We start from the raw sequence: 223892 nt of genomic DNA on the forward strand, positions 1-223892 counted from the left end.
CAGCGCGACCTCGGGGTCCTCCGGGCCGTTCGGGAACCACGCCTCCAGGCCCGGTCCCCACAGCTCGCGCAGCTTCGCGGTGTCGTCGACGAGCTGGGCCGTGCCCGTGATCGACAGCCACGCGTCCGACGAGCTGAACGACACCCCGACGGCGGCGTCGCGCGCGACGTCCTCGACGGCGGAGGCGTGGCGGCCGATGACGAACCACAGGTCGCCGTCGAACTCGGTCTCCTGCACGGTCAGCGGGTGGGCGCGCAGCTCGCCGCCGTGGGAGCGGGTCGTCAGCATCGCGAAACGGAACTTCCTCAGCAGCTCGGCGAGCTTGCGCAGCTCATCGGCGTCGGCCATGGCGGTGTCCTTTCCGGAGGGGAGTCTCCATCCCACCCCCGACCGCGTGGCCGCCGCCCCGGCTTGACAAGCTCAGAGCTCGGCGCTCTCCTCGTCGGGCACGGGCGTCTGCTGGGACAGCGCCAGACGCCAGTGGCCGCCCTCGCGGGCATACACGCTCGTCATCGCGGCGTCGAACGGCGGCCCGCCGGAGGCGCGGAACGCCCGTGCGCGGTACACGAACGCCGCGGCCTCCTCGCCGAGCGGGATGAACCGCTCGTCGGTGATCTCGTACGCCGACCACGCCGGGGCGTCGTCGAGCGAGGCGATGACACGGTCGCGGTCGTACACGTCGCCGTCGGCGAGGATCATGACGGCGTCGTCGGTCATGATCTCGCCGTAGAAGTCGCCGCCCGAGCCGTCGCACAGGGCCCTCCATCCGGCGTTCTCGAGGCGCAGCAGCTCGGTGAGATCGAAGTCCATGGCTCCAGCATCCGCCGCGCGGCGCGCCCCGGCAATCCGCCACGCCCCGCGAGAACTCACGGCGGCTTCCCAGCTTCGCGGGACCATTCTCGGCGCCGCCGTCGTTCTTCTCAATGACGCCGCAGCGTGCAGCGTCGAAGCCAGCAGAGCGACGCCGCAGCCGGCGGCGTCGACAGGAGGAATCGTGACAAGCGAGTACCGCAAGACACCCGAGGCGCTCAGCCGCCTCACGCCCACCCAGTTCCACGTCACCCAGGAGGAGGGGACGGAGCCGCCCTTCCGCAACCGGTACTGGGACAATCACGAGCCCGGCATCTACGTCGACGTCGTCTCGGGCGAGCCGCTGTTCTCCTCGACCGACAAGTACGACAGCGGATCGGGCTGGCCGAGCTTCACCCGGCCGATCGATCACGACGCCGTCGTGGAGAGGACCGACCGCTCGCTGTGGATGACGCGGACCGAGGTGCGCTCCGCCCACGCCGACAGCCACCTGGGGCACGTCTTCGACGACGGCCCGCGCGAGGCCGGCGGCCTGCGATACTGCATGAACTCGGCAGCGCTCCGCTTCGTGCCGCTCGCCGAGCTCGAGGAGCAGGGCTACGGCGCCTATCGCACACTGTTCACCGACAAGGAGATCGCATCATGACCAGCGGACCCACCGACACCGGAGCCGTCACCCGCCTCCCCGGCACCGAGACCGCCGTCCTCGCGGGCGGCTGCTTCTGGGGCGTCGAGGACCTCATCCGCCGCCAGCCCGGCGTGCTCGACACGCGCGTGGGCTACACGGGCGGCCAGAACGACCACGCGACCTACCGCAACCACCCCGGGCACGCCGAGGCGGTCGAGATCGTCTTCGACCCCGCGAAGACCACCTATCGCGACATCCTGGCGTTCTTCTTCCAGATCCACGACCCGTCGACCCTGAACCGTCAGGGCAACGACATCGGCACGAGCTACCGCTCGGCGATCTTCCCGCAGAGCCCCGAGCAGGAGCGGATCGCCCGCGAGACGATCGCCGACGTTGACGCCTCCGGCCTGTGGCCCGCGCCCGCGGTGACCACGATCGAGCCGGCGGGCCCGTTCTGGGAGGCGGAGCCCGAGCATCAGGACTACCTCGTGCGCGTCCCGCACGGGTACACGTGCCACTTCGTCCGTCCGGGCTGGGTGCTGCCGCGCAGATCCGAGACGACGAGCGCCTAACCCGCTCCCCGCGACCCCCGTGCACCACGCACGGGGGTCGCGCCATAGTGGACGCCATGAGCGAGCAAGCCACCGCCCGCCCGTGGGTGCTGCACGTCGACCTCGACCAGTTCATCGCGGCCGTCGAGATCCTCCGGCGCCCCGACCTCGCGGGGCTCCCCGTCATCGTGGGCGGACGCGGCGACCCCACCGAGCGCGCGGTCGTGTCCACGGCGTCGTACGAAGCCCGCGCCTTCGGCGTCGGGTCGGGCATGCCGTTGCGCATCGCCGCGCGCAAGATCCCGGATGCGGTGCTCCTCCCCGTCGACGCGCCCGCCTACACGGCGGCGTCCGAGGAGGTCATGGCGACGCTGCGCTCGCACCCCGGCGCCGTCGTGCAGGTGCTCGGCTGGGACGAGGCGTTCGTCGGCGTCCGCACCGCCGACCCCGAGGGGACGGCCCGGGTGCTGCAGGCGGAGGTGCTCGCGCGCACCGCGCTGCACTGCAGCGTCGGCATCGGCGACACGCTCGTGCGCGCCAAGAACGCCACCGACTTCGGCAAGCCGCGCGGGGTCTTCCGCCTCACGGCCGAGAACTGGCTCGAGGTGCTCGGCGACCGGCCCACGATCGCGCTGTGGGGCATCGGCACGAAGATCTCGCGACGCCTCGAGACGCTCGGCATCCGCACGGTGCGCGAGCTCGCGACCGCCGACACCGCGGCGCTCGCCGCCGAGTTCGGGCCGAAAATGGGCCCGTGGTACCGCACGCTCGGGCGCGGCGAGGGGTCGGCGACCGTCGACGACACCCCGTGGGTGCCGCGCGGACACGGCCGTGAGACGACCTTCCAGACCGACGTCACCGATCCCGCCGAGCTCGACCGCGTCGCGCGCGCCCTCGCCGACGACGTGCTCGCGGAGATCGCCGCCGACGGGCGGCCGGTCGTCGGCGTCGGCCTGAAGGTGCGCTACGCGCCCTTCCTCACCAAGACCTTCACGCGCCGCATCCCGCAGACCTCCGAGCGCGAGCCGGTGATCGCGGCGATCCTGGCGCTCGTCGGGCGGCTCGAGGAGCGGCCGGTGCGGCTCCTCGGAGTCCGCGCCGAGATGGCGATGCCCGACGACGCCCGCGAGGGGCACACGCCGACGCGCGGCGGCTGGTGACGAGCGCGGCGCACGCCGCGCCGGTCAGTGCCGCGACACCGTCGCGTCGGCGAGCGCGGGCGGGCACGCGGCCCCGGCGACGCGGCCCGCTCGAAGTGCCACGGCTCGTTCGCGTACGTACGGCACAGTCCCCACTCCGGGCCGCGCTCGGCGAGCCACTCCTGCGCCGTCGGCGAGCCGATGTCCACGGCCGCGCCCGTGACGTGCGTGGAGTCCTCGGCGCGCGCGACGTACTGGCGCGCGACGGCCGGCAGCGACGCGTCATCCGCCGTCACGGTCGCGCCCTCGGGGATCATCCCGTCGGCCGCGCTCGGGGAGAAGGGGCGCGCGAGCGCCGCCGCGCTCGCGGTCACGACGGCGAGCACGACCGCCGCCAGGAGCGCGGCCACGCATACGCCCAGCACGACGAACGTGGCGGCGCGGATGCGGGAGGGAGGGGTGACGTACGCGGTGGAGGCGTGCATGGCATGAGTCCACGCCGACGTGCGTTGCGCCGGCGTATCGCGGGACGCATACGCCCCCGATACGCCCGCCCGCCTAGCATGGCGGCATGCGCGTGCTGATCGTCGAGGACGAGCTCTACCTCGCCGAGGCGATCCGCGACGGCTTCCGCCACGAGGCGATCGCAGCCGACGTCGCCGGCGACGGCGACACGGCACTGGAGAGTCTCGCGGTCAACGCCTACGACGTCGTGGTCCTCGACCGCGACATCCCCGGGCCCGGTGGCGACACGATTGCGCGCCACCTCGCCGCGACGGGCGGCCCGCGCGTGCTCATGCTCACGGCGGCCGACCGCCTCGACGACAAGGTCGAGGGATTCGAGAGCGGCGCCGACGACTACGTCACGAAGCCCTTCGCGCTGCGGGAACTCATCCTGCGGGTGCGTGCGCTGCACCGGCGGCCCGCCGCATCCGCCCCGCCCGTCGCCGAGATCGCCGGCGTGCGCGTCGACCGCTTCCGGCGGGAGGTGTGTCGCGACGGGCGCTACGTCGCCCTCACGCGCAAGCAGTTCGCGGTACTGGAGGTGCTCGTCGACGCCGGCGGCGGGGTCGTCAGCGCGGAGGACCTCCTGGAGCGCGCGTGGGATGCGAACGCCGACCCGTTCACGAACGCCGTCCGGATCACGATCTCGACCCTGCGCAAGCGTCTCGGCGAGCCCTGGGTGATCCAGACCGTGCCCGGCGTCGGCTACCGGATGAGTGCGGACGCGGGCGATGCCGGCCGCTGAGCGTGCGCCGGGCCTGTCGGTGCGGGTCAAGCTCACGCTCTCCTACGCGGGGTTCCTCCTCGTGGCGGGGGTCGCGATGGTCGCGGTCGCGGTCTTCACCACGTGGCGCTTCGTGCCCGACGGCAACCTCACGCTGCTGAACGGCATGTGGGTGCCGAACCGCACGAACCTGCTCGAGGTCGTCTACAAGTACTCCGGATGGGCGCTGACGGGGCTGCTCGTGTTCGGTCTCGCGGGCGGCTGGGTGCTCGCGGGCCTCGTGCTGCGCCCGCTTCGGCGCATCACGGATGCGGCGGCCCGCGCGCGCGACGGGGACTGGGACGGGCGCATCGCGCTGGCGGGCCGGAACGACGAGCTGACCGACCTCGCCGACACCTTCGACGCACTGCTGGACCGCGTGCAGAAGACGATCCGCGCCGAGCGGCGCTTCGCGGCGAACGCGTCGCACGAGCTGCGCACGCCGCTCACGATCGTGCGCACGCTCGTCGAGGTCGCGCAGACCGGCGACGGCCACGACATCCCCCGCACGCTCGCACGGATCGGCGAGACCAACGATCGGGCGATCGGCCTGACCGAGGCGCTGCTGGACCTCGCGCGGGCCGAGAGCGGCCGCGGCCTCCGGCGCGAACGCGTCGACCTCGCCGACGCCGGCGCGGCGGCCGTCGCCGACGCGGCCGAGGAGGCCGCGACACGGCGCATCCGCATCGACACCGATCTGCGGCCCTCCGCCGCGACGGCCGATCCCGGACTCATCGCCCGCCTCGTCGAGAACCTCGTCCGAAACGCGGTGCGCCACAACCTGCCGGGCGGGCGCGTGCTCGTTGCCACGACCGCGACGGACGAGCACGCGGCCCTCGCGGTCGTGAACACCGGCGAGTCGATCTCCGCGGACGAGGCGGCGACCCTCGTCGAGCCGTTCGTGCGCGGCGCGGGGCGTGCGCGCCGCGCCGACGGACCGCCGGGGTCGGGTCTCGGCCTCGCGCTGGTCGATGCGATCGTCCGCACGCATGGCGGCGTCCTGCAGGTGTCGCCGCGCGAGGGCGGCGGTCTTCACGTGCGCGCCCTGCTGCCCCGCTGACGCGCACCGACCGCGACGAGCCGGGCGAGCCCGACGAGCACCGCCGCGGCGGTGCCGCCGGCGGTGTTCCACACGATGTCGTCGAGGTCGGGGATGCGGCCGGGGATACCCGCCTGCGCATACTCGACGGCCGTCGACACCAGCGCGCAGGCGATCGGCGCGACGAGCCACGCACGCCGCGGCAGGAGTGCCGCGAGCGCCCCGCCCAGCGGCGCGAACAGCACCGCGTTGAACAGGCGTTCGGTCACCGGATAGCCGACGCCGGCGACCAACGGGAGCCGCACGTCATCGGCCCACAGCACGAAGTCCGCTCGGAGCGGCCCGACCAGCCCCTGGGGAGCGAGGGTCAGGACTGCGACGGCGACGACGGATGCGGCGAACAGGAGCGTCCGCAGGATGCGGCTGGCGGGCGTGGACATGCCCCCAGTCCAGCCGGACGCATGTTGCGTGGACGTATGGCGTCAGCCCTGCGCGAGCTGGGCGACGTGATCCCACTTCTCCCAGTTCGCCAGCCGCGCCTCGTAGTCCGGGCGGACGATGGCGAACGCGGAGGCACCGAAGAACACCCGCAGCGGCGGCTCGGCCGCGTCGACGACCTCGAGCAGCGCCGCGGCCGACGCCGTCGGATCGCCCGCGCCGTTCGCCGACTGCTGCGCACGCTGCTGTGCGCGGCGCTCGCGCGCGGCGTCGTACGCCGCGATCGGCTCGGCGTGACGGGAGCTCGGCCCCGCCCAGTCGGTCGCGAACCCGCCGGGCTCGACGAGCGTGACGTGGATGCCGAACTCGGCCACCTCCGCCGCGAGCGCCTGCGAGAAGCCCTCGAGCGCCCACTTCGAGGCGTGGTACGCGCTCAGGTTCGGGAACGCGCTCACCCCGCCGATCGAGGAGACCTGGATGATGTGGCCGGAGCCCTGCGCGCGCAGGATCGGAAGCGCGGCCTGCGTGACCCAGATCGCCCCGAACACGTTCGTCTCGAGCTGGGCGCGCAGTTCCGCCTCGCTGAGCTCTTCGGCCATGCCGAACTGGCCGTAGCCGGCGTTGTTGACGACGACGTCCAGCCGGCCGAAGTGCTCCGCCGCGCGCTGCACCGCCGCGAAGTCGGCTGCGCGGTCGGTGACGTCGAGCGCGATCGGGAGGAGCGCGTCGCCGAAGCGCTGCGCGAGGTCGTCGAGGCTCGCGACGTCGCGAGCGGTCGCGGCCACGCGGTCGCCGCGTTCGAGGGCGGCGGTCGTCCATTCGCGTCCGAAGCCGCGCGACGTTCCCGTGATGAACCATGTCTTCTGCGTCATGGGGGGAATGACGTCGAGGAGTCGCACGGTATTCCCGAACTCAATTGTGCACAACTGAATTGTGTGCAACCATCTTTCCGTGCCCGGCATCGACGACATGGTGTGCTTCTCGCTGTACTCCGCAAGCCGCGCGACGACGGCCGCGTACCGCCGGGTGCTCGCCCCCTTCGACCTGACCTATCCGCAGTACCTCGTCCTCGTGTCGCTGTGGACGGAGGGCACGCAGAGCGTCCGCGGCCTCGGGGAGCGTCTCGACCTCGATTCCGGCACGCTCTCGCCGCTGCTGCGCCGCATGGAGGCGCGTGGCGTCGTCCGCCGGATCCGCCGCACCGACGACGAGCGGGTCGTCGACGTCGAGCTGACCGAGCGCGGCAGTGCGCTGCGCACCGAGATGGCGGACGTTCCGGAACGGGTGTTCGCGTGCATGGGGCTCGGCATCGACGCCGCCCGCACGCTGCTGACCTCCCTGCACGAGCTCACCCGCACGGTGCAGGAGAGAACCGAGGCGCTCGCCTCATGATCGGAAGGACATCGATGGAAGCCATCTACACCGCAGAAGCACTCGCCACCGGCGGCGGCCGCAACGGTCACGTCGCCACGAAGGACCGCATCATCGACACCGATGTGCGCGTGCCCGTGGAGATGGGCGGCCCGGGCGGCGCGCCGAACCCCGAGGCGTTCTTCGCGGCGGGCTACGCGGCGTGCTTCCACGGCGCGCTGCAGGCGGTCGCCCGCGCGCAGAAGGTCGTGATCTCGGACTCGTCGGTCGGCTCCCGCGTCCACTTCGGCGACAACGGCCAGGGCGGCTACCAGCTCGCCGTCGACCTCGAGGTCGTGCTGCCGGGCATCCCCCACGACCAGGCTCAGGCGCTGGCGGATGCGGCGCACCAGGTGTGCCCGTACTCGAACGCCACCCGCGGCAACATCGAGGTGAACGTCACCGTCTCGGACGACTGACACCCTCTCTCGCACGACGAAGGCCCGCCGGTCATCCGGCGGGCCTTCTGCGTGCCGCGTGCGGTCAGTCGCTGCCGGTCGGCGGGGGCGGTGGGAGCTCATCCAGCTCACCGCCGGCGAGACGCTGCTTGTCCTCCGCGCTCAGGCCGGCAGAGGCCGCGTCGGCCTTCACCTCGTCGCTGACCGCATCGGTCGGGGGCGCTTCGTCGGCGCGGGCGTCGTCGTCGTCGCGCCGGGGGATGTCGCCCCGGTCAGGGTTGTCGCTCATGTCGTTTCCTTCCGTCCGTGCAGCGAGCCTCGCCTCCCCCTCCCCCGCCGCGCACCCCCTGGACATCGCCCCGCTCGCCGCCTACGCGCGTACCCTGGAGGCATGACATCGCGTGCGCCCCTGGCGCGGACGGAGGTTCCCGGCGCTTCCCGCGCCGGCGAGAGGTAGCGGCATCCGCCCGCACCTCCCCATCCGCGCGCCCGGCCGATCGCCGGGGCGCATCCTTCCTCCGGCGCGCACGCGCGCCCCTGTCGAAAGCGACGTCATGCCTTCCTTCACCGACGCGGAGATCCGCGCCTCCTTCGTCAACGCCTCGCGCAGCGAGCGTTCGCACATCGTCATCCCGACCGATCTGCCCGCCCTCGACCCGTCCGAGCGCGAGTTCGTCGGCTGGCGCGACCCCAAGAGCCCGCTCCTCGGCTACGTGCTGGTCCTCCTCGACGGCGCCCTCACGGGCGTCATCCTCAAGCAGACCGAGGCGCGGCCGGGCGTCCGCACGCAGTGCGCGTGGTGCGCCGACGTCGAGCTGCGTGTGGACGTGGTGATGTTCGGCGCCCGCCGAGCCGGCACGGCCGGCCGCCGCGGCGACGCGGTCGGCACCCTCGTGTGCGCGGACTTCGAGTGCAGCGAGAACGTGCGGCGCCGCCGCCCCGAGCCCTACCTCGGCTTCGACCACGCGGCGGCGCTCGAGCGACGCATCACGATGCTGCGCGAGAACGTCGAGGGCTTCGTGCGCGACGTGCGCGACAGCGCCTGAGCGGCGCCCGCCCCTGCCCGGCCGGCGCAGCCGCCGTCAACCCCCGGGGCATCCTCCGCGTCCGCGCGAGAGGGTGCCCCGGAAGGGGGACGGATGCAGCAGGCTCGACGTGCCCGGGTGTCGGTGATCATCCCGGTCAAGGACGACGCGACCGCGCTCGCGGAGTGCCTCCGATCGCTGCGCGGCCAGACGCGCGCGCCCGACGAGGTGCTCGTGGTCGACAACGCGTCATCCGACGACTCCGCGCGCGTCGCCGCCGCCTTCGGATGCCGCGTGGTCCGCTGCGAGCGGCCGGGCATCCCGGCGGCGAGCGCCGCCGGCTACGACGCGGCCGCCGGTCACCTGCTCCTGCGCCTGGACGCCGACTGCCGCGCACCCGCGGACTGGATCGAGCGCTGCGTGCGCGCCTTCGCGGCCGACCCGCGCCTCGGCGCCGCGAGCGGGGCCGCCCGCTTCCCGGGGCGCGGCGGCGCTCTCGCCGCGGCGCTGTATCTCGGCGCGTACGCGTCGGTGTGCGCGCCGGCGCTCGCGCACCGCCCGCTGTTCGGGTCGAACCTGGCCCTGCGCCGCACGGCGTGGCGGAGCGTCCGTCACCGTGTGCACCGCGACGACCCCGAGGTGCACGACGACCTCGACCTGGCCTTCCACCTCGGCGAGCGTCACCGCATCGGGCGGCTCCGTGGTGCGCCGATGACGATGTCGGCGCGCCCGTTCGCCGACGCCGCGGCGTTCGGCCGGCGCATCCGGCGCGGCGGACGGACCGTCGTGATCCACTGGCCGCGCGACTTCCCGCCCGTCCGGGCGACCCGGCTGCTGCTGCGGCGTCTCCGCGGCGAGCTGTCAACCCCGGGTCCGCACGGCCGCGTCCGGTCACCATGGAGACTCGCGACGGAAGGAGCCGACATGGCGAGCGAGCTGTCCAAGGGCGACCGGGTGAGCTGGGACACGTCCCAGGGACGCACGCGGGGCGAGGTCGTGGAGAAGAAGACGAAGGACTTCCAGTTCGAGGGGCAGAAGTTCACCGCATCGAGCGACGAGCCCGCCTACATCGTGAAGTCCGAGAAGACCGGCGCGAAGGCGGCGCACAAGGGCTCGGCCCTGCGCAAGCTCAGCTCCTGAGCCTCATGCGTCACGACGCGCGCGCATCTGCGCGAGCGCAAGCGCCATCCGCGGATTCCCCGCGAGCGCGTCCTCGTTCGCCGCGAGGAAGTCCCAGTAGGCCGTCGTGAACGCGGAGTCGCGGGCCGCCGCATCCGACTCCCACCAGTGCCCCATCTTCTGCAGGTAGGCACCGCCGGAGACATACGGCTTCGTGGCGACGAGCCCGCCATCGGCCCACTGGCTCATGCCCATGACGTTCGGCACCATCACCCATTCGTACGCGTCGACGAACAGGGCCGAGAACCAGCGGGTGACCTCGCGCGGCGCGTAGCCGCGCAGGAGCAGCCAGTTGCCGAGCACCATGAGCCGCTCGATGTGGTGCGCATATCCCCAGCGGTGCACGCGTTCGAGGACGACGCGCACCGGCTCCGGCAGGTCGCGGGGGATGCGGCGGCCGGTGTACCAATAGCTCTCGAGCCGGCGGTGCAGCCCGAGCGCGTTCGCGTCGGCGAGTTCTGGGTGCGCGCGGTACACGCCGCGCATGTACTCGCGCCATCCGATGACCTGCCGGACGAAGCCCTCGCGCGAGGCCAGCGACGCCGACGCATGCTGAGCCACGGCGTCGGCGACGTCGTGTGCCGTGAGCAGGCCGATGTTCAGCGACGACGAGAGCACGGAGTGGAACAGGAACGGCTCGTCGCGCGCCATCGCGTCCTCGTACGGCCCGAAGTCGGCGAGCCGTTCGGCGACGAACGCATCGAGCCACGTGCGCGCCTCGTCGGGTGTCACGGGCAGCCAGAACTCGCTCGCGTCGCCGGGATGCTCGGCGAAGCGCTCGCCGACCTCGGCGATCACGCCCGCCGTGATGCCGTCGTGCTCGGCCGCGGGCAGGGCGGGGACGACGACGCCGCCGCGCGGCAGCGGCTTGCGGTTGTCGGCGTCGAAGTTCCAGCGCCGTCCCGCCGGCCGCCCGCCGTCCATGAGGAGGCCGGTGCGGCGGCGCTGCCAGCGGTAGAAGTCCTCCATGCGCGGCGCGGGATGCTCGGCGAACCAGCCGTCGACCTCCTCCGCCGGCGTGAGGAACAGGCCGTCCGGGTAGACGCGCGTGCGCAGGCCCCACCGCGCGCACAGCGCCGACAGGCGCTCGTCCACGCCCAGGTCGGTCGCGCCCATCCACGCGAGGCCGTCGGGCCGGCGGTCGCGCACGAGGCGTTCGAGACCGGCCGCGAAGCCCACCCCGTCCGACAGCGGGACGACGCGCACCGTGCGCCCCTCCGCCTCCCACCGCGCCGCGCTGTGGCGCATGGCCGCAAGCAGCAGCGTGATCTTGTGCTGGTGGTACGGAAGCCGCCGGAACCGATCCTCGGCCTCGACGACGAACAGCTCGTCGATGTCGGGATCCTCGAGCGCCGGATGCCGCTCGAACTGCTGGGTCGCGAGGATCAGGGCCGCCTTCATCCGGCCAGCGTCGCAAACCGGCGGCGCCGGCCGGGAGGGCTTGCGCGAGGACGGCGCCGCCACCCGTGGAGTTTGATTGACTGGGGGCATGGCTGGCACGGCGATGTTCCCGCTCGGCTCGGTGCTCTTCCCGCACACGCCGCTGGCCCTGCGCGTGTTCGAGGAGCGCTACCTCGTCCTGCTCGGCAGACTCCTCGACGCCGAGAACCCCGAGTTCGGCGTCGTGCTGATCGAACGCGGACGCGAGACCGGCGGCGGGGAGCAGCGGTTCGGCATCGGCACGCTCGCGCGGCTGACGCGCGTCCTGCCGCAGCAGGATCAGATCTCGCTCGTGGCGCAGGGCACCGACCGCGTCGAGGTCGTGTCGTGGCTCGATGACGACCCGTATCCGCGGGCCGATCTCCGCGTGCTCCCCGACCTCGAATGGCACGACGGTCTGACACCCCTGCTCGAGGAGGCGGAGCACATCGTCCGCCGCGTGCTCGGGCGGGCCGGCGACGTGGGCCTCGCCCGCTGGGACCCCGATGTGGAGCTCTCCGACGAGCCGCTCGCGCGGGCGTGGCAGGTCGCGGCGATCGCTCCGCTGAGCGAGATGGACCGGCTGCAGCTGCTGCGCTCGACGACGCTCGGCGGCCTGCTGCGCGCGACGATCGACCTCACCCTCGCCGCCGAGCCGTTCCTCGCCGACCCGGCGCCGGACGGCCTCTTCGTCGTCGAGGAGGATGACGACGAGGAAGACGACGACGCGGAGTGAGCCCGGTCAGACGACCGTGATGTCGACCTGGATCTCGGCGGCGAGCCGCTCGAGCTCGGTGCGCAGCAGGTCGGCATCGAGGGCGGCGGGGCCCACCGCCGACACCGCGGCCTCGAACAGGCGGCCGCCGGCCATCGCCGCGTCGCGCGTCTCGGTCGCCATGCGTTCGATGCTCAAGCCGTGCGCGTGCAGCGCCGCCGAGATCTCCCGCACGATCCCCGGACGGTCGTTGCCGAGGATCTCCACGGTCACGCGGCGGGCCGCCGCATCCGGCGTCGCCGCGCTCGCGGGGACGGCCACCGTCACGATGCCCTCGATCGCGCCGAGCGCGGCGCGCAGGGCATCGGCGCGCTCGCCGGGCACCGACACCTGCACGATGCCCGCGAAGGCACCCCCGAGCTCGGCGAGCTCGCTGTCCTCCCAGTTGCCGCCGGCCGCGTCGACCGCCGCGGCGACGGCGGCGACGATGCCCGCGCGGTCGTCGCCGACGAGGGTGAGCACGAGAGTCGTCATGCGCTCAGCGTAGCCACGCATGCGCTCAGCGGCGATCGGCGCACGCCACGCAGTACTGCGCGGTGGGCCGCACCTCCAGCCGCCCGGCCGGGATGGGCCGTCCGCAGCCCGCGCAGACGCCGTACGTGCCGTCGTCGACGCGGGCCAGCGCGGCGTCGATGTCCGCGATCTCGGCGAGCGTGCTGCGGCGGAGCGCGTCCACGCGCGACCACTCCCCCGAGAGCGTCGACCCCTCCGGATCGTGCTCGTCGTCGGCCGTGCCGTCGGCGCGGTCGGCGCGCAGCGACCCCTCGTCAGCGTCCAGGCGCGCCAGACGGCCCTCGGCCTGCCGCCGCAGGCGCTCCAGCTCGTCGCGCATCCTCCGAGCGTAGGCGCGGCGGCGGACACCGCGGCCGGCCGCGCCTGAGACACTCGACACATGCGCCTGCCCACGACGATCCGCGCACCGCGCCGCGCGCCCCTCCTGCAGGTCGTGAAGTCGGCCGTCGCGACGATCGCGGCGTGGCTCATTGCGGGGTGGCTCGTGCAGGGGCCGCCGCCGGTGTTCGCGGCGATCGCGGCGCTCCTCGTCGTCCAGCCGAGCCTCAACCAGTCGCTCACCCGCGCGGCCGAGCGCAGCGTCGGGGTGATCCTCGGCGTCCTCATCGCCTCGGCGCTCGGCATCGCGTTCGGGTCGAGCGTGTGGGTCGTGCTCGGCGCGGCCGCGGTGGCCATCGTCGCCGCCTGGGCGCTGCGCATGACGCCGACCACGAGCAATCAGGTCGCCATCAGCGCGATCCTCGTGCTCGCGCTCGGCACCGCGACCCCCGGCTACGCGGTCGACCGCATCCTCGAGACGCTCATCGGCGCGGCCATCGGGTTCGTCGTGAACCTCGCGATCGTGCCGCCCGTCGCGATCGGCCCGGCGCGCACGAGGGTCGACGCCCTCGGCGCCGAGCTGGCCGCCGCGATGGAGCGCCTGGCCGACGCGCTGCAGGAGACGCGGACGCGCGCGCAGCTCGAGGAGCTGCTCCTGCAGGCGCGACTGCTGCGACCCATGGTCGCCGGTGCGACCGACGCCCTCGGCGACGCGGACGAGTCGCTCACCTTCAACCCGCTCGGCCGCCGGCATCGCGACGAGCTCGCCCGCGCCCGCGCGACCCTCGACGCGCTGTCGCCGATCGTGACGCAGCTGATCGGCATGACGCGCGCGGTCTACGACCGGTACGACCCGTCGGTGGCCTCGGAGCCCGCCGTGCGGGCCATCGCCAATCAGCTGCGCCGCGCCGCTCACGACACGCGCGTGCGGGCGGCCGACACGGCTCGGGAGGCGGCCGACGAACCGCCCGCCCTGACGCGTCCGCTGCAGGTGACGGCGCCCTCGCCCGCGCACTGGGTGCTCATCGGCTCGCTGCTGGTCGACCTCCGCCGCATCCACGAGAGCCTGGGCGAGCCCGACTGACGCGCGGCTTCGGAGCGATCAACCCGCGAGCGCGTCGGCGATGGGGACGTCTCCGCTGCCGAACCGGATGAAACGGCCGACGGTCCGCGGCTCGACGAGGCTCGCCGCGACCACGGCGGCGACGTCGGCGCGGGACACCCGCCCGTCGCCCTCGGGGTCGAGCGCGATGCGCCCGGTCGGCGGGTCGAGCGTCAGGGTGCCGGGGCCGAGGATCGTCCACTCCAGCGACGTGCGGCGCAGATGGTCGTCGGCCGCGAGCTTCGCGACGGCGTAGGGGTGGAAGGAGCTCCCCGGGTCGACCCCGTGGTCGGGGGTCGATCCGATCCACGACACCATGACGTAGCGCTGCACGCCGGCGGCGGCCGCGGCGTCCATCGTGCGCATGGCGGCGTCGCGGTCGACGGCGTACGTGCGCTCCGGGCTGCCGCCGCCCGCGCCCGCCGACCACACGACCGCGTCGTGGCCGGGGAGGAGGTCGGCGAGATCGTCGCCGCCCTCCAGGTCGCGCACGACCGGTGTCGCGCCGGTCGCGGCGACGTCGTCGACGTGCGCGGGATCGCGGATGACGGCGGTGACCTCGTCGCCGCGCGCCGTCAGCAGCGGGGCAAGGAGGAGGGCGACCTTGCCGTGACCGCCGATGAGGACGACGCGCATCAGTGGCCGCCCGCCGTCTCGATCGACATCTCGAGAATGACGCGGTCGGCACTGTCGGGCGGCGGCTGCTGGCCGGCGTTGCCGTACCGGCGGCCGAGCTGCACGTAGAACGCGCCCGTGGGGTCGGGCACGACGTCGACCAGACGCCCGCGCACCTCGACGTAGCGGTAGGGGTTCTCGGGGTCGAACACCATGAGGCTCATCGACGGGTTCGCCTGCAGGTTCCGGAACTTCTGGCGCTTGGTCGTGTGCGTGAAGCGGATGCGGTCGCCCTCGAGCTCGAACCACATCGGGTTCACCTGCACCGCCCCGTCGGGGCGGACGGTGCCCAGCGCACCGTAGTTCGGGTTCTCCAGCAGGTCGCGGAGGTCGTCGGGGATCGTCGTGACGGTCATGCCTTCACGCTAGGCCGCCGCATCCGCACCGGCGGAGGGCTTGACCCTCACGCCGTCAGGGGTGCCGATTCGGCCGCGATGGCGGCGGCCACGACGCGGCCGGCGCGGTTCGCCCCCACCGTGGAGGCCGACGGGCCGTAGCCGATGAAGAACACCCGCGGATCGTCGAGCGAGCGCGAATCGCCCACGCGGAACCCGCCGTCGGGGGTGCGCAGGCGCAGCGGCGCGAGGTGCTCGAGCGCGGGCCGGAAGCCCGTCGCCCACAGGATCGCGTCGAGCGGGAGGAACGACCCGTCGGGCATGCGCGCGCCGTGCTCCTCCAGCCGGGCGAACATCGGCAGCCGGTGCAGGATGCCGCGCTCCTGCGCGCGGCGCGCCCACGGCGTCCAATGCATGCCGGTGACGGAGATGACGCTTCCCGGCGGAAGCCCGCGTCGCACCTTCTCCTCGACGCCGGCGATCGCCGCGACGCGCGCCGGAACGTCGAAGTCGGCCTCGATCCACTCCGGCTCGCGCCGCGTCATCCAGAAGGTGTCGGCGACGTGCGAGATCTCCTCGAGGAGCTGCACGCCCGACACTCCCGCGCCGACGACCGCGACGCGCTGGCCGGCGAACTCGGCCGCCGAGACGTAGTCGGCCGTGTGCAGCTGCCGGCCGGCGAACCGTTCCTGGCCCGGATAGTGCGGCCAGAACGGCCGGGTCCACGTGCCCGTCGCGTTGACGACGAAGCGCGTCCGCCACGCGCCGCGGTCGGTCTCGACGACGAGGCGGCCGTGGCGGTCGTCGTCCTCCGCGCGCACCGCACGCACCGCGACCGGCCGCTGCACGTCCAGGCCGAACTCCGCCTCGTAGGCGGCGAAGTACGGCGGCAGCACGTCCCGGGCGGCTGCGGCGCGGTCGGCAAGCGGTACGGGGAAGCCGGGCAGCTCGTGGATGCCGTTGACCGTGGCCATCCGCAGCGACTCCCACCGGTGCTGCCACGCCCCGCCCGGGGCCGCGTTCGCGTCCAGGACGACGAAGGTTCCGCGGCCCGCCGCATCCGGACCGGTCGCCGGCACGAAGCCGCGGCGCCGCAGGTGATAGGCGCCGGAGAGTCCCGCCTGACCGGCGCCGATCACGACGACGTCGACATCGCGGGGCGGCGTGCCGGTCATGCCCGCCTCAACCCGCGATGACCGTGCGCTATTCCGTGTCGCCGTCGACGTACATCCAGCGGCCGCCGCGACGCGCGAACCGGCTGCGCTCGTGCAGCACCCCGCGCGCCTCGCCCCCACGCCAGTGCGCGCGGAACTCGACCTCGGCGGTGTCGCCGTGCTCGACCGCGTCGATCACCTCGAGCCCGGTCCACGGGTCCGCGGGTCCACATCCACCCGCTCGGGCCGCGTGCGCGGATGCCACGTGCGCGCGAGGTGCGCCGCATCCCCCCGCGCGAACGCCGTGTAGCGCGAGCGCATGAGGCGCTCGGCCGACGGCGCCGGCTCCCCCGCGAGCAGCGGGCCGCAGCACCGGGCGAACGCGTCGCCGCTGCCGCACGGGCAGACGGCGGGCGCAGGCGCGGCGGAACCGAACGACATGGCGAGGGGTGCGCGGTGTCAGCGCATCTCGACGACGACGGTGAAGCGCAGCGGCTCGATGCCGCCCTGCGCGTTCGTGAGCTCGACGTCCGTCGTGCCGGCGGCGAGCGCGCGCACACCCGGGTCGAACGTCGCGCCGTCCACACGGCCGGGCACGAACTCCGCGACGGAGGGGTCGGACACCTCGCCCGAGTAGCTGTCGACGGGCAGGTCGCCGGTCGTGATGTTGAGCGACTGGCCGACGATGAGCCGCACCGTCGCACCCTGCAGGTCGTTCGCGGCGCGGCTGACCGGTGCCGCGACGGGTGAGGCGAGCGCCGACTCGTCGACATCGGACGGCGTGGCCGGCGATGCGCACCCCGCGAGCGCCGCCACCAGCAGTCCACCCGCGAGCACCGCGGCCATCCGTCGCCCCATCGCGCCAGTATCCCACCCCCGTCTCGCAGCTGTGGGAAGCCGCGGCGAACCGCGCCGGCTGTGGACAACGGATGCGACGCGGTGGGGGCGCTTCTACCCTGGGGGCGTGTTCCGTCGAGTGCTCCGCCTGGCCGCCGCCGCTGTCGTCGCCGGCGCGCTCGCGACCGGATGCACCGGTTCCCCCGCGCCCACCCCCTCCACGCCGACGCCCTTGAGCGATGATGAGGCTTTCGCCGCCGCCGAGGCGACCTACCGCGCCTACGTCGACGCGCTCAATCAGGTCGACCTGAGCGACCCCGAGACCTTCGAGCCCGTGTACGCGCTCACCACGGGCGACGCGAATGCAAACGAACGTCAGTCCCTTTCCACGATGAGCGCCGACGGATGGTCTGTCGCTGGTGCGACGAAGGTGCTTGCGTTCAAGGGAGAGTCCGTAAACAAGGCGAATCGCGAGGACCTGCGGTTGACGGCTGTCGCCTGCACTGACGTTAGTGAAGTGAGCGTCGTCGATCAGAACGGCGTATCGGTCGTGCCCTCCGATCGGCCTTCGCGTTATGCGCTGCGCCTCACCTTTGAGGGCAGCTTGGACCGTCTCTTGATCTCATCCAGCAATGCCATCCGGGAGCCGTCATGCGTCGGCTCCTAACGGCCGCTCTCGTCGCAGCCTCGCTCGCAGCGGCCGCGCCACCATCGAGCTGCGAAGGCTCGACCATGTGGACGAACTGCGCGGTCGGGAACAGTGGCTCGCAGATAGACATCGTCGGGCAGCAGACGCAGCCGGGCCGCGGGGGATCCGACACCGGCGGAAGCGAAGGCGGAGGCGGAGGCGGAGATGCGGGCCAGGCCGCTCCCCCGCCGCCGACGATCCCGCCCGACGACGGCTGCACCGACATCGGGCTCGATGGGCAGGGCATCGTGGCGGCCTGTCCGGTGGCCGCCGAGGAGGAGCCCGCAGAGGAGGCGCCCGGCATCCCTCCCGTCACCGCCGCCGACGTCGCGAGCTTCGCGCCCGACCGCCCGCCCCTTCAGGCCGAGCCGGCGGGCGTCGGGGTCGTCGGGATGCCCGCCAACTTCACTGCCGGCGTCGGCGCGCACACGCGCACCGGCACGCTCTTCGGTCGTCCCGTGACGGTGCGCTTCACGCCGGTCGCGTACGTCTTCGACTACGGCGACGGCGCCGTCGGCCGCTCGAGCACGGGCGGTGCGTCGTGGCAGGAGCTCGGCCTTCCGCAGTTCAGCGCGACGCCCACGAGTCACGCGTACGCCGCGCGCGGCACGTACACCGCGAGCGTCACGGTCGAGTACGCCGCCGAGGTGGACTTCGGGGTGGGCACGTGGTTCCCCGTGCGCGGTGTCGTGACCGCCGCATCCGGCGGCTACCCGGTCGAGATCTTCGAGGTGCGCACGGCGCTCGTCGACAAGACGTGCGTCGAGAACCCCGCAGGCCCCGGCTGCTAGCGGAGGAGATCCGGCCCCGGGAGGGCGAATCCGCGCGGCGCGCCCTCCCGAGGCTCGATCTCCTCCCGAAGCCGCACGCGTGCGGCGCGCTCCGGCAGTGGGTGGCGCGTGCCAGGATCGACGCATGTCCGGCCGCCTCATGCTCCTCGACTCCGCCTCGCTGTACTTCCGCGCGTTCTACGGGGTGCCCGACACGGTCAAGGGCCCGGACGGCTCGCCCGTCAACGCCGCCCGCGGGTTCCTCGACATCATCGCGAAGCTCGTCACCACCTACCGGCCGAGCGCGCTCGTCGCCTGCTGGGACGACGACTGGCGCCCGCAGTGGCGCGTCGACCTGCTGCCGAGCTACAAAGCCCACCGCGTCGCCGAGGTCGTCGCCGCCGGGCCCGACGTGGAAGTCGTCCCCGACCCGCTCGAGGCGCAGGTGCCCCTCATCCGCGAGACCCTCGACGTGCTCGGCATTCCGATCGTCGGCGCCGCCGAGCACGAGGCCGACGACGTCATCGGCACGCTCGCGACCCGCGCGACGACGCCCATCGACGTGGTCACGGGCGACCGCGACCTCTTCCAGCTCATCGACGACGAGCGGGATGTGCGCGTCGTCTACACCGCGCGAGGCATGAGCAACCTCGAGGTCGTGACGGATGCGACGGTCCTCGCGAAGTACGGCATCCATGGCCGCCAGTACGCCGACTTCGCCACGATGCGCGGCGACGCCTCCGACGGCCTCCCGGGCGTCGCCGGCATCGGCGAGAAGTCCGCGGCGGTCCTGCTCGCCGCGCACGGCGACCTCGCCGGTATCCGCGCCGCCGCCGAGGCGGACGAGGGGATGACCGCGGCGCAGCGCGCGAAGATCCTCGCGGCCGCCGACTACCTCGACGTCGCCCCGCGCGTGGTCGAGGTCGTGCGCGACCTCCCGCTCCCACCGGTCGACGGCACCCTGCGCGGCATCGACGACGAGCGCCGCGCGGCCGCCGAGGCGCTCGCCGAGCGCACCCACCTCGGCTCGTCGATGACGCGGGCGCTCGCTGCCCTGTCTGCCACGTGACCCGGATGCGGCGGGTCAGCGCTCGCGTGTGAGCCACGCGCGCAGCCGCTCCAGCGGCCACGTCGTGACGACCCGCTCCGCCGGCACGCCGGCGCGCTCGGCGCGCTCGGCGCCGTAGTCGAGCAGCGACAGCTGTCCGGGCGCGTGCGCGTCGGAGTCGATCGAGAACAGGCAGCCGGCCTCGAGGGCCACCCCGATCAGCTCGTCGGGCGGGTCCTGGCGCTCGGGCCGGGAGTTGATCTCGACGGCGACGCCGTGCTCTGCGCACGCCGCGAACACCGCGGCGGCGTCGAACTGCGACGGCGGCCGCGTGCCGCGCGAGCCCTCGACGAGGCGCCCGGTCACGTGCCCGAGCACGTCGACGTGCGGGTTCGAGACCGCCGCGACGAGGCGACGGGTCATCGGCGCCGCATCCATCCGCAGCTGCGAGTGCGCGGAGGCGACCACGACGTCGAGCTCGTCGAGGAGGGGAGGCTCCTGGTCGAGGGCGCCGTCCTCGAGGATGTCGACCTCGATGCCGCTCAGCAGCGTGAAGCCGTCGCCGGAGAACGGCGGCAGCGCCTCCAGCTGCGCACGCAGCCGTTCCGGCGACAGCCCGTTCGCCACGCGCAGCCGCGGCGAGTGGTCGGTGAGCGCGAGGTACTCGTGCCCGAGCGAACGGGCGGCGGCGACCATCGCCTCGATCGGCGTGAGCCCGTCGGACCATTCGCTGTGGCTGTGGAGGTCGCCGCGGAGGGCCGCACGCAGGCGCGACGGACCCGGGCCGCCGGTCTTCGCGCGCAGATCCGCGAGGTAGTCGGGCACCTGGCCGGCCAACGTCTGCTGGATCACCGCGAACGTCGAGTCGCCGATGCCCTTGCGTCGACGCAGCGCCGGATCGCGCAGCGCGGCGTCGTCGAGTCCCGCGATGGCGTCCGCGGCCGCGCGGAACGCCTTCGACTTGTAGCGGCTCGACCGCTCGCGCTCGAGGAGGTACGCGATCTCCGTCAGCGCCTGGAGCGGCTCCACGTCAGGCCGCCAGCTCCCGCGTCACCGCGGCCCACTGCGCGAGCTTCTCCTCGGCGCGACCGTCGTCGATCGCGGCCGCGGCGTCCGCCATCGCGGCGGCGAGCCGCTCCACGATCGGGCGCTGCGCCTCCCCCGCGTCGCGGAACAAGCGGTACGCGACGAGCCCCGCGGCGGCGTTCAGCAGCACGATGTCGCGCACCGGGCCCGGCTCGCCCGCCAACACGCGCCGCACCACCCCGGCGTTGTGAGCCGGGTCGCCGCCGAGCAGATCGTCGATGTCGGCGAGCGGGAGGCCCAGGTCGCGCGGGTCGAGGTCGTGCTCGTGCACGTCGCCGCGCGAGATCTCCCACAGGCGGCTGTGACCGGTCGTCGTCAGCTCGTCGAGGCCGTCGTCGCCGCGGAACACGAGTGCCGTCGCGCCGCGGGTGCGGAAGACGCCCGTGATGAGGGGCACGCGGTCCAGGTGCGCGACGCCCACCGCGTTCGCCTCGGCGCGCGCGGGGTTGCACAGCGGCCCCAGGAAGTTGAACACCGTGGGCACCCCGAGCTCGGCGCGCGTCGGGCCCGCGTGGCGGAACCCGGGATGGAACGCGGTCGCGAAGGCGAACGTGATCCCCGTCCGCGTGAGCGTCTCGGCGACGGCCTCGGGTGAGAGCGTCAGGTCGACGCCGAGCGCCGCGAGCACGTCCGACGACCCCGACGACGAGCTCGCAGCCTTGTTGCCGTGCTTCACGACGGGCGTGCCGGATGCGGCGGCCACGATCGCCGCCATGCTCGAGACGTTCACGGTGCCGTAGCGGTCGCCGCCGGTGCCCACGATGTCGAGCACCTCCGCGGGGACCGGCAGCGGCAGCGCCGCCTCGAGGATCGCGTCGCGGAAGCCGACGATCTCGTCGACCGTCTCGCCCTTGGCGCGCAGCGCGACGAGGAACCCGCCCAGCTGGGACGGCGTCACCTCGCCGTTCATCACCTGGCGCATGGCCCACGTCGACTCCGACACGCTGAGGTCCTCGCCCTTCAGAAGAGTCGTGAGGATCTCGGGCCACGCATACCGCTCCGCCATGCCCCCGATCCTACCGAGGGCGCCGCATCCGCCCTCCGACCAGGGGCTCGTCGCGCCACGCCCGTCGTCCCGGCGGAGTGACGGAGTTCTCGAAGGGGTTTCCGAGGCGGCACTTATCTCGACGGCAGGCGTATCGGCCATGCTGGTGCCCGTCGCGCGCGTCAGAATCGTTCATAATGGGGGATGTGACGACGCCAGCGACATACCCCCAGTCCCTTCGGTCCGTGAAGAGACCGGATCCGGTCGCCGTGGGCACGATCGTGTGGCTCGGCAGCGAGGTCATGTTCTTCGCGGGCCTGTTCGCGATCTACTTCACGCTGCGCAGCACCTCGCCCGAACTGTGGGCCGAGGAGACGCAGGTGCTGAACGTGCCGTACGCGCTCGTCAACACGATCATCCTCGTGCTCTCGTCCGTGACGTGCCAGATGGGCGTGTTCGCCGCCGAGCGCTTCCAGCCCTACCGCACCGGCCGCGGGATCCTGCGCTGGGGCATGGTCGAGTGGTTCTACCTCACCTTCGCCCTCGGCGCGATCTTCGTGTCCGGCCAGGTCTGGGAGTACGCGCAGCTCGTGGCGGAGGGCCTGCCCATCACCGCCAACTCGTACGCCTCGGCGTTCTACCTGACGACGGGCTTCCACGCCCTGCACGTCACCGGCGGCCTCGTCGCCTTCCTCCTGGTCATCGGGCGCGCCTACGCCGTGAAGAACTTCGGGCGCAAGGAGATGACGACCTCGATCGTCGTGTCGTACTACTGGCACTTCGTCGACGTCGTCTGGATCGCCCTGTTCCTCGTCATCTACTTCCTGAAATAAGAGCGGAGCTGCATCTCGAAATGGCACGTGAGAAGAAGCGTCGCTCGAACGGTCGCCGCAGCCCGCTGGCGGCCGCGGCCCTGATCGGCATCGGCCTGCTGATGACCGGCGGCATCTACGCCGGCGCATCCGCGGCGATCGCCGCGACCGACGACACGAGCTCGTCGTCGTCGACCCTGACGGTCGAGGACGGCAAGAAGCTGTTCCAGGCCAACTGCGCGACGTGCCACGGTCTCAACCTGCAGGGCTCCGAGGCCGGCCCGTCGCTGTACGGCGTCGGCGAGCTGTCGGTGCAGTTCCAGGTGTCGACCGGACGCATGCCCCTGCAGGCGCAGGCGCCGCAGGCACCGCAGAAGCCCGTGCAGTTCACGCCCGCGCAGGTCGACGCGATCGGCGCGTACGTGCAGTCGGTCGCGCCCGGTCCGAGCTACCCCTCCGACGAGGTGCTCGACGGCGAGGGCGACGTCGCCAACGGCGCGGAGCTGTTCCGCATCAACTGCGCGATGTGCCACAACGTCGCCGGTGCCGGCGGCGCACTCACCGAGGGCAAGTACGCCCCCAACCTGCGCACCACCAGCCCGCTGAACATGTACGCGGCGATGGTGACCGGTCCCCAGAACATGCCGGTGTTCAACGATCTGAACCTCACGCTCGAAGACAAGCGCGACGTCATCTCGTACCTCATGTTCCTGCAGGAGAACGACTCGCCCGGCGGTTACGCGCTCGGTTCGCTCGGCCCCGTGGCCGAGGGCCTTTTCATCTGGATCTTCGGTATCGGCTCGCTCATCGCGCTGACCGTGTGGATCACGGCGAAATCGAACTGATCGCCCGCCGGTAACAGCATTCCGGAACGTACGAGGAGCACCATGGCACACGAGGACGACCCGCTCGAGCACGAGAGGGCTTCCTGGAAGCCCTCCCCCGGGCTCGCGGTCGCGGTGACCGACCCCGTCAGGAGCCCCGACCTGCCGCCGCACCGGCTGCGGATGACGGATCAGGATCCGAAGTCGATGAACCGTGCCGTGCGCACGGTCTACACGCTGTTCTACCTGTCGGTGGCCGCCAGCATCTGGGCGATCGCGGCGTACATGATCTTCCCGATCGAGTCGGGCTCGCTGATCGACATCCGGTACAACAACCTGTTCATCGGCCTGGGCATCGCCCTCGCGCTCCTGGCCATCGGCATCGGCGCCATCCACTGGTCCAAGGCCGTCATGAACGACAAGGAGTACATCGAGCCGCGGCACGCCACGCGTGGCCGCGACACGGTGCGCGCCGCCGCGGTCAACGCCTTCGCCGAGGCCAACGAGGAGTCCGGCTTCGGACGCCGCACGATGATCCGCAACTCGCTGTTCGCGGCGCTCGTGGCATCGATCCTCCCCGGCATCACCCTCTTCCGCGGTCTGGCGCCCGAGGCGTCGGCCGCGAACCCGCAGGCCGGAGATCCGGTCGCGCTGCTCAGCCACACCATGTGGAAGGAGGGCACTCGTCTCGCTCACGACCCCTCCGGGCGACCCATCCGGGCCGCCGATGTCACCCTCGGCTCGGCCTTCCACGTGATCCCGGAGGATCTCGCGGGACTCAGCCACGACGAGGGCTACCTCGAGGAGAAGGCCAAGGCGGTCGTGCTGCTCATGCGCCTGCTCCCCGAGGATCTCAACGAGCCCGAGGACAAGAAGGACTGGTCCTACAACGGCATCGTCGCCTATTCGAAGGTCTGCACGCACGTCGGCTGCCCCGTCGCGCTGTACGAGCAGCAGACCCACCACCTCCTGTGTCCCTGCCACCAGTCGCAGTTCGACGTCGCCAACGGCGCGGCGGTCATCTTCGGCCCGGCGGCGCGTCCCCTGCCGCAGCTTCCGATCACCGTGGACGACGAGGGCTACCTCGTCGCGCGCAGTGACTTCCAGGAGCCCGTCGGCCCGAGCTTCTGGGAGCGTCCTTGAGTACTGCAACTCACCCCACGGACAACGTCACCACCGAGCCGGCGGTGCGGCCGGCGCCGGTGCCCACCGGCCGTGACGGCAAGCCGCTCGGCGGCCGGTTCGTCGGCGCCGCCGCCAACTACATCGACGAGCGCACGAGCCTCTCCGGCATGGTCAAGGAGCTCGGTCGCAAGATCTTCCCCGACCACTGGTCGTTCATGCTCGGCGAGATCGCGCTGTGGAGCTTCGTCGTCGTGCTGCTGTCGGGCACGTTCCTGACGTTCTTCTTCCAGGCGTCGATGGTCGAGACGCACTACGACGGCGCGTACGAGCCGATGCGAGGCGTCGCGATGTCGGCGGCGCTCGAGTCGACCCTGCACATCTCGTTCGACCTGCGTGGCGGCCTGCTCGTGCGTCAGATCCACCACTGGGCGGCTCTGGTGTTCATCGCGGGCATCGGCGTGCACATGCTGCGCGTGTTCTTCACGGGCGCGTTCCGCAAGCCCCGTGAGCTGAACTGGGTGATCGGCTTCGTGCTGTTCATCCTCGCGATGGGCGAGGGCTTCACCGGATACTCCCTCCCCGACGACCTCCTCTCCGGCAACGGCCTGCGCATCATCGACGGCATGATCAAGGGCATCCCGCTCATCGGCACGTGGACGTCGTTCCTGCTGTTCGGCGGCGAGTTCCCCGGCACCGCGATCGTCGGGCGCCTGTACACGCTGCACATCCTGCTGCTTCCAGCGATCCTCGTCGGCCTCCTGGTCGTGCACCTGATGCTCATGGTCATCAACAAGCACACGCAGTTCGCCGGTCCCGGCCGCACCAACAGCAACGTGGTGGGCTATCCGATGATGCCCGTGTACATGTCGAAGATGGGCGGCTTCTTCTTCATCACGTTCGGCGTGATCGTCCTGGTCGCCTCGCTCTTCACGATCAACCCGATCTGGAACTACGGCCCCTACGACCCGTCGCCCGTGTCCGCCGGTACGCAGCCCGACTGGTACATCGGCTTCGCCGACGGCGCCCTGCGCCTGGTGCCGCCGCACCTCGAGTTCGTGCTGTGGGACCGCACATGGTCGTTCAACATCATCCTGCCGCTGGCGATCCTGGGCCTGTTCATCGTCCTCGTCGCGATCTACCCCTTCATCGAGGCGTGGGTCACCGGCGACAAGCGCGAGCACCACATCGCCCAGCGTCCGCGCAACGCCGCCACCCGCACCGCCATCGGCGCCGCCGGTGTCACGTTCTACGCGGTGCTGTGGGCCGCGGCGTCGTCCGACATCATCGCCACGCACTTCTGGCTCACGATGGAAGGCGTCATCCACACACTGCAGGGCGCGCTCATCGTCGGCCCGATCGTGGCCTATTTCGTGACCAAGCGCATCTGCCTCGCCCTGCAGAAGAAAGATCGCGAGATCCTCCTCCACGGCTACGAGTCCGGTCGCATCGTCCGCCTCCCCGGCGGCGAGTACATCGAGGTGCACCAGCCGGTCGATGAGTTCGAGCGCTGGAAGCTCGCCGACGTCGAGACGTACGCGCCGCTCGTGGTGCGCCCGAACGCCCAGGGCCGCATCCCGTGGCACGAGCACGCGCGCGCGGGTCTGTCTCGCTGGTTCTTCGAAGACCGCCTCACCCCGGTCACGCAGGCCGAGCTGGATGCGGCGCACGCCCACCAGCACCACGAGCTCGACCACGTCGAGCACGAGGCCGCCGCCGAGCTGGCCGCGTCGGACCACCGCGCCGAGGAGGAGGGACGCCCCGTCGCCGCGCCCCACGGCGTGCGCGCCGAAGCGGAGCTGCCGTCCCCGCGCGGGCTCGAGGAGCGCAACCGCCCCGACGGCGCCTGATCGCCCGTCATCGCGAAGCCCCGGATCGTCCTCGGACGGTCCGGGGCTTCGCCGTCGGGGCGTCGGCGCGGCACGGCGCGAGTGGCAGGAATCGCACGCGAGACGGCGCCGGGGCGATCGCGCGGCGCCCTGCGCCCCTCGTACGCTCGAGGCATGACCGACCTCCTCGCGTACTACGACGCCCGCCTCGCCGCGGAGACCGACCCCTCCGACGTCTACGCCGCCCAGAAGCTCGGCGACACGTTCGTGCTCGTCGACGTGCGCGGTGACGACGCGTGGGCGCAAGGACGCATCACCGGGGCGATCCACATGCCCCACGGCGACATCGCCCGGCGGGCGCCGCTCGAGCTGGACCCCGCCGTGCCCGTCGTCGTCTACTGCTGGAGCCCGGGATGCAACGGCGGCGTGAAGGGTGCTCGTCAGTTCGCGGCGCTCGGCTACTCGGTGCGGGAGATGATCGGCGGCTACGAGTACTGGGTGCGGGAGGGGCAGCCCACCGAGGACGACGAGGGGCCGCGCGAGCGCGTGTTCGACCCGCTCGTCATGGTCGTCCGCGAGCGCGTGCGCTGCTGAGCGCTCACGCCGTCTCGACGTCCTCCGCGAACAGCTGTGCGGCGGAGCCCGAGAACACCGCCTTGAGCGACGGCGGGACGCCGTCGCGGATGTCGCACACGACGGCGGTGGCATTGTCGCGGGTGCCGGCCTCGAGAGCGGCCGCGACAATCGCGCGTGCCGCTTCGGCGGGGCCGGCGGCGCCCTCCAGCACGCGTCGGACCTCCTCCTCCGGCACGTAGTCGGTCACGCCGTCGCTGCACAGCAGCCAGCGATCGCCGGGGCGGACGTCGTCGAGGGTCTGCACCGAGACGACGTCCTCCTCTCCCCCGGCCAGGGACGCGGTGATGATGTTGCGCCGCGGATGCGTGGCCGCCTGGTCGGCCGGCAGGAGGCCGGAGTCGACGAGCACCTGCACGTACGAGTCGTCGCGCGTCATGCGCGTGAGCACGCCGGCGCGCAGCCGGTAGCCGCGCGAGTCGCCCGAGTGGGCGAGGAGTACGCCGCCGTCCGCGGCGGGGAACAGACCCGTGAAGGTCGTGCTCATGCCCGTCAGCGCCGGGTCGCGCCGCACGTGGGCACGCAGGTCCCAGTTCGCCTCACGGATCCGCACGAGCAGCGCCGCCGCATCCGGGATGCCGGCTGGGTGCACACCAGCGGCCAGGCGGTGCACGAGCGCCGCCGAGGCGAGGTCGCCCGACGGTCCGCCGCCGACGCCGTCGGCGACCGCGGCGCCCCACGGCGCGGTGAACGCCGCATCCTGGTTGGACGCACGGAAGCGGCCGACGTCGGAGACGGCGGCCGCTTCCAGAGCGAGCGGAGCTGACGCGTTCAGCGCGCGAAGTACCCGCGGTAGTACTCGTAGACCCATCCGACGATCGCGACGGCGAACACGCCGAGACCGATCGGCAGCAGCCACGTGCCCACGGCGAGGCCGAGGAAGGCCAGTGCCGCCGAGAAGGCGAGCACGATGGGCCACCACGACCACGGGCTGAACTCGCCGATCTCGGGATCGCCGTCGTCGATGTCGGCGGTCAGCGTGTCTTCGGGCAGCTCACCGCCCTGCGCCTTGTGGACGCGCTGGACGTAGAACGCGATGAGGGCGGACATGAACGCCAGGAACAGCAGGGCGATCGTGCCCACCCACTCCACGCGCGCGACGAGGTCGGGCTGCGGATAGTAGAGGAGCGCCCACACCGTGTAGACCACGGCGACGACGAAGCTGAAGGCCGAGATGAGCCACCACAGGCCGACGTTGGTCCGCATTTACTTCACCGCTCCCTGCGCTGCGTCCACCACGGGCGCATCCGGCGCGTCCTTGGCCGGTCCGACGCCGACCGGCAGCCCCGCCTCGGGGTGGTTGAGGTCGAACGCCGGCCGCTCGCTGCGGATGCGCGGGATGGACGTGAAGTTGTGCCGCGGCGGCGGGCACGACGTCGCCCACTCGAGCGAGGCACCGTAACCCCACGGGTCGTTGACCGTGACCCGCGGCGCCTTGCGCGCGGTGATCCACACGTTCAGCAGGAACGGGATCATCGAGGCGCCGAGGATCATCGCACCCACCGTGGACACCTGGTTCTCCCACGTGAAGTTGTCGCTTGGGGCATAGTCCGCGTACCGACGGACCATGCCCTGGACGCCCAGCCAGTGCTGGATGAGGAACGTCATGTGGAAGCCGATGAACAGCATCCAGAAGTGCACGTAGCCGAGACGCTCGTTGAGCATCCGCCCCGTCCACTTCGGCCACCAGAAGTAGAACCCGGCGAACATCGCGAACACGACCGTGCCGAACACGACGTAGTGGAAGTGCGCGACCACGAAGTACGAGTCGGACAGCTGGAAGTCCAGCGGCGGGGACGCCAGGATGACGCCGGTCAGGCCGCCGAAGACGAACGAGATGAGGAAGCCGAGGGCGAAGACCATCGGCGTCTCGAACGTGACCGAGCCGCGCCACATCGTGCCGATCCAGTTGAAGATCTTCACACCCGTCGGCACGGCGATGAGCATCGTCATGAGCGCGAAGAAGGGCAGCAGGACCGCGCCTGTCACGTACATGTGGTGCGCCCACACCGCGACCGACAGCGCGGCGATCGCGATCGTGGCGTACACGAGCGTCTTGTAGCCGAAGATCGGCTTGCGGCTGAAGACCGGGAAGATCTCCGACACGATGCCGAAGAACGGCAGCGCGATGATGTACACCTCGGGGTGGCCGAAGAACCAGAACAGGTGCTGCCACAGCAGCACGCCGCCGTGCTCGGGGTCGTAGATGTGCGAGCCGAGCACGCGGTCCGAGGCCGCCGCCAGGATCGCCGCGGCGAGCACCGGGAACGCCAGCAGGATCAGGATGCTCGTGATCAGGGTGTTCCACGTGAAGATCGGCATGCGCCACATCGTCATGCCGGGCGCGCGCATCGTGAGGATCGTCGTGATGAAGTTGACGGCGCCGAGGATCGTGCCGAAACCGCTCATGCCGAGCCCCAGCATCCACAGGTTTCCGCCCACGCCCGGCGAGAAGCTCGCGTTCGCGAGCGGCTGATAGGCGAACCACCCGAAGCCCGCCGCGCCGGCCGGGGTCAAGAAGCCCGCCACCGCGATGGTCGATCCGAACAGGAACAGCCAGAACGCGAACGCGTTCAGACGCGGGAACGCCACGTCGGGCGCCCCGATCTGCAGCGGCAGGATCGCATTGGCGAAACCGGCGAACAACGGCGTCGCGAACATCAGCAGCATGATCGTGCCGTGCATCGTGAACAGCTGGTTGTACTGCTCCTTCGTCGGCACGATCTGCATGCCCGGCTGGAAGAGCTCGGCACGGATGATGAGCGCCATGACGCCGCCGAGCATGAAGAACATCACCGACGCGATGAGGTACATGTACCCGATCGTCTTGTGGTCGGTGGACGTGATCCACTTGACGACGATGTTGCCCTTCTGCTCGACGCGCGAGGCGGTGAGCAGAGCCGCCTGACGCGGCGGGATCGTCGTAGGCCGGCTGGCCGCGGTGTCCTTGTCCGGGAGCGTGGGGGTCATCTCACTGCCCTTCCTCAGCGCGGCCGAAGCCGGTTTCCTTCTGGAGCCGGTCGTACGAATCCGTAATGTCACCGGTGTTGCCGGCGGCACGCAGCGAGTCGAGGTACTGCTCGTACTCCTCCTCGCTGACGACCTTGACGTTGAACAGCATCGCGGAGTGGTACTCGCCGCACAGCTCGGCGCACTTGCCGGCGTACGTGCCCTCCCGCGTCGGAGTGAACGACCACTGGTTGTCGCGGCCGATGTACATGTCCTTCTTGTACAGGAAGTCGATGATCCAGAACGAGTGGATCACGTCGCGCGACTGCAGGTCGATGTGCACCTTGCGATCGACGGGCAGGTACAGGGTCGGCAGCTTGTCCTGGTCGACGGAGCCGTCGGCGGCCGGCTCGGCCTGCACGCCCTGGGTCCACACGGCGTCGTCCTTGTCGCCGCCCTCGCCGTTGTACTGGAAGTCCCACGCCCACTGCTTGCCGATGGCGGTGATCGACACGACGTCGGGGTCGCTCACGTCGTACTGGGTCTCGATCGTGGTCTGGTCACGCGCGGTGAACGCGAACAGGCCGACCACGAGGATCAGCGGCACGATCGTGTAGAAGATCTCGATCGGCATGTTGTAGCGCAGCTGCACCGGGAGGCCGGTCTGGCCCTTGCGACGGCGGTAGGCGATGACGGCCCACAGCATGAGCCCCCACGTCACGAGGCCGACGACCAGCAGCACGATCCACGAGTTCACCCACAGCCCGGCGACCAGGTCGGTGCGGTTGGTCGCGGGCTCGGCGTCGCCGTCCTCGAAGCCGGGCAGGAAGCCGTGCAGCTGGGTCGAGCTGCAGCCGGCGAGCACGGTCGCCGCTGCGATCCCGACCGGGAGGAGAGCCCAGCGGAGGCGTCGTTTGGAGGGCACGGTGCACCTTTCCGGGACGTGGATGTTGCTCATCTCAGTCTAGAGCAACCTCTCATGCTTCTCAGGCCAACCGCCCAGGCCCGCAGACGCGAAAACCCGCGGGAACGGGGCGAAAGAGCGCCCCGCTTCCCGCGGGTCGTGGCGTGTCGAACAGGTCAGTGGAACGAGTCGCCGCACGCGCAGCTGCCGGCCGCGTTGGGGTTGTCGATCGTGAAGCCCTGCTCGGAGATCGTGTCCTTGAAGTCGATCGTGGCGCCGTCGAGGTAGGGCACGCTCATGTCGTCGACGATCACCTCGACGCCGTCGAAGTCGACGGCCTTGTCGCCGTCGAGGAAGCGCTCGTCGAAGTAGAGCTGGTAGATGAGTCCGGAGCATCCGCCCGGCTGCACCGCGACGCGCAGGCGCAGGTCGTCGCGACCCTCCTGGCTGAGCAGGCTCTTGACCTTCTCGGCGGCGGCATCGGTCAGGACGACCCCGTGGTCACGGACGGGCTGTTCGGTCGTCAGCGCGGTGTCGGTCATGACATCCCCTCTCGGATCGGGCGCGGTTCCGCTCGATTCTACGCCCGCCCGTCGCCGGGCGGCTCCGCTCACACCGTCCGCGCGTCGAGGCTCTCCAACAGCAGCGCCTCCGCGATCAGCGCGTGCCGGAACGTGTCGAGGTGAAGCGACTCGTTCGGGCTGTGTGCGCGCGCGTTCGGGTCCTCCACGCCGGTGACGAGGATCTGGGCGCCGGGGAACTCGCGCACGAGGTCCGCGATGAAGGGGATCGAGCCGCCGACCCCCACGTCCACGCTGTCGACGCCGTACCCCTCCGCGAAGGCGGCGCGGACGTCGGCGACGGCCCAGCCGCTCGTGTCGACGAGGAACGGATCGCCGAAGTCGTGGTCGGAGAAGGTCAGCTCGGCGCCGAACGGCGCGTGGGCGCGCAGATGAGCCTCCAGCGCGGCGTACGCGTCGCGTGCGGTCTGGCCGGGCGCGACGCGCATGCTGAGGACGACGGAGGTCTCCGGGCGCAGCGTGTTCGACGCGGCGTCGACCGGTGTGACGTCCATGCCGATGACGGTGATCGACGGCTTGTTCCACAGGCGGCTGAGGATCGTGCCGCGGCCGATCGGCGACACGCCCGGGAGCAGCCCCGACTCCTCGCGCAGCTTCGCCTCGTCGTATTCCGGCGTCGGGGCGTCGCGCTCGGCGAGGCCCTCGACGGCGACCGCGCCGTCCTCGTCCCACAGCGTGGACAGCAGCTTCACGGCGGCCATCGTCGCGTCGGGGACGGCGCCGCCGAACATGCCCGAATGCGAGGCGTGGTCGAGCGTGCGGACGCCGACGGTGACTCGCGCCATGCCGCGCAGCGACACCGTCAGGCCGGGCGTGCGCTCGTCCCAGTTGCCCGAGTCGGCCACGACGATCACGTCGGCGCGCAGCACGTCGGCGTTCTCGGCCAGGAAGGTCGCGAAGGAGCGCGAGCCGTACTCCTCCTCCCCCTCCACGAACACCGCGACGCCGAGGTCGACGTCGTCGCCGAGCGCCTCGATCAGGGCACGGAGCGCCCCCACGTGCGCCATGATGCCCGCCTTGTCGTCGGCCGCGCCTCGGCCGTACAGGCGGCCGTCGCGCACGGTCGGCTCGAACGGCGGGCTGTCCCACAGGGCCTCGTCGCCCGGGGGCTGCACGTCGTGGTGCGCGTACAGCAGCACCGTCGGCCGGCCGTTGCGCGCCGCCCGGGTGGCCAGTACGGCGGGCTGTCCGTGCTCGTCCGTCCCCGGGACGGCCGCCGACTTCACCTCGACCCGGTCGAAGAACCCGAGCCCGCGGAACAGCTCCGCGACCGCGTCGGCGCTGCGCGCGACCTGACTCTGGTCGAACGCGGGCCACGCGATCGACGGGATGCGCACGAGGGCGCCGAGGTCGGCCAGGGCGGCGGGCACGGCGGATGCGGCGGCAGCGCGCACGGCATCGCGTCGGGTCTGATCGGAGGTCATGCGGGTAATCTTAAGAGGCCCGCATCCGCTGCTCCCGAGGTTCCACCGTGGCCAAGACTCCCGCTTCCGCTCCCAACGACACCCCCGTCGACGCCGTCTCCGGCGCCGGCAAGGGTCGGGCGACCCCGACGCGGGCCGAGAGGGAGGCGGCGCGCAAGCGGCCGCTCGTGCCCGACACGAAGGAGGCGAAGGCGCGCGCCCGCGCAGAGCTCGCCGCTGCCCGGGAGAAGGCGCGCGCGGGCATGGCCGCCGGCGAGGAGCGCTACCTGCCGGTGCGCGACAAGGGTCCGCAGCGCCGGTTCGCGCGCGATTTCGTCGACGCCGGCTGGCATCTGGGCGAGGGCGTCATGCCGTTCATGGTCATCGTGATCCTCGCGACGCTCGTGCCGATCCCGGCGTTCCAGTCGTGGGCGTTCGTCGCGCTGTGGATCTTCATCCTGTTCGTGATCGGCGACATGATCCTCACCTCGACGCGGGTCAAGCGCGCCGCACGCGACAAGTTCGGCGCCGATCGCGTCGAGAAGGGCCTCGGCTGGTACGCCGCCATGCGCACCGTCCAGATGCGCTTCATGCGCCTGCCCAAGGCGCAGGTCAAGCGCGGCCAGCGCCCCGCCTGAGCACCGCGGTCACGCCCGCGAGAGGCCGCGGTTGATCTGCCGCGCCCACAGGGGGCCGCGGTACAGGAACGCGGTGTAGCCCTGCACGAGCGTCGCGCCCGCGGCGAGCCGTTCGCGCACGTCCGCCGCCGTCTCCACGCCGCCGGCGGAGATCACCACGAACTCGGGCGGGACGACGGCGCGCACGAGGCGCAGCACGGCCATCGCGCGCAGCTTCAGCGGGGCGCCGGACAGTCCGCCCTCCCCCGCTGCGAGCACGATCGGGCCCGGCGTGCGCAGCCCCTCGCGGGAGATCGTCGTGTTCGCGGCGATCAGGCCGGCGAGTCCGAGATCGACGGCGAGGCGCGCGATCGCCTGCACCTCGTCGTCGGCGAGGTCGGGGGCGATCTTCACGAGCAGCGGCGTGGCGCCGGCCGCGTCGCGCACGGCCTCCAGCAGCGGGCGCAGGGTCTCGACGGCCTGCAGGCCGCGCAGGCCTGGCGTGTTCGGCGACGAGACGTTGACGACGAGGTAGTCAGCGAGCGGGGCGAGCAGCTGCGCGCTGCGGACGTAGTCGGCGGTCGCGTCCTCGACGGCGACGACCCGGCTCTTGCCGATGTTGACGCCCACGACCGGACGTGTCCGCCGCCGCCGCAGGCGGCGCAGCCGCTCGGCGGCCGCCTCGGCGCCGCCGTTGTTGAACCCCATGCGGTTGATCACCGCGCGGTCGGGGATGAGGCGGAACAGGCGCGGCCGCGGGTTCCCCGGCTGCGGCACCGCGGTGATCGTGCCGACCTCGACGTGCCCGAACCCGAGCGCGCCGAGTCCCGCCGCCAACCGGACGTCCTTGTCGAAGCCGGCGGCCACGCCGAACGGCGAGTCGAACCGCAGCCCGAGCGCCTCCGTCCGCAGTGCCGGGTCGGGGCGCGTGAGCGCCCGGGCGACCGCCGCGAACGGTGCGACGCCGAGGAGGCGGATGACGGCGGCCGCGAGGTGGTGCGCACGCTCCGGGTCCATCCGCGCGAGAACGGTGCGGAACAGCAGCGGATACATCTCCGCCAGCCTAGGGGACGCGCCGGTCAGTCCGAGACGGCCGCGGGCTGCCCGGCGCGCTGGCCGGCGTGGTCGACGCGGAGCTGCTCGATGGCGGCCTCGAAGTCCTCGAGCGACTCGAACGCCTGGTAGACGCTCGCGAACCGGAGGTACGCGACCTCGTCGAGTTCGCGCAGGGGCCCCAGGATCGCGAGTCCGATCTCGTTCGCATCCACCTGCGACGCCCCGGTCTGGCGCACGGCCTCCTCGACACGCTGCGCGAGCACGGCCAGATCGCCCTCGGTCACCGGTCGACCCTGACACGCCTTGCGCACGCCCGACATGACCTTTTCGCGGCTGAACGGCTCGACGACGCCCGAGCGCTTGATCACGTTCAGGCTCGCCGTCTCCACCGTCGAGAAGCGTCCTCCGCACTCCGGGCACTGCCGACGGCGGCGGATGCTGAGACCGTCGTCGCTGGTGCGGGAGTCGATGACGCGGGAGTCGGGGTGGCGGCAGAAGGGGCAGTGCATGACACCGACAGACTACGCCGGGAAACGGGCGGTGACGGCCTCGCCGTGTGCCGGGAGAGCCTCGGCCTCGGCGAGCGCGACGATGCCCTCGCGCACCGCGGCGAGCGCGTCGCGGTCGTACTCCACGACCTGCTGGGGCCGCAGGAACGTCGCGGCCGACAGCCCCGGCGCGTAGCGCGCCTGGCCGCCCGTGGGGAGCACGTGGTTGCTCCCGGCGAGGTAGTCGCCGAGGCTCACCGGCGTGTAGCGGCCGACGAAGACCGCGCCGGCGTGCACGAACAGCTCGGGGCGCGGGTCGGCCAGCTGGAGCTCGAGGTGCTCGGGCGCGTAGGCGTTGCTGAAGGCCGCCGCCTGCTCGACGTCGTCGACGAGGACGATCGCGGACTGCGGGCCGCGCAGGGCCTCCTGCACGCGGGCGGAGTGCCGGGTCGAGGTGGCCCGCCGCTCCACCGCCGCCGTGACGGCCTCGGCGAGCGCCGTCGAGTCGGTCACGAGGACCGCGGACGCCTGCTCGTCGTGCTCGGCCTGGCTGACGAGGTCGGCGGCGACGATGTCGGGGTCGGCGGTGTCGTCGGCGACGACCAGGATCTCGGTCGCACCCGCCTCCGAGTCCGTGCCCACCCGGCCGGCCACCGCGCGCTTGGCGGCGGCCACGAAGTTGTTGCCCGGCCCGGTGACGACGTCGACCGGATCCAGGCCGAGACTCGCGACGCCCGAGGCGAATGCGCCGATCGCGCCCGCGCCGCCCATCGCGTACACCTCGGAGACGCCCAGCAGCTGCGCGGCGGCGAGGATCACGGGGTGCACGCGCCCGCCGTGCTCGCGCTGCGGCGGCGACGCGAGGGCGACGCTTTCGACGCCGGCGACCTGGGCCGGAACGACGTTCATGACGACGCTCGAGGGATACACCGCCTTGCCGCCGGGCACGTACACGCCCACGCGGCGGACCGGCTGCCAGCGCTGCGTGACGCGGGCGCCCGGGCCGAGCTCGGTCAGGCGCGGCGCGGGCACCTGCGCGGCGGATGCGGCGCGCACGCGGCGGATGGCCTCATCGAGCGCCGTCCGCACCACCGGGTCCAGCCGCGCGAGGGCCTCGTCGAGGTGCGCGGCCGGCACCCGGATCGCGTGATCGCGGACGCCGTCGAAGCGCTCGGCCTGCTCGCGGAGCGCCTCCTCGCCGCGCGCCGCGACGTCGGCCACGATCGCCGCGGCGGTCGCGAGAGCCTCGGAGCGCGCGGCGCTCGCGCGAGGGACGGCGTCCAGGAGCTCGGCCGCCGACAGGTTGCGGCCGCGCAGATCGATCGTGCGGAGCATCCCTCCAGGCTACCGGCGGCTCAGCCGCGGGTGACGCCGGAGACGTCGTGCAGGTAGCCGATGCGGCCGTCGTCGTGGCGGATGACGAAGACGTCGCCGCGGTCCTCGATGACGAGCGCCCACGCGGTCGGGCCGATGCGGAACAGCGGCGTGCCGTACTCGTCGAGCACGTCGCGCTCCACGGGCGCGAGCGCCCAGAACGCCTGCGGCGCCGGGTGCGCCTGCGTCGACTCGTCGGCGGGCGTCCATTCGCGCGTCGCGGCGTCGGCCTGCGGCTCGTGCGCGCCGGTGTCGTTCAGCGGCGCGAACACGTCGGTCGCCGACAGGTCGCGCTCGGTCGGGCGGTCGTCGTCGGCGACGACGGAGGCGGCCGGGGCGGCGGCGGGCTCGGAGGCTGCCGGGGTCGGCGCCGGGGCCGGGGCCGGGCGCTCGCGGCGCGGGCGCGGCACGACCGCGCGCACGGGGCGCGCGTTGCGGTGCGCGGGGATCTCGGGGCGGTCCTGGAAGTCCTGCTCGAGGCCCGGGATGATCGGGGCGAACACCGTCAGCACGACGCCCGCGAGCATCAGGACCGCCTCGACCCACAGCACCCACGTGCGCGTCCACGTGTCGTACTGGATGGCGATGGCCACGGTCTCCCACAGCCACGTGACCCACACGGTCGCCGCGACCGCGAACGCAACGGAGGCGAACTGATCGATGCCGAGCGACCCGACGCGGCGGATGCCCTGCGGCGACAGGCGGCGCAGCGCGAGCAGGAAGACGGCCACGGTGGGAACGCCGATCGCGAGGATCCACGACAACCCCCCGCTCCACACGCTCGCGCCGGAGAACACCGCGCGGGGCTCGCTCGGCACGAGCGGGAAGAACGACAGCACGAAGGCGACGAGCCACACGCCGCCGATGATGACCTCGCGCAGGCTGAAGGGACCGATGCCGTACTGCACCGGCGCGTCGGTGGACGCGGCCGTCGCGACGGGGGTCTCCGTGCTCGCCGCGGCGTCAGCGCTGCCGCGGTCGTTGGCAGGCACACGCGCAACGGTCGTGTCGTCGAATTCGGGGTCGGTCACGGTCGATCCTCTCCACGGGGGCGGTCGGGCCCCACGATCCTACTCAGCGCTTTTATCCACGCCCGATTCCCGCGTCGGCGGTTGACACCGCCGCATCCGCGCGCCTCGGGTCAGCCCAGGCAGTTGGGGCCCAGCAGGCCCTTGAGCTCGCCGTACAGGTCGGCGGTCACCCGCACGGGATGCGGCACGTCGAACACCTTCGCGGTGCCGGCCTTGTGCAGCTTGAGCGTCACCTCGGTATCGCCGCGATGGCGGTGCAGGGTCTGCAGGAGCTCCCCCACGAGATCCTCGCTGGCCCGCTGCTCGGGCATCAGGAGCACGAGCGGACCCGACGCGTCCGTCGATCCCAGGTCCGGCGAGAACGCCGACTGCGCGTGCAGGTTGAGACCGTCGTCGCGGCGCGACACCCGGCCGCGCACGACGAGGATCGAGTCGGCCACGAGCATCGAGGAGAACTCGGTGTAGGTCTTGCCCATGAACATGACGGTGACCTCGCCGTCGAAGTCCTCGACGGTGATCATGCCGTACGGGTTGCCGCTCTGCTTGGCGACGCGGTGCTGCACGCTCGTGACGAGGCCCGCGATCGTCACCTGGTCGCCGTCCTGCACGTCCTCGGACGCCAGCAGGTCGTGGATGGAGGTCGACGCGTGCTTGGCGAGCGGCACCTCCAGGCCCGCGAGCGGATGGTCCGACACGTACAGGCCGAGCATCTCGCGCTCGAACGCCAGCTTGTCCTTCTTCGTCCACTCGGGGCGCTCGGGGACCTTCGCGACCTGCTGCGGCTCGTCCCACAACGAGTCGAAGTCGAAGCCCACCTCGCCGTTGGCCTCGCGCCGCTTGTCGAGGACGGCTCCCTCGGTCGCGTCCTCGTGGATCTCGATGAGCGCCCGGCGCGTGGCACCGAGCGAATCGAACGCGCCGGCCTTGATGAGCGATTCGACGGTGCGCTTGTTCGCGACGTGGACGGGCACCTTCGCGAGGAAGTCGTGGAAGCTCGTGAACGTCGCCTCCTGGCGCGAGGCCACGATGCCGTCGACGACGTTCGCGCCGACGTTGCGCACCGCACCGAGACCGAAGCGGATGTCCTCGCCGACGGCCGCGAAGTAGCGGATCGACTCGTTGACGTCGGGCGGGAGAACCTTGATGCCCATGCGGCGGCACTCGTTGAGGTACACCGCCATCTTGTCCTTCGAGTCACCCACGCTCGTGAGCAGCGCGGCCATGTACTCGGCGGGATAGTGCGCCTTGAGATAGGCCGTCCAGTACGACACCAGGCCGTAGGCGGCCGAGTGCGCTTTGTTGAAGGCGTAGTCGGAGAAGGGCAGCAGGATGTCCCACAGCGCCTTGATGGCGCCCTCGCCGTAGCCGCGCTCCTTCATGCCGTTCGAGAAGCCCTCGTACTGCTTGTCGAGCTCGGACTTCTTCTTCTTGCCCATCGCGCGGCGGAGGATGTCGGCCTGTCCGAGCGAGAAGCCCGCGACCTTTTGCGCGATCGCCATCACCTGCTCCTGATAGATGATCAGGCCGTAGCTGATGTCGAGGATGTCCTTGAGCGGCTCCTCGAGCTCGGGGTGGATGGGCGTCACCTCCTGCTGGCCGTTCTTGCGCAGGGCGTAGTTGATGTGCGAGTTCGCACCCATCGGGCCCGGGCGGTACAGCGCGATGACGGCCGAGACGTCCTCGAAGTTGTCGGGCCGCATGAGGCGCAGGAGCGAGCGCATCGGGCCGCCGTCGAGCTGGAACACGCCGAGCGTGTCGCCGCGGGTGAGCAGCTCGTACGAGGCGCGGTCGTCGAGCGCCAGGTGCTCGAGGTCGAGCTCCTCGCCGCGGTTCATCCGGATGTTCTCGAGGGCATCGGAGATGATCGTGAGGTTGCGCAGCCCCAGGAAGTCCATCTTGATCAGGCCGAGGCTCTCGCACGACGGGTAGTCGAACTGCGTGACGATCTGCCCGTCCTGCTCGCGGCGCATGATCGGGATGATGTCGATGAGCGGCTCGCTCGACATGATCACCCCGGCCGCGTGCACGCCCCACTGCCGCTTGAGTCCCTCGAGTCCGAGCGCACGGTCGAACACCGTCTTGGCCTCGGGGTCGGTCTCGATGAGCGATCGGAACTCGCTGGCCTCCTTGAAGCGCGGGTGCTCCTTGTCGAACATGCCGCTGAGCGGCATGTCCTTGCCCATCACCGCGGGCGGCATGGCCTTGGTGAGCTTCTCCCCCATGCTGAACGGGAAGCCGAGCACGCGCCCGGCGTCCTTGAGCGCCTGCTTGGACTTGATCGTGCCGTACGTGACGATCTGCGCGACGCGCTCCGAGCCGTACTTCTCGGTGACGTACTCGATCACCTCGCCGCGACGGCGGTCGTCGAAGTCGACGTCGAAGTCGGGCATCGAGACGCGGTCGGGGTTGAGGAAGCGCTCGAAGATGAGGCCGTGCTCGAGCGGGTCGAGGTCGGTGATGCGCATGGCGTACGCAACCATCGACCCGGCACCCGAGCCGCGGCCCGGCCCGACGCGGATGCCGTGGTCCTTGGCCCAGTTGATGAAGTCGGCGACGACGAGGAAGTACCCCGGGAAGCCCATCTGCAGGATGATCCCGGTCTCGTACTCCGCCTGCGTGCGCACGCGGTCGGGGATGCCGTCGGGGTAGCGGTAGTGCAGACCCTTCTCGACCTCCTTCACGAGCCAGCTGTCCTCGGTCTCACCCTCGGGCACCGGGAAGCGGGGCATGTAGTTGGCCGACGTGTTGAACTCGACCTCGCACCGCTCGGCGATCAGCAGCGTGTTGTCGCATGCCTCGGGGTGATCGCGGAAGAGCTGGCGCATCTCCTGCGCCGTCTTGATGTAGTACCCGTCGCCGTCGAACTTGAAGCGGTTGGGGTCGTCGAGGGTGGAGCCGGACTGCACGCACAGGAGGGCCGCGTGGGCGTCGGCCTCGTGCTGGTGCGTGTAGTGCGAGTCGTTGGTGGCGACCAGCGGGATGTCGAGGTCTTTCGCGAGGCGGATGAGGTCGGTCATGACGCGGCGCTCGATCGAGAGGCCGTGGTCCATGATCTCGGCGAAGTAGTTCTCCTTGCCGAAGATGTCCTGGAACTCCGCCGCCGCCGCGCGCGCGGCCTCGTACTGGCCGAGCCGGAGGCGGGTCTGGACCTCGCCCGACGGGCAGCCGGTCGTCGCGATGAGCCCCTTGCCGTACGTCTGCAGCAGCTCCCGGTCCATACGGGGCTTGAAGTAGTAGCCCTCGATGCTCGAGAGCGAGCTGAGCCGGAAGAGGTTGTGCATGCCCTCCGTGCTCGCGCTCCACATCGTCATGTGGGTGTAGGCGCCGGAGCCGGAGACGTCGTCGCCCTTCTGCTCGGGCGTGCCCCACGCCACGCGCGACTTGTCGCTGCGGTGCGTGCCGGGTGTGACGTAGGCCTCGAGCCCGACGATGGGTTTCACGCCGGCGGCCTTCGCGGCGTTGTAGAACTCGAACGCCGCGAACGTGTTGCCGTGGTCGGTGACGGCGATCGCCGGCATGCCGTACTCGGCCGCCGCCTGCGTCATCCCCGCGATCTTGGCGGCGCCGTCGAGCATCGAGTATTCGCTGTGCACGTGCAGATGGACGAAGGAATCGGATGCCACGCGTCCAGGGTAGACGGGCCATCCGACACCCTCGGCGTGTCGGATAGCGTGGCGGCATGCCGACTCCCGACTTCGTCCTCGAGCTGCGCCGATACGTGGGCACGCGCCCCCTCCCGCTCGTGGGCGTCACCGCCGTCATCGAGCGCGACGGCGCGGTGCTGCTCGGCCGGCGCAGCGACAACGGCGCGCTCACCCCCATCACGGGCATCGTCGATCCGGGGGAGGAGCCGGCGCATGCGGCGTGCCGCGAGGCGCTCGAGGAGGCGGGCGTGGTCGTCCGCGCGACGCGGCTCGCGTGGGTGCATCAGATCCCCCGCATCACGTATGCGAACGGCGACCAGAGCGACTACCTCGACCTCACCTTCCGCTGCGCGTTCGTCTCGGGCGATCCGGTGCCGGTGGACGGCGAGATGTCCGAGGTGGGGTGGTGCCCGCTCGCCGACGCGCTCGAAGCGGTCGACGCGGACATGGCCGCGCGGATCCGCCGCGCCCTCGAAGACGGCCCCGCCGCGTTCGAGCACAGCGCCTGACGTCGGGGCTAGAGGGCGAGGCGCATGAGGACGCGGGGGAAGCCCGCCAGGCGCGACGCGGGGGGCGCGGCCTCGCGAAAGCCCGCCTTCTCGAACAGCGACTTCGTTCCCACGTACGCCATCGTGAGATCGACCTTCTCGCCGCGGTTGTCGACCGGGTAGCCCTCGATCGCCGGCGCGCCGCTCGTGCGCGCGAACTCGACCGCACCCGCCAGCAGCGCGTGCGAGATGCCCTCGCCGCGGTGCCCCGGCCGCACCCGGATGCACCACACCGCCCACACGTCGAGGTCGTCGACGTGCGGGATGCGGCGGTTCGTCGCGAACGAGGTGTCGGCACGCGGGTGCACCGCCGCCCACCCGACGACCTCGTCGCCGTCGTACGCCAGCACGCCGGGCGGATCCTCGGCGATCAGCTCGCGCATCCGCTCGCCGCGCGCCTCCCGCGCGAGCGCCTGGTTCTCCTTGTTCGGCAGCCGGTAGCTGAGGCACCAGCACACGTTGGCGTCGGGCCGCTTGGGGCCGACCATCGTGCACACATCCGCGAAGCTCGTCGCAGGTCTCACCTCGATGGCCATGCGATCACTGTGCCGAGCGGGTCCGACATCGGCAAGCGCCACCGCAGGCCCGTCGGCGAGCCCCGGTCACTCGGCGCGGAGGATCTCCAGCGCCCGCGCGAGGTCGGCGGGATACGCCGAGGTGAAGGACACCCACTCCCCCGTCGCCGGGTGCGCGAAGCCGAGCTCGCGCGCGTGGAGCCATTGGCGCGTGAGCCCGAGCCGCGCGGACAGCGTCGGGTCGGCCCCGTAGAGGGGGTCTCCCACGCACGGATGCCGGTGCGCCGCCATGTGGACGCGGATCTGGTGCGTGCGCCCCGTCTCGAGGTGCACCTCCAGCAGCGCGGCGCCGCGGAAGGCCTCGAGCGTCTCGTAGTGCGTGACGGAGTCCTTGCCCGCGGGGGTGACCGCGAACTTCCACGAGTGCGTCGCGTGACGGCCGATCGGGGCATCGATCGTGCCCGCGAGCGGATCGGGGTGGCCCTGGACGATGGCGTGGTAGATCTTCTCCACCTCGCGCTCCTTGAACGCGCGCTTGAGCGCGGTGTACGCCGTCTCGGTCTTGGCCACGACCATGAGCCCGCTCGTACCCACGTCGAGGCGGTGCACGACGCCCTGCCGCTCGGCCGCGCCCGTCGTGGCGATGCGGAAGCCGGCCGCCGCGAGGGCGCCGAGCACCGTCGGCCCCTCCCACCCGAGCGACGGGTGCGCGGCGACGCCGGCGGGCTTGTCGACCACGACGATGTCGTCGTCGTCGTAGGCGATGCCGAGGTCGGGGACGGCGACGGGGACGACCTCGGGCTCGCGCTTGGGCGTCCACGTGACCGTCAGCCACGCGCCGCCGCGCAGGCGATCGGACCGGGTCACGACGCGCCCGTCCTGCTCGACGCCGCCCGCGTCGGCCACGTCGGCCGCGAACGTGCGCGAGAAGCCGAGGAGCTTCGCGAGCGCCGCGTCCACCCGCACCCCGTCGAGACCGTCGGGGACGGGAAGGCTCCGCGACTCGCTCACGCGCGCGGGCCGGGCTCGGGCGTCTCGCCGTCGCGCGCCGGCGCGCCCGCGACGCCGGGTGCGTCGTCCTCGTCCTCATCGTCGTCGTGGACGGTGCGCGGCTCCCGCGTGCCGTCCAGCCGCAGCCCGATCAGGACGAGCAGCGCGACGCCGATCATCATCGTCACGATGAAGATGTCGGCGACGTTGTAGATCGCGGGCATCATCCACGGCGTCGAGATGAAGTCGACGACGTGCCCGACCGCGAAGCCCGGGGCCCGCAGCAGCCGGTCGGTCAGGTTGCCCAGGACGCCGCCGAGGAGGAGGCCCAGGACGACCGCCCACGCGCGCGACGCGACCCGCGTCGCCGCAAGCCACACGATCGCGACCGCGACCGCGGCGAGGGCGATCGTGAAGATCCACGTCACGCCCTGGCCGAGCGAGAACGCCGCTCCCGAGTTGCGGATCAGGAAGAACTGCAGCACCGGTCCGAGGATCGGCACGCTCTCCTCGGGGGGAAGGTTCTGAATGGCGAGGAACTTGGTGAACTGGTCGGCGGCCAGCACCAGCACCGCGAGGATCGCGATGAGGGTGCCGGCCGCCGCCTTCCGCAGGGGTGCCCGGCTGCGCACCGAGCCGGCCTAGAGGCCGATCGCCGACACCGGGGTCGAACCGGACGGCGTGGCGGTGGTGTCGAGGTCGCGGAGCTTGCCCTCGATGTAGCTGCGCAGCTGCGCGCGGTAGTCGCGCTCGAACGTGTTGAGCTCGGAGATGCGGGCCTCGAGCGCGGCGCGCTCCTTCTCCAGGCGCGCGATCTCGTCGCGGCCCTTCGCCTCGGCCTCGGCGACGATCGCGGCGGCGCGGGTCTGGGCCTCGGAGATGAGCTGGTCGCGCTGCGCCTTGCCCTCGGCGACGTGCTCGTCGTGCAGGCGCTGCGCGAGCTCGATGATGCCGGCGGATGCGGCGGCGGGGTCGCCGGCCGCGGCGGGCGCGGGTGCGGGCGCCGGCGTCTCGACGGGCGCGGGCACCTCGCTGACGACGGTCTCGGCGGGCGCCTCGGCGGCGGGGGTCTCACCGGACTCGTATGCCGCGAGCTTGGCCTTCAGCTCCTCGTTCTCGGCGATGGTCTTACGCCACTCGACGACGATCTCGTCGAGGAAGTCGTCCACCTCGTCCGGGTCGAAGCCCTCCTTGAACCGGACGTGCTGGAACTGCTTGGTGACGACGTCATCGGGAGTCAATGGCATGGTGGTTCCTCTTTCGAGAGCTGTCGCGGACCGATGTCTTCGGCATCCGGGGCGTGTTGCGTGAGCAAGCATAGTCGGCGGCTCCGGAGGCTGTCGAAACCCTCGGAGCCGCCGAAGGGGTCAGGCGGAGGCGATCGCGCGCGTGACCCCGAGCAGGATGAAGCACAGCAGCATCGTCAGCGCGAAGGCGAAGTCGATGGCCACGGGACCCACGCGCAACGGCGGGATGAACCGGCGGAACAGGCGGATGGGCGGGTCGGTGACCGTGTAGACGAGCTCGGCCGCGACCAGCCCCGCGCCGCGCGGACGCCAGGACCGGTTGAACATCGGGATGTACTCGAGCACGAGCCGCACGAGCAGCACGAGCATGTACAGGAAGAGCAGCGTGTTGAGGACCGTGGCGACGACGCGGAGCACGTCCACGATCGGTTACGGCTGCGCGAACGCGACGGACTCGGGGTCCGCCTGCGCCACGGCACCGTCGCCGGAGACCGCGATGTTCTCGGGCGAGAGGAGGAAGACCTTGCTCGTCACGCGCTCGATGCGCCCGAACAGGCCCATCGACAGACCGCTCGCGAAGTCGATGAGGCGGCGCGCGTCGGCGTCGCTCATCTGCGAGAGGTTGATGATCACGGGCACGCCGTCGCGGAAGTTCTCGGCGATGACCTGCGCGTCGCGGTACTGCTTGGGGTGCACCGTGAGGATCTCGCTGATCGGACCCGCCGTCGGCTGGCGGACGACCGCGGGCCGGTGGATCGGCGTCACGGGGGCGGCCTTCTCGACGACCTGCGCCTGCTTGCGGCCGGCGGGCTGGGGGGCGACCTCCTCGAAGGTCTCCTCTTCGTCCGCGAGACCCAGGTAGACCATGGTCTTCTTGAGCGGGTTCGACATCGCTTTCTCCGTTCGCTCGTCTGTTCCGAGGCTAAGGGTGGACGGGCCTCGGGCCCGTGATTGCGGAGCCGATCCGCAGGTGTGTCGCGCCCATCGCGACGGCTTCGGGGAAGTCGCCGGTCATGCCGGCGGAGATCCACGTGGCCGTCGGAGCGACGGAGCGCACGTCGTCGGCGCACGCGCGCAGCCGCTCGAACGCCGCGGCGGGGTCCTCGTCCAGCGGCGCGACCGCCATGACGCCGCGCAGACGCAGCGACGGGTGCGTCACGACATGCTCGGCGAGGGCCGTGACCGCGGCCGGGGCGACGCCGCCGCGGCCGGGATCGTCGGTGAGGTTGATCTGCACGAGCACGTCGAGCGCCGCGGCATCCGGGGCGGCGGCCGCCGCGAAGGCGTCCGCGAGCTTCTCCCGGTCGACCGAGTGGACGACGGATGCGGCGGCACGGATCGCGCGCGCCTTGTTGGTCTGCGCCTGGCCGATGAAGTGCCAGCGCAGGTCGGCGAGGTCGGCGAGCTCCGCCGCCTTGGCGGTGAGCTCCTGCTGCCGGTTCTCCCCCACGTCGCGGACGCCGAGGTCGTACAGGTCGTGCACGAGGGTCGCGGGGTGGAACTTGGTGACCACGATGCGCGTGATGCCCCCCGGATCGCGGCCGGCCGCGCGCGCGGCGTCGGCGATGCGCGCGTCGACGGCCGCGAGGCGGTCGGCCAGGGCGTGATCCACGGTGCTCCTCGGACGGGACGGCGGACCCGGGGCATGCCGGGCCCGCCGTCGCGGGGTGTCGTCGCCGGGTGGCGTTACTTCAGGAAGTCGGGGATGTCGAGGTCGTCATCGCCGAAGGCCGAGTCGTACGCGGGCTCGGGCAGACGGGCCGCGACCGGCGCCGGCTCCTTCTTCGGCTCGGCGTCGGCGTCGGCGGACGCGGGCGCGTCCTCCCACGAGCGCTCCGCCGGGACCGACGGCACCGGGGGCAGCCCGGGGAGGGTCGCGGGCCGCTGCGCGGCACCCACGGCGTCCAGGCGCAGGGCAGGCTCGCCGCCGTCGAAGCCGGCCGCGATGACCGTCACGCGTACCTCGTCGCCGAGGGTGTCGTCGATCACCGTTCCGAAGATGATGTTGGCCTCGGGGTGCGCGGCCTCCTTCACCAGCTGGGCAGCGTCGTTGATCTCGAAGATGCCGAGGTTCGATCCGCCCTGGATCGACAGCAGCACGCCGTGGGCGCCCTCGATCGAGGCCTCGAGCAGGGGCGACTCGACCGCGAGCTCGGCCGCCTTGATGGCGCGGTCGGCGCCGCGGGCGGAGCCGATGCCCATGAGGGCGGAACCGGCGCCCTGCATGACCGACTTCACATCGGCGAAGTCGAGGTTGATGAGACCGGGCGTCGTGATGAGGTCGGTGATGCCCTGGACACCGGCGAGGAGCACCTGGTCGGCGGTCGCGAAGGCCTCGATCATCGAGATGCCGCGGTCGCTGATCTCCAGCAGCCGGTCGTTCGGCACCACGATGAGGGTGTCGACCTCTTCCTTGAGCTTGGCCACACCGCCCTCGGCCTGGCTCTGCCGCCGGCGGCCCTCGAACGAGAACGGCTTCGTGACGACGCCGATCGTCAGCGCTCCGATCGACTTCGCGATCCGCGCCACGACGGGCGCACCGCCCGTGCCGGTGCCACCGCCCTCGCCCGCGGTGACGAAGACCATGTCGGCTCCCGCGAGCGCCTCCTCGATCTCCTCCGCGTGGTCCTCCGCCGCGCGTCGCCCGACCTCGGGGTCGGCGCCGGCGCCGAGACCGCGCGTGAGCTCGCGGCCCACGTCGAGCTTGACGTCGGCGTCACTCATGAGCAGCGCCTGCGCGTCGGTGTTGATGGCGATGAACTCCACGCCGCGCAAGCCCAGTTCGATCATGCGGTTGACGGCGTTCACGCCACCACCGCCGACACCGACGACCTTGATCACGGCGAGGTAGTTCTGGTTCTGGCTCATGCCGGCCTCCGTTATCGAACCGAAACTTTAAACCTCAGCTAGAGGGTTAAAGAATTGCCCGGTATGCAATTCCTGATCCGAAGGTAGGTGGCCGATCCTCGCGCCTCCGGAGGCGCGTGGGCGTGTCGCGGGATCGGTGCGCGGATGTGTCGGCGGCGCGTCAGCGCACGACGATCGCGCTCGGCGACGACACGTCGTAGAGGCTCGTCTGGCCGGGGGGCCGCGTCTGCATGAGACGGTCCAAGATGAACGCCTTGTACGCGGAGCGGTCGTCGCTTCCCCACACGACCGTCGTCCCGGTGCCCCCCAGGGTCAGCGTGACGTCGTCGGCGGTCGTGGCCGCCACGGCCGTCACCTGCGCACGGATCGCGTCCGGCAGCGCGCGCATGACCGTGCCCGCGGCCCGGAACGCGTCGGAGGACGTGCCGCCGGTGATCTGCAGCTCGGGCTGGCCGGCGGGCGGATCGGGGGTGGTCGAGAGGGCCACGCCGGCCGCGTCGACAACGGTGTAGCCGGCGGCCGAGCGGATGACACCGACCGGCGTGCGCTCGACGATCCGCACGACGAGGTCGTGGGGCGGGCGCGCCTCCAGCGTGTAGGACTCCACGAGCGGGAACTGCACGAGCGCGGCCTTGACGGCGCTCGAGTCCACGAGCGGCAGCGGCGTGCCGACCTGCCCCTGCAGCGCGTCGGCGACGGCCCCGGCGTCGAGCGTCGCGGTGCCGACGACCTCGATGCGCTCGACGGCGAACAGCGGGCTGTAGGCGGCGCCGACGGTGCCGACGACGAGGAGGACGAGGGCGCCGAGCGCGCCGAGCCACGCCATGCGCTGGCGGCGCTGGCGCACCGTGAAGCGCCGCACCTCCGCGCGCAGGGCACGGCGGCGCGCCCGCGACGCCCGCCACACATCGCGCAGGCCGAGCTCGGAGTCGCCGACGTCGTCGCGCGCGGGCGCCGCATCCGTCGTCGGCGGCTCGAGGAGCGCCGCGCGCGTGGCCGGCGCGAAGGGCAGCACGTCGGCGTCCGACGCCGCCGGTGCGGACTCCGCGCGCGCGGGCTGGGTCGGCAGCGGCTCCGGCCGGCGCATCCGGCTCAGTCCTCTCCGTGGCGCTCGAGCGCGTCGAGCACCTGCGGGATGATGAGGTTCACGTTGCCGCAGCCGAGCGTGATCACGTAGTCGCCCTCGCGCGCGACGCGCGCGGTGTAGTCGGCGGCGGCCTGCCAGTCGGCGACGAAGTGCACGGCGTCGGGGTCGCGGAACGCGCCGCTGACGAGCTCGCCGGTGACGCCGGGCACGGGGTCTTCGCGCGCGCCGTAGACGTCGAGCACGACCGTGTGGTCGGCGAGCGTCTCGAGCACGTCGGCGAACTCGCGGTACATCGCCTGCGTGCGCGAGTACGTGTGGGGCTGATGCAGCGCGATGATGCGCCCGTCGCCGACCACCGTGCGGGCGGCGGAGAGCGCCGCGGCCACCTCGGTCGGGTGGTGCGCGTAGTCGTCGTAGACGCTCACGCCGTGCCGCACGCCGTGCAGCTCGAAGCGGCGCGCCGTGCCGCCGAAGGACTCCAGCGCCCGGGCGGCCGACGCGAGGTCGTGCCCGAGCGTGAGCAGGACAGCGGCCGCGCCCGCGGCGTTGACGGCGTTGTGGGCGCCGGGCACCTGCAGTCGCACCTCGACGGATGCGCCGTCCGCGTGCAGACGGAACGCCACCGGTCCGTCGGTGCGGATCTCGGAGACGCGCACGTCGGCGGCGGCGTCCTCGCCGAACGTGACGACACGCGGATGCCGGAGCCGCGCGCGCACGCGGCGGGCGCCGGCGTCGTCGGCGGAGATCACGACGGCCTCGCTCGCCCCGTCGGCGAAGCGCGCGAAGGCCGCGTCGAAGGCCTCGTCGGAGCCGTAGTGGTCGAGGTGGTCGGGGTCGATGTTCGTGATGAGCGCGATCGCGGTGTCGTACAGCAGGAACGTGCCGTCGGACTCGTCGGCCTCGATCACGAACAGGTCGTCGGCGCCCGTCGCGCTGGAGACCCCGTACTCGGCGATGACACCGCCGTTGACGAACGTCGGATCGTCGCCGAGCCGGCGCAGCGCCGTGACGATCATGCCGGTCGAGGTCGTCTTGCCGTGCGCTCCGGCCACCGAGACGAGGCGGCGTCCGCCGATCAGCCAGTGCAGCGCCTGCGAGCGGTGGATGACGGCCAGCCCGCGCTCCTTGGCGGTGACGTACTCGGGGTTCTCCGGCCAGATCGCGCCGGTGTGGATGACGGTGTCGGCGTCGCCGAGATGCGCGGCGTCATGCCCGACGTACACCGTTGCACCGCGCTCGGCGAGCGCGCGCAGACCCGGGCTGTCGGCACGATCGGACCCCGACACGCGGATGCCGCGGTCGAGGAACATGCGCGCGAGGCCCGACATGCCCGAGCCGCCGATGCCGATGAAGTGGGCGGCCTCGATGCTCTCGGGGATGGGCAGGCTCAGGTCGGGTCGAATCATGACCCGACAATCCTAGGTCGCCGCATCCGGCCCCCGGCCCCGGCGCGCGGGGCGGCGCGGCGACCGCCGCGGTCACCTCACGCGCGGCGGGAGAGGGCGCCGTCGATGAGGGCGATGACGTCCTCCGTGCCGCGGCGCGATCCGACGCCCGCCGCGGCCGTGCGCATCGCCGCGAGCGCGTCGGCGTCGCACAGCAGCGGCACCACCTCGCGCCGCACCGCGTCGGGCGTGAAGCGGGCGTCGTCGATGAGTCGTGCGGCGCCGGCGGCGACGGCGGATGCGGCGTTCAGCCGCTGCTCGCCGTTGCCGACCGCGTACGGGACGTACACCGCCGGGATGCCCAGCGCGCTGATCTCGCTCACGGTCGCCGCGCCCGCGCGCGACACGATCGCGTCGGCGAGGGCGAACGCGAGGTCCATGCGGTCGACGTAGCGGACCACGGCGTAGCCCTCGGCGCCGGGATCGGCCAGGTCGGAGCGCTCGCCCGTGACGTGCAGCAGCTGCCAGCCGGCGTCGAGCACGTCGCGCCACGCGCGGCCGAAGGCCTCGTTGAGCCGCTGCGCACCGAGCGATCCGCCGAAGACCAGCAGCGTCGGGCGATCGGATCGCAGCCCGAAGTGGCGCGCCGCCTCGTCGCGGCGCGCGGCGCGGTCGAGGTCGACGATCTCCCGCCGCAGGGGCATCCCGACCACGCGCGCGCCGCGCAGGGGCGTGCCGGCGAACGCGACCCCGACGGCGGCGGTGCGCCGCGCGCCGAGCACGTTGGCCAGGCCCGGCTTCGCGTTGGCCTCGTGCACGACGACGGGCACGCCCTCGCGTCGTGCGGCGATGTAGGCGGGCGCGGAGGCGTAGCCACCGAAGCCGACGACGACGCCGACGGAGCGGTCGCGGATGTGCTGGCGCACCTGGGCGATCGCGCGGCGGAAGCGCGTGGGGAAGCCGGCCGCCGAGCGGTCGAGCCGCCGCGGGAAGGGCACCTTGTCGACGATGAGCAGCTCGTAGCCGCGCTGCGGGACGAGCCGGGACTCCAGCCCCTCGCGCGTGCCGAGCACGAGCACGGTATCCTCCGGCGCGCGATCGCGCAGCCCGTCGGCGACGGCCAGGAGGGGGTTCACGTGGCCGGCCGTGCCGCCGCCGGCGAGGAGGTAGGTCGTCACCCTCCGACCCTAACGGCGCGCGTCAGCGGGCGCGGACGGGGAGTGTGCGGGCGAAGGACAGCAGCACGCCGCACGCGAGCAGCACCGAGAGGAGGCTCGTGCCGCCCTGCGACATGAACGGGAGCGGGACGCCGAGCACGGGGAACACGCGCAGCACGACGCCGATGTTGATGAGCGCCTGCCCGACGATCCAGATCGTGATCGCGCCCGCCACGATGCGCACGAACGGGTCGTGCGTCTTGCGCACGACGTGGAAGGCGCCGACGGCGAACAGCGCGAACAGCACGAGCACGACCGCGCAGCCGATGAGGCCGAGTTCCTCGCCGACGATCGCGAAGATGTAGTCGTTCGCCGCCGCGGGGAGCCAGTCGTACTTCTCCTTCGAGTTGCCCAGGCCCAGCCCGAACACGCCGCCGGATGCGAGGCCCCAGATGCCGTGCAGCGACTGGTAGCACGTGTCGTAGTAGCACGAGACGGTGTCGGCGTCGAAGAGGTTCATGATGCGGGCCATGCGGTTCGGACTCGTCACGGCCATGGCCGCGACCAGGCCGATCGCCGCGAGCGCCGGGAGGATGAACATCCGCAGGCGCACGCCGGAGAAGAACAGCGCCGCCAGCACCACCAGCACGAGCACCATCGCCGTACCGAGGTCGCGCCCGCCGAGGACCGTCGCGATGACGAGACCGGCCACCGGCACGACCGGGATGAACACGTGCGACCACGACCGCAGCAGGGTGCGCTTGCGCCACAGCACCGCGCCCATCCACAGCGCCAGCGCGAGCTTGAGGAATTCAGACGGCTGGAACTGGAAGCCGGCGATCTGCACCCAGTTCTGGTTGCCGTACGACTCGACGCCGAGGCCCGGGACGAAGACCAGGAGCTGGAAGGCGGTGGCGCCGATGAGGACGGGCCACGCCATCCGACGGTAGAAGGCCACGGGGAGCCGGCTCGCGACGAACATGAGCGGGATGCCGAGCACCGCGAACACGCCCTGCTTGATCACCTGCTCGAACGGGTTCTGAGCGCCGTCGAGTGCCGAGGTCGCCGACAGCACCATGACGAGGCCGAAGCCGGTCAGCAGCAGAGCCGTCGACGCGATGAGGAGGAACTCGCTCGGCACCGGCGCGAAGACCCGCCCGAGGGACACGCGGGCGGCGAGACCCCGCCGCGACGCGTCGGAGGGCTCAGGCGCCTGCGTCGGGGGCGGCGTCGTGGTCGTCACGCTCTCCCCCGTCTGCCGACCCTGCGGCGATCCGTTCCCTCACGGCCTCGGCGAAGCGCCGGCCGCGGTCGGCGTAGGACGCGAACTGATCGAAGGATGCCGCCGCCGGTGCCAGCAGCACCACGTCTCCGTCGCGGACGACCTCCATCGCCAGGTCGACGACCTGTGCCATGACGTTCTCAGTCTCGGCGGCGTCGACCTCGAACACCGGCACCGCCGGCGCGTGTCGCGCGAACGCGGAGACGACCTCGTCGCGCTCCGAGCCGAGGACGATCGCAGCCTTCACGGAGCCGCCGCGCGCCGCCACGAGCGGCCCGATGTCGACGCCCTTGAGCAGCCCGCCGACGACCCACACGGCGCCGGGGTAGGCCGCGAGCGACGACGACGCCGCGTGCGGGTTCGTCGCCTTGGAGTCGTCGACCCACGTGACGCCCTCGTGCACCGCGACGACCTGGATGCGGTGCGGATCGAGCTCGAAGCGCTCGAGCGCGTCGCGGATGTCGGCGGGGTCGACCTCGAGCGAGCGCGCGAGGGCCGCGGCGGCGAGGATGTTCGCGACGATGTGCGGTGCCGCGAGCCCCGATTCCGCGAGGGCAGCGACGGTCGTCAGCTCGAGGGCCGACGTGCGCCGCTCTTCGAGGAACGCGCGGTCGACGAGGATGCCGTCGACGACACCGAGGTCGCTGGGTCCGGGCACGCCCAGGTCGAACCCGATCGCGCGGGCGCCCTCGACGACCTCGGCCTCTTCGACCATCGCCCGCGTCGCCGCATCCGCCTTGTTGTAGACGCACGCGACACGCGTGTGGGCGTACACGACCGCCTTGGCGTCGCGGTAGGCCTCGAAGGACCCGTGCCACTCCAGGTGGTCGTCGGCGAGGTTCAGGCACACGGCCGCGTGCGGGGAGACCGGGTCGGCGGAGCGGGTCTGCAGGCCGAGGTACCACAGCTGGTGGCTCGAGACCTCGACGACGAGCACGTCGAACCCGGCCGGGTCTCGCACGGCGTCCAGCACCGGCACGCCGATGTTGCCGAACGGCGCGGCGCGGCGTCCGCCGGCGGCGAGCATCGTCGCGGTCAAGCGCGTCGTCGTGGTCTTGCCGTTCGTCCCGGTGATGAGCACCCAGTCGGCGGGGCTGCCGTCCTCGCGCACGACCTTGTCGCGCACGCGCCATGCGAGCTCGATGTCGCCCCACAGCGCGATGCCGCTCTCGCGCGTCCACACGATGAGCGGATGCTGCGGCGCGAAGCCGGGCGAGGCGATGACGACGTCGGGGGCGAAGTCGCGCAGCTCGTCGGGAACGACGTCGAGGTCGCCCGTCCACAGCCGCACGCCGATCACCGGGAGCAGCCGCGCGTACTGCTCGTCGGCGCGCTCGCTCACCACGAGCACGTCGGCGCCGAGCTCGGCGAGCGTGTCGGCGACGGAGAACCCCGTGACCGACAGGCCGAGCACGGCGACCTTGAGCCCGCGCCAGTCGGCGTACCAGCTCGTGAGCGCGTCGAGGCGGTCGGCGCTCATGTGCGGGAGAGCCATTCGACGTAGAAGAAGCCGACGCCCGAGACGGCGAGCATGCCCGCGATGATCCACATGCGCACGACGATCGTCACTTCCGACCACCCGCGCATCTCGAGGTGGTGGTGCAGCGGACTCATGAGGAACAGGCGCTTGCCGCGCGTCATCTTGAAGTACGTGCGCTGCAGGATGACCGAGCCCGGGGCGATCACGTACACGCCGGCGATGAGGATCAGCAGCAGCTCGGTGCGGGTGAGGATCGCCATCGCGGCGATGACGCCGCCGATCGCCATCGAGCCCACGTCGCCCATGAAGATGTTGGCCTTGGGCGCGTTCCACCACAGGAACCCGACGAGCGCGCCGACGAAGGCGGCCGAGACGATCGCGAGGTCGAACGGGTCGCGTGTGCCGTAGCACGCCGGCTGCACCGCCTGCGCGACGCTCGTGCACAGCTGCTTCACCTGCCAGAACGAGATGAGGCTGTACGCGCCGATCACGAAGATGCCCGAGCCCGCGGCCAGTCCGTCCAGCCCGTCGGTGAGGTTGACGGCGTTCGACGTCGCCACGCCGATGAGGGAGATCCACGCGAGGTACAGCAGCCACCCGAGGATCGGTCCGAGCAGGAAGAAGCTCAGGAGCGGGATGTCGCGGAGGACCGAGATGGAATCGGATGCAGGGGTCTGGCCCGCGCGGTTGGCGAAGTTCAGCCCCACGATGCCGAAGGGCACCGTGACGATGATCTGCCCGACGATCTTCCGCCAGCCGGTGAGCCCCAGGCTGCGCTGGCTGCGCACCTTCATGAAGTCGTCGATGAAGCCGACGACGCCGAAGCCGACCATCATCCACAGCACGAGGAGGCCGGAGATCGTGGGCGGGTTGTTGCCTGCGAACGACCCGACGAGGTAGCCGACGATGGTGCCCACGATGAAGATCGTGCCGCCCATGGTGGGCGTGCCGCGCTTGGCGCCGTGCGAGGGGTTGCGGATGTCCTCGGGGGTGCGGATCACCTGCCCCCAGCCCCACCGGCGGAACAGCCGCAGGAAGACGGGGGTGAGGAACAGCGTGAAGGCCAGCGAGATCGCCGCTGCGGTCAGGAGGGATCTCACGAGAAGAATTCTCCCAGACGGTCGCCGAGGAACCGCAGCCCCGCGGAGTTGGACGACTTGACGAGCACGCGGTCGCCCTCGCGCAGCTCCCGCACGAGGTAGTCGTACGCGGCGTCGGCGTCGGGGAAGAACACCGCTTCGCCGTCCCACGAGCCCTGCGCGATCGCCTCGAGGTACATGCGGCGCGCCTCGGCGCCGATGACGACGATCCGCTGGATGTTCAGGCGCACCGCCAGGAGCCCGATGCGGTCGTGCTCGTCGTCGGCGTACTCGCCGAGCTCGCTCATCGCGCCCAGGACGGCGACGGTCCGCTCCCCCGGGCCCACGATCTGCGCGAGCGTGCGCAGCGCCGCCGCCATCGAGTCGGGGCTGGCGTTGTAGGCGTCGTTGAGGATGCGCACCCGATCGGAGCCGAGCGGCTGCATCCGCCAGCGCTCGGCGATCTCGACCGTCTCCAGCCGCGCGACGGCGTCGGCGGGGTCGACGCCGAGCGCCGTGGCCGCCGCGAGGGCGGCGAGGGCGTTCATGACGTGGTGCTCGCCGATCACCTGCAGCCGGAGGGTGAGTGCGCGCCCGTCGACGACGATCTCGGCGCGGGTGCCGTGCACCGACACCTCGACGTCGGTCGCGCGCACGTCGGCGTCGCCGCGACCGAACCAGCGGACGGCGACGTCGCGCTCGGCGGCGAGGGGCGCCATCGCCGCGACCCGCGGGTCGTCGGCGTTGAGGACGGCGAGGCCCCCCGGCCGCACCGCCTGGACGAGCTCGGACTTCGCGCGGAACGTGCCCTCGATGCCGCCGAATCCGCCGGCATGGGCCATCCCCACCATCAGCACGACGCCGATGTCGGGGGTGACGAGCCCCGCGAGCCGGGCGATGGCACCGGGCGCGCTCGCACCGAACTCGCTCACGAGGAAGCGGGTCGTCTCCGTGACCCGCAGCATCGTCAGGGGCGCACCCACGTCGTTGTTGAACGACGCGCGCGGCGCGACGGTCTCGCCCTCGCCCTCGAGGATGCGCGCGAGGAGGTTCTTCGTCGTGGTCTTGCCGTTGGAGCCGGTGATCCCCACGACCTGCAGCGCGCCGCCCGCGCGGACCCGCGCGACGGCATCCCGTGCGAGGTCGGCCAGCGACTGGACGGCGTCGCCGACGACGATCTGCGTGACAGCGGATGAGACGGGCCGCTCGACGATCGCGAGCACGGCACCGCGTTGCACCGCGGCGTCGACGAACTCGTGACCGTCGGTCACCTCGCCGGGCTTGGCGACGAAGACGCCCCCCGGCTCGATGAGGCGCGAGTCGGTGTCGACGGCACCGGAGACGACGGTCTCGGCGGTGTCGCCGGCGGCGAGACGGAGCTCTCCGCGGACGGCGTCGGCGATCTGGGCGAGGGTGAGGGAGATCATGTCTGGTGCGGGCCGTGCGTCAGCCGAACTTGGGCAGTTCGGGTGTCGTGGAGTCCGAGGGCATGACGCGGTAGGTCTTGAGGACCTGCGTCATCGCCTTCTGGAACGCCGGCGCGTTGGCCGCAGACGACTTTACCGTGGACGGCTCGTCGAGCGTCACCGCGACGACGTACTGCGGGTTCTCGGCGGGCGCGAACCCGATCATCGTCGTGAAGTACGCGCCGTTCTTGTAGCCGCCGTCGCCGTCGGGCTTCTCACCCGTTCCCGTCTTGATCGCGAGCCGGTAGCCGGGGATCGCGACCTGCTTGGCGAGCGTGCCCTGCGTCGCGACGTTCTCGAGCATCAGCGACACATCGCTCGCGGTGTCCGCGCTGATCACGCGCTGCCCCGTGGCATCCGGGACGTCGGTGACGGTGCCGTCGGACGCGGTGCAGCCCTCCACGAGCGAGAGCGGCATGCGCACACCGCCGTTCGCGATCGTCTGGTACGCGTTGACCAGCTCCGGAACGGTCGTCGTCAGGCCCTGGCCGAAGTTGGTGTTGTAGTACGTCTGGTTGTCCCAGTTCGAGGGGTCGCGCAGATCGCCGGCGGACTTCTCGCCGAAGTCGATGGCGCTCCCCGAGCCGATGCCGAACGCCCTCAGGTAGTCGTACCGGGTCTGCGCGGGCACCGTGTCGCCGAACTTCGAGATGCCGACGTTCGAGGAGTCGATGAGCACGCCCGTGAGCGTGTAGTTGTTCACGGGGTGCACGAACGGGTCGCGCACCGTCGCACCGTTGGGCATCGTCTCTTTCGACGCGGCCGACACCGTCGATCCGGGCGTCGCGCCGCCGGCGTCGATCGCGATCGACGCCGTGAGCGCCTTGAACGTCGAGCCGGGTTCGAACGAGTTGGTGAAGATGCGGCTGCCGCGGTCCTCGGGCGCCGAGCCGTTGACGTTGTTCGGGTCGACCGTCGGCCACTCCGCCATCGCGCGCACCTTGCCGGTGCCGACTTCGACGACCGTGATCGTGCCGGACTTCGCGCCGACGTTCTGCGCCTGCTCGGCGATGAGCTGCTGCAGGTACCACTGCAGGTCGCGGTTGACCGTCAGCTGCAGCGTGCCGCCGTCGACCGCGGGCTTCTCGACCGCGGTGCCGGGGATCGTCACGCCGTCCTTGCCCCGCTGGAACGTGAGCGAGCCGTCGGTGGGCGTCAGGCAGTCGTTGTCGATCTCCTCGAGCCCCGCGAGCGGGCCGTCGGTGCCCATGAAGCCGACGAGGTTCCCGGCGACGGCGCCGTCGGGGTACGTGCGCGCGGGGTGAGGCTCGAAGTAGAGGAACGGGATGCCGAGGCCGCGCAGTCGTTGGTACTGCTCGGTCGACAGGCCGCGCGTGAGGAGCGCGTACTGCGAGTCGGGGTTCTCGGCCTTCGCGTCGGTCACGATCTTCTGCACCTCGTCCGGCGTCTGCCCCGTGATGCCCGCGATCTCCGCGGCGAGCTCGGGCCACGTGACCGTGACCTTGTCGCCCGACGCGTCCTTCCGGGTGATGGCGTCGACGCGCGACGGGTCGAGCTGCGCGTCGTAGCGCAGGATGCTGCCGGCCAGCGTCGCGCCGTTCTCGTCGACGATCGACCCGCGCGTGCCGTACAGCGGGCGCGTGGCCTCGAGCCCCAGAGCGAGCGAGTCGGCGACGTGCTCGCGCGCATTGACGACCTGGATGTCCACGAGGCGGACGACGAAGCCGCTGAGCACCGCGAGGACCACGGCGAGGGCGACGACCGTCCGGCGGCGGGGGCTTCTCGTGCTGCGCGTCGTCATGGGCTTATCGTGTCGCGGGGGTGGGCAGGCCGTCCGTGACCGGCGGGGGTGTCGTGGATCCGGTGCCGTCGGCGGGCACGTCGGGCGGCGGCGCCGCCGGCACGCCCTGGATCGTCGCGTCGGGCGCGGTCACGAGCGGCGTCTCGGCCACGAGGGCGTTCGGCACGGCGCCGCGGTTGATCGCGTCGACCGCGGACGTGCCGGCGGCGGCCTGGCTCGCGCCGATCACCGCCCCGTCGCTCAGACGCAGGTACGACGGCGACTCGTTGATCACCATGCCGAGCGCTGCGGCGTTGGCGGCGAGATACTGCGGCGAGCTGAGGCCCGCGACGTCGTCGTACAGCACCTGCTTCTGCAGCGTCAGGTCGCGCTGCTGCTGCTGGAGCGCGGCGACCTCGAACGCGCCCTGGGTCGTGAGGATCGACAGGCCCATCTGCGCGAGCGCGATGGTCACGGCGCCCGCGACGGCGATGACGCCGTACGCGAGGCGCGGCCGCCGGCGCACGGCGGGCGCGTCGACGGCGTGCAGGCGGCGGGCGGGCGCGGGGGCTGCCGGCCGACGCTGTGGCAGGGCGCGGGCGAGATCGGTCATGCGTCCTCCCGGATACGTTCGGCCGCGCGCAGGCGCACGGGGGTGGCACGCGGATTGCGCGCGCGCTCGTCGTCGTCGGCCAGCTCCGCACCTTTGGTGAGGAGCCGGAAGCGGGGGGTGTGCGCGGGGAGCTCGACGGGCAGACCCGCGGGGGCGGTCGAGGCCGCCGCATCCGCGAGCACCCGTTTGACGAAGCGGTCTTCGAGCGACTGGTAGGACATCACCACGATGCGCCCGCCCACGCGCAGGGCGGCGAGGGCGGCGGGGAGCGCCCGTTCGAGGGCGGCGAGCTCGCCGTTGACCTCGATGCGCAGGGCCTGGAAGACGCGCTTGGCGGGATGCCCGGCGTTCATGAGTGCGGCCGGCGTGGCGTCGGAGAGGATGCGGACGAGGTCGGAGGAGCGCTCGATGGGGGCGGTCTGGCGTGCGGCCACGATCGCGCGTGCGTAGCGGCCGGCGAGCTTCTCCTCGCCGTAGCGCTCGAAGATCCGGCGCAGGTCGCCCTCGCCGTAGGTCGCGAGGACGTCAGCGGCGGTGGTGCCGGCCGACTGGTCCATGCGCATGTCCAGCGGCGCGTCCTGCGCGTAGGCGAACCCGCGGTCGGCGACGTCGAGCTGCAGCGACGAGACGCCGAGGTCGAACAGGATGCCGTCGACGCGGTCGACGCCGGCGCGGTCGAACGCCGGGCCGATCCCGTCGTAGACGGTGTGGAGGAAAGTGGTGCGCTCGGCGAAGGGGGCGAGCCGCTCCCCCGCGATGCGCAGCGCGTCGGTGTCGCGGTCGAGGCCCACCAGCCGCAGCTCGGGGAACCTCTCGAGGAACGCCTCGCTGTGGCCGCCCATGCCGAGGGTGGCGTCCACGAGCACCGCGCCGGGCCGCTCGAGGGCGGGACCGAGCAGCGCGAGGCAGCGCTCGAGGAGGACGGGGATGTGGATGTCGCGGGAGGTCATGATGTGCGGGTCCGGGATCCGGGGCTCTGATCCCCATCCGCGTCGACCTGGCGCCGGGGAAGTGCGTCAGGGCGAGCGGCTGGGAATCACAGCCGGGGATCAGAACAGACCGGGGATCACCTCCTGCTCCATCTCCGAGTAGGTGTCTTCGTTGCTCTCGGCGTAGGCGTTCCACGCGTCGGCGTTCCAGATCTCCGCGTGCGCGCCCACGCCGGTCACGACCAGCTCGCGCTCGAGACCCGCGTACGAGCGCAGCGCGGGCGGGATCGTGATGCGGTTCTGGCTGTCGGGCTTCTCGGCGCTCGCTCCGGAGAGGAACATGCGCAGGAAGTCGCGGGCCTGCTTGTTGCTCAGCGGCGCTTCGCGGATGCGCTCGTGCACGCGCTCGAACTCCGCCTCGCTGAACACATAGAGGCAGCGCTCCTGGCCGCGGGTCACCACGACGCCCGCGCCCAGGTCGTCGCGGAACTTCGCCGGCAGGATGACGCGGCCCTTGTCGTCGAGCTTGGGGGTGTGCGTGCCGAGCAGCATGCGCGCCCCCCTTCGTCCCGGCCTTGCGAAGTGGCTCCACTTTACTCCACTCTCCTCCACTTCACCATCGAAATGCGGTTCTTCCGCGCCATTCGCGCCTCTGCTGACGTCCGCGGGCACAAAAAAAGCACCGACTCCGAAGAGTCGGTGCTGTGGGGCCGGAGGCGCCGGGCGGGTCAGCGCCCTTCGTTGCGGCGGTCCCATCGATCGTTGATGCGGTCCATGAACGACGATCCCGAGCGGGGCGCGGCGGATGCCGGCCGCGCGGACGCCGGTGCGGACGGCGCGGAACCGCGCAGCGGGGTGACCGCGAGCACGACACCGCCGAGCATCACGAGGAAGCCCGCGACGCCCAGGATGATGCCGAGCGCATTCACGCCCACGACCACGCCGAAGACGAGAGCGCCGAGACCGGCGAGCACGAGGAGGGTCCCGATGACGATGTTGCGGTAGCTCAGAGCACGCCCGGGCGCGGTGACGACATCGGCCTCATTGCGCATGAGATGGCGTTCCATCTCATCCAGCAGGCGCTGCTCCTGTTCGGAGAGTGGCATGGAACCCCCTGGGGAATGCTTCGTAGGCGACGATTCTACGCGCGCCGTCTCTCACTAGGCTAGGCCCGTGTCGCCCCTCCCGGACCCCATCGAGGCTGTTTCCCAGCGAGTGGACAACTTCATCTCCCAGCGCCGGCAGGACGCCGCCGCGTGGGGCGCCGAGGCCGAGCTTTTCGTCGGCGCCGCCGCCGACGCCGTGCAGGGCGGCAAGCGCCTGCGCGCGCGCTTCTTCCTCACCGGGTGGCGTGCGGTCACGGGGGCCGACCGCACGGCGCCGCCTCCCGCCGACGCGGTGGCGGTGGCCGGGGCGCTGGAGATCTTCCACGCCGCCGCGCTCGTGCACGACGACCTCATCGACAACTCCGACACGCGCCGCGGGCGCCCCGCGACGCACCGCGCCCTCGAGGCCGCCCACGGCTTCCGGCACTGGCGCGGCGACGCGGCCGCGTTCGGCCGCTCCGGCGCCGTGCTCGCGGGCGATCTGCTGGTGGCGTGGAGCGACGACCTCCTCGAGGAGGGGCTGCGCGAGAGCGTGCCCGATGCGGCGGCCCAGACCCGCGCCGTCTACGCCGAGATGCGCCGCGACGTGACGCTCGGGCAGTTCCTCGACGTCGCCGAGGAGTCGGCGTACGTCACCCAGCCCGACCTCGACCACGCCGAGCGCGCGCTGCGCGTGGCCTCCTTGAAGTCGGCGCGCTACAGCATCCAGCAGCCGCTGCTGATCGGCGCGGCCCTCGCGGGCGCGGACGCGGACCAGTGCGCGGCCCTCTCCGACTTCGGACACCCCGTGGGCATGGCCTTCCAGCTGCGCGACGACGTCCTCGGCGTCTTCGGCGACGCCGCGGTCACCGGCAAGCCCTCCGGCGACGACCTGCGCGAGGGCAAGCGCACCGTTCTCATCGCCTACACGCGCGAGCGCCTCGGCGCCGGGCCGCGGCGCATCTTCGACGAGATGATCGGCGACCCGACGCTCGACGCCGATCAGATCGCGTCGCTGCAGCGGACGATCGTCGACACCGGGGCGCTCGCGCGCACGGAGGAGCTCATCGCCGACTACGCCCGGGCGGCCGATCGCGCGCTGTCGGGCGCGCGGCTGGACAACGCGGCCGTCGGCGAGCTGCGCGACCTCGCGCGTCAGGCGACGACGCGCGTCGCCTGACGCGCGAGGTCGAGGTGCGCTCAGGCGAGGGTCTGGGCGACGCGGCGGACCTCGCTCTTGCGTCCCGCACGCAGCGCCTCGAGCGGCGGGACGCCGATCGTCTCCTCGGGGGTGAGGAGCCAGTCGATCGCCTCGTCGTCGGAGAACCCGGCGTCACCGAGCACGATCAGCGTGCCGCGCAGCGACGCGAGCGGTCGCCCGTCGACGATGAACGCCGACGGCACCTTCAACGGTCCCTCCCGGCGCGAGCCGATCAGGTGCTTGTCGTCCAGGAGCCGCCGGACGCGCCCGAGCGGTTCGCCGAGCACCTCCACGAGCTCGGGAAGGGTCAGCCAGGACGTCTCGAATGCCGTGCCGCTCACGCTGCCATGATCTCATCCCCACAGCGTGGGGGGACCGTGCCTTTCACATCCGTCACACCTGCCTCATCTGTTGACACCCGATGCCATCCGTGCCACGGTGACGGCACGAGAAAGGAAGCATCCCCCCATGCGACTTCCCTCCGCCTCCGCGCGTACAGCGCGCGTCGGCCTGCCCGTGGCTCTCGTGGGCACCCTCGCCCTCGCACTGACGCCTCACGCCGCTCACGCCGCGCCGCCGCGCGCCGCGCAGCCCGAGGCGCGGCCTGCGCCGCCGGTCGTGCCCTCGGTGCGGCTGGCGGTCGCCGCGCCGACCGAGCACGTCGTGCAGCCGGGTGACACCGTGAGCGCGATCGCCGCCGCGCACGGCCTCCGCACCGCCGACGTGCTCGCGGCGAACGGACTGGGATGGTCCACCATCATCCGCCCCGGCCAGGTGCTGCGCCTCGCGGCCGCTCCGCCTCCGGCCCCGGCGCCGACGGCCGCCGCACCGGCCCCCGGACCCGCCGTGACGACGCACACGGTGCGCGCCGGCGACACCGTCTTCGCGATCGCCCGCGCCCACGGCACCACGGTCGACGCCGTGCTCGCCGCCAACGGACTGACGCGGTCCTCGATCATCTACCCGGGAGAGACGCTGACGATCCCCGGCGCCGCGGCCGTCGCATCCGCCGCCCCCGCGATGGCGCCCGCCGCCGCCGTCTCCTCCGCGCCGGCGCCCGCCCCGGCCTCGGCCGTCCTCGACGCCGAGCAGGCTGCGAACGCGCAGCTGATCATCCGCGTGGGCCGCGAGCTCGGCGTCTCCGACCGGGGCATCGCGATCGCGCTCGGCACCGCGATGGTCGAGTCGTGGCTGCGCAACCTCGACTGGGGCGACCGCGACTCCCTCGGCCTCTTCCAGCAGCGGCCGAGCACCGGCTGGGGCACGCGCGAGCAGATCCTCGACCCGGTGCGCTCGACGCGCGCGTTCTTCGGCGGGCCGGGCGACCCCAACGGCACGGCCACACGCGGGCTCCTCGACATCCCGGGATGGGAGACGATGGCCTACGCGGATGCGGCGCAGGCCGTGCAGATCTCCGCCTTCCCCGACCGCTACGCGGCGTGGGAGAGCGCGGCGACGACGTGGGTCGCCGCCTGGGGGTGACGCGCGCGATACAGCTGTGTAACGGGGTGAGCCGCTCCCCGGCCTCACAGGTGTCGCTCCCTAGACTCCTCCTGTGAGCACGAGTCAGCAGGCCGACCCGCTGATCGGACGTCTCGTCGACGGCCGATACCGGGTGCGCGCGCGCATCGCGCGCGGCGGCATGGCGACCGTGTACGTGGCCACCGACATGCGGCTCGAGCGCCGCGTCGCGCTCAAGGTCATGCACGGACACCTGAGCGACGACGCCGTGTTCCAGAGTCGCTTCATCCAGGAGGCGCGCGCCGCGGCGCGCCTGGCCGACCCGCACGTCGTGAACGTCTTCGACCAGGGCCAGGACGGCGACATGGCGTACCTCGTCATGGAGTACCTGCCCGGCATCACGCTGCGCGAGCTGCTGCGCGAGCACCGGCGGCTCACGATCCCGCAGACGATCACGATCATGGATGCGGTGCTCTCGGGCTTGGCCGCGGCGCACCGCGCCGGCATCGTGCACCGCGACGTCAAGCCGGAGAACGTCCTCCTCGCCGAGGACGGGCGCATCAAGATCGGCGACTTCGGACTCGCCCGCGCGACGACCGCGAACACCGCGTCGGGTCAGATGCTCCTCGGCACGATCGCCTATCTCGCCCCCGAGCTCGTCACGCGCGGCACCGCCGACGCCCGCAGCGACATCTACGCGCTCGGCATCATGATGTACGAGATGCTCACCGGCGAGCAGCCCTACAAGGGCGAGCAGCCGATGCAGATCGCCTTCCAGCACGCGACCGATTCCGTGCCGCGACCGAGCGTGAAGAACCCCGGCGTCCCCGAGCAGCTGGACGAGCTCGTGCTGTGGGCCACCGAGAAGAAGCCCGACGACCGCCCGCTCGACGCCGACGCGATGCTGACGCGGCTGCGGGAGATCGAACGCCAGCTCGGCGTCGCTCCCCAGGTCGCGCGCGCCGTGTCGGTCGGCACCGCGACCGCCGACGACGGGATCGACTCGGGCGAGCTGACGAAGGTGCTCCCCCAGACGACCACCGCCCCGACCCCCGTCGACGCGGGCGACAACGGGGCGCGCTTGCGCACGCGTGCACGCCGACGCGCGGCACGCGGCGGCTGGCTCGTCGCGCTCGTGCTGCTGCTGGCGGCCCTCGCCGGCGGGACCGGCTGGTGGTTCGGGTCGGGCCCGGGCTCGCTCGTGGCCGTGCCCGACGTCTCCGGCGCCGCATCCTTCGCCGACGCGCAGGCCGCCCTCGTCGCGCAGTCGCTGCAGGCGGCCGAGGGACAGGTCTACAGCCTCGACGTGCCCGCGGGCACGGTCGTCGACACCGACCCGCCGGCCGGCACGCGCGTCGACCGCGACACGACGATCACCGTCAACGTGTCGCAGGGGCCGCGTCCCGTGACCGTCGAGGCGCTCGGCGGACGCGCCGCGACGGAGGTGCGCGGCATCCTCACCGGGATCAACCTGACCGTGACGGATCCGGATCAGACCGAGTTCACCGGCGACATCCCCTCCGGCGCGGTCGTCGCCGCGACCCTCACGCCGCGCGGCGGCCAGGCGCAGGACTGCACGCAGGGCTGCGAGGCGCACGAGGGCGATTCGGTGACCCTCCTCGTCTCCCTCGGTGCGGTGCCGGACGTCTCCGGCGACAGCGTCGACCGCGCGACCCAGCGCCTCACCGAGGTCGGCCTGCAGGTGTCGGGCGATCGCCGGGAGCAGTCCAGCGACGGGATCGACAAGGGCGACGTCATCGGCATCGCCGAGCGCGACGGCAAGGGCAACTTCCGCCCGGGCGACACCGTGACCCTCATCGTGTCGTCGGGGCCGCCCCTGTTCGCCGTGCCCAACGTCGTGGGGCTCACGCGCGACGAGGCGAAGGCGGCACTGACGAAGGCCGGTTTCACCGTCGAGTACCTGCCGACGTGGGACCTCTTCCCCAACGGCACGACGAAGGTCGAGGCGCAGGACCCGAAGGCGAACAGCATGGTCGTCAAGGGCACGAAGGTGTCGCTGCGGCTGAACGTCTCCGGCTGAGCCGCGCACGCGAGCGCGAACGTGCACCGTCCAAGCGAGGGTGCACCGCGCACGATGCATTCTCGCTTGGACCGTGCACGTTCAACGCGGCTGCGTCACAGCTTCTCGAGCTCCTCGGCGACGAGGAAGGCGAGCTCGAGGCTCTGCATGTGGTTCAGGCGCGGGTCGCACAGGCTCTCGTAGCGCGTCGCGAGGGTCGCCTCGTCGATCATCTCCGAACCGCCCAGGCACTCGGTGACGTCGTCGCCCGTGAGCTCCACGTGGATGCCGCCGGGGAATGTCCCCACCGCGCGGTGGGCCTCGAAGAATCCGCGGACCTCGTCCACGACGTCGTCGAAGCGGCGCGTCTTGTACCCGGTCGGGGTCGTGATGCCGTTGCCGTGCATCGGGTCGGTCACCCACAGCGGCGTCGCGCCGGAGTCGCGGACCGCCTCCAGCAGCGGCGGCAGGGCGTCGCGGATCTTCCCCGCCCCCATGCGCGTGATGAACGTCAGGCGCCCGGGCTCGCGCTCGGGGTCGAGCTTGTCGATGAGGGCGAGCGCCGTCTCGGGCGTCGTGGTGGGCCCGAGCTTGACCCCGATGGGGTTGCGGATGCGGGAGAAGTAGTCCACGTGCGCGCCGTCGAGGTCGCGCGTGCGCTCCCCGATCCACAGGAAGTGGGCGGAGGTGTTGTACGGCGTGCCGGTGCGCGAGTCGATGCGCGTCATCGGCCGCTCGTAGTCCATCAGCAGGCCCTCGTGGCCGGTGTAGAACTCCACGCGCCGCAGCTCGTCGAAGTCGGCGCCCGCCGCCTCCATGAACTTGATGGCGCGGTCGATCTCGGTCGCCAGCCGCTCGTACTGCTGGTTCGCGGGGTTCTGCGCGAAGCCCTTGTTCCAGCTGTGCACCTCGCGGAGGTCGGCGAAGCCACCCTGCGTGAAGGCGCGGATGAGGTTGATGGTCGACGCGGCCGTGTGGTAGCCCTTCAGCAGCCGCGCGGGGTCGGCCTTGCGCGACTCCTCGGTGAAGTCGTAGCCGTTGACGATGTCGCCGCGGTACGCCGGCAGCGTCACCTCGCCGCGCGTCTCGGTGTCGCTGGAGCGGGGCTTGGCGAACTGCCCGGCCATGCGGCCCATCTTCACCACCGGCATCGAGGCGCCATAGGTCAGGACGACCGCCATCTGCAGCACCGTCTTGATGCGGTTGCGGATCTGCTCGGCCGTGGCCCCGGCGAAGGTCTCGGCGCAGTCGCCGCCCTGCAGCAGGAACGCGTTGCCGGATGCGGCGCGCGCGAGGCGATCACGGAGGATGTCGACCTCGCCCGCGAACACCAGCGGCGGCAGGCTCGCGATCTCGGCGGATGCCGCCGCCACGGCCGTCTCGTCATACCACTGCGGCTGCTGCTTGATGGGCAGTGTGCGCCAGTGATCGAGAGGGTCGAGGGAAGTGAGCATCCTCGCAGTCTATCGGCGCGTCGCACCCGTCGACGCGCGCCCGCGGGCGGCGAGCAGGCGGTCCTTGACGCTGGACGCGTACACGTCCTCGTACTCCTGCTCCCCCAGGCGCTGCAGCGCCACCATGATCTCGTCGGTCACCGAGCGGAGGATGTAGCGGTCGCTCTCCATGCCGGCGAAGCGCGAGAAGTCGAGCGGCTCGCCGATGACGATCCCGACGCGGCCGATGCGCGGGATGCGCTGGCCGATCGGCTGGATGGTGTCGGTGTCGACCATGACGACCGGCACGACGGGCACGCGGGCCTCGAGGGCCATGCGGGCGATGCCGGTGCGGCCGCGGTAGAGCTTGCCGTCGGGGCTGCGCGTGCCCTCGGGGTAGATGCCGAGGAGCTCGTCGCGCCCGAGGACGCGCAGGCCGGTGTTCAGCGACGCCTCTGAGGCCTTGCCGCCGGTGCGGTCGATCGGGAGCTGACCGGTCGCGATGAAGAACATGCGGGTCGCCCGGCCCTTGAGCCCGCGGCCCGTGAAGTAGTCGCTCTTGGCGAGGAAGGCCACGCGCCGGTCGATCATGAGCGGGAGGAAGATCGAGTCGGCGAACGAGAGGTGGTTGCTCGCGAGGATCGCGCCGCCCTCGGCGGGGATGTTGCGGCGGCCGACGATCCACGGCCGGAAGATCGCCTTGAGGATCGGTCCGATCACGACGTACTTCATCAGCCAGTAGAACATGTCAGCTGCTCTCCCCTGCGAGATCCGCGACTCCGATGAGACCGGCATCGTTGCCGAGCCGTGCCACGGCGAACTCCGCCACCGGACGATCACCGTACCCCGGAAGCGACGTCTCGTAGGCGAGACGGATGGGCTCGAGCAGCACGTCGCCGAGCTGCGCGACGCCGCCGCCGATGACGAACAGCTCGGGGTCGAGCACGGCCTGGAAACCGCCGCACGCCTCGCCGAGCGCGGTGGCGACGCGCCGGAGCGCCTCGAGTGCCCCGGGGTCGTCCGCGAGCACGAGGCGTGAGATGTCGGCGCCGTGGATGACCCCGTCGGCGCCGCGCGCGGCGCGCAGCTGCGTCCCGAGGTCGGACTGCGCGGCGATCGCCGCGGCCTCGCGCTGCAGGGCCCGCCCCGACGCGTACTGCTCGAGGCATCCGTTCTGGCCGCACCCGCAGGGCAGCCCGTTGCGCTCGAACCGGATGTGGCCGAGCTCGCCGCCGATGCCGTGGCCGCCGCGGTACAGCGCGCCGTCCGCGACGACGGCGCCCCCGACGCCCGTGCCCATCGTGAGCATGACCATGTCGCGGCGCCCGCGACCCGCGCCGAAGCGGAACTCGCCCCAGCCGGCGGCGTTCGCGTCGTTCTCGATCGCGACCGGCGCGCCCAGGCGCTCCTCGAGGATCGCGCGCAGCGGCTCGTTGCGCCACGCGATGTTGGGCGCGTGGATGACCGTCGAGCGCTCGCGGTCGATGAAGCCGGCGGCGGCGACGCCGATGCCGGCGACGTCGTGCCGGCTGCGCAGCGCGTCGGCCATGCCGACGACGGCATCCACGAGCGCGCCGACGTCGGTGGGGGTGTCCACGCGCAGCTTCTCGATGATGCCGCCGGCCGCGTCGACGACGCCTCCGGCGATCTTCGTCCCGCCGATGTCGATTCCGACGTTGAGCACGCCGCTCCCTTCCGGCCGACGTGTCCCCGACGGCGCCTGAAAGTCTAGTCAGCGCCGTCGGGGCGCCTCGGCGCCGCCGGTAGACTCGGTCCACGTCGATTCGCATCGATCCGCCACCGGTACCGAAGGAGCTGCCCGTGACCCATTTCGAAGTCCCCGCCATCGTGCCCGCCGACCCGTCGGCGAACATCGCCGACCTTCTCGTCGCGCGGGTGGCCGAGACCCCCGACCGCGCGCTGTTCGCCGTCCCCGAGGGCGAGGGCTGGCGCGACGTGACGGCTGCGGAGTTCGAACGGCAGGTGGTGGCGCTGGCGAAGGGCTTCGTCGCGGCGGGCGTGCAGCCCGGCGACAAGATCGGCTTCCTCGCGCGCACGACCTACGACTGGACCCTCGTGGACTTCGCGCTGTTCTATGCCGGTGCCGTCATGGTGCCCGTCTACGAGACGAGCTCGCCGTCGCAGATCCAGTGGATCCTCTCGGACTCGGGCGCCGTCGCGGCGATCGTCGAGTCGCCCGACCACGCCGCGCGTCTCGACGAGGTGCGCGCCGATCTTCCGCTCCTGCGCGAGGTGTGGCAGATGCATCGCGGCGACCTCGACAAGCTCGTGGGCGGTGGCGCCGGTGTCGACGACGCCGAGATCGTCCGCCGCCGGGGACTGGCGAACGGCGACGACATCGCCACGCTCATCTACACGTCCGGCTCCACCGGACGCCCCAAGGGCTGCGTGCTCACGCACAGCAACTTCGTCGAGCTCGCGCGCAACTCGGCCACGGCCCTGCACGAGGTGGTCGAGACGCCGGGCGCCTCGACGCTGCTGTTCATCACGACGGCGCACGTGTTCGCGCGGTTCATCTCGATCCTCAACGTGCACGCGGGCGTGAAGACAGGCCACCAGCCCGACACGAAGAAGCTCCTCGCCGCCCTCGGCTCCTTCCAGCCGACGTTCCTCCTCGCGGTGCCGCGCGTGTTCGAGAAGGTGTACAACTCGGCCGAGCAGAAGGCCGAGGCCGGCGGCAAGGGCCGCATCTTCCGTGCCGCCGCGGACGTGGCGATCGAGCACTCGAAGCTCCAGCAGGAGGGACGGCCCGTGCCGTTCGGCCTCAAGCTGCGCTTCGCGCTGTTCAACCGCCTGGTCTACGGCAAGCTCCGCGCGGCGATGGGCGGACGCATCGTCTACGCGGTGTCGGGCTCGGCGCCGCTCGGGCCACGCCTCGGCCATTTCTTCCACAGCCTCGGCGTGGTGATCCTCGAGGGCTACGGCCTGACCGAGACGACCGCCCCGGCGACGGTGAACCTCGCGACGAAGTCGAAGATCGGCACCGTCGGGCCGGCGCTTCCGGGCGTCGGCATCCGCCTCGCCGAGGACGGCGAGATCCAGGTGCGCGGCATCAACGTGTTCAAGGAGTACTGGCAGAACCCGCAGGCGACGGCCGAGGCGTTCGACGGCGACTGGTTCAAGACGGGCGACCTGGGCTCCTTCGACGCCGACGGATTCCTCTCCATCACGGGCCGCAAGAAGGAGATCATCGTCACCGCCGGCGGCAAGAACGTCGCCCCGGCCGCGCTCGAAGACCCGATCCGCGCGAACCCGATCGTCGGCCAGGTGGTGGTCGTCGGCGACCAGAAGCCGTTCATCTCGGCGCTGGTGACCCTCGACCCCGAGATGCTGCCGACGTGGCTGGGCAACAACGGCCTGCCCGCCGACATGTCGCTCGCGGATGCGGCGCGCAACGACGCGGTGCGCGCCGAGGTGCAGCGCGCGATCGATCAGGCCAACAAGGGCGTCTCGCGCGCGGAGTCGATCCGCAAGTTCGAGATCCTCGGCACCGAGTGGACCGAGGCCAGCGGTCACCTCACGCCGAAGCTGAGCATCAAGCGCAACGTGATCCTCGCCGACTTCGCCGACCGCATCGAGGAGATCTACGCGGCGCCGGTGAACACGACGAACGTGTCGCTGCCGTAACGAGGCGGCGCTTCGACGCGGCTCAGAACCAGCTGCTCTCGCGGATCTCGCGCATCGCCTGACGGCGCACGTCGGCGGGGAGGCGCTGGACGAACAGCATCCCGTCGAGGTGGTCCGTCTCGTGCTGGAGGGCCTGCGCCATGAGGCCCTCCCCCTCCAGGACGAGCTCGCGGCCGTCGAGGTCGATGCCGGTGACCTTCGCGTACGGGTGCCGGAGGGCATCGTGCCACACGCCCGGGATCGACAGGCACCCCTCACCCGTGGGCACCGGGTCGCCGGCGGTCTCGACGAGCACGGGGTTCAGGATGTAGCCGATCGTGCCGTCGACGTTGTAGCTGAACGCGCGCAGGCCGACCCCGATCTGCGGCGCCGCGACGCCGGCGCGGCCGGGCGGCTCGACGGTATCGAGGAGGTCGCGCACGAGGGCGCGCACCCCGTCGTCGATGGCGTCGATGGGAGCACTCGCCGCCCGGAGGACGGGGTCGCCGAACAGGCGGATGCTGCGGACCGCCATCGTCAGGCCGCCGCGACGCCCGCGCGCAGGCCCTCGACGACGGCGGCGGCCAGCTGGCGCGCGGCTTCGCGGGTCGCCGGCTGCAGGTCGCGGAAGGAGATCGCACCGCCGCTGCCGATGAGCGGGTCGTAGGGCACGCGGACGACCGAGCGCACGCGCGTGCCGAAGTGCGTCTCGAGCTCGGACTGGCGGACGAGCGGCGACCCGGGACGGGCGTTGTTCAGGACGACGACTGCGCGACGGACCTGGTCGGCATAGCCGTTGGTCTCGAGCCACGTGAGCGTCTCGGACGCGAGCCGCGCCTCGTCGATGCTGAGTCCGGCGACCACGACGATCTGGTCGGCCATCTCGAGGGTCGCCCCCATGACGGAGTGCACGATGCCGGTGCCGGTGTCGGTGAGGACGAGCGAGTAGTAGTGCGCCGCCAGCGCGGCGACATCCTGGTAGTCGCGGTCGCTGAAGGCCTCCGACACCCGCGGGTCGGCATCCGACGCGAGCACGTCCAGGCGCGTCTCGTCGCGGGCGACGATCGTGGAGATGTCGTTGAACCCCGTCACCTCCGCGCCGACCCGCGCGAGGTCGCGGACGGTCCGGCCGCCGGTGCGGCCGATGCGGTCGGCGAGCGTGCCGCGGTCCGGATTCGCGTCGATCGCGATGACGCGGTCGTCGCGCGCCGACGCGAGCGCCATGCCCAGGAGCGTCGTGACGGTGGTCTTGCCGACTCCGCCCTTGCGCGAGAGGACGGGGACGAAGCGCGCCCCGCCCGGAAGCGGGCCGGCGATGCGACGGTCCAGCGCCTTGCGGGCGCGGACCTTCTTGCTGTCGCCGAGGTTGATGCGGTGGCGGCTGAGCGAGTACACCAGCTGCTGCCACACGCCCTCGGGCTCGGCGCCGCTGAGCTGCCCGCGGTCGAGGAGCCGGTCGGCGGTGAGCAGGTCGGGGGTCTCGCGGTTCGGCTCGAACTCGCCGAGGCGCTTCGACGTGAGGTCGACGTCGTGCTGCGGCGGGTGCACGCGCTCGACGGCATGGGCGCGCTCGACGCGCGCGTGCGCTTCGGCGCTGTGCGCCTCGCGACGGGTCGTGGGCACCGCGCCCGTGAGCGGCACGGGCTCGCCGATCGGCGTGCTCACCGGGGCGGGCGGGGTCGTCGGCGCTTCGGATGCGGCGGCCTGCTGATCGGCCGGCGCGTCCTCGCCTTCGGCCTCGTCCGGCTCGTCCGGAGCGCTGTCGGGCGCGTCGGCCTCCGCGGCAGCAGGCTCGGCGCCGTCGCCGGTCGCGTCGGACCCGGCTCCGGGCGCGCCGGCGTGGATCGTCGCCGCACCCGCGCCGTCCTCGTCCGTGCTCTCCGGCCGGTTGTCGCCGGCGTCCTCGGCGGCGTCGTCGACGACGTCCGCGTCGTGCACGTCGGCCTCGGCCCCGGGCTCGGGCTCGGGCTCGTCGTCGGGGGGCGCCGCCTCCTCGAGGATGATGTCCCCCGTGGCGACCTCCTCGAGGGGCACGTCGTCGACGACCTCGTCCTCGGCGAGATCCTCGTCGTCGTTCGCCGGCAGGTGCAGCTCGACACGCGCCGTCCGTGCCCCGAGGATGCCGATCCCGGCGGTGTCGACGTTCGTGGTGTCGGCGAGCAGGCCGTGCTCGGCCGGTTCGTCGGAATTCTCGTCGTGTCGATCGGGCGTCACTGCAGGTCTCCAAACGGGTCGGGCGCGCGGGGCCCCTTCCGCCAGACTACGGGGCGGGGCGGATGACGACCAAAAGGTCGCCCGCCTCCACCTGCTGCGTCGGGGCGATCGCGATCCGCTCGACGACGCCGTCGACGGGAGCCGTGATCGCGGCCTCCATCTTCATCGCCTCGATCGAGGCGACCGGCTGCCCGGCGGTGACGGCGTCGCCGACGGCGGTCTTGATCGTCACGGCACCCGAGAACGGCGCCGCGACCTGACCGGGGCGGGACGTGTCGGCGCGTTCAGCGCTGGCGGTCTGAACGGCGATCGAGCGGTCGCGCACGAACACCGGGCGCAGCTGCCCGTTGAGCGTCGTCATGACGGTGCGCATGCCCTTCTCGTCGGCATCGCCGACCGCCTCGAGGCCGACGTAGAGCTGCACGCCCTTCTCGATCTCGACCACGTGCTCACCGCCGGGCACGAGGCCGTAGAGGTAGTCCGACGTGTCGAGCACGCTCAGGTCGCCGTACGTCTCCCGCGCCTGCTCGAAGTCGCGCGTGGGTCCCGGGAAGAGCAGGCGGTTCAGGCGCGCGCGGCGCTGCGCCGACGTGCCCGCGAGAGCCGCGCCATCCGCGTCGGTGAGCGGCGTGAGCCCCGTCTTCACCTCGCGCCCCGCGAGGACGCGGGAGCGGAAGGGCTCGGGCCAGCCGCCCGGCAGGTCGCCGAGCTCGCCGGCCATGAACGACACGACCGAGTCGGGCACGTCGTACTTCTCGGGGTGCGCGGCGAAATCGGCCGGGTCGGCCTTGACGGCGGCGAGGTGCAGGGCGAGATCGCCCACCACCTTCGACGACGGCGTCACCTTGGGCACGCGGCCGAGGATCTCGTTGGCCGCGGCGTACATGTCCTCGATGAGCTCGAAGTCCTCCGCGAGGCCCAGCGCGATCGCCTGCTGGCGCAGGTTCGACAGCTGGCCGCCGGGGATCTCGTGGTGGTAGACACGGCCGGTGGGGCCGGGCAGTCCCGACTCGAACGGCCGGTACAGGTGGCGCACCGCCTCCCAGTAGGGCTCGAGGTCGGACACGGCGGCGAGGTCGAGGCCGGTGTCGCGCTCGGTGTGGGCGAGGGCGGCGACGAGCGCCGACAGCGACGGCTGGCTCGTCGTGCCCGACATCGGCGCTGCGGCGGCGTCCACCGCATCCGCCCCCGCCGCCGACGCCGCGAGCAGCGTCGCGAGCTGCCCGCCCGCGGTGTCGTGCGTGTGCACGTGCACGGGGAGGTCGAAGCGCTCGCGGAGCGCGGTGACGAGCCGGGCCGCCGCCGCGGGGCGCAGCAGCCCGGCCATGTCCTTGATCGCGAGCACGTGCGCGCCGGCCTCGACGATCTGCTCGGCGAGGCGCACGTAGTAGTCGAGGGTGTAGAGGTCTTCGCCCGGGTCGAGCAGATCGCCGGTGTAGCAGACCGCGACCTCCGCGATCGAGCGGCCCGTCGCGCGTACCGCGTCGATCGCGGGGCGCATCTGGGCGACGTCGTTGAGGGCGTCGAAGATGCGGAAGATGTCGACGCCGGCGTCGGAGGCCTCGGCGACGAACGCGTCGGTGACCTCGGTCGGGTAGGGCGTGTAGCCGACCGTGTTGCGCCCGCGCAGCAGCATCTGGATCGCGATGTTCGGCATCGCCGTGCGCAGCGCGTCCAGCCGCTCCCACGGGTCCTCGGCCAGGAAGCGCAGCGCAACGTCGTAGGTGGCACCGCCCCACGCCTCGACCGACAGCAGCTGCGGCGTGAGCCGGGCGACGTAGGGCGCGACGGTCACGAGGTCCTTCGTGCGCACGCGCGTGGCCAGCAGCGACTGGTGCGCGTCGCGGAAGGTCGTCTCGGTCACCGCGAGCGCGGTCTGCGCGCGCAGGGCCCGCGCGAACCCCTCGGGTCCGAGCTCCTCGAGACGCTGACGCGAGCCCGCCGGCGCGGGTGAGACGACGTCGACGGCGGGGAGCTTGAGGCGCGGCTCCACGCGGCCGGGCCGCTCGCCGTGCGGCTTGTTGACCGTGGTGTCCACGAGCCACGACAGCACCTTCGTGCCGCGGTCCTTGGATTCGCGGCCCCGCAGCATCTCCGGACGCTCCTCGATGAAGGACGTGCTCAGGTCGCCGACCACGAATGCGGGATCGTCCAGCACCGCCTGGAGGAAGGGGATGTTCGTCGATACGCCGCGGATGCGGAACTCCGCGAGCGCGCGGCGGGCGCGCGCGACCGCGGCCGGGAAGTCCCTGCCACGGCACGTGAGCTTCGCGAGCATCGAGTCGAAGTGCGGGCTGACCTGCGAGCCGGCGGCCGTCGTGCCGCCGTCCAGGCGGATGCCGGCGCCGCCGGGCGAGCGGTACGTCGTGATCTTGCCGGTGTCGGGGCGGAAGCCCTGCGTGGGGTCCTCCGTCGTGATGCGGCACTGGAGGGCGGCACCGCGCAGCCGGATCTCCCCCTGCGTCAGGGCGAGGTCGGCGAGAGTCTCCCCCGCGGCGATGCGCATCTGCGACTGCACCAGGTCGACGTCGGTGACCTCCTCGGTGACCGTGTGCTCGACCTGGATGCGCGGGTTCATCTCGATGAACACGACCTCGCCCGCACGCGGGCCCGCCGTCTCCAGGAGGAACTCCACCGTGCCGGCGTTGACGTACCCGATCGAGCGGGCGAACGCCACGGCGTACCGGTGCAGCGCGTCGCGGACGTCGTCGTCGAGGTTGGGCGCCGGGGCGATCTCGATGACCTTCTGGTGGCGGCGTTGCACCGAGCAGTCGCGCTCGAACAGGTGCACGGTCTCGCCCGCGGTGTCGGCGAGGATCTGCACCTCGATGTGACGCGGGCGCTGCACGGCCTGCTCGAGGAACATGCGCGGGTCGCCGAACGCGCCCTGCGCCTCCCGCATCGCCTCGGCGAGCGCCGGGGCGAGCTCGGCCGCCGACTCGACGCGCCGCATCCCGCGCCCGCCGCCGCCGGCGACGGCCTTCGCGAAGAGGGGGAAGCCGATCTCCTCGGCCTGCGCGACGAGCGCGTCGATGTCGTCGGATGCGGCGGTCGAGCGCAGCACCGGGACGCCGGCTGAGACGGCGCGCTCCTTCGCGGCGACCTTGTTGCCGGCCATCTCGAGCACCTCGGCGGGCGGGCCGATGAACGCGATGCCGTGCGCGGAGGCGCGCTCGGCCAGCTCGGGGTTCTCGGACAGGAAGCCGTATCCGGGGTAGATGGCGTCGGCGCCGGACTCCCGCGCCACGCGGATGATCTCGTCCACGTCGAGGTACGCGCGCACGGGGTGGCCGCGCTCGCCGATCTGGTATGCCTCGTCGGCTTTGAGCCGGTGAAGCGAGAAGCGGTCCTCGTACGGGTAGACCGCGACCGTGCGCGCTCCCACCTCGTACGCGGCGCGGAAGGCTCGGATGGCGATCTCACCGCGGTTGGCGACCAGGATCTTGCGGAACATGCGCGACCTCGCAGGCGTCGGGCTGAGTGTGCTCTCAGCCTAGGGGACGGTAACGTAGACCTCCGTGCACGTACTCTCGGTGAGCTCCCTCAAGGGCGGCGTCGGCAAGACGACCGTCACGCTCGGGCTGGCATCCGCCGCCTTCGCCCGGGGCGTGCGCACCCTGGTGGTCGATCTCGACCCGCAGTCCGATGTGTCCACGGGCATGGACATCCAGGTCGCCGGGCGCCTGAACATCGCCGACGTGCTGGCCAATCCGCGTGAGAAGGTCGTGCGTCAGGCCATCACCTCCAGCGGCTGGGCCAAGGTGCACCCCGGCACGATCGACGTGCTCATCGGCAGCCCGTCGGCCATCAACTTCGACGGTCCGCACCCCAGCGTGCGCGACGTGTGGAAGCTCGAGGAGGCCCTCGCCACGATCGAGGCCGACTACGACCTCGTACTGATCGACTGCGCGCCGTCGCTGAACGCGCTCACGCGCACCGCGTGGGCCGCGAGCGACCGGGTCATCGTCGTCACCGAGCCCGGCCTGTTCTCCGTCGCCGCCGCCGACCGGGCACTGCGTGCGATCGAGGAGATCCGCCGCGGTCTCTCCCCCCGCCTCCAGCCGCTGGGCGTCGTCGTGAACCGCGTGCGCCCGCAGTCGATCGAGCACCAGTTCCGCATCAAGGAGCTGCGCGACATGTTCGGGCCTCTCGTGCTGAACCCGCAGCTGCCCGAGCGCACGTCGCTGCAGCAGGCGCAGGGCGCGGCCAAGCCGCTGCACGTGTGGCCGGGCGACTCCGCGCAGGAGCTCGCGGCCGACTTCGACGCGCTGCTGGACCGCATCATGCGCACGGGTCGCATCCCGGTGCCGGGCGAGTCGGCGCGCGTCTGACGCGTCGCGTCCGCCGCGCGCAGCCGTCAGGCGGTGCGCTTCGCGCGGCGTGCAGCGAGCTCGTCGACCGGGTCGGGAGCGGTCGGGTCGAACTCGACGAGCGTCGACTCGACCTCGCGCAGCACCTTGCCGACGGCGATGCCGAACACACCCTGTCCGCGGCTGACGAGGTCGATGACCTCGTCGTTCGACGTGCACAGGTAGACCGAGGCTCCGTCGCTCATGAGCGTCGTGCCGGCCAGGTCGCGGATGCCCGCGGCCCGCAGCTGCTCGACGGCGGTGCGGATCTGCTGCAGGGAGATGCCGGTGTCGAGCAGGCGCTTGACGAGCTTCAGCACGAGGATGTCGCGGAAGCCGTACAGGCGCTGCGAGCCGGAGCCGCTCGCGCCGCGCACGGTCGGCTCGACCAGCTCGGTGCGCGCCCAGTAGTCCAGCTGCCGGTACGTGATGCCGGCGGCGCGGGCGGCCTGTGCGCCGCGGTACCCGACCTCGTCGTCCATCGCGGGCAGCCCGTCGGTGAACAGGAGGTCGGAGACGAACCGCGGTTCGCCGACAGCTTCGCCAGCAGTCATGCCGGGGTCCTCCTCACCGGATCGATATCTCCACGCTAGATCAGCCCTGGGCCTCGGGCAACGACATCCGCCCGGGCGCGTCGGCGTGTCGTCGCATCACGAATGCGTCACGAGAGCATGCGCTCGATGGCCTCACGCATGAACACGGCGCGCACGTCGTCCAGGCGCCGCGCGAGCTCGGGCGCGAGTTCGCCCGCGCGCCCGCGCGAGGCCGCGTCGGTGCGGCGCAGCAGGGTCGTGAGCGCGGACTCGATGAGCGCCGCCTCGCGCTGCGTGCTCTGACGCAGCGCCCGCAGGTGACGCGGCTCGATGCCGTGACGGTCGAGGGCGACGAGGGCGCGCAGCAGGCTGACGGTCGCCTCGGCGTACGACTCCGCGCCGACGATGACACCCGTGCTGATGGCGTCGTTGAGCAGCTGCGGCGCGGCGCCGGCCGCCGCCAGCAGCTCGTCGCGACGGTAGCGGCGCGCGGCGGGGACGATCGAGGGGATCGTGTGCGGCGGCGCGGGGTCGCGCCCCGCATCCACGTCTTCGAGGTAGTCGCGGATGACGGTGAGCGGCAGGTAGTGGTCGCGCTGCAGCGTGAGCGCGAGGCGCAGTCGCTCAAGGTCGGATGCGGAGAACTTGCGGTACCCCGACTCGGTGCGCGTGGGCGACACGATGCCCTGCACCTCGAGGAAGCGGAGCTTGCTGGAGGTGAGCGAGGGGAACTCGGGCGTCAGGCGCGCGAGCACCTGGCCGATGCTCAGCAGGCCCGCGGACGAGGCACGACCGCGGGCGGGGGATGCGGGCATCAGGCTTCGGCGGGCAGGTCGGCGGGCGACACGAAGAAGTTGAGGCGGAACTTGCCGATCCGCACCTCGGCGCCGTTGACGAGCTCGGAGCGGTCGACGCGCTCGCCGTTGACGTAGGTGCCGTTGAGGGAGCGCTGGTCGACGATGTCGAACCGCACGCCCTCGCGGGTGATCTCGGCGTGGCGGCGCGAGACCGTGACGTCGTCGAAGAAGATGTCCGCCTCGGGGTGGCGTCCGACCGTCGTCACGTCGGTGTCGAGGAGGTAGCGCGCACCGGCGGTGGGACCCGAGCGGACGATGAGCAGCGCGGCGCCGGACGGAAGGGCTCCGATCGCCTCGACCTCGGCCTCGCTCAGCTCGCTGCCGAAGGGCACGAAGGACAGGTCTGCATCGTGGCCGAAGGTCTGCGTCGTGTCGTGCGCGCGCACCTGCGACGTGCGCGCGTCGTCGCCTGCCCGCCGGATGTCATCCGGCTCCGGTCGACGTGTTCCGTCCACGAGTCCTCCTTCCACGCCCACCCTAGTCGATGGCCGTCTCGGCGCGGAGCCGCCCGACCGCCCGACCGACACGGGATCCGCACGCCGGTGTCGGCGTGCGTGCGCGTGTTGCGCCGTGTGTCGGCCCGCGGTGCGGCTGCCGGTCGCCCGGCCTAGCCTGGCGGGACTTCGAACCTACTGACAAGGAGTCCGCCGTGTCGAGTCCGTCCCGCCGTCGCCCGCCCCTCGAGGTGCCCGCGCGGGGGGCGTGCATGTGCGCGGTCGGCGAGGCGTGCACGTCGGCGGCGCGCGGCCATGCCCTGCACCTCATCCAGGACCGCCTGGCGTCGGCGACGCCGGCCGCGTGGGTCGACGCGCTCGTCGAGGAGGTCGACGCCGCCGTGTACGGCGTGCTGGCCGCCCGCGGCGGCCGCCGCAACGTCGCGCGCGTGGCGTGAAGTCCTCGGCGCCGGTCAGGCGGCGGCGATCATCGCGTCCTTGACGGCCATGCACGCGTCGGCGCACGCGCGGCACGCCTGGGCGCACATGTCGCACACGGCGCTCTCGGCGGCGTGCTCGCGGCATTCGTCCTCGCACGCCTGACACATCGCGATGCACGCGTCGAGCATCGCCATGAGCGCCGCCGGCGTCATGCCGCGCATCCGCAGCATCGCGCGCATCATCGTGTTGCACATGTCGGCGCAGTTCATGCAGGCCGGGGCACACGACATCAGCTCCATCGCGCACACCGTGCACGCCTGCTCGCACGCGGCCAGCGCGTCCAGGCAGGCGCGGACCACCTCGGCGTCCATCGCGGGCATGCCGGGCATGTCGCGCATCTCGGCGGTCATCGCGTCCATCATCCGCGCATCCATCGCGCACCTCCCTCGTCGGGGCGGGCAGGTGCGCCCGCCTGCCGTCATGCCAGGGCTCCCACCGCTCGCCGAGAACCCCCGGTTAGGCTCGTTCGGGTGACCCCGATCCGTTCCCGCTCCCGTCGCGCGCTCGCGGCGTTCCTGGCCGCCGCGGCCCTCGCCGCCACCGCCGTGCTCGCCGTGTCCGTCCCCGCCACCGCGCACGACCAGCTCGTCTCCACCGACCCGGCCGACGGCTCGACCGTGGCCGCGATGCCCGCCGAGGTGACGCTCACCTCCAACGCCGAGCTCCTCGGCGACGGCGGCAACGAGGTCGTCGTCACCGACGCCGCCGGCGCATCCCTTGCCGACGGCCCCGCGGTCGTCGACGGCGTGAACCTCCGCCAGCCCCTCACCGGAGAGGGCTCGGGCGCCATCACGGTGCAGTGGCGCGCGGTCTCCAGCGACGGTCACCCCATCTCGGGCCAGTTCGCCTTCACGGCGCCCGCCGCCGCGGCACCGACCCCCTCGGGCGAGCCGTCCACGACCCCCGAGCCGATGATGACGACGCAGTCGACGCCCGCGCCCTCCGCGACCGACGCGGCACCGGCCGGCTCCGACTCCCCCTCCCCCCTCCCGTGGATCATCGGCGGCGTGGTTCTGCTGGTCGTGGTCGCCGTCGTCGTGGTGCTCGTGGCCCGCCCGCGAGGCCCGGGGGCGGGCGCCGGGGGCGGCACCGGACGATAGGCTGGGAGCCATGCCTCACTACGACGTCGTCCTCCTCGGCGCGGGTCCCGGCGGGTACGTCGCGGCCATCCGCAGCGCACAGCTCGGCCTCTCCGTCGCCGTCATCGAAGAGAAGTACTGGGGCGGTGTGTGCCTGAACGTGGGCTGCATCCCCTCGAAGGCGCTGCTGCGCAACGCCGACCTCGCCCACACGTTCCACGCCCAGGCCGACCTGTTCGGCATCTCGGGCGACGTGCACTTCGACTTCGGGGCCGCGTGGGAGCGCAGCCGCAAGGTCGCCGAGACGCACGTCAAGGGCATCCACTACCTGATGAAGAAGAACAAGATCACGGAGTACGACGGCCGTGGCACGTTCGTGGACGCCCACTCGATCGACGTCGCGAAGAACGACGGCACCGTCGAGCGCGTGACCTTCGACAACGCGATCATCGCGACCGGCTCCACCGTGCGGCTGCTGCCGGGCGTGACCCTCAGCGAGAACGTCGTGACGTACGAGGAGCAGATCCTCGACCGCGAGCTGCCCTCCTCGATGGTCATCGTCGGCGCCGGCGCCATCGGCATGGAGTTCGCCTACGTCATGACGAACTACGGCGTGAAGGTCACGATCATCGAGTTCCTCGACCGCGCCCTCCCCAACGAGGACGTCGAGGTCTCGAAGGAGATCCAGCGCCAGTACAAGAAGTACGGCGTCGAGATCCTCACCTCCACGAAGGTCGAGTCCGTGCAGGACTCCGGCGACAAGGTCACCGTCACCTACACCGCGAAGGACGGCACCGCCGGCTCGATCGAGGCCGACCGCGTGCTCATGTCTATCGGCTTCGCGCCGCGCGTCGAGGGCTTCGGCCTCGAGAGCACCGGCGTGAAGCTCACCGAGCGCGGTGCGATCGCGATCGACGACAATATGCGCACGAACGTGCCGCACATCTACGCGATCGGCGACGTCACCGCGAAGCTCCAGCTCGCCCACGTCGCCGAGGCGCAGGGCGTCGTGGCCGCCGAGACGATCGGCAAGGCCGAGACGATGACCCTGGGCGACTACCGGATGATGCCGCGCGCGACGTTCTGCTCGCCGCAGGTCGCCTCGTTCGGTCTCACCGAGCAGCAGGCCCGCGACGCCGGCTACGACGTCAAGGTCGCGAAGTTCCCCTTCTCCGCGAACGGCAAGGCCAACGGCCTCGGCGAGCCGGTCGGCTTCGTCAAGCTGATCGCCGATGGTGAGCACCTCGAGTTGCTCGGCGGCCACATGATCGGCCCCGACGTGTCGGAGCTGCTGCCCGAGCTGACCCTCGCGCAGAAGTGGGACCTGACGGCGCTCGAGCTCGCCCGCAACGTGCACACCCACCCGACGCTGTCGGAGGCGCTGCAGGAGGCGTTCCACGGCCTGACCGGCCACATGATCAACATCTGATCACCCGCCCGACGCGAAACGGCGCCGCTCCCTCGGGGGCGGCGCCGTTTCGCGTGTCGGTCAGGCGCCGAGCGCGCGGCCGAGCTTCGAGTCGGATGCGGCGGGCCGGCCGCCGGCGGCCGCGACGGCCGCGTCGACCGCGGCGAACAGCGCGGCCACGCCCTCGGCGTCGGCGGGCGCGGCGGGGCCGAGCTCGACCTCCCACTCCCGCCACGCGCTCTCGCGTCCGCTGCGCTCGTCGCGCGCGCGGACGCGGTCGTCGACGAACTCCGCGACGAGACCGCCGTCGGGGCCGGTGAGGGCGTACGCGGTCCGCGTGTTGCGCACGCGCGCGAGCGGGGTGAACGGCGGCGACGCCCAGCGCGCGACGGCGGCGACCACCGCATCCGGTGCGACCGGGTCTCCCTCGGGCTCGGGACCCAGCGGCCACCCCCATTCGTGGCGCCCCCCCGCGGCCGAGACCTTCACGTGCCAGCCGGCGTCGGGGCCGCCCGTGCGGCGACGCACCGCGACGCCGGCGCGGGCGAGCGTCGCGTCGGGGGTGTCGATGTAGCGCGCGTCGAGCTCGCGCAGCTCCGCCTCCCCCACCGCGGCGACGCCGGGCAGGCTCGACCAGTCGGGAAGGGCGTGAGCGTCGTCGGCGTCGTACTTCCGCTCGACCTCGAGCGAGCGGTGGGGCTGCGCGTCGGCCGCGCTCACTCCAAGCGCCCGTCCTCGTTCGGGTTGATGTCCTCGGTCTCCTCGCCGAAGACGAAGGTGACCTGCGTGGGCCCGTCGTCATCGCCGGTGTTCTCGGCGTCTCCGGAGCGACGGTAGACGAGCTGCCCCTCGCCGTAGGGGACGATCAGCGAGTCGTCGGTGTCGTCTTCGAGCGGGATGACCTGGCCGTCCAGGGGGCCGCCGGTCAGTCGTGCGATAGCCATGGCGACAGCGTATCGCCGCCCCGACCCGCGCTCGGCGACCGCGTCCGTGTCACCTAGACTCGCGTGCGTGAAGGCCCTGCGAACGTTCACCGTCCGACCCGTACTCGCCCCCTCGCTCGCGCCGCTGGACCGGCTCGCGTCGAACTGGCGCTGGTCGTGGAGCCGCGCGACGCACGCGCTGTTCGCCGCGATGGACCCCGACACGTGGGTGGCGGTCGGTGAGAACCCGTCGCGCATGCTGGGCGCGCTCGGGCAGTCGCGGCTGGACGAGCTCGCCCGGGACGAGGACTTCGTCGCGCGCGTGCGGGACGAGGACGCGCGCCTCGAGGCGTATCTCACCGGCGAGCGCTGGTTCCAGCGGCTCGAGGAGCCCACGCCCCAGCACATCGCGTACTTCTCCCCCGAGTTCGGCGTGGACGGGTCGCTGCCGCAGTACTCCGGCGGCCTCGGCATCCTCGCCGGCGACCACCTCAAGAGCGCGTCCGACCTCGGTGTTCCGCTCACGGGCGTCGGCCTGTTCTACCGCGCCGGCTACTTCCGCCAGTCCATCGGCGACGACGGGTGGCAGCGCGAGAGCTACCCCGTGCTCGACCCGTACGGGCTCGGCCTCACCCTGCTGCGCGAGTCCGACGGCACGCCGGTCGAGGTCGCCCTCACCGTCACGGCCGGCCGCACGCTCTTCGCGCGTGTCTGGATCGCCGACATCGGGCGCATCCCCCTGCTGCTGCTCGACTCCGAGACACCGTCGAACAGCGAGGACCTGCGCCGCGTCACCGACCGGCTGTACGGCGGCGGCGGCGAGCACCGGCTCCTCCAGGAGCTCCTTCTCGGCGTCGGCGGCGTCCGGGCGCTCCGCGCGTGGTGCCGCGTCACCGGCCGCGTCGCGCCGGACGTGTACCACACCAACGAGGGCCACGCCGGGTTCCAGGGCCTCGAGCGCATGTCGGAGCTCATCACGGGCGACGCCCTCTCGTTCGACGAGGCGCTCGCGCAGGTGCGCGCCTCGACCGTGTTCACCACGCACACGCCGGTGCCCGCGGGCATCGACCGCTTCCCCCGCCAGCTCGTCGCCGACTACCTCGCCGCCGACCTGTTCCCGGGGCTCGACCCGGCGCGCGCCCTCGAGCTGGGCGTGGAGTCGTACCCCGGCGGCGACGCGAGCGTGTTCAACATGGCGGTCCTCGGGCTTCACCTCGGGCAGCACGCGAACGGCGTCTCGCTCCTGCACGGCGAGGTCAGCCGCACGATGTTCGGCCCGCTGTGGCCGGGCGTCGACACCGACGAGGTTCCCATCACGTCGATCACCAACGGCGTGCACGCCCCGACGTGGGTGCACCCCGCGCTCAAGTCGCTCAGCGAGCGCGCCTTCGGCGACGCCCTCACGACCGAGCACGACTGGCGCGACCCCAACGCCGTCTCGGACGGCGAGCTGTGGGGCCTGCGCCGCCAGATGAAGGAGGAGCTCGTGTCGGAGGCCCGTCGCCGCCTGGCGGCCGCCGGCTCGACCGCCGGCGCGTGGGCAGGCGATGTGCTCGACCCCGACGTCCTCACGATCGGGTTCGCCCGCCGCGTCCCGACCTACAAGCGTCTGACGCTCATGCTCCGCGACCCCGGGCGCCTCACGCGGCTGCTCACCGATCCGCAGCGCCCGGTGCAGCTGGTGATCGGCGGCAAGTCGCACCCCGCCGACGACTCGGGCAAGCAGCTCATCCAGCAGCTGGTGCGCTTCAGCCGCGACCCCAAGGTGCGGGCGCGCATCGTGTTCCTCCCCGATTACGACATCACCCTCGCGAAGACGCTCTACCCCGGATGCGACGTGTGGCTGAACACGCCCGTGCGTCCGCTCGAGGCGTCGGGCACGTCGGGGATGAAGGCGGCCCTGAACGGCGCGCTGAACCTGTCGATCCTCGACGGCTGGTGGGACGAGTGGTTCGACGGCCGCAACGGCTGGGCGATCCCGACCGCCGACACCGCCACGAGCGACGCCGAGCGCGACGACCTGGAGGCCGCGGCGCTGTACGACCTCATCGAGCACCAGCTCGTGCCGGCGTTCTACGACCGCGAGGGCGACATCCCGGTCGGCTGGCTCGATCGCGTGCGACACACCATGACGGTGCTCGGCGGCAAGGCCACGAGCGACCGGATGGTGCGCGAGTACGTGACGCGTCTGTACGCCCCCGCGGCCCAGAACGCCCACGCGCTGGCGGATGCGGACCACGCCGCAGCCCGCGACCTCGCCGCCTTCGTCGCCCGCGTGCGCGCGGCGTGGCCAGGCGTGCACGTCGTGAGCGTCGACGTCACCGGCGTGCCCGACCAGGCCCGCGCGGGCGAGCTCGTGCACGTGCGCGCGCACGTGCAGCTGGGGGGCCTCGCCGCCGACGACGTCGCTGTGCAGATCGTGTCCGGACGCGCGGACTCCGACGGCGAGATCGTCGACGACCGCACCGTGCAGGCGCTCGCCCCGACGGGCGAGGAGGACGGAGCCACGGTGTTCGAGGGCGAGCTGTCGCTCGCCCTGACGGGCCCCTTCGGAGTCGCGGTGCGCGCCGTGCCGCAGCATCCGCACCTCGTCTCCCCCGTCGAGCTCGGCCTCGTGACGTTCGCGTCGTGATCGCGCCGTGAGCGCGTCGGAGCATGGACGTGCCGTGACGCGGCCGTTCGTGCTGCTCGCGACACGCGCGGAGAGCGCGCCCGCCGACGAGGAGTACGCGCTGTTCCTGCGGTTCAGCGGGCTCGAGCCCCACGAGCTGCGGCGGGTGCGGCTCGAGTCCGAGCCGATGCCCGACCTGCGTTTCGACGACATCTCGGGCATCCTCGTGGGCGGCAGCCCCTTCAACGCGTCGGACCCGCCGGAGCGCAAGTCGGACGTGCAGCGGCGCGTCGAGGCGGAGTTCGCGGCGGTGCTGGATCGCGTCGTGGCCGAGGACTTCCCCTTCCTCGGAGCGTGCTACGGCGTCGGCACGCTCGGAACGCACATCGGCGCCCGGATCGACGGCACGTACGCCGAGCCGATCAGCGTCGTGCCGGTGAGCACGACGGCAGCGGGCCGCGTCGATCCCCTGCTCGCCGGGATGCCGGAGAGCTTCGAGGCGTTCGTCGGCCACAAGGAGGCGGTGACCGCTCTGCCGCAGACCGCGGTGCTGCTCGCGTCCTCGCCGGCGTGCCCCGTGCAGATGTTCCGCGTCGGGTCCAACGTGTACGCGACGCAGTTCCACCCCGAGCTCGACGTGGACGGCATCACCACCCGCATCCACGCGTACGCGGGATTCGGATACTTCGCCCCCGACGAGCGCGACCTCACCCTCGCGGCGGTGCGGCGCGCGCCCGTGACCGAGCCGGCGCGGATCCTCCGGAACTTCGTCGACCGCTACGCGCGCTGAGCGCGCGACACGCGCGCGACCGGCACGGGTCCGGTGACCGCAGGGCGCGCTCGCGCGAGCGCGGGACCCAGGCCCAGGTCGACCAGGCGCACGTCACCCGCGAGCTCCGGGCCGCGACCCCGGACGAGACCGGCCTTGACCGCGCCGAACGTGACGGTGACGTCGGCACGGAGCACGACGTCGTCGGCGGCGCCGTCGTCGGGGTGCAGGCCGCTCGGCAGATCGACGGCGATCACACGGCGACCGGTGCCGTCGGCATCGCGCAGGGCCTCCACCACCGCCCGCGCGGCGCCGCGCAGCCGTGGGTCGGCGGATGCACCGATGCCGAGGATGCCGTCGAGGATCAGCGCGTACCCCTCCGGCGCGCGACAGACGTCGCCAGCGTCGCGCAGCACCGCTCCGGCGCCGAGCGCCTCGGCGAGCGCCGCACGGTGGACGCGGTCGGACGTCAGGACGATCTCGACGGACCGCCCGTCGTCGGCGAGGGACGCCGCCGCGAAGAGGGCGTCACCGCCGTTGTCGCCGGCCCCGGCGAGCACGAGCACCGAGCCCGCCGCGCTCGTCTCCTCGCGCGCGATGTCGGCGAGAGCCGTCGCCGCCCGACGCATGAGCGGCTCTCCGACCGCGAGGAGCGGAGCCTCGGCCGCGCGCACGGCCGCCGCGGTGTAGGCCGATGTCAGCGCCGACTCGCTCATGCCGTCACGCTACTCCGCGCCGACCGCGCCGGAGGCGGGGTTGCCGCGCAGGCTAGGAGGCGGTAACCCGCAGGACCGGGGCGCTCGGCGCGGACGGCGCGTCGACCTGCACTCCCACGCGCACGGCTTGACCCGCTGCGAGCGGCCCTGCCCAGCCCGCGCCCGTGCACGTGATGACCCCGGCCGCGAGACGGCAGTCCATGCCCCACGCGTTGACGATGCCGGTGGCGCCCGGCGACGCCCACGACACCGTCCAGCCGCGCACGGCGCGGTCCGCGGTGACGGACAGTTCGGCCACGTAGCCCGCGCCCCAGGCGCTCTGCAGCATCCACTGCGCGCGCACGCCCGTCGTCGAGGGGCTCGGCGGGGTCGTCGGCGTGGGCGTGGCCGACGGCGACGTGGTCGGCTTGGGCGTGGCCGTCGGCGACGCGGTCGGCTTCGGCGTCGGCGAGGTCGTCGGCTTCGGCGTGACCGTCGGCTTCGGCGTGGTCGTCGGCTTCGGCGTGGTCGTCGGCTTCGGCGTGGCCGTCGGCGAGGGAGACGCGGCCGGCCCGGCTGCGCCGAGCAGCGGCGCGAGGGCGGCGAGCTTCGCCGACTGCGGCGTGCGCCAGTCGTCGGCGACGAGGCCGCCGGTGTCGCCGCTGTTGGGGTTGAACGACCAGTAGATGAAGCCCATGCGCTTCTGCGACAGGTACGACACGAGAGTCGCGAGCCACTGGCGGTCGGAAGCCGTCTCGAGCTTCGTGCCGAACTCCCCCAGGAGCACCGGCGCGATGCCGCGCGTCTGCAGGTAGCCCCAATTGCGCTCCCACACCGCGGGCAGGTTCGCGGGGTAGTCCGCCGCGCCGAACCAGCTCTGCGCGTAGACGCTCGCGGGGTAGTCGTGCGGCGAGTAGACCAGACGGCCGGGCACGTTCAGCTGCACGGGGGCCGACGCCGCGCCCGCGAGCCCGCCGCCCCACCAGGTCGACGATCCGTCCGGCTGACGTTCGACGCCTTCGACGATGATGAGCAGCCGCGGATTGACCGCGAGGACGGCGTTGCCCGCGCGGGTGGCGGCCGCCCGCCAGTCGCGCGTCGCGTCGCCGCATCCCCAGCACGCCGGACCGTGGGGCTCGTTGTGGAGGTCGACGCCGATGACCGTCGGGTCGTCGCGGTAGCGGGTCGCGAGCATGCGCCAGTCGTCGATCCACCGCTGCTCGCTGAAGCGGTCGGTGTACCAGAGCTCGGACTGGGCGCCGGAATCGGGGCGGTGGCGGTCGAGGATGACCTTCAGCCCGTGCGTCCGCGCGCTCGCGACCACGGCGTCGAGCACCTGCAGCGGCGTCTTCCCGACGAGGGCCGGATTCGCGTTCGCGTCGATCGAGGAGGTCGACGACGCGGCGAGGCACTCGTTGGAGAACGGCACGCGGAGGGTGTTGAAGCCGAACGACGCGATCTGGGCCATGCCCGCGTCCAGCGCGATCGTCCACAGCCCGTGCGGGGCGCAGTTGGAGGTCTCGAGGCCGAACCACGAGGCGCCCTTCACGACGAACGGCGTGCCGTCGTCGGCGAGGATCGATGCGCCGGAGGTGTGCAGCCACCCCGAGGGCGCCGCTGTCGCGGTGGGCGCCGCGACGGCGCTCATCAGCGCGAGCGCGACGGCGGCTGCCGCCGCGGTCGCGCGGGTCCGCCATCGTCCGCGCACATCGCCCCCTCGGGCGCCATGTTAGCGCCCCGTGCCGCCCGAACCGGTACGCGCATGCAGCGCCGCGTCGCGCTCGTCCTGCTCCGCGGCCCGCGCCGCCGCCAGCTCGCCCGACGCGGCGGCCACGGCCCGCTCGGCCTGCCGCACGCGGAACTGGGCGAGCGTGGATGCCCCGAACCGCGCGTGCACGCGGTCGGCGTCCTCTTCCGTGCCGACCACGACGTACGCGGCGGCGATGAGGATCACCTGGCTCGACAGGTTCAGCCACAGCAGCAGCGCGATGAGCGACGCGAAGGTCGCCAGCAGCGGGTTCGACGCGGCGCCGCCCACGAACAGCCCCGACAGCTGCTGCAGGACCGTGAGGCCGAGCCCGCCGAGCATCGCACCCGCCCACAGCGTGCGCGCCCGGGGACGGATGCCGGCGAGGAAGCGGATGCTCGCCGCGACGACGACCGTGTCGAGGAGGAAGACGACGACCGCCGAGGCGAGCCACGTGCCGAACGCCACGAGGGGCGTGTCGCGGTCGAACCCGAGCCATCCGGTGACGAGGTCGAGTCCCGCCGTGGCGAGGAACGTGGCCGCCGCCGCCGCGATCAGGCCGACGCCCAGCGCGATGGCCAGCACGAGATTGCGCAGCAGCACCCACACCCACAGGGTGTCGTCGCCGACCTTGCCCGCGATCGTGCGCAGCGCGTTGCGCAGCGACCCCACGGCACCGATCGCGGCGCCGACGAGGCCCACGACCGACACGACACCCGCGATCGTGAACTCCTGTGGTGCTCGGACCTCGTCCACGTCGATGACCGACGCGATGCCCGGGATCGCGGCGTTCAGCGCGTCGGTGAGCGCGTCCATCGCGGCGGGGTTTCCCGCGAGCCAGATCGCCGCGATCGAGAAACCCAGGAGGACGCCCGCGAAGAGCGAGAACAGCGTGCGGTACGTCACCGAGTCGGCCAGCATCGGGCCGCGCGCGCCGCTGTAGACGAGGAAGGCGCGCACCGGCCGTCGCGCGAGGAGCCACGCGATGACGCGGGCGAGCATCGTGTTCGGCATGCCGCCACGCTAGCGAGCGGGCCGCCCGCCCCAGCGGGGCTTGACGAGCACGAGGAGCCCGGGCGGCTGCCGGACCCCGTCACCCGGCCGCGGCGACGCCGACCGCGATCCCCGCCCACGCACCCGCCAGCAGGAACGGACCGAACGGGATGGCGTCGGACCGGCGGGCGCGTCGGAGGGCGAGGAGCACGAGGGCGGCCACGCCGCCGAGCACGAACGCCGAGGCGGCGCCCACCACCGCGGCCTCGAGACCGAACCAGCCGGTGTGCGCGCCGACCACGCCGGCGAGCTTGACGTCGCCGCCGCCCATGGCGCCGGGGCGCAGCATCCGCAGGGCGAAGAAGAACGCGAACAGGCCGAGCGCGCCGACGACGACGCCGATGAGCCGTGCCGGCGTGCCGGCGAGGAGGGCCGCGGCCGTGAGCAGGGCGCCGACGACGGGGTACCCCGGCAGCACGAGGCGGTCGGGCAGGCGGTGCGTGCGCGCATCGACGACGGCCAGCACCGCGGACTGGACGGCGAAGGCCGCGTACGCGACGACGACGCACACGGCGGCGGCGGTCGCGGGCGCGCTCATGTCACGCGTCGAGGATGTCGAGCCGGACGTGCAGTGGGTCGTCCTCGACGAGGCCCTCGGCATCGCGCACGGCTCGCTTGAGGGGCAGCGAGTAGCGGCCGTCCGTGCCGGGGAACACCGATGTGCGCCACCTGCTCCCCCCCACCGACGCCTCGACCCGTACGGCGCCGAAGCCCCGGGCGAACGGCGCCACCACCTCGGCGATGGCCGCGCTGAACTCCTCCGGGACGCTTGCGAAGTACCAGTCCGAATCCTGCCGCGCCTGCCACCGGTACACGGTGCTGTCGAACTCGATGCGCACGCCGCTCCTTCCGTCCGGCTCACACCGTACCCGTCGCGGCGCGACGCCGCGGGCGTGCCGTGGATCCTGGGGATGACGGATCAGCGGATGACGACGGGGGTGCCCGCCGGCAGCTGCGCGAGCCGGTCGATCGCCTCGGCCGACAGGCGCAGGCAGCCGTTGGAGATCGGGCCCGTCCGGGTGTCGTGGTAGTGGAAGGCCGTGACGGCGACCGACGCGCCGCCGAATCCGTCGAGCGTCGGCGACTGCACCCCGAGGTACACGAGCGCGTGGCCGCGCGTGTAGGTGAGGGACGGCTCGACGCTCGTGAGCATCACGAACGTGCGGCCCCGCGGCGTCGGCGTGCGGTCGGTGCCCCACGCGAAGTCGTCGGCGACGCGCTCCCGTGTGCCGTCGCGGTGGACGACGTCGATGGTTCGGGCGGCGATGTCGACGTCGATCTGCGCGTCGACGGTCGCGGTGGTCACATCCTGCGCGCGCACCCACCCGGTGAGCTGGCCGGGATTCCCCGCCGACGGGACGGCCTCACGGCCGGACACCAGCACGCGCACCCAGTGCGTCGTGCGTTCGATCACCGGCACCGTCGTGCCGCCGTACACGTTCTCGCGCGGGAGAGCCGCGACCGGCGGCGCCCCCGGGGTCGCGAACACGGGCACGAGGTCGGCGTTCGCGGAGACGACCTCGCCCGACATCGCCCCGGTCGGGTCGTCATCGACCGGCAGCGCGGAGATGAGTGAGTACACGTCGATGCGAGGCAGCCCGTCCAGCGGGTACGCCGTAGCGTCGGCGGCCGGTCCGGTCTCGGTCGGCGTCGGGGAGGGTGTGGCGACCGGCGTCGGCCTCGACGACGCCGTCGGCGGGGCGGCGGGGGCGGCCGCCGCAGGGGGCCGGTTCGCGAGCGCCCACACCGTGATCGCGCCGGCGACGACGAGCGCGGCCGCGATCGACATCGCGACGATCGTCCGCGTGCGGCGGGCGGGGCGGGAGGGCGTGGTCACCCCTCCATCGTGCGGGGCGCAGCGCCCGCGATCAACCGGGAGCCCGCCGCATCCTCACGCCAGCAGCCCCGCCGCCCGCGCGGGTGCGGCGTACGCGGCCGCGAGGGAGGCGACCGTGTCGTGGGCGTTGAGGCCGCTGGGGTTGGGCAGCACCCACGTCGGCACGCCGCCGACCTCGTGCTCCTGGCGGCCCGCCGCCGCCTTCGGGAAGCCGAACCCCTGCCGGTACGCCGTCACCCCCACGATCGCGACGACCTGCGGCCGCCACCGCGCGACGTCGGCCGCGACGCGCACGGCGCCCTCGCGCAGCTCGTCGTGAGAGAGCTCGTCGGCGCGCGCGGTCGCCCGGCGCACGAGGTTCGTCACCCCGATGCCCGCACCGAGGATCATGGCGCGATCGGCCGCGTCGAGGCCGTCGGCGAACGCGGGCACCCGCGGCAGGATGCCGGCCGCCGCGAGCGCCGGCCAGAAGCGGTTGCCCGGATGCGCGAACGGCGTCAGGGTGGCTGCGGTCCACAGACCCGGGTTGATGCCGACGAAGATCAGCCGCGGCGCATCCGGCATGAGGTCGGGGATCGTCGCGTCGCGGAAGGATTCCAGCTCGGCGCGGGTGAACCGGCGCGTCACCACTGCGGGTGGATGCTCGCGCGCAGCTTCTCGTCGTACACGCGGTGCACCGCGTCGTCGAATCCCGCGAGCGCCCCGTCGCCCACGAGGGCTGCGGCGGCGGCGTTGGCCTCCGCCTGCCGCGTGTTGCGCGCCCCCGGGATGACGCTCGCGACGCCCGGCTGCGACGCGATCCACGCGAGGGTCGCCGCGGGCAGCGACACGCCCGCCGGAAGGGCGGCCTCGAGCTCGCGCGCCGCCGCGAGTCCCGTCTCGTAGTCCACGCCCGAGAAGGTCTCGCCGCGGTCGAACGCCTCGCCGTGCCGGTTGTAGCTGCGGTGGTCGTTCTCCGCGAACGTCGTGTTCTCGCTGTATTTCCCCGACAGGAGCCCCGACGCGAGCGGCACGCGCGCGAAGATCGCCACCCCCGCCGCATCCGCCGCCGGCAGCACCTCGTCCAGCGGCTTCAGCCGGAACGGGTTGAAGATGATCTGCACGTTCGTCACATGCGGGCGGGAGATCGCAGACAGGGCCTGGTCGGCGGTCTCGACCGACACCCCGTACGCGGCGATCGCGCCGTCGGCGACGAGCGCGTCCAGCGCGTCGTAGGTCGCATCGTCGTCGATGACCGCGCTGGGCGGGCAGTGCAGCTGGACGAGGTCGAGCGTGTCGACGCCCAGGTTGCGGCGGGAGCGGTCGGTCCACGCGCGGAAGTTCTCGGGGGTGTAGTTCTCGGGCTCCTGCGCCATCCGGCGCCCCATCTTGGTCGCCACGGTGATGCCGCTGCCGGGCCGCAGCGACAGGAATCGCCCGATGATCGACTCGCTCCGCCCGTCGCCGTAGACGTCGGCGGTGTCGAAGAGCGTGACCCCGGCGTCGGCCGAGGCGCCGAGGACGTCGAGAGCCTCCTCCTCCGTGACATCGCCCCAGTCGGCGCCGAGCTGCCACGTGCCGAGTCCGACGACCGAGACGGATCGGCCGGTGCGGCCGAGGGTGCGCTGCTGCATGGTGTTCCTTCCGAACGGATGCCTCGACCATGCCACATCCGCGCGCCGGTGTGGTTCGGCCGCCGGTCGTCCGGTGCCGGATGCGGCGAGCGGGATGCCGCGGCGCGCCGTAGCCTGGGAGGATGACCCCCGAGGACTCCCCCGCCGTCGCCGACGCTCCCGAATCGACCGACGCGGATGTCGACGGCGCGACGGAGACGTTCTCCTCCCTCGGCCTGCACCCCGCGGTGCTCAAGGCGCTGGAGGACGTCGGCTACGAGACGCCGTCGGCGATCCAGGCCGCGACCATCCCGCCCCTGCTCGCGGGTCGCGACGTCATCGGCATGGCGCAGACGGGCACCGGCAAGACGGCGGCGTTCGCGCTCCCGATCCTGTCGCACCTGGACGCGGGGCGGCACGCGCCTCAGGCGCTCGTCCTCGCGCCGACGCGCGAGCTGGCCCTGCAGGTGTGCGAGGCGTTCGAGCGGTACGCGTCGCACCTGCGCGGCGTGACGGTGCTGCCGATCTACGGCGGTCAGGGCTACGGCACGCAGCTGTCGGCGCTGCGCCGCGGCGTGCAGGTGGTCGTGGGCACGCCCGGGCGGATCATGGACCACCTCGCGAAGGGCACCCTCGACCTGTCGGAGCTGCGCTTCCTCGTCCTCGACGAGGCTGACGAGATGCTCCGCATGGGCTTCGCCGAAGACGTCGAGTCGATCCTGGCCGAGACGCCCGCGGACAAGCAGGTCGCCCTGTTCTCCGCGACCATGCCGGCGCAGATCCGCCGGATCTCGCAGCAGTACCTGCGCGACCCGGAGGAGATCACGGTCACGACGAAGACCGCGACCTCGGCGAACATCGCACAGCGCTACCTCGTGGTGTCGTACCCGCAGAAGGTCGACGCCCTCACGCGCATCCTCGAGGTGGAGAACTTCGAGGCGATGATCGTGTTCGTCCGCACCAAGAACGAGACCGAGACCCTGGCCGAGAAGCTGCGGGCGCGCGGCTATACGGCCGCCGCCATCAGTGGCGATGTCGCGCAGGCGCAGCGCGAGAAGACGGTCAACCAGCTGAAGGCGGGCAAGCTCGACATCCTGGTCGCCACCGATGTCGCCGCGCGCGGCCTCGACGTCGAGCGCATCAGCCACGTCGTGAATTTCGACCTGCCGATCGACACCGAGTCGTACGTGCACCGCATCGGCCGCACCGGGCGCGCGGGCCGCACAGGCGACGCGATCAGCTTCGTCACACCGCGCGAGCGCCGGATGCTGACCAACATCGAGCGCGCGACCCGTCAACCGCTCACGCAGATGGCGCTGCCCACCGCCGAGGACGTCAACGCGACGCGGCTCACGCGCTTCGACGAGGCGATCACCGCCGCCCTCGGGCAGACGGAGCGCATCGATCGCTTCCGCGACATCATCGCGCACTACGTGGAGCACCACGACGTTCCCGAGGCCGACGTGGCCGCCGCCCTCGCCGTCGTGGCGCAGGGCGACACGCCCCTTCTCCTCGACCCGGAGGCCGACCGCGCGGAGAGCTTCGACGAGCGACCGGCCCGCCGTGTGCGCGAGGGCGGCGAGCGCACCGACCGTCCGCAGCGCCGCGGCCGCCCGTCGCAGTCGCACCTGGTCGCCTACCGGCTGGCGGTCGGCAAGCGCCAGCGCGTCGAGCCGCGGCAGATCGTCGGTGCCCTCGCGAACGAGGGCGGGCTGCGCCGCGAGGACTTCGGCCGCATCGACATCCGCCCCGACTTCTCGCTCGTCGAGCTGCCCGCCGACCTCCCCGACGACGCGCTCAACCGTCTCAGCGGCACGCGCATCGGCGGCAAGCTCATCGAGATGCGTCGCGACACCGGCGGCCCCGCACGCCGGGGCTCATCCGACCGCGACGGCGACCGCCGGGAGCGCAAGCCCCGCCGCTGACCTAGACGGCGGCGGACTGGCGCGGGCGTCAGGCGTGCTCGCCGCGCGCGGAATTCAGGCCCACCGGTCGATCGGCGCCCGTTAGGCCCCGAAGAGGCCGGATTCTCCTGAATTCCGCGCGCCGACGACCGGCGGCCCGGCCGCGCATCCGCGTGCGGGAATGCGTCGCGGAGAGGCCCGGTTCGACTCCGGTATGAAGGCGATCGTCTACTCCTCCCCCGGCCCGTCGTCCGTCCTGTCGCTCGTCGAGCGCGAGGTGCCCGAGCCCGGGCCGGGCGAGGTGCGTGTGCGCGTGGCCGTGTCGGGCGTGAACCCGACCGACTGGAAGGCGCGCGCGGGCAGCGGCCGGGCGCTCGCGTTTGCGGAGAACGTGCCGAATCAGGACGGTGCGGGTGTCGTGGATGCGGTCGGCGACGGCGTCGACGCTGTCGCGGTCGGCGATCGCGTGTGGGTGCAGCTCGCCGCGCACGAGCGGCCGACCGGCACCGCGCAGGAGTACACGGTCGTGCCGGTCAGCCGCGCCGTCCGTCTCCCCGACGGCATCGACTTCGCGACCGCTGCGAGCCTCGGCGTCCCCGCCGTGACGGCGCACCGCGCGCTCACGGTGCACGAGGACGGTCCCGCGCGGCTGTCGCGCGGCGCGCTCGACGGGCGAACCGTGCTGGTGCAGGGCGGCGCGGGCGCCGTCGGACACGCCGCCATCCAGCTCGCTCGCTGGGCCGGCGCGACCGTCCTCGCGACGATCAGCTCCGAGCGCAAGGCGCAGCTCGCCCGCGCGGCCGGCGCGCACGAGACGATCGACTACACGCAGGAGGACGTCGCCGCCCGCATCGAGGAGCTCGCCCCCGGCGGCGTCGACCACATCGTGGAGGTGTCGATCGCGCGCAACGCGGCGCTCGACGCCCAGATCGCGGCGAACCACGCCGTCATCGCGTACTACGCCGACGACGGCGGCGACGCCTTCTCGATGCCGGTGCGCCCGTCGTTCGCGAAGAACGTGCGCGTGCAGGGAGTGCTGCTGTACACCGTCGGGGATGCGGCGCTGGAGGCTGCCGCGGCCGACCTCACCGCGGCGCTGCAGGACGGAGCGCTGCCGGTCGGTGAGGACGCGGGCCTGCCGCTCACGTGGTTCCCGCTCGAGGAGACCGCCGCCGCGCATGATGCCGTCGAGGATGCGACGGTCGGGAAGGTGCTCATCCGGGTCGCCGACCTCTGACGCGCGCGGCGCCACCTCCGACGCCGGTCAGTCGGTGCGGCGGTCGTGGGCGTGGCGGGCGAGGCTGCGGCCGTAGCGCTCCGTCAGCTGCACCATGAGGTCGGGGGTGTCGCGGTCGAGTCCGAAGACGTATCCCGGGAAATCGAGCTCGCGCTGTGCGGCCCAGATCTCCTCGTGCCGCTCGTTGAAGACGCGCGTCCCGGTGGCGAGGAACACCTCGTCCTCCACCGTCGCACCCGACAGCCTCGCCATGGGCCCCACGAGCACGTGGTCGCCGATGTGCACGGGATTCGTCGCGGTCGCGCGGATCAGGGCGTTCTCCATGACGATCACGTTCGTGCCGAGCGTCACCGCGCCGCCCTCCGATGTGATGACGGCGCCGTGCAGGATCTGACATCCGCCGCCGATCTCGACGTCGCCGCTGATGACGGCGCTCGGCGACACGACGGCGTCGGGATGGATGCGGGGCCGGACCCCGAGGTGCTCGAATTCCACGACCCCTCCTCGCGTGCGGTGCCGCCAGGCTAGCGCGCGGGTCGGGCGCCGAGCGCTCGGATCATCTCCTTCAACTCGGCGACCTCCGTGCGCAGCGCCTCGACTTGCGACTCCGTCGCCACGGCCGCCGCATCGGCGCGTACCGAAACCCGCTCGACGATCCACGACGCAAGCGTGGCGGTGACCACGCCGATGAGCGCGATGCCACCGATCATCAGACCGACCGCGACGATGCGACCGGTGACCGTCACAGGCACATAGTCGCCGTAGCCCACGGTCATGATGCTGACGAAGGCCCACCAGACGGCATCACCGAAGCTTCGGATCGATCCACCGCTCCCGCGTTCTGCGTCGAAGACGGCGAGGCCCGCGACGATCACCGTGAGCACGGTCGCACCGACGGTATAGATCGCGACCTTGCCGCGGAGCATGGTGCCCGTGTTCCGCTGGATGATCGCCAGCACCGTGAAGAAACGCATGAGGCGCAAGGGCCGCAGCATCGGCAGCACGACGATCGCAAGGTCGAGAAGGTGACGCACGAACCACCGTCCGCGCCGGCGGGCGATCGCGAGACGCACCACGTAGTCGCCGAGGAACATCGCCCATGTGACCCAGAGAGTCGCCTCTGCGGCCGCTTCGAGCACTCCGCCCGGCCGCGCGAGAATCTGCGTCGCATAAGCGCCGAGGAACGCGCATGCCGCGATGACGAGCGGCCACTCCGCACGGCGCTCCCATTGCGCCAAACGATGTCCATACGGATCCGAGGACGCGTTCTGTTGTCCTCTCGTGCCACTGTCGGCCGCGATGATCTCGCCCTGTGCCTCGCTCACGAGCAGAGCGTATCGATCGAGAGGTCCGGACGACCGCGCGGCTCGAGGGTGCCGCGACTCGCGCTGTGGCCTGATGACGGGCGAGTAGCCCCGTCGGCAGACTGGGCGAGTGGAGATCGAGTACGACGACGACCCCGCCCGCGTGGACCGTGCGGCGGTGCACCGCTGGCTCATGACCGAGGCGTACTGGGGGCGGTGGCGAGGCGAGGCTGACATCGACGCCGGCATCGACGGATCGTGGCGCGTCGTCGGCGCGTATCGACGCGACACCGGCGCCCTCGTCGGCTTCGCCCGCGCCGTGTCGGATGGCGTCGGCTTCGCGTATCTCGCCGACGTCTTCGTCGATCGATCCGCACGCGGCCACGGCGTCGGCACCGGGCTCGTGCGCACGATGATCGACGAGCGACCGGGCGCGCTCTTCCGCTGGACGCTGTTCACGGGCGACGCGCATGGGCTCTACGCGAAGTTCGGGTTCGCCGCGCCCGACTCCACGGCCATGGTGCGGCCCGCCGGCGACCTGCGGCCCCGAACGGCAACAGCGCTCGCATCTCACGAGGATGTGCGACCCTTCGGAGCGAGCCCTCCCCCGTAGCGCCCCGAAGGGCCGCAGAGGGGCGAACCCGCCCCAGCCCGGAGTGATCCCCCATCACTTCATCGGGCTGGGCGGAAGCAGGATAAGGAGTCGCAGATCTTGTCCCCTAAAGGGTGGACAAGAACTGCGCGGATGTGGCAGCAATCCGCCGAGGAGCGACCCCGGCGCAGCGGTGACCGACGAGCACCGGCCGAGACAATGGACCGTGCGCATCGACGACTTCCCCGCCCCGGACACGCAGGCCGCCCGGGCCGCTCTCGAACTCGCCCGGACGTATCAGTCGACGTCGATCACCGCTCACGCTCTGCGCTCGTGGCTGTTCGCGGAGGCGTTCGCGCGGGTGGACGGGATCCGCGACATCGACCACGAGCTGCTGTACGTCTCGGCCGTGCTGCACGACATCGGGACGGTCACCGAATACGACAACCACACGATCTCCTACGAGGACGCGGGCGGTCACGTCGCTGTCGCCCTCACCGCGGGCGCCGGCTGGCCGGCCGCGCGACGCACGCGTGCGCGCGAGGTCATCGTCCGGCACAACTGGCCCAGCGTCGACCCCGACCTCGACGCCGAGGGGTATCTCCTCGAGGTCGCGACGGCGCTCGACATCTCGGGCGCCCGTCCGGACGCACTGCCGGAGCCGTTCCTCCGCCAGGTCTTGGCGGCGTACCCGCGCGGCACACTCGCGACGGAGTTCGCCGCGTGCGTCGTGGATCAGGCGGCCCGCAAGCCCGACACCGCCGCGCGGCGGCTCGTGGAGGGCGGTGTCGTCGCGAAGCTCTCCGCGAACCCGCTCGAGCGCCTGTAGCCGGATCACGGAGTCGCTCGACCAGCACCCACGGGTGAGACGACGAAGACCTGATGAGAGGTGAGTCTCATCAGGTCTTCTCTGTCGGGATGACAGGATTTGAACCTGCGACCCCTTGACCCCCAGTCAAGTGCGCTACCAAGCTGCGCCACATCCCGGTGCCCGTTTCCGGACAACTCCCCCATCCTAGCCCGTCGTCGCGACGCCTGCGAACCGCACGAGCCGTCCACAGCCCGGGCCCGGTCCGCCCTGTCCACAGTCGCGCGCGATATTCGAATCTATGTCCGAGGTTCATGCTCGAATAGGCGTATGACGACGAACCCGCTCGACACGCTGCTCGCCTCGCTGGCCGAGCTCCGCGAGGCGTGGAACGACGCCGAGGCGACGAGACTCACGGATGCAGAGCTCCTCCGCGCGAACGAGCAGCTCGCCGGCGCCCGGCGCCTCCTCGACGGGGTGCACACCGGCATCGCGGCGGAGGTGGCCCGTCGCTCGCGCGCGGAGCTCGGGAAGGAGGGGCTCGCACGTCAGGCCGGCTTCCGCACGCCGGCGAAGCTCATCGCCGCGACCACGGGCGGCCACACGGGCGACGCGTTGCGGCTCATCCAGGTTGGGGAGGCCACGCGCGAGCGCACCCTGATCTCGGGCGAAGCCGCCCCCGCGGCGCACCCGCACGTGAGCGACGCCGTCCGCGCGGGTGCCCTCAGCGTCGCCGCCGCGGCAGCGATCACCGCGATGCTCGACCGCATCGCGCTGCGCGTGGAGCCTGCGGTGCGCGATGCGGCGGAAGCCGCACTCGTCGCGCAGGCTCCCCAGCTCTCGCTCGACGAGCTCCAGCACGTCCTCCATCGTGCAGCCGCACACCTCGACCCCGACGGGCTGGCGCCCGCGACCGCAGCGGCCCACGGCGAACGGGCACTCAAGATCACCCACGACGCCGCCGGCATGACCGTGCTCACCGCAACGCTCGACGTCGAGACCGCGGCGCCGATCGTCGCGGCAATCGAGGGCATCGTGACGCATCAGCTCCGCGCCTCGCGCGGCCACCACAGCCCCGACGGCGTCGAGGTCTCCTCACCGCTCGACGAGACTCGTACCCTCCCGCAGCTGCGCGCCGACGCCCTCGCCGCCATCTGCGCGCACGTCCTCGGGTGCGACGGCGAGCGCCTGCCCGGCACCGCCACGACGGTCATGGTGCGGATGCAGCTCGACGACCTGCGCACGGGCACCGGCGTCGCCACGATCGACGGCCTCGAGCAGCCGATCGACGCCGGCACCGCCCGACGGATGGCCGCCGCGGCCGGCATCATCCCCGCCGTGCTCGGCGGCGACAGCGAGATCCTCGACCTCGGCCGCACGCGCCGCCACTTCACCCGCGCACAGCGTCTCGCCCTCGTCGAGCGCGACGGCGGATGCGCCGCCTGCCACCTGCCGCCCGCCTTCACAGAGGCCCACCACCTCCGCTGGTGGGAGCGCGACGCCGGGCCGACCGACCTCGACAACGGGATCCTGCTGTGCACCGCATGCCACCATCGCATCCACGAGGAAGGGTGGGAGATCCGGATCGATCGCCCGCCCGGCGCACCAGGGTCGGCCGGAACCGTCTGGCTCATCCCGCCGCCGCACATCGACCCCGACCGCACACCCCGGCTCGGGGGACGCCGGCGCTTCGACCCGCTCGCGTGGCACCTCGTCGCCTGACCCCGTCCGCCCCTCGTACATGTCCGCGAGCCGCGCTACCGTCGCGCCATGACCGTCGAGATCCTCCCCGCCACCGCCGAGCGCTTCGACGCCGCCACCCACGCCTTCGCCCACGGCGACGGCCCGTCGTGCCAATGCCAGTGGTGGATGGTTCGCCCCTCGGAGTTCGATCGGCTGCGCAAGCCCGAGCGCGAGCGGATGCTGCGCGACGAACTCGCCACCGACCCGGCCCCCGCTCTGCTCGCCTACACGGACGACGACGCCGCCGGCTGGGTGCGCGTCGGCCCACGGCCGCCGCAGACCCGCATCTTCCGCACGCGCGCCTTCTCCGGGCTCCTCGCCGAACCCGCCGACGACGCCGACATGTGGGCGATCACCTGCTTCGCCGTCCGCCGCGAGCACCGCGGCGAAGGCCTCATGTCACGTCTGCTGGACGCCGCCATCGCCCACGCCCGCGACCACGGCGCGCGCGTCATCGAGGGCTACCCCGTCGACACCGCCGCCGGCCGGCACTCCGACGCCGAGCTGTATCACGGCACGATGTCGGTGTTCGAAGCGGCCGGGTTCGCCGTCGTCGGCCGCCCGCGGGAAGACCGCGCCGTCGTCGCACTCGAGCTGCGCGCCTGACGCACCTCGTCGACCTCCACCACGACGACGAGCGCCGCCATCACGAGCGCCGCCGAGATGTACTCTCCCCTCGGCAGCAGGCCCGTCGCCCCGACCGCCACCGCCCCGAAGACGAGACACACCGACGCCCACGCGGCGACGCTCCGTCGCAGCAGGATCGCCCACGACGCCAGAAGGAACACCGCCAGCGGCGCCGTCAGCGCCAGGCCGGCAGCCGCGTCCGAGAGCTCCGAATGACCGCTCAAGTGGTCGATCTCCACCTCGACCCCCGATGACACCGCGCCCACCGCGGCGAAGATCACGTAGTGCGCGTAACCGAACCGGAACCCGTCGCGGAGCGTCCGCAGGCGGGCGTGCTGCTCGCGGGCGAAGTAGATCCACCAGATGGCGGCCGTGATCACGAGCCCCGAAGCGGCCAGGGACAGCAGGTCGGCCATCGGCACATGGTCGGACGCCGCATCCCGCACCGCTTCGGTCGACGCGAGGCTGCCGTCGAGCGCATCGATCACGGCGTTCGCTGAGGCGAGGAGGCTCTCACCCAGGAGGATCAAGGTGAACAGCCCGAACCGCTCGGCGATGTGATGCGGGTGCCATGCCGTACGCCCGTGCAGCTCACCCCATACCGGCACGAGCACCTCCGCGACGACCAGGACGAAGAACGTCCAGAACTGCCCCGCCGGGTCCAGCAGGTACAAGCGAGCCACCCACAGCACCTGCACGATCCCGATGCCGATCGCGAAGCGCAGCGCAGCAGGGCGCGCCGCCGGGTCGGACACTGCCGCACGCAGCCACTGCGCGACCATCGCCAAACGCATGATCACGTAGCCCCACGTGACGACGAGGAAGTCGAAGGACACCATCGCGTCGTGCACCCCCGCGGCGAGCACGAGCACCCCGGCCATCTGCGCGATCGTGAGCACGCGGTACAGCCAGTCGTCGGTGTCGAACGCCGACGCGAACCACGTGAAGTTCATCCACGCCCACCAGATCGCGAAGAACACCATGAAGTAGGACAGGACGCCCTCCGCTGCCACCCCCTCCGACAGCTCGTGGTGCAGTGTGCTGGATGCCTGTGACACCGCGACGACGAACACGAGGTCGAACAGCAGCTCGAGCGGCGACGACACGCGGTGGCTGTCGTGACGATCGCGGGCGACCATGCGACGCAATCCGCCCCGGGTGAGCACGTCGGTCATGCCCCGATTATGGCGGCAGCCGCGCGCCTACGATGGTCGGGATGGATGCCGTACGAGTCGACGCGTGGCTGTGGGCGGTGCGGATCTACAAGACCCGCTCGCTCGCGACGACGGCGTGCCGCGCAGGACACGTGCGGGTCAACGGCGAACGCGTGAAGGCCGCCCAACCGGTGCGCATCGGCGATGAGCTGCGCGTGCGCATCAACGGCTTCGACCGCATCCTCGTCGTCCGCCAGCTCCTCACCAAGCGCGTCGGCGCGCCGCAGGCCGCCCTCGCCGTCGACGAGCGCACCCCGCCGCCGCCCCCGCGCGAGAGCATCCCGATGTTCGCGGTGCGCGACCGTGGAGCCGGCCGTCCGACCAAGCGCGAGCGTCGCGACATCGACCGGCTGCGGGGGCGTCAGGACAGCTGATCCAGCAGCCACCGCGCGCCGCGCGCGCGGGCGCCGAGTGCCTCGACCCGTGCAGCGAGCCCGCGATCGCTCGTGACCACGAGCACGGGCGTCCGTCCGCCCACGAGCTCCTCCGTCCAGCGCACGATCTCGTCGTCGCCCGATCCCGGGGCGCGCCGCACGGCGACACGGTCGACGGCGACCTCCGCCTCGCGCGCCTCGCCCTCGACGACGGCCCCCACGAAGGGGAACCACCGCGACGCCGGAAGCTCGAGCGCCGCGCTCGCAACGCCCGCATCGGCAAGCTCGGACAGCCGACGGATCAGGCGCTCCGCGGCGCCCGCGCGGTCGCGCCACCACCCGTCGGGCACCGCCCCCACGACGTTCGCAACGTCCACGACGATCGCGGGTCGCAGCACCAGCGCGTCGCGGAGCATGGGCCACGACGCCGCGAATCCCGGATGCAGCGGCAGCGCATCGACCTCATCGACGGGCACCCACGCCAGCGCCCGGCTCTCGGGGTCGCTGATGACCGGGTCGAACGGCTCCGTCACGTCGCCCACAAGCGTGCTGTAGGTCCAGACCCCCGCGTCGAAGACGCTCTCGAACCGGGGCTCGACGGCGTCCGCGGGGACGCCCGCTTCCTCGCCCGCCTCGCGCAGCGCACCGTCGCGCGCCGACTCCCCCTGATGGCGCGCGCCGCCGGGGAGCGCCCACGTGTCGCCGTAGTGGCTCCACGAGATGCGGTGCTGCAGCAGCACGCGGCGATCGGGGTCGAGCGCGAGCAGCCCGGCGGCGCCGAAGCGTCCCCAGTACCGCTCCCCCGTGTCGCCGAAGACCCAGGCGTCGCCGGGGTCGCGCGGGCCGCTCGGCCGGCGCGGCTCGCCCGGGGCGGGGGGTTCGATCGTCACCGACTCAGCCTGTCACAGCCTGCCGGGGTCAGCGCTGGCGGCGTTCGCGGATGCGCATGTTCAACACGATCGGCGACCCCTCGAAGCCGTAGATCTCGCGCAGCCGGCGCTGGATGAAGCGGCGGTAGCCGGGGTCGAGGAATCCGGTCGTGAACAGCACGAACGTCGGCGGACGCGTGGCCGCCTGCGTGCCGAACAGGATGCGGGGCTGCTTGCCGCCGCGCAGCGGATGCGGGTGCTCGGCGACGAGCTCGGAGAGGAACGCGTTGAACTTCCCCGTCGGGATGCGCTGATCCCACGACGCCAGCGCCGTCTCGAGCGCCGGCACGAGCTTCTCGAGGTGGCGGCCGGTGCGCGCGGAGATGTTCACGCGCGGCGCCCACGACACGTGCGCGAGATCCTGCTCGATCTCGCGCTCGAGGTACCGTCGGCGATCTGCGTTCTCGAGCTCGGGCGTGTTCAGCAGGTCCCACTTGTTGAAGGCCAGCACGAGGGCGCGCCCCGACTCGAGGACCAGGTCGATGATGTTGAGGTCCTGCACGCTGATCGACTGCGACACGTCGAGCACGACGACGGCCACCTCCGACTTCTCCAGCGCGGCCGACGTGCGCAGCGACGCGTAGAAGTCGGCGCCCTGCTGCAGGTGCACTCGGCGCCGGATGCCGGCGGTGTCGACGAAGCGCCACAGCTTGCCGCCGACCTCGACGATCTCGTCCACCGGGTCGCGCGTGGTGCCGGCGAGGTCGTTGACGACGACGCGCTCCTGCCCGGCGGCCTTGTTCAGCAGCGAGGACTTGCCGACGTTCGGGCGGCCGAGGATCGCGACGCGACGCGGCCCGCCGATCTCGTGCCCCGCGACGGCGGAGACCTCGGGCAGCACCTTCATGACGTCGTCGAGGAGGTCGGCGACGCCGCGCCCGTGGATGGCCGACACCGGGTGCGGCTCACCCAGGCCGAGGTTCCACAGCGCCGCGGCCTCGGGCTCCTGGCGGGCGTCGTCGATCTTGTTCGCCACGAGGAACACCGGCTTGCCGCTGCGACGCAGGAGCCGCACGACGTGCTCGTCGGTCGAGGTCGCCCCGACCATCGCGTCCACGACGAACAGCACGACGTCGGCCAGGTCGATCGCGATCTCGGCCTGCGCCGCGACGGAGCGGTCGATGCCGCGGGCGTCCGGCTCCCACCCGCCGGTGTCCACGAGCGAGAAGCGGCGGTCCATCCACTCGGCCTTGTACGTGACACGGTCGCGCGTGACGCCCGGGGTGTCCTCGACGACGGCCTCGCGGCGCCCGAGGATGCGGTTGACGAGCGCGGACTTGCCGACGTTCGGGCGGCCCACGATCGCGACGACCGGCAGCGCCGGCAGGTACTCGATGCCGTCCTCGCCCTGCACGACGCCGGCCAGCAGCGCAGCGTCCTCCTCGTCGAGCTCGAAGTCGTCGAGGCTCGCGCGCAGCGCCGCCGCGCGCGACTCGGCGAGCGTGTCGTCGAGGTCGGCCATCTTCTCGGCGAGCTGGTCGGGCCCGCCCTCGTACTCGTCTTCAGCGCCCATCGAGGGCTCCCCTCGTGCGTGCGACGACGGCGAGCACCGCGTCGACGGTCTGTGCGAAGTCGAGGTCGGTCGAATCGACCACCTCGACCCCGGGTGCCGCGGTGAGGAAGTCCACCACGGCGGAATCGGATGCATCGCGCCGATGCAGTGCGGCCGCCACCGTCGCCGCATCCTGCGTCGTCACCTCGGCGCTGCGACGCGCCGCGCGCACCTCGGGCGCGGCGGTCAGGAGGATGCGGACGGGAGCCTCGGGGGCGACCACGGTCGTGATGTCGCGGCCCTCGACCACGACGCCCGGCCGCGCGCTGTCGGCCACCAGGCGGCGGAACAGGTCGTTGACGGCGTGGCGGACCGCGGGGATGCGGGCGACCCCGCTCACCGCGTCGGTGACGCGCGGCTCGCGGATCGCGGGGGTGACATCGGTCGCACCCACGCGCACCCAGTAGTCCTCGGGGTCGAGGGAGATCGCGTAGTCGAAGTCGCCGAAGACGTCCACGACGGCGGCGGCGTCCGACGTGTCGGCGCCGTGCTCCAGCGCGTGCCACGCGAGGGCGCGATAGGCCGCGCCGGTGTCGAGGTAGCCGAAGCCGAGCCGGCGCGCGGCCTCCTTCGAGACGCTCGACTTGCCGCTGCCGGCCGGGCCGTCGACGGCGACGACGAAGGGGGTCGGGTCAGTCATTCGTGCTCGCAATCCTCCAGCCGCGGGCCACCAGGCCCTCGGTCGCCGGGCGCACCGCGCCCGGCTCGACGCTGATCTCGGCGAGACCGAACTGGGCGCCCGGCGAGTGCTCGAGGCGGAGGTCCTCCACGTTCACGCCGAGCTCGCCGAGCTCGCCGAACAGGCGCCCGAGCTGGCCCGGGGTGTCGTCGACCATGACGACGAAGGTCTCGAAGCGGCGGTTCTGGCCGTGCTTGCCCGGAAGGCGCTCGACACCGTCATTGCCGCGCCGGATCGTGTCGGCGACGGCACGCCGCGACCCCGGCGCATCCGGGGCCCGCAGTGCCTCGGCGACCGCGGCGAGGTCGGCCGCGAGCGCCTCCAGCACGTCGACGACGGGGGCGGCGTTGGCACCGAGGATCTGCGTCCACAGCTCGGGCGCCGACGCCGCGATGCGCGTGGTGTCGCGCACGCCCTGGCCGGCGAGTTCCAGCGAGCCCTCCGGGGCGTCGACGAAGCGGCCCGCGAGGAGGCTCGCCACGAGCTGCGGCACATGCGACACGAGCGCGACGGCGCGGTCGTGCTCCTCCGGCCCCATCTCCACCGGCACGGCGCCGAGCTCGAGCGCGAGCGCCTCGACGAGCGCGAGGTCGGCGGCGGAGGTCTCGCCGTCGCGGCACACGACCCACGGCCGTCCGACGAACAGATCGGCGCGTGCGGAGATCGCCCCGCCGCGCTCGCGACCCGCGAGCGGGTGCGACCCGATGTAGTGCGCGAGGTCGACGCCGCGACCCTGCAGCTCGCGCAGCGGCTGGAGCTTGACGCTCGCGACGTCGGTGACGACGGCGTTGGGATGGGCAACCAGCTCCTGCTCGACCACGAGGGCCGTGACGTCGGGCGGCACGGCGACGACGACGAGCGACGGCCGATCGTCGGGATCGGCGACGCGCCCGGCGCCGTAGTCGACGGCGAGGCGCAGCTGCGCGGGCGACGCGTCCGCGAGCACGACGTCCACGCCCCGCGCGCGCAGCGCGTGCCCGATGCTCGCGCCGAGCAGACCCGCTCCGACGATGCGCACGGTCCCCTGAACGCGCGAGGCCAGCGGAGCGGCCGCGCGCTCGGAAGAGATCGTCGAGTCGCTCACGGGGTGTCGGTGGTCGGTGCGTTCTCGCGACGCGAGAGGGTCAGCAGCGCACCTCGTTCCAGTTTAGTCAGCTCGCGCGCGCGGCCCACCGGCAGGGGACCCAGGTGCAGCGGTCCGAACTGGCGCCTGACGAGCTCGACGACCGGATGCCCCACCTCCGCCATCATGCGGCGCACGATGCGGTTGCGACCCGAATGCAGCGTCAGCTCGACGAGGCTCGACCCGCCCGACGCATCCAGCAGCCGCGCCTTGTCGGCGGCGATGGGTCCGTCCTCGAGCTCGACGCCGCGGGTGAGGCGCGCGATGGTCTGCGGCGTGACCCGGCCGTCCACCTTCGCGACGTACACCTTCGTCACCCCGAACGACGGATGCGCGAGCACGTGGGCGAGCTCGCCGTCGTTCGTGAGCACGAGCAGGCCCGACGTGTCGGCATCCAGGCGCCCCACGTTGTACAGCCGCTCGGGCCACTCCTTCGTGAAGCGCCGCAGGTCGGGGCGTCCGCGGTCGTCGCTCATGGTCGAGACGACGCCGGTGGGCTTGTTCAGCATCACGTAGCGCTTGTCGGCGTCCAGCTGCACGGCGACGCCGTCGACGTCGACGAGGTCGACGGCGGGCTCGATGCGGCTGCCGAGCTCGGAGACGACCGCGCCGTTGACGCGCACCCGCCCCTCGACGATCATCTGCTCGGCGACCCGCCGCGAGGCGACACCCGCGTTCGCGAGCGCCTTCTGCAGCCGCACGCCCTCGCCCGCGGCGCCCGTCGAGCCGGTCATCGCACCGCCTCCGCGTCGAACCCGTCGGCGCCGTCGTCGAGGAGCGGCGCGATGCGCGGCAGGTCGTCGAGGGAGTTGATGCCGAGGTTCACCAGCAGCGCGTCGGTCGTGCCGTAGTGGATCGCGCCGGTGTCGGGGTCGGTGAACGCCTCGGTGATGAGCCCGCGCGCGAGCAGGGTCCGCACGACCGAGTCGACGTTGACCGCCCGGATCGAGGCGACCTGCCCGCGCGTGACGGGCTGCTTGTACGCGATGACGGCGAGGGTCTCCAGCGCCGCCTGCGACAGCCGCGAGGGCGCCTGGGTGTTCACGAAGTCGGCGATGAGGTCGTCGTGCTCGGCGCGCACGTAGAGCCGCCAGCCGCCGCCCACCTCGCGCAGCTCGAATCCGCGACGCGGCCCGCCGGCGCGTCCGTCGTAGTCCTCGACGAGCGCCTCGATCGCCTGGCGCACCGCGGGCACGGGCGCGCCGACGGCGGCCGCGAGGCTCACAAGGCTCTGCGGCTCCTCCACGACGAACAGCAGCGCCTCCACGCGCCGCGTGACGTCCGAGACGCCGGTCCCTGAGCTCGTCGAAGGGTCATCGGTCATAGTCGGCTCCCAGGGTGGCGAGGCTCTCGTCCGACCAGCGCTCGGCGCTCCAGCGGAGCGTGAGCTCGCCGAGCGGTTCGAGCTGCTCGAAGGTCAGCGCGGCATGGCGGTACAGCTCGAGGACGGACAGGAACCGCGCGACCACGACTCCCGCCTGCGTGACGCCGGCCACGAGCTCGCGGAAACTCAGCGTCCCGGCGCCCCGCAGGAGCGTCACGACGATCGCGGCCTGCTCGCGGATGCTGACGAGGGGCGCGTGCAGGTGGTCCAGGCCGACGTGCGGGATCTCCTTCGGCGCGAAGGCGAGCAGGGCGAGCGCCGCGAAGTCCTCCGGGCTGAGGGTCCACACGAGCTCGGGCGCCGCCGCGCGGTACTTCTCGTCGAGGCGGACGATGCGGGGATGCCGGCGGTCCTCCGCCGCCATCCGCTCGGTGAACCAGCCCGACACTTCTTTGAACGCGCGGTACTGCAGCAGCCGCGCGAACAGCAGATCGCGCGCCTCCAGCAGCGCCACCGACTCGGCGTCGACGAGCTCGCCCTGGGGCAGGAGCCCGACGACTTTCATGTCGAGCAGCGTCGCCGCCACGACGAGGAACTCGGAGGCCTCGTCGAGCTGAGCGTCGGGGCCGAGGGCGCGCAGGTAGGCGATGAACTCGTCGGTCACCGCGCTCAGCGCGACCTCGGTGATGTCGAGCTCGCGCTGGGAGATGAGCGAAAGCAGCAGGTCGAACGGCCCGTCGAAGACGTCGAGCGAGACGCGGAACCGCCCTTCGACGTCGTCAGGCGACGGCGCCACGGGCGACCAGCTCCCGCGCGAGCCGCAGGTACGCCTGCGCGGCGGCGTGCTCGGGCGCGAACTCGGTGATCGGCACGCCCGAGACCGACGCGTCCGGGAACTTCACGGTGCGACCGATGACGGTCTCGAGCACGTCGTCGCCGAACGCCTCGACGACCCGCTCGAGCACTTCGCGGGAGTGGAGCGTGCGCGGGTCGTACATCGTCGCGAGCACGCCGTCCAGCGTGATCGCGGGGTTCAGCCTGTCGCGCACCTTGTCGATCGTCTCGATGAGCAGGGCGACGCCGCGCAGCGCGAAGAACTCGCACTCGAGCGGGATGAGGACGCCGTGGCTCGCGGTCAGCGCGTTGACGGTAAGGAGCCCGAGGGAGGGCTGGCAGTCGACGAGGATGACGTCGTACTCGGGCGCGACCTTCCGCAGCACGCGCGCGAGGATCGACTCCCGCGCCACCTCGTTGACGAGGTGCACCTCGGCGGCGGAGAGGTCGATGTTGGCGGGGATGACGTCGAGGCCGTCGACCATCGTGTGCACGATCGCGTCGTGCGGGTCGCGCTTGGTGTCCAGCAGCAGGTCGTAGATCGTGGGCGCGTCGTGCGCCTGGATGCCCAGGCCCGCCGACAGCGCACCCTGCGGGTCGAAGTCGATCGCGAGCACCTTGCGGCCGTAGCCGGCGAGGGCCGCCGCCAGGTTGATCGTCGTCGTGGTCTTCCCGACGCCGCCCTTCTGATTGCACAGCGCGATGATGCGCGCGGGCCCGTGCCCGTCGAGCCTGGGAGGGGTCGGGAACCCCTGGTAGGGACGACCGGTCGGCCCGAGCGTGACCTCGTCGCCGCCCTTGGCCTTACCCTTCGTCGCGCTGCCCGCCACCGACTCTCCTGACCTCGCCATAACGTGGACCGAGTCTAGCCGCGCGGCGGCCCGCCGCTCAGCGGGCGCGCGGATGCGACGTCGCGTACACGTCGCGCAGCGCCTCGACGCTCACGTGGGTGTAGATCTGCGTCGTCGCGACCGACGCGTGACCCAGCAGCTCCTGCACGACACGGACATCGGCGCCGCCCTGCAGCAGGTGCGTCGCGAACGAGTGGCGCAGCGTGTGCGGGGACACGTGCGCCTGGAGCCCGGAGCGCTCGGCCGCGCCCCGGATGACGAGCCACGCGCTCTGGCGCGACAGGGGCGCGCCGCGCACTCCGAGGAACAGCCGCGGCGTGGCGCGACCGCGGCGCGCGAGCTCGGGCCGCACGCGGGTGAGGTAGGCGTCGACCGCGGCGCGGGCGAATGAGCCCACCGGCACCATCCGCTCCTTCGCGCCCTTGCCGCGCACGCGCAGGACGTCGCCCGTGGCCGCGTCGTCGACGTCGAGCTGCACGATCTCCGACACGCGGGCGCCGGTCGCGTAGAGCAGCTCGAGGAGCGCCCGGTCGCGGATGCCGGTCTCATCCCCCGGCTCGGCCCGCTCGGGGGCGGGCCCTGCCGCATCCAGCAGCTGCTCCACCTGCGCGACCGTCAGCGCCTTGGGCAGGCGCTGGGGCGCGCGCGGCGGACGCAGCCGCCCGGTCGGGTCGTCGGTCGCGACCCCCTCGCGCGCGAGATGGCGGTGCAGCCCCCGCACCGACGACTGCAGGCGGGCCAGGCTCGCCGGCGCCGGCGGCGGCACGGCGGAGGCGCGCTCGGCAGCGAAGTCGGCGACGAGCGCCGGGGTCACCGCATCCGTGTCGTCGACGCCGCGCTCGGCGAGCCACGACGTGTACGCGGTCAGATCCCGCCGGTACGCGGCAACCGTGTGGTCGGACAGGCCGCGCTCGAGCGCGATGTGACGGAGGTAGGCGTCGACGGCGCGCGTGAGGCGCACGTCACCGCCCGTCCGATTCGCGGCGGAGCACCTCGGCGGCCGCGAGCACGCCGGCGGTGAGGATCCCGTTCCCCAGGCGTCCGGCGAGGATGCCGTCGACCACGTCGGCGAGGGGCACGCGGACGACCCGCATGTCGGCCTCCTCGTCCTCGCGGTCGAAGGCGCGCGGTGCATCCGAGAGCCCCCGGGCGAGGTAGATGTGCACGACCTCGTCGTTGCCGCCGGGGGTGGTGCGGATCGAGACGAGGTGCTGCCAGCGCTCGGCGACGAGGTCGACCTCCTCGGCGAGCTCGCGCTCGGCCGCGCGGGCCGGCTCCTCCCCCGCGACGTCGAGCAGGCCCGCGGGGATCTCCCAATCGCGACTGCGGATCGGGTGACGGTACTGCTGGATGAGCACGACCCGGCCGTCGTCGTCGATCGCGACGACCGCCGCGGCGCCCGGGTGCTCGACGTACTGACGCACCATCTCGCCGTCGCCGTAGCGCACGGTGTCGGAGCGCACGTTCCACACGCGCCCCTCGTACACGAGGTCGCTCCCGACGACGTCGGCCTCCACCGGCTCGTCCCGCAGGTCGGCGGCGTCCACGTCAGGCCTGCTCGACGTCGAAGAGCTCGCTGGCGCGGTGGCGGTCGAGCGCCGCGCCGATGAGTCCGCGGAACAGCGGATGCGGCGCCGTAGGCCGTGAGCGCAGCTCGGGGTGCGCCTGGGTGGCGATGTAGTACGGGTGCACGTCGCGCGGCAGCTCGACGTACTCGACGAGGCCGAGGTCGGGATTGAGACCCGAGAACACCAGGCCCGCGTCGCCGATCTGCTCGCGGTAGCCGTTGTTGACCTCGTAGCGGTGGCGGTGGCGCTCCGACACCCGCGATGCGCCGTACACCTCCGCCGCGATCGAGCCGGGCGCGAGGTCGGCCGGGTAGAGGCCCAGGCGCATCGTGCCGCCGAGGTCGCCGCGGTCGAGGATGTCGACCTGCTCGGCCATCGTGGCGACGACGGGGTGGGGGGTGTCGGGGTCGAACTCGCTCGAGGAGGCGTCCTCGATGCCGGCGACGTGGCGCGCGTACTCGATGACGATGCACTGCAGGCCCAGGCAGATGCCCAGGGTCGGGATGCCCTGCTCGCGGGCGAACTTCAGCGCGCCGACCTTGCCCTCGATGCCGCGGATGCCGAAGCCGCCGGGGATGACGATGCCGTCGAGCGCGCCGAGTGCCTTCGCGGCGCCCTCCGGCGTCTCGCACAGGTCCGAGGGGATCCACGTGATCTTCACGTGCGTCTCGTGGGCGAAGCCGCCGGCCTTGAGGGCCTCCGTCACCGACAGGTACGCGTCGGGGAGGTCGATGTACTTCCCGACGAGTCCGATCGTGACCTCGTGCTTGGGGTTGTGCACCGCCTGCAGGACGCGGTCCCAGCGCGTCCAGTCCACCGCGGCGGCACGGTCGATGTCCAGCGCGCGCACGATGTAGTCGTCGAGACCCTGGTCGTGCAGCATCGTCGGGATGTCGTAGATGCTCGGCACGTCGATCGCGTTGACGACCGCGTCTTCGTCGACGTCGCACATGAGGGCGATCTTGCGCTTGTTCGCGTCGGTGACGGGGCGGTCGCTGCGCAGCACGAGCGCGTCGGGCTGGATGCCGATCGAGCGCAGCGTCGCGACGGAGTGCTGCGTGGGCTTGGTCTTCTGCTCGCCCGACGCGCCCATGAAGGGCACGAGCGAGACGTGCACGAAGAACACGTTCTTCCGGCCGAGCTCGTGGCGGATCTGCCGCGCCGACTCGATGAACGGCTGCGACTCGATGTCGCCGACGGTGCCGCCGATCTCGGTGATGATGACGTCGGGCTGCGGGTCCTCGCTCGCCTGCAGGCGCATGCGGCGCTTGATCTCGTCGGTGATGTGCGGGATGACCTGCACGGTGTCGCCGAGGTACTCGCCGCGGCGCTCGCGCGCGATGACCTGCGAGTAGATCTGGCCGGTCGTGACGTTCGCGGCCTGCGACAGGTCGATGTCGAGGAAGCGCTCGTAGTGACCGATGTCGAGGTCGGTCTCGGCGCCGTCGTCGGTGACGAAGACCTCGCCGTGCTGGAACGGGTTCATGGTCCCGGGGTCGACGTTCAGGTACGGGTCGAGCTTCTGCATCACGACGCGCAGACCGCGCGCGGTGAGGAGGTTCCCGAGGCTCGCGGCGGTCAGACCCTTGCCGAGCGAGGAGACGACACCGCCCGTGACGAAGATGTGCTTCGTGGTGAAAGAGGGCTTGTCGGTGGTCTCGGATCCCGCGGCGGAGGAAGTCTGCATCACGGGCTTCTATCCTAACAGTCGGGGGTCGGTCACCGGGCGAGCGGTCTCGAGCAGTTCTCGGGCGTGCGTGAGGGCGGCCTCCGAGTCGGGCATCCCCGACAGCAGCCGGGCCATCTCCGCCTCGCGCTCGGCGCCCTCCAGCCGCCGCACGCTCGAGGCCGTGACCGCGCCGTCGGTGCCCTTGACGACCGACAGGTGGTTGCCCGCGAACGCGGCCACCTGCGCGAGGTGCGTCACGGCGATCACCTGCGACGATTCGGCCAGGCGCGCGAGGCGCCGGCCCACCTCGATCGCGGCGGCGCCGCCGATGCCGGCGTCGACCTCGTCGAACACGAAGGTCGGCACGGGGTCGACGGCGGCGAGCACGACCTCGATCGCGAGCATGACGCGGCTGAGCTCGCCGCCGGATGCGCCGCGTGCGACCGGTCGCGGGTCGGCGCCCGGATGCGGCGCCAGCAGGATCGTGACATCGTCGCGTCCCGCGGCGCTGGGCGTTGCGGGGTTCACCGCGACGGTGAGCACCGCGTCCGGAAGCGCGAGCGCGTGCAGCTCCTCGGTGACGGCCTCCGCCAGGCGCGTCGCCGCGACCGTGCGGGCCGCCGTGAGCGCGTCGGCCGCCGCGTCGAGCTCCGCCGCCGCATCGGCCCGCTCGTGCGTGAGGCGCTCGATCCGGTCGCCGTCGTCGTCGAGCTCGGCCAGGCGCGCCGACCCGGTCTCGAGGAGGTCCAGTGCGGCGTCCACGCTGCCGTGGACGCGCACGAGCGCGGCCAGCACGGCGCGGCGCTCCTCGACGGCGGCCAGCTCGTGCGGGCCCGTCTCGTCGAGGTCCGCGAGGTAGCCCGACAGCGCGCCGGCGAGGTCGGCCGCGCGGTAGCCGAGGTCGGCGATCTCGTCAGCCAGCCGTCCGAGGGTGGCGTCGCTGCCGCTCACCCGCTCGAGGGGGCGGCGCGCGTCGGCGAGCAGTCCAGACACGTCGGGCGCGCCGGCCTCGCTCGAGAGTGCCTCGTGTGCGGTGGACGCGGCGGCGCGCAGCTCCTCCGCGTGGGCGAGCCGCTCCGCGCGCGCGTCGAGCTCGGCGTCCTCCCCCGCGACGGGCGCGGCGGCCTCGATCTCGGCGATGCGCGCGCGGAGGTCGTCCGCCTCGCGCGCGCGCTGGTCGCGATCGGCCTCGAGGGTCCTGAGCTCGTCGTCGAGCGCGCGCCAGCGGTCCCACGCCGCACGGTACGCGGTGCGGGCCGTGGCGACCGCGGCCCCGCCGAAGCGGTCGACCGCGTCGCGCTGCGCGGCGCCCGAGCGCAGCCGAAGCTGATCGGACTGGCCGTGCACGACGACGAGGTGGTCGGCGAGGTCGGCGAGCACGCCCGCGGGCGCCGTGCGGCCGCCGACGGTCGCCCGGCCGCGGCCCTCGCTCGACACCGTCCGGCCGAGGTACAGCTCGGCGCGGCCGCCGCCGATCGCCTCGACGTCGCCGCCCGCCTCGCGCACACGCGCGACCACCGGTCCGTCCTCGGGCACGATCCACACGCCCTCGACCGACGCGGCATCCGCCCCCGCGCGCACGGCGCCCGAGTCGGCGCGCTGTCCGAGGAGGAGGCCGAGGCCCGTCACGACCATCGTCTTGCCCGCGCCGGTCTCGCCGGTGACCGCCGTGAAGCCCGCGCCGATCGGCAGCGTCGCCTCGGCGATGACCCCGAGATCCCGCAGTCGCATCTCCTCGATCACGGCACGGCCCCGTCGGGTCCGCGCCACCCCTCGACCGGCAGCCGGAACTTCCGCACGAGCCGATCGGTGAAGGCGGCCGGATGCAGCCGGGCCAGGCGCACGGGACGGCTCGAGCGCCGCGCGACCACGCGCGCACCGGGCGGCAGGTCGTGCGAGCGACGGCCGTCGCACCACAGCACGCCGCCGCCGCTCGTGCGCTCGAGCACCTCGATCGCGACGGCGGCGTCGGGATCGACGACGAGAGGGCGGGCGAACAGGGCGTGCGCCGAGAGCGGCACCACAGCGATCGCCTCGACGCTCGGCCAGATGACGGGGCCGCCCGCGGAGAAGTTGTACGCGGTCGAGCCCGTCGGCGTCGCGATCACGACCCCGTCGCAGCCGAACGACGACAGCGGTCGTCCGTCGACCTCCATGACCACCTCGAGCATGCGCTCACGGCTGGCCTTCTCGACGGTCGCCTCGTTGAGGGCCCACGTCTCGTAGACGACATCGTTCGTCGCATCCTTCACCCGCACCGAGAGCGCGAGCCGCTCCTCGACGCGGTAGTCGCGCGCGATGACGCGGCGCACCGCGTCGTCCATGTCGTCGCGCTCGATCTCGGCGAGGAAGCCGACGTGGCCCATGTTGATGCCGAGGATCGGTGCCGACGCGCCGCGCACGAGCTCCGCCGCGCGGAGGATCGTGCCGTCGCCGCCGAGCACGATCGCGAGCTCGACCTCGTCGAGCGCGGTGTCGACACCGAGGCGGCCGACGTCGCCCAGCTCGAGGACGCCCGCGAGCTCGTCGTAGTCGTCGACCGACAGCACGGCCCGGGCACCCGCGGCGCGCAGCTCGGAGATCACTCGGCTCGCCGCCTCGACGGTGTCCTCGCGGCGCGCGTGCACGACCAGCAGGATGTTGCGTTCGCTCGAGCTCATCAGGGTGCGGCCACTCCGTTCACGGTCTCCGTCCATTCTGACGGATCGCCTCCGGCGGTGGCGGACAGGTGGACGACGAACTCGCGGTTGCCGTGGGTGCCCGGCAGCGGCGACGCGACGATCCCCGCCGTGCGCAGGCCGACGTCCCACGCCGACCACAGCACGCGCTCGAGGGCGTCGGCGCGCAGCGTCGGGTCGGTGACGAGGCCGCCGCGCACCGCCGTGCGGCCGACCTCGAACTGCGGCTTCACGAGCAGCACGATGTCGGCGCCGGGCGCGGCGACCTCCGCGACGGCGGGCAGCACGTGGGTGAGGGAGATGAACGACAGGTCGCCGGTCACGACGTCGGGCTGCTCCCCCACGCCGGTGGCGGCGGCGAGGGCCGCACGGTCCATGTAGCGCACGTTGAAGCCCTCGACCGAGATCACGTCCGGGTCCGCTGCGACCAGCGGCGACAGCTGTCCGTGGCCGACGTCCACCGCGAGCACGGGCGCCGCGCCGCGCTCGCGCAGCACCTGCGTGAAGCCGCCCGTCGAGGCGCCGAGATCGAGTGCGAGCCTGCCGGCCACCGGGATGCCGAAGGCGTCGAGACCGGCGACGAGCTTGCGGGCGGCGCGGCTGACGTACGCGTCGTCGAGGTCGACCTCGATGCGCACGTCCTCGGCCACGGGCGCCGAGGGCTTGACGACCGGTCGGCCGTCGACACGCACGCGTCCGTCGGCGATCAGCTGCGCCGCGTGCGTGCGCGATCGGGCGAGGCCTCGCGCGGCGACCGCGGCGTCGAGGCGCGAGGTCATCCGCGGGATCCGCTGTCCGCGGGTCCGGATTCGAGGCGGCGCGCGAGCTCGTCGTGCAGCGCCGCGTACGCGGCGGCCCGCTCGGCGAGCGGCTGCTCCTCGATCACACGGAGCCGGCTGATGAGCTCGCGGTCGGCGGTCTCGTCGGCGTCGGACATGCGGCTATCGTAACGACCTACACGCGCCGGAACGGGTCGGCGTACAGGCGCTCGTCGACGCGGAAGCCGAAGATCGCCCGTCCGGACGACCAGACGGCGGCCGCGGCCGCGCGCAGCAGGTCGATCGGCCGATCACCGGGCGACACGACACGCAGATCGGGACCGTCGATCTCGACGGTGGAGCGCCCCACGGTCGTGCGCGTGCCCGACACGACCGTCGCCGGGTACGGCTCGGACAGCTCCCGGAGGTCGGACAGCAGGAAGTCGGGACGCGCGTCGGGACCGGCCGCGAGGACGTGCTTGGGGCGGTCGATGCCCGTCAGCACGAGCGCGGAGCGCAGCCCCGCCCGCGAAGCGCCCTGGATGTCGGTGTCGAGCCGGTCGCCGATGAACAGCGGCGACCGTGCTCCGAAGCGCGCGACGGCCTCGGCGAAGATCGGCGTCTCGGGCTTTCCCGCGACGGTCGCGAGGCGACCCACCGCGGTGTGCACGGCCGAGACGAGCGTGCCGTTGCCCGGCGCGATGCCGCGCGCCTGCGGGATCGTCCAGTCGGTGTTCGTGGCGATCCACGGGATGCCGCCCTCGTCCTCGGGCGTCTGCAGCGCATAGGCGGCTTCGGCCAGCTGCGACCAGCCGACATCGGGGGCGAATCCCTGCACGACCGCGGCCGGCGCGTCCTCGGCGCTGCGCGTCACGGTGTAGCCCGCGCGCTCGAGCTCCACAACAAGCCCTTCCCCGCCCACGACGAGCACCACCGCCGGCGGGGCGATCCGCTCGCGCAGCAGGCGCACCGCGGCCTGCGGACTGGTGACGACCTGCTCGGGGCGCACCGTCAGGCCGAGCTCCACGAGGTGGGCGGCCACGGACGCGTCAGTGCGCGACGCATTGTTGGTGATGAAGCCGAGCGTCCGCCCCTCCGACGCCGCCCGCGACAGCGACTCCACCGCGTGCGGAATCGCGCCGGGGCCGGCGTAGACGACACCGTCGAGGTCCGCGAGGACGACGTCGACGCCCTCGAGAGGCGCGGGCGTGCGTCCGCGACGCAGGATCACGATCGCTCCGGCGCCGATGCGTCGGGAGCCGAGTCGTGCTCGTCGTCACCGTCCAGGTCGTCGACGACGAGCGCCTCGCCCTCGGCGACCCCGGATGCGGCGTCGAGGGCCTCGGCGGCGACGTCGGCACGTCGATACCACTGCGCCGCCTCGTCCTGGCGCCCCAGCTCCTCGAGCACTGCGGCCCGTGCGGCGAAGAGCCCCGGGCTCCACTCGAACGCGCGATCGGGATCGAGCTCGGGGATGTCGAGTTCGAGCAGCGCGCGCTCGGCGTCGCCGAGGTCGAGCCGCGCGCCGGACATCGCGATCGCGAGCTCGACACGCACCGCCGCCGGCAGTGTCTCGCGGTCGACAGAGCGACCGAGCTCGAGCGCCCGGTCGGGCCGCCCCACGCCGCGCTCGCTGTCGACCATGAGCGGCAGCTGGTCATCGCGGCCCGAGATACGTCGATAGGTCCGCAGCTCGCGCAGGGCGAGCGCGAAGTCCCCGATCGCGTAGGCGGTGATCGCCGTGGTCTCGCGCACGACAGCGATGCGTCCGGCCCGCCGCGACGCCGCCAGGGCGTGCTCGTGCGCGAGGGCCGGATCCTGGTCGATGACGCGTGCGGCCATCGCGAGGTGGCGCGCCACGACGTCCGCGTTCTCCTTGCTGAGCGTCTTCAGCTCGTTGCGCGCGGCGGAGGCCAGATCCCGCGCGGTGACGTCTTCCGGCAGCGCCGGTTCGGCGATCCGCTCCCGACGTGCGTCGGAATCCTGCGGTGGACGCGACGCCCGCGGGGGGCGTGAGCCGTCGCGTGCGGGACGCGGCCCGTCGCGCCACGGACGGTCCCCGTCGCGACGTGGACGGTCACCGGCAGGACGCGGACGATCGCCGTCGCGGCGCGGACGGTCCCCCTCGCGGCGCGCACGCTCACCCGCAGGACGCGGACGATCGCCGTCGCGCCGGGGGCGAGATCCCTCTCGTCGCTCGCCGGCCGGGCGCGGGCGCCGCGGCGGGCGTCCTTCGTCGTCGCGGGCGCGGTCGCCCTCATGAGCTGCCACGTGGGGATCCTTCCTCGGCCGGAAAGGGCCGTAAACGCGAAATGGCCACCCAGCACTGGGTGGCCATTTCTCGAAAGAAGTCCGGCGGTGTCCTACTCTCCCACAGGGTCCCCCCTGCAGTACCATCGGCGCTGAGAGGCTTAGCTTCCGGGTTCGGAATGTAACCGGGCGTTTCCCTCTCGCTATGGCCGCCGAAACACTATTGATGTTTCAGTCTGCACAACAAAGTCATTGTCATGCGGTTCCCGACCGTACATCGAGAACCACTCAGTGGACGCGAACACCACAAACGGGGTGTTATCAAGTCATCGGCTTATTAGTACCAGTCAGCTGCATGCATTACTGCACTTCCACATCTGGCCTATCAACCCAGTAGTCTAGCTGGGAGCCTCTCGCCCGAAGGCATGGAAGTCTCATCTTGAGGCCGGCTTCCCGCTTAGATGCTTTCAGCGGTTATCCATCCCGAACGTAGCTAATCAGCGGTGCTCCTGGCGGAACAACTGACACACCAGAGGTTCGTCCAACCCGGTCCTCTCGTACTAGGGTCAGATCCTCTCAAACTTCCTACGCGCGCAGCGGATAGGGACCGAACTGTCTCACGACGTTCTAAACCCAGCTCGCGTACCGCTTTAATGGGCGAACAGCCCAACCCTTGGGACCTACTCCAGCCCCAGGATGCGACGAGCCGACATCGAGGTGCCAAACCATGCCGTCGATATGGACTCTTGGGCAAGATCAGCCTGTTATCCCCGAGGTACCTTTTATCCGTTGAGCGACAGCGCTTCCACAAGCCACTGCCGGATCACTAGTCCCGACTTTCGTCCCTGCTCGACCTGTCAGTCTCACAGTCAAGCTCCCTTGTGCACTTACACTCGCCACCTGATTGCCAACCAGGTTGAGGGAACCTTTGGGCGCCTCCGTTACTTTTTGGGAGGCAACCGCCCCAGTTAAACTACCCACCAGGCACTGTCCCTGAACCGGATTACGGTTCTAAGTTAGACATCCAGAGTGACCAGAGTGGTATTTCAACAATGACTCCACATGAACTGGCGTCCATGCTTCAAAGTCTCCCACCTATCCTACACAAGCCACACCGAACACCAATACCAAGCTGTAGTAAAGGTCACGGGGTCTTTCCGTCCTGCTGCGCGTAACGAGCATCTTTACTCGTAGTGCAATTTCGCCGAGTTCGCGGTTGAGACAGTTGGGAAGTCGTTACGCCATTCGTGCAGGTCGGAACTTACCCGACAAGGAATTTCGCTACCTTAGGATGGTTATAGTTACCACCGCCGTTTACTGGGGCTTAAATTCTCAGCTTCGCCTTGCGGCTAACCGGTCCTCTTAACCTTCCAGCACCGGGCAGGCGTCAGTCCGTATACATCGTCTTGCGACTTGGCACGGACCTGTGTTTTTAGTAAACAGTCGCTACCCACTAGTCTCTGCGGCCTCCAAACGCTTTCGGAGCAAGTCCTAGTACGTCGAAGGCCCCCCTTCTCCCGAAGTTACGGGGGCATTTTGCCGAGTTCCTTAACCACGATTCTCTCGATCTCCTTGGTATTCTCTACCTGACCACCTGAGTCGGTTTGGGGTACGGGCGGCTAGAACCTCGCGTCGATGCTTTTCTTGGCAGCATAGGATCACCCACTTTTCATCCGCATCGTGTCTCAGCCTGTATGAGTGACGGATTTGCCTATCACTCGGCCTACGCACTTGCACCAGGACAACCATCGCCTGGCTTGGGCTACCTTCCTGCGTCACACCTGTTAATACGCTAGCCGCACCAGCATGGGGTCGAGCGTTCACACGGACGTCATCACCCCGAAGGGATCCGAACATTCCGAGCTAGGACTCTTAGCACCACTGGATTAGCTTGGGCGGTTCTTCGCCGGTACGGGAATATCAACCCGTTGTCCATCGACTACGCCTGTCGGCCTCGCCTTAGGTCCCGACTTACCCAGGGAAGATTAGCTTGACCCTGGAACCCTTGGTCTTTCGGAGGACGTGTTTCTCACACGTCTTTCGCTACTCATGCCTGCATTCTCACTCGTGTCGCGTCCACGGCTGGGTTACCCCGCCGCTTCACTCGCGACACGACGCTCTCCTACCCATCAACACGGCTGGACCACGAAGGCCTACCAATAATGTCAATGCCACAACTTCGGTGGCGTGCTTGAGCCCCGTTACATTGTCGGCGCGGAATCACTTGACCAGTGAGCTATTACGCACTCTTTCAAGGGTGGCTGCTTCTAAGCCAACCTCCTGGTTGTCAGAGCAACTCCACATCCTTTCCCACTTAGCACGCGCTTTGGGACCTTAGTTGGTGGTCTGGGTTGTTTCCCTCTCGACTATGAAGCTTATCCCCCACAGTCTCACTGCTGCGCTCTCACTTACCGGCATTCGGAGTTTGGCTGACGTCAGTAACCTTTTGGGGCCCATCGGCCATCCAGTAGCTCTACCTCCGGCAAGAAACACGCAACGCTGCACCTAAATGCATTTCGGAGAGAACCAGCTATCACGAAGTTTGATTGGCCTTTCACCCCTATCCACAGCTCATCCCCTCAGTTTTCAACCTAAGTGGGTTCGGCCCTCCACGACGTCTTACCGTCGCTTCAGCCTGGCCATGGATAGATCACTTCGCTTCGGGTCTAGGACACGCGACTGAATCGCCCTATTCAGACTCGCTTTCGCTACGGCTCCCCCACTCGGGTTAACCTCGCCACGTATCGCTAACTCGCAGGCTCATTCTTCAAAAGGCACGCTGTCACAGCTGCTAAGGCTGCTCCAACGGTTTGTAAGCAAACGGTTTCAGGTACTATTTCACTCCCCTCCCGGGGTACTTTTCACCTTTCCCTCACGGTACTTGTCCGCTATCGGTCATCTGGGAGTATTTAGGCTTATCAGGTGGTCCTGACAGATTCACACGGGATTTCTCGGGCCCCGTGCTACTTGGGATACTCTTCGCGCCAAGGGAGGCATTTCGACTACGGGGTTGGCACCCTCTATGACCGGCCTTTCAATGCCGTTCGTCTATACCTTCTTGTAACGCCGGCTGCTCGGCAGAACAGCCAGAAGAGTCCCACAACCCCGAATACGCAACTCCTGCCGGATATCACACGTACTCGGTTTAGCCTGTTCCGGTTTCGCTCGCCACTACTAACGGAATCGCGGTTGCTTTCTCTTCCTGTGGGTACTGAGATGTTTCACTTCCCCACGTTCCCTCTACCCGCCCTATATATTCAGGCGGGAGTCACTGGGTCGGCACGCCGCCCAGCGGGGTTTCCCCATTCGGAAATCCTCGGATCAAGGTGTGCTTATCCACTCCCCGAGGCTTATCGCAGATTGCTACGTCCTTCTTCGGCTCCAGATGCCAAGGCATCCACCGTTTGCTCTTAAAGACTTGAAATCACATGAGCTGATCTATCGATCATTCGTTTGTGAAACGATGCTCGCGCATCGTCTCTAAGATGCTCGCGTCCACTGTGTAGTTCTCAAAGTACGGGCGGTACCCTTCCCGCATGCCGCTCGGCGGCATCGAAGAAGGGCCCTGAGGTTGGTTGCGCTTTCGCGCATCCGGTCCCTCAGGACCCAACAGCGTGCATGTGCCGGCCGGTCACCAGACCCCGTTCCTGTCGCAAGCGACGTACTGGGGATCGGGATACCCGATCGGCACCTCGTCAAATGTTCCACCCATGAGCTGACCCCTTCGAGACGTTCGCTCGAAGCGGGCTCTGGGATGCCGAGGCATCCAGATGCTCCTTAGAAAGGAGGTGATCCAGCCGCACCTTCCGGTACGGCTACCTTGTTACGACTTAGTCCTAATTACCGATCCCACCTTCGACGGCTCCCTCCACAAGGGTTGGGCCACCGGCTTCAGGTGTTACCGACTTTCATGACTTGACGGGCGGTGTGTACAAGACCCGGGAACGTATTCACCGCAGCGTTGCTGATCTGCGATTACTAGCGACTCCGACTTCATGAGGTCGAGTTGCAGACCTCAATCCGAACTGGGACCGGCTTTTTGGGATTCGCTCCACCTTACGGTATTGCAGCCCTTTGTACCGGCCATTGTAGCATGCGTGAAGCCCAAGACATAAGGGGCATGATGATTTGACGTCATCCCCACCTTCCTCCGAGTTGACCCCGGCAGTATCCCATGAGTTCCCACCATTACGTGCTGGCAACATAGAACGAGGGTTGCGCTCGTTGCGGGACTTAACCCAACATCTCACGACACGAGCTGACGACAACCATGCACCACCTGTATAGAGACCTTGCGGGGCGACTGTTTCCAGCCGTTTCCTCTATATGTCAAGCCTTGGTAAGGTTCTTCGCGTTGCATCGAATTAATCCGCATGCTCCGCCGCTTGTGCGGGTCCCCGTCAATTCCTTTGAGTTTTAGCCTTGCGGCCGTACTCCCCAGGCGGGGAACTTAATGCGTTAGCTGCGTCACGGAATCCGTGGAATGGACCCCACAACTAGTTCCCAACGTTTACGGGGTGGACTACCAGGGTATCTAAGCCTGTTTGCTCCCCACCCTTTCGCTCCTCAGCGTCAGTTACGGCCCAGAGATCTGCCTTCGCCATCGGTGTTCTTCCTGATATCTGCGCATTCCACCGCTACACCAGGAGTTCCAATCTCCCCTACCGCACTCTAGTCTGCCCGTACCCACTGCAGGCCCGAGGTTGAGCCTCGGGTTTTCACAGCAGACGCGACAGACCGCCTACGAGCTCTTTACGCCCAATAATTCCGGATAACGCTTGCGCCCTACGTATTACCGCGGCTGCTGGCACGTAGTTAGCCGGCGCTTTTTCTGCAGGTACCGTCACTTTCGCTTCTTCCCTGCTAAAAGAGGTTTACAACCCGAAGGCCGTCGTCCCTCACGCGGCGTTGCTGCATCAGGCTTTCGCCCATTGTGCAATATTCCCCACTGCTGCCTCCCGTAGGAGTCTGGGCCGTGTCTCAGTCCCAGTGTGGCCGGTCACCCTCTCAGGCCGGCTACCCGTCGACGCCTTGGTGAGCCGTTACCTCACCAACAAGCTGATAGGCCGCGAGCCCATCCCGGACCGAAATTCTTTCCAGCTGCTGAAGATGCCTTCGCAGCTCGTATCCGGTATTAGCAGCTGTTTCCAGCTGTTATCCCAGAGTCCGGGGCAGGTTGCTCACGTGTTACTCACCCGTTCGCCACTGATCCGGAGAGCAAGCTCTCCTTCACCGTTCGACTTGCATGTGTTAAGCACGCCGCCAGCGTTCATCCTGAGCCAGGATCAAACTCTCCGTAAAGAAATTTTGCTGGACCGAACCGGAATAGGGCCGGTGCAGCGAGTTTGATCTGACCAAAGGGATGTCATTGCTGACTATCCGTTGCCGACCCGAAGGTCGGTCTTTGATCCAAAGGAATCTCTACCGGTCGATTGCTCGACCGACGAGGTTATTTGGCATTTGACAAGTGCACGCTGTTGAGTTCTCAAGGATCGGATGCTCCTGCTGCTCAGCCTTTCAGCCTCGCCCGCAGGGCAACTTCTCTATCTTATCCGTGCCGCTCGGCTTGTCAAATCGGCGTGTCGTTCGTTCCAGATCGGAACCCGAGGTGTCGATGACGTGGCTGAGCAGCCGGAACCCCATGCTAGACCCGGAGGTCGTTCACACTCAAGGTGGTGTGGGCTTGGGGGTGGTTCTCCGCTTGAGAGGAAGCGGGGCCTTCCGGCCTCTCCGCTCTCCCCTGTGGGGCGAACAAGTAATAAGTTACGTGGGTTCTGCGGACTCGGCAAATCACGGCGCATCCCGGGCGTGTCGCGACCCCGGATCCGCGTGATTCCGCGGATCGGCCCCTCAGCGGCGTTCGTGCGCCAGCGGGGCGCGCAGGGCCTGTACGAGCACGGCCAGCGCCAGGGTCGCCCCTCCCCACAGCGCGCACGCCGGCGGGAGAACCCGATACGCGAGATGGGCCGGGGTGAACGCACCGGCGAGGGGTCCCCACACCGCGAGGCCGACGACGCACGCGACGACGAGCACGGCGGGAAGCGACGCCCACCACACCACGCGGACCGCGGGCGGAAGCACGCGACGCACGCGGCCTTCCGGCCGCCGCCCCCGCAGCCAGACCCCTCCGCACGCCGCGAGGACCGCGAGCCCGAGGATGCTCGACCCGTGCTGCAGCCATGTGCAGCCGGGCAGCGGTCCCCACATGCCGGCGAGTGCCGGAAGCAGCTCGCTGCCGGCCCGCCCCTCGTGCGTGAACAGGTCCCACACGATGTGCGTCACGACTCCCAGCGCGAGCGAGACCAGCACGAGCCCCACCGTCGAGACCGACGGCCGGCCGCGCCGCCCTCCGAAGGTCTCGCGCAGCGCGACCGGCGCACCCGCGTCCCACGCGATCGGCAACCGGTCGGCGAGCCACGTCGGAGACAGCTCACGCACGGCCGGCCGCAGCACCGCGCGCCACACGAGCAGGAGCGCGAGCGCCCACACCACCGTGAGCGGCAGCCACGTGAGATCGTGGGTGCGCCCGTAGGCGGGCACGACGGCCCGCACGAACAGGGGCAGGTCGGGGGTCATCGCGCCGATCGCGATCGCGGCCGGCACGAGCGGCGTGCGGACGAACGGCAGGGCGACGATCGCGTGGCTCGGCGTGAACGGCACGATCGGCGGCCGGAGTCAGCCGACGAAGAGCCCGGCGAGCGTCTTCTTGCCGCGGCGGAGCACCGACACCCCGCCCGGGAGCGACCCCGACACCACGGCGCCGTCGGACTCCACGCGTGCGCCGTCGAGCGACACACCGCCCTGGGCGATCGCGCGCCGACCCTCGCTGAGACTCGACACGAGCCCGGTGGCGACGAGCGCGTCGAGCACCGGCGTGCCGGCCGTGACCTCCGCGTGCGGCAGTTCGCTCAGCGCGCTGCGGAGCGTGCCGGGGTCGAGGACCGTCAGGTCGCCCGCGCCGAAGAGCGCTTCGGATGCGGCGGCGACGGCGCGCATCGCGGCCTCGCCGTGCACGAACGCCGTGACCTCCTCGGCCAGTCGTCGCTGCGCGGCCCGGCGGAACGGCTCGTCACGCACGAGCTGCTCGTAGTGAGCGATCTCGTCGCGGGAGAGGAACGTGAAGATCTTCAGGCGCGCCACGACGTCGTCGTCGAGCGTGTTGAGCCAGAACTGGTAGAACGCGTACGGCGAGCACATGTCGGCGTCGAGCCAGATCGCGTTGCCCTCGCTCTTGCCGAACTTCGACCCGTCGCTGTTGGTGATCAGCGGCGTGCCGAGCGCGTGCACCGACACCCCCTCGACGCGGTGGATCAGATCGACCCCGCTCGTGAGGTTGCCCCACTGGTCGCTGCCGCCGGTCTGCAGCACGCACCCGTACGCGCGGTGCAGCTCGAGGTAGTCGAGCCCTTGGAGGATCTGGTAGCTGAACTCGGTGTAGCTGATACCGGCGTCGGAGTTCAGCCGCGCCGCGACCGCGTCCTTCTTCAGCATCGTGCCGACGCGGTAGTGCTTGCCGATCTCGCGGAGGAAGTCGATCGCGCTCAGCGGCGCCGTCCAGTCCAGGTTGTTCACGATGCGCGCGGCGCTGTCGCCGTCGAAGCTCAGGAAGCGCTCGACCTGCCCGCGCAGCCGCCCCACCCACTCGGCGACGGTCTCGGGCGTGTTGAGCGTGCGCTCGGCGGTGGGCCGCGGATCGCCGATGAGGCCGGTGGATCCGCCGACGAGCCCGAGGGGGCGATGGCCGGCCAGCTGCAGGCGCCGCATGACGAGCAGCTGCACGAGGTTGCCGAGGTGCAGGCTCGGGGCGGTCGGATCGAAGCCGCAGTAAAAGACCGCGGGCGGCCCCGCCAGGAGCTCCTTCAGCGCCGCCGCATCCGTCGACACGTGCACGAGCCCGCGCCAGACGAGCTCCTCCCACACGTCCTCGAAGCTCGGGTCGTTGACGGGGGCGAGCGCCCGGAGCGCCTGCTCCTGCCTCAGATCTGACACGCGTTCCAGGCTATCAGCGCACCCCGGCCCCGCCCGCGACGCCCCACCACACCAGGAGGGCGGCGGCGAGGGCGCTCGCCCAGCTCACGAGGCTGCCGATGAGGAAGTACTCAGCCCGCTCCCCCGACTCGCCGTCGCGGGAGATCTCGGGGAAGCGCACGATGCCCTTGGCCGCGAGGACCGCCGCCAGGAGCGTGTACGCGCCCGCAAGCGTCAGCGCGAAGACGAGGAGTCGCTCGAGCGGGCCGATGAGCCGGCCGCCCTTGAGACCGGATGCCTCGGGCGAGACTGCGTGCTCGCGGCGCAGCGCCGAGCGCACCAGCACATTGCCCGACTCGGTGAGGAAGACGGCGGCACCGAGCACGGCGACGAGCGCGTCCGGCGACAGCACGCCCCACGGCCCGACGATGGACGCCCCTCCGGACGCGCGGGCGGGCACCCACACGACGGCCGCTGCGCACACGACGACGAGGGCCGCCGCGACCGCAAGGCCCGCGCGCGAGGAGCCGTCGTCGCGGACGGCCAGGAGCCACGCCGCAGCGATCAGGAGTGCGGCGATCGCGGCGGCCACGGCGTCGACGGCGGCGGCGAGCACGATCAGGAGGATGCCGGCGGCGACGTACGCCACCCAGCGCCGCGCGCCCACATGGCGGCGCAGCAGGTCGGCGCCGCCGACGGCGAGGAGGATCAGGCCGGCGACGATCACGACGCGCGCTCCAGGAGGTCGAGCCCCGTGAGCAGCGCACCCGCGCCGGCGCCGGCGAGCGCCTGCGATACTGCCGACTGCGTGATGCCCTCCTCGGCGGCGAGCGCCGCCTGCGTGCGTCCGAGGCATCGGCCGTACACGAGCCGGCGGGTGCGCTCGGTCATGCCCGCGACGAGCTGGTCGCGCGCGAGCGCGTACGCGTTGGCGAGGGCGATCGTGGGGGCCATGGCGGCATCCTCCCCCTCGGCGGCGGCGACCCACGTGCGCGCGCTCGGCGCGGCGCGCTGCTGCAGGGCGTGCACGCGTTCGATCGCCGCGCGAGCGGCCCACCATCCCGGGCCGTCGGTGCGCTCGCCCGCGCGCGAGTCCACCGGCGCGATCTCGCCGACGCCGATCCCGTAACGGCACCGGATGTCGTCGGGCAGAGCGAGCTGGAGGAGCAGGATGGCGGTGAGCGCGTTCTCGAGGGCGTCGTACACCGCCTGGAGCTCGTCGCCGACCGTGGAGGTGAGCGGCTGCGTCGCGAGCGGGCGGTCGGCCTCCACGGCGGCGATCACGGCCTCGAGTCGGCGCTGCGCGTCGGATCGGCTCTCCAGGCGACGGGAGCCGATGATGTCTGCGATCACGACAACGCTCATGCCATAAGCGTATCGCTGATTTGTGTCAGATATCAGCCCTCCACTGATCGTCAGATGCCCAGAGCGTGGGCGAGCTCCTGCGTGCGCGCGATGAGCGCGCGACGCTGCTCGGCGACCCGCACCGGCGCGGTGCCGCCGATCCCGGCACGGCTGTCGACCGACCCGCTCACCAACAGCACCTCGCGCACGTCGGGGGTGAGGTCGGGCGAGACATCCGCGAGGAGCTCGTCCGTCGCCTCTTCCAGGCCGATGCCCCGTGCCTCGCATGCGCGCACGAGCGCGCCCGAGATCTCGTGGGCGTCGCGGAAGGGCACCCCACGGCGCACCAGCCAGTCGGCGACGTCGGTCGCGAGGGAGAACCCCTCCGGCGCGAGGGCCGCCATCCGCTCGGTGTCGAACCGCAGGGTCGCGATCATGCCGGCGAAGGCCGGCAGCACGAGCTCGAGCGTGCGCACCGAGTCGAAGACGGGCTCCTTGTCCTCCTGGATGTCGCGGTTGTACGCCAGCGGCAGGCCCTTGAGCGTCGCGAGCAGACCCGCGAGGTTGCCGATCACGCGCCCGGCCTTGCCGCGCGCGAGCTCGGCGATGTCGGGGTTCTTCTTCTGCGGCATGATGCTCGACCCCGTGGAGTACGCGTCATCGAGCGTGACGAAGCCGAACTCGCGCGTGTTCCACAGGATGACGTCCTCCGACAGCCGCGACAGGTCGACCGCGATCATCGCGGCGACGAAGGCGAACTCGGCCACGACGTCGCGGGAGGCCGTGCCGTCGAGGGAGTTGTCCGCCGGCCGGTCGAGACCGAGTTCGCGCGCGACGAGCTGGGGATCGAGTCCGAGCGACGACCCGGCCAGCGCCCCGCCGCCGTACGGCGACACCGCCGCGCGCGCCGACCAGTCCCGCAGCCGCTCGAGACCGCGCGTCAGGGCCCAGCCATACGCCTGCAGGTGATGGGCCAGCAGGATCGGCTGCGCGTGCTGCAGGTGCGTGCGTCCGGGCATCACCGCGTCGGCGTGGGCGTCGGCCTGCGCGACGAGCGCGTCGACGAGCCGGACGATCTCGCGCGCGATCGTGCGGGCGTGATCGCGCAGGTACAGCCGGATGAGGGTCGCGATCTGGTCGTTGCGGCTGCGCCCGGCGCGCAGCCGCCCGCCGAGCACCGGGCCCACCTCGGCGATGAGGGCGCTCTCGAGCGCGCCGTGCACGTCCTCGTCGTCAGGACCGGGAAGAAGGGAGCCGTCGGCCACGTGCGCGGCGATCGCGTCGAGTCCCGCGTGCATGTCGCGCGCCTCGTCGGCGGTGAGGTAGCCGGCGGCCTCGAGCGCGGTGGCGTGGGCGTGGGACCCGGCGATGTCGTAGGGCGCGAGCTGCCAGTCGAAGTGCGTCGACCGACTCAGCTCCGCCAGCTCCGGCGAGGGGCCGCCCGCGAACCGCGCACCCCACAGGGCGCCCTCGTTCGTACCGTGTCCGCTCGCCGTGCTCATCGCTCCAGCCTATCGACGCGGCCGGGGCGCTCCCGGTCGCCGTCCGGCACGACGAGCGCCGTCACGCGGGCGATCGCCGCCTCGAGCGGCCCGCGGCCGATGAGCAGCGCCCACGCGGTGCACGCCGCGACGATGCCGAGGGTCATCGGCCAGAACGGCTCGAGCGCGCGGAATCCGCGGAGGTCGCGGACCGCGTCGAGCTCGGATGCGGCGACCACCGCCCACACGAGGATCTGCGCCGTGTACGCCGTGAGCGGCATCGACCCGACCGCCCGCAGCGGCACGGCGACCCACCGCACCGGCGTGCGGCACACGAGCAGGCACGCACCGATCACGGCGAGCGCGAACCCGCCCGAGCCGACGACCTCGAGGATCCCGGAGGAGTGCGCACGCGCGGTCCACACCGCCCACCACAGCGACAGCGGCTCCTCACCGAACGACGAGCCCGACACGGCATCCAGCCCGTAGCCGAACGCGGCGAGCGCGCCGCCGATGACGACGAGGAGCACCGCGACGCGCGGCGAGCGGATGTCGGCGCGCGCGGCGGCCAGCCCCGCGAGCACGAACGCGATCCAGACCGGGAAGGGGTAGTGCCAGCCGATGACGGCCGACAGTGTCGCGCCGTCGGCCGTCGACCACCACGGCGACGCGTCCCACAGCGCCTGCGGCCACGGCATGACGAGCGCGACGACGCCCGCGGCGGCGGCGAGCGCCGGCGTGCGCCAGCCCAGGAACGGCAGCGAGAGGAGGAAGAGCAGTCCGTAGGCGGGGAGGATGACGTACACCGGCACCTGGGTCATGACGAGCGCGAGCCCGATCGCCCAGAGCAGGCCCGCGCGCAGGGCCAGGCGCGCCGATTCGCGGGCGCGCGCGGGCCCCCGCAGCGGGCGGGGGCCGCCGGTCACGAGCCCGATCGAGACGCCGGCGAGGGTCGCGAAGAGGATCGACGAGCGCCCGTTGACGACGTCGGCCCACGTCGCGGGGTCGCCGGGGGCGAAGGGCTGGATCACGAGCAGGTGCGCCGCGAACATGCCGACGACCGCGAGGCCGCGGGCGAGGTCGACGCCGGCGATGCGCGCCGGTCCGTCGAAACGCCGCCACCGGGCGGCGAGCGCGCTCACCCCTGTCGGAGAAGCCACACCAGCAGCGCCTTCTGCGCGTGCAGCCGGTTCTCGGCCTCGTCCCACACGACGCTCTGCGGGCCGTCGATGACCTCGGCGTCGACCTCGTAGCCGCGGTCGGCCGGGAGGCAGTGGATGAAGATCGCGTCGGGGCGAGCCAGGCCCATGATCTCCTGCGTCACCTTGTAGGCGCCGAGGTCGCGCAGGCGCGCGAGCTTCTCCTCCTCCTTGCCCATCGACACCCACGTGTCCGTCACGACGACGTCGGCGCCGGCGGCGGCCTCCACGGGATCGGTGTACAGCGTCACGGAGCCGCCGGTGCGGGCGGCGATCGCGTCGGCGTCGCGCACCACATCCTCGCGCGGCGCGTAGCTCTCGGGCGACGCGACGCGCACGTGCATGCCGGCCGTCACGCCGGCCAGCACGTATGAGTGCGCCATGTTGCTGCGCCCGTCTCCGAAGAACGACAGCGTGAGGCCCGCGAGGTCGCCCTTGTGCTCGCGGATCGTGAGGAGATCGGCGAGCAGCTGGCAGGGGTGGAAGTCGTCGCTGAGCGCGTTGACCACCGGCACCCGCGTCCCCCGCGCCATCTCCTCCAGGCCCGCCTGCGCGTACGTGCGCCACACGATCGCGGCGACCTGTCGCTCGAGGACGCGCGCGGTGTCGGAGGGGGTCTCCTTGCCGCCGAGCTGACTGTTGGCGGTCGAGATGATCAGCGGGGAGCCGCCGAGGTCGGCGATGCCGACCGCGAACGACACGCGCGTGCGGGTGGAGGACTTGTCGAAGATCACCGCGACCGTCTGCGGGCCCGCGAGGGGCTTGAGCGCCCAGCGGTCCTTCTTCAGCTCGAGCGCGAGATCGAGGATCTCCGCCTGCTCGGCGGGGCCCAGGTCGTCGTCGCGCAGCAGATGCCGGGTCATGCCGTCACCTCCGTCGCCGCCGCATCCAGCAGCAGCGAATCGGACACCGTCGCGAGGGCCGCGCGGAAGAGCTCCGCGAACTCGGCGATCTCGGCGTCGCCGATCGTGAGGGCCGGGACGAGGCGGATCGTGTCGTCGTTGGGCGCGTTCACGATGAGTCCGTGCGCCTGCGCCGCGGCGACCACCGCCTTCGCGACGGGGTGGGCCAGCGCCACGCCGAGCAGTAGCCCGCGCCCGCGGACGCCCGTCACCAGCGGCGAGCCGATCGCGAGGATCGCCTCCCGCAGCTGCGCGCCGCGCGCGCGGGCGTTGCCGACGAGCTCGGCGCGCTCGATCTCGCCGAGCACGGCTCCCGCCACGGCCGTCGCGAGCGGGTTGCCCCCGAAGGTCGAGCCGTGGGTGCCGGGATAGAACAGCTCGCTCGCCGCGCCGAAGGTGATGAGCGCGCCGATCGGGAAGCCGCCGCCCACGCCCTTGGCGACCGTGATGGCGTCAGGGACGATGCCCTCGTGCTGGAAGGCGAACCACTCCCCCGTGCGGCCGGCACCGGTCTGGATCTCGTCGACGATGAGGAGCGCGCCGTGCCGGGCGGTGAGCTCGCGCGCGGCGGCGAGGTAGCCCGCCGGGAGCTCGACGACGCCGGCCTCCCCCTGGATGGGCTCGACGACGAGGGCGGCGACCTGCTCGTCCATCGCGGCTTCGAGTGCGGCGACGGTCGCGTCGAGGTGCTCGACCCCAGGCACCATCGGCAGGAAGTCGGCCTGCAGCGCGGGCTTGCCGGTGAGGGCGAGCGTGCCCATCGTGCGGCCGTGGAAGCCGCCGCGCAGGGTCAGGATGCGGGTGCGGCCGTCGGCGCGGCCGTGCAGGCGCGCGAGCTTGAAGGCCGCCTCGTTCGCCTCGGCGCCGGAGTTGCCGAAGTAGACGCGCCCCGACGGCCCGGTGCCGGCGAGGCGCTTGAGCCGCGCGGCGAGCTCGAGCTGCGGCGGGGTGGCGAAGTAGTTCGACACGTGCGCGAGCGTGGCCGCCTGCCGCGTCACCGCCTCGACGAACACGGGGTGCGCGTGCCCGAGCGCGTCGACGGCGATGCCGGCGAGGAAGTCGAGGTAGCGCCGGCCGTCGCCGTCCCACAGGTGGGCGCCCTCGCCGCGCACGAACAGCGCCATGCGGTCGCCGAAGCTGCGGACGAGGTCGCGGCCCGCGTCGTCCTGCCAGGTTGCGGTGTCGCTCATGCGACCACCTCCGTTCCGATTCCCTTGCTGGTGAACAGCTCCACGAGCACCGAGTGCGGTACGCGCCCGTCGATGATCGCCGCGGTGGGCACGCCGCCCTCCACGGCGTCCAGGCACGCCTGCATCTTCGGGATCATGCCCGACTCCAGTCGCGGCATCATCGCGCGCAGCTCGGTCGAGGTGAGGTGGGAGACGAGGGATTCGCGGTTCGGCCAGTCGGCGTAGAGCCCCGGCACATCGGTCAGCACGACGAGCTTCTCGGCGCCGAGCGCGACGGCCAGCGCCGCCGCCGCCGCATCCGCGTTGACGTTCAGCGAGTGGCCGGGATGGTCGAGGTCGGGCGCGATGCTCGAGACGATCGGGATGCGCCCGGCGTCGAGATGGTCGCGCACGGGCGTCGGATCGACCGTCACGACGTCGCCGACCCGGCCGAGGTCGTGCTCGACGCCGTCCACGACGACGCCGCGGCGACGTCCGCCGAACAGGCCCGCGTCCTCGCCGCTGAGCCCCGTGGCCAGCGGCCCGTGCGCGTTGACCTTGGCCACGAGCTGCGGGTTGATCTGCCCGGTCAGCACCATGCGCACGACGGAGATCGCCTCGGTCGAGGTCACGCGGTAGCCGCCCTTGAACTCGCTCGGGATGGCGAGCCGGTCGAGCATCGAGGAGATCTGCGGGCCGCCGCCGTGGACCACGACCGGCAGCACGCCCACGTAGCGGAGGTAGGCGATGTCGGCGGCGAACGCGTCCTGCAGCTCGTCGCTGACCATGGCGTTGCCGCCGTACTTCACGACGACCACCTTGTCGCGGAAACGGCGCAGCCACGGCAGCGACTCGACGAGGGAGGCCGCCCGCTCGCTCGCGGCGGCCGGGTCGGTGTCTTGCAGGTCGATGCCGCTCATGAGGAGTACGCGCTGTTCTCGTGGACGTAGTCGTGGGTGAGGTCGTTCGTGAGGATCGTCGCCGAGGCGTCCCCGTGGTGCAGGTCGATCGCGACCGTCGTCGCGCGGGGCGTCAGGTCGACCTCCTCGCGCGGACGGTCGGGCCCTCCCGCCGCGCACACGCGCACGCCGTTCATCCACACGTCCACGGCGTACGGATCGAAGGCGGCCCGCGTCGTGCCGATCGCGGCGAGCACGCGCCCCCAGTTGGGGTCGTTGCCGAAGATCGCGGCCTTGAACAGGTTGTTGCGGGCGACGGAGCGGCCGACCTCGACGGCGTCGTCCTCGCTGGCGGCACCGGTGACCTCGATGCGGATGTCGTGGCTCGCGCCCTCGGCGTCGCCCTGCAGCTGCTCGGCGAGGTCCTGGCACACCTCCGCGAGCGCCGCGCGGAACGCCGCCGGGTCGGGCGTGACGCCGCTCGCGCCGCTGACCATGAGCGTCACCTGGTCGTTCGTGGACATGCAGCCGTCGGAGTCGAGCCGGTCGAAGCTCGTCCGCGTCGCGGCCCGCAGCGCCGCATCCGCCTCCGCCGCATCGAGCACGGCATCGGTGGTGAGCACGACGAGCATGGTCGCAAGTCCCGGCGCCAGCATGCCCGCGCCCTTGGCCATGCCGCCGATCGTCCAGCCGTCGCCGGTGCGCACGGCGCGCTTGGGCCGCGAGTCGGTCGTCATGATCGCGAGCGAGGCGTCCTCTCCCCCGTCCGGCGAGAGGGCGGCGACGCCCTGCTCGACGCCCGCGAGCACCTTCGCACGGAAGACCTCGTCGCCCGTGCCGATGAGGCCGGTCGAGCACACCAGCACATCCCCGGCCGAGACGCCCAGGAGCTCGGCGGCCTTCTCGGCGGTCTGGTGCGTGGTCTGGAACCCGAACGCGCCGGTGAAGCAGTTCGCGCCGCCGGAGTTGAGGACGACCGCCTCGACGACCCCGTCCCGGATCGCCTGCTCCGACCACAGGATCGGGTTCGCCTTGGCCCGGTTGGACGTGAAGACCGCGGCCCCGACCTTGAGGGGCCCGCGGTTGACGACGACGGCGACGTCGGGGCGGCCGGTCGATTTCAGGCCGACGGCGACGCCGGATGCTTCGAATCCGGCGGGGGCGGTGACACTCACGGGGCGACTCCGTTCACGCTGAGCGCCGTGGTCTCCGCCAGGCCCAGGGCGATGTTCATCGATTGGACGGCCGCGCCGGCGGTGCCCTTGACGAGGTTGTCGACCGCGGCGACGACCACGACGCGGCCCGCGTCGCGGTCGACCGCGAGACCGAGCAGCGCGGTGTTCGCGCCGAGGACGTCGGCCGTGCGCGGGAATGCTCCGGCCGGCAGCAGCTGGACGAACGGCTCGTCGGCGTACGCGCTCTCCCACGCCTCGCGGATCTGCGCGTCCGTCGCGCCCGGCGCGATCGGCGCGGACGTCGTGGCGAGGATGCCGCGGGCCATCGGCACGATGACGGGTGTGAAGGAGATGCGCACGGCGTCGGCCGGCGCGCCGGCGGCGACGAGCGCCTGACGGATCTCGGGGATGTGCCGGTGCGTGCCCCCGACGGCGTAGGGGTTGGCCGAGCCGAGGATCTCGGATGCGAGCAGGTGCGTCTTCGCGCTCTTGCCCGCGCCGCTCGGTCCGACCGCCAGCACGGTGACGATGCCGGCGGGGTCGACGACGCCGGCGGCGACACCCGGCGCGATGCTCAGCGACACCGTGGACGCGTTGCATCCGGGGGCGGCGATGCGGGTCGCGCCGGCCAGCGCCGCGCGCTGCTTGCCGCCGGCGACGGGGAGCTCGGGGACGCCGTAGGTCCACGGATCCGGATGCGGGCCGCCGTAGAAACGCGCCCAGTCGGCGGCCTCGGTGAGGCGATGGTCGGCGCCGGCGTCGATCACGAGCGGCGTGTCGACGAGAGCGTCCGTGTACTGCGCGGACTGCCCGTGCGGCAGGGCGAGCACGACGATGTCATGGCCGGCCAGCACGTCGGGCGTCGTGTCCTGCAGCGTCAGGTGCGCGAGCGAGCGCAGGTGCGGCTGGTGCTCGATGAGCGGCTGCCCGGCGTTGGAGTGCGCCGTGACGGTGCGGATCTCGACGTCGGGGTGCGCCGCGAGCAGGCGCAGCGCTTCACCGCCGGCGTAGCCGGATGCGCCGGAGACGGCGACCGAATAGGGCATGGCTTCCACCTTATTGTCTGGGGCGAGGGGGCCGGAGACGGCGACACCCGGCCGCAGCAGACGCGTCGGGGTCGCCTAGAGTCGGCGGCCGCGGCGCACGCGCGAGCCCGCGATGCCCAGGGCGGGCGCGGCGGGAGCGGGAAGCATGCGGCGAGGTTAGCCCGTCGGGGCCGCGCCGTGCAAATCGCCTGACGCGGCGCGGCGACGCACGACGGCTGTCCACGGGGCGAGCTCGGCGTCGGGCGCGGGCACGTCGTCCACGTTCGCGAGCAGCACGTCGGCGTGGTGCCACGCGGCGAGGGCGGCCGCATCCGGCGACCGCGGCTGGGACGACAGGTTCGCGACGACGAGCAGCTGCTCGTCCCCGAGCCGGCGGACGAAGGCGAACACGGCCGGGTCCCCCGCATCGATCCGGCGGAAGTCGCCGTCGACGACGACGGAAAGCTCGTGCCGCAGGCGGATCAGCGCACGGTAGTGCGCGAGAACGGAGCGGGGATCGTCCGCCTGCGCGGCGACGCTGATGCGGGCGGCGCTCGGTGCCACGTCGATCCACGGCGTGCCGGTCGTGAACCCCGCGTGCGCGGACGCGTCCCACTGCATCGGGGTGCGCGCGTTGTCGCGACCGTGCGAAGCGAGCCCCGGCAGCACGTCGGCGGGATCGATTCCGCGCGCGACCTCTGCGGCGTAATGGCCGAGCGACTCGACGTCGCGGAAGGCGTCGATCGCAGCGAACGCGCCGTTGGTCATCCCGATCTCCTCGCCCTGGTACACATACGGCGTGCCGCGCTGCAGGTGGAGGATCGTCGCCAGGGCGGTCGCCGACTCGCGCCACCAGCGGCCGTCGTCGCCGAACCGGCTGACGGGGCGCGGCTGGTCGTGGTTGGCGAGGTAGGTAGAGGCTGTTCCAGCCGACGTCGGCGAGCGCCTCCTGCCACGCCGTGAACGACGCCGCGAGCTCGCCCGGCTCGAGCGGCCGCGGGGAGAACTTCGACTCGGGGCCGCGGTCGAGGCCGACGTGGTCGAACTGGAACACCATGTCCACCTCACGGCGCGCCGGATCGGTCAGCAGCCGCGCTTCCTCGAAGGTCACCCCGGGCGTCTCTCCCACGGTGAGCAGGCCGTCCCGCCCGTCGAACACCTCGCGGTGCATCTCCTGGAGGAACTCGTGCAGGCGCGGGCCGTTGACGTAGAACCGCGAGCCGTCGGCGAACGCGTGGCCCGGGCGGGCGGGGGCGTCGCCGAGGATCGGCTGCTTCGAGATGAGGTTGATCACGTCCATGCGGAAGCCGTCGACGCCGCGGTCGAGCCAGCGGCGCATCATGGCGTACACCGCCTGGCGCACCTCGGGGTTCTCCCAGTTCAGATCGGGCTGCTTGCGGTCGAACAGGTGGAGGTAGTACTCCCCGGTCGCCGCATCCCATTCCCACACCGAGCCGGAGAAGAACGACTCCCAGTTGGTCGGCTCCGCGCCGGCTTCGCCGCCCACCGTGCCGGGCCGGGCAGGGCGCCACGAGTACCAGTCGCGCTTCGCGCTGTCGCGGCTCGCGCGCGACTCCTCGAACCACGCGTGCTCGTCGGACGTGTGGTTCACGATGAGGTCCATGACGAGCTTCATGCCGCGCGCGTGCAGGGCCGCGATCAGCTCGTCGAGGTCGCCGAGGGTCCCGAACACGGGGTCGATGTCCTCGTAGTCGCTGATGTCGTATCCGTTGTCCGCGTGCGGGCTGCGGTACACCGGCGACAGCCACACGACGTCCACACCCAGGCGCTCGAGGTGGTCGAGGCGCCGCAGGATGCCGCGGAGGTCGCCGATGCCGTCACCGTCGGAGTCCTGGAAGCTGCGCGGCCAGATCTGGTAGACGACGGCGCTCTTCCACCATCCCGGCTCGTCGGCCATCGTGCCCCTCCGAGAAGTCTCAGTCGCGGATGCGCGCGCCGAAGCGCTCGGCCGCGACCGCGACACCCGCGAGCTTGGCGTCGGTCGCCTCGGCGGCGGTGAGCGTGCGGTCGGGGGCGCGGAAGCGCAGCGCGAACGTCAGGCTCTTGGATCCCTCCGGCACGCCCGCGCCGCGGTAGTCGTCGACGAGGCGCACGGCCTCCAGCAGCGTCCCCGCGCCCTCGGCGAGCGCGGCGCGGACGCCCGCGGCCGGGACGTCGGCGGGCACGACGAGCGACACGTCCTGCGTCGCCACCGGGTAGCCCGACAGCGAGGCCGCGACGATCCGCTGCCCCGCCCGTGCGAGCACGGCGTCGAGGTCGAGCTCGGCGACGTAGACCCGACCCGGGAGATCGGTCTCGGCCGACACGGCCGGGAGCACCTCGCCGACGTAGCCCACGTCCACACCGTCGACGCTCACGATGCCGGTGCGGCCCGGATGCAGCGCCGCCCGCTCGCCCTGACGCACGTCCAGGTCCGCCCCGGCCGCGGCGGCGATCGCGCGCACCGCATCGACGGCGTCGGCGAGGTCGAACGGCTCGGCCGGCTGGCCCGGCTGCTTCGCGACGCGGTTGCCCGTCAGAAGCACCGCGACGTGACGCGGCTGCGGCGGTATGGCCGCATCGAGCGCCGCGAGGGTCGCCGCATCCGGGCGCTCGGCCGCGGCGGGCACCGTCTCGGTGCCGTACGCGACACCCGGCTCGGGCGTGAACACCGACCCGATCTCGAACACGGCGAGGTCGACGAGGCCGCGCGACTGGTTGCGGTGCGCCACCTGCAGCAGCCCCGGAACGAGGCTCCGCCGCAGCGCCGGAGCCTGACCGTCCAGCGGGTTGGCGAGCAGGACGCTCGGCACGTGCGCGCCCGACGGCGAGCCGTGCAGCTCGTTCTGCGCCTCGGTCGTGAAGCCGAACGAGAGCGTCTCGACGTACCCCGCCGCCGCGAGCGCGTTGGCCACGCGGCGCCGCCCGTCCTGCGCGGCGGTGCGACCGCGGCCGGAGGGCGGCACGGGCAGGATCGAGGGGATGCGGTCGTAGCCCGTGATGCGGGCGACCTCCTCAGCCAGGGTCCACTTGTCGCTGAGGTCGGGGCGCCACGACGGCGGCACGACGGTCCACGCCTCGGGCGTGGAATCCGCGATCTCGCAGCCGATCCTCTCGAGCGCGCCGGTGATCTCGTCGTCGGTGTAGTCGACGCCGATGAGGCCGGGGACGAACGGTCGCGGCAGCGCGATCGCCTCGAGGAACACCTCGGCGAACAGCGCACCGCCGGTCTCGGTGTCGAGCGTCCCGCCGGCCAGCTCCACCATCAGGTCGGCCACACGACGCGCCGCGACGAACGGCACGAGCGGGTCGACGCCGCGCTCGAAGCGGCGCGAGGCCTCGGAGGGCAGCTTGTGACGGCGGGCCGTGCGCGCGATCGTGACGGTGTCGAAGACCGCCGCCTCGATGAGCACGTTGCGCGTGGCGTCGGTCATCTCCGTCGTGCCGCCGCCCATGACCCCCGCGAGGCCGATCGGGCCGGACTCGTCGGTGATGAGGAGGTCTTCGACGCTCAGCGCGCGGTCCTTGCCGTCGAGGGTCGTGAGCCGCTCGCCCTCGCGCGCACGGCGCACCGTGATGCCGCCCGACAGGCGGTCGAGGTCGTACCCGTGGATCGGGTTGCCGAGCTCGAGCATGACGTAGTTGGTGATGTCGATGAGGATGCCGAGCGACCGGATGCCCGCGAGCGTGAGCCGCGCGACCATCCACGGCGGCGTCGGGCGCGTCGGATCGACGTCGCGGACGATCCGCACGACGAACTCGCTCGCTCCCACCCGGCCCCGGATCGGCGCGTCGTCGACGACGGCGACGGGAAAGCCGCCGGTCGGCTGCTCCAGCTCCTCGAACGCGCGGTCGGCCGGGTCGCGGAAGGCGGCGCCCGTGGCGTGGGAGTACTCGCGGGCCACACCGCGCAGGCTCAGGGCGTAGCCGCGGTCGGGCGTGACGTTGATCTCGACCGCGACGTCGTCGAGGCCCAGGAGCGCGATCGCGTCGGTGCCGACCTCGGGGTCGAGGCCGAGCTCGGCCAGCCGCAGGATGCCGCTGTGCTCGTCGCCCAGGCCGAGCTCCTTCGCGGAGGCGATCATGCCGTCGGAGACATGCCCGTAGGTTTTGCGTGCCGCGATCGGAAAGGGCCCCGGCAGCACGGCGCCCGGCAGCGTCACGACGACCTTGTCGCCGACGAAGAAGTTCGACGCGCCGCACACGATGCCGCGCACGCCGCCGTTCGCCTCGCCGACGTCCACCTGGCACCAGCGGATCGTCTTGCCGTTGGACTGCGGCTCGGGTGTGAACTCGAGCACCTGCCCGACCACGATCGGACCGGTCAGGTCGAAGCCGTGGACATCCTCCTCCTCGAAGCCGACCGACACGAGAGACGCCAGCACGTCCTCGGGCGTCGCCTCCGCGGGGACGTCGACGTATTCGCGGAGCCACGACAGCGGGACGCGCATCAGACCACCATTCCGAACTGCTCGCTGAAGCGGACATCGCCCTCGGCCATGTCGCGCATGTCCTGCACGTCGGAGCGGAACATGAGCGTCCGCTCGAAACCCATGCCGAACGCGAAGCCCGAGTACACCTCGGGGTCGATGCCCGCGGCGCGCAGGACGTTCGGGTTGACCATGCCGCATCCGCCCCACTCGATCCAGCGGGCGCCGCCGACGAACGTCGGGTGCCACAGGTCGAACTCGGCGGAGGGCTCGGTGAATGGGAAGTAGTTCGCGCGCATGCGGGTCTTCGCCTCGTCGCCGAACAGCTGCCGCGCGACGTGGTCGAGCGTGCCGCGCAGATGGGCCATCGTGATGCCCTTGTCGATCACGAGGCCCTCGAACTGGCTGAAGACGGGGAGGTGGGTCGCGTCGAATTCGTCGGTGCGGTAGACGCGCCCGGGCGAGACGATGTAGATCGGCAGCTCCCGCGTGAGCATCGAGCGCATCTGCACGGGGCTCGTCTGCGTGCGCAGCAGCAGGTGCCGGGCGACCGGGTCGACGTAGAAGGTGTCCTGCATCTGCCGCGCCGGGTGGTCGGCGTCGAGGTTCAGCGCGTCGAAGTTGTACCACTCGTGCTCGAGCTCGGGCCCTTCGGCGATCTCCCACCCCATGCCGACGAAGATGTCGCCGACGTGGTCCTGCAGAAGGGTCAGCGGATGCCGCGCCCCGATCCGCGCGCGCTGCGGGAGCGCCGTGATGTCCACCCGCTCGGCCTCGAGCTGCGCTGCGGTCTCGGCGGCGGCGAGCTCGTCCTCGCGGGCCGCCAGGGCCTGCGTGACGCGCCCGCGGGCCTGCCCGACGAGCTTGCCGAACTCGGCCTTGCGCTCGGGCGGGACTTCGCGCATGCGCGCGTTCAGACGCGCGAGGGGCGATCCCTCCGCCGTGTGGGCGGCGCGGGCGGCCTTCAGCTCGGCCGTGTCGGTGGCCGCGGCGATCGCGGCGAGGGCCGCGTCGACCGCCGCCTGGACGGCGTCGGGGGTGATCTCGGGGGCGTCGGACACGAGAGTCGAGTCTACCGACGGGCCGGGGTCCGCCCGGCCCGTCGGGAGGTCAGACCTGCTCGGACTGGCGTGCGGCGGCGCTGGCCTGCGCGACGAGAATGGCCTGGTCGGGATCGACCGGACGGTCGCCCTTGCGGCGACGGCCACCGCCGCTCGCGGTGCGGCGGGCGAGCCAGCGCGCGAACCACGACAGGGTCAGGTTGATCGCGAGGTAGATCGCGAGCGCGACGGCGAACAGGGAGAACAGGTACCGGTTGCCGTAGTACGAGCCGAGGTTGTTCAGCGTCACGCGGATGATCTCGGAGTAGCCCACGATGTAGCCGAGCGAGGTGTCCTTCAGCAGCACGACGAGCTGCGCGACGATGATCGGCAGCATCTGTCGGAACGCCTGCGGGAACTCCACGATCATCTTCGACTGGAACGAGCGCATGCCCACGCTCAGCGCCGCCTCCCGCTGGCCGCGCGGCAGCGCCAGGAGGCCCGCGCGCAGGGCCTCGCCGATGAGCACGCCGTTGTACAGCGCGAGGGCGAGCACGACGGCCCAGAAGGCGCCGGTCGAGGCCACGAGCAGGATGAAGAGCATCATCAGCAGCACCGGCATACCGCGGAGGAACTCCATGACGACGGCGACGGGCACGCGGATGCCCGCGTGGTCGGACGTGCGCAGGAGCGCGAAGACGACGCCGAGGACGAGCGCGCCGACGGCGGCGACGGCCGCGGCCTGGAGCGTCGCGACGACGCCCGTGCCGATGAACTGCCACACCTCGGTGTAGGCGAAGATGTCCCACCGCGAGCCGTCGAGGATCGCCGGCACCGGCACGCCGCCCGACACGCGCGGGGTCGCGAGCACGACGATGAGCCACGCGACGACCCCGGCCACGACGAGGCCGACCACGACGGAGAGGATCAGCGACAGCCGCCGGGCGCGGGGGCCCGGCGCGTCGAACAGGACGCTCGAACCGGTCATCGGCGCACCACCAATCGCTTCTCGAGCTGGGCGGCTGCCAGGCCCAGCGGGATCGTGATCACGAGGTACAGCGCGGCGGCCGTGAGGAGGATCGGGATCACGAGGTTGCCGAACTCGTTGGTCAGCTCGCGCGTCGAGCCGAACAGCTCGACGACGAAGAACCCACCGGCCACCGACGTGTTCTTCGTGAGCGCGATGAAGACGTTGATGAGCGGCGGGATGGTCATGCGGAAGGCCTGCGGCAGGACCACGAGCGACACCGTCTGCCCGAAGCCGAGCCCGATGCTGCGCGCGGCCTCCGCCTGCCCGACCGGCACGCCGTTGATGCCCGAGCGCAGCGCCTCGGCGACGAACGGCGCGGTGTAGTAGGTGAGGGCGGCCAGGGCCAGGGGGAAGTAGGGGATGCGCGCGCCCAGGAAAGGCACGACGAACGCGAAGAAGAAGAAGACCAGGGTGAGCGGCGTGTTGCGCGCGACCTCGGTCCACACCGCCGAGACGCCGCGCAGCGTCGCGACGGGCGAGATGCGCATCGCGGCGAGGATCGTTCCGAGCGCGAGGGCCAGGACCCCGGAGATCGCCAGCAGCGCGAGCGTGACCCGGAATCCCTCCCAGAAGGTCGGGATGATGATGGCGAGGGAGTCGTCCACTCCGCTCCTTCCTCACGGGGTGGATGCCCCGCCCCGGCCACGAGACGGCGGCGGGACGGGGCATCCGGTCGATCAGTAGCGGTCGGGTGCGGGCGGGTCGACATAGGGCAGCACCGTACCGGCGGTCTTCTCCCACGCCGCCTCATACGTGCCGTCCTCATACGACTCCTCGAGCACGTCGTTGATCCAGTCACGGAAGACGGTGTCGTCCTTCTTCAGGCCGATGCCGTAGGGCTCCTCCGTGAAGGGGTCGCCGACGACCTTGAACTCGCCCTCGTTCTGCGCGGCGAGGCCGGCGAGGATGACGTTGTCGGTCGAGACCGCGACGACCGAGCCGTTGCGCAGCGGCTCGAGGCAGTTCGAGTACGTGTCGGTGAGCACGACCTGCGCACCCAGCGCCTCGAGGTTGGCGGCGGGGGTCGAGCCCGACACCGAGCACACCGGCTGACCGACGAGGTCGTCCTCGCTCTTGATCGTGTCGTTGTCGGCGAGGGTCAGGATCGACTGGCCGGCCATGTAGTACGGGCCTGCAAAGGAGATGACCTCCTTGCGCTTGTCGTTGATCGTGTACGTCGCGATCACGATGTCGACCTGGCCGTTCTGGATGAACGGCTCACGGTTGGCCGAGACGGTCTCGGTCCACTCGATGTCGTCGGCCTCGATGCCGAGCTTGGCGGCGATGATCTTGCCGATCTCGACGTCGAAGCCCTCGGGGTCGCCGGACGGTCCCTTGAGGCCGAACAGCGGCTGGTCGAACTTCGTGCCGATGCGGATGGTGCCCGCCTCGTTCAGAGCGGCCATCGTCGTGCCCGCCTCGAAGGAGACCTCGGGCTCGGGGGTGACCGCGGGGCCGCCCGCGTCGTTCGGGCTGCCGGACTGGCAGGCGGTGAGGGCGAGCATGCCGACGGCGGCAACTCCCACGAGGGACAGTCGCGTGCGCTTCATGTGTGCGTCCTTTGCTGTGAGGGGTGACCGTTGTGCGGTCGGGGTGGGGGAATGCGAGCAGGTCAGTGCTCGAGGATCTTGGAGAGGAAGTCCTTCGCGCGATCGCTGCGCGGGGCGGTGAAGAACTGCTCGGGCGCGGCCTCCTCGACGATGGCGCCGTCGGCCATGAACAGCACGCGGTCGGCGGCCTTGCGCGCGAAGCCCATCTCGTGGGTGACGACGATCATCGTCATGCCGTCGGCGGCGAGGCCGACCATGACATCGAGCACCTCGTTGATCATCTCGGGGTCGAGCGCGCTCGTGGGCTCGTCCATGAGGATGAGCTTGGGCTCCATCGCGAGCGAGCGGGCGATCGCGACGCGCTGCTGCTGGCCGCCGGAGAGCTGGTTCGGCATCTTCTGCGCCTGGTTGGCGACCCCGACGCGGTCGAGGAGCGCCATGGCCCGCTCCTCGGCGTCCTTCTTCTTCATCCCGCGCACCTTGATGGGCCCGAGGGTGACGTTCTCGAGCACAGTCTTGTGCGCGAACAGGTTGAACGACTGGAAGACCATCCCGACGTCCGCCCGCAGCTCCGCGAGCGCGCGCCCTTCTTCGGGGAGCTTCGCGCCATCGATCGTGATGACACCCGAGTCGATGGTCTCGAGACGGTTGATCGCGCGGCACAGCGTCGACTTGCCGCTTCCCGATGGCCCGATGACGACCACGACCTCGCCGCGGTTGACCACGGTGTTGATGTCCTTCAGGACGTGGAGCTCACCGAAGTGCTTGTCGACGTGCTCGACGACGACGAGGGGCTCGCCGCGTCGGGCCGCGATGTTCGAAGTCTTCGGGTGGGGGGACGCCTCGGTCGACATGGCTCCAACCTAGGCAACGGCTGTGCGATCGCCCGGCGGATCCACACGAGCGTTACCGACCCGTAACGAGTCGGGAACGGGCCTCACTCCCCCGCGCGCTGAGCGAAAGCGGTCTCATAGAGGCAGACGCTCGCCGCCGTGGCGAGGTTCAGCGACTCGGCGCGACCGTAGATCGGCAGCCGCAGCGCGAGGTCCGCATGAGCGAGGGCGGATTCCTCGAGCCCGCGCGCCTCGTTGCCGAACAGCCACGCGGTCGGCTCGGAGAGCAGCGCCCGCGCGGCGAGGAAGTCGCCGCCGTCGACGTCGGCGGCGACGACGCGCAGCCCCTCCGCATGCGCCCGTTCGACGACGGCTGCGAGGTCGGCCCCGACGGCCACGGGCAGATGGAACAGCGACCCGGTGGTCGCGCGGACGACCTTGGGGTTGTAGGGGTCGACGCTGCGCCCCGTGAGCACGACCGCGTCGGCACCCGCCGCATCCGCCGCCCGGATGATCGTGCCGAGGTTGCCCGGGTCGCGCACCTCCTCGCAGATCGCGACGAGCCGGGGCCCGGCGGCGAAAACGTCCTTCATGGCGGTCGGCGCCTGACGGGCCACCGCGACGATGCCCTGCGGCGTGACGGTGTCGGCCATGGCGTCCAGCACGTCCTCGGTGGCGTACTGGATCTCCAGCCCCGCCTGCTCGGCCGCGGCCCGCACGTCCGCGTGCCGCTCCATGGCCGTCGGCGTCGCGAACAGCTCCTGGACGGTCTCGGGCACCCACGCGAGCGCCTCGCGCGCCGCCTGCGGACCCTCCAGCAGGAACAGCCCCGTCTCCACGCGCGCACTGCGCTTGCTCAGCTTCGCGACCGCGCGCACGCGCGGCGAGCGCGGATTCTCCAGCACGCCTCCAGCATAGGGAATGCGAGCGGGGCGCCCTCCGCAGAGGACGCCCCGTTCGGGTGAAGAACTGCTTACGCGGTCTTGGCCGCGTTCACGTCGCTGGGCAGCGCCTTCTTCGCGGTCTCGACGAGCGAGGCGAAGACGGCGGGCTCGTTGACCGCGAGGTCGGCGAGCATGCGACGGTCGACCTGCACGCCGGCGAGGTTCAGACCCTGGATGAAGCGGTTGTAGGTCACGCCGTTCTGACGCGCGGCGGCGTTGATGCGCTGGATCCACAGGCGACGGAAGTCGCCCTTGCGCTTGCGGCGGTCACGGTACGCGTAGACGAGCGAGTGGGTGACCTGCTCCTTGGCCTTGCGGTACAGGCGCGAACGCTGACCGCGGTAGCCGGACGCGCGCTCGAGGATGACGCGACGCTTCTTGTGGGCGTTGACAGCCCGCTTGACTCTAGCCATTTCTTCTTACTTCCTCACGTTCGTCCGGCGTCAGATGCCGAGGAGCTTCTTGGCGACCTTGGCGTCGCCGGGCGCCAGGATCTTGTCCGCCGACAGGCGGCGCGTGCGCTTGGTGGGCTTGCCCTCGAAGTTGTGGCGGAGGTTCGCCTGCTGCTTCTTGATCTTTCCGGTGCCGGTGACCTTGAAACGCTTCTTGGCACCCGAGTGGGTCTTCTGCTTCGGCATTTCTCTTCCTTCGGTGTTGTGTCCCGCGCGGGCGGGAGTCGGGGGCCTACTCGGCCGGAGCCGGAGCGGGCTGCTCGTCGGTGGGGGCGTCGCCGCGGGCGGCCGAACGCGCGGCCTCCTTGTTCGCGGCGCGCTGGGCGTTCTGCTCCGCCTTCGCCTCGGACTTGTTCTTGTGCGGGGCGATCACCATGACCATGTTGCGACCGTCGATGGTCGGGTTGGACTCGACGGTGCCGTACTCGGCGACGTCCTCCGCGAACTTGCGGAGCAGGCGCACGCCCTGCTCGGGACGCGACTGCTCGCGACCGCGGAACAGGATCATGGCCTTGACCTTGTCGCCCGCCTTGAGGAAGCCCTCGGCGCGCTTGAGCTTGGTCGTGTAGTCGTGGGCCTCGATCTTGAGGCGGAAGCGCACCTCCTTCAGGACGGTGTTCGCCTGGTTGCGGCGTGCTTCCTTGGCCTTCTGCGCGGCTTCGTACTTGAACTTGCCGTAGTCCATGATCTTGACCACGGGCGGACGCGAGTTGGGCGCGACCTCGACCAGGTCGAGGTCCGCCTCCTGGGCCAGACGCAGCGCAGCCTCGATGCGGACGATGCCGACCTGTTCGCCGTTGGGTCCGACGAGTCGGACCTCCGGGACGCGGATGCGCTCGTTGGTGCGGGGATCGCTGATGCGGAACTCCTCTTCATGCGGGTGGCGGCCCTGCGCCGCGGATGCGGCGGAGGCGAGGAGGAGATCACACCACCCGTGCACGACGATCGACGTCGGCGTGCGCCCTGGCTACCCCGCAGGACGGGGCGGAGCGCATGGACCCGGTAGCCTGGAGCGGCAAGCGCGGGTGGGATGGAATCCTCTTTCGTTCGGAGGAGATCCCTCCGAAGCCCGCCATAGTCTAGCAGAGAGTACGACGTGCACACGATTCCCGGCGACAGCCCCTCCTCCCCCGACGACGAGCGGCTCGCCCGCTGGGAACAGGAGCACGAGCGCGCGGCCTCGACCGCCTCCCGCGACATCGCCGACGTCCCCGCCGTCGAGGTCATCACGACCACCGCCGTGCACCTGCTCAGCGCCGCCGCCGTCAAGGTGGGCCTCGCCGACGACCCGGCGACGCAGACCGACCTCGACGAGGCGCGCAAGCTCATCAACGCCCTCGCCGGCCTCATCACGGCGGGTGCCCCGGAGATCAGCGACATGCACGCGCGGTCGCTGCGCGACGGGCTGCGCTCGGTGCAGCTCGCGTTCCGCGAGGCATCCGTCATCCCCGACCCGATCGGGCAGGGGCCGGGCGAGAAGTGGACCGGTCCCGTCACCTGACGCCCGGCGCGCGGGTCAGTCGACGCCGCGGTGAAGCTTGACGGTCAGCGAGTCGACGAGCACCGCGACGCGGTCGTCCGCGGCCCATCGGCGCGCGAGGCGTGCGAGCACGGCGTCGAGCTCCTCCTGCGCGAGGCCCTGCATGAGCTGGAGGTGCACGATCAGCTCGGGGCCGCGCAGCCGCCCCGACGGGTCGCCCGGCTCCACGGCGAGATCGAGCACCGCGAGCTCCCCCGCGATGCTCTCGTTGAGCCCCGTGTACACCTCGGCCGACGTGTGCGGCGGCTCCCACGGCGTCTGCTGACCGACCGCCCACACCGCCGGGCGCCGCAGCACGTGCTCCGTCGGGGAGGCGGGATCGATGACGATGAGCTCGGTGTCTTCGGATGCGGCGGCCAGAGCCGTGCGCACGCCGTCCGCGGGCACCGGGCGCGCCGCCGCATCCCACCGGCGCATCGTGTCGGTGGACGTGAACACCGGCAGCACGCGCCGGCCGTCCGGCGCCGCGACGGTGACGATCGACAGCTCCTGCGTCTTGTCGACGGGGAGACCGTGCGCGCCGATGCCCTCGTCGCCCTTCTCCGCCACGAGTGGGATGAGCACGCGCGCGCTGCGGTAGGCGTCGACGACGGCGCGCGCGTCGCCGGTCCCCGCGCGGAAGGCCTCGAGCGCGGTGAGGAGGGCCGGATCGGCGGAGCCGTCGTCCCCGGCGTGCGGGTTGGCCTCGAAGCTGCGCCCCTCCCACGGGACGCCGGCGGAGTCGGACCGCGGGTCGTCAGCCTCCGGCGACATCCAGCGCCTCCGCGAGCGTGAAGGCGCCGGCGTAGAGCGCCTTGCCCACAATGGCGCCCTCGACACCGAGCGGCACGAGCTCGCGCAGCGCCGCGATGTCGTCGAGGCTCGAGACGCCGCCCGAGGCGACGACGGGCTTCGGGGTGCGCTCGGTCATCTCGCGCAGCAGCTCGAGATTCGGGCCGCGGAGCGTGCCGTCCTTGGTCACGTCGGTGACGACGTAGCGGCTGCATCCGGCGTCTTCGAGCCGGTCGAGCACCGTCCACAGGTCGCCGCCGTCACGGGTCCACCCCCGCGCGGCGAGCGTCGTGCCGCGCACGTCCAGGCCCACCGCGACGAGGTCGCCGTAGCGGCCGATGACGTCCGCCGCCCACTCCGGGTTCTCCAGCGCCGCGGTGCCGAGATTGATGCGCGAGGCGCCGCTGTCGAGGGCCGCCTCGAGCGAGCGGTCGTCGCGGATGCCGCCCGAGAGCTCGACCTGCACGCCGCGCACCTGCTTGATGACCTTGCGCAGCACCGCGGCGTTACTGCCGCGACCGAAGGCGGCGTCGAGGTCGACGAGGTGGATCCAGCGCGCGCCCTGCTGCGCCCACTCGACGGCGGCGTCGACGGGGTCGCCGTAGCTGGTCTCGGTGCCTGCCTCGCCCTGCGTCAGACGGACGGCCTTGCCGCCGGCGATGTCGACGGCCGGAAGCAGGATGAGCTCGGGTGTGGACGCGAAATCGTTCATGGCTCCTCGTGCACGCGCGGGCGGTCGCCGGCGCCGGGCACAAGCTCAGAGAGTAGCCGCGCGCAGCCCGCCGATCCAATTGGACAGCAGGCGGATGCCCGCCTCCCCCGACTTCTCCGGGTGGAACTGCGTCGCCGACAGCGGCCCGTTCTCGACCGCGGCCAGGAACGGCGCGCCGTACGTGCACCACGTCAGGGTCGGCGACGGGAACGGCGGCTGCACCTGCAGATGCCACTGCTGCGCGCCGAACGAGTGCACGAAGTAGAAGCGCTCGTTCTCGATGCCGGCGAACAGGCGCGAGCCCTCGCCCGGCTCGACCGTGTTCCAGCCCATGTGCGGCAGGACGGGGGCATCGAGCTCGGTGACCACGCCCGGCCACTCGCCGAGGCCCTCGGTGTCGACACCGCGCTCCACGCCCCGTCCGAAGAGCACCTGCATGCCGACGCAGATGCCGAGCACGGGTCGTCCGCCGGCCAGGCGGCGTCCGATGAGCTCGTCGCCGCGGCTGGCGCGGAGCGCCTCCATGACGGCCCGGTACGCGCCCACTCCGGGCACGACGAGACCGTCGGCGGCGAGGATCTCCTCGCGGTCGGAGGTCAGCCGCGCGTCGGCGCCGGCGGCGATGAGCGCCTTGACGGCGGAGTGGACGTTGCCCGACCCGTAGTCGAGGACTGCCACCGACGGGCGGACGCCCTCGCGCGGCGCAGCTGCATCGCTCACAGCGCGCCCTTGGTGCTCGGGATCCCCTCCACGAGCGGGTCGCGGGCCTTGGCCTGGCGGAATGCGCGCGCGAACGCCTTGTACTCCGCCTCGGCGATGTGGTGGGGGTCGCGACCCTCCAGCACCCGCACGTGCACGGTCAGGCCGGCGTGGAACGCGATGGCCTCGAAGGTGTGGCGCACGAGCGATCCGGTGAAGTGACCGCCGATGAGGTGGTGCTCGTACCCCGTCGGCTCCCCCACGTGCATGAGGTAGGGCCGGCCGCTGATGTCGACGACGGCCTGCGCGAGCGCCTCGTCGAGGGGCACGAGGGCATCGCCGAAGCGCGCGATGCCGGCCTTGTCGCCCAGGGCCTCGCGGATGGCGTCGCCGAGAACGATCGCGACGTCTTCGACGGTGTGGTGGGCGTCGATGTGCGTGTCGCCCGTCGCGCGCACCGTCAGGTCGGTGAGCGAGTGCTTCGCGAACGCGGTCAGCAGGTGGTCGAAGAACGGCACCGTCGTCTCGATCGTCGAGCGGCCCGTGCCGTCGAGGTCGAGGGTGAGCTCGACGCTCGACTCGCTGGTCTCGCGCCGCAGGGACGCCGTGCGCGGCGAGCCGTCGGTCATGCCCTCGATCCTACCGACGCCAGCGCGTCGAGGAACGCGGTGGTCTCCTCCGCGGTGCCCGCGGTCACCCGCAGGGCGTGCGGGATGCCGACGTCCCGGATGAGCACGCCGCGGTCGTACAGCGCCTGCCACGTCGCGGCGGGGTCGGGAACGCCGCCGAACAGGACGAAGTTCGTCCACGACTCGTGGGGCTCGTAGCCGAGCGCCGACACCGTGGCGGAGATGCGGTCGCGCTGCGACACGATCTCGTCCACCATCGCGAGCATCGTGGGGGCGTGCGCGAGGGCCCCGAGCGCGGCCGCCTGAGTCAGCGCGCTCAAGTGGTAGGGCAGGCGCACGAGCCGCAGAGCGTCCACGACGGCGGGGTCGGCTGCGAGATAGCCGACGCGCGCTCCCGCGAAGGCGAAGGCCTTGCTCATCGTGCGCGAGACGATCAGCCGCTCGCGGCCGGGCAGCAGCGAGAGCGCCGAGCGCTCGTCGCGCGGCGCGAACTCCTGGTAGGCCTCATCCACGATCACGATGCCCGGGGCGACGTCGTACACCGCCTCGATCACGTCGAGCGTCATCGGCGTGCCGGTGGGGTTGTTGGGGGCGCACAGGAACACGACGTCCGGACCCGTCTCGGCCACCTGCGCGGCAGCCGACTCGGCCGAGACGGTGAAGTCGCTCTCCCGCGTGCCCGCGAGCCACGTGGCGCCCGTCGCGCGCGTGAGGAGCGGATACATCGAGTACGTCGGCGCGAAGCCGAAGGCCGTGCGCCCCGGCCCGGCGAAAGCCTGCAGGACATGCTGCAGCACCTCGTTGGAGCCGTTGGCCGCCCAGATCTGCGCTGCGGAGAGACCGTGTCCGAGATAGTCGGCGAAGGCCTCGCGCAACGCGGTGAACTCACGGTCGGGGTACCGGTTGACATCGCGCAGGGCACGCGCGACGCCGTCGAGGATGTCGTCCGCGACCTCGGAGGGGATCGGGTGGGTGTTCTCGTTGACGTTGAGGGCGACCGGCAGGGCGGCCTGCGGGGCACCGTAGGGAACGAGCCCGCGCAGGTCGTCGCGGAGCGGGAGGTCGTCCAGCCGAGTGGTCATTCTCCCCATGCTACGGCGCGACACCCGGCCGGCCGGCGCCGGCTCAGCCCGCGGGGGCGTACTCCGCCGGGATCGCGAGGCGCTGCCCAGCCGCGACCGACGAGGACTCCAGAGCGTTCAGCCGGGCGATCGCGTCGACGACGTCGCGCGGGTCGGCGGCGGGCGCCACCTCCTGGGCGATCGACCACAGCGAGTCGCCGGGCATGACGGTGATCTCCGCGAAGGAGCCGGCGGGTGCGCCCGCCGAATCGGTCGCGATGGCGGATCCTCCGCCGAGGGCGGCGAGCGCGATGGCCGCTGCGACCGGCACCGCTGCGAGGGCCGCGAGCACGCGACGGCCGCGGGCCGTGAGCCGCAGGCGCGTGCGACGGACGACGGTGGCGCCGACGCCGGTGGGGCGGATGGAGCTCGCGATCGTGGTCATGGTTCCTCCTGGGCGGAAGATTCGCATCCGACCCTCGGCCGGGAGAGCCGGATGCGAATCTGTTTTCCGAATCTATCTTCGATACAGTCCGAGTGTCAACCGGCCCGCGGATCGGAATCGGATCGAACGCGACACGCGGTGCGCTGCTCGATCCGTGCCGCGCCAGCGGATACGGTTTCGACAGCGGAAGACCATCACGGACCTCCGACATTCGAAGACCGGTGCCTTTCCGGCGGCCCGGGAGGGAGAGCACGACATGTCCGATGCCACGGCCGACGCGACCGTCCGAGAGAAGCCGCAGACCCGTCGCCGGCGCAGCCTCAGCGACAAGCAGCTCGCGATCCTCGAAGTCATCCAGCGCTCGATCGCGCGGTACGGCTACCCGCCGAGCATGCGCGAGATCGGCGACGCCGTCGGGCTGAAGTCGCTCTCGAGCGTCACGCATCAGCTCAACCAGCTCGAGCTCAGCGGCTACCTCCGCCGCGACCCCGGCAAGACCCGGGCGATGGAGGTGCTGATCGACCTCCCGGGGACGGCGGCGGAGAATCCCGCCGACACCGCCCCCGCGCTCGGGGACGCCGCACTCGTCCCGCTCGTCGGCCGTATCGCCGCGGGCGTGCCGATCACCGCCGACCAGCAGGTCGAGGAGATCTTCCCGCTCCCTCGCCAGCTCGTCGGCAAGGGCGAGCTGTTCATGCTCAAGGTGTCGGGCGACTCGATGATCGACGCCGCGATCTGCGACGGCGACTGGGTGGTCGTGCGCGCGCAGGCGACCGCCGACAACGGCGACATCGTCGCCGCGATGCTCGAGGGCGAGGCGACCGTGAAGACGTTCCGCCGCCGCGACGGCCACACGTGGCTCCTGCCGCGCAACACCGCCTTCGAGCCGATCCTGGGCGATGAGGCGACGGTGCTCGGCAAGGTGGTCGCCGTCCTCCGCGCGGTCTGAACCGGCCGGGCCGCCCTGTCTAGGCTGGGCGGATGACCCGGATCCTCCCGTACGGCTCGTGGCCGTCGCCCCTGGACGCCCGGCTCGTCGCCGGCGCGTCGCCGCGCATCGACGGCGCCCGGTTCGTCGGCGACGAGATCTGGTGGGGCCAGACCGTGCCCGAGGAGGGCGGTCGCGTCACGGTGCGCCGGCGCCGCGCCGACGGACGCGTCGACGACCTCCTCGCCGCTCCGCTCAGCGCCCGCTCGCGCGTGCACGAGTACGGCGGCGGGGCATGGACGGCCACCGAGGCCGGCGAGCTCGTCTTCGTCGACGGCGCCGATCAGCGCGTGCGCGTGCGACGGCCGGACGGTGCGCTCGCCGATCTCACCGCCGCCGAGGACGGTGTCGCGTACGGCGGGCTGCACACGCGCGCGGGCCTCCTTCTCGCGGTGCGCGAGCGCCCGCACCGCAGCGGGTCGGCGCGCGAGATCGTGGCGGTGCCGCTCGACGGCGGCGCCGCGACCGATCCGGAGCTCGTCCGGGCGCTCGTCGGCGAGAGCGATTTCCTCGCGCAGCCCACGCTGTCCCCGGACGGCGGAGAGCTCGCGTGGATCGCGTGGGACCACCCCGACATGCCGTGGGATCGCACGCAGCTGCGCCGCGGCCGCGTCGAGGACGAGAAGGTGACGGCCTGGTCGGTCGTCGCGGGTGGGCACAGCGCCCCGCTGCAGCCGGAGTGGCGCGGCGACGACCTGTTCTTCGTCGACGACCCGACCGGGCGGTGGAACCTGTGGCGCGCGAGGGCCGGTGCCGCGCCGGAACCCTACGCGGCGGCCGACGCCGACACGGGCGGCGCCCTGTGGGTGCTGGGGTCGCGGTGGTACGGGCTGGTCGACGGCGGCGTCGTGGCCGTCCGCACCGACGGCGGTGACCGCATCGTCCTCGCCGCCGCGGACGGCGTCCGCGACCTGGACACCCCCGTCGTCGCGGGCGGCCTCGTCGAGCACACGCGTGGCTCGCAGGCGCTCGTGTCGGGATCGACGGCCGACGGCGGCGCCGGCCTGTGGCGCGTGGACATCGCCACGGGCGAGGTGACGCGCATCGCCGGCGGCGACGGCGCCATCGGGGCGGAGTGGATGCCGCGTGCGCACCCGCTAGCGGCGGCCGGTCCGCACGGGCCCGTGCACGCCTTCGCCTACCCGCCCACGCACCCCGACGTCGAGGGCCCGGACGACGCCCGGCCGCCCTACCTCGTGTGGGTTCACGGCGGTCCGACCGCGCACGTCGGCCCCGCCGCATCCGCGAAGACCGCCTATTTCACCAGTCGAGGCATCGGCGTGCTCGACGTCAACTACGGCGGCTCCACCGGCTATGGCCGGGAGTACCGCGAGCGCCTTCGGGGACAGTGGGGTCTCGTCGACGTCGACGACGTCGCCGCCGCCGCCTCCGCCCTCGTGACGCGCGGCGATGCGGATGCGGCGCGCCTCGTGATCGAGGGCGGCTCGGCGGGAGGCTGGACGGTGCTGGCCGCGCTGACCCGCACCGACGTCTTCGCCGCCGGCGTCGCGCGGTACGCGGTGGGCGACGCGCGCGCCCTGGCCGCCGACACGCACGAGTTCGAGTCGCGCTACCTCGACGGGCTCATCGGTCCGCTCCCGGAGGCGGAGGCGGTCTACGACGAACGATCGCCGCTCACGCATCCGGACCGATTCCGCGTGCCGCTGCTGATCCTCCAGGGCGCCGAGGACCGCGTCGTGCCCCCCGCCCAGGCGGAGGCCATCCGTGCGGCCCTCGCGGAGCGCGGCGTGCCGCATCTGGCGGTCGTCTACGACGGCGAGGGCCACGGCTTCCGTCGCGCGGAGACGATCGTGCACGCGCTCGAGACGGAGCTGGCGTTCCTCGGGGCGGTGCTGGGCTTCGACCCGCCGGGCGTCCCTCCGATCACGCTCGAGTGATCGGAGGGACGGACGCGCTCACGCCCGGAAGGGGGCCAGCTCGGCGGCGAGACGCTCGCCCACGTGCGCGTGGAGGAACGTGCCTTCGGCGCGGTGCTCCTGCGTCACGATGAGCCCCGACGCGTGCGCGGCCGACACGAGGTCGCCGCGGTCGTAGGGGACGACCGCGCGCACCTCGACGGCGGGCAGCGGCAGGGCGTCCTCGACGACCTGTCGCAGCTCCTGGATGCCCTCGCCCGTGCGCGACGACACGAACAGCGCGCTCGGCTCGAGACCGCGCAGCACGAGGCGGGTGTCGTCGTCGACCAGATCGGCCTTGTTGAACACGACGATCTCACGCGTCGAGCGCGCGCCCACGTCGCCCATGACATCTCGCACGGTGGCCAGCTGCGCCGCGGGATCGGGGTGGGATCCGTCCACGACGTGCACGATGACGTCCGCGTCGGCGACCTCCTCGAGCGTCGAGCGGAACGCCTCGACGAGCTGGTGCGGCAGGTTGCGCACGAAGCCGACGGTGTCGGTCAGCGTGAAGACGCGGCCGTCCGAGGTCTCCGAGCGGCGCACGGTGGCGTCGAGGGTCGCGAACAGCGCGTTCTCCACGAGCACGCCCGCCCGCGTGAGGCGGTTCAGCAGGCTCGACTTGCCGGCGTTGGTGTACCCGGCGATCGCGACGGCGGGGATCGTGTTGCGCTTGCGCTCGGCGCGCTTGGCGTCGCGCGCCGGCGCGAAGTCGCGGATCTGGCGGCGCAGCTGCGCCATCCGGGTGCGGATGCGGCGCCGATCAAGCTCGATCTTCGTCTCACCCGGTCCGCGCGAGCCCATGCCCGCGCCGCCGGCGCCGACCTGCCCACCGGCCTGCCGGCTCATCGAGTCGCCCCAGCCTCGCAGGCGCGGCAGCAGGTACTCGAGCTGCGCGAGCTCGACCTGCGCCTTGCCCTCGCGGCTCTTGGCGTGCTGGCTGAAGATGTCCAGGATGACGGTCGTGCGGTCGATGACCTTGACCTTCACGACGTCCTCGAGCGCACGCCGCTGGCTGGGTGCGAGCTCGGTGTCGGCGATGACGGTGTCGGCGCCGACCGCGGCGACGATGTCGCGCAGCTCCTCGGCCTTGCCGCGCCCGACGTAGGTCGCGGGGTCGGGGTGGGGGCGGCGCTGCAGCACGCCGTCGAGCACCACCGCGCCGGCCGTCTCGGCGAGCGCAGCGAGCTCGCGCAGCGAGTTCTCCGCGTCCTCCTGCTCGCCCTGGGGGTGCACGCCCACGAGCACGACGTTCTCCAGGCGCAGCTGCCGGTACTCGACCTCCGTGACGTCTTCGAGCTCGGTCGAGAGGCCGACCACGCGCCGCAGGGCCGCGCGCTCCTCCCGGTCCCACTGCTCGCCGTCGGTGTCGCCGTACGCGACCGTGGCGGCGTCCTGCAGCGCCTGGGCGGCGCCGAAGACGCGGACCCCGGAGTGCGCGTCGGCGCGCGCGAGCACCCGCTCCACCGGGTCCACCGGCGCGTCGGTCGTGCTCGTCCCGGGCACCTCGTGCCCGTTCCGGGGTGTGGTGGTTTCCGTCATCGTTTCCTTCCGCATCGCTGCGGCGGGGCTCCCCCGCCGGAGCATCCTTGCACTCTAGCCCTCCCCCGTCGGCGACGCTCTCCGCTACGCTTCCCGCATGGCCAGCGGGGAGCACTATTTCAGCGCGTCACCGTCCAGTGCCGAACAGCTGCGCCGCATCCGCGTGACCCTCGCGGGTCGCGAACGCCGGCTGTGGACCGCATCCGGGGTGTTCAGTCCCGACCGGCTGGATGCCGGCACCGCCGTGCTGCTCGCTCGCACTCCCCCGCCGCCGCCCGGAGGTCATCTTCTCGACCTCGGCTGCGGCTGGGGACCGATCGCACTGTCGCTCGCCGTCGAGTCGCCTCGGGCGACCGTGTGGGCCGTGGACGTGAACGAACGAGCGCTCGATCTCGTGCGCCGTAACGCGCACGAGCTGGGACTCGATAACGTCAACGCCGTGCGGCCCGAAGATGTTCCCGACGACGTCGTGTTCCGCACCATCCGGTCCAATCCGCCGATCCGCGTCGGCAAGAACGAGCTGCACGGCATGCTCGAGCGCTGGATCCCGCGCCTGGACGAGCGCAGCGACGCATGGCTGGTCGTCGCCCGCAACCTCGGCTCCGACTCGCTGCAGCGCTGGATCGCCGCGACGTTCCCCCGCGGTTTCAGCGTGGGCCGGGCGGCCACCGGCCGCGGCTACCGCGTGCTCAAGGTGCGCCGGCACGGCACGCCGGCCACCGGCACGATCGCGCTGCCCTGACGCGGTCGCTCTGCCTTGGCGCGGTCGCGCAGCCGGCCGCGCAGCCCCTAGGCTGGGCGCAGACGTGACAGGGCCGACAGCGCGATCCGTGGTGGGGGACGCGCCGATCGGAGACGCCATGCCCACCACCCGCTCGTCGTCCGCCCGCCCGTCGGGGTACCGCGTGCTCCCGCACCGCGCGGGCTGGACCTACCTGCTCGCCGCCTCGTTCGGACGCCTGCCGCTGTCGATGGTGCCGCTCGCGGTGCTCACCCTCACAACCTCGACCACGGGGTCCATCGCCGTGGGCGGGCTCGCGTCCGCCGCTGCCGCCGTCGGTGAGGCGGTCGGCGCTCCGGCGTCGGGGGCGCTCTCCGATCGGCTCGGCCAGCGGAGCGTGCTCCTGTCCGGCCTCGTGCTGCACGTGTCGCTGCTGCTCGCGCTCACGGCCGGCGCCGGGATGCTCCCCGACGCCGCCACGGTCGCGCTCGCGGCCCTCGTCGGGGTGACGCTGCCGCAGGTGGGCGCCTTCTCCCGCGCGCGGTGGCTCGTGCTGGCGCCCGACGACCTCCCCGCGGCCTTCGCCTTCGAAGGGGCCGTCGACGAGGTCGCGTACATCTTCGGCCCGGCGCTGGTGGGCCTCACCGCCGCCTTCGTGTCGCCACAGGCGGCGACCCTCCTCGCCGGCGGGCTGGTCGTCGCGTTCGCGAGCGTGTTCGCGGTGCATCCGTCGCACCGCCTGGTGCCCCGGCGCCGCGGGCCGCGCACTGCCGGGCAGGCGTCCGCCCGGGGGCGGGGCATCGTGGTGGTGGCCCTGGCCGGCATGCTCGCGATGGGCGCCTTCTTCGGTGCGAGCCAGACCGGGCTCACGTCCTTCGCCGAGCGGGCGGGCATCCCCGACGCCGGCGCACTGCTCTACGCCGTCATGGCCATCGGCTCGGCGGCGACGACCCTGTCCATGGTGCTCGTGCCCGAGCGGGTTGGCACGTGGGCGCGCTGGACCCTCGCCGCGCTCGGCATGGCGTGCGGCGCGGTGTGGATGCTCTCCGCCGCGGACATCCCGGGCATCGTCGTCGCAAGCCTCGTGGCCGGGGCGTTCCAAGGCCCGCTGCTGCTGACCATCTTCCGCGTGGTCGGGGAGGCGGCCGAGAGCGGCAGCGCCGGGGTGCTCTTGACGCTCACCTCGAGCGGCATCGTGCTCGGGATCGCGGGCGGCGCCGCGGCGTCCGGGGCTCTCGCCGAGGCGTTCGGCCCTGTCGGCGGGCTCGCGCCCGTGCTCGGCGCGTCGCTCATCCTGCTGGCTATGGGGGCCGTCGCGCTGCTCGTGCGCCGGATTCGGCACGCGGGGACCTGAGCGGCGGATCAGGCGAGGGCGACCTCGCCGGAGAAGACGAGCGTCGCGGGACCGGACAGGCGCACGTGGCCATCGTGGACGCTCACGCCGAGGCGGCCGCCGGGCACGTCGACGATCCACCGGTCGGGCGCACCGGCGCCGGCCCAGTGCCGCACGGCGAGCGCGGCGGCCGCGACGCCCGTGCCGCAGCTGAGCGTCTCGCCGACGCCGCGCTCGAACACGCGCATGCGGATCTCCCCGACGCCGTCGCGCACGAGCGGGTCGGACGGGACCACGAACTCGACGTTCGCGCCGTGCGCGGGCGCGGGCTCGAGCACCGGCTGATAGGCGAGATCGAGCCCCTCGAGCTCGGCGGCGGAGGAGAGCGCGACGACCACGTGCGGATTGCCGACGTCGACGCCGACGCCCGGTCGCGCGACGTCGAGACCCTTTGCGCGGACGAGCACGTCTCCGGCGTCGACGCGGAACGCGCCGAGGTCCACCTCGAAGCCGTCGGCGCTGCGGCGGAGGGTCTTCACGCCCGCGCGCGTCCCGATGGCGAGGCCGTCGTCGATGTCGGCCAGCCCCGCCTCGACGAGGTACCGCGCGAACACGCGCGTGCCGTTGCCGCACATCTCGGCCTTCGAGCCGTCGGCGTTGCGGTAGTCCATGAACCACTCGGCGCCGGATGCGGCGGCCGCCGCACCCTCGTCGATCGCGGCCGCGCGGACCACCCGCAGGAGGCCGTCCGCGCCGATGCCGAAGTGTCGGTCGCACAGGGCCGCGACCTGCGCATCGGTGGGGTCCCACGCGCCGTCCGGGTCGGCGACGACGACGAAGTCGTTGCCCGTCCCGTGGCCCTTCGTGAACGGGACGGTCTGCGGCATCCCCTCAGTCTACGGGCGCGCCGCCGGGCGCGCCGCGGCGGTCAGTCGGCGATGAGGCGCTTCCCGGTCGTCCACACGTCGAAGGGTTCATACCCCAGCGCGTCGTAGAAGCCGTGGGTGACCCCGTTCTCCGGTCGCACCATGAGCTGCACCTTGGGGCAGCCGAGCGCCAGGAGGCGGTCCTCCGCCTCGGCGACGAGCCGGCGGGCGATGCCCTGGCCGCGGCGCTCGGGCGCGCTCGCGAGGTAGTACAGCCATCCGCGGTGGCCGTCGTAGCCGGCCATCACCGACCCGACGAGCTTCCCGTCGTCCACGGCCACGAGGAAGAGCTCGGGCTGCACGGTCATCTTGCGGCGGATGTCCTGGTACGGGTTGTTCCACGGTCGCGTGAGGCCTGTGGCCTGCCACAGCGTGACGACGGCTTCGGTGTCGGCGAGGTCGAACGGACGGATCGAGAGAGGCATGCGCCGAGTCTGTCAAAGACCCGCGACGCGCGTGCCGCCGCATCCGCCGGCCGCTCCGGATCATCGGGCGTCGACGAGCGCCTCGGCCGTCGCCGCGTCGACGGCGTCGACCCACGCCACGTCGTCGTACCGGCGAAACCACGACACCTGCCGCCGCGCGTAGCGCCGCGTGAGCGCCTGCGCCTGCGCGATCGCGTCCGGCTCGCTCAGGACGCCGTCGTGCTGCGCGAGCGCCTGCGCGTAGCCGATCGCGCGGCGCGCCGTCACGCCGTCGTCGAGCCCGCGTGCGCGCAGTGCGACGGCCTCGGCGACGATGCCGTCGCGCCACATCCGCTCGACGCGCTCGTCCAGACGCGTGACGAGCTCCGCGCGATCGCGGGCGACGCCCACGATGCGCGTGTCGGGATGCCACGCCACGGGCGCGCCGGGGAGGGCGCCGCCGTGCGTGCCCTCGCCCTGCGCGATCACCTCGAGGGCACGGATGACGCGGCGGGGGTTGCGCGCGTCGATCCGCGCGGCGGCCTCGGGGTCGGCCTCCCGCAGCCGCGCGACCATGTGCGGCCCGCCGCCGGCCTCCCACTCCGCCTCGAGCGCGGCGCGGAGGGCGGGGTCGCGCGGCGGGAAGCGGAAATCGAAGAGCACCGCGGAAACGTAGAGCCCCGATCCGCCCACGAGGATCGCATCGGCGCCGCGCGCGTGGATGGCCTCGACGGCGGCGCGGGCGCGCGGCTGGTACCACGCGACGGTCGCCTCCTCGGCCACGTCGAGCTCGTCGAAGAGGTGGTGCGGGATGCCCCGGTGCTCCGACGGCGGCAGCTTGGCCGTCCCGATCTCCATCCCGCGGTACAGCTGCATCGCGTCGGCGTTGACGACCTCGGCAGCATGCCCGCGGCGGCCCAGCGCCTCGGCGATCTCGAGCGACAGCGCGGTCTTGCCGGTGCCGGTCGCGCCGACGACCGCCCACAGCCGCGGGGCGTTCACTCCCCCGGACGCAGCGACGGCAGCCCGAGCGACACGGCACGCGGCGCGCCGCCGGCGGCGGGCGCGGGGACGCCGCACGCATCGGACTGCGCGCGCTCCCACGCATCGCCCGAGCGTGTGCGGCGGATGCGCAGCGGCGCACCGTCGGGGCTGTCGGCGAGCAGGTGGAAGGGCGCGGCGTGCGTGATCGCCGCCGTCACGACATCACCCGGACGCGGCACCGCCGAGCCTTCCGGCACCTCCACGTGGACGAGACGATTGTCTTCTGCGCGGCCCGTGATGCGGTGCGTCGCCGCATCCTTTTTGCCTTCGCCGGTGGACACGAGCACGTGCACCTCGCGACCGAGCTGACGCTGGTTCTCCCCCAGGCTGATGCGCTCCTGCAGCGCGATGAGGCGCTCGTAGCGCTCCTGCACGACCGCCTTCGGCACCTGGTCGGGCATCGTCGCGGCGGGCGTGCCCTCGCGGATCGAGTACTGGAAGGTGAACGCGCTGGAGAACCGCGATGCCTCGACGACGCGCATCGTGTCCTCGAAGTCCTCGTCGGTCTCGCCGGGGAACCCGACGATGATGTCGGTCGTGATGGCGGCGTGCGGGATCCGGTCGCGGACCCGGTCGAGGATGCCGAGGAACCGCTCGCTCCGGTACGAGCGTCGCATCGCCTTGAGGACGCGATCGCTGCCGGACTGCAGCGGCATGTGGAGCGAGGGCATGACGGCGGGCGTCTCCGCCATCGCGTCGATGACGTCGTCGGTGAAGGCAGCCGGATGGGGGCTCGTGAAGCGGATGCGCTCGAGCCCGTCGATCTCGCCCGCGGCACGCAGGAGCTTGCCGAACGCCTGACGGTCGCCGAACTCGACGCCGTACGAGTTCACGTTCTGGCCGAGCAGGGTGACCTCGATCGCGCCGTCCTCCACGAGGAGGCGGATCTCGCTGAGGATATCGCCGGGGCGTCGGTCCTTCTCCTTGCCGCGCAGGCTCGGCACGATGCAGAACGTGCACGTGTTGTTGCATCCGACAGAGATGGACACCCACCCGCTGTGCTGGGCGTCGCGGCGCGTCGGCAGCGTCGAGGGGAACACCTCGAGCGACTCGAGGATCTCCAGCTCCGCCTCGCCGTTGTGCCGTGCGCGCTCGAGGAGCCGCGGCAGCGACCCCATGTTGTGCGTGCCGAAGACGACGTCGACCCACGGCGCCTTGCGCTGCACCGCTTCCTTGTCCATCTGCGCGAGGCACCCGCCGACGGCGATCTGCATGCCTTCGCGGACGTCCTTACGCGACTTCAAGTGGCCGAGCGTGCCGTACAGCTTGCCGGCGGCGTTGTCGCGCACCGCGCACGTGTTGATGACGACGACGTCGGCCTCCTCGCCGGCGGCGGCGCGCACGTACCCGGCGCTCTGCAGCGATCCGGACAGGCGCTCGGAGTCGTGCACGTTCATCTGGCACCCGAACGTGCGCACTTCATACGTGCGCGGCGACCCGTCGGGGCGACGCGCGGCGGGCGAGGGCGCGATGATCGTGGGCGTGCTGTCGAGGAGGGTCATGATGCGAGCAAGTCTACGTTTCGCATGCAGCCACGACGGTGCGGCTCAGTCGAAGCGGACGCCGCGCGCTCGGGGGGTCGACTCGTCGAGCGCAAGGCGCGCGACGGTCAGCGCCGAGCCGCCGAATCCGCGGCGGGCCAGCTGACCGGCGAGCCGACGGAGCGCGGTGTCGCGGTCGAGGTCGCGCATGCCCTGGGCGCGTGAACGCGCGAACTCGAGTGCACGCTCGAACTCGTCGTCGGGCAGCGCCGAGATCGCCGCGTCGGCGACATCCCGCGGGATGCCCCGCTGCGCGAGCGTCTGCGCGATCGCCTGGCGTCCCTGGGCCTTCCGCGACACCGCCTTGTCGATGAGCTGCTCGGCGAGAGCGTGGTCGTCGAGGTAGCCCTGCGCGCGGAAGCTGCGGATGACACCGGCGATCTCGGCGTCGCTCAACCCGTCGGCGTAGAGCGCCGCCTCCGCCTCGCGGATGGAGAGCGAGCGCGTGCGCAGACGCCGCAGCAGCATCCGCTCCGCGAGGACCACCCCGTCCTCGAGATCGTCGTGCTCGTCCTCGTCGTCGCGGTCGATGCCGGTCCACGTGGGATGCCACGCGGACGGATCAGGGCCGGGACGCGGCGCGCCCTGGCCGCGCCGCGGGAACAGCGGAGTGACGGGGGCGAGCGACTCGCGCTCGCCCCCGGTGTGCTCGCTCATGCTCAGGCCGGGCGGCGCGCGGCCAGTTCGTCGTCGACGGGGGCCGCGGCGCGCGGGACGCCGATGCCGAGCTTGGACTTGATCTGCGACTCGATCTCCGCGGCGATGTCGTCGTTCTTGATCAGGAAGGTGCGGGCGTTCTCCTTGCCCTGTCCGAGCTGCTCGCCCTCGTACGTGTACCACGCACCGGACTTCTTGACGATGCCGTGCTCCACGCCGAAGTCGATGAGGCTTCCCTCGCGGGAGATGCCCGTGCCGTAGAGGATGTCGAACTCGGCCTGCTTGAACGGCGGCGCCATCTTGTTCTTGACGACCTTCACGCGCGTGCGGTTGCCCACGGCGTCGGAGCCGTCCTTGAGGGTCTCGATGCGACGGATGTCCAGGCGCACCGACGCGTAGAACTTCAGCGCCTTGCCGCCGGCGGTCGTCTCGGGAGAGCCGAAGAAGACGCCGATCTTCTCGCGCAGCTGGTTGATGAAGATCGCGGTGGTCTTGGTCTGGTTCAGGCCACCGGTGAGCTTGCGCAGCGCCTGCGACATCAGGCGCGCCTGCAGACCCACGTGGGAGTCGCCCATCTCGCCCTTGATCTCGGCCTCCGGCACGAGGGCGGCGACGGAGTCGATCACGACGAGGTCGATCGCGCCCGAGCGGATCAGCATGTCCGCGATCTCGAGCGCCTGCTCGCCCGTGTCGGGCTGCGACACCAGCAGTGCGTCGATGTCGACGCCGAGCTTCTGCGCGTAGTTGGGGTCGAGCGCGTGCTCCGCGTCGATGAAGGCCGCGATGCCGCCGGCGCGCTGCACGTTGGCGATCGCGTGGAGGGTGAGCGTGGTCTTTCCCGACGACTCGGGGCCGTAGATCTCGATGATGCGGCCACGCGGCAGCCCGCCGACGCCGAGGGCGACGTCGAGGGCGATGGATCCCGTGGGGATGACTTCGACCGGGGCGCGTTCGTCGCTGCCCAGTCGCATGACCGAGCCCTTCCCGAACTGCCGATCGATCTGGGCGAGAGCGGATTCGAGGGCCTTCTCGCGGTCGGCGGGTGATGGCATGTCATGCTCCTTCGTGCACGGGTTCCGTCGCCTGTAGGCTGTCGCGCTCCCCTCCGGCGGAGCGGATGCTGCGACAAGGCGTGAGGTGTTCTCCGACGGTCTCCACGGTAGGAGGGGGTTCCGACATCGTCCGAGCCGGCCCCCGCATCCGTGGATTGCGTCTTCGAACACCCGCTGTGCAGGAGCCTACGCCCGCATCGAACACTTCTTCGATCAGGACACGCCGACACGCCGCGGCTGCGTCACCGCGCCGCGTCAGCGGCGGTGCGGGTCGAGCCGGCCCACGCCGTAGCGGCGGTCGGGCGGCACGTCGGTCTCGGCGCACAGCGCCAGCCACACGTCGCGCGGCGGCACGCCGGCGCGCAGCGCCTCCGCCGGGGTTCGATCCCCGACCTCGGAGAGCACGAGATCCGTCAGCAGAGACGGACCGCGGTCGCCGAACTCATCGGCGACCGCGCGATCGAACTCGGAGCGGCGCACTCAGCGCAGCGACAGCTCGGGCTCGACGGACGCGACGAGGTCGTCGGGCACCACGTCGGGGAAGGTCTGCAGACCCTCAAGAACCGACAGCCGGTCGCCGACCTCGCGCATGATCGTCGAGATGGGGACATCGAGCGCTTCGGCGACAGACGCCAGGATCTCGCTCGACGCCTCCTTCTGACCGCGCTCGACCTCGCTCAGGTAGCCGAGCGCGACACTCGCGCGGCTCGCGACCTGGCGGAGCGTGCGTCCCTTCTGCTGGCGCAGCTCGCGGAGGACCTCGCCGATCTCTTGACGTACCAGGATCATTTCGGGCCCCTCCTCACGATTGCTCCGCCATTTCCGGGGTGCACCACGGTACAACACCGAGTGCAGTCAATCTAATCCCGTGCGCTGGGGAATGGGTGGGAATCGCCGAATGTCACCAAGCCGAAACACGGGCGTGACGATCACAGCGCCACGAGCGCGCGCCGTACCGCGATGCGGGCCGCCTCCGCGCGAATCGCATCGCGGTCGCCGCTGAGCGCCAGCGTGTCCACGCGCGTGCCGAGCGGCGTGGACACCGCGATGTGCACGGTGCCCACCGGCTGCCCGTCGGGCGAGTCCGGACCGGCGATGCCGGTCGTGGCGATCCCGACCTCCGCCGGCTGGCCGTCGCGGCCCAGCACATCGCGCACACCGCGCGCCATCTGGCGCGCCACGCGCGGGTGCACGGCGCCGTGCGCCTCGAGGAGCGCCGCATCCACGCCGAGCACCGACTGCTTGACGTCGGTCGCGTACGCGACGACGCCGCCGCGCACAACGCGCGAGGCGCCGGGCACCGCGACGAGCGACGAGACGACGAGCCCGCCCGTGAGCGACTCGGCCACCCCGAGGGTCCAGCCGAGCTCGGCGAGGCGCTCGATCAGCTGCGCCGCGCTCTGACGCGGATCGCTCGCGAGGGTCTCCTCCAGGTCGTCGGGGAGTCCGTCGATCACGCCACACCCTTCTTCCGTGCGCCGCGCACCTCGCTGACGACGTAGTCGATGCCGCTCGCGATCGTGAGGACCACCGCGATCGTCATCGTCACGACGTTCGCCCACCACACCGCACCCGTCCACACGGAACTGTCGACGAGACCGGCGATCGGCGCGAGGGCGAGCGTCAGGGCGACGGCCTGCGCGACGGTCTTGAGCTTGCCCATCCACGCCGCGGCGAGCACATGGTCGCTGACCACGACGAAGCGGTAGACGGTGATGCCGACCTCGCGCACGAGGACCACGATCGTGATCCACCAGGGCAGCTCGCCCAGGATCGAGAGCCCCACGAACGCGGCGCCGGTGAGCACCTTGTCGGCGATGGGGTCCAGGAGCTTGCCGAGGTCGGTGACGATCTCGTAGCGGCGGGCGAGGTAGCCGTCGACGCCGTCGGTCGCGATCGCGACCACGAACAGCGCCGTCGCCCCCCAGCGCAGGCCGCCGCCCGCGCCGGCGTCGGCCAGCAGCATCCATACGAACACCGGGGCGCACAGGATGCGCACGATCGTGATCGCGTTCGGGAGCTGCCGCGGAACGGCCATCAGTCGCGCCCCGTGAGCTGCCACGCGTCTTCGCCGCCCTCGTCGTGGTCCACGACGGGGAGGCCGGCGAACTGCGCCTCGACCGGGTCGACGTCCTCCTCGGGGACGTCCTCGCCGCGCAGGCGGGCGAGCACGGCCGGAAGCTGCTCGGCCGTGACCAGCACGTCGCGCGCCTTGGAGCCCTCGGACGGACCGACGATCTCGCGGGACTCGAGCAGATCCATGAGGCGACCGGCCTTGGCGAAGCCCACGCGGAGCTTGCGCTGAAGCATCGAGGTCGAGCCGAACTGGGTGGACACGACGAGCTCGGCCGCCGCAAGGAGCAGCTCGAGGTCGTCGCCGATGTCGGCGTCGATCTCCTTCTTCTCCGCCGCCGCCTGCACATCCGCGCGGTACTCGGGGCGGGCCTGCTGCGTGACGTGCGCGACGACCTTCTCGATCTCCGGCTCGCTGACCCACGCGCCCTGCACGCGCAGCGACTTCGACGCGCCCATCGGGAGGAACAGGCCGTCACCCTGGCCGATGAGTCGCTCGGCACCCGGCTGGTCGAGGATGACGCGCGAGTCGGTGACGCTCGTCACCGCGAATGCCAGGCGCGAGGGCACGTTGGCCTTGATGAGGCCGGTCACGACATCGACCGACGGGCGCTGGGTGGCGAGCACCAGGTGGATGCCGCTCGCGCGCGCGAGCTGCGTGATGCGCACGATCGAGTCCTCGACGTCACGCGGGGCCACCATCATGAGGTCGGCGAGCTCGTCGACGACCACGAGCAGGTACGGGTAGGGCTTGAGGACGCGCTCACTGCCGGCCGGAAGCGTGATCTCGTCCGCGACGACCGCACGGTTGAAGTCGTCGATGTGGCGGAATCCGAACGACGCGAGGTCGTCGTACCGCATGTCCATCTCCTTCACGACCCACTGCAGCGCCTCGGCGGCCTTCTTCGGGTTCGTGATGATGGGGGTGATCAGGTGCGGCACACCGGCGTAGGCGGTCAGCTCGACGCGCTTGGGGTCGATGAGCACCATCCGCACCTCGGAGGGCTTGGCCCGCATGAGCAGGCTCGTGATCATCGAGTTGACGAAGCTCGACTTGCCCGAGCCGGTGGACCCGGCCACGAGCAGGTGCGGCATCTTCGCGAGGTTCGCCACGACGTACCCGCCGCCGACGTCCTTGCCGACGCCGATCGTCATGGGGTGCGTCGAAGTCGTCGCGGCCTGCGAGCGCAGCACATCGCCGAGGGTCACGATCTCGCGGTCGGTGTTGGGGATCTCCACGCCGATGGCGCTCTTGCCCGGGATCGGGGCGAGGATGCGCACCTCGTTGGAGGCGACGGCGTACGCGATGTTGTTCGTGAGGGCCGTGATGCGCTCGACCTTCACGCCCGGTCCGAGGGCGATCTCGTACTGCGTGACCGTCGGGCCGCGCGAGAAGCCGGTGACGCGGGCGTCGACGCTGAACTGCGACAGCACGCTCTCGATCGCCGCGACGACGGCGTCGTTGGCCGCCGAGCGCTCCTTGTGCGGCGTGCCCGCCGCGAGCGCCGCGACCGAGGGCAGCCGGTAGTTCGCCGACGGGGGCAGGCCCTGGCTGTCGCCGCCGAGGCCGGAGATGCCGGGGAGCTCCTCGTCGCCGTCGACGGGCGCGTCGTCGCGCAGCGCGGTCGTGCCGCGCGTCGCGGCGGCGAGCGCGGCGGGGTCGAGCACCTCGGTGAGGGCGTCGGGCGCCGGCGGAGGCGGCGGCGCGGGAGAGGTGAAGACCTGCTCGAAGCCGCCCTCGCCGCTTCCGGGGGCGAGCAGCTCGGTGAGGTCCTGCGATCCGAGCGCGCCGTCGGCGTCCTGCTCGCGTCCGCTCTTGTTGCGCCGCCACCAGGGCAGCGCGGGGGCGTCGGAGGAGTCGTCGAGCACCGTCGTCGCCGCCTCGGCGTCGGCGTCGCCCGCCGCGCGCTCGGTGCCGAACATCCAGTCGTACAGCTCGCCGAGCCGGCGGCCGATGCGGTTGGGCGGCGTCTTGGTGAGGATCAGGACGCTGAGCACGACGACGAGCGCGAGCACGATGCCGGCGCCGACCGGCGTCAGGAGCGTCGCGAGGGGCTCGCCCACCATCCAGCCGAACAGGCCGCCGGCGGCGCTGAGAGCCGGCAGCCCCGAGTTCGGCTGGGGCCTGTCGCCCAGGACGTGGCAGAACCCGGCGATCGTGACGACGAACAGGGCGAAGCCGATGCCGATCCGGCCGTTGTCGTGGACGGACGCGGGGTGGCGGAAGAGCCATCCGGCCAGCAGCAGCAGGAGGACGGGGAACACGAAGGCCTCGCGCCCGATGAGGCCGCCGACCGAGTAGGCGCTGACCGTCGCCGCGACGTCGGTGCCGATGAGGAACCACTCCACGACGGCGCCCGCGATCGCCAGCAGGACGAGGAGGAACGGGAAGCCGTCGCGCCGCTGGTCCTTCTCGAGCGTCTCGGGACCGAAGGCGCGGAACACCCCGCCGGCGGCGTGGGCGAGACCCAGCCACGCGCGCACGGCGACGGGCGGCTTGTCGGGCTCGTCGACGTAGCGTTTGGGGGCGGGGGCCGGCTTGCGCGCGGCCGTCTTGGAGGTCGCGCGGCCGCCCGCCGGAGCTGAGCTGCGGGGCATGCCTTCCACGGTATGCCGCGTCGCCGACGTTTGACCGGATTGACGCCGGGGTGGTGGGTGCGCGGAGCTGCTCAGCGCAGGCGCTTGACCATCGTGTCGCGGCCGATGCCGGACGCGGTGACGGCGAAGCCCTCCGAGCGGTACAGCGTGGCCGCGAAGTTGCCGCGCTCGACGCTGAGGCTCACGCGCGCATACCCGGCCGCACGGGCGACGTCGCACAGCTCCTGCAGGAGGCGCCTACCCACGCCGTGCGCGCGCCACAGCGGCCGCACGCCGATGATCAGCTCGGGCACGCCCGTCCCCACCCACCCGAAGCCCGGGTCGCTGCGGGGCAGCATCCGGTACCACGCGGCGCCGATCGGCTCGCCCGTCGCGGTCTCCGCGACGACGCCGGCGTCACCCGGCCGCATCCAGCCGGCGAGGTAGCGCTGGTACTCCGGCGACGCGACGACCTCGTGGCGCGGACGCGCGACGCCCGGGCGCCAGTTCGCCGCCTCGACGACCATGTCCGCGAGGAAGGTCCCGTCGGCGGCTCGCGCGTTGCGGAGCGTGAAGGTCGTCACGATGCCGCTCCGGGCTCGGGCAGCGTGCGGACGAGCCGCGCGGGCGCCGTGACGCGGTAGGACGCGTCGACGAGCTCGCCGACCTCCCGCCAGTCGGCGCCGGGGCGGCCGAGGTCGAGCCCGAGCCAGCCGGACGGGCCCAGGTACGCGGGCCGGAAGAAGCGCGGGTCCTGAGCGAGCGCCGCGGCGTCGTCGGGGTCGGGCCGGACGAGGATCGCGTGGTCGTGGGCCACCCACTCCCCCGCGATGCGCTCGCTGCCGCCGTAGTAGCAGAACGTACGCGTCGTGAAGAAGTTCGGGCGGCCGTGGCTGATCCGCTCCGCCGCCCCGGGAAACCCCAGGCACAGCGCGCGCACGCGCGCGAGGAGCGGATCGTCCTCGTCGAACATGACCGGGTGCGCCATGCCGACATTCTCGTGGACGCGCCGGGGGCGCCGCGAGCGGTCAGGCCTCGATGACGAGCGGCACGATCATCGGCCGGCGCCGGAGCGTCTGGTTCACCCAGCGTCCGATCGTGCGGCGCACGATCTGCGACAGCGCGTGGTTGTCGCGCACTCCCGACTGCGCCGCCTCGGCGAGCGCCGCGGCGATCTTGGGCTTGACGCTCTCGAACACGCCCGCGTCCTCCGCGAAGCCGCGCGCGTGCACCTCGGGGCCGGTGATGATGCGGCCCGTCGTGGAGTCGACCACGACGATGACCGAGATGAAGCCCTCTTCGCCGAGGATGCGGCGGTCCTTCAAATCGGCCTCGGTGATCTCGCCCACCGACGACCCGTCGACGTACACGAAGCCGATGTCGAGCTTGCCGACCACCCGCGCGGCGCCGTCGCGGAGGTCGACCACGGTGCCGTTCTCGCCGATGATCGTGTGCTCGGCGGTGATCCCGGTGTCCTGGGCGAGGCGCGCGTTCGCCATGAGGTGGCGGTACTCGCCGTGCACCGGCATGACGTTGCGGGGCTTGAGGATGTTGTAGCAGTAGAGCAGCTCGCCCGCGGCGGCGTGGCCCGACACGTGCACCTTGGCATTGCCCCTGTGCACGACGGTCGCGCCGAGCTTGGTGAGCCCGTCGATCACGCGGTAGACGGCGTTCTCGTTGCCCGGGATGAGGCTCGAGGCCAGGATCACCGTGTCGCCCGGCCCGGGCTCGATCTCGTGGTCGAGGTTGGCCATGCGGCTGAGGACGGCCATCGGCTCGCCCTGCGACCCCGTCGACATGTAGACGATGCGGTCGTCGGGCAGGTCGCGCGCCTTCTTGTAGTCGATGAGCACGCCCTCGGGGACGTGCAGGTAGCCGAGCTCCTCGGCGATCGTCATGTTGCGCACCATGCTGCGGCCGAGGAGGGCCACGCGGCGGCCGTGGGCGTGCGCCGCATCCAGCACCTGCTGCACGCGGTGCACGTGGCTGGAGAAGCTCGCGACGATGACGCGGCGGGGAGCCGACCCGATGACCTGCTCGAGCACGGGTCCGATGCTGCGCTCGGTGGGGGTGAAGCCGGGGACGTCGGCGTTCGTGGAGTCCACGAGGAAGAGGTCGACGCCCTCCTCGCCCAGTCGCGCGAACGCGCGCAGGTCTGTGATGCGTCCGTCGAGCGGAAGCTGGTCCATCTTGAAGTCGCCCGTGGCCAGCGCCATGCCCGCGGGCGTGCGGATCGCGACGGCGAGCGCGTCGGGGATCGAGTGGTTCACCGCGACGAACTCGAGGTCGAACGGCCCGACCTTCTCGCGCTGCCCCTCCTTCACCGTGAGGGTGAAGGGGCGGATGCGGTGCTCCTTGAGCTTCGCCTCGACGAGGGCGAGCGTGAGGCCCGACCCGAGCAGCGGGATGTCGCCCTTGAGCTTGAGCAGGTAGGGCACGGCGCCGATGTGGTCTTCGTGGCCGTGCGTGAGGACGACCGCGACGATGTCGTCGAGGCGGTGCCGGATGGGCTCGAAGTCGGGCAGGATCAGGTCGACGCCGGGCTGGTGCTCCTCGGGGAAGAGCACGCCGCAGTCGACCACGAGCAGCTTGCCCTCGTACTCGAACACCGTCATGTTGCGTCCGACCTCGCCGAGTCCCCCGAGCGGGGTCACGCGCAGCGTCGCGGGCGCGAGCGCCGGCGGGTCGAAGACCGTGGTGGGCATCGTCAGCCTCCTGTGGATGCCGCGGCATCCGGTTGTCCTGCCCGCCGTCGGCGGGTCATCGTCATCGCGTCGTGCCCGGCACCTTCGGCAGGGCACCGCCGGCGGCCGCGTTGCGGTCGGGGCGGAAGTTGGAGAAGTCGGCGCCCGGGACGTCGCGGACGAGGGCGAGCTCGTCCTCGATGATCGCGGCCTCCCACTCCTCGGGGCCGACCAGCGGCAGTCGCACCCGCGGGCTCGAGATGCGGCCGAGGCCGTGGAGGATGTACTTCGCCGCGACCGTGCCGGGGACGTGCGTCATGACCGCCCGCACGAGCGGCTCGAGGCGCTTGTGCTCGGCCGTGGCGGCGGCGAGGTCGCCGCGGTTCACGGCGTCGACGATCGTGCGGTAGGGACCGGCGGCGATGTTCGCGGTGACCCCGATGAGGCCGGTTGCGCCGATCGACAGGTGGGGCAGCACGTTCGCGTCGTCTCCGGAGAAGTACATCAGGTCGGTCTGGTTCAGCACGCGGCTGACCTCGCTGAAGTCGCCCTTGGCGTCCTTGATCCCGAGGATGTTCGGGTGCTTGGCCAGGCGCAGGATCGTCTCGTACTTGATGGGCACGCCGGTGCGGCCCGGGATGTCGTACAGGATCACGGGCAGATCGGTGGCGTCGGCGACCAGTCGGAAGTGCGTGAGGATGCCCGCCTGCGTCGGCTTGTTGTAGTACGGCGTGACGATCATGATGCCGTCGGCGCCGGCGCGCTCGCTCGCCCGGTAGAGCTCGATCGCGTGGGCCGTCTCGTTCGAGCCGCCGCCCGTGATGATCTTCGCCCGCCCGGCCGCGACGTCCTTGCCGACCTCGACGAGGCGCAGCTTCTCGGGGTCGGTGAGGGTGGAGGTCTCCCCCGTCGTCCCGGTGACGACGATGCCGTCGGCGCCCGCCGTGATGACATCGTCGATGTGCTTCTGCACCGCGGGCCAGTCGACCTCGCCGTCGGCCGTCATGGGGGTGACCAGCGCGACGAGCACCTGCCCGAAGGGATTGCCCGAGTGCGTCATTGCTCCAGGCTATCGCCCGCGCGGCTCCCCCTCCTCCGGGGGCCGTGCGATGGCCGGCCCGAAACGGCGACACCGTCGCGCACGAGGTTGCGGTGGCGTCCGTCGCCGGTGTGGGTGCCGCCGTCGGCCTGAAGGATGAGCCGGTCACCCACGAGCAGGTCGACGATGCGGACGCCGTGTCCCTCAGCCGCCACAGCCGGCGGGGTCGGCGCCGCGGGTGGGGTGGTCAGCGGCCGCGCTTGGCCGCCTGCACGACGAGCGCGTCGGGGAGGAGGCGCGACGCCGCGACGAGCAGCTTGTACCGCGCCGATGGGATCGACACCGAGCGGCCGCGGGCGACGTCGCGCAGGCCCTCGCGCACGACGTCGGGCGCGTTCAGCCACATGCGCTCCGGCACGCCCTCCTGCCCGGGCGGCAGGCCGAGGCGCTCGTGGAAGTTCGTGTGGACGAATCCCGGGCACACGGCTGTGACCGAGACGCCGCGCGGGCCGTACTCGACGTTCGCCCATCGGCTGACACTCACGAGCCAGCCCTTGGCCGCCCCGTACGTGCCGCGTGGGACGAGACCCGCGACCGAGGCGACGTTGACGATGCGCCCGCGGCCGCGCGCCAGCATCCCGGGAAGCGCCGCTCGCATGAGCCGCATCGGCACCTCGACGTGCAGCGCGAGGTGGCGGGCCTCGTCCTCGACGTCGTTGCGCTCGAACGCGAGCGGGAGCCCGAAGCCGGCGTTGTTCACCAGCATGTCCACCGGATGCTGCGCATCGGCCACGCGTGCGACGACGCGCTCGCGCTGGCGCGGCGCCAGCAGGTCGGCGGCGAGCACCTCGGCCCGAGCGCCGGACTCACGTACGCGCGCCGCGGCGTCCTCGAGCGCGTCGCGGTCGCGACCGACGAGCACGATGTCCATGCCGCGCGCGGCGAGCTGCCGCGCGAACTCGGCGCCGAGGCCGGAGCTCGCGCCGGTGATGAGTGCCGTGCGGGTCATGGCCGGCTGCTCCGACGTCGGTCGCCTACGGCGCGACGCGACCGTTCGCGTTGAAGGCGGCGTGGGTGAGCGGCATGAGCTCTGTCCACAGCGTCTCCATCTGCTCGGCGCACATCTCGATCTCGCGCTGCGGGAACGACGGGAAGTGCGTGCCCTCCACCTTCGTCCGCAGCGAGAGGAAGTTCATGAGCGACCGGGCGTTCATCGTGACGTACATCGACGAGTAGATGTTCAGCGGCAGCACGATGCGCGCCACCTCGCGGGCGACGCCGGCGTCCAGCATCCGGCGGTAGGCGGTGTAGGCGAACTCGGACGCGTCGCGCGTCGCGGTGTCGACGAGGGCGTGCTGGGCGTCGTCACCGGGGAGGAACTCGTAGGCGCCGGGCTTGCCGACCTGCACGAGGTTGCGCTCGCGCGCCGGCACGTAGAACACCGGACGCAGCTCGCGGTAGCGGCCCGACTCCTCGTTGTAGGACGCGATGCGGTGGCGCATGAACTCGCGGAACACGAAGATCGGCGCCTGCACGTAGAACGTCATCGAGTTGTGCTCGAAGGGCGAGCCGTGCCGGTCGCGCATGAGGTAGTTGATGAGGCCGCGGTCGCGGCCGGTCGCCTCGGTGCCCGCCTGCGCGACATCGAGGGTCTGCTCGCCCAGCGTCGACACGCGCGCCGCGAACAGCACGTCGGAGTCGGACGCGCTCGAGCGGACGAGCTCGACCGTGACGTCGCTGCGGAATTCGATCTCGGGGGCGTTGTCGGCGTCGCTCACGCCTGCCACCCTACTGCCGCCGACCGCCTCTCCCGTGCCCCGATCGTCCGGCGTCGCGTGCGTCATCCGCGGTCATCCGGCCCTCCCTATGCGCGCGCATGGGTAAGGTTGTCAGCCGTGACGATTCTCGACGCCCTGCTCGCGCTGCTGGGCCTGGTGGCCGTATCCGCCGCCGCCGGCGCCTGGGGCGCACGACGGTCCGCGCGGCTGCGCCGGCACGTGCCGCACGAGGTGGTCCAGCCCGAGCGCCTCGGCGCCGACGGCCTGGGCGAGTCGGCCACGCTGCTGCAGTTCAGCACCGAGACGTGCGCACGCTGCCCGGGCGTCCACCGCCTGCTCGCGAACGTCGCCGCCGGGCACGACGGCGTGCGCCACCTCGACGTGGACCTCACGCACCGCCCCGACATCGCACGCCACTTCCGCGTGCTGCAGACGCCCACGACCCTCATCCTCGATCGCGACGGAGCCATCCAGTCGCGCCTGGGCGGCGTGCCCGGCCGCGACGTCGTCGAGCTGGAGCTCGCCCGCCTGCAGGGAGCGACCGCGGATGTCTGAGTCCCGGCGCCCTCGCGGCATCGACCCGCGCGGGCCGCGCTTCGCCGCATCCGTCACGGCCGTGCTCCTCGCGATCGCCGTCGTGCTGTCGCTGACCGGCACGGCGACCGCCGCTCCGCTCCCGGCGCTCGCGGACCGCGTCTCCGATCCCGCCTTCCTCCTCGTCGCGGTCATCGCGCTGCTCTTCCTGTGGAGCGTGCTCTCGCCGCGCACGGCGCCGTGGGGCGTCGTGTACCGCCGCCTCGTGCAGCCGCGCCTGAAGCCGCCGACCGAGCTCGAAGATCCGCGTCCGCCGCGCTTCGCGCAGGGCGTGGGCCTGTTCGTGACGGCCGTCGGGCTCGTCCTCCACGTCGCCGGCGTGCCGTGGGCGCTGCCGGTCGCGGCCGCCATGGCGTTCGTCGCGGCGTTCCTGAACGCGGCGTTCGGCCTGTGCCTCGGCTGCCAGCTCTACCTGCTCCTCCAGCGCGCGGGCCTGCTCGGCAGGCGGCGGCCCGCATCGGTCTGATCCCCGCTCCGCCTCTACCCCGAAAGCGCCCGCCTGTCGAGGCGTGACCGCGTGCTCGCGATCGGTTTAGGCTCACCTCGATGCCCGCGAAACGCGGCGCGACCGTCGAAGAGGAGGCCTCATGTCCGTCACGAGCGAAGCCCGCACCGCCTGGAAGGGAAGCCTGTTCGAGGGGTCCGGCCAGGTCACCCTCGCCACCTCCGGCGCCGGCACGTTCGACGTCAACTGGAAAGCGCGCAGCGAAGGCTCGTCGTCGGTGACGACGCCCGAGGAGCTGATCGCCGCCGCCCACTCGTCGTGCTTCTCGATGGCGCTCTCGCACGCGCTCACCCAGAACGGCACGCCGCCGGAGTCGGTGGACGCCACCGCATCCGTCACCTTCATCCCCGGCACCGGCATCACCGGCAGCCACCTCAACGTCAACGCCGTCGTGCCCGGCATCGACGCGGCGACCTTCGAGCGCATCGCGGGCGAGGCCAAGGCCAACTGTCCCGTCTCGCAGGCGCTCGCGGGCATCGACATCACCCTCGAGGCGACGCTTGCCTGACCCGCACGTCGTCGTCGCCGGCGCCTCCGGTCTGATCGGCGCGGCGCTGGTCGACGGCCTCCGGGCCGACGGCGTGCGCGTGACCACCCTCGTCCGCCGCCCCGCCCAGGGACCCGACGAGGTGCAGTGGCTGAGCGGCTCGCCGCTGAACCCCGACGTGCTCGCGGGTGCGAGCGCGGTCGTGGGGCTCAACGGCGCGTCGATCTCGCGCCTGCCGTGGACGCCCGGCTACAAGAGCGAGCTGCTGTGGTCGCGCATCACGCCCACGCGCACCCTCGCGACCGCGATCCGGGCGCTGGGGGCGGATGCACCGCACTTCGTGAGCGCGTCGGCGACGGGCTACTACGGCTCGGCGCCGGGGGTGCGGCTGACCGAGTCCGCGCCGCGCGGCGAGGGGTTCCTCGCGGATCTCGCCGGCGAGTGGGAGTCGGCCGCGCTCGCAGCGGGCGAGCACGCGCGCGTCACGCTGCTGCGCACGGCGCCGCTCATCCACCCGCGCGCGATCCTCAAGCCGCTCCTCCCGCTCACCCGGTTCGGGCTCTCGGGCCCGATCGGCCGGGGCACGCAGGTGTGGCCGTGGATCTCGCTCGACGACGAGGTCGCCGGCATCCGGCACATCCTCGACAACGGCCTGCACGGCCCGGTCAACCTCGCCGGCCCGATCAGGGCGACCGCGAACGACCTCGGGTTCGCGCTCGCGCGGCGCCTGAACCGGCCGTTCGTGCTGACGGCGCCCGTGCCCGCGCTGAAGCTCGTGCTCGGACGCGATGCGGCCGACGCGCTGCTGCTCGCCGACGCGGATGTGGCGCCGGCGGCGCTGGAGCTCGCCGGCTTCACCTTCCGTCACCGCACGGTCGAGGAGGCCGTGGCCGCTGTCATCCCGGCGCGCTGAGCTCCGAGCGCTGAGAGGCCGGCCGCCGCGCCCTCAGCGGCGCCGCTCCGCGCCCTCGAGCCGGATCGCGCGGCGGATGGCTTCGCGCGCACGTCGCCGATCGGAGGCGGCGTTGTACGCGAGGCCGAGGCGGTACCACGCACGCCAGTCGTCCGGCTCGGCTTCCACCTCGGCGCGGTAGCGGGGGAACACCGCATCCGCGTCCTCCCGCGCGACACGCCCGCTCGGGCGGAGCGCCACCTCGTCGCCCGGCAGCCGTCCCTCCGCGTCGAGCCGCCGGCCGAGACGCTCGGCGCGCCACCCGAACCAGAGCTCGCGACCGAGCGCCCACGCCGCCAGGAGCGGCAGCACGAACAGCGCCACGCCCAGGCCGATGCCGACGGGCTCTCCGCTCGCGACGAGCAGCCACGCGCGCTGGCCGACGAGCACGATGTACAGCAGCAGCGCGGCGGCCATGACCGCCACGCCGACGCGCGCGCTCATACCTCGCTCGTGCGCGCCACCTGGCCGGAGGGGGCGTCCTCGCGCAGCCCCTCGGCGGGCCGCGTGGAGCGGTGGCGCAGCTGCAGGTCGACGAACGCGTCGAGCCCCACCACCACCCCGCGCGCGTCGCGGGCTGCGGGCAGGGCGAGCCGGATGCCCGGCGCGTAGGCGAGAGCCGGCTCGACCGTGTCGTGCACGATCGTGAGCGACTCCCCCGGCCCGGAGAGCACCACCTCCTGCCGCGCGACCACGCCCGGGCGGCGCAGCGAATGGATCGGCACACTCGCCACCTGCTGGCCGCGGGCGCGCTGATCGATGTGCGGCGCCTCGACGGGCCCCGTCCTCGCGCGTGCCGCGGCGATGAGCTCGGCCGTGCGCACGGCGGTGCCGCTGGGCGAATCGACCTTGGTCTCGCGGTGCGCCTCGACGATCTCGATCGAGGGGAAGAGGGATGCGGCGGCCGCCGCGAGGGCGCTGCCGACGACCGAGCCGAGCGAGAAGTTCGGCACGAACACCGCGCCCGTGCCGGCGTCGTCGACGAGCGGCCGGATGCGGGCGATCCGCTCCTCCGACCACCCCGACGTGCCCACGAGCAGGTTCGCGCCGCGCTCGATGGCGGCGCGCACGACGTCGATCGAGACGATAGGGCTCGTGGCGTCGACGACGAGGTCGGCGCCGTCGATCTCATCGAGGCTCGAGGACGATCCGAGCACCGCGACGAGCTCGAAGTCGGGGTCGTCCTCGACCACGGCGCGGATCACGCGCCCCAGCTTCCCGGTCCCGCCCACGAGGGCCACGCGCGTCGACATGCGACCAGCCTAGGTGGCCTACCCTCGGAGCATGGTCACGATCCGTCCGACCCGCGTGGACTCCCCCGACGCCCACGGACTGCTCGAGGAGTACTTCGCCCTGCGCGCCGCGAACTTCCCCGGCGGCGGCTACCGCGTGAACATGCCGCCGTCCGACGCGTTCACCGCCGACGGCGACGCGTTCGTCGTGCTGTACGACGGCGAGGAGCCGGCCGGATGCGGCGGCATCCGCCGCATCACCGACGGCCCCGCGGGTCCGCGCTGGGAGGTCAAGCACCTGTACGTGTGCGACGCGGGCCGCGGGCGCGGCTGGGGCCGCAGGATCCTCGAGGACCTCGAGCGCCGTGCGGCCGAAGCCGGCGCCGCGGAGGTCGTGCTGGACACGCATCACTCGCTCGACGCGGCCGGCGCGCTGTACGCGCGCTCGGGCTACGTCGCGATCGAGCCGTACAACGACAACGCCAACGCCACGCGCTGGTACGGCAAGACGCTCTGACGCCGTCTCACGCCCTGAGCGCGCGCGTCGGAAGGACATTCGGCCTCGGGAGGGGGATGCGGCGGAATCCGCCCTCCGGAAGCCGGATATCCTCCCGAAGCCCGCGCGGGGGCACGCGGCCGGCGGCGCGGCGGCGTCAGAAGGGCAGCGGCTCGGGAAGGCCCGTGCGCAGCTCCCACGGGAGGTGCGAGAGGTCGTTGTGCGTGAGCAGCGTCCACGGCCGCCCGGGCTTCTGCGCGATCACGGTCAGGCCGCAGTGCGCCTGATTCAGCGTCAGCCAGCGCCAGTCGGGCGCGCCGAGCACCTCGCGCACGAACCAGCCGATGACGAAGTTGTGGGTGATGAGGAGCTCGTGCACCTCGCCGGATCGCCGGCGCAGGAACTCCGCCGTCGCATCGGCCATCTGGGCGCTGCCGGCCTCGATCTCCGCCTCGGTGACCGCGCCGAAGAACGGCTCGTACGCCGCCGGGGTCTCGGGGGTCATGCCCGTGGGCACGCAGTCGAACAGCAGCGCCGAGGGCGTCGGCGACACGGCGGTGAGTCGCTCGGCCACGGCGTGCGCGGTCTGCTCGGCGCGCTGCAGCGGCGAGTGCCAGACGGCCTCGAGCGGAACGCCCGACAGGCGGTCGGCGATCGCCGCGGCCTGGCGCTGCCCGCGCGGCGAGAGGGGACCGTCGACGAGCCCGTGCTCGGCGTCCAGATGTTCGCCATGGCGCACGAGGTAGATGTAGTGCGTCACGTCAGCTCGCTTCGTCGTCGGTCGGCGTGCCCGGGAGCACCCGTCCAGCCTACGTCAGGTTCGGACGCCGCGTCCGGTGCCTCACGCCGCCGCGCGCGCGATGTCGGCGAGCTGCGCGCGGCTGAGCCGCGCCCCCACGCCCTGCACGAGCTCGTCGACGTGCGCGGGCGCGAACGCGTTGACGATCGGCGCGGTGATGATGCGCTGTGCGAGCAGCCACGCGACCGCGACGGCGGCGACGGGGATGCTCAGCTCCGCCCCGACGGCGTCGAGCGCACGCAGGATCCGCGTGCCGCGGCGCGTCAGGCCGGCGGCCACCTGCTGACCCCGGACACTGCGGACCACGCGCGAGCGCGCGCGCTGGGCACCGGCGAGGAAGCCGTGCGCGAGCGCGTGCGACGGCGTCACGGCCATGCCCTGCGCGCCCGCCACGAGCCGCAGGTCGCCGTCGAGCTCGTCCTGGCGCACCACGCTGTAGGGCACATCGAGCACCGTCAGACGCGGGTATCCCGCCGACGACAGGATGCGCGCCTCGACGAGCTGGGTCGCCGCGTAGCCGTACGCCCCGAGCGCCCGCACCTTGCCGCTGTCGACGAGCCACTCCGCCGTCGCGAGCGTGTCCTCCAGGGGCGCCGCGTCGCCGGCGTGCGCGTCGAGGTACAGCACGTCGATGCGGTCGGTGTCGAGCCGCCGGAGCGAGGCCTCGACCGCGCGCACGAGGTTGACCGAGCCGAGACCGGGGTTGTCGGGGTGACGCCCGACCCGCACCGCCACGACGGTGGCGTCGCGCGTGCCGCGCGTGCGCAGCCACTGCCCGATGATGTGCTCGCTGCGGCCGCCCGAGAAGCTGTCGGCCGTGTGGACCATGTTGCCGCCGCGTTCGGCATAGCTGTCGAGCACGGCGTGGCTCGCCTCGACATCGACATTCCAGCCGAACTCCGCACCGCCGAGCGCGAGCGGGAACACCGACAGTCCGGTCTCGCCGAGGTCCACGCGGACGCCCGCGCCGACGCCCCGCCCCTGGACGGGCAGCGGGCCGGACGGATGCAGCGCGTCGGGTGCGGGCAGGCCGACGGAGGTCGGTTCTCCGACACTCCAGCCCGTCATGATGCGCCCCCCGAGCGAACCGCGGTCGCGGGTGCCTGATGGCCACCGCGCTCCCCCGCGCGTACTTCGAGGGTAGAGCGTCCCGCCGACACCGCCCGGCATTGAGCCGGTCGGGAGATAAATATTGCGTAACGCTTCCGACACGACGACGCCCGCCCCGCCGGAGCGGGACGGGCGTCGGACGTGACGGATCAGATCTGGGCGGTCGCCTCGGCGGCGTCCTCCGCGGGCGCCTGCTCGGTCGCGGCCTCCTCGACCACGGGCTCGAGCGACAGCTTGCCGCGGTCGTCGATCTTCGTGATGCGCACGAGCAGCTTCTGCCCGACCGACAGCACGTCCTCGACGTTCTCCACGCGCTTGCCGCCCGCGAGCTTGCGGACCTCGCTGACGTGCAGCAGGCCGTCCTTGCCGGGCAGGAGCGAGATGAACGCGCCGAAGGTCGCGATCTTCACGACCGTGCCCAGGAACTGCTCGCCGACCTCCGGGTTGGTGGGGTTGGCGATCGCGTTCACCTGCGCGCGTGCCGCCTCGGCCGAGGGGCCGTCGGTCGCGCCGATGTAGACGGTGCCGTCCTCCTCGATCGAGATGTCGGCGCCGGTGGCGTCCTGGATCGCGTTGATCGTCTTGCCCTTCGGGCCGATGAGCTCGCCGATCTTGTCGACCGGGATCTGCACGCTGATCACGCGCGGAGCCGTCGGCGCCATCTCGTCCGGGCCGTCGATCGCGGCGTTGAGCACGTTGAGGATCGTCAGACGCGCCTCACGGGCCTGCTGCAGCGCGGCCGCGAGCACCGACGAAGGGATGCCGTCGAGCTTCGTGTCGAGCTGGATCGCGGTGACGAACTCGCTCGTGCCGGCGACCTTGAAGTCCATGTCGCCCAGCGCGTCCTCGGCACCCAGGATGTCGGTCAGTGCCGCGTAGCGGGTCTGACCGTCGACCTGGTCGGAGACCAGGCCCATCGCGATGCCGGCGACGGGGGCGCGCAGCGGCACGCCCGCGTTGAGCAGGGACAGGGTCGAGGCGCACACCGAGCCCATCGACGTCGAGCCGTTGGAGCCGAGGGCCTCGGACACCTGACGGATCGCGTAGGGGAACTCCTCGCGGCTGGGCAGCACCGGCACGAGTGCGCGCTCGGCCAGGAAGCCGTGCCCGATCTCGCGACGCTTCGGCGACCCGACGCGGCCGGTCTCACCGGTCGAGTAGGGCGGGAAGTTGTAGTGGTGCATGTACCGCTTGTGCGTGACGGGCGACAGCGAGTCGATCTGCTGCTCCATCTTGAGCATGTTCAGCGTCGTCACACCCAGGATCTGGGTCTCGCCGCGCTGGAAGATCGCCGAGCCGTGCACGCGCGGGATGACCTGCACCTCCGCGTCGAGCGGGCGGATGTCGGCGAGACCGCGGCCGTCGATGCGCACACCCTCGGTGAGGATGCGGCTGCGCACGATGAGCTTGGTGACCGACTTGTACGCGGCCGAGAACTCCAGCGGCGCCGGCGCCGGCAGCTCGCCGGCCTCGGTCGCGGCGATGAGCTCGGCCTTGACGCGGTCCTTCAGGGCGTCGTCGGCGTTCTGGCGCTCGATCTTGTCGGCGATCTGGTAGATGCCCTTGAGCTCGTCGTACGCGCGGGCGGCGACGAAGTCGTACACCTCCTGGCTGTACGCCGGGAAGACCGGGTAGGGCTGGATCTCCTTCGCGGCGGTGTTCGCCACGACGTTCTGCGCGGCGACGAGCTCCTTGATGAAGGGCTTCGCGGCCTCCAGGCCCTCGGCGACGACCTGCTCGTTCGGCTTGGTCGCGCCGCCCTTGATGAGGTTCCAGCTGCCCTCGGTGGCCTCGGCCTCGACCATCATGATCGCGACGTCGCCGTCCTCGAGGACACGACCGGCGACGATGAGGTCGAACACGGCCTCCTCGAGCTGGGCGGCCGTCGGGAACGCGATCCACTGGTCGGCGTGCTCGCCGTGGCCGGGGATGAGCGCGAGGCGGACGCCTGCGATCGGGCCGGAGAACGGCAGACCCGAGATCTGGGTCGACAGCGACGCGGCGTTGATCGCGAGGGCGTCGTAGAACTCGCCGGGCGCGATCGAGAGCACCGTGACGACGATCTGGACCTCGTTGCGCAGGCCGTCGACGAACGACGGACGCAGCGGACGGTCGATCAGACGGCAGACCAGGATCGCCTCGGTCGAGGGGCGGCCCTCGCGACGGAAGAACGAGCCGGGGATCTTGCCGGCGGCGTACGAGCGCTCCTCGACGTCGACGGTCAGCGGGAAGAAGTCGAAGCCCTCACGCGGGTGCTTGCCCGCGCTCGTGGCCGACAGGAGCATCGTCTCCTCGTCGAGGTACGCGGCGACCGAGCCCTGCGCCTGCTGCGCGAGGCGGCCGGTCTCGAACCGTACCGTGCGGGTGCCGAAGCGGCCGTTGTCGAGAACGGCCTCGGCGGCGGTGATTTCCGGACCTTCCAAGAGGTCCCTCCTTCTTTGTTTAGACTCGCGCGCGCGTTTCGCTCGCGAGATCGTGCGAAGGAGCAGAGAAGGCAGAAAGGCGCGACGACGACGGGGTCGGCGCGGACGCCCGGCGACTGGCCACCAGTAGACGACCACCATCCACGCGGATGGGAGTCCACCACAGGGGACCAGCGTCTGCCGGCCTGCTCCGAGCTCATATGGAATTGAGCGGATGCCCCACGGGCAACCCGATCCAGCCTACCTCACGGGGCCCGCGCCACGTCGGGGAGGATCTTCGGCGTGGCGCCGGCGGATGACGGTCCTCTACGGTAACCTCATGCGCCGCATCCGTCACAGGGGCCACATCGTGATCCTCGCGGTGCTCGCGCTGACCGTCTCGACCGGCGTGGCTCCGGCCGTGGCGGCGCCCGCCGGCGACGTCGCAGAGCTGACCGCCGAGATCGACGCCGCGCAGCAGACCGCCGCGGCGGCGTCCGCCGAAGCGCTGAGGGCGGCCGCGCGCGCCGCCCTCGCGCGTCGCGACGCGGATGCGGCCGGACAGCGCCTCGCGGAGCTCGAGCGGCAGGCGGCCGACGCCGGCGCCGCGGCGGCGGCCGAGCGGCGCCGGTTCGCCGACTTCGCGTCGGGTCTGTGGCGTACCTCGTCGGAGGGCCCCCTGCTCGCACGCCTGCTCACCGACGCCGAGCCCGAGACGCTGCTCGGTCGCCTCGGGACCCTCGACCGCCTCACGGGGGCCGCCGCCCGCTCGGCCGGCGCCGCCCGTGCCGCCGCCGCATCCGTCGAGGGCCTCCGCGATCAGGCGGCCGCCACGGCCGCGGAGCGCACGCGCCTGGCCGCGGAGGCGGATGCCGCCGCCGCACGCGCGACGGACGCCGCCGCGGAGGAAGCCGCCGAAGTCGCCGACGCGCAGCGCCGCCTCGACGCCGCCTACGCCGAGCTCGCGGCCCGGCGTGGGACCACCGCCGCCGTCCAGCGCCAGGCGCACCTGAGCGAGAGCGTGGCGGCCGACGCCACCTCCCCGGCGGGCGCGACGGGCGGCGCGCCCGCACCGTCCGCGCCGCCGCCGGCCGCACCCGCCGTCCCGACCCCGCCGGCTCCGGCCGGACCCACGACTCCCGCGCCATCGATGCCCGGCCCCCCGCCCGCCGCGACGCCCGCCACACCCGCGCAGGCCCAGGCGATCGGCCGCGCCGCCGTGTCGGCCCGCGGCTGGGGATCCGACCAGTTCGCGTGCCTGCAGTCGCTGTGGAACCGCGAGTCGGGCTGGCGCTGGAATGCGCAGAATCCGTCGAGCGGCGCCTACGGCATCCCGCAGGCGCTCCCCGGCAGCAAGATGGTTTCTGCCGGCGCGGATTGGCGCACGAGCGCCGCGACGCAGATCGCGTGGGGGCTGGCCTACATCTCCGCCCGCTACGGCACGCCGTGCGGCGCGTGGGACCATTCGCAGCGCACCGGGTGGTACTGAGTCCGTGCGTCCTGCCGGGGCTGGCCGCATCCGCCGCCGGGCACCTAGGGTGGCGGCATGAGCACCGAAGGCGCATCCGAGGAGATGAAGCGGAAGTTCCGAGAGGCCCTGGAGAAGAAGAACGCCGCTCACCGCAGCGGCGAGGCGCACCTCGACGGCGACTCGGCCGTGCACGGCACGCACGCCCCCGCCGCCGGCAAGCGCGAGTTCCGCCGCAAGAGCGGCTGAGAAGGAGGAACCATGGTCTTCGAGCCCACGTTCGAGGAGATCGGCCGTGAGGCCGACCGCCTGCCCGATCTGTCCGGCGAGGACGCCGACGTCGACGACGACGAGCTGCTCGACGACGAGATCCCCGAGGACGAGCTGCCGCCGCAGGGCGGCTGAGCCCGCGTCAGGGGGCGGCCACCCGCCGCCCCCGGCCCGGGAGCGTGACGTAGTCGTCGTGCTTGGCGACGCGTCCGTCGCCGGCGGTGCGTCCGCGGATCCGGCGCCACACCCACGGCAGCGCGTCGCGCCGGAGCCAGCTGCCGGGCGCCGGGGCGTCGTCGGCGTGGAGGGCGGCGTCCAGCTCCCCGAGCGCCTCGGCATCGGGCACCCCCAGCGCCTCGGCGGCGCGGTAGGCGACGAGCCGGTGACCGCTCGGCCGCAAGTGGACGCGGTCGTCCGCCCACAGCGGCAGGGCGCCGATCGCGGGTGACGCTTCGAGATCGAGCAGGATCGCGCCCGTGGCCGCCGCGATGCGGCGCACCTCGACGTTGAAGGCGGCGAACCGTCGTGCGAACAGCACGTGGGCTGCTCGTCGACGGGGCAGGAACGGCGTCACGAGGAGCACGTCGGCGCCGGTGCGTCGCACGGCCCGCACCGCCGACTCGAGCTCTGCGGCGAGCGCCGGGATGAGCGGATGCGGCCCGACGAGGTCGTTGCCGCCGATCAGGATCGACACGAGGTCGGGCCGCAGACTCAGCGCGTGCGGCACCTGCTCATCGACGACGTCGCGGACGCGCCGGCTGCGCACGGCGAGGTTCGCGTAGCGGAAGGGCTCCACCGAGCCGTGCGCGAGCAGCTCGGCCAGCCGGTCGGCCCAGCCGCGGTACTCGCCGTCGGGCATGCGGGACCCGTCGCAGAGCCCCTCCGTCAGCGAGTCACCGAGCGCGACGAAACGGGTCCACGTGCGCGTCGGTCGCGCCGCCGGTGCGTCGTCGACGCGGACCCGGGGGCGGATCGCCGTCGCGTCGTCGTGCGCGCTGAGGCGGATCGCATCGTGGTAGTGCGCGACGAGCCGCGCGCCGAGAGCCTCCCACGAGCGGTCCGCGACGCCCGCCCGGGCGGCCTCGCCGAACGCGCGGCGCTTGGCGTCGTCGCCGAGGAGGTCGGCGACGCGGGCGCGCAGGTCGGCGAGGTCGCCCGGTCGGTAGAGCCAGCCGTCGATGCTGTTGCGGACGAGGTCGACCGGACCTCCCGTGCCCGTCGCGACGACCGGCACGCCGCTGGCGAGGGCCTCCTGGATCGTCTGCCCGAACGTCTCGCTCTCCCCCGGGTGGACGAACACATCGAAGCCCGCCATGGCCCGCGCGAGCGCATCCCCCGAGAGGTGCCCGGTGAAGACCGCACCGGGGAGCGTCCGCTCGAGGGACGGGCGCGACGGCCCGTCGCCGACGATCACGATGCGCGCGCCGGGGAGGTCGGCGAGGGCCCGCAGGTCCTCCACCTGCTTCTCGGGCGCCAGGCGGCCGACGTATCCGACGATCGCGTCGCCGTCCGGGGCGATCCGCGCACGCCACTGCTCGTCGCGCGCGCCGGGGTGGAAGAGCCGCGCGTCCACCCCGCGGCCCCAGCGGCGGATGCGGTCGACCCCCAGGCTCTCGAGCTGGCGCTCCGACGCCGTGGACGGCGCGAGCGTGAGGGTCGCTCGACGGTGCAGCCGCGCGACGTGCGACGACACCAGCGCGGTCGCGTGCGGCAGCCCGTACTTCTCGGCGTACGCGATGACATCCGTCTGGTACACCGCCACGGTCGGGATGCGCAGCGCGTCGGCGGCGGCGACGCCCTGCCAGCCGAGCACGAACGGCGACGCGAGATGCACGACGTCCGGCGCGAACTCCCGCAGCAGCGCGCTCAGCCGCGCCGTGCGCGCGAAGACGACGCGCACCTGCGGATACGAGGGCAGCGGCACCGAGCGCAGCAGCGCCGTGCGCGCGCCGTGGAGATCGGCCTCGACCTCGCCCGCGCGGGGCGCGATGACGAGCGTCTCGTGCCCGGCCTCGGCGAGATGGCGGAGGACGTGGAGGACGGAGCCGGTGACCCCGTTCATGTGCGGGAGGAAGGATTCGGCCAGCAGCGCGACTCTCACGCATCCAGCGTGGGCGGTGGCGGGCCGGCGCGGGCGCTCCGACGGCGCCTGGCGCCGAGAGTTCACCGGATGCACCGCACCGCGTCACCGTCGCGTCCCGTTGGCGCCGCGTTCACCGCCGGGTGCTAGGCATGCGACGTGTTCGACGCCCTGCTGTCCTCCCTCGCCGCGAGTCCGTGGGCGCTGCCGGCCATGTTCGTGCTCGTGGTCGGCGACGCGTTCCTCGTGGTGATCCCCGGCGAGGTGGCGGTCACGGCGTACGGGGCTCTCGCCGTCTCGACGGGGGCGCCGCCGATCGCCGGGGTCATCGCCGTGGCCGCCGTCGCGGCGCTGGCCGGCGACCTCGCGTGCTACGGCGTCGGCCGTGCCGTGGGGCTCGAGCGCTGGCGCTGGATGCGCGGGCCACGCGTGCGGGCCGCGTTCGCGTGGGCGCGCGAGCGGCTCGACCGGCGGATGGCCGTGGTGCTGTTCACGGCGCGCTTCATCCCGTTCGCCCGGCTCGCGGTCAACCTGTCGGCCGGCGCGTCGCGCGTGCCGCTCCCCCGGTTCGCGGCCGTCGCGGCGCTCGCGGCGACGGGCTGGGCGGCGTACCAGGCGTGCGTGGGCGCGCTGGTCGCGAGCCTCGTGCCCGGGGGACCCGTCGTCGCCGTGGTCGTCTCGATCGTGCTCGCCGTGGGCATCGGCATCGCCGTCGACGCGGTCGTCGCGCGGCGCGGCCGACGCACGCACCGCCTCTGACGCCGGGCCGGGCGCTCGCGCGTCAGCGAGCGAGGGCGAGGGTTCGCTCGGCGGCGTCGACGAGCGCGTGCCCGTAGGCGCGGCCGTGGCCGGCGGCGTGGACGGCGAGCGGATGCAGCTGGTGCAGGGGCACACGCTCCCGCCACCCGGGGCGCATCGGCGCCGCGGCGTCGTAGGCGGCCAGGATGCGGTCGAGGTGGGGGCAGCCGAACAGCGCGAGCATCGCGAGATCCGTCTCGCGATGGCCGCCGTGCGCGGCCGGGTCGATCAGCACGACCCCGTCGCGCCCCCACAGCACGTTGCCGTTCCACAGATCGCCGTGCACCCGCGCCGGCGCCTCGTCGTCGTCGAACGCGCCGGCGGCGATCGCGGTGCACGCCCGTTCGACGAGGTCGGCCTCGGCGTCGGTGAGGGAGCCCGCCCGCACCGCGATCGGCACGAACGGCCGCACGCGCTGGTCGGCGTAGAAGCGGCCCCACGTCGGCGTCGGCACGCACGGCTGCGGACGACTCCCGATGAAGGTGGGTCCGCTCCATCCGTCCGGCGGGGCGCCGAACGCGGCGGCACCGGCCGCGTGGGTCGCCGCGAGGTCGCGGCCGAACGCGGCGGCGGCCGCCGCATCCGCCCGTCCGGGCGGGACGCGCTCGAGCGAGATGGATCGGGCGTCGACCGCGACGACCCGCGCGATGCGGGCACCGGCTGCGGCGGCCAGCCACCGCAGCCCCGCGGCTTCGGCGGCGAAGAACCCCTCGGCGGCGTCCGCGCGCTCCTTGACGTACGCGTCCATCGCCCCATCCTCACGCGAAAGTGCACCGCCGCGGGCGAAGCCGCTCCCCGGAGGGAGCAGGTTCGCCGCGACGGTGCACGCTCAGCGGATGCGGCGGCGGCTACTCGCCCGACAGTCCGCCGAGCAGGTGCCCGAACGAGCGGCCCTCGCCGAGGTAGGACGCGGGGTCGAACGGGTCCTCGTCGCGCACCGGCGGGCGCGCGGCGATCGCGGCGGCGAGCTCGCGCGCACCGCGGTCGACGCGGGCGCCGAGCGGCGCGACCTCGTCGGCGCTCGCGCCCCAGTCGCTCGACGCGGCGAACACGCCGGTCGGCACGGGATTCGCGTGGAGGTACGTGAACAGCGGCCGGAGGGCGTAATCGATCGCGAGCGAATGGCGCGCCGTTCCCGCGTTCGCCCCCAGGAGCACCGGCACACCCGTGAGCGCGTCGGGGTCGAGGATGTCGACGAACGACTTGAACAGCCCCGAGTAGCTCGTGGAGAAGATCGGCGTGACCGCGATGATCGCGTCGGCCGACACGACGGCGTTGACCATCGTCTCCAGCGCCGGCGGGGCGAAGCCCGTCAGAAGGTTGTTCGTGATGTCGTGCGCGTAGTCGCGCAGCTCGAACACGTCGACCTCCGCGGTGATGCCGTCGGGCGCCTCGGCGCTGCGGACGTCCCGCAGCGCGGTGACGGTGGCCGCGGCGAGGCGGTCGGCGAGCATGCGGGTCGACGACGGGTTCGACAGCCCCGCGGTGACCACCGCGATACGACGACCGGCCATCAGGCACCCACCCGGGTGGCCGCGGCGCCGAACGCGCTGCCGGCGGGGGCGGGCGTGTCCTGGTAGGGCGAGTCGGCGGTGAGGTTGTCACCGCGGTTCGCGCCCGGGCGCGCCTGACGCGGCGCCTGGTCGCCCCACACCTTCGCGACGAGGTTCGCGTGGGTGGGCGCGTCCGGCACCTCGGCGGGGCGGTTCTTCGCGAGCTCGCGCCGCAGCACCGGGACGACCTCGCCGCCCAGGATGTCGAGCTGCTCGAGCACCGTCTTCAGCGGCAGGCCCGCGTGGTCGATGAGGAACAGCTGGCGCTGGTAGTCGCCGAACGTGTCGCGCATCGAGGCGTAGCGGTCGATGACCTGCTGCGGCGAGCCGACGGTGAGCGGCGTCATCTCGGTGAAGTCCTCCATCGACGGGCCGTGCCCGTACACGGGCGCGTTGTCGAAGTAGGGGCGGAACTCCTTCACGGCGTCCTGCGAGTTGGCACGCATGAAGACCTGCCCGCCGAGACCGACGATCGCCTGCTCGGGGGTGCCGTGGCCGTAGTGGGCGAAGCGCTCGCGGTACAGCGTGATGAGGCGCTGGTAGTGCTCCTTCGGCCAGAAGATGTTGTTCGCGAAGTAGCCGTTGCCGTAGTACGCGGCCTGCTCGGCGATCTCCGGCGTGCGGATGCTGCCGTGCCACACGAAGGGCGGCACGCCGTCCAGCGGGCGCGGCGTGGAGGTGAAGCCCTGCAGGGGCGTGCGGAACTTGCCCTCCCAGTCGACGACGTCTTCGCGCCACAGCTTGTGCAGCAGGTCGTAGTTCTCGATCGTGAGGGGCAGGCCCTGGCGGATGTCCTTGCCGAACCACGGGTACACCGGTCCGGTGTTGCCGCGGCCGAGCATGATGTCGGCGCGGCCGCCGGAGACGTGCTGGAGCATCGCGAAGTCCTCGGCGATCTTCACCGGGTCGTTCGTGGTGATGAGCGTCGTGGAGGTCGTGAGAATCAGACGCTCGGTCTGCGCGGCGATGTAGGCGAGGGTCGTCGTCGGCGACGACGACCAGAACGGCGGGTTGTGATGCTCGCCGAGGGCGAAGACGTCGAGGCCCACCTCCTCGGCGTGCTTGGCGATCGTGAGGGTCGCCTGGATCCGCTCGGCCTCGCTCGGGGTGCGGCCGGTCGTCGGGTCCTCGGTGATGTCGCTCACCGTCATGATGCCGAACTGCATGCCCGGCCACGTCGTGTCGTTCACGATGTCTTCCTCATCCCCACGTGTCTTCTCGCAACGGGTGTGTTGTATGCACGTGAATATACCTCGTGTAACGCATCCTCCCGGAGAGTATTCCCGCGCCTGCCGCCGACCGCTACACCATCGCGGCGCGGCGCGCACGGCCTCGATCCCCCCGGTCACGCCGGATAGTGTGTCGCCGACATGAGCGACACGACCGCCTCCGCCGCATCCGGGCCCACGACCGGCACCGGCGCCGTGCCGCGCCCCAAGCGCCGGCTGCCGCTGTGGGACAACGCGCGCTTCGCGTGCGTCGCTCTCGTCGTGCTCGGCCACGCCGTGCAGCGCCTCACGTACGACTCCGACGCCGCCCTCGCGCTGTACCTCCTGGTCTACGCGTTCCACATGCCGGCGTTCGCGATCATCTCGGGGTACTTCTCGAAGGCCGGTGCGCCCGCGCGCCGTGAGATGGCCCGCGTCATCACCGACATTGTCGTCCCGTACGTCGTGTTCGAGGGGCTGTGGACCCTGGCGAAGTGGCTCGTCGAGGGCCGCGCGAACCCGAACCTGACGCAGCCCTCGTGGACGCTGTGGTTCCTCCTGGCCCTCGGCATCTTCCGCATCGTGCTCCCGTACCTCGCGCTCCTGCGATGGCCGCTGCTGTGGACGCTCGTCATCTCGGTCGGCGTCGGCTACCTCCCCAACGTCGACTCGACCTTCGCGCTCACCCGCACGCTCGGGCTGCTGCCGTTCTTCACGCTCGGGTGGTGGCTGCGCGAGCACGACGTCATGGAGCGCCTGGGCCTCCTCGGCCGACGGCCGTGGTGGATGTTCGCCGCCGCCGGCGCCGCGTTCGCCGCCGCCGGCGCGTGCGCGTGGTCGTTCGCGAGCGTGTGGCGCGACGTCGACCTGCGCACCTGGCTGTTCTACGACGACGCGTACGCCGACCTCGTGGGCGGGCAGTGGTGGGCGGGCGGCGTGCGCCTCGCCCTCATCGCGGTCGCCCTCGTCCTGTGCGCCGCGTTCCTCGTGCTCGTGCCGCGACGGCGGATGTGGTGGACGCACTTCGGCCAGTACACGATGTACGTCTACCTGCTGCACTCGTTCGTGCTCTACCCGTTCCGCGAGTCGGGGATCCTCCGAGGCCTCGATCCGACGTGGATCTGGCTCCCCGTCATCGTCGTGGCGAGCGTGCTCGTCGCCCTGGGCCTGGCGACCAAGCCCGTGCGCCGGATCTTCCGCCCGGTCGTGGAACCCCGGCCGTCGTGGCTGTTCGCCGACCGCTCGCTGGCCGGCTCCGAGGGCCGCAGGAGCGACCCGACCGGTTCGCGGCGCCCGCGCGAGCAGCCGCGTCCGTCGACCGCGGCGCGGCGCTGATCCGATCAGCCCAGCAGCGTCGCCCCGACGAACGAGCCCTCGGCGGGTCCGGGCGGCACCGCCCACAGCCCCGAGCCGACGTGCCGGACGTACTCGTTGAGCGCATCGGAGGACAGCGACCGCTGCACCGTGACGAAGCGCTCGGGCGACCGCTGGTACGACAGGAAGAAGAGCCCCGCGTCGAGGCGCCCGAGATCGTTGTTGCCGTCGACGTAGTTGTACCCGCGGCGCAGCAGCCGGATGCCGCCGTTGGCGTCGGGGTGCGCGAGGCGCACGTGGCTCGTGTCGGTGATCGCGGGCGCGCCCGTCGCATCCGTCGCTCCCAGGTCGGGCGCCGTGCCCTCCGTACCGCCCGACAGGGGCGCGCCCTCCCCCTTGTCACGGCCGATGATGCGCTGCTGCTCCGACAGGCGGACGCGGTCCCACGTCTCGATGAGCATCGCGATCTTGCGCGCGACGAGGTAGCTGCCGCCGGCGAGCCACGGCACGTCGTCATCGGCGACCCACACGTGCCGCGAGAGCGCGTCGCCGTCACCGGCGAGGATGTTCGCAGTGCCGTCCTTGAAGCCGAAGAGGTTCCGCGGCGTCGTCTGGCCGATCGTCGTGCGCGACGTGCGGCCGAAGCCGAGCTGCGACCAGCGCAGGCGTGCGCGGCCGAACGCGATCCGGCTCAGGTTGCGGATCGCGTGGACGGCGACCTGCGGGTCGTCGGCGCACGCCTGGATGCACAGGTCGCCGTCGGATGCGGCGGGGTCCAGGTCGTCGCCGAGGAACGCCGGCAGGCGCTCGAGCTGCGCGGGGCGCTGCGCGGCGAGGCCGAACCGGTCGTCGAAGAGCGTCGGGGCGAAGCCGAACGTGATCGTGAGGCCCGACGCGGGCAGCCCGAGCGCCTCGCCGGTGTCGTCGGGTGGCGCCTCGGGCGAGCCGTGCAGGGCGCCGGACGCGCTCACGTCGAGCCCCTGCGTCATCCGCGCGGCGGCGTAGGTCCAGTCCTGCAGGAGCGAGACGAGGTCGTCGCGCGTCGTCCGCGACATCATGTCGAAGCTCGCGAAGTGGAGGTGCTCCTGCACGGGGGTCGTGATGCCGGCCTGGTGGGGACCGAAGAACGAGTACCGGGCGGATGCGGGGGCCGCTGCATCCGCAGCGCGGGTCACCGCCCCGGCGACCTCCGCTCCCCCGACCCCGCCGGCGGCGAGCCCCGCCGCGCCGGCACCCAGGGCGAGCCCGAGGACGCCGCGGCGGGAGAGCCCGGCCGGCGCTTCCTCGGGAGCGGCGTCGCTCACTGCAGGATCGTCCCGGTCAGCTGCGACAGCGGCTCGGCGAGCGCGTTGATCAGGTCGGTGAGGTCGCGCTTGTCGGCGTCGGTCAGCTGCGCGTAGGGCACGAAGCCCGCGACGGCCGAGCCGTGCGCGGCGAGCGCCTCCTCGAGCTGCGCGTAGCCGTCGTCGATGCGGCGGACGAGCGACGCCCCTTCGTCGCCCTGCGCGCCGGCGAAGTCGCGCACGAGCGAGAACGCCATCTTCGACCCCTCGACGTTCGCGGCGAAGTCGTACAGGTCGGTGCCCGACCACCAGTCCTCCTCGCCGGAGATCTTGCCCGTCGCGACCTCGTCGAGGAGCGCGATGGCGCCGTTGGAGATGCCGGCGACGCCCTGGTCCGACAGGGTCTGCGCGAAGTCGTCGGAGTGCACGTGGTCGTCGAGCTCGCCGACGTCGGCGACGAGCCGGTCGCCGAGGGTCGCGCGCTCGGCGGGCGTCGAAGGCGCCCAATCCTGCCACGCCGGCGTCTCGCCGTCGGCGTTGAGCGCGTCCTGCGCCGGCACCCACAGATCCTTCTCGATGCGGTGGAAGCCGGTCCAGTCCAGGCCGTCGGCGCGCGCGTCGACCTCGCGGTAGTCGATGCGCGGGTCGAGGTCGCCCAGCGCCTCGGCGATCGGCTCGATCCGCTCGTAGTACGCCCGCACGGCGGGGAACTGCGTGCGCGCCGCGTCGTCGTCGCCGGACGCGTAGGCGGCTGTGAAGGCGTCGACGGCCGGGACGAGCTGCTCGACCTGGTCCTTCACGAAGGCGGCGTACAGGTCGACCGCGTGCTGCTTCTGCTCCGCGTCGGGTCCGTCGACGGCGACCGCGTCGCCGCTGACCTCGAACGCGGCCTTGCCGACGCCGTCGCCGACCATGCCGGGCTTGCACAGCGTGTAGTACGAGCCGGGCTGGGCGACCACGGTGAGCGTGCGCGACGCACCGGGGGCGATGTTCTCGACCTCGCCCACGATGCGCAGGCCGTCGTCGGCGAGCAGGTAGAACTCCGTCACATCCTGTCCCGCGTTGGTCACGTCGAAGACGACGGTTCCGCTCGCGGCGCTCGAGGTGGACACGTCGCACGCGTCCGACGTCGACGACACCGTGACGGCCGCCGAGGACGCGGCGTCGGTCTTGGCGACGCATCCGGCGAGCGCGATCGACGCGGCGGCGAGGGCCGCGAGCGAGACGAGGGTGCGGGACGGGGTCATGCGGCTCCCTGAGGGTGAGGCCCGACGGGTTCGGGGACGGATGCGGATGCGGCGGGCGCCGTGCGGCGCGGACGGCGGAGGCCGCGCACGAAGAAGGCGCCGACGACGAGGAGGTAGAGCGCCCACGCGATGACCTGTAGCCACGACATGCGCGGCATGAAGCCGACGGTCGCCTTCAGGATCGCGGCGAGCGGGCCGCCGGGGGCGATCGCGTCGCTGACGTCGAACGCCCAGCCGAACGGGAGGGCGGACCAGCCGGTGGCGACGGCCCCGGACGCGTCGTGCGGCGCCAGCGCGGTGAAGGGGCCGGGGAGGGCGCCGGCCTCCTGGAGGTCGTGGATCGCGTAGGCGAGGACGCCGCCGGCGACGATCACGAGGAACGCCCCGCTCCACGCGAAGAAGCGTCGGAGGTCGAGGCGCACCACGCCGCGGGCGAGGAGCCAGCCGAGGAGGGCCGCCGTCACCAGCCCGAGCACCGCGCCGACGAGGGCAGCGGGTGCGTCGCCGAAGGACTGGACCATCGACCACAGCAGGAGCGTGGTCTCGATGCCCTCGCGCGCGACGGAGACGAAGCCGAGGAGGACGAGCGCCCCCACGCTCGCGGAGCGCAGCGCCCGGTCGACGCCCGACTCGAGGGTCGCACGGAGCGTCCGCGCGGTGCGCTGCATCCAGAAGATCATCCACGTGACCATCGCGACCGCGACGAGCGACAGGCCGCCGCCGATCAGCTCCTGAGCCTCGAAGGTCAGCGTGTACTCGCCGAAGGTGAGGACGGCTCCGAAGCCGACGGCCAGAGCGATCGCGAGGCCCACACCCGCCCACAGCAACGGCAGGGCGTCCCGGCGGCCCAGTCGCGACAGGTAGGCCACGAGGATGCCGACGACGAGGGCGGCTTCGAGGCCTTCGCGCAGGCCGATGAGGAAGGTGGCGAACACGGATGATCCCAAGCTCGGGCGGGTGACCGCGGATGGAAGTAAGGTTAGGCGTGCCTTACCAAACGACGAGGGTACGCCTGTCGCGTCCGGACCGCCAATCGGCACCGTCGGCACGGTTCGTAACATTCGGGCGCGTGGCGCGGCGCCCGACCTAGCCTCGGTCCATGGCCGATCTGAACCTCCCCGTGCTCGATCTCTCGCTCCTCGATCAGGGGCCCGATGCCGCCGCACGCTTCCGCGACGAGCTGCGCGCCGCGACGCACGACGTCGGGTTCTTCTACCTCGTCGGAACCGGCGTCACCCCCGAGCTCGAAGCGCGGCTGCTGTCGGCCGCGCAGGACTTCTTCGCCCTCCCCGAGGCCGAGAAGCTCGCGATCGAGAACGTCACGAGCCCGCACTTCCGCGGCTACACGCGCGTCGGCGGCGAGCGCACGCAGGGACGCATCGACTGGCGCGAGCAGATCGACATCGGCCCCGAGCGCGACGCGATCGAGAACCCGGAGCGCGACTTCGACCGCCTGGTGGGTCCGAACCTGTGGCCGGCGTCCCAGCCCGAGCTGCGCGAGGTCGTGACCGAGTGGCACGACACGCTGACGCAGGTGGCGCTCAAGCTGCTGCGGGCGTGGGCGGTCGCGCTCGGCGCCGACGAGGACTACTTCGAGCGCCACTTCGACGACCCGCAGACGCTCATCAAGATCGTCCGGTACCCCGGGAAGGACGACCCCACCCCGCAGCAGGGCGTGGGCGCGCACAAGGACTCGGGCGTGCTGACGCTGCTGTGGGTCGAGCCCGGGAAGGGCGGCCTGCAGGTGCTGCGCGACGGCGAATGGGTCGACGCTCCCCCGGTGCCCGGCGCGTTCGTGGTCAACATCGGCGAGCTGCTCGAGTACGCGACGCAGGGTTACCTGGCGGCGACGAACCACCGGGTCATCTCGCCGACGTACCCCGACTCGCGCATCTCGGTGCCGTTCTTCTTCAACCCCGCCCTCGATACGCGGCTGCCGATCATCCAGCTCCCCGCCGACCTCGCCGCCGAGGCGCGGGGGGTCGAGGACGACCCCGACAACCCGATCCACGCGACCTACGGCGAGAACGCGCTGAAGTCGCGTCTTCGCGCCCACCCCGACGTCGCGGCCATCCACCACCCCGACCTCGTCGCCGCGCGCGCCGCCGCCGCATCCGCCTGACGCCCGCCTCGGTAAACGCGATCCGCGCCGACAAACGACGCCCCACGGGCGTTTGCCGGCGCGGATCGCGTTTCTGCGCCGCGCGAGTGCATGGAAACGATGAAGGCCTCCCCACACCGTGGAGAGGCCTTCTCAAGAATGTTTTGCGCGATTGAACGCTGGGCGCGATGCCTGCTTTATCGACGCAGTCCGAGACGCTCGATCAGCGACCGGTAACGGTTGATGTCGATGTCCTGGAGGTAGCCGAGCAGACGGCGGCGCTGACCCACGAGCAGGAACAGACCACGACGCGAGTGGTGGTCGTGCTTGTGCTCCTTCAGGTGCTCCGTGAGGTCCTTGATGCGCTGCGTCAGCATCGCGACCTGCACCTCGGGGGATCCGGTGTCACCGGGGTGCGTCGCGTACTCTTCGATGATCGCCTTCTTGACGTCTGCATCCAGTGCCATAGAGGGATCCCCTTTCTGCTTGTTGCGCGGCGCCCGACGGCTGATCCGTGGGCTCTCTTTCTCCGCGGCCGATCCAACGGCAACCGCATAAGCCTACCAGCAGCGCGTCGACCGCGGCGACGCGGGCGATAGCCTCATCTGATGCGCCGCGAGCACCTGATCGATCTCCGCCCCCTGCGCACCCCCGCCTTCGCACGTCTGTGGGCCGGCTCGACGCTCGCGGGCCTGGGCGGCCAGCTGACGATCGTCGCGGTCATGCTGCACGTGTTCGAGCTCACCGGCGACACGTTCGCGGTGTCGATGATCGCCGTCGCGGGCCTGCTCCCGATGATCGTCGCGGGACTGTACGGCGGCATGCTCGCCGACTCGTTCGACCGGCGCATCGTCGCCCTCCTCGCGGCGTCGGTCACATTCGCCTCCACGCTCCTGCTCGCGAGCCTCGCGTGGGCGCAGCTGGAGACGGTGTGGTGGCTGTACGCGCTGAGCGTCATCAACTCCGCCGCGAACTCCGTCGTGATGGCCACGCGCGCAGCGATCGTCCCGCGCCTGATCCCGGCCGACCTGCTGCCCGCGGCCGCCGCTCTGCAGGGGATCAGCGGCGGCGTGATGGTGATGGTCGGCCCCGCTCTGGCGGGCATCCTCGTCGCCTTCACGGGCTACGCGTGGACCTACACGATCGACGTCGTGCTCATGCTGGGGCTGTTCCTCGGCCTGTGGACGCTCCCCGCGATCGCGCCCGAGGGCGACGTCGTGGCCGCGGGCTGGGAGTCGCTGAAGGACGGCTGGCGCTTCCTCAAGCGGGCGTCCAACATCCGTTTGCAGTTCATCCTCGACATCACCGCGATGACCTTCGGGCAGCCGCTCGCGCTCTTTCCGGCCATCGGCGCCGTGCTCCTCGGCGGCGGCGCGATCACCACCGGCGCCCTCACGGCTGCGATCGCCGGCGGCGTGCTGCTGTCGAGCCTGTTCTCGGGCCCGGTCGGCCGTGTCCGGCGGCAGGGACTGGGCATCGCGCGCGCGATCGACGTGTATGCGCTCGCGATGGTCCTGTTCGGTGCCGTGCTGCTGGCCGCTGCGCTGGGCGTCTTCGCCCCGCCCGTCGTCGACGAGGCGCACGCCAACGTCCCGCTCATCATCGCCGCGATGGTCGCGATGGCGATCGCCGGGGCGTCCGACAACGTCAGCGCCATCTTCCGCACCACGATGCTGCAGGCCGCCGTGCCCGACGCCATCCGCGGCCGCCTGCAGGGCGTGTTCATCGTCGTCGTCGCCGGCGGGCCACGCGTCGGGGCGCTGTACGCCGGGGCCCTCGCGAGCATCACGACGCTGTGGTTCCCGCCGCTGATCGGCGGGGTCGCGATCCTCGCGCTGGTCGGCGTCCTCGTGCGCGTGAGCCCCCGCTTCCGCGCGTACGATGCGCAGCATCCGGAACCCTGACGGCGCAGCGTCCGGAACCCTGACGGCGCGCAACGGTCGCATATCGGCGGATTCCGGACGCGGCATCCCCGAACCCGCCCACGGCGGATGCCGCGGCGCTAGCGTCGGCGCGTGACCCTCTCCGCTCCCGCCCGTCCCGCCTCGACGCTCGCCGTCACGGTGCAGTTCGTCCTCGCCGGTGTGGTGTGGGGCTCGAGCTTCCTGTTCATCGCCGTCGCGCTCACGGGTATGACGCCGGCGCAGGTCGCGTGGTCGCGTCTCGTCTTCGGGGCGCTCGCGCTGGCCGCGCTCGTGCTGATGCGTCGCGAACGCCTGTCGCGGTCGCCGCGCGTCTGGGCGCATCTGGCGGTCATCGCGGTGACGTTCTGCGTGACCCCGTATCTGCTCTTCGCGTGGGCGCAGCAGCACGTGCCCTCGAGCCTCGCGAGCATCTTCAACGCCACGACGCCGATCATGACGGCGGTGTTCGCGTGGGCGGCGTTCCGCGTCGAGCGGCTCACGACCGGCCAGCTCGCCGGCATCGCCGTGGGGATCGCGGGCGTGGTCGTGATCATCGCACCCGGCGCGGTCGCCGACGTCGCCGCGAGCACGGTCGCGCAGCTGGCTCTGCTCGGCGCGACGGCCTGCTACGGCTTCAGCCTCGCGTACATGCGCCGATTCCTCTCGCAGACCGGCCTGTCGGGCATCGCGTTCGCGGCGGGCTACGTCGGCATCGGCGCCGTCGTGATGCTCGTGCTCACGCCGGTCGTGTTCGCGCAGCCCGTGGCGTGGTCGCCGTGGGTGATCGGGAGCGTCGTGCTCCTGGGGGTGCTCGGCACCGGCTTCGCGTACGCGTGGAACCAGAACGTGCTGGCGGCGTGGGGACCCACGCGCGCCTCCACGGTCACCTACATCACGCCCGTCATCGGGGTCGTGCTCGGCATCGTGGTGCTCGGCGAGCGGCTCACGTGGAACGAGCCGGTGGGCGCGCTCATCGTGCTCGTCGGGATCCTGCTCGTGCAGCGCCGTCTGGCTCGGCGGCCGCGGCGCCGGAACGACGAAGCGGCGGATGCCGGAGCATCCGCCGCTTCGTGAGGCTCACGCCTGCAGGCTGCCCTGCAGCTCGAGCTCGAGCGTGACATCCTTGCCGACGAGCACGCCGCCGGTCTCGAGCGCCGCGTTCCACGTGAGACCGAAGTCCTCGCGGTTGATGACGCCCTTGGCCGTCGCGCCGGCCTTGTAGTTGCCCCACGGGTCGGTGCCGAAGCCGCCGAACTCGAACGCGAAGGTGACGGGCTTGGTCACGCCGCGGATCGTCAGGTCGCCGTCGACGAGGAAGTCCTCGCCCTCGATGCGGACTCCGGTCGAGCGGAACTCCATCGTCGGGTAGTTCTCGACGTCGAAGAAGTCGGCCGAGCGCAGGTGCTGGTCGCGACCGGCGTCCTTCGTGTCGAGCGAGGCGACGTCGACGGAGGCCTCGACGCGCGCGTCGAGCGGGTTCTCCGGCGCGATGAGCGTGGCGCTCTTCATGCCGAAGGTGCCGCGCACCTTCGAGATCATCATGTGGCGCACGGTGAAGGTCACCTCGCTGTGGGCGGGGTCGAGCACCCAGGTGCCGGCCTTGTACCCGGGAACCTCGATGGTGGTGGTCGCGTCGGTCATTGTCTCTCCTCGGAAGTCGTCGGCGGATCGGTCAGGACAACCGCCGCTCGCACGAGTCTATTCCGACGAATAGAAAAATCCTGCGCGTCAGCCGACGGCGAGCAGATCGATGATGAAGATGAGGGTCTTCCCGCCGAGGAAGTGGCCACCCGCCGGACCGTACGCCAGGTGCGGCGGGATGATGAGCTCGCGGCGGCCGCCGACCTTCATGCCGGGGATGCCGTCCTGCCACCCCTGGATGAGGCCGCGCAGGGGGAACTGGATGCTCTCGCCACGTCCCCACGACGAGTCGAACTCCTCGCCGGAGTCGTACTCGACGCCCGCGTAGTGGACGGTGACGGTGTCGCCGGGCTTGGCCTCGTCACCGTCGCCGACGATGATGTCGCGGATCACCAGGTCGGAGGGGGCGGGGCCCGTCGGGGCGTCGAATTCGGGCTTCGTGCGATCGGTCATGCACCCATCCAACCATCCGGAGCACGACCCGGACCGACGCGATCGCGCACTCTTGACAGCCGGCGGCGGCCCGGAGCATCCTGGGGGCAGGCCAACTCAGCGCCCGGGAGACACGCAGGCATCGCCGCGGCACCGGGCGCTGAGTCTGTCTCCGGGCGTGTCCCGTCGCCGCAGCCTCAGGGGGCGAAGAGCGCGTTGCGCGCGGCGGCGGCGCGCGCGAGGAGCTCGCGCTCGGCCGCAGCCGCCTGCGGGTCGCGACCCGTGAGGGCGCGCTGACGCGCCGCCGCGAGAGCAGTGGCGTCCGCGATGAATCCGCGCATGAGCGGCCGGCGATCACCGCGCAGACCGCGGGCCCACGCGAGCGCGGCACGACGCCCCGGTCCCGTGGCGAGCATGTCGACCTCCTGCGGCGTGAACCATCCGGCCGCCGCGTACTCCCCCAGCCGCGCACGGGTGAGCCGCGCCTCCTCGCGGCGCAGCAGCACGATGCCGAGGATGAACAGCGCGAACAGCGGCACCTGCAGGGTGATGTACAGCGTGAAGAAGTCCGACAGCACCGCCGACCCGTTCCACAGCGCGTGCAGCACGATCGCGCCGACGAGCCCCACGAGGCCGTAGCCGAAGGCGCCGCCGGCGCCGAGCCCGCGCCGGGCGGCGAGGCCGATCGCAAGCCCCGTGACGCTGGTGAACATCACGTGGGCGAAGGGCGAGAGGATCGCGCGGAGGAAGAACGTCGTGGCCACATCGCCCGCGCCCCCCTCGAGGAGACTGATCGCGAAATACTGGATGTTCTCGGTGAACGCGAATCCCGCGCCGACGAGGGCGCCGTACACGACGCCGTCGACGGGTCCGTCGAACGAGCGCCGGGCGGCGATGAAGATGAGCAGCACGCCCAGGCCCTTGCCGACCTCCTCGACGACGGGCGCCTGCACGATCGAGCCGACGATGTCGCCCGTCCCGCCGACGAGGACGGTCAGCACGAGGTCGACGCCGAGCGCGATCCCCACCGCGGCGATGGCTCCCCACGCGATCGCGAACACCATCAGGCCGCGCGGCTCCGGCTCCCAACGGTCGATGAGCCGCACCGCGAACCACACCGCGGCGAACGGCACGGCGGCGAGGATGATGCCGATGATGGACGCGGCGGGGCCGAGGAACCGCACGAAGTAGCCGACAAGGACGATCAGCACGACCACGAGCACGCCCGCGACCCAGATGAGCGCGGCGCCGCCCGTGCGCGGGCGGCGCGGCACGGGCGACGCGGTCGCGGGCGAGGGCGCGGGCGGGATGAGGGCGGCCGTGCCGCGCGGCTGCGCGTTCGGCTGCGGCGGGGACTGCGGCTGCGACCAGGGCGACGGCTGCGACATGCGCTCAGCCTAGGGGCCGGGGGCGCGCGCTCCCGGGCCTTGCGCGCGCGGGCGCGGTGCGGCACGGAGGCAGCCCGGCCGTGCGCGGCGGGTAGCTTGGGAGGCATGCGTTTCGCCCATGTGGTCCCGTCGGAGTCGACCGATCCTCGTCTCATCGTGGTGCGGGAGGGCGAGCGGACTTTCGTGGGAGATCTCTTCGAGGGGGCGCCCGAGACGCTCGAGGAGCTGATCGCCGGCGGCGACGAGCTTCTGGAGCGCGTCCGCACCTCGAGCGAGAACGCGGCCTGGGAGCCGCTCGGCTCGCCGCGGTTCGCCTCGGCCGTCCTCGCTCCCCCGGTCATCCTCGCCGTGGGCCTGAACTACGCCGCCCACTCGGGCGAGCTGGGCCTGAAGACCGACTCGACGCCCACCGTCTTCGTGCTGTGGCCGAACTCGCTCACCGCGCACGGCGCGACGACGACGTGGCCGCGTTCGCTCAGCGAGTCCGTCGACTACGAGGCCGAGCTCGGCGTCATCATCGGCCGCCCCGCGAAGGACGTGTCGGCCGCCGACGCACTGGATCACGTGTGGGGCTACACGGTGGTCAACGACATCACGGCCCGCGACATCCAGTTCTCGGAGGCGCAATGGTCGCGGTGCAAGTCGTTCGACGGCTTCACGCCGACGGGTCCGTACGTCGTGACGGCCGACGAGATCTCCGACCCGCAGGATCTGCACATCTGGACCGTCGTGGACGGACGCATGGTGCAGGACGCGTCGACCGGACAGATGGTGCGGTCGGTCGCGACGCTCATCGAGCATCTCTCCCGATCGGTCACGCTGCTGCCGGGGACGCTCATCTCCACCGGCAGTCCCGGCGGCGCGGGCTACTCGCGCGATCCGCAGATCTTCCTGCGCGACCGCTCCACGGTGACCGTCGCGGTCGACGGCATCGGCGAGCTGGTCACCCACTGCCGCATCGCGGGCTGAGGGATCAGACCTCCGGGGCGACGACGTCCTCGGCGGCGACGACGGGGATCGCCTCGGTGATGGCCTCCAGGCCCGACAGCCGCTTGGGCGAGAGCTGCTTGGCGACCTCGTCGCGCGACATCAGCCCCGCCTCCACGACGAGGTCGGCGACGTTGCGGCCCGTGAGGAGCGCCGTCTTGGCGAGGGCCGCCGCGGCGGCATACCCGATGAAGGGGGTGAGGGCCGTGATGACGCCCACCGACGACCCGACCATCGCCCCAAGCCGCTCGCGGTTGGCCGTGATCCCCTCGACGCAGTTGACCCGCAGCGTCCACATCGCCTGCTGCATCCACGTGATCGACTGGAAGATCGAGTGCGCGATGACCGGCTCGAACGCGTTGAGCTGCAGCTGACCGCCCTCGACCGCCATCGTCACGGTGAGGTCCGCGCCGGCAACCGAGAAGGCCACCTGGTTCACGACCTCGGGGATCACCGGGTTGACCTTGCCGGGCATGATGCTCGAGCCCGCCTGCCGCGGCGGCAGGTTGATCTCGCCCAGGCCGGCCTGCGGGCCACTGGAGAGCAGCCGGAGGTCGTTGCAGATCTTGGACAGCTTGATCGCGTTGCGCTTGAGCGATGCCGAGAACGACATGAACGCGCCGGTGTCGCTCGTGGACTCCACGAGATCCGTCGCCGTCTCCAGGTCGAGGCCCGTGATCTGACGGAGGTGCCGCAGCACGGCCTTGGCGTACCCCGGGTGGGTGGTGATGCCCGTGCCGATCGCGGTCGCACCCATGTTGATCTCGAGGATCAGGTAGGCGTTCTCGGTCAGCCGGTTGTAGTCCTCGCCGAGCGTCGTGGCGAAACCGTGGAACTCCTGCCCGAGAGTCATGGGCACCGCGTCCTGCAGCTGCGTCCGGCCCACCTTCAGCACATCGTGGAACTCGACCGCCTTGTCGAGGAAGGCCTGGCGCAGCAGCGCGAGCTCCGCGAGGAGGCTCCGCAGGTTCAGCGAGAGCCCGACCTTGATGGCCGTCGGATACACGTCGTTGGTGGACTGGCTGCGGTTGGTGTCGTCGATGGGCGACAGGAACGCGTAGTCGCCTTTCTCCCGGCCGGCCATCTCGAGCGCGATGTTGGTGATGACCTCGTTCGCGTTCATGTTCGTGGAGGTGCCGGCGCCACCCTGGATGACCCCCACCACGAACTGGTCGTGGAACTCGCCGTCGATCACCCGCTGGGCCGCGGCGTCGATGAGGTCGGCCTTGGCGGGATCGAGCACGCCGATCTCGCGGTTGGCGCGTGCGGAGGCCTGCTTGACCATCGCGAGAGCGCGGACGAGGTCCGGATAGACCGAGATGGGCCGCTTCGAGATCGGGAAGTTCTCCAGGGCCCGAGCCGTGTGGATCCCCCAATACGCGTCGGCGGGGATCTCCAGGGATCCGAGGGAGTCGGTCTCGAGTCGGGTGCGCGTCGTTGCGTCCAGTGCCATGCGGGGTGTCCTTGTGGGTCGATCACGGCGGTCAGGGATGATTCGAGCCTACTCGCCGCACCCGTCGGCACCGGTGGCCGCGGCGTACGTCACGGCGACGCCGGTGTCCGCGGTGTACACCGTGCTCGCGTCGGCTCAGGCCGGATCGATCGGCCGCTTGCGCGAGAACGCCTCGAGCCGCTCCTCTGGAGTGAGGCGGGCCATCTCCTCGACCCACGCGGCGCTGAAGTGGCCGGCGGTCTCCGCGTCGACGACGGGCACGACGGCGGCGGTGATGGTGTCGTCGTACACGTGCACGAGGTGGAATGCCTGGCCCGCGTCCATGCCGTTGACCTCTTCGGCGGGACGCGCGAGGTCCATCGTGTAGCACGTGGCCGCCGCCACGTGGACGGGGACGCCGGCGAAGGTGCCGCTCGTCGAGTAATGCAGGTGACCGGCGAGGATCGCCCGCACGTCCGATCCGGCGATCGCCCGGGCGAGGCCCGGCTGATCCCGCAGCTCGAGGATGTCGAAGAACGGGATGTGGGTCGGCAGCGGCGGGTGGTGCAGGGCCAGCACCGTGCCGAGCGGCGCCGGCTCACGCAGCTGCGCCGTGAGCCACGCGAGCTGGTCGGCGTCCAGGTCGCCGTGGTGCCAGCCCGGCACCGAGGTGTCCAGGGCGATCAGCCGCAGGCCGCCGAGGTCCCACACACCGGTGACAGGCTCCGGCGTCGGCTCGAGCCCCAGCAGCTCGCCGCGCAGCGGCCCACGCTCGTCATGGTTGCCCGCGACCCACACGATCGGCGCGCCGAGCTCTGCCGCGACCGGCTCGACGGTCTCGCGCAGCGCGCGATACGCCTCGGGGTCCCCGAGGTCGGTGAGATCGCCCGTGAAGACGATCGCGTCGGGACGGATGCCCGTCGCCGCGACCGCTGCGAGCGTCCGTCGCAGGCCGCGCGCCGTGTCGTACCGCTCGCCTAGCCGACGTCCGCCCGCGAGCAGGTGCGTGTCGCTGATGTGGACGAGCGTGCGGCGGGCGGGGGGATGCTGCCCGAAGGCGACCGGCGCGACCATTCCTCGAGCCTACGGCGCGGCACCGACGCCGGTCACCGCACGACGATGAGGACGATGCCGGCCACGACGGCGAGCGCGCACAGGGCGAAGCATCCGTAGGCCGCGACGAGGGCCAGCCGCTTCTGCCCCGCCGTCAGCGGGTTCTTCTTCGCCGCCTTCGCGGCCGCCTTCTCGGCGCGGCGCCGATGCTTTTCCGAGACGACGGCGATCGCATCGGTGAACTCGACCGGCGCGACCACGGGCACCCGTCCGGCACGCACCAGCATGCGCAGCCCCAGCGCGTAGAAGAGCACGACGAGGACGGCGCCGGACAGCGCCGCGACGAACACGTGCAGGAATGCGGTCCAGTCGACGTTCACGCGCCGCCGCCCTTCTTCTCCGCGGCCGCCGCCTGGCGGGCCATCCGGCGCTGGCGCCGCGTGGGCGGCGGGTTGCGCGGCACCTTCACGGCGCGACCGGAGGTGGCCACCTCGCTCATGGCGTTCGCCGAGGTGACCTCGTTGCGCCGGGACCGCCAGAACAGGCCGAGGATGATGACGAGCGCGAGCACCGCGTCGATGAGCACGCCGGTCCACCCCATCCACACCACGACGAGAGCGGCGGCGGCGCCGACCCCGGCGGCGGCGGGCAGCGTCAGCACCCAGCCGACCATGATGCGCCCGACGGTGCGCCAGCGCACGAGCGAGCCGCGGCGGCCGAGGCCCGATCCGATGACCGACCCCGAGGCCACCTGGGTCGTCGACAGCGCGAATCCGAGCGCGCTGGAGGCGAGGATGGTCGCGGCCGTCGAGGTCTCGGCCGAGAAGCCCTGCGCGGGCTTGACGTCTGTGAGCCCCTTGCCGAGCGTGCGGATGATGCGCCATCCGCCCATGTAGGTGCCCAGCGCGATCGTGAGGGCGCACGCGATGATGACCCACAGCTGCGGTTCGTGGTGCTCGGCCGACTGCCACCCGACCGTGATGAGGGCGAGCGTGATGACGCCCATCGTCTTCTGCGCATCGTTGGTGCCGTGCGCGAGCGCGACGAGGCTCGACGTGAAGATCTGCCCCCACCGGAAGCCGTCGCGGCCGTCGGGACGCGAGTCGTACCGGCGCGTGACGGCGTACGCGATCTTCGTCACCGCGAAGGCGATGAGACCCGCCGTGAGCGGTGCGATGAGGGCCGGCAGGATGACCTTGGACAGCACCACCCCGAAGTCGATCGCCGTGAAGCCGACGCCGACGAGGGTCGCGCCGATGAGGCCTCCGAACAGCGCATGCGACGAGCTGGAGGGAAGCCCCAGCAGCCACGTGAGCATGTTCCACGTGATCGCGCCGATGAGCCCGGCGAAGATGATCGCGGGGAAGACCGTTGCGGAGATCTGCTCCTCGCGCACGATGCCGCCGGAGATGGTCTTGGCGACCTCCGTCGACAGGAACGCGCCCACGAGGTTCAAGCACGCGGCCAGCAGCACGGCGACCTTCGGCTTGAGGGCACCCGTCGCGATGGGCGTCGCCATCGCGTTCGCCGTGTCGTGGAACCCGTTGGTGAAGTCGAAGAACAGCGCCAGAGCGATGACCAGGACGATGATGAGAGGTGCGGTCTCCACCGTTCGCTTTCCGTGAAGGGAGGGGGGACGGGCCGGGATGCCGGCCCCGTGACGAACGAACAGTTCACCGTCGGGTTACCGCCCGTTCACCGGGCGCCGCAGGAAATCCTGACACTCCCCGACCTCTCGGTCAACTCGCCCGGCGCGGCGCCGCGCGCAGGGCGGCCGGGGCCGCCGCGTCGCCGCTCGGCTAGCGTGGAACGGTGACCGACTCCGCCGCATCCGCCGCCCCCGTCGCCGCCCGCACCCCCCAGCCGCGCACCCACCACGGCGACACGTTCGACGACCCGTACGAATGGCTGCGCGCCAAGGACGACCCGGCCGTCATCGCGCACCTCGAGGCCGAGAACGCGTACACGCGGGAGCGCACCGCAGGACTGGCGAGGCTGAGCGAGCGCATCTTCGACGAGATCAAGGGCCGCACGCTCGAGACCGACCTGTCGGTCCCGACGCGGCGCGGGCAGTGGTGGTACTACGGCCGCACCCACGAGGGGCGACAGTACGGCGTGCAGTGCCGGGCGCCGTTGAGCTCACCCGACGACTGGACACCGCCCGAGCTGTCCCCCGACCAGCAGGTCTCCGGCGAGCAGGTGCTCCTCGACGGCAACGTCGAGGCGGAGGGCCACGATTTCTTCTCGCTCGGCAGCTTCCAGATCTCGACGGACGGCACGCGCATGCTCTACGGCGTCGATGTCGCCGGCGACGAGCGCTACACGCTGCGCGTCCGCGACCTTACCACCGGCGAGAACCTGCCCGACGAGATCCCCGGCACCTTCGCCGGCGCGGAGTTCTCCCCCGACGGCCGCTTCATCGTCTACACGACGGTGGACGACGCGTGGCGCCCCGACACCGTGTGGCTGCACGAGATCGGCACACCGGTGGCCGACGACGTGACGCTCTTCCACGAGCCCGACGAGAAGTACTGGGTGGGCGCGGGCTTCACCCGCAGCGACCGCTGGCTCGTCATCGGCCTGGGCTCCTCGATCACGAGCGAGGAATGGCTCGTGCCGGCCGACGACCTCCGCGCCACCCCGCGCGTCGTGTGGCCACGCCGGGAGGGCGTCGAGTACTCCGCGGCGGATGCCGTCGTCGACGGCGAGGACGTGCTCTACGTGCTCCACAACGACGGCGCCCTCGACTTCGAGCTCGTCCGCGTCGCCGCATCCGACCCGCAGGGCGAGCGGCGCGCGGTGCTCCCCCACGAGCCGGGTCGCCGTCTGCTCGATGTCGACACGTTCCGCGACTGGGGTGTGGTCGCCTATCGGCGCGACGGCCTCGAGCGGCTCGCGCTGCTGGACTACGCGACGGATGCGGTGTCCGAGATCGCGTTCGACGAGCCGCTGTACGCGGTGGGCGCCGCCGGCAACCCCGAGTGGGCGCCGCCGCTGCTGCGGCTGTCGTACGGGTCGTTCGTGACGCCCGGCACGGTGTACGACTACGACGTCGCGACGGGCGACCTGCTGCTGCGCAAGCGCCAGCCGGTGCTGGGCGGCTACGACCCCGCCGACTACGCGCAGGCGCGCGTGTGGGCGACGGCGGACGACGGCGTTCAGGTGCCGATCTCGGTCGTGTGGAAGCGCTCGTTCGGCGAGGCGGGCACCGCGCCCCGGCCGCTGCATCTGTACGGCTACGGGTCGTACGAGCACTCCATCGACCCCGGCTTCTCCGTCGCGCGGCTGTCGGAGCTCGACCGCGGCGTCGTGTTCGCGGTCGCGCACGTGCGCGGCGGCGGCGAGATGGGACGGCAGTGGTACGAGGACGGCAAGCTGCTGGCCAAGCGCAACACGTTCACCGACTTCGTCGCGTGCGCGCGCCACCTCGTGGATGCCGGGTACACGACGCCCGCCACGCTCGTCGCCGAGGGCGGCAGCGCCGGGGGCCTGCTCATGGGCGCGGTCGCGAACCTCGCGCCGGAGCTGTTCGCCGGCATCCTCGCCGACGTGCCCTTCGTCGACGCGCTCACCACGATCCTCGATCCGTCCTTGCCGCTGACGGTCATCGAGTGGGACGAGTGGGGCGACCCGCTGCACGACCCGGACGTGTACGCGTACATGAAGTCGTACTCACCGTACGAGAACGTGCGGGAGGGCGTGCGCTACCCGCGCATCCTCGCGGTGACCTCGCTCAACGACACGCGCGTGCTGTACGTCGAGCCCGCCAAGTGGGTCGCACGACTGCGCGAGGTGGGCGCCGATGCGCTGCTGAAGTGCGAGATGGTCGCCGGCCACGGCGGCGTGAGCGGGCGCTACAACGCGTGGCGCGAGCGAGCGTTCGAGCTCGCGTGGCTCCTGGATGTGGTGGGCGCCGCCGACGCCTGACCCGCCGCGGCCCGTTCGCGTGGCGGTTGGCGCCGCATCCGGCGACCGGATGCGGCGCGAACGGCCCCAGAGCGCGTCGCGTCGACTCTCGAGTAGCAGTTGCAGGCGCTTGTCCGCCGCCCATGCGACGTGAAGCGCCACGCGAGCGCCCGAACCGGGGCGCGGAGGGTCAGCCGAAGAGGGCGGCGGCCTCTTCGTAGCGGTAGTACGGCACCGTGTTGAGCTCGCCCAGCGCGTCGGCGAAGGGCACGCGCACGATGTCGGTGCCGCGCATCGCGACCATCTGCCCCCACGCGCCGTCCATGAGCGCGTCGGCGGTGTGCAGGCCCAGGCGCGTCGCGAGGACGCGGTCGAACGCGGACGGCGAACCGCCACGCTGGATGTGGCCGAGCACCGTCGCGCGCGTCTCGATGCCCGTGATCCGCTCGATCTCCGGCGCGAGGATCTCGCTGATGCCGCCCAGCCGCGGACGGTTGAACGCGTCGAGGCCCTTGTCGCTGAACGCCTCCTCCATGCCGGTGAGCTTGAAGCCCTCCGACACGACGACCAGCGGCGCGCGGCCGCGGTCGTGGGCGCGCGAGACGAGCGCCGTGATCTCCTCGAGCGACATCGGCACCTCGGGGATGCAGATGACGTGGGCGCCCGCGGCGATGCCGGCGTGCAGGGCGATCCAGCCGACGTGGCGCCCCATGACCTCGGCGACCATGCAGCGCTGGTGCGAGTCGCCCGTGGTGCGCAGGCGGTCCATCGCGTCGGTCGCGATGTTCACGGCGGTGTCGAAGCCGAACGAGTAGTCGGTGGCGCGCAGGTCGTTGTCGATCGTCTTCGGCACGCCGATGACGTTGATGCCGTCCTTCGAGAGGCGGTCGGCCGCGGCGAGCGTGCCCTCGCCGCCGATCGCCACGATGCCGTCGAGGCGATGGCCGTACAGGGTCTTGGCGATGTTCTCGGCCCCGCCCCGCGCGCCCTCGTAGGGGTTCGTGCGGCTCGTGCCGAGGATCGTGCCGCCGACCTTCGACAGGCCCTTCACCTCGTGCCGGGTCAGCGGGAAGAAGTCGGCGTCGACGACGCCGCGCCAGCCGTCGCGGATGCCGACGAACTCGATGTCGTAGTTCGTCGTGCCCTTGAGCACGACGCCGCGGATGACGGCGTTGAGCCCGGGGCAGTCGCCGCCGCTGGTCAGGATGCCGATCTTCATAGCTGTGGTCCTCGGTGGTTCGGGTGAAGGATCCGGCGACGTTGCCACACCGACCCTAGCGCCGTCGCCGCGGCGGGGGCCAACCGCGCGGTCAGTCCCCGCCCAGGGCGCGGCGCAGCACGTGCATGAGCGCGCTCAGCTGCACCGAGTCGCTCGACGCGGGATCGACGGCGACGCCGTCCAGCGCCCGCAGCGCGAGCCCCTGCTTGGAGTCGATGAGCTCGGCGATCTTCGTGTCGATCGTGTGCGCCGCGATGATGCGCCACGCCGTGACCGGCTCGTCCTGGCCGATGCGGTGCACGCGGTCGATCGCCTGCGTCTGCTCGGCCGCGGTCCAGCTGAGCTCGGCGAGCACGACGTTCGACGCAGCCTGCATGTTCACGCCCACGCCGGCGGCGGTCAGCGAGCAGACCGCGATCCCGACGCCGGGGTCGTTGTTGAACGCGTCGATGGCCTCCTGACGCGCCACCGCCGTCTGGTCGCCGCGCAGCGACACGGTACGCACACCGGATGCGGCGAAGTGCGCCTCCGCGGCATCCATGACGTCGATGTGCTTGGCGAAGAACACGACCTTGCCCACCGACCGCTGCAGCTGCACCGCGTAGTCGGCGGCGAGGTGCGCCTTGGCCTGGCCGATGCGGCGCACCATCGAGAACACGTTCTCGGCGCCCGTGCCGGCGGCCTTGGACTCGTCGAGCTCGTTCTGCGCGACGAGCCGCACGATGTCGGCGTCGATCTCGCCGGGGGCGAGACCGCGGTCTCCACGCGCCTCGAGGATGCGGCGGTACCGCGCCGCGAGGCGCTCGGCGAGCTCGCGCTCGGCGGCGCGGATCGATCGGCCGTCCTCGTCGTCCAGCTCGACCGGCAGGTCGGCGATGAGCTTGTCGGGGAGGTCGGCGGCGACGTCCTTCTTCTTCCGGCGCACGATCCCCATGGAGATGACGGCGTCGCGCGCCTCGGGGTAGAACGCCTTGTCGGCGGGAGTCAGGCCGGTCGCGTCGAGCTTCTCCATGAGCTCGGGGCCGGGCTTCTCCCCCGTCGTCCAGCCGAGGAATCGCCAGATCGCGTCGAAGTCCTCGACGTCGTTGATGAGCGGCGTGCCGGTGAGCGCGAGCAGCAGCGGGTCGCGCACCTGCTCCCGGATGCGACCGGCGAGCGCCAGCACGTTCTGCGAGCGCTGCGACGTGAGGTTCTTGATGAAGTGCGCCTCGTCGACGACCATGCCCTTCAGGCCGATCGTCGCGAGCCACGCGAGGTGCCGATCGAGCACCTCGTAGTTGATGATGAAGACGTCGGCGAACGCGTCCATGTCCTCGCCGTCGCCGGAGATCACGGTCGCGCGGCGGTGCGGCGTCCAGCGCTCGACCTCCCGCGCCCAGTTCCACTTGACGACGTTGGGCACGACGGCCAGGAGCGGGTACGCGTCGGCGACGGATGCGGCGAGCACCGACTCGGCGGTCTTGCCGAGGCCGGGCTCATCGGCGAGGAGGAACGTGCGGTGGCCCTCGCGGACGGCCTCGAGGAAGCGCGACTGGTGCGGCATGACGTCCAGGCCCTTGGGCGACACGCGGTCGAACTCCGGCACGGGCGGCAGGTCCATGGATGCGGCGGCGCCGCCGGCGCCGGTCTCGAACGCCTTGTAGAGGGGGCCCATCAGCTCCCAGCCGTCGAGGCGTCGCCGGGGCGTCGTGTTCGCCGGGCGCGCCGACAGGTCGGGGGCGAGGAAGGGATGGGCCATGCGACGCGCCTCGACCGAGGGCGGCTCGACCTGGCGCTGGGCGAGCGCTGCGGGCACGACGGGCGCGGCCACCGGCGCGACGTCGGTGATGATGAGCTCGTCCGGCGGCAGCTCGGCGCCCGACTCGAGCAGCCAGTCGCGCCGCATCCGCCGCGCCACGGGGGACGTGGCCTGGTCGACTTCCAGCAGCTGGATGAGGGACGTGTCGCGGGCCGCCGTCTTGGCGAGGATCGTCGCGACGCCGTCGAGGCGCTTGAGCAGCTCGGCGCGCGCGGCGTCGGTGAGCTCCGCGTCGGCCTTGACGCGCGCGCGCTCCTCGCGCACGAGGAACGCGATGACCTGGAACTTGACGCGGTTCGTGGGCCCGAGCTTGCCGCGCTGGGCCTTGGCCTCGACCTCGCGCACCTTGCGCGCGAGGATCGGGATGAGGGGCGCCTCGTCGTCGCGTCGTGCGGACGAGGTCTTCCTGCGCCGCTGTGCGGTGCCGGCGGTCGCCGTGGTCGGCATGCTCCTCCTGAGCGTGTGTGCCGGATGCCGTCGACGACGGGAGATCCGGGTGATCGGGCTCCGCGGGGCGGCAGAACCGTGACTCCCGCGGGCGGATCCGTGCCGGTCGCCGTGTCGCCGTGGGCGAGGTGCGTCGTCGGAGTGCGGATCCTTCGCAGCCATTCTAGCGGTACCCGGGCGCGTTCCGCCCGGCTCTCGTGCGCCGCGGGTCAGATCGCCCGGCGCAGCCTCAGGCTGTTGAGCACGACGAACACGCTCGAGAACGCCATGGCCGCCCCCGCGATCATCGGATCGAGCGGGCCCGATGCCGCCAGGGGCAGCGCCGCGACGTTGTTCGCGAAGGCCCAGAAGAGGTTGCCGCGCACGATCCGCATCGTCCGCCGGCTCAGGCGCACCGCGTCGAGGATCGCGCGCGGGTCGGCGCGCACGAGCGTGATGTCGCTCGCGTGGAGCGCCGCATCCGCTCCCCCGCCCATCGCGATGCCGAGGTCGGCGGCGGCGAGCGCGGCGGCGTCGGCTGGGCCCGCTCGACGCGCACGCGCGCACCGTACCCGGCCGCCCGAACGGCTTCGACGAGCTCGTCGGCAGCCGTGTCGGCGGGGAAGGACACGCGCGCGGACTCGGTCGCGAGGTTGACCTCCGCCCCGACGCCGGGCACGCGGCGCAGTCGCTTCTCGACGCGCGCGACGCAGCTCGCGCATGTCATGCCCTCGATCTCGAGTGTGGCCTCTCGCCGCTCGGCCGGGGCCGGCACGGTCTCGATGCTCATCGTGTCCTCCTCGCCGCATCCACAATACCCCCCAGGGGTATAAACCGCAGAGTTCGCCCGCGAGAGGCAGGGCGGTCCTAGGGTGTAGCCATGGCGGACGTCATGACACGCGACCAGCGGCTCGTCCTGTGGATCGCGATCCTCGCGTCGTTCGTGTCGTTCCTCGACGGCACGGTGGTCACGGTCGCCCTGCCCGCGATCCAGCGTGAGCTCGGTGGCGGGCTGAGCACGCAGCAGTGGGTCGTGGACGCGTACCTCATCACCCTCGGCGCGCTCATCCTCGTCGCCGGATCGCTCAGCGACGTCCTCGGCCGCCTCCTCGTGCTGCGCATCGGGCTCATCGGCTTCGGGATCACCTCGATCGCGATCGCCGCCGCCCCGACTGCCGAGTTCCTCATCGTGGCCCGCGCGCTGCAGGGCGTCGCCGGCGCCCTGCTGGTGCCGAGCTCCCTCGCCCTCATCACGGCGAACTTCCGCGATGCGGCCCAGTCGCGCGCGATCGGCATCTGGACCGGGGCAACCACCGGCGCGATGATCGCCGGGCCGGTGCTCGGGGGCGTGTTCGTCGACCTCCTGTCGTGGCGGCTCGTGTTCCTCATCAACGTCCTGCCGCTCGCGGCGACGCTGCTCCTGCTGCACCGCCTCGGTCACGCCGATCACCGGCGGGAGGGCGCGAGGGTCGACATCGCCGGCGCCCTCCTGTGCACGGTCGGGCTCGGCGGCTCGGTGTTCGCGCTCATCGAGCAGCCGACCTACGGCTGGTCCTCCCCCGTGATCTGGCTGCCCCTCACGATCGGCCTGGCCTCGTTCGCCGGCTTCCTCGTGCGCCAGCGCCTCGCGGCGCAGCCCATGATGCCGCTCGATCTGTTCCGCAGCCGCAACTTCTGGACCGGCAACCTCGCGACGGCCTTCATCTACGGCGCGCTGTCGCTGAACGGCTTCGTCGTGGGCGTCTACCTGCAGCAGGGCGCGGGGCTGCCGGCCACCCTCGCCGGGCTCGCGTCGCTGCCGAGCACCCTCATCATGATCCTCTTCAGCTCGCGCGTCGGGACGCTCGCGGGGAAGGTCGGACCGCGCCTGTTCATGACGGTCGGCCCGATCGTCATGGCCGTCGGCGCCCTGCTGCTCCTGACGGTGTCGCGCGACTTCTCGTACTGGTGGCAGGTGCTGCCGAGCGTTCTCGTGTTCGGCGCGGGACTGACGCTCACCGTATCGCCGCTGACCTCGGCGATCCTGGGCGCGATCGACGAATCGCGCTCGGGCATCGCGTCCGCGGTGAACAACGCCGTCTCCCGTGTCGCGGGCCTCCTCGTCATCGCGACGCTCGCGACGATCCTCGGCGGCTCGCTCGATCTCGACGGCTTCCACCGCGCGGCCGTCGTGACGGCGATCCTGCTCGCGGTGGGCGGGGTGGTGTCGTTCCTCGGCATCCGCAACAGGATGCGCACGAGCGCGCCGACGCGGCCCGCGTAGGCTGGAGCGCATGCCCCGCCTCACCGAAGCCGAGCTCGCCGCGACCATCGACCACGCCATCCTCAAGCCGGAGCTGACCCGCGCCGAGGTCGACGCGGATCTCGACGTGGCCGCACGCTGGGGCGTCTTCAGCGTGTGCGTGCGCCCCTCTGACATCGCGCACGCCGTCGCGCGCCTGGCGGGGACGGGGGTGGCCGTGGGCACCGTCATCGGGTTCCCGCACGGCACCACCTCGACCGCGACGAAGGTCGCCGAGGTGCGTCAGGCGCTGGAGGACGGCGCCGTCGAACTCGACATGGTCGTGAACATCGGATTCCTGCGTTCGGGCATGGACGACGCGGTCGTCGACGACATCCGCGCCGTGGTGGCCGCCGCATCCGGCCACGTCGTGAAGGTCATCCTGGAGACCTCGCTCCTGGACGAGGAGCAGATCGCCCGCGGCAGCCGCCTCACCGAGGCCGGCGGGGCCGCGTTCGTGAAGACGTCGACCGGCTTCGCCGGCGGCGGTGCGACCGTGCCGCACGTGCGCCTCATGCGCGAGAGCGTGGGCGCCGACGTGCAGGTCAAGGCGTCGGGAGGCGTCCGCAGCCTCGACACCGCCCTCGCCATGATCGAGGCCGGCGCGACCCGGCTCGGCACGAGCGCGAGCGCCACGATCCTCGGCGAGCTGCGCGCGATCGAAGCCGGCGAGGGTCCGACGGGCGCGCAGGACGCATCGAGCTACTGACACACGGGACGCGTCAGGACGCTCCGGCCTGCCCGACGCGGTCGGCCGGGTCGGCCGACAGGACGGCCCGCACGCGCGCCACGTCATCGGCCATCTGGGCCGTCAGCCGTTCGATGCCTTCGAAGGCGACCATGCCCCGGATGCGGGCGACGAAGCGCACCTCGACCCTATGGCCGTACAGGTCGAGATCGGTCTCGTCGAGCACGTACGCCTCGACCTGGCGCACGTGCACGTCGCCGAAGGTCGGGTTCACCCCGACGCTGATCGCGGCCGCGTAGCGCGTGCCCGGCCGCAGACCGTCGGGCGAGCCCTCGTCGATGAGCCAGCCGGCGTAGACGCCGTCGGCGGGGATGAACCCCTCGGCATCCGGCGACAAGTTGGCGGTGGGGTATCCGAGCTCGCGCCCGCGCTTGAGGCCGTGCACGACCTCGCCCCACACCGACGGCGCGCGCCCGAGCAGGCGGCCCGCGCCCTCGACATCTCCGTCGGCGAGGAGCTCGCGGATCCACGTCGATGAGACGCGGCGCCCCTCGTCGACCGCGCGGACGTCGCCCACGACGTCGACCCGGAAGCCGTACTCGGATCCCATGCGGCGCAGCAGCTCGGGGTCGCCCGCGCCGCCGCGACCGAAGCGGAAGTCCTGGCCGACGAGCACCGTCTGCACGCCCAGCGCGTCGACGAGGACGTGCTGGACGAACGCCTCGGCCGACAGCCCCGCGAGCGCCTCGTCGAAGGTGAGCAGCAGCGTGGCATCCACGCCCGCGCGATCGAGCAGCGACAGCTTCTGCGTGACGCCGATGAGGTCGTCGGGGCAGCGGTCGGGACGCAGGAGCCGCAGCGGGTTGCGGTCGAAGGTCACCGCGACCACGCGCGCACCGGTCGTCGCCGCGTCCACCCGCGCGCGGTCGATGACCGCGCGGTGCCCGGCGTGCACGCCGTCGAACTTGCCGATCGCGACGACCGACGGCCCGAACCCTGCGGGGATCTCCGACGGGTCGCGGAAGACGATCACGACGCCACCGCCGCACTGCGCGCCGGCGTGGAGCGGTGCGCGAAGAGCCACCAGAGCCCGAGGAAGGGCAGCACGAGCGGCACGAAGAGGTACCCGATGCCGTACAGCGACCACACCGTCGGATGCTGGAACAGCGCCGGGTCGACGATGCTCAGCGTCCCCACGACGAGGACGCCGACCAGCTCGAAGCCGATCGCGATCCACGCCACCGCGTACCATCCACGGCGCCCCGACAGCACGAGCGCGAGGGTGGCCACGATGTAGACGACCGCGCTCGCCGCGGACAGCGTGTAGGCGACGGGGGCATCGTCGAACTCGCGCACGATCTGCACGAACGAACGACCGGTCGCCGCGAGCGCCATGATCGAGTAGACGACGACGAGGACGCGGCCGATGCCGGTCATCCGGCGCGGGGAGGTAGTGGGCATGACCTCCCCATCCTAGGCGGGGCGGGCCGGTCGTCGGCGGGCGGGTGAACCGGCGGTCAGGCGACCTGCGCGGTCCAGATCACGTGCATCCGCCACACCATGATCGCGACGGCCACGGCGGCGACCCCCATGATGACGGTGCTCCAGCGGCTGCGCTCCAGCAGCGCCCACGCGACGCCGGCCGGCGGCAGCAGGGCGGCCGAGATCAGGTACACCCAGTACTCCAGGGCGCTCCCCGAGGGCGGGTTGCCGACGAAGGGCGAGACGATCGCGACCACGATCTGCGACACGAGCAGCAGCTCGAGGAGCGCCAGACCGCCCACGGTGACGTCGCCCGGCGGGCGACCGGCCAGGCCCGCGACGATCGCGACGACCGCGACGAGGGAGGCGACGCCGACCTGGACGAGCGTGAACCACAGAATCACGCGGAGACCTCCTCGGGCATGTTCATGACGCTCTTCAGGTCGGCTCCGCGCACCTCGACGACGCCGACGAGCGCACCGTGCGGGTCGACCGCGGCGGCTCGCGTGCCCGTGAGCCGCTCCGCGGCGCCGGTGAGGCGCTTGCCGTGGCGCAGGTCGCGGGCCTCGTCGGCGGTGACGGCGAGCGCGCCGATCGCGGCCGTCGCCGCGGCGGCGGGGCTCAGCAGGCGATCGGCCGCGATCGCGTCGGACGCGACGGCGTCGGCCACGTCGAACGGGCCGACCCGCTCCCGCCGCAGCGCGGTCAGGTGGCCGCCGACGCCGAGCCCGGCGCCGAGGTCCCGCGCGAGCGCCCGGATGTACGTGCCGCTGGAGCAGTCGACGACGACGTCGAGGTCGAGCGCGTCGGGCGAGCGTCGGCGGGCGAGCACGGCGAACCGCGACACCGTGACGGCGCGCGCGGCGAGCTCGACGCTCTCCCCCGCCCGCGCGAGGTCGTACGCGCGGCGGCCCTGCACCTTGATCGCCGACACCGTGCTCGGCACCTGACGGATGTCGCCGGTGAGCGCCGCGACGCCGCGATCGATCGCCGCATCGTCGACGTCCGCCCACGCCGCCGCATCCGCACGCTCCACCACGGTGCCCTCGGCATCGTCGGTGTCGGTGCGCGCCCCGAGGCGGATCGTCGCCGTGTACGTCTTGTCGGCGCCGACGAGGTACGTGAGCAGACGCGTCGCACCGTCGACGCCCAGGACGAGCAGCCCCGTCGCCATCGGGTCGAGCGTTCCGGCGTGCCCCACCTTGCGCGTGCCGAGCGCGCGCCGCGCGCGCGCGACGACGTCGTGACTGGTGATCCCCTGCGGCTTGTCGACCAGCAGGATGCCGCCGGCGGGCATCAGCGGGCCCCCTCGGGAAGGCGGATCGGCGCGGCGAGATCGGAGTACTCCACGACCGCCGTGGCGGCGGCGCGCGGGTCGGCGTCCGCGATGTACCGTCGCTGGCCGTCGCGGTAACGGGCGTTCGACGGGGCGGCTGGGTCGGGGTCGGAGCCGTCGCGCAGCGCCCGGCGCGCGGCGGCGACCGCCTCGGGGACGTCCAGCCACACCGACCAGTCCCACAGGTCGCGCAGCTCGGGCCGGTGCAGGAAGATCCCGTCGACGAGCAGCACCGCGTCGCGCGGCGCGGTCACCCACTGCGCCTCGATCGGGGTGTCGCGGGCGACGTCGAACACGGCGAGCTGGAAACCCGCACCCGCACCGACGCGGAAGGGGTCGATGAGCACGCGCCGGAAGGTGGCGTAGTCGTAGGAGTCGAGGTAGAAGCCCTCGGCCGAGGTGCGGCCCCGGCGATAGCGCTCGGCGCGCGGCCGATGGAAGCCGTCGATCGACGCGCGGTAGACCGCCGCGCCGTCCTCGGCGAAGACCTCGGCCCACGTGTCGGCGAACGTCGTCTTCCCCGCCCCGTCGATGCCGTCGACCGCAGCGATCACGCGGCCGGCGGGGCGGATGCGGCGGACATCGTCGCGCAGGGCGCGCAGGAGCGCGACCGCCGGGGTCGTGGGAAGCCGCATCCGTCCAGCCTACGGGCCGCCTTCGGCAGAGGCCCGCGCACGTCAGCCGCAGTACTCGTACTGTGGCCCGATGTCGGTGACACCGACCGACACGACGAGGTCGGAGGGCGATCGCTCGTCCGTCTCGGTGCCGTCGCCGCCGATGGTGATTCCCTCACGGAACCCGAAGATGAGGGTGCCCGACTGCAGCCACGCGAGATTCTGCCGGACCAGCTGAGCGTCCGGTTAGACGGCGAGCACGTCGGCACGCGTCGAGCCCACTCCCAGCCCGTCTGACGTGCGCGGACCGTCGGCCATGGCCGCCTCGATGATGCGGACGACGCCGTCCTGCTGCGCGTACAGGGGCCGCTGCAGTTGGGATCGTGATGCTCCGAGGCCCTCGCGCGCCGCCCGCTTAGGCTGGTGCGGTGCCCGACCTCGCGACGCCCCTGGCCGCGTGGTACGCCATTCATGCGCGGGATCTGCCGTGGCGTCGGCCGGGCTTCGGGGCGTGGGGAACGCTCGTGAGCGAGTTCATGCTACAGCAGACGCCCGTGGCGCGCGTCATCCCGCACCTGGAGGCGTGGCTCGAGCGGTGGCACACTCCCGCGGCACTCGCGGCGGAGGCCCCCGCCGAGGCCGTGCGCCAGTGGGCGAACCTCGGCTACCCGCGGCGTGCGCTCTGGCTGCATCGCGCCGCGGTGGAGATCCGCGACCGCCACGGCGGCGAGGTGCCGCGCGATGTCGACGCCCTCCTGGCGCTCACCGGCATCGGCGATTACACCGCTCGCGCCGTGGCCGTCTTCGCGTACGGCGACACGCACCCGGTCGTCGACACGAACACGCGGCGCGTGCTCGCGCGGGCGCTGGACGGCGCGGCGCAGCCGGGCGCCCCCTCACGCCGCGACCTGGAACGGATGGCTGCCATCCTGCCGGCCGACCGCGACACGGCGGCCGTCGTGAACGCCGCGGCGATGGAGCTCGGGGCGCTCGTGTGCACGGCGCGCGCGCCGCGGTGCGAGGCGTGTCCGCTCTCCGTCGCGTGCGCGTGGCGCGCCGCAGGATACCCGGACACTCCGGACGGCCGCCGGCGGCAGGCACGCTACGAGGGCAGCGATCGTCAGGCGCGCGGCGCCGCACTCAAGCAGCTGCGCGACGCGGCCCCCGATCCCGTCGCGCTCGGCGACGTGCTCGCGGCGTGGCCGGATGCGGCGCAGCGCGACCGCGCGATCGACTCCCTCATCGCCGACGGCCTCGCCGAGGCGTCCGACGGCGCCCTCCACCTCCCGCGCTGAGCCCGCGCCGAGCGCGCGAGAACGGGCGAATCGGCCGAGATCAGGAGGAATCCGCGGATCCCCTACCGTTCTCGACCGATTCGCCCGTTTTCGGTGAGGTCAGTCCTCGTCGTCGTCCTCTCGCGGCTTGACGTACGGGTCGGCGTCGCCGGCGTACGTCGCGCTCGACGCGAGACCCGCGACGGCCGCGTCGCGCTCGGCGGCCTCCCGCAGGAGAGCCGCGATGTGATCGGCGTTCTCCGGGATCGCGTCGGGGATGAACTCGAGCGACGGCGTGAGGCGCACGCCGAGCTGCTTGCCCACCTCGCTGCGCAGCATCCCGGTCGCCGCCTTCAGCGCGGCGGCCGTGCCCTCGCGCTCCTCCGGCGTGCCGAGAACGGTGTAGAACACCGACGCGTGCTGCAGATCGCGCGTCACCTTGACATCGGTGATCGTCACGAAGCCGAGGCGCGGGTCGCGCAGCCCCTTCTCCAGTCGCTCCGCGATCAGCACGCGGATGCGGTCGGCCAGTCGTGCCTGTCGTTCGCCAGCCATGGCGGTCTCCCTCCTCAGACGGGTGAGGGACGCCCGAAGGCGCCCCTCACGTCGTCGATGTGCGTCAGCCTCGCGGCTTCTCGACCATCTCGGTGGTCTCGATCTCGTCGCCCACCTGGATGTCGTTGTACTTTCCGAGCCCGATACCGGCCTCGAAGTCGGTGCGCACCTCGGTGACGTCGTCCTTGAAGCGACGCAGCGACTCGATCGCGAGCCCGTCGGCGATCACGACACCCTCGCGGATGACGCGCGCCTTCGCGTTGCGCGTGATCGTGCCCGAGCGGACGATGACACCGGCGATGTTGCCGAACTTCGAGGAGCGGAACACCTCGCGGATCTCGGCGACACCCGACTGCACCTCTTCGAACTCCGGCTTGAGCAGGCCCTTGAGCGACTGCTCGACGTCGTCGATCGCGTTGTAGATGACCGAGTAGAACCGGATGTCCACGCCCTCGCGAGCGGCGCGCTCGCGCGCCTTCGTGTCGGGGCGGACGTTGAAGCCGATCACGATCGCGTTGTCGATCGTGGCGAGGTTCACATCCGACTCGGTGATCGCGCCGACGCCGCGGTGGATGATGCGCAGCTGCACCGAGTCGTCGACCTCGATCTTCAGCAGCGACTCCTCCAGCGCCTCGACGGCACCGGACACGTCGCCCTTGATGATGAGGTTGAGCGACTCGACCTTGCCCTCTTCCAGCGCCCGCGTGAAGTCCTCGAGCGAGATGCGCTTGCGCGCCTTCGCCAGGGCCGCGTTGCGCTCGGCAGCCTCGCGCTTCTCGGCGATCTGACGCGCCGTGCGGTCCTCCTCGGTGACGATGAACACGTCGCCGGCTCGGGGCACGGAGTTCAGACCCTGCACCTGCACCGGGCGGGACGGGGCGGCTTCGGCCACGGCCTCGCCGTTCTCGTCGATCATCGCGCGCACGCGGCCGTACGCCGTGCCGGCGACGATCGCGTCGCCGACCCGCAGCGTTCCGGACTGGATGAGCACCGTCGCGACCGAACCGCGGCCCTTGTCGAGCTTGGCCTCGATGGCGACGCCGCGGGCGTCCTTGTTCGGGTTGGCCGTGAGGTCCAGGCCCGCGTCGGCCGTCAGCAGCACCGCGTCCAGGAGGTCCTGGATGCCGATGTTGTTGCGCGCCGACACGTCCACGAACATCACGTCGCCGCCGTACTCCTCGGCGACCAGACCGTACTCGGTGAGCTGCTGACGCACCTTGGCGGGGTTCGCCTCGGGCTTGTCGATCTTGTTCACCGCGACCACGATCGGCACGTTCGCCGCCTGTGCGTGGTTCAGCGCCTCCACCGTCTGCGGCATGATGTCGTCGTCGGCGGCCACGACGAGGATCGCGATGTCGGTCACCTGCGCGCCGCGGGCACGCATGGCGGTGAACGCCTCATGACCCGGGGTATCGATGAAGGTGATCGCACGCTCGATGCCCTCGTGCTCGGTCCAGACCTGGTAGGCACCGATGTGCTGCGTGATGCCGCCGGCCTCGCCTGCGACCACGTTGGTCTGGCGGATGGCGTCGAGCAGTCGCGTCTTACCGTGGTCGACGTGACCCATGACGGTCACGACCGGCGGCCGGATCTCGAGGTCCTCCTCGTTCTCGGCCTCCAGCTCCGCGTCGAGGTCGAGACCGAAGCCCTCCAGGAGCTCCTTGTCCTCGTCCTCGGGCGAGACCATCTGGATCTTGTAGCCGAGCTCCTCGCCGAGGACCTCGAAGGTCGCCTCGTCGAGCGACTCGGTGGCCGTCGCCATCTCACCCAGGTTGAACAGGATGGTCACGAGCGTGCCGGGCTGCACGGTGTAGCCGTTCAGCGCCTCGAGCTTGTCGGCGAAGTCCGCGATCGACGCGCCGCGGCGCAGGCGGATGATCTCGCCGTTGCCCTTCTGGACGTTGACGCCGCCGACGACCGGCGCCGACCGCATCTCGAATTCCTGCCGCTTCGCGCGACGCGACTTGCGCTGCTTCGACTTGCCGCCGCCCTTGCCGAAGGCACCCGCGGTGCCGCCGCCGGGACCGCGACCGCGACCACCGCCGCCACCGGGTCGACCGGCGAAGCCGCCGCCTGCGGGACGACCGGCGAACCCGCCGCCGGCACCGCCGGGACGACCGGGACCACCCGGACGCTGCTGGAAGGGCGCGCCGGGACGACCGCCGCCACCGGGACGACCGGCGCCGCCGGGGCGCGGAGCGCCGGGACGCGGAGCGCCGGGACGCGGCGCCTGCGGACGCGGGATGTTGCCGGGAGTCGGGCGCTGGCCCATGCCCTGCGCCGACGCGAAGGGGTTGTTGCCCGGGCGCGGGCCGGCGGGACGCTGGCCCATGCCCTGCGACGACGAGAACGGGTTGTTGCCGGGGCGCGGCGCGCCACCGGGACGCGGCGCCTGCGGCGCGGGCGCGGCGGGACCGGGCTTCGGTCCGCCTGCCGGCGCGGGCCCGGCCTGCCGCGCGGGCGCCGAGGGCGCCGGAGCCGACGGGGCGGGGCTCGCGGATGCGGCGGGCGCGGGCGCGGCCGGCGCGGGCGACGGCGACGCGCTGGGGCGCGCGGGACCGGGACGACCGGGGGTCGCCGGGCGCGCGGGACCCGGCTGGGCGCCGGAGCGCGCGGGAGCGGCCGGCTTGGCGGCCGCCGGGGCGGCGCCGTCGGCGCTCAGAGCCGCCCGCAGCTTACGGGCGACCGGGGGTTCGATGGTCGAGGAAGGGCTCTTGACGAACTCGCCGAGCTCCTTCAGCTTCGCGAGGGCGACCTTGCTGTCGACGCCGAGCTCGGAAGCGATCTCGTGTACGCGTGGTTTTGCCACAATTCTCCTGTCTGGGGGCCCGCCCCGGGACAGGGCGGACCGTTACTTGCGGACGGGTCTCATTTCGAGCCGTTCACTTTGTGTCCATAGCCGTTCAGCCGTTTCGCTGGAGGGTCATCTGAAAGGTCCGCGTGTCGAGCGGACCCGGCACGCGCAATGCTCGCACGAAGGCCCGGCGCCGCAGCGCGGCATCCACGCACGCATCCGTCTCGTGCACCCACGCGCCGCGCCCCGGCATCGTCGCGCGGTCATCGCGGACGAGGACCGAATCGACGGCCACGACTCGCAGGAGTGCGGACCGGGGAGCACGCGTGCGGCATCCGACGCACGTTCGTACAGCTTCCATTCTACACCTCGGGCCTGCCGCGCGACGCGACGGCCGGCTCGCCGCCTCAGTCCTCGAGGACCGAATCGGGCTGGATGTCGATCTTCGCGCCGGTGAGCTTCGCGGCCAGGCGGGCGTTCTGGCCCTCCTTGCCGATTGCGAGCGACAGCTGGTAGTCGG

General features: G+C 72.0%; 224 protein-coding genes, 1 tRNA gene, 3 rRNA genes and 5 pseudogenes (2 of these 233 only partly in view). 63 read left to right on the forward strand and 170 right to left on the reverse strand.

All coding sequences use genetic code 11. From position 1 onward, the window contains the following. Window positions 1-348, reverse strand: the 5' portion of a protein-coding gene (locus tag EI169_RS10420) for a pyridoxamine 5'-phosphate oxidase family protein (RefSeq protein WP_125132266.1). Its footprint begins 132 nt before the window's first position; 348 of the gene's 480 nt are visible here — the first part of the coding sequence; it begins with the start codon at window positions 346-348; its stop codon lies beyond the left edge, outside the window. A gap of 72 nt (window positions 349-420) precedes the next feature. After that, window positions 421-810, reverse strand: a complete 390-nt coding sequence (locus EI169_RS10425) for a nuclear transport factor 2 family protein (protein WP_125132267.1) — start codon at window positions 808-810, stop codon at window positions 421-423. Between the two features lie 184 nt (window positions 811-994). Here EI169_RS10425 and msrB point away from each other — a divergent pair, with 184 nt between their 5' ends. The 6 genes from msrB to EI169_RS10455 all read left to right on the forward strand — a co-directional run bounded on the left by msrB (window position 995) and on the right by EI169_RS10455 (window position 5455). Further along, window positions 995-1456: a peptide-methionine (R)-S-oxide reductase MsrB gene (msrB, locus tag EI169_RS10430; protein WP_125132268.1), complete on the forward strand. Its 462-nt coding sequence runs from the start codon at window positions 995-997 to the stop codon at window positions 1454-1456. Then, entirely contained in the window at window positions 1453-2010 is a 558-nt protein-coding gene (msrA, locus tag EI169_RS10435; protein ID WP_125132269.1) for a peptide-methionine (S)-S-oxide reductase MsrA, read from the forward strand. Before msrB ends, msrA begins: the two co-directional genes overlap by 4 nt. A gap of 56 nt (window positions 2011-2066) precedes the next feature. After that, window positions 2067-3149, forward strand: coding sequence for a DNA polymerase IV (locus tag EI169_RS10440; protein ID WP_205783777.1), 1083 nt, complete (start codon window positions 2067-2069; stop codon window positions 3147-3149). A gap of 180 nt (window positions 3150-3329) precedes the next feature. After that, window positions 3330-3620, forward strand: coding sequence for a hypothetical protein (locus EI169_RS10445; protein WP_125132270.1), 291 nt, complete (start codon window positions 3330-3332; stop codon window positions 3618-3620). Between the two features lie 79 nt (window positions 3621-3699). Continuing rightward, complete coding sequence (locus EI169_RS10450; RefSeq protein WP_125132271.1) at window positions 3700-4377, forward strand: response regulator transcription factor; 678 nt, start codon at window positions 3700-3702, stop codon at window positions 4375-4377. Next, window positions 4364-5455, forward strand: coding sequence for a HAMP domain-containing sensor histidine kinase (locus tag EI169_RS10455; RefSeq protein WP_125132272.1), 1092 nt, complete (start codon window positions 4364-4366; stop codon window positions 5453-5455). Before EI169_RS10450 ends, EI169_RS10455 begins: the two co-directional genes overlap by 14 nt. Here the strand turns inward: EI169_RS10455 and EI169_RS10460 are convergent. Together EI169_RS10460 and EI169_RS10465 are read right to left on the reverse strand one after the other, a co-directional pair. Beyond that, window positions 5428-5874 carry a VanZ family protein gene (locus EI169_RS10460; protein WP_125132273.1) on the reverse strand — a complete coding sequence of 149 codons (447 nt, stop codon included), beginning with the start codon at window positions 5872-5874 and terminating at the stop codon, window positions 5428-5430. The two genes, EI169_RS10455 and EI169_RS10460, sit on opposite strands and share 28 nt — an antisense overlap. 42 nt (window positions 5875-5916) lie before the next feature. Beyond that, on the reverse strand, window positions 5917-6744 hold the full coding sequence (locus EI169_RS10465; RefSeq protein ID WP_125132274.1) for an SDR family oxidoreductase: 828 nt from the start codon (window positions 6742-6744) through the stop codon (window positions 5917-5919). Window positions 6745-6841: 97 nt separating this feature from the next. Here EI169_RS10465 and EI169_RS10470 point away from each other — a divergent pair, with 97 nt between their 5' ends. After that, window positions 6842-7264 (forward strand): MarR family transcriptional regulator, encoded by a 423-nt coding sequence (locus tag EI169_RS10470; protein WP_125133428.1) that lies wholly within the window; start codon window positions 6842-6844, stop codon window positions 7262-7264. 14 nt (window positions 7265-7278) lie between these two features. Beyond that, a complete protein-coding gene (locus EI169_RS10475; protein ID WP_125132275.1) occupies window positions 7279-7701 on the forward strand; it encodes an organic hydroperoxide resistance protein in 423 nt (140 codons plus the stop codon). 64 nt (window positions 7702-7765) lie between these two features. Here the strand turns inward: EI169_RS10475 and EI169_RS10480 are convergent, their stop codons facing one another. Continuing rightward, a complete protein-coding gene (locus EI169_RS10480) occupies window positions 7766-7969 on the reverse strand; it encodes a hypothetical protein (RefSeq protein ID WP_125132276.1) in 204 nt (67 codons plus the stop codon). 265 nt (window positions 7970-8234) lie between these two features. On the opposite strand from EI169_RS10480, the gene EI169_RS10485 reads away from it, so the two are divergent. From EI169_RS10485 to EI169_RS10495, 3 genes and pseudogenes are all read left to right on the forward strand, one after another. Next, window positions 8235-8726, forward strand: coding sequence for an FBP domain-containing protein (locus tag EI169_RS10485; RefSeq protein WP_125132277.1), 492 nt, complete (start codon window positions 8235-8237; stop codon window positions 8724-8726). Between the two features lie 93 nt (window positions 8727-8819). Then, window positions 8820-9323: pseudogene (locus EI169_RS10490) on the forward strand (glycosyltransferase family A protein); the annotation flags it as partial. A 306-nt stretch (window positions 9324-9629) separates the two neighbouring features. Beyond that, entirely contained in the window at window positions 9630-9845 is a 216-nt protein-coding gene (locus EI169_RS10495; protein ID WP_125133429.1) for a DUF2945 domain-containing protein, read from the forward strand. A gap of 3 nt (window positions 9846-9848) precedes the next feature. Here the strand turns inward: EI169_RS10495 and EI169_RS10500 are convergent, their stop codons facing one another. After that, window positions 9849-11285, reverse strand: a complete 1437-nt coding sequence (locus tag EI169_RS10500; RefSeq protein WP_164515486.1) for a cryptochrome/photolyase family protein — start codon at window positions 11283-11285, stop codon at window positions 9849-9851. 88 nt (window positions 11286-11373) lie between these two features. Between EI169_RS10500 and EI169_RS10505 the strand changes: the two genes are divergently transcribed. Then, on the forward strand, window positions 11374-12039 hold the full coding sequence (locus tag EI169_RS10505; protein ID WP_240640406.1) for an LON peptidase substrate-binding domain-containing protein: 666 nt from the start codon (window positions 11374-11376) through the stop codon (window positions 12037-12039). Between the two features lie 6 nt (window positions 12040-12045). Here EI169_RS10505 and EI169_RS10510 read toward each other — a convergent pair whose 3' ends face one another. Further along, window positions 12046-12552 carry an ACT domain-containing protein gene (locus tag EI169_RS10510; RefSeq protein ID WP_125132279.1) on the reverse strand — a complete coding sequence of 169 codons (507 nt, stop codon included), beginning with the start codon at window positions 12550-12552 and terminating at the stop codon, window positions 12046-12048. 25 nt (window positions 12553-12577) lie between these two features. Then, window positions 12578-12910: a TraR/DksA C4-type zinc finger protein gene (locus EI169_RS10515; RefSeq protein WP_125132280.1), complete on the reverse strand. Its 333-nt coding sequence runs from the start codon at window positions 12908-12910 to the stop codon at window positions 12578-12580. Between the two features lie 60 nt (window positions 12911-12970). On the opposite strand from EI169_RS10515, the gene EI169_RS10520 reads away from it, so the two are divergent. Next, window positions 12971-13993, forward strand: coding sequence for an FUSC family protein (locus EI169_RS10520; protein WP_125132281.1), 1023 nt, complete (start codon window positions 12971-12973; stop codon window positions 13991-13993). 18 nt (window positions 13994-14011) lie between these two features. On the opposite strand, the gene EI169_RS10525 is transcribed toward EI169_RS10520, so the two are convergent. The 5 genes and pseudogenes from EI169_RS10525 to EI169_RS10545 all read right to left on the reverse strand — a co-directional run bounded on the left by EI169_RS10525 (window position 14012) and on the right by EI169_RS10545 (window position 17033). Continuing rightward, the gene (locus EI169_RS10525; protein WP_125133431.1) at window positions 14012-14650 is read right to left on the reverse strand and encodes an SDR family oxidoreductase; all 639 of its coding nucleotides are present in this window, start codon (window positions 14648-14650) and stop codon (window positions 14012-14014) included. Beyond that, on the reverse strand, window positions 14647-15042 hold the full coding sequence (locus EI169_RS10530) for a PPOX class F420-dependent oxidoreductase (protein ID WP_125132282.1): 396 nt from the start codon (window positions 15040-15042) through the stop codon (window positions 14647-14649). Before EI169_RS10530 ends, EI169_RS10525 begins: the two co-directional genes overlap by 4 nt. Window positions 15043-15089: 47 nt before the next feature. After that, window positions 15090-16196: an NAD(P)-binding domain-containing protein gene (locus tag EI169_RS10535; protein WP_125132283.1), complete on the reverse strand. Its 1107-nt coding sequence runs from the start codon at window positions 16194-16196 to the stop codon at window positions 15090-15092. Between the two features lie 28 nt (window positions 16197-16224). Next, window positions 16225-16616, reverse strand: a pseudogene (locus tag EI169_RS16825) (YchJ family metal-binding protein). A gap of 18 nt (window positions 16617-16634) precedes the next feature. After that, a complete protein-coding gene (locus tag EI169_RS10545) occupies window positions 16635-17033 on the reverse strand; it encodes a hypothetical protein (protein WP_125132284.1) in 399 nt (132 codons plus the stop codon). A 106-nt stretch (window positions 17034-17139) separates the two neighbouring features. Here EI169_RS10545 and EI169_RS10550 point away from each other — a divergent pair, with 106 nt between their 5' ends. The 3 genes from EI169_RS10550 to EI169_RS10560 all read left to right on the forward strand — a co-directional run bounded on the left by EI169_RS10550 (window position 17140) and on the right by EI169_RS10560 (window position 19539). Beyond that, window positions 17140-17679, forward strand: coding sequence for a hypothetical protein (locus EI169_RS10550; protein WP_125132285.1), 540 nt, complete (start codon window positions 17140-17142; stop codon window positions 17677-17679). Between the two features lie 65 nt (window positions 17680-17744). After that, the gene (locus tag EI169_RS10555; RefSeq protein ID WP_240640408.1) at window positions 17745-18491 is read left to right on the forward strand and encodes a hypothetical protein; all 747 of its coding nucleotides are present in this window, start codon (window positions 17745-17747) and stop codon (window positions 18489-18491) included. Window positions 18492-18615: 124 nt separating this feature from the next. Continuing rightward, the gene (locus EI169_RS10560) at window positions 18616-19539 is read left to right on the forward strand and encodes a 5'-3' exonuclease (RefSeq protein ID WP_125132287.1); all 924 of its coding nucleotides are present in this window, start codon (window positions 18616-18618) and stop codon (window positions 19537-19539) included. Window positions 19540-19554: 15 nt separating this feature from the next. Here EI169_RS10560 and EI169_RS10565 read toward each other — a convergent pair whose 3' ends face one another. Further along, window positions 19555-20547: a PHP domain-containing protein gene (locus EI169_RS10565; RefSeq protein ID WP_125132288.1), complete on the reverse strand. Its 993-nt coding sequence runs from the start codon at window positions 20545-20547 to the stop codon at window positions 19555-19557. A 1-nt stretch (window position 20548) separates the two neighbouring features. Beyond that, on the reverse strand, window positions 20549-21610 hold the full coding sequence (gene trpD, locus EI169_RS10570; protein WP_125132289.1) for an anthranilate phosphoribosyltransferase: 1062 nt from the start codon (window positions 21608-21610) through the stop codon (window positions 20549-20551). A gap of 176 nt (window positions 21611-21786) precedes the next feature. Between trpD and EI169_RS10575 the strand changes: the two genes are divergently transcribed. The 5 genes from EI169_RS10575 to EI169_RS10595 all read left to right on the forward strand — a co-directional run bounded on the left by EI169_RS10575 (window position 21787) and on the right by EI169_RS10595 (window position 26770). Beyond that, on the forward strand, window positions 21787-22422 hold the full coding sequence (locus tag EI169_RS10575; RefSeq protein WP_125132290.1) for a heme-copper oxidase subunit III: 636 nt from the start codon (window positions 21787-21789) through the stop codon (window positions 22420-22422). 20 nt (window positions 22423-22442) lie between these two features. Continuing rightward, complete coding sequence (locus EI169_RS10580) at window positions 22443-23246, forward strand: cytochrome c (protein ID WP_125132291.1); 804 nt, start codon at window positions 22443-22445, stop codon at window positions 23244-23246. A gap of 42 nt (window positions 23247-23288) precedes the next feature. Then, window positions 23289-24368: a Rieske 2Fe-2S domain-containing protein gene (locus tag EI169_RS10585; protein WP_125132292.1), complete on the forward strand. Its 1080-nt coding sequence runs from the start codon at window positions 23289-23291 to the stop codon at window positions 24366-24368. A gap of 59 nt (window positions 24369-24427) precedes the next feature. Further along, window positions 24428-26197: a ubiquinol-cytochrome c reductase cytochrome b subunit gene (locus EI169_RS10590; protein ID WP_240640735.1), complete on the forward strand. Its 1770-nt coding sequence runs from the start codon at window positions 24428-24430 to the stop codon at window positions 26195-26197. Between the two features lie 153 nt (window positions 26198-26350). Next, a complete protein-coding gene (locus EI169_RS10595) occupies window positions 26351-26770 on the forward strand; it encodes a rhodanese-like domain-containing protein (RefSeq protein ID WP_125132293.1) in 420 nt (139 codons plus the stop codon). Window positions 26771-26774: 4 nt separating this feature from the next. On the opposite strand, the gene EI169_RS10600 is transcribed toward EI169_RS10595, so the two are convergent. The 6 genes from EI169_RS10600 to EI169_RS10625 all read right to left on the reverse strand — a co-directional run bounded on the left by EI169_RS10600 (window position 26775) and on the right by EI169_RS10625 (window position 32667). Then, window positions 26775-27620: a protein phosphatase 2C domain-containing protein gene (locus EI169_RS10600; protein WP_125132294.1), complete on the reverse strand. Its 846-nt coding sequence runs from the start codon at window positions 27618-27620 to the stop codon at window positions 26775-26777. Further along, window positions 27581-28015: a cytochrome c oxidase subunit 4 gene (locus EI169_RS10605; protein WP_125132295.1), complete on the reverse strand. Its 435-nt coding sequence runs from the start codon at window positions 28013-28015 to the stop codon at window positions 27581-27583. The genes EI169_RS10600 and EI169_RS10605 overlap by 40 nt, the downstream gene beginning before the upstream one ends. Continuing rightward, entirely contained in the window at window positions 28016-29779 is a 1764-nt protein-coding gene (gene ctaD, locus EI169_RS10610) for a cytochrome c oxidase subunit I (protein ID WP_125132296.1), read from the reverse strand. Between the two features lies 1 nt (window position 29780). Next, the gene (gene coxB, locus EI169_RS10615; protein WP_125133433.1) at window positions 29781-30683 is read right to left on the reverse strand and encodes a cytochrome c oxidase subunit II; all 903 of its coding nucleotides are present in this window, start codon (window positions 30681-30683) and stop codon (window positions 29781-29783) included. 155 nt (window positions 30684-30838) lie between these two features. After that, window positions 30839-31204 (reverse strand): iron-sulfur cluster insertion protein ErpA, encoded by a 366-nt coding sequence (gene erpA / locus EI169_RS10620; RefSeq protein ID WP_125132297.1) that lies wholly within the window; start codon window positions 31202-31204, stop codon window positions 30839-30841. A gap of 68 nt (window positions 31205-31272) precedes the next feature. Further along, window positions 31273-32667, reverse strand: coding sequence for a dipeptidase (locus EI169_RS10625; RefSeq protein ID WP_125132298.1), 1395 nt, complete (start codon window positions 32665-32667; stop codon window positions 31273-31275). Window positions 32668-32714: 47 nt separating this feature from the next. Here EI169_RS10625 and EI169_RS10630 point away from each other — a divergent pair, with 47 nt between their 5' ends. Continuing rightward, window positions 32715-33284, forward strand: a complete 570-nt coding sequence (locus tag EI169_RS10630; RefSeq protein ID WP_125132299.1) for a DUF3043 domain-containing protein — start codon at window positions 32715-32717, stop codon at window positions 33282-33284. A 9-nt stretch (window positions 33285-33293) separates the two neighbouring features. On the opposite strand, the gene EI169_RS10635 is transcribed toward EI169_RS10630, so the two are convergent. From EI169_RS10635 to dnaE, 5 genes are all read right to left on the reverse strand, one after another. After that, window positions 33294-34316, reverse strand: a complete 1023-nt coding sequence (locus EI169_RS10635; protein ID WP_125132300.1) for a quinone-dependent dihydroorotate dehydrogenase — start codon at window positions 34314-34316, stop codon at window positions 33294-33296. A gap of 26 nt (window positions 34317-34342) precedes the next feature. Beyond that, a complete protein-coding gene (nrdR, locus tag EI169_RS10640; protein ID WP_125132301.1) occupies window positions 34343-34828 on the reverse strand; it encodes a transcriptional regulator NrdR in 486 nt (161 codons plus the stop codon). Between the two features lie 12 nt (window positions 34829-34840). Beyond that, window positions 34841-36142 carry a histidinol dehydrogenase gene (gene hisD / locus EI169_RS10645; RefSeq protein ID WP_125132302.1) on the reverse strand — a complete coding sequence of 434 codons (1302 nt, stop codon included), beginning with the start codon at window positions 36140-36142 and terminating at the stop codon, window positions 34841-34843. 20 nt (window positions 36143-36162) lie between these two features. Continuing rightward, window positions 36163-37212: a hypothetical protein gene (locus EI169_RS10650; RefSeq protein WP_240640410.1), complete on the reverse strand. Its 1050-nt coding sequence runs from the start codon at window positions 37210-37212 to the stop codon at window positions 36163-36165. Window positions 37213-37322: 110 nt separating this feature from the next. Continuing rightward, window positions 37323-40835 (reverse strand): DNA polymerase III subunit alpha, encoded by a 3513-nt coding sequence (gene dnaE / locus EI169_RS10655; RefSeq protein WP_125132303.1) that lies wholly within the window; start codon window positions 40833-40835, stop codon window positions 37323-37325. A 56-nt stretch (window positions 40836-40891) separates the two neighbouring features. On the opposite strand from dnaE, the gene EI169_RS10660 reads away from it, so the two are divergent. After that, window positions 40892-41365 carry an NUDIX domain-containing protein gene (locus tag EI169_RS10660; RefSeq protein WP_125132304.1) on the forward strand — a complete coding sequence of 158 codons (474 nt, stop codon included), beginning with the start codon at window positions 40892-40894 and terminating at the stop codon, window positions 41363-41365. Between the two features lie 8 nt (window positions 41366-41373). Here EI169_RS10660 and EI169_RS10665 read toward each other — a convergent pair whose 3' ends face one another. From EI169_RS10665 to EI169_RS10760, 20 genes are all read right to left on the reverse strand, one after another. After that, window positions 41374-41940, reverse strand: a complete 567-nt coding sequence (locus tag EI169_RS10665) for a GNAT family N-acetyltransferase (RefSeq protein WP_125132305.1) — start codon at window positions 41938-41940, stop codon at window positions 41374-41376. A gap of 66 nt (window positions 41941-42006) precedes the next feature. Beyond that, entirely contained in the window at window positions 42007-42930 is a 924-nt protein-coding gene (locus EI169_RS10670) for an RluA family pseudouridine synthase (RefSeq protein ID WP_125132306.1), read from the reverse strand. After that, window positions 42927-43541, reverse strand: a complete 615-nt coding sequence (gene lspA / locus EI169_RS10675; RefSeq protein WP_125132307.1) for a signal peptidase II — start codon at window positions 43539-43541, stop codon at window positions 42927-42929. The genes EI169_RS10670 and lspA overlap by 4 nt, the downstream gene beginning before the upstream one ends. 9 nt (window positions 43542-43550) lie before the next feature. Then, window positions 43551-44156, reverse strand: coding sequence for a DivIVA domain-containing protein (locus EI169_RS10680; protein ID WP_125132308.1), 606 nt, complete (start codon window positions 44154-44156; stop codon window positions 43551-43553). 120 nt (window positions 44157-44276) lie between these two features. Beyond that, window positions 44277-44579 carry a YggT family protein gene (locus EI169_RS10685; protein WP_125132309.1) on the reverse strand — a complete coding sequence of 101 codons (303 nt, stop codon included), beginning with the start codon at window positions 44577-44579 and terminating at the stop codon, window positions 44277-44279. Window positions 44580-44585: 6 nt separating this feature from the next. Next, complete coding sequence (sepF, locus tag EI169_RS10690) at window positions 44586-45047, reverse strand: cell division protein SepF (protein WP_125132310.1); 462 nt, start codon at window positions 45045-45047, stop codon at window positions 44586-44588. A 31-nt stretch (window positions 45048-45078) separates the two neighbouring features. Continuing rightward, complete coding sequence (locus EI169_RS10695; RefSeq protein ID WP_125132311.1) at window positions 45079-45768, reverse strand: YggS family pyridoxal phosphate-dependent enzyme; 690 nt, start codon at window positions 45766-45768, stop codon at window positions 45079-45081. 74 nt (window positions 45769-45842) lie between these two features. Beyond that, a complete protein-coding gene (gene ftsZ / locus EI169_RS10700; RefSeq protein ID WP_125132312.1) occupies window positions 45843-47024 on the reverse strand; it encodes a cell division protein FtsZ in 1182 nt (393 codons plus the stop codon). Window positions 47025-47184: 160 nt separating this feature from the next. Next, complete coding sequence (locus EI169_RS10705) at window positions 47185-48111, reverse strand: FtsQ-type POTRA domain-containing protein (protein WP_125132313.1); 927 nt, start codon at window positions 48109-48111, stop codon at window positions 47185-47187. Between the two features lie 5 nt (window positions 48112-48116). Beyond that, window positions 48117-49517, reverse strand: coding sequence for a UDP-N-acetylmuramate--L-alanine ligase (gene murC / locus EI169_RS10710; RefSeq protein ID WP_125132314.1), 1401 nt, complete (start codon window positions 49515-49517; stop codon window positions 48117-48119). A gap of 77 nt (window positions 49518-49594) precedes the next feature. Continuing rightward, window positions 49595-50674 carry a UDP-N-acetylglucosamine--N-acetylmuramyl-(pentapeptide) pyrophosphoryl-undecaprenol N-acetylglucosamine transferase gene (locus tag EI169_RS10715; protein ID WP_125132315.1) on the reverse strand — a complete coding sequence of 360 codons (1080 nt, stop codon included), beginning with the start codon at window positions 50672-50674 and terminating at the stop codon, window positions 49595-49597. A 22-nt stretch (window positions 50675-50696) separates the two neighbouring features. Further along, window positions 50697-51896: a putative lipid II flippase FtsW gene (gene ftsW / locus EI169_RS10720; RefSeq protein ID WP_125132316.1), complete on the reverse strand. Its 1200-nt coding sequence runs from the start codon at window positions 51894-51896 to the stop codon at window positions 50697-50699. After that, the gene (gene murD / locus EI169_RS10725) at window positions 51859-53415 is read right to left on the reverse strand and encodes a UDP-N-acetylmuramoyl-L-alanine--D-glutamate ligase (protein ID WP_125132317.1); all 1557 of its coding nucleotides are present in this window, start codon (window positions 53413-53415) and stop codon (window positions 51859-51861) included. Before murD ends, ftsW begins: the two co-directional genes overlap by 38 nt. Further along, on the reverse strand, window positions 53412-54515 hold the full coding sequence (gene mraY / locus EI169_RS10730; RefSeq protein WP_125132318.1) for a phospho-N-acetylmuramoyl-pentapeptide-transferase: 1104 nt from the start codon (window positions 54513-54515) through the stop codon (window positions 53412-53414). The genes murD and mraY overlap by 4 nt, the downstream gene beginning before the upstream one ends. Next, window positions 54512-55921 (reverse strand): UDP-N-acetylmuramoyl-tripeptide--D-alanyl-D-alanine ligase, encoded by a 1410-nt coding sequence (murF, locus tag EI169_RS10735; protein WP_125132319.1) that lies wholly within the window; start codon window positions 55919-55921, stop codon window positions 54512-54514. The genes mraY and murF overlap by 4 nt, the downstream gene beginning before the upstream one ends. Before the next feature lie 19 nt (window positions 55922-55940). Continuing rightward, window positions 55941-57722 (reverse strand): penicillin-binding protein 2, encoded by a 1782-nt coding sequence (locus tag EI169_RS10740; protein WP_125132320.1) that lies wholly within the window; start codon window positions 57720-57722, stop codon window positions 55941-55943. Window positions 57723-57726: 4 nt separating this feature from the next. Continuing rightward, window positions 57727-58314, reverse strand: a complete 588-nt coding sequence (locus EI169_RS10745; protein WP_125132321.1) for a hypothetical protein — start codon at window positions 58312-58314, stop codon at window positions 57727-57729. Beyond that, window positions 58311-59264: a 16S rRNA (cytosine(1402)-N(4))-methyltransferase RsmH gene (rsmH, locus tag EI169_RS10750; protein ID WP_125132322.1), complete on the reverse strand. Its 954-nt coding sequence runs from the start codon at window positions 59262-59264 to the stop codon at window positions 58311-58313. The genes EI169_RS10745 and rsmH overlap by 4 nt, the downstream gene beginning before the upstream one ends. 99 nt (window positions 59265-59363) lie before the next feature. Further along, window positions 59364-59795, reverse strand: a complete 432-nt coding sequence (mraZ, locus tag EI169_RS10755) for a division/cell wall cluster transcriptional repressor MraZ (RefSeq protein ID WP_125132323.1) — start codon at window positions 59793-59795, stop codon at window positions 59364-59366. Window positions 59796-59971: 176 nt separating this feature from the next. Beyond that, entirely contained in the window at window positions 59972-60349 is a 378-nt protein-coding gene (locus EI169_RS10760; protein WP_125132324.1) for a DUF3040 domain-containing protein, read from the reverse strand. Between the two features lie 67 nt (window positions 60350-60416). Here EI169_RS10760 and EI169_RS10765 point away from each other — a divergent pair, with 67 nt between their 5' ends. Beyond that, window positions 60417-61508 carry a polyprenyl synthetase family protein gene (locus tag EI169_RS10765; RefSeq protein ID WP_125132325.1) on the forward strand — a complete coding sequence of 364 codons (1092 nt, stop codon included), beginning with the start codon at window positions 60417-60419 and terminating at the stop codon, window positions 61506-61508. A 20-nt stretch (window positions 61509-61528) separates the two neighbouring features. On the opposite strand, the gene EI169_RS10770 is transcribed toward EI169_RS10765, so the two are convergent. Further along, window positions 61529-61870 carry an Rv2175c family DNA-binding protein gene (locus EI169_RS10770; protein ID WP_125132326.1) on the reverse strand — a complete coding sequence of 114 codons (342 nt, stop codon included), beginning with the start codon at window positions 61868-61870 and terminating at the stop codon, window positions 61529-61531. A gap of 127 nt (window positions 61871-61997) precedes the next feature. Here EI169_RS10770 and EI169_RS10775 point away from each other — a divergent pair, with 127 nt between their 5' ends. Then, window positions 61998-63011 carry a LysM domain-containing protein gene (locus tag EI169_RS10775; RefSeq protein WP_125132327.1) on the forward strand — a complete coding sequence of 338 codons (1014 nt, stop codon included), beginning with the start codon at window positions 61998-62000 and terminating at the stop codon, window positions 63009-63011. Between the two features lie 73 nt (window positions 63012-63084). Next, window positions 63085-65031: a Stk1 family PASTA domain-containing Ser/Thr kinase gene (gene pknB, locus EI169_RS10780; RefSeq protein WP_125132328.1), complete on the forward strand. Its 1947-nt coding sequence runs from the start codon at window positions 63085-63087 to the stop codon at window positions 65029-65031. 95 nt (window positions 65032-65126) lie between these two features. Here pknB and EI169_RS10785 read toward each other — a convergent pair whose 3' ends face one another. The 3 genes from EI169_RS10785 to EI169_RS10795 are packed head-to-tail and all read right to left on the reverse strand — an operon-like array spanning window position 65127 to window position 68127. After that, the gene (locus EI169_RS10785; protein ID WP_125132329.1) at window positions 65127-66464 is read right to left on the reverse strand and encodes a 3-deoxy-7-phosphoheptulonate synthase class II; all 1338 of its coding nucleotides are present in this window, start codon (window positions 66462-66464) and stop codon (window positions 65127-65129) included. A gap of 9 nt (window positions 66465-66473) precedes the next feature. Next, entirely contained in the window at window positions 66474-67190 is a 717-nt protein-coding gene (locus tag EI169_RS10790; protein ID WP_125132330.1) for a lysophospholipid acyltransferase family protein, read from the reverse strand. Between the two features lies 1 nt (window position 67191). Then, window positions 67192-68127 (reverse strand): ROK family glucokinase, encoded by a 936-nt coding sequence (locus EI169_RS10795; RefSeq protein ID WP_125132331.1) that lies wholly within the window; start codon window positions 68125-68127, stop codon window positions 67192-67194. 137 nt (window positions 68128-68264) lie between these two features. Here EI169_RS10795 and EI169_RS10800 point away from each other — a divergent pair, with 137 nt between their 5' ends. Next, entirely contained in the window at window positions 68265-70091 is a 1827-nt protein-coding gene (locus tag EI169_RS10800; protein WP_125132332.1) for an AMP-dependent synthetase/ligase, read from the forward strand. 22 nt (window positions 70092-70113) lie between these two features. On the opposite strand, the gene EI169_RS10805 is transcribed toward EI169_RS10800, so the two are convergent. The 3 genes from EI169_RS10805 to EI169_RS10815 are packed head-to-tail and all read right to left on the reverse strand — an operon-like array spanning window position 70114 to window position 75738. Further along, complete coding sequence (locus EI169_RS10805; protein WP_125132333.1) at window positions 70114-70605, reverse strand: peptide deformylase; 492 nt, start codon at window positions 70603-70605, stop codon at window positions 70114-70116. 2 nt (window positions 70606-70607) lie between these two features. Then, window positions 70608-72284, reverse strand: coding sequence for a MinD/ParA family protein (locus EI169_RS10810; protein ID WP_125132334.1), 1677 nt, complete (start codon window positions 72282-72284; stop codon window positions 70608-70610). Between the two features lie 46 nt (window positions 72285-72330). Beyond that, on the reverse strand, window positions 72331-75738 hold the full coding sequence (locus EI169_RS10815) for a pyruvate carboxylase (RefSeq protein ID WP_125132335.1): 3408 nt from the start codon (window positions 75736-75738) through the stop codon (window positions 72331-72333). A gap of 64 nt (window positions 75739-75802) precedes the next feature. Here EI169_RS10815 and EI169_RS10820 point away from each other — a divergent pair, with 64 nt between their 5' ends. Beyond that, window positions 75803-76615, forward strand: coding sequence for a ParA family protein (locus tag EI169_RS10820; RefSeq protein ID WP_125132336.1), 813 nt, complete (start codon window positions 75803-75805; stop codon window positions 76613-76615). A gap of 26 nt (window positions 76616-76641) precedes the next feature. On the opposite strand, the gene EI169_RS10825 is transcribed toward EI169_RS10820, so the two are convergent. From EI169_RS10825 to EI169_RS10835, 3 genes are all read right to left on the reverse strand, one after another. Next, window positions 76642-77187, reverse strand: a complete 546-nt coding sequence (locus EI169_RS10825; RefSeq protein WP_125132337.1) for a MerR family transcriptional regulator — start codon at window positions 77185-77187, stop codon at window positions 76642-76644. A 107-nt stretch (window positions 77188-77294) separates the two neighbouring features. After that, entirely contained in the window at window positions 77295-77981 is a 687-nt protein-coding gene (locus EI169_RS10830) for a MerR family transcriptional regulator (protein ID WP_125132338.1), read from the reverse strand. Next, complete coding sequence (locus EI169_RS10835) at window positions 77981-78478, reverse strand: FHA domain-containing protein (RefSeq protein WP_125132339.1); 498 nt, start codon at window positions 78476-78478, stop codon at window positions 77981-77983. Before EI169_RS10835 ends, EI169_RS10830 begins: the two co-directional genes overlap by 1 nt. 194 nt (window positions 78479-78672) lie before the next feature. Between EI169_RS10835 and EI169_RS10840 the strand changes: the two genes are divergently transcribed. Beyond that, entirely contained in the window at window positions 78673-78915 is a 243-nt protein-coding gene (locus EI169_RS10840; protein WP_125132340.1) for a hypothetical protein, read from the forward strand. Window positions 78916-78930: 15 nt separating this feature from the next. Here EI169_RS10840 and EI169_RS10845 read toward each other — a convergent pair whose 3' ends face one another. Then, window positions 78931-79308, reverse strand: coding sequence for a hypothetical protein (locus tag EI169_RS10845; RefSeq protein WP_240640411.1), 378 nt, complete (start codon window positions 79306-79308; stop codon window positions 78931-78933). Window positions 79309-79428: 120 nt separating this feature from the next. Between EI169_RS10845 and EI169_RS10850 the strand changes: the two genes are divergently transcribed. Together EI169_RS10850 and lpdA are read left to right on the forward strand one after the other, a co-directional pair. Next, window positions 79429-80058 carry a copper resistance CopC family protein gene (locus tag EI169_RS10850; RefSeq protein ID WP_164515487.1) on the forward strand — a complete coding sequence of 210 codons (630 nt, stop codon included), beginning with the start codon at window positions 79429-79431 and terminating at the stop codon, window positions 80056-80058. Between the two features lie 10 nt (window positions 80059-80068). Then, entirely contained in the window at window positions 80069-81466 is a 1398-nt protein-coding gene (lpdA, locus tag EI169_RS10855) for a dihydrolipoyl dehydrogenase (RefSeq protein WP_125132342.1), read from the forward strand. A 60-nt stretch (window positions 81467-81526) separates the two neighbouring features. On the opposite strand, the gene EI169_RS10860 is transcribed toward lpdA, so the two are convergent. Both EI169_RS10860 and EI169_RS10865 read right to left on the reverse strand, forming a co-directional pair. Beyond that, complete coding sequence (locus EI169_RS10860) at window positions 81527-82165, reverse strand: CYTH domain-containing protein (protein ID WP_125132343.1); 639 nt, start codon at window positions 82163-82165, stop codon at window positions 81527-81529. Next, on the reverse strand, window positions 82162-82389 hold the full coding sequence (locus EI169_RS10865) for a response regulator (RefSeq protein ID WP_125132344.1): 228 nt from the start codon (window positions 82387-82389) through the stop codon (window positions 82162-82164). The genes EI169_RS10860 and EI169_RS10865 overlap by 4 nt, the downstream gene beginning before the upstream one ends. A gap of 67 nt (window positions 82390-82456) precedes the next feature. Here EI169_RS10865 and glgP point away from each other — a divergent pair, with 67 nt between their 5' ends. Both glgP and EI169_RS10875 read left to right on the forward strand, forming a co-directional pair. Further along, the gene (gene glgP / locus EI169_RS10870; RefSeq protein WP_125132345.1) at window positions 82457-85000 is read left to right on the forward strand and encodes an alpha-glucan family phosphorylase; all 2544 of its coding nucleotides are present in this window, start codon (window positions 82457-82459) and stop codon (window positions 84998-85000) included. Window positions 85001-85034: 34 nt separating this feature from the next. Next, window positions 85035-85769, forward strand: coding sequence for a glutamine amidotransferase (locus tag EI169_RS10875; RefSeq protein WP_125132346.1), 735 nt, complete (start codon window positions 85035-85037; stop codon window positions 85767-85769). Here the strand turns inward: EI169_RS10875 and EI169_RS10880 are convergent. From EI169_RS10880 to EI169_RS10915, 8 genes are all read right to left on the reverse strand, one after another. Next, window positions 85757-86464 (reverse strand): NAD(P)H-hydrate epimerase, encoded by a 708-nt coding sequence (locus tag EI169_RS10880; RefSeq protein WP_125132347.1) that lies wholly within the window; start codon window positions 86462-86464, stop codon window positions 85757-85759. The two genes, EI169_RS10875 and EI169_RS10880, sit on opposite strands and share 13 nt — an antisense overlap. Before the next feature lie 52 nt (window positions 86465-86516). Continuing rightward, window positions 86517-88151: a cellulase family glycosylhydrolase gene (locus EI169_RS10885; protein WP_346427087.1), complete on the reverse strand. Its 1635-nt coding sequence runs from the start codon at window positions 88149-88151 to the stop codon at window positions 86517-86519. 21 nt (window positions 88152-88172) lie between these two features. Then, window positions 88173-89204: a YhjD/YihY/BrkB family envelope integrity protein gene (locus EI169_RS10890; protein WP_125132348.1), complete on the reverse strand. Its 1032-nt coding sequence runs from the start codon at window positions 89202-89204 to the stop codon at window positions 88173-88175. Window positions 89205-89283: 79 nt separating this feature from the next. Further along, window positions 89284-89781, reverse strand: coding sequence for an A24 family peptidase (locus EI169_RS10895; RefSeq protein ID WP_125132349.1), 498 nt, complete (start codon window positions 89779-89781; stop codon window positions 89284-89286). A 1-nt stretch (window position 89782) separates the two neighbouring features. Next, window positions 89783-90082, reverse strand: a complete 300-nt coding sequence (locus EI169_RS10900; RefSeq protein ID WP_125132350.1) for a DUF1905 domain-containing protein — start codon at window positions 90080-90082, stop codon at window positions 89783-89785. An 80-nt stretch (window positions 90083-90162) separates the two neighbouring features. Beyond that, entirely contained in the window at window positions 90163-91080 is a 918-nt protein-coding gene (locus tag EI169_RS10905) for a L,D-transpeptidase (protein ID WP_240640412.1), read from the reverse strand. A 54-nt stretch (window positions 91081-91134) separates the two neighbouring features. Continuing rightward, a complete protein-coding gene (locus EI169_RS10910; protein WP_125133438.1) occupies window positions 91135-91644 on the reverse strand; it encodes a mismatch-specific DNA-glycosylase in 510 nt (169 codons plus the stop codon). A 59-nt stretch (window positions 91645-91703) separates the two neighbouring features. After that, window positions 91704-92693 (reverse strand): aldo/keto reductase, encoded by a 990-nt coding sequence (locus EI169_RS10915; protein ID WP_125132351.1) that lies wholly within the window; start codon window positions 92691-92693, stop codon window positions 91704-91706. A 122-nt stretch (window positions 92694-92815) separates the two neighbouring features. On the opposite strand from EI169_RS10915, the gene EI169_RS10920 reads away from it, so the two are divergent. Beyond that, a complete protein-coding gene (locus EI169_RS10920) occupies window positions 92816-94597 on the forward strand; it encodes a DEAD/DEAH box helicase (RefSeq protein WP_125132352.1) in 1782 nt (593 codons plus the stop codon). Window positions 94598-94790: 193 nt separating this feature from the next. Further along, entirely contained in the window at window positions 94791-95813 is a 1023-nt protein-coding gene (locus EI169_RS10925) for an NADPH:quinone reductase (RefSeq protein WP_125133439.1), read from the forward strand. A 27-nt stretch (window positions 95814-95840) separates the two neighbouring features. On the opposite strand, the gene EI169_RS10930 is transcribed toward EI169_RS10925, so the two are convergent. Together EI169_RS10930 and EI169_RS10935 are read right to left on the reverse strand one after the other, a co-directional pair. Then, complete coding sequence (locus EI169_RS10930) at window positions 95841-96308, reverse strand: gamma carbonic anhydrase family protein (RefSeq protein ID WP_125132353.1); 468 nt, start codon at window positions 96306-96308, stop codon at window positions 95841-95843. A gap of 29 nt (window positions 96309-96337) precedes the next feature. After that, window positions 96338-97138, reverse strand: coding sequence for a potassium channel family protein (locus tag EI169_RS10935; RefSeq protein WP_240640415.1), 801 nt, complete (start codon window positions 97136-97138; stop codon window positions 96338-96340). A gap of 109 nt (window positions 97139-97247) precedes the next feature. On the opposite strand from EI169_RS10935, the gene EI169_RS10940 reads away from it, so the two are divergent. Both EI169_RS10940 and EI169_RS10945 read left to right on the forward strand, forming a co-directional pair. Continuing rightward, a complete protein-coding gene (locus EI169_RS10940; protein ID WP_240640416.1) occupies window positions 97248-97730 on the forward strand; it encodes a GNAT family N-acetyltransferase in 483 nt (160 codons plus the stop codon). A 205-nt stretch (window positions 97731-97935) separates the two neighbouring features. After that, the gene (locus tag EI169_RS10945; RefSeq protein WP_125132355.1) at window positions 97936-98538 is read left to right on the forward strand and encodes an HD domain-containing protein; all 603 of its coding nucleotides are present in this window, start codon (window positions 97936-97938) and stop codon (window positions 98536-98538) included. Between the two features lie 84 nt (window positions 98539-98622). Here EI169_RS10945 and EI169_RS10950 read toward each other — a convergent pair. After that, window positions 98623-98696, reverse strand: a tRNA-Pro gene (locus tag EI169_RS10950). 151 nt (window positions 98697-98847) lie between these two features. Here EI169_RS10950 and EI169_RS10955 point away from each other — a divergent pair. Both EI169_RS10955 and EI169_RS10960 read left to right on the forward strand, forming a co-directional pair. Continuing rightward, window positions 98848-100239 carry an HNH endonuclease signature motif containing protein gene (locus tag EI169_RS10955; RefSeq protein ID WP_125132356.1) on the forward strand — a complete coding sequence of 464 codons (1392 nt, stop codon included), beginning with the start codon at window positions 98848-98850 and terminating at the stop codon, window positions 100237-100239. Between the two features lie 48 nt (window positions 100240-100287). Then, window positions 100288-100866, forward strand: a complete 579-nt coding sequence (locus tag EI169_RS10960; protein WP_125132357.1) for a GNAT family N-acetyltransferase — start codon at window positions 100288-100290, stop codon at window positions 100864-100866. Here the strand turns inward: EI169_RS10960 and EI169_RS10965 are convergent. Continuing rightward, window positions 100770-102062: a low temperature requirement protein A gene (locus tag EI169_RS10965; protein ID WP_125132358.1), complete on the reverse strand. Its 1293-nt coding sequence runs from the start codon at window positions 102060-102062 to the stop codon at window positions 100770-100772. The genes EI169_RS10960 and EI169_RS10965 overlap by 97 nt on opposite strands. Window positions 102063-102103: 41 nt before the next feature. On the opposite strand from EI169_RS10965, the gene EI169_RS10970 reads away from it, so the two are divergent. After that, on the forward strand, window positions 102104-102475 hold the full coding sequence (locus tag EI169_RS10970; RefSeq protein WP_125132359.1) for an RNA-binding S4 domain-containing protein: 372 nt from the start codon (window positions 102104-102106) through the stop codon (window positions 102473-102475). On the opposite strand, the gene EI169_RS10975 is transcribed toward EI169_RS10970, so the two are convergent. The 42 genes and pseudogenes from EI169_RS10975 to infC all read right to left on the reverse strand — a co-directional run bounded on the left by EI169_RS10975 (window position 102463) and on the right by infC (window position 146990). Continuing rightward, the gene (locus EI169_RS10975) at window positions 102463-103365 is read right to left on the reverse strand and encodes an NUDIX hydrolase (RefSeq protein ID WP_125132360.1); all 903 of its coding nucleotides are present in this window, start codon (window positions 103363-103365) and stop codon (window positions 102463-102465) included. The genes EI169_RS10970 and EI169_RS10975 overlap by 13 nt on opposite strands. Window positions 103366-103393: 28 nt before the next feature. Continuing rightward, window positions 103394-104917 carry a ribosome biogenesis GTPase Der gene (der, locus tag EI169_RS10980; protein ID WP_125132361.1) on the reverse strand — a complete coding sequence of 508 codons (1524 nt, stop codon included), beginning with the start codon at window positions 104915-104917 and terminating at the stop codon, window positions 103394-103396. Then, a complete protein-coding gene (gene cmk / locus EI169_RS10985; protein WP_125132362.1) occupies window positions 104907-105596 on the reverse strand; it encodes a (d)CMP kinase in 690 nt (229 codons plus the stop codon). Before cmk ends, der begins: the two co-directional genes overlap by 11 nt. After that, on the reverse strand, window positions 105589-106719 hold the full coding sequence (locus tag EI169_RS10990) for a prephenate dehydrogenase (protein ID WP_205783783.1): 1131 nt from the start codon (window positions 106717-106719) through the stop codon (window positions 105589-105591). Before EI169_RS10990 ends, cmk begins: the two co-directional genes overlap by 8 nt. Then, window positions 106716-107492 carry a pseudouridine synthase gene (locus EI169_RS10995; protein WP_125132363.1) on the reverse strand — a complete coding sequence of 259 codons (777 nt, stop codon included), beginning with the start codon at window positions 107490-107492 and terminating at the stop codon, window positions 106716-106718. Before EI169_RS10995 ends, EI169_RS10990 begins: the two co-directional genes overlap by 4 nt. After that, window positions 107489-108082, reverse strand: a complete 594-nt coding sequence (gene scpB, locus EI169_RS11000) for an SMC-Scp complex subunit ScpB (protein ID WP_125132364.1) — start codon at window positions 108080-108082, stop codon at window positions 107489-107491. The genes EI169_RS10995 and scpB overlap by 4 nt, the downstream gene beginning before the upstream one ends. Beyond that, window positions 108072-108878: a ScpA family protein gene (locus EI169_RS11005; RefSeq protein ID WP_125132365.1), complete on the reverse strand. Its 807-nt coding sequence runs from the start codon at window positions 108876-108878 to the stop codon at window positions 108072-108074. Before EI169_RS11005 ends, scpB begins: the two co-directional genes overlap by 11 nt. Continuing rightward, window positions 108862-109767 carry a ParA family protein gene (locus EI169_RS11010; protein ID WP_125132366.1) on the reverse strand — a complete coding sequence of 302 codons (906 nt, stop codon included), beginning with the start codon at window positions 109765-109767 and terminating at the stop codon, window positions 108862-108864. Before EI169_RS11010 ends, EI169_RS11005 begins: the two co-directional genes overlap by 17 nt. 37 nt (window positions 109768-109804) lie before the next feature. Continuing rightward, complete coding sequence (xerD, locus tag EI169_RS11015) at window positions 109805-110728, reverse strand: site-specific tyrosine recombinase XerD (RefSeq protein ID WP_125132367.1); 924 nt, start codon at window positions 110726-110728, stop codon at window positions 109805-109807. 1 nt (window position 110729) lies between these two features. Further along, complete coding sequence (locus EI169_RS11020) at window positions 110730-111314, reverse strand: NUDIX hydrolase (protein ID WP_125132368.1); 585 nt, start codon at window positions 111312-111314, stop codon at window positions 110730-110732. 1 nt (window position 111315) lies between these two features. Further along, a complete protein-coding gene (locus EI169_RS11025; RefSeq protein WP_125132369.1) occupies window positions 111316-113022 on the reverse strand; it encodes a CTP synthase in 1707 nt (568 codons plus the stop codon). A 9-nt stretch (window positions 113023-113031) separates the two neighbouring features. Further along, window positions 113032-114747, reverse strand: coding sequence for a DNA repair protein RecN (gene recN / locus EI169_RS11030; protein ID WP_125132370.1), 1716 nt, complete (start codon window positions 114745-114747; stop codon window positions 113032-113034). Beyond that, on the reverse strand, window positions 114744-115664 hold the full coding sequence (locus EI169_RS11035) for an NAD kinase (protein WP_125132371.1): 921 nt from the start codon (window positions 115662-115664) through the stop codon (window positions 114744-114746). The genes recN and EI169_RS11035 overlap by 4 nt, the downstream gene beginning before the upstream one ends. Continuing rightward, window positions 115664-116461, reverse strand: coding sequence for a TlyA family RNA methyltransferase (locus EI169_RS11040; RefSeq protein WP_125132372.1), 798 nt, complete (start codon window positions 116459-116461; stop codon window positions 115664-115666). Before EI169_RS11040 ends, EI169_RS11035 begins: the two co-directional genes overlap by 1 nt. Further along, window positions 116458-116619 (reverse strand): hypothetical protein, encoded by a 162-nt coding sequence (locus tag EI169_RS16605; RefSeq protein WP_164515488.1) that lies wholly within the window; start codon window positions 116617-116619, stop codon window positions 116458-116460. Before EI169_RS16605 ends, EI169_RS11040 begins: the two co-directional genes overlap by 4 nt. Window positions 116620-116636: 17 nt before the next feature. Continuing rightward, window positions 116637-117674 carry an HAD-IIA family hydrolase gene (locus EI169_RS11045; RefSeq protein ID WP_125132373.1) on the reverse strand — a complete coding sequence of 346 codons (1038 nt, stop codon included), beginning with the start codon at window positions 117672-117674 and terminating at the stop codon, window positions 116637-116639. Then, window positions 117668-118300 carry a hypothetical protein gene (locus tag EI169_RS11050; RefSeq protein WP_240640417.1) on the reverse strand — a complete coding sequence of 211 codons (633 nt, stop codon included), beginning with the start codon at window positions 118298-118300 and terminating at the stop codon, window positions 117668-117670. The genes EI169_RS11045 and EI169_RS11050 overlap by 7 nt, the downstream gene beginning before the upstream one ends. A 490-nt stretch (window positions 118301-118790) precedes the next feature. Then, window positions 118791-118907 (reverse strand): 5S ribosomal RNA (rrf, locus tag EI169_RS11055). Window positions 118908-119007: 100 nt separating this feature from the next. Next, window positions 119008-122114 (reverse strand): 23S ribosomal RNA (locus EI169_RS11060). A 357-nt stretch (window positions 122115-122471) separates the two neighbouring features. Beyond that, window positions 122472-123991, reverse strand: a 16S ribosomal RNA gene (locus tag EI169_RS11065). The 16S, 23S and 5S rRNA genes sit together here, the layout of an rRNA operon. A gap of 549 nt (window positions 123992-124540) precedes the next feature. Then, on the reverse strand, window positions 124541-125350 hold the full coding sequence (locus EI169_RS11070; protein ID WP_125132374.1) for a DUF4184 family protein: 810 nt from the start codon (window positions 125348-125350) through the stop codon (window positions 124541-124543). Between the two features lie 15 nt (window positions 125351-125365). Then, window positions 125366-126679 (reverse strand): tyrosine--tRNA ligase, encoded by a 1314-nt coding sequence (gene tyrS / locus EI169_RS11075; protein WP_125132375.1) that lies wholly within the window; start codon window positions 126677-126679, stop codon window positions 125366-125368. A gap of 13 nt (window positions 126680-126692) precedes the next feature. After that, window positions 126693-127385, reverse strand: coding sequence for a hypothetical protein (locus tag EI169_RS11080; RefSeq protein ID WP_125132376.1), 693 nt, complete (start codon window positions 127383-127385; stop codon window positions 126693-126695). After that, complete coding sequence (locus EI169_RS11085; RefSeq protein ID WP_125132377.1) at window positions 127382-128023, reverse strand: SatD family protein; 642 nt, start codon at window positions 128021-128023, stop codon at window positions 127382-127384. Before EI169_RS11085 ends, EI169_RS11080 begins: the two co-directional genes overlap by 4 nt. 50 nt (window positions 128024-128073) lie before the next feature. Beyond that, window positions 128074-129504: an argininosuccinate lyase gene (gene argH, locus EI169_RS11090; RefSeq protein WP_125132378.1), complete on the reverse strand. Its 1431-nt coding sequence runs from the start codon at window positions 129502-129504 to the stop codon at window positions 128074-128076. Then, window positions 129501-130643, reverse strand: coding sequence for a heparan-alpha-glucosaminide N-acetyltransferase domain-containing protein (locus EI169_RS11095; RefSeq protein WP_125132379.1), 1143 nt, complete (start codon window positions 130641-130643; stop codon window positions 129501-129503). Before EI169_RS11095 ends, argH begins: the two co-directional genes overlap by 4 nt. Then, complete coding sequence (gene argF, locus EI169_RS11100) at window positions 130622-131545, reverse strand: ornithine carbamoyltransferase (RefSeq protein ID WP_125132380.1); 924 nt, start codon at window positions 131543-131545, stop codon at window positions 130622-130624. The genes EI169_RS11095 and argF overlap by 22 nt, the downstream gene beginning before the upstream one ends. Beyond that, on the reverse strand, window positions 131542-132774 hold the full coding sequence (locus tag EI169_RS11105) for an acetylornithine transaminase (RefSeq protein ID WP_125132381.1): 1233 nt from the start codon (window positions 132772-132774) through the stop codon (window positions 131542-131544). Before EI169_RS11105 ends, argF begins: the two co-directional genes overlap by 4 nt. Further along, window positions 132771-133673, reverse strand: coding sequence for an acetylglutamate kinase (argB, locus tag EI169_RS11110; protein ID WP_125132382.1), 903 nt, complete (start codon window positions 133671-133673; stop codon window positions 132771-132773). Before argB ends, EI169_RS11105 begins: the two co-directional genes overlap by 4 nt. Next, window positions 133670-134827: a bifunctional glutamate N-acetyltransferase/amino-acid acetyltransferase ArgJ gene (gene argJ / locus EI169_RS11115; RefSeq protein WP_125132383.1), complete on the reverse strand. Its 1158-nt coding sequence runs from the start codon at window positions 134825-134827 to the stop codon at window positions 133670-133672. The genes argB and argJ overlap by 4 nt, the downstream gene beginning before the upstream one ends. Then, window positions 134824-135873 (reverse strand): N-acetyl-gamma-glutamyl-phosphate reductase, encoded by a 1050-nt coding sequence (argC, locus tag EI169_RS11120; protein WP_125132384.1) that lies wholly within the window; start codon window positions 135871-135873, stop codon window positions 134824-134826. The genes argJ and argC overlap by 4 nt, the downstream gene beginning before the upstream one ends. Before the next feature lie 156 nt (window positions 135874-136029). Further along, window positions 136030-137770, reverse strand: a pseudogene (locus EI169_RS11125) (alpha-glucosidase). A gap of 19 nt (window positions 137771-137789) precedes the next feature. Continuing rightward, complete coding sequence (pheT, locus tag EI169_RS11130; RefSeq protein ID WP_125132385.1) at window positions 137790-140303, reverse strand: phenylalanine--tRNA ligase subunit beta; 2514 nt, start codon at window positions 140301-140303, stop codon at window positions 137790-137792. Next, window positions 140303-141343: a phenylalanine--tRNA ligase subunit alpha gene (pheS, locus tag EI169_RS11135; protein ID WP_125132386.1), complete on the reverse strand. Its 1041-nt coding sequence runs from the start codon at window positions 141341-141343 to the stop codon at window positions 140303-140305. The genes pheT and pheS overlap by 1 nt, the downstream gene beginning before the upstream one ends. 49 nt (window positions 141344-141392) lie before the next feature. Further along, window positions 141393-142310 carry an ABC transporter permease subunit gene (locus EI169_RS11140; RefSeq protein WP_125132387.1) on the reverse strand — a complete coding sequence of 306 codons (918 nt, stop codon included), beginning with the start codon at window positions 142308-142310 and terminating at the stop codon, window positions 141393-141395. Beyond that, a complete protein-coding gene (locus EI169_RS11145) occupies window positions 142307-142957 on the reverse strand; it encodes an amino acid ABC transporter permease (RefSeq protein ID WP_125132388.1) in 651 nt (216 codons plus the stop codon). Before EI169_RS11145 ends, EI169_RS11140 begins: the two co-directional genes overlap by 4 nt. Window positions 142958-143029: 72 nt before the next feature. Then, window positions 143030-143902, reverse strand: coding sequence for a glutamate ABC transporter substrate-binding protein (locus EI169_RS11150; protein WP_125132389.1), 873 nt, complete (start codon window positions 143900-143902; stop codon window positions 143030-143032). Between the two features lie 62 nt (window positions 143903-143964). Next, entirely contained in the window at window positions 143965-144756 is a 792-nt protein-coding gene (locus EI169_RS11155; protein WP_125132390.1) for an amino acid ABC transporter ATP-binding protein, read from the reverse strand. A gap of 83 nt (window positions 144757-144839) precedes the next feature. Next, the gene (locus EI169_RS11160; RefSeq protein WP_125132391.1) at window positions 144840-145640 is read right to left on the reverse strand and encodes an RNA methyltransferase; all 801 of its coding nucleotides are present in this window, start codon (window positions 145638-145640) and stop codon (window positions 144840-144842) included. A 68-nt stretch (window positions 145641-145708) separates the two neighbouring features. Beyond that, complete coding sequence (gene rplT / locus EI169_RS11165) at window positions 145709-146092, reverse strand: 50S ribosomal protein L20 (RefSeq protein ID WP_125132392.1); 384 nt, start codon at window positions 146090-146092, stop codon at window positions 145709-145711. A gap of 30 nt (window positions 146093-146122) precedes the next feature. Further along, the gene (gene rpmI / locus EI169_RS11170; protein WP_125132393.1) at window positions 146123-146317 is read right to left on the reverse strand and encodes a 50S ribosomal protein L35; all 195 of its coding nucleotides are present in this window, start codon (window positions 146315-146317) and stop codon (window positions 146123-146125) included. A 46-nt stretch (window positions 146318-146363) separates the two neighbouring features. Then, complete coding sequence (gene infC, locus EI169_RS11175; RefSeq protein ID WP_125133442.1) at window positions 146364-146990, reverse strand: translation initiation factor IF-3; 627 nt, start codon at window positions 146988-146990, stop codon at window positions 146364-146366. Between the two features lie 246 nt (window positions 146991-147236). Between infC and EI169_RS11180 the strand changes: the two genes are divergently transcribed. Beyond that, window positions 147237-147632: a DUF1844 domain-containing protein gene (locus EI169_RS11180; RefSeq protein WP_125133443.1), complete on the forward strand. Its 396-nt coding sequence runs from the start codon at window positions 147237-147239 to the stop codon at window positions 147630-147632. A 15-nt stretch (window positions 147633-147647) separates the two neighbouring features. On the opposite strand, the gene EI169_RS11185 is transcribed toward EI169_RS11180, so the two are convergent. Genes EI169_RS11185 through EI169_RS11210 form a run of 6 tightly spaced genes read right to left on the reverse strand, consistent with a single transcriptional unit; the run spans window position 147648 to window position 151988 of the window. After that, on the reverse strand, window positions 147648-148424 hold the full coding sequence (locus tag EI169_RS11185; RefSeq protein ID WP_125132394.1) for an SseB family protein: 777 nt from the start codon (window positions 148422-148424) through the stop codon (window positions 147648-147650). Then, window positions 148408-149154 carry a bifunctional 1-(5-phosphoribosyl)-5-((5-phosphoribosylamino)methylideneamino)imidazole-4-carboxamide isomerase/phosphoribosylanthranilate isomerase PriA gene (gene priA / locus EI169_RS11190; RefSeq protein ID WP_125132395.1) on the reverse strand — a complete coding sequence of 249 codons (747 nt, stop codon included), beginning with the start codon at window positions 149152-149154 and terminating at the stop codon, window positions 148408-148410. Before priA ends, EI169_RS11185 begins: the two co-directional genes overlap by 17 nt. Window positions 149155-149199: 45 nt before the next feature. Beyond that, complete coding sequence (hisH, locus tag EI169_RS11195; RefSeq protein WP_125132396.1) at window positions 149200-149874, reverse strand: imidazole glycerol phosphate synthase subunit HisH; 675 nt, start codon at window positions 149872-149874, stop codon at window positions 149200-149202. Continuing rightward, entirely contained in the window at window positions 149871-150482 is a 612-nt protein-coding gene (gene hisB / locus EI169_RS11200; protein ID WP_125132397.1) for an imidazoleglycerol-phosphate dehydratase HisB, read from the reverse strand. The genes hisH and hisB overlap by 4 nt, the downstream gene beginning before the upstream one ends. Then, window positions 150479-151564, reverse strand: a complete 1086-nt coding sequence (locus EI169_RS11205; RefSeq protein ID WP_125132398.1) for a histidinol-phosphate transaminase — start codon at window positions 151562-151564, stop codon at window positions 150479-150481. The genes hisB and EI169_RS11205 overlap by 4 nt, the downstream gene beginning before the upstream one ends. 43 nt (window positions 151565-151607) lie before the next feature. After that, window positions 151608-151988 carry a LysM peptidoglycan-binding domain-containing protein gene (locus tag EI169_RS11210; protein ID WP_125132399.1) on the reverse strand — a complete coding sequence of 127 codons (381 nt, stop codon included), beginning with the start codon at window positions 151986-151988 and terminating at the stop codon, window positions 151608-151610. Window positions 151989-152244: 256 nt separating this feature from the next. On the opposite strand from EI169_RS11210, the gene lexA reads away from it, so the two are divergent. Then, a complete protein-coding gene (gene lexA / locus EI169_RS11215; RefSeq protein ID WP_125132400.1) occupies window positions 152245-152937 on the forward strand; it encodes a transcriptional repressor LexA in 693 nt (230 codons plus the stop codon). A gap of 32 nt (window positions 152938-152969) precedes the next feature. Further along, window positions 152970-154874 (forward strand): prolyl oligopeptidase family serine peptidase, encoded by a 1905-nt coding sequence (locus EI169_RS11220; RefSeq protein WP_125132401.1) that lies wholly within the window; start codon window positions 152970-152972, stop codon window positions 154872-154874. Between the two features lie 18 nt (window positions 154875-154892). Here EI169_RS11220 and hflX read toward each other — a convergent pair whose 3' ends face one another. After that, window positions 154893-156434, reverse strand: coding sequence for a GTPase HflX (hflX, locus tag EI169_RS11225; RefSeq protein ID WP_125132402.1), 1542 nt, complete (start codon window positions 156432-156434; stop codon window positions 154893-154895). A gap of 97 nt (window positions 156435-156531) precedes the next feature. Between hflX and EI169_RS11230 the strand changes: the two genes are divergently transcribed. Then, on the forward strand, window positions 156532-157176 hold the full coding sequence (locus EI169_RS11230; RefSeq protein WP_125132403.1) for a methyltransferase: 645 nt from the start codon (window positions 156532-156534) through the stop codon (window positions 157174-157176). Window positions 157177-157294: 118 nt separating this feature from the next. Continuing rightward, entirely contained in the window at window positions 157295-158509 is a 1215-nt protein-coding gene (locus EI169_RS11235; protein ID WP_125132404.1) for an MFS transporter, read from the forward strand. 8 nt (window positions 158510-158517) lie between these two features. On the opposite strand, the gene dapF is transcribed toward EI169_RS11235, so the two are convergent. From dapF to thyX, 17 genes are all read right to left on the reverse strand, one after another. Then, window positions 158518-159375 carry a diaminopimelate epimerase gene (gene dapF / locus EI169_RS11240; RefSeq protein ID WP_125132405.1) on the reverse strand — a complete coding sequence of 286 codons (858 nt, stop codon included), beginning with the start codon at window positions 159373-159375 and terminating at the stop codon, window positions 158518-158520. A 41-nt stretch (window positions 159376-159416) separates the two neighbouring features. Beyond that, the gene (locus EI169_RS11245; RefSeq protein WP_125132406.1) at window positions 159417-159839 is read right to left on the reverse strand and encodes a GNAT family acetyltransferase; all 423 of its coding nucleotides are present in this window, start codon (window positions 159837-159839) and stop codon (window positions 159417-159419) included. A 60-nt stretch (window positions 159840-159899) separates the two neighbouring features. Continuing rightward, complete coding sequence (gene miaA, locus EI169_RS11250) at window positions 159900-160820, reverse strand: tRNA (adenosine(37)-N6)-dimethylallyltransferase MiaA (RefSeq protein WP_125132407.1); 921 nt, start codon at window positions 160818-160820, stop codon at window positions 159900-159902. Continuing rightward, a complete protein-coding gene (gene miaB, locus EI169_RS11255; RefSeq protein WP_125132408.1) occupies window positions 160817-162364 on the reverse strand; it encodes a tRNA (N6-isopentenyl adenosine(37)-C2)-methylthiotransferase MiaB in 1548 nt (515 codons plus the stop codon). The genes miaA and miaB overlap by 4 nt, the downstream gene beginning before the upstream one ends. A gap of 45 nt (window positions 162365-162409) precedes the next feature. Beyond that, the gene (locus EI169_RS11260; RefSeq protein WP_125132409.1) at window positions 162410-163060 is read right to left on the reverse strand and encodes a regulatory protein RecX; all 651 of its coding nucleotides are present in this window, start codon (window positions 163058-163060) and stop codon (window positions 162410-162412) included. Between the two features lie 2 nt (window positions 163061-163062). Continuing rightward, the gene (gene recA, locus EI169_RS11265) at window positions 163063-164112 is read right to left on the reverse strand and encodes a recombinase RecA (RefSeq protein ID WP_125132410.1); all 1050 of its coding nucleotides are present in this window, start codon (window positions 164110-164112) and stop codon (window positions 163063-163065) included. 255 nt (window positions 164113-164367) lie between these two features. Beyond that, window positions 164368-164592 (reverse strand): DUF3046 domain-containing protein, encoded by a 225-nt coding sequence (locus EI169_RS11270; RefSeq protein WP_125132411.1) that lies wholly within the window; start codon window positions 164590-164592, stop codon window positions 164368-164370. Beyond that, window positions 164593-164901, reverse strand: coding sequence for a helix-turn-helix transcriptional regulator (locus EI169_RS11275; protein WP_125132412.1), 309 nt, complete (start codon window positions 164899-164901; stop codon window positions 164593-164595). 140 nt (window positions 164902-165041) lie between these two features. Next, a complete protein-coding gene (locus EI169_RS11280; protein ID WP_125132413.1) occupies window positions 165042-165569 on the reverse strand; it encodes a CinA family protein in 528 nt (175 codons plus the stop codon). Beyond that, the gene (pgsA, locus tag EI169_RS11285) at window positions 165566-166150 is read right to left on the reverse strand and encodes a CDP-diacylglycerol--glycerol-3-phosphate 3-phosphatidyltransferase (RefSeq protein WP_125132414.1); all 585 of its coding nucleotides are present in this window, start codon (window positions 166148-166150) and stop codon (window positions 165566-165568) included. The genes EI169_RS11280 and pgsA overlap by 4 nt, the downstream gene beginning before the upstream one ends. Next, entirely contained in the window at window positions 166150-168783 is a 2634-nt protein-coding gene (locus EI169_RS11290) for a DNA translocase FtsK (RefSeq protein WP_125132415.1), read from the reverse strand. The genes pgsA and EI169_RS11290 overlap by 1 nt, the downstream gene beginning before the upstream one ends. A gap of 71 nt (window positions 168784-168854) precedes the next feature. Then, entirely contained in the window at window positions 168855-169349 is a 495-nt protein-coding gene (locus EI169_RS11295) for a GNAT family N-acetyltransferase (RefSeq protein ID WP_125133444.1), read from the reverse strand. Further along, the gene (locus EI169_RS11300; protein ID WP_125132416.1) at window positions 169343-169750 is read right to left on the reverse strand and encodes an MmcQ/YjbR family DNA-binding protein; all 408 of its coding nucleotides are present in this window, start codon (window positions 169748-169750) and stop codon (window positions 169343-169345) included. The genes EI169_RS11295 and EI169_RS11300 overlap by 7 nt, the downstream gene beginning before the upstream one ends. A 40-nt stretch (window positions 169751-169790) precedes the next feature. Beyond that, complete coding sequence (locus EI169_RS11305; RefSeq protein WP_125132417.1) at window positions 169791-171467, reverse strand: ribonuclease J; 1677 nt, start codon at window positions 171465-171467, stop codon at window positions 169791-169793. 61 nt (window positions 171468-171528) lie between these two features. Continuing rightward, entirely contained in the window at window positions 171529-172506 is a 978-nt protein-coding gene (dapA, locus tag EI169_RS11310; protein WP_125132418.1) for a 4-hydroxy-tetrahydrodipicolinate synthase, read from the reverse strand. Between the two features lie 226 nt (window positions 172507-172732). Further along, complete coding sequence (locus EI169_RS11315) at window positions 172733-173494, reverse strand: SDR family NAD(P)-dependent oxidoreductase (RefSeq protein ID WP_125132419.1); 762 nt, start codon at window positions 173492-173494, stop codon at window positions 172733-172735. A gap of 25 nt (window positions 173495-173519) precedes the next feature. Next, entirely contained in the window at window positions 173520-174263 is a 744-nt protein-coding gene (gene thyX / locus EI169_RS11320; RefSeq protein ID WP_125132420.1) for an FAD-dependent thymidylate synthase, read from the reverse strand. 117 nt (window positions 174264-174380) lie between these two features. On the opposite strand from thyX, the gene EI169_RS11325 reads away from it, so the two are divergent. The 4 genes from EI169_RS11325 (at window position 174381) to EI169_RS11340 (ending at window position 176762) form a co-directional block, all read left to right on the forward strand. Continuing rightward, the gene (locus tag EI169_RS11325) at window positions 174381-174818 is read left to right on the forward strand and encodes a thioredoxin family protein (protein WP_125132421.1); all 438 of its coding nucleotides are present in this window, start codon (window positions 174381-174383) and stop codon (window positions 174816-174818) included. Next, window positions 174811-175323: a DUF4395 domain-containing protein gene (locus tag EI169_RS11330; protein ID WP_125132422.1), complete on the forward strand. Its 513-nt coding sequence runs from the start codon at window positions 174811-174813 to the stop codon at window positions 175321-175323. Before EI169_RS11325 ends, EI169_RS11330 begins: the two co-directional genes overlap by 8 nt. A 121-nt stretch (window positions 175324-175444) precedes the next feature. Beyond that, the gene (locus EI169_RS11335) at window positions 175445-175870 is read left to right on the forward strand and encodes an OsmC family peroxiredoxin (RefSeq protein WP_125132423.1); all 426 of its coding nucleotides are present in this window, start codon (window positions 175445-175447) and stop codon (window positions 175868-175870) included. Beyond that, the gene (locus EI169_RS11340) at window positions 175863-176762 is read left to right on the forward strand and encodes a TIGR01777 family oxidoreductase (protein WP_125132424.1); all 900 of its coding nucleotides are present in this window, start codon (window positions 175863-175865) and stop codon (window positions 176760-176762) included. Before EI169_RS11335 ends, EI169_RS11340 begins: the two co-directional genes overlap by 8 nt. Window positions 176763-176795: 33 nt before the next feature. Here EI169_RS11340 and EI169_RS11345 read toward each other — a convergent pair whose 3' ends face one another. Both EI169_RS11345 and dapB read right to left on the reverse strand, forming a co-directional pair. Next, window positions 176796-177245, reverse strand: coding sequence for a hypothetical protein (locus tag EI169_RS11345; protein ID WP_125132425.1), 450 nt, complete (start codon window positions 177243-177245; stop codon window positions 176796-176798). Next, the gene (gene dapB / locus EI169_RS11350; protein ID WP_125132426.1) at window positions 177242-178054 is read right to left on the reverse strand and encodes a 4-hydroxy-tetrahydrodipicolinate reductase; all 813 of its coding nucleotides are present in this window, start codon (window positions 178052-178054) and stop codon (window positions 177242-177244) included. Before dapB ends, EI169_RS11345 begins: the two co-directional genes overlap by 4 nt. A gap of 31 nt (window positions 178055-178085) precedes the next feature. On the opposite strand from dapB, the gene EI169_RS11355 reads away from it, so the two are divergent. After that, a complete protein-coding gene (locus EI169_RS11355; protein ID WP_125132427.1) occupies window positions 178086-178550 on the forward strand; it encodes a GNAT family N-acetyltransferase in 465 nt (154 codons plus the stop codon). Between the two features lie 136 nt (window positions 178551-178686). Here the strand turns inward: EI169_RS11355 and EI169_RS11360 are convergent, their stop codons facing one another. The 3 genes from EI169_RS11360 to EI169_RS11370 form a co-directional block, all read right to left on the reverse strand. Beyond that, entirely contained in the window at window positions 178687-179289 is a 603-nt protein-coding gene (locus tag EI169_RS11360; protein ID WP_125132428.1) for a histidine phosphatase family protein, read from the reverse strand. Window positions 179290-179370: 81 nt separating this feature from the next. Further along, a complete protein-coding gene (locus EI169_RS11365; RefSeq protein ID WP_125132429.1) occupies window positions 179371-180396 on the reverse strand; it encodes an aldo/keto reductase in 1026 nt (341 codons plus the stop codon). A 191-nt stretch (window positions 180397-180587) separates the two neighbouring features. Next, window positions 180588-182861, reverse strand: coding sequence for a polyribonucleotide nucleotidyltransferase (locus EI169_RS11370; RefSeq protein ID WP_125132430.1), 2274 nt, complete (start codon window positions 182859-182861; stop codon window positions 180588-180590). Window positions 182862-183180: 319 nt separating this feature from the next. Here EI169_RS11370 and EI169_RS16710 point away from each other — a divergent pair, with 319 nt between their 5' ends. From EI169_RS16710 to EI169_RS16615, 3 genes are read left to right on the forward strand one after another with little or no spacing between them, the layout of a single operon-like run. Next, window positions 183181-184329 carry a lytic transglycosylase domain-containing protein gene (locus EI169_RS16710; RefSeq protein WP_205783787.1) on the forward strand — a complete coding sequence of 383 codons (1149 nt, stop codon included), beginning with the start codon at window positions 183181-183183 and terminating at the stop codon, window positions 184327-184329. A 57-nt stretch (window positions 184330-184386) separates the two neighbouring features. Continuing rightward, complete coding sequence (locus EI169_RS16610; RefSeq protein ID WP_164515489.1) at window positions 184387-184557, forward strand: DUF5302 domain-containing protein; 171 nt, start codon at window positions 184387-184389, stop codon at window positions 184555-184557. Window positions 184558-184569: 12 nt separating this feature from the next. Next, window positions 184570-184713 (forward strand): hypothetical protein, encoded by a 144-nt coding sequence (locus tag EI169_RS16615; RefSeq protein ID WP_164515490.1) that lies wholly within the window; start codon window positions 184570-184572, stop codon window positions 184711-184713. 7 nt (window positions 184714-184720) lie between these two features. On the opposite strand, the gene EI169_RS11380 is transcribed toward EI169_RS16615, so the two are convergent. Then, window positions 184721-186679 (reverse strand): glycosyltransferase, encoded by a 1959-nt coding sequence (locus tag EI169_RS11380; protein WP_125132431.1) that lies wholly within the window; start codon window positions 186677-186679, stop codon window positions 184721-184723. Between the two features lie 138 nt (window positions 186680-186817). Between EI169_RS11380 and EI169_RS11385 the strand changes: the two genes are divergently transcribed. Further along, the gene (locus EI169_RS11385) at window positions 186818-187417 is read left to right on the forward strand and encodes a VTT domain-containing protein (protein ID WP_125132432.1); all 600 of its coding nucleotides are present in this window, start codon (window positions 186818-186820) and stop codon (window positions 187415-187417) included. A gap of 22 nt (window positions 187418-187439) precedes the next feature. On the opposite strand, the gene EI169_RS11390 is transcribed toward EI169_RS11385, so the two are convergent. From EI169_RS11390 to EI169_RS11400, 3 genes are all read right to left on the reverse strand, one after another. Continuing rightward, entirely contained in the window at window positions 187440-188204 is a 765-nt protein-coding gene (locus EI169_RS11390) for a fructosamine kinase family protein (RefSeq protein ID WP_125132433.1), read from the reverse strand. A 100-nt stretch (window positions 188205-188304) separates the two neighbouring features. Continuing rightward, window positions 188305-188970: a CE1759 family FMN reductase gene (locus tag EI169_RS11395; RefSeq protein WP_125132434.1), complete on the reverse strand. Its 666-nt coding sequence runs from the start codon at window positions 188968-188970 to the stop codon at window positions 188305-188307. After that, on the reverse strand, window positions 188970-190175 hold the full coding sequence (locus tag EI169_RS11400; protein WP_125133445.1) for an LLM class flavin-dependent oxidoreductase: 1206 nt from the start codon (window positions 190173-190175) through the stop codon (window positions 188970-188972). The genes EI169_RS11395 and EI169_RS11400 overlap by 1 nt, the downstream gene beginning before the upstream one ends. Window positions 190176-190379: 204 nt before the next feature. Between EI169_RS11400 and EI169_RS11405 the strand changes: the two genes are divergently transcribed. Beyond that, window positions 190380-191552: an acyltransferase family protein gene (locus EI169_RS11405; protein WP_125132435.1), complete on the forward strand. Its 1173-nt coding sequence runs from the start codon at window positions 190380-190382 to the stop codon at window positions 191550-191552. Between the two features lie 5 nt (window positions 191553-191557). On the opposite strand, the gene efeB is transcribed toward EI169_RS11405, so the two are convergent. From efeB to efeU, 3 genes are read right to left on the reverse strand one after another with little or no spacing between them, the layout of a single operon-like run. Beyond that, window positions 191558-192835: an iron uptake transporter deferrochelatase/peroxidase subunit gene (efeB, locus tag EI169_RS16830; protein ID WP_240640419.1), complete on the reverse strand. Its 1278-nt coding sequence runs from the start codon at window positions 192833-192835 to the stop codon at window positions 191558-191560. Then, window positions 192832-194061, reverse strand: coding sequence for an iron uptake system protein EfeO (gene efeO, locus EI169_RS16835; RefSeq protein WP_240640420.1), 1230 nt, complete (start codon window positions 194059-194061; stop codon window positions 192832-192834). The genes efeB and efeO overlap by 4 nt, the downstream gene beginning before the upstream one ends. After that, complete coding sequence (gene efeU, locus EI169_RS11415; RefSeq protein ID WP_125132436.1) at window positions 194058-194996, reverse strand: iron uptake transporter permease EfeU; 939 nt, start codon at window positions 194994-194996, stop codon at window positions 194058-194060. Before efeU ends, efeO begins: the two co-directional genes overlap by 4 nt. Window positions 194997-195160: 164 nt before the next feature. Here efeU and EI169_RS11420 point away from each other — a divergent pair, with 164 nt between their 5' ends. Beyond that, window positions 195161-196183 (forward strand): 2-oxoglutarate and iron-dependent oxygenase domain-containing protein, encoded by a 1023-nt coding sequence (locus EI169_RS11420; RefSeq protein ID WP_125132437.1) that lies wholly within the window; start codon window positions 195161-195163, stop codon window positions 196181-196183. Between the two features lie 176 nt (window positions 196184-196359). On the opposite strand, the gene rpsO is transcribed toward EI169_RS11420, so the two are convergent. Beyond that, window positions 196360-196629 carry a 30S ribosomal protein S15 gene (rpsO, locus tag EI169_RS11425; protein WP_039401864.1) on the reverse strand — a complete coding sequence of 90 codons (270 nt, stop codon included), beginning with the start codon at window positions 196627-196629 and terminating at the stop codon, window positions 196360-196362. Window positions 196630-196770: 141 nt separating this feature from the next. Here rpsO and EI169_RS11430 point away from each other — a divergent pair, with 141 nt between their 5' ends. Both EI169_RS11430 and EI169_RS11435 read left to right on the forward strand, forming a co-directional pair. Next, window positions 196771-198066, forward strand: a complete 1296-nt coding sequence (locus EI169_RS11430) for an MFS transporter (RefSeq protein WP_125132438.1) — start codon at window positions 196771-196773, stop codon at window positions 198064-198066. A gap of 111 nt (window positions 198067-198177) precedes the next feature. Continuing rightward, the gene (locus EI169_RS11435; RefSeq protein WP_125132439.1) at window positions 198178-199140 is read left to right on the forward strand and encodes a DMT family transporter; all 963 of its coding nucleotides are present in this window, start codon (window positions 198178-198180) and stop codon (window positions 199138-199140) included. Between the two features lie 3 nt (window positions 199141-199143). Here the strand turns inward: EI169_RS11435 and EI169_RS11440 are convergent, their stop codons facing one another. The 3 genes from EI169_RS11440 to EI169_RS11450 all read right to left on the reverse strand — a co-directional run bounded on the left by EI169_RS11440 (window position 199144) and on the right by EI169_RS11450 (window position 201527). Next, a complete protein-coding gene (locus tag EI169_RS11440; protein ID WP_125132440.1) occupies window positions 199144-199707 on the reverse strand; it encodes a YceI family protein in 564 nt (187 codons plus the stop codon). Between the two features lie 87 nt (window positions 199708-199794). Then, the gene (locus tag EI169_RS11445) at window positions 199795-200160 is read right to left on the reverse strand and encodes an FKBP-type peptidyl-prolyl cis-trans isomerase (protein WP_125132441.1); all 366 of its coding nucleotides are present in this window, start codon (window positions 200158-200160) and stop codon (window positions 199795-199797) included. A 176-nt stretch (window positions 200161-200336) separates the two neighbouring features. Further along, on the reverse strand, window positions 200337-201527 hold the full coding sequence (locus tag EI169_RS11450) for a PrsW family intramembrane metalloprotease (protein WP_125132442.1): 1191 nt from the start codon (window positions 201525-201527) through the stop codon (window positions 200337-200339). A 105-nt stretch (window positions 201528-201632) separates the two neighbouring features. Here EI169_RS11450 and EI169_RS11455 point away from each other — a divergent pair, with 105 nt between their 5' ends. Continuing rightward, entirely contained in the window at window positions 201633-202496 is an 864-nt protein-coding gene (locus tag EI169_RS11455; protein ID WP_125132443.1) for a fumarylacetoacetate hydrolase family protein, read from the forward strand. Window positions 202497-202500: 4 nt separating this feature from the next. Here EI169_RS11455 and EI169_RS11460 read toward each other — a convergent pair whose 3' ends face one another. The 4 genes from EI169_RS11460 to EI169_RS11475 all read right to left on the reverse strand — a co-directional run bounded on the left by EI169_RS11460 (window position 202501) and on the right by EI169_RS11475 (window position 206608). Further along, a complete protein-coding gene (locus EI169_RS11460) occupies window positions 202501-203967 on the reverse strand; it encodes an aspartate ammonia-lyase (protein ID WP_125132444.1) in 1467 nt (488 codons plus the stop codon). Between the two features lie 135 nt (window positions 203968-204102). After that, window positions 204103-205020 (reverse strand): phosphodiesterase, encoded by a 918-nt coding sequence (locus EI169_RS11465; protein WP_125132445.1) that lies wholly within the window; start codon window positions 205018-205020, stop codon window positions 204103-204105. Window positions 205021-205052: 32 nt separating this feature from the next. Further along, window positions 205053-205379: a peptidase gene (locus EI169_RS11470; RefSeq protein ID WP_125132446.1), complete on the reverse strand. Its 327-nt coding sequence runs from the start codon at window positions 205377-205379 to the stop codon at window positions 205053-205055. Then, window positions 205376-206608, reverse strand: coding sequence for an inorganic phosphate transporter (locus EI169_RS11475; protein WP_125132447.1), 1233 nt, complete (start codon window positions 206606-206608; stop codon window positions 205376-205378). Before EI169_RS11475 ends, EI169_RS11470 begins: the two co-directional genes overlap by 4 nt. 203 nt (window positions 206609-206811) lie before the next feature. Between EI169_RS11475 and EI169_RS11480 the strand changes: the two genes are divergently transcribed. Continuing rightward, window positions 206812-208926, forward strand: coding sequence for a S9 family peptidase (locus EI169_RS11480; RefSeq protein ID WP_125132448.1), 2115 nt, complete (start codon window positions 206812-206814; stop codon window positions 208924-208926). A 169-nt stretch (window positions 208927-209095) separates the two neighbouring features. Here the strand turns inward: EI169_RS11480 and EI169_RS11485 are convergent, their stop codons facing one another. The 4 genes and pseudogenes from EI169_RS11485 to EI169_RS16960 form a co-directional block, all read right to left on the reverse strand. Beyond that, window positions 209096-210124 (reverse strand): ATP-dependent 6-phosphofructokinase, encoded by a 1029-nt coding sequence (locus EI169_RS11485; protein WP_125132449.1) that lies wholly within the window; start codon window positions 210122-210124, stop codon window positions 209096-209098. A gap of 91 nt (window positions 210125-210215) precedes the next feature. Next, window positions 210216-212369, reverse strand: coding sequence for a DEAD/DEAH box helicase (locus EI169_RS11490; protein WP_125132450.1), 2154 nt, complete (start codon window positions 212367-212369; stop codon window positions 210216-210218). A 209-nt stretch (window positions 212370-212578) separates the two neighbouring features. Next, window positions 212579-212884: pseudogene (locus tag EI169_RS16840) on the reverse strand (heavy metal translocating P-type ATPase); the annotation flags it as partial. 92 nt (window positions 212885-212976) lie between these two features. Beyond that, window positions 212977-213138, reverse strand: a pseudogene (locus tag EI169_RS16960) (heavy metal-associated domain-containing protein); the annotation flags it as partial. A gap of 90 nt (window positions 213139-213228) precedes the next feature. Here EI169_RS16960 and EI169_RS11505 point away from each other — a divergent pair. Together EI169_RS11505 and deoC are read left to right on the forward strand one after the other, a co-directional pair. After that, window positions 213229-214611 carry an MFS transporter gene (locus tag EI169_RS11505; protein WP_125132453.1) on the forward strand — a complete coding sequence of 461 codons (1383 nt, stop codon included), beginning with the start codon at window positions 213229-213231 and terminating at the stop codon, window positions 214609-214611. Window positions 214612-214621: 10 nt separating this feature from the next. Continuing rightward, window positions 214622-215338: a deoxyribose-phosphate aldolase gene (gene deoC, locus EI169_RS11510; protein ID WP_125132454.1), complete on the forward strand. Its 717-nt coding sequence runs from the start codon at window positions 214622-214624 to the stop codon at window positions 215336-215338. A 13-nt stretch (window positions 215339-215351) separates the two neighbouring features. On the opposite strand, the gene EI169_RS11515 is transcribed toward deoC, so the two are convergent. Genes EI169_RS11515 through EI169_RS11535 form a run of 5 tightly spaced genes read right to left on the reverse strand, consistent with a single transcriptional unit; the run spans window position 215352 to window position 218770 of the window. After that, window positions 215352-216350, reverse strand: coding sequence for a bifunctional riboflavin kinase/FAD synthetase (locus EI169_RS11515; protein WP_125132455.1), 999 nt, complete (start codon window positions 216348-216350; stop codon window positions 215352-215354). Further along, window positions 216347-216778: a hypothetical protein gene (locus EI169_RS11520; RefSeq protein WP_125132456.1), complete on the reverse strand. Its 432-nt coding sequence runs from the start codon at window positions 216776-216778 to the stop codon at window positions 216347-216349. The genes EI169_RS11515 and EI169_RS11520 overlap by 4 nt, the downstream gene beginning before the upstream one ends. A gap of 56 nt (window positions 216779-216834) precedes the next feature. After that, complete coding sequence (locus tag EI169_RS11525; protein WP_125132457.1) at window positions 216835-217203, reverse strand: hypothetical protein; 369 nt, start codon at window positions 217201-217203, stop codon at window positions 216835-216837. After that, window positions 217200-218096, reverse strand: coding sequence for a tRNA pseudouridine(55) synthase TruB (gene truB, locus EI169_RS11530; protein ID WP_125132458.1), 897 nt, complete (start codon window positions 218094-218096; stop codon window positions 217200-217202). Before truB ends, EI169_RS11525 begins: the two co-directional genes overlap by 4 nt. Continuing rightward, complete coding sequence (locus EI169_RS11535; RefSeq protein ID WP_125132459.1) at window positions 218096-218770, reverse strand: uridine kinase; 675 nt, start codon at window positions 218768-218770, stop codon at window positions 218096-218098. Before EI169_RS11535 ends, truB begins: the two co-directional genes overlap by 1 nt. Before the next feature lie 407 nt (window positions 218771-219177). Between EI169_RS11535 and EI169_RS11540 the strand changes: the two genes are divergently transcribed. Beyond that, on the forward strand, window positions 219178-220044 hold the full coding sequence (locus tag EI169_RS11540; protein WP_125132460.1) for an A/G-specific adenine glycosylase: 867 nt from the start codon (window positions 219178-219180) through the stop codon (window positions 220042-220044). 99 nt (window positions 220045-220143) lie between these two features. Here the strand turns inward: EI169_RS11540 and rbfA are convergent, their stop codons facing one another. The 4 genes from rbfA to nusA form a co-directional block, all read right to left on the reverse strand. Further along, on the reverse strand, window positions 220144-220578 hold the full coding sequence (gene rbfA / locus EI169_RS11545; protein ID WP_125132461.1) for a 30S ribosome-binding factor RbfA: 435 nt from the start codon (window positions 220576-220578) through the stop codon (window positions 220144-220146). A gap of 64 nt (window positions 220579-220642) precedes the next feature. After that, window positions 220643-223387, reverse strand: a complete 2745-nt coding sequence (infB, locus tag EI169_RS11550; RefSeq protein ID WP_125132462.1) for a translation initiation factor IF-2 — start codon at window positions 223385-223387, stop codon at window positions 220643-220645. Between the two features lie 94 nt (window positions 223388-223481). Next, entirely contained in the window at window positions 223482-223733 is a 252-nt protein-coding gene (locus EI169_RS11555) for a YlxR family protein (RefSeq protein ID WP_125132463.1), read from the reverse strand. Window positions 223734-223779: 46 nt separating this feature from the next. Further along, on the reverse strand, window positions 223780-223892 hold the end of the coding sequence (nusA, locus tag EI169_RS11560; RefSeq protein WP_125132464.1) for a transcription termination factor NusA. 874 nt of this gene lie beyond the right edge of the window; 113 of the gene's 987 nt are visible here — the last part of the coding sequence; its start codon lies beyond the right edge, outside the window; its stop codon occupies window positions 223780-223782.

This window comes from Microbacterium sp. 10M-3C3 (assembly GCF_003931875.1).
Lineage (GTDB): Bacteria > Actinomycetota > Actinomycetes > Actinomycetales > Microbacteriaceae > Microbacterium.

What these genes read in the sequence shown, in the direction of transcription:
- EI169_RS10425 (WP_125132267.1), bottom strand. Translation starts at nt 810, where the DNA reads ATGGACTTCGATCTCACCGAGCTGCTGCGCCTCGAGAACGCCGGATGG.
- msrA (WP_125132269.1), top strand. Translation starts at nt 1,453, where the DNA reads ATGACCAGCGGACCCACCGACACCGGAGCCGTCACCCGCCTCCCCGGC.
- EI169_RS10440 (WP_205783777.1), top strand. Translation starts at nt 2,067, where the DNA reads ATGAGCGAGCAAGCCACCGCCCGCCCGTGGGTGCTGCACGTCGACCTC.
- EI169_RS10445 (WP_125132270.1), top strand. Translation starts at nt 3,330, where the DNA reads ATGTCCACGGCCGCGCCCGTGACGTGCGTGGAGTCCTCGGCGCGCGCG.
- EI169_RS10450 (WP_125132271.1), top strand. Translation starts at nt 3,700, where the DNA reads ATGCGCGTGCTGATCGTCGAGGACGAGCTCTACCTCGCCGAGGCGATC.
- EI169_RS10455 (WP_125132272.1), top strand. Translation starts at nt 4,364, where the DNA reads ATGCCGGCCGCTGAGCGTGCGCCGGGCCTGTCGGTGCGGGTCAAGCTC.
- EI169_RS10460 (WP_125132273.1), bottom strand. Translation starts at nt 5,874, where the DNA reads ATGTCCACGCCCGCCAGCCGCATCCTGCGGACGCTCCTGTTCGCCGCA.
- EI169_RS10465 (WP_125132274.1), bottom strand. Translation starts at nt 6,744, where the DNA reads ATGACGCAGAAGACATGGTTCATCACGGGAACGTCGCGCGGCTTCGGA.
- EI169_RS10470 (WP_125133428.1), top strand. Translation starts at nt 6,842, where the DNA reads ATGGTGTGCTTCTCGCTGTACTCCGCAAGCCGCGCGACGACGGCCGCG.
- EI169_RS10475 (WP_125132275.1), top strand. Translation starts at nt 7,279, where the DNA reads ATGGAAGCCATCTACACCGCAGAAGCACTCGCCACCGGCGGCGGCCGC.
- EI169_RS10480 (WP_125132276.1), bottom strand. Translation starts at nt 7,969, where the DNA reads ATGAGCGACAACCCTGACCGGGGCGACATCCCCCGGCGCGACGACGAC.
- EI169_RS10485 (WP_125132277.1), top strand. Translation starts at nt 8,235, where the DNA reads ATGCCTTCCTTCACCGACGCGGAGATCCGCGCCTCCTTCGTCAACGCC.
- EI169_RS10495 (WP_125133429.1), top strand. Translation starts at nt 9,630, where the DNA reads ATGGCGAGCGAGCTGTCCAAGGGCGACCGGGTGAGCTGGGACACGTCC.
- EI169_RS10500 (WP_164515486.1), bottom strand. Translation starts at nt 11,285, where the DNA reads ATGAAGGCGGCCCTGATCCTCGCGACCCAGCAGTTCGAGCGGCATCCG.
- EI169_RS10505 (WP_240640406.1), top strand. Translation starts at nt 11,374, where the DNA reads ATGGCTGGCACGGCGATGTTCCCGCTCGGCTCGGTGCTCTTCCCGCAC.
- EI169_RS10510 (WP_125132279.1), bottom strand. Translation starts at nt 12,552, where the DNA reads ATGACGACTCTCGTGCTCACCCTCGTCGGCGACGACCGCGCGGGCATC.
- EI169_RS10515 (WP_125132280.1), bottom strand. Translation starts at nt 12,910, where the DNA reads ATGCGCGACGAGCTGGAGCGCCTGCGGCGGCAGGCCGAGGGCCGTCTG.
- EI169_RS10520 (WP_125132281.1), top strand. Translation starts at nt 12,971, where the DNA reads ATGCGCCTGCCCACGACGATCCGCGCACCGCGCCGCGCGCCCCTCCTG.
- EI169_RS10530 (WP_125132282.1), bottom strand. Translation starts at nt 15,042, where the DNA reads ATGACCGTCACGACGATCCCCGACGACCTCCGCGACCTGCTGGAGAAC.
- EI169_RS10535 (WP_125132283.1), bottom strand. Translation starts at nt 16,196, where the DNA reads ATGACCGGCACGCCGCCCCGCGATGTCGACGTCGTCGTGATCGGCGCC.
- EI169_RS10545 (WP_125132284.1), bottom strand. Translation starts at nt 17,033, where the DNA reads ATGGGGCGACGGATGGCCGCGGTGCTCGCGGGTGGACTGCTGGTGGCG.
- EI169_RS10555 (WP_240640408.1), top strand. Translation starts at nt 17,745, where the DNA reads ATGTGGACGAACTGCGCGGTCGGGAACAGTGGCTCGCAGATAGACATC.
- EI169_RS10560 (WP_125132287.1), top strand. Translation starts at nt 18,616, where the DNA reads ATGTCCGGCCGCCTCATGCTCCTCGACTCCGCCTCGCTGTACTTCCGC.
- trpD (WP_125132289.1), bottom strand. Translation starts at nt 21,610, where the DNA reads ATGGCGGAGCGGTATGCGTGGCCCGAGATCCTCACGACTCTTCTGAAG.
- EI169_RS10575 (WP_125132290.1), top strand. Translation starts at nt 21,787, where the DNA reads ATGGGGGATGTGACGACGCCAGCGACATACCCCCAGTCCCTTCGGTCC.
- EI169_RS10580 (WP_125132291.1), top strand. Translation starts at nt 22,443, where the DNA reads ATGGCACGTGAGAAGAAGCGTCGCTCGAACGGTCGCCGCAGCCCGCTG.
- EI169_RS10585 (WP_125132292.1), top strand. Translation starts at nt 23,289, where the DNA reads ATGGCACACGAGGACGACCCGCTCGAGCACGAGAGGGCTTCCTGGAAG.
- EI169_RS10595 (WP_125132293.1), top strand. Translation starts at nt 26,351, where the DNA reads ATGACCGACCTCCTCGCGTACTACGACGCCCGCCTCGCCGCGGAGACC.
- EI169_RS10600 (WP_125132294.1), bottom strand. Translation starts at nt 27,620, where the DNA reads ATGGGTCTACGAGTACTACCGCGGGTACTTCGCGCGCTGAACGCGTCA.
- EI169_RS10605 (WP_125132295.1), bottom strand. Translation starts at nt 28,015, where the DNA reads ATGCGGACCAACGTCGGCCTGTGGTGGCTCATCTCGGCCTTCAGCTTC.
- ctaD (WP_125132296.1), bottom strand. Translation starts at nt 29,779, where the DNA reads ATGACCCCCACGCTCCCGGACAAGGACACCGCGGCCAGCCGGCCTACG.
- erpA (WP_125132297.1), bottom strand. Translation starts at nt 31,204, where the DNA reads ATGACCGACACCGCGCTGACGACCGAACAGCCCGTCCGTGACCACGGG.
- EI169_RS10625 (WP_125132298.1), bottom strand. Translation starts at nt 32,667, where the DNA reads ATGACCTCCGATCAGACCCGACGCGATGCCGTGCGCGCTGCCGCCGCA.
- EI169_RS10635 (WP_125132300.1), bottom strand. Translation starts at nt 34,316, where the DNA reads ATGTATCCGCTGCTGTTCCGCACCGTTCTCGCGCGGATGGACCCGGAG.
- nrdR (WP_125132301.1), bottom strand. Translation starts at nt 34,828, where the DNA reads ATGCACTGCCCCTTCTGCCGCCACCCCGACTCCCGCGTCATCGACTCC.
- hisD (WP_125132302.1), bottom strand. Translation starts at nt 36,142, where the DNA reads ATGCTCCGCACGATCGATCTGCGCGGCCGCAACCTGTCGGCGGCCGAG.
- EI169_RS10660 (WP_125132304.1), top strand. Translation starts at nt 40,892, where the DNA reads ATGCCGACTCCCGACTTCGTCCTCGAGCTGCGCCGATACGTGGGCACG.
- EI169_RS10665 (WP_125132305.1), bottom strand. Translation starts at nt 41,940, where the DNA reads ATGGCCATCGAGGTGAGACCTGCGACGAGCTTCGCGGATGTGTGCACG.
- EI169_RS10680 (WP_125132308.1), bottom strand. Translation starts at nt 44,156, where the DNA reads ATGCCATTGACTCCCGATGACGTCGTCACCAAGCAGTTCCAGCACGTC.
- sepF (WP_125132310.1), bottom strand. Translation starts at nt 45,047, where the DNA reads ATGTCGAACCCGCTCAAGAAGACCATGGTCTACCTGGGTCTCGCGGAC.
- ftsZ (WP_125132312.1), bottom strand. Translation starts at nt 47,024, where the DNA reads ATGAGCCAGAACCAGAACTACCTCGCCGTGATCAAGGTCGTCGGTGTC.
- EI169_RS10705 (WP_125132313.1), bottom strand. Translation starts at nt 48,111, where the DNA reads ATGCGCCGGCCGGAGCCGCTGCCGACCCAGCCCGCGCGCGCGGAGTCC.
- murC (WP_125132314.1), bottom strand. Translation starts at nt 49,517, where the DNA reads ATGATTCGACCCGACCTGAGCCTGCCCATCCCCGAGAGCATCGAGGCC.
- murD (WP_125132317.1), bottom strand. Translation starts at nt 53,415, where the DNA reads ATGAGCGCCGACCGCCTCGACGCGCTCACGAGCTGGTACGCCGACTGG.
- murF (WP_125132319.1), bottom strand. Translation starts at nt 55,921, where the DNA reads ATGATCTCCCTCACCCTCGCCCAGATCGCCGACGCCGTCCGCGGAGAG.
- EI169_RS10740 (WP_125132320.1), bottom strand. Translation starts at nt 57,722, where the DNA reads ATGACGACGCGCAGCACGAGAAGCCCCCGCCGCCGGACGGTCGTCGCC.
- EI169_RS10745 (WP_125132321.1), bottom strand. Translation starts at nt 58,314, where the DNA reads ATGACCGATCTCGCCCGCGCCCTGCCACAGCGTCGGCCGGCAGCCCCC.
- rsmH (WP_125132322.1), bottom strand. Translation starts at nt 59,264, where the DNA reads ATGACCTCCCGCGACATCCACATCCCCGTCCTCCTCGAGCGCTGCCTC.
- mraZ (WP_125132323.1), bottom strand. Translation starts at nt 59,795, where the DNA reads ATGCTGCTCGGCACGCACACCCCCAAGCTCGACGACAAGGGCCGCGTC.
- EI169_RS10760 (WP_125132324.1), bottom strand. Translation starts at nt 60,349, where the DNA reads ATGCCACTCTCCGAACAGGAGCAGCGCCTGCTGGATGAGATGGAACGC.
- EI169_RS10775 (WP_125132327.1), top strand. Translation starts at nt 61,998, where the DNA reads ATGCGACTTCCCTCCGCCTCCGCGCGTACAGCGCGCGTCGGCCTGCCC.
- EI169_RS10785 (WP_125132329.1), bottom strand. Translation starts at nt 66,464, where the DNA reads ATGCTCACTTCCCTCGACCCTCTCGATCACTGGCGCACACTGCCCATC.
- EI169_RS10790 (WP_125132330.1), bottom strand. Translation starts at nt 67,190, where the DNA reads ATGTTCTACTGGCTGATGAAGTACGTCGTGATCGGACCGATCCTCAAG.
- EI169_RS10805 (WP_125132333.1), bottom strand. Translation starts at nt 70,605, where the DNA reads ATGGCGGTCCGCAGCATCCGCCTGTTCGGCGACCCCGTCCTCCGGGCG.
- EI169_RS10815 (WP_125132335.1), bottom strand. Translation starts at nt 75,738, where the DNA reads ATGTTCCGCAAGATCCTGGTCGCCAACCGCGGTGAGATCGCCATCCGA.
- EI169_RS10825 (WP_125132337.1), bottom strand. Translation starts at nt 77,187, where the DNA reads ATGACTGCTGGCGAAGCTGTCGGCGAACCGCGGTTCGTCTCCGACCTC.
- EI169_RS10830 (WP_125132338.1), bottom strand. Translation starts at nt 77,981, where the DNA reads ATGCCCGCATCCCCCGCCCGCGGTCGTGCCTCGTCCGCGGGCCTGCTG.
- EI169_RS10845 (WP_240640411.1), bottom strand. Translation starts at nt 79,308, where the DNA reads ATGACCGCCGAGATGCGCGACATGCCCGGCATGCCCGCGATGGACGCC.
- lpdA (WP_125132342.1), top strand. Translation starts at nt 80,069, where the DNA reads ATGCCTCACTACGACGTCGTCCTCCTCGGCGCGGGTCCCGGCGGGTAC.
- EI169_RS10865 (WP_125132344.1), bottom strand. Translation starts at nt 82,389, where the DNA reads ATGGCTATCGCACGACTGACCGGCGGCCCCCTGGACGGCCAGGTCATC.
- EI169_RS10880 (WP_125132347.1), bottom strand. Translation starts at nt 86,464, where the DNA reads ATGAGCGAGTCGGCGCTGACATCGGCCTACACCGCGGCGGCCGTGCGC.
- EI169_RS10890 (WP_125132348.1), bottom strand. Translation starts at nt 89,204, where the DNA reads ATGCCGAACACGATGCTCGCCCGCGTCATCGCGTGGCTCCTCGCGCGA.
- EI169_RS10895 (WP_125132349.1), bottom strand. Translation starts at nt 89,781, where the DNA reads ATGAGCGCGCCCGCGACCGCCGCCGCCGTGTGCGTCGTCGTCGCGTAC.
- EI169_RS10910 (WP_125133438.1), bottom strand. Translation starts at nt 91,644, where the DNA reads ATGCCGGATGCGCCGCGGCTGATCTTCGTCGGCATCAACCCGGGTCTG.
- EI169_RS10915 (WP_125132351.1), bottom strand. Translation starts at nt 92,693, where the DNA reads ATGCAGCAGCGCACCCTCGGCCGCACCGGCCGATCCGTCTCGGTCGTC.
- EI169_RS10920 (WP_125132352.1), top strand. Translation starts at nt 92,816, where the DNA reads ATGACCCCCGAGGACTCCCCCGCCGTCGCCGACGCTCCCGAATCGACC.
- EI169_RS10925 (WP_125133439.1), top strand. Translation starts at nt 94,791, where the DNA reads ATGAAGGCGATCGTCTACTCCTCCCCCGGCCCGTCGTCCGTCCTGTCG.
- EI169_RS10955 (WP_125132356.1), top strand. Translation starts at nt 98,848, where the DNA reads ATGACGACGAACCCGCTCGACACGCTGCTCGCCTCGCTGGCCGAGCTC.
- EI169_RS10960 (WP_125132357.1), top strand. Translation starts at nt 100,288, where the DNA reads ATGACCGTCGAGATCCTCCCCGCCACCGCCGAGCGCTTCGACGCCGCC.
- EI169_RS10965 (WP_125132358.1), bottom strand. Translation starts at nt 102,062, where the DNA reads ATGACCGACGTGCTCACCCGGGGCGGATTGCGTCGCATGGTCGCCCGC.
- EI169_RS10970 (WP_125132359.1), top strand. Translation starts at nt 102,104, where the DNA reads ATGGATGCCGTACGAGTCGACGCGTGGCTGTGGGCGGTGCGGATCTAC.
- der (WP_125132361.1), bottom strand. Translation starts at nt 104,917, where the DNA reads ATGGGCGCTGAAGACGAGTACGAGGGCGGGCCCGACCAGCTCGCCGAG.
- cmk (WP_125132362.1), bottom strand. Translation starts at nt 105,596, where the DNA reads ATGACTGACCCGACCCCCTTCGTCGTCGCCGTCGACGGCCCGGCCGGC.
- EI169_RS10995 (WP_125132363.1), bottom strand. Translation starts at nt 107,492, where the DNA reads ATGACCGGCTCGACGGGCGCCGCGGGCGAGGGCGTGCGGCTGCAGAAG.
- scpB (WP_125132364.1), bottom strand. Translation starts at nt 108,082, where the DNA reads ATGACCGATGACCCTTCGACGAGCTCAGGGACCGGCGTCTCGGACGTC.
- EI169_RS11010 (WP_125132366.1), bottom strand. Translation starts at nt 109,767, where the DNA reads ATGGCGAGGTCAGGAGAGTCGGTGGCGGGCAGCGCGACGAAGGGTAAG.
- EI169_RS11025 (WP_125132369.1), bottom strand. Translation starts at nt 113,022, where the DNA reads ATGCAGACTTCCTCCGCCGCGGGATCCGAGACCACCGACAAGCCCTCT.
- EI169_RS11035 (WP_125132371.1), bottom strand. Translation starts at nt 115,664, where the DNA reads ATGAGCTCGAGCGAACGCAACATCCTGCTGGTCGTGCACGCGCGCCGC.
- EI169_RS11040 (WP_125132372.1), bottom strand. Translation starts at nt 116,461, where the DNA reads ATGACCTCGCGCCTCGACGCCGCGGTCGCCGCGCGAGGCCTCGCCCGA.
- EI169_RS16605 (WP_164515488.1), bottom strand. Translation starts at nt 116,619, where the DNA reads ATGTCCGACGCCGACGAGACCGCCGACCGCGAGCTCATCAGCCGGCTC.
- EI169_RS11085 (WP_125132377.1), bottom strand. Translation starts at nt 128,023, where the DNA reads ATGAGCGTTGTCGTGATCGCAGACATCATCGGCTCCCGTCGCCTGGAG.
- argH (WP_125132378.1), bottom strand. Translation starts at nt 129,504, where the DNA reads ATGAGCACGGCGAGCGGACACGGTACGAACGAGGGCGCCCTGTGGGGT.
- argF (WP_125132380.1), bottom strand. Translation starts at nt 131,545, where the DNA reads ATGACCCGGCATCTGCTGCGCGACGACGACCTGGGCCCCGCCGAGCAG.
- EI169_RS11105 (WP_125132381.1), bottom strand. Translation starts at nt 132,774, where the DNA reads ATGAGCGACACCGCAACCTGGCAGGACGACGCGGGCCGCGACCTCGTC.
- argB (WP_125132382.1), bottom strand. Translation starts at nt 133,673, where the DNA reads ATGAGCGGCATCGACCTGCAAGACACCGACCCGGCCGCCGCGAGCGAG.
- argC (WP_125132384.1), bottom strand. Translation starts at nt 135,873, where the DNA reads ATGCCCTATTCGGTCGCCGTCTCCGGCGCATCCGGCTACGCCGGCGGT.
- pheT (WP_125132385.1), bottom strand. Translation starts at nt 140,303, where the DNA reads ATGCGCGTCCCGCTGTCGTGGCTCCGCGAATACGTCGACGTCCCCGCG.
- EI169_RS11140 (WP_125132387.1), bottom strand. Translation starts at nt 142,310, where the DNA reads ATGACCGGTTCGAGCGTCCTGTTCGACGCGCCGGGCCCCCGCGCCCGG.
- EI169_RS11150 (WP_125132389.1), bottom strand. Translation starts at nt 143,902, where the DNA reads ATGAAGCGCACGCGACTGTCCCTCGTGGGAGTTGCCGCCGTCGGCATG.
- EI169_RS11155 (WP_125132390.1), bottom strand. Translation starts at nt 144,756, where the DNA reads ATGTCGACCGAGGCGTCCCCCCACCCGAAGACTTCGAACATCGCGGCC.
- rplT (WP_125132392.1), bottom strand. Translation starts at nt 146,092, where the DNA reads ATGGCTAGAGTCAAGCGGGCTGTCAACGCCCACAAGAAGCGTCGCGTC.
- rpmI (WP_125132393.1), bottom strand. Translation starts at nt 146,317, where the DNA reads ATGCCGAAGCAGAAGACCCACTCGGGTGCCAAGAAGCGTTTCAAGGTC.
- EI169_RS11185 (WP_125132394.1), bottom strand. Translation starts at nt 148,424, where the DNA reads ATGTCGCCGGAGGCTGACGACCCGCGGTCCGACTCCGCCGGCGTCCCG.
- priA (WP_125132395.1), bottom strand. Translation starts at nt 149,154, where the DNA reads ATGAACGATTTCGCGTCCACACCCGAGCTCATCCTGCTTCCGGCCGTC.
- hisB (WP_125132397.1), bottom strand. Translation starts at nt 150,482, where the DNA reads ATGACCGACGGCTCGCCGCGCACGGCGTCCCTGCGGCGCGAGACCAGC.
- EI169_RS11205 (WP_125132398.1), bottom strand. Translation starts at nt 151,564, where the DNA reads ATGACCACTCGGCTGGACGACCTCCCGCTCCGCGACGACCTGCGCGGG.
- EI169_RS11210 (WP_125132399.1), bottom strand. Translation starts at nt 151,988, where the DNA reads ATGACCACGATCGCGAGCTCCATCCGCCCCACCGGCGTCGGCGCCACC.
- lexA (WP_125132400.1), top strand. Translation starts at nt 152,245, where the DNA reads ATGTCCGATGCCACGGCCGACGCGACCGTCCGAGAGAAGCCGCAGACC.
- EI169_RS11220 (WP_125132401.1), top strand. Translation starts at nt 152,970, where the DNA reads ATGACCCGGATCCTCCCGTACGGCTCGTGGCCGTCGCCCCTGGACGCC.
- hflX (WP_125132402.1), bottom strand. Translation starts at nt 156,434, where the DNA reads ATGACGGAAACCACCACACCCCGGAACGGGCACGAGGTGCCCGGGACG.
- EI169_RS11230 (WP_125132403.1), top strand. Translation starts at nt 156,532, where the DNA reads ATGGCCAGCGGGGAGCACTATTTCAGCGCGTCACCGTCCAGTGCCGAA.
- EI169_RS11235 (WP_125132404.1), top strand. Translation starts at nt 157,295, where the DNA reads ATGCCCACCACCCGCTCGTCGTCCGCCCGCCCGTCGGGGTACCGCGTG.
- dapF (WP_125132405.1), bottom strand. Translation starts at nt 159,375, where the DNA reads ATGCCGCAGACCGTCCCGTTCACGAAGGGCCACGGGACGGGCAACGAC.
- EI169_RS11245 (WP_125132406.1), bottom strand. Translation starts at nt 159,839, where the DNA reads ATGCCTCTCTCGATCCGTCCGTTCGACCTCGCCGACACCGAAGCCGTC.
- miaB (WP_125132408.1), bottom strand. Translation starts at nt 162,364, where the DNA reads ATGACCCTCCTCGACAGCACGCCCACGATCATCGCGCCCTCGCCCGCC.
- EI169_RS11260 (WP_125132409.1), bottom strand. Translation starts at nt 163,060, where the DNA reads ATGAGCGAGCACACCGGGGGCGAGCGCGAGTCGCTCGCCCCCGTCACT.
- recA (WP_125132410.1), bottom strand. Translation starts at nt 164,112, where the DNA reads ATGCCATCACCCGCCGACCGCGAGAAGGCCCTCGAATCCGCTCTCGCC.
- EI169_RS11275 (WP_125132412.1), bottom strand. Translation starts at nt 164,901, where the DNA reads ATGATCCTGGTACGTCAAGAGATCGGCGAGGTCCTCCGCGAGCTGCGC.
- pgsA (WP_125132414.1), bottom strand. Translation starts at nt 166,150, where the DNA reads ATGGCCGTTCCGCGGCAGCTCCCGAACGCGATCACGATCGTGCGCATC.
- EI169_RS11290 (WP_125132415.1), bottom strand. Translation starts at nt 168,783, where the DNA reads ATGCCCCGCAGCTCAGCTCCGGCGGGCGGCCGCGCGACCTCCAAGACG.
- EI169_RS11300 (WP_125132416.1), bottom strand. Translation starts at nt 169,750, where the DNA reads ATGGCGCACCCGGTCATGTTCGACGAGGACGATCCGCTCCTCGCGCGC.
- EI169_RS11305 (WP_125132417.1), bottom strand. Translation starts at nt 171,467, where the DNA reads ATGCCCACCACGGTCTTCGACCCGCCGGCGCTCGCGCCCGCGACGCTG.
- dapA (WP_125132418.1), bottom strand. Translation starts at nt 172,506, where the DNA reads ATGACGCACTCGGGCAATCCCTTCGGGCAGGTGCTCGTCGCGCTGGTC.
- EI169_RS11315 (WP_125132419.1), bottom strand. Translation starts at nt 173,494, where the DNA reads ATGACCCGCACGGCACTCATCACCGGCGCGAGCTCCGGCCTCGGCGCC.
- EI169_RS11330 (WP_125132422.1), top strand. Translation starts at nt 174,811, where the DNA reads ATGTCTGAGTCCCGGCGCCCTCGCGGCATCGACCCGCGCGGGCCGCGC.
- EI169_RS11335 (WP_125132423.1), top strand. Translation starts at nt 175,445, where the DNA reads ATGTCCGTCACGAGCGAAGCCCGCACCGCCTGGAAGGGAAGCCTGTTC.
- EI169_RS11345 (WP_125132425.1), bottom strand. Translation starts at nt 177,245, where the DNA reads ATGAGCGCGCGCGTCGGCGTGGCGGTCATGGCCGCCGCGCTGCTGCTG.
- dapB (WP_125132426.1), bottom strand. Translation starts at nt 178,054, where the DNA reads ATGTCGACGCGCGTGGCCCTCGTGGGCGGGACCGGGAAGCTGGGGCGC.
- EI169_RS11355 (WP_125132427.1), top strand. Translation starts at nt 178,086, where the DNA reads ATGGTCACGATCCGTCCGACCCGCGTGGACTCCCCCGACGCCCACGGA.
- EI169_RS11365 (WP_125132429.1), bottom strand. Translation starts at nt 180,396, where the DNA reads ATGACGGGCTGGAGTGTCGGAGAACCGACCTCCGTCGGCCTGCCCGCA.
- EI169_RS16710 (WP_205783787.1), top strand. Translation starts at nt 183,181, where the DNA reads ATGCGCCGCATCCGTCACAGGGGCCACATCGTGATCCTCGCGGTGCTC.
- EI169_RS16610 (WP_164515489.1), top strand. Translation starts at nt 184,387, where the DNA reads ATGAGCACCGAAGGCGCATCCGAGGAGATGAAGCGGAAGTTCCGAGAG.
- EI169_RS16615 (WP_164515490.1), top strand. Translation starts at nt 184,570, where the DNA reads ATGGTCTTCGAGCCCACGTTCGAGGAGATCGGCCGTGAGGCCGACCGC.
- EI169_RS11390 (WP_125132433.1), bottom strand. Translation starts at nt 188,204, where the DNA reads ATGGACGCGTACGTCAAGGAGCGCGCGGACGCCGCCGAGGGGTTCTTC.
- EI169_RS11395 (WP_125132434.1), bottom strand. Translation starts at nt 188,970, where the DNA reads ATGGCCGGTCGTCGTATCGCGGTGGTCACCGCGGGGCTGTCGAACCCG.
- EI169_RS11400 (WP_125133445.1), bottom strand. Translation starts at nt 190,175, where the DNA reads ATGCAGTTCGGCATCATGACGGTGAGCGACATCACCGAGGACCCGACG.
- EI169_RS11405 (WP_125132435.1), top strand. Translation starts at nt 190,380, where the DNA reads ATGAGCGACACGACCGCCTCCGCCGCATCCGGGCCCACGACCGGCACC.
- efeO (WP_240640420.1), bottom strand. Translation starts at nt 194,061, where the DNA reads ATGACCCCGTCCCGCACCCTCGTCTCGCTCGCGGCCCTCGCCGCCGCG.
- EI169_RS11420 (WP_125132437.1), top strand. Translation starts at nt 195,161, where the DNA reads ATGGCCGATCTGAACCTCCCCGTGCTCGATCTCTCGCTCCTCGATCAG.
- rpsO (WP_039401864.1), bottom strand. Translation starts at nt 196,629, where the DNA reads ATGGCACTGGATGCAGACGTCAAGAAGGCGATCATCGAAGAGTACGCG.
- EI169_RS11430 (WP_125132438.1), top strand. Translation starts at nt 196,771, where the DNA reads ATGCGCCGCGAGCACCTGATCGATCTCCGCCCCCTGCGCACCCCCGCC.
- EI169_RS11440 (WP_125132440.1), bottom strand. Translation starts at nt 199,707, where the DNA reads ATGACCGACGCGACCACCACCATCGAGGTTCCCGGGTACAAGGCCGGC.
- EI169_RS11445 (WP_125132441.1), bottom strand. Translation starts at nt 200,160, where the DNA reads ATGACCGATCGCACGAAGCCCGAATTCGACGCCCCGACGGGCCCCGCC.
- EI169_RS11450 (WP_125132442.1), bottom strand. Translation starts at nt 201,527, where the DNA reads ATGTCGCAGCCGTCGCCCTGGTCGCAGCCGCAGTCCCCGCCGCAGCCG.
- EI169_RS11455 (WP_125132443.1), top strand. Translation starts at nt 201,633, where the DNA reads ATGCGTTTCGCCCATGTGGTCCCGTCGGAGTCGACCGATCCTCGTCTC.
- EI169_RS11460 (WP_125132444.1), bottom strand. Translation starts at nt 203,967, where the DNA reads ATGGCACTGGACGCAACGACGCGCACCCGACTCGAGACCGACTCCCTC.
- EI169_RS11465 (WP_125132445.1), bottom strand. Translation starts at nt 205,020, where the DNA reads ATGGTCGCGCCGGTCGCCTTCGGGCAGCATCCCCCCGCCCGCCGCACG.
- EI169_RS11485 (WP_125132449.1), bottom strand. Translation starts at nt 210,124, where the DNA reads ATGAAGATCGGCATCCTGACCAGCGGCGGCGACTGCCCCGGGCTCAAC.
- EI169_RS11490 (WP_125132450.1), bottom strand. Translation starts at nt 212,369, where the DNA reads ATGCCGACCACGGCGACCGCCGGCACCGCACAGCGGCGCAGGAAGACC.
- EI169_RS11505 (WP_125132453.1), top strand. Translation starts at nt 213,229, where the DNA reads ATGGCGGACGTCATGACACGCGACCAGCGGCTCGTCCTGTGGATCGCG.
- deoC (WP_125132454.1), top strand. Translation starts at nt 214,622, where the DNA reads ATGCCCCGCCTCACCGAAGCCGAGCTCGCCGCGACCATCGACCACGCC.
- EI169_RS11520 (WP_125132456.1), bottom strand. Translation starts at nt 216,778, where the DNA reads ATGCCCACTACCTCCCCGCGCCGGATGACCGGCATCGGCCGCGTCCTC.
- truB (WP_125132458.1), bottom strand. Translation starts at nt 218,096, where the DNA reads ATGCCCGCCGGCGGCATCCTGCTGGTCGACAAGCCGCAGGGGATCACC.
- EI169_RS11535 (WP_125132459.1), bottom strand. Translation starts at nt 218,770, where the DNA reads ATGCGGCTTCCCACGACCCCGGCGGTCGCGCTCCTGCGCGCCCTGCGC.
- rbfA (WP_125132461.1), bottom strand. Translation starts at nt 220,578, where the DNA reads ATGGCTGGCGAACGACAGGCACGACTGGCCGACCGCATCCGCGTGCTG.
- EI169_RS11555 (WP_125132463.1), bottom strand. Translation starts at nt 223,733, where the DNA reads ATGGAAGCTGTACGAACGTGCGTCGGATGCCGCACGCGTGCTCCCCGG.